This is a genomic window from Hahella sp. NBU794 (assembly GCF_050749805.1).
Lineage (GTDB): Bacteria > Pseudomonadota > Gammaproteobacteria > Pseudomonadales > Oleiphilaceae > Hahella.
In genome coordinates, this window is sequence record NZ_CP192738.1 from 6,042,844 (window position 1) to 6,271,130 (window position 228,287).

A 228,287-nucleotide genomic window follows, 5' to 3' on the forward strand; every position below is an offset into this window, starting at 1 on the left:
CCGGGCCTGAGCCGTCGCCGGTAGAGCTGACGCTCTATGTGCAATCCGCCTCAAAAGTATCGCTGAATGCAGTTCGCGCAGCCCGCCACCTTTGCGAGAATGTGCTGACGGGGCGCTGCACGCTGAACATCGTCGACCTCGATCAGAGCCCCCAAACCGCCGAGCGCGACGCCGTGCTGGCGACGCCGACCCTGGCCTGTGGGAGTCGACGCATTATCGGCGATCTATCCGACAGCGCCAGAGTGTTGGAACTGCTGGAGCTGACGGCGCTCTGATCGCCGCATCGGGAATTACTCATCCTCCAGCGCGTCCATCTGCTCCTGATAAGCTTTACGTTCTTTGATTTCCTCCAGCAGATAAGCGATGACGCAGTCGTGAGTGCCAGGAAACTCTTCCTTGATCGTCAGCAGGTAACCTTTGGCCAGATCCAGATTGCTCTCCCGGCGACGCATATAGGCCACGGAGACATGATATAAGGCGTGAGAGCGCACTTCCGCCGTCTGGGTCTTGTCGTTGTAGATATCCAACAGCAGTTCAATGGCCTGATCCAGGCCATGAGGCGGCCGGTTTTTCACAAACTCGATGATTTCCGGGCTGATACGGTACTGCTGGCGTGGACAGTCGATACCTTCGAAATCTTCCTGATATTTGGCGTATCCCTCTTTCACCGCATGAACAAAGTCATGTTTTTGCTCCGTACGTTTGACGATGGCCACATCTGTCGCCACCGCCGCAGCGCCGGCCCAACACCCCGCCAGTCCCAGACAGGTCAGCGCAAGCGCCAGTCCCGAAAGCAGTTGTCTCAGCATAATACCCCTCGCAGTCTTTGTAGGCAGTTCTTCTAGATAATTCTTATGCGCCGTTTTAAGGGCGGCTATTCCGCACGAACAGCCACCGGCAGGCGTTTTTCGCGATCATACTGAATTCCGCGACGATTTCAGTGACATTCCGCTACTTATCTGATTTCGGGCAATTTTCTCCAGCGTCGGCGCCGGAGTTTATCTGCTTTGCAAACGCACTGGAGCTATGGCCAAGCCGCCGACGCAACCGCTATGATAGTGAGCGTTTTTATTCAGGGAACGCACAACCATGTATGACAGCCTGCCTTTATTGAGCTCCGAGGAAGAAAAGTCCGCTCACTACCAACACACCCTGCGGGCGATCCGTCACGCTATCGAGGGAGAAACGGACTGGACGGCGATTCTCTCCACTGTCGTCTGCGAGCTTCATCATCGCTTCGAGTATTTTCACTGGACCGGTTTTTACCGCGTCGTGGCCCATGAGTTAATGAAAGTAGGCCCCTATCAGGGCGGCCATGGTTGTCTAACTATTCCGTTCAATCGCGGCGTTTGCGGCGCTGCGGCGCGCGAACAAAAAGTGCAGCTGGTGCCTGACGTTAACAAGTTTCCCGGCCATATCGCCTGCTCCGGCACAACGCAAAGCGAAATTGTTCTGCCGCTGTTCAACGCCAATGGCGACGTTGCCGCCGTGCTCGACATCGATTCCGATCACATTGACGCGTTCGATACCGTAGATGAACGTTTCCTAGCGGAACTGCTGACTGATCTGATCCCCCTGGCTCCCTCCCCCTTGTTCTGAGCCCGCGAATCACATGGCCTTCGGGGTTAAACCGAGGGCTGCTTAAGGCCTTATCTGTACTCCTCACCGCCGTCATAACAGACTCTGCGCCGTCAATCTGTATCCCTGTAAACGACGACAATCTGTGGCTTATCGTAGATTTAACGCTCCCCTTACAATAAAGATCCTCAATTCGATAAATTAATGCCGTTGCGGCAATAGAGACAGTATGCAGGCCACCTATATCCCTTATCTTTTTGTCTTGTTGTGGGCGACCGGGTTCGTCAGCGCCAAATGGGGCCTGCCTTACGCCGAGCCCTTCACCTTTCTTAGCCTGCGCATGTTGCTGGTCGTGCCTCTTTTCGCGCTCCTGGCGATCACTATGAAGCGCCCGCGGCTTAACGCCGAGCAGCGCCGCCAGCAAATGATTACCGGCATCGGCACTCATGGTCTCTACCTCGGCGGCGTGTTCTATGCCATTGCGGCGGGCATGCCGGCGGGCATCGTCGCTCTGATTGTCGGCGTGCAGCCTTTGCTGACCGCGCTAGTCAGTTGGCCTTTGGGAATTGGCTCGCCCTTACGTCCCTTGCAATGGATTGGCGTGATGCTGGGACTGGCGGGATTAGGCGTTGTGGTGCTGCAGGGCGGAAAACTATCTGGACATATTACCGGCGCAGGCCTGACCGCCAGCATTATCGCCTTGCTGGGCATATCCGGAGCAACGCTCTGGCAATCGGTTAAGGGGGGCAAGACGGACTTGATCTCTGGTGGCTTATGGCAATACATCGCTGCGCTGATCATGTTCCTGATCGCCGCTTTCACGCTGGAAACCCGTGAGGTGCAATGGAATCCCAACTTTATTGGCGCCTGGATGTGGTCCGTGTTCGTGCTTTCACTGGCGGCGGTGTTGTTGTGGCTGTATATGCTGAAGATCGGCGAAGCCACCAAAGTGACGCAGTATCTGTACTTAACGCCACCCACCACAGCAGTTATGGCTTATCTGTTGTTTGACGAGCCCTTAACCCTGCAAACCGGTTTGGGCGTCGCGCTGGTAGTGGCCGGGCTGTATCTGGCGCGACGCGGCGCCATTGCTCGCAAGCCGGCGCTGTCAAAGGCCTAAAACGCTCTAAGGGATTAAATATCCTCATCCGTTGTGAGGCGATTGCGTCCGTTGTCCTTGGACTCGTACAACAGGACGTCCGCCCGCCGGATCAGATTGTCCAGCGAATCCCCCAAAACATCCGTGGCGCCGATGCTGACCGTCAGGCGTAGATGATCGGAAAGAAATGGGATAGGGGTCTGCTCCACTTTGTGCCGGAACGACTCCAGCATTGGCGAGACCTTCTCAATGCTCATGCCGGGAAACAGCACACAGAATTCCTCGCCGCCAAAACGGGCCGCGAGATAATCCCCAAAAGCTTCCCCTATCATCTCGGCGAAAGCGCAGATAGCGCGATCTCCCGCCTCGTGTCCATAGGTGTCGTTGATGCGTTTGAAGTGGTCTACATCAATCATCGCCGCCGTCAACGGCTCGCCACTCTCCTCAGCAACCCGATACAGCTCCTTGGCCGCGCTGAACAAGTAACGCCGGTTATACATTCCGGTCAGATAATCCCGATTGGCCGCATCGTTCAACGCCTGAATATTCTCCATGGCTTCGATGTTGTGCATGATGCGGCAGTGAAATTCCTCGTGAAAAAACGGCTTCATCAGAAAGTCATTGGCGCCGTTCTTGATGAATTTGGCGGACAGCGTAGCGCTGCCATATCCAGACAGACCAATGATGACCAGGTCTTTCTTGTCATACTCCCTGCGCAACGCCCGAGTCAGTTCGAAGCCATCCATTTCCGGCATGTTGTAATCGGAAATCAGCATTTTGATATCCGGGTCCGCCTTGATCATTTCCAAGGCTTCACGCCCATGCTTCGCCAGTTGCACCTGATACAGATGCGTGCCCAGCAATTGCCGCACGTAGTGTCGTGAGGTGTCTGAGTCATCCGCCACCACCACTTTGATGCTGCGATTACGCAGCAGACGACGAATAAGGCGGGTGACGTACTCGTAGGAATAACGGCTTTCTTTGACGACGTAATCGACTATGGGTTTCTGCAGGATGGTCTCGCGCTTACCTTCATCATAGGTGGCGGTGAGAACAATGCAGGGCAGCTTTTTCGACAGCACGTAATCGAGCACTTCGCCATTGGGCGCGTCCGGCAGATGCAGATCCACCACCGTCACGAAATAAGCGCCGGGATCTTTTTCCAGAAACTCCTGCGTCTCCTGCAGCGTTCCTGCGCTATCGCAAGGCAGGCCAAGCTCGGTCTTGATCAGGTGACGCAACACTTTCGTGATCATCACACTGTCTTCAATCAGAAGAATTCGTTCATTCATGCCAGATTATATCTTTGCGGCAGTTCGCCAAGAGAGTCAGGTGAGTCTAGTCTACATCCTATCTTTTAAGATTAGTTGAAGCGCACCGCGCGGCAAGTAATTATGACATCCTGGCTCATTCCGCCTGCGAGGCATTGGCGCCTTCCCATCCGCGATGAGCCCGGGGCTCACCAGAATCTAATAGAACATCCGGCCAATTGGCGTTAAAAAATGCTTCTGCTAGCCTGCCCCGACTTACAATAATCCTATTGATCTGCTTGGCAAAAAATCAACAATCCGGCATAGGACGTCCATGCGAACCCATACTCAAATCATCTGTCTGGCTGCGGCCGTCATCGGTCTACAGGGATGCGCCGGTCTTTCCGGCCCTGCGACATCAAACACACCCTCGTTGGCCTTTTCCGCCCCCGCAGCAGGCGAGACCAAAGCCGCCGCCATCCCTGTCATCACCCTTTTCTTTAACGAAGCGCTGGACCCCGCCAGCGTCGACGCCAGCGCCATCGAGCTGAAACTCGATCCCACGCGAATTATCGATATCGCGGAGCGGGAGTACGACGCCCAGGCCAACGTATTGACGTTGCGCCTCGCCATGCCTCTACCGCTGTCCACAAATGTCGCGCTGAATGTGAGCGGCCTGAAAAGCGAAAAAGGACAATCCGTCAGCACTATCAACCTGAGCTTCACCACTGACGACACTTATCGCTATCGCGGCATCGAATTCCAGGATGGCCGTATCAGTGGGTATTTCGAGGAGTGGAGAGAGTCTCGCGAAGGCGAAGAGGTGAACTTTAACGTTAATTACATAAACTCAGGTTCGGATCAGGTTTGGTTCACCGGCGATGATGAGATCAGTCGCTATGTCCGCACCCGTTCGACTGCGGAAGAAACTCTGGAGGCGACCTTTGTCGCGCCGGGCGCCGACGGAGTCTGGCTCACCGACGATGACGTTCCGGAAAGCTACACCCGTCTTCGTTCTTCCGACACGCTATACCAGTCTGCGCAGTACCAGGGCCCTGGTCCTGACGGAGTCTGGTTCACTGACGACGACGCTTCCGATAATTGCGCGCTGCAAAGCTCCGAAGGCGACGAGGAACAATCCGTCACTGTTTACAAGCGCAGCCGCCAGGGCGCAGACAATCAATGCTTCACCGCCGACGACGTCATCCTTGAAGTCAATCGCGACGAGCAGAAGACCCAAGGCGACAAAATGCGCACCGCCAGCTGGGTATACAGCCATCCCGGCGCCGATGGCGTGTGGGAGACGGCGGACGACCAGGTCAGCGCTTTCAGCGTGTCCGACTATGATGACGAGACCAGCGCCGTCGCCAATTACGCTTCCCCTGGCAAGGACGGCGCCTGGCTCACCCAGGATGACCGCCTGAGCGACTACAGCATCACCACCACCAAAGAGGGACTTACCCGCACGGTGTTCTACCGCGACCCCGGTTATGACGGCCTGTGGCGCACCGCTGACGATATCCCCTTCGGCTACTCCGAGGAGCGCAGCGATGCGGACGGGCATAACATCTACAGCAAAGAAGTGAACAATCCCGGGCCTGACGGCGTCTGGTTCACTCAGGATGATTTACTGGCCAGTCACGCCAAGAGTGAAACGGATGAGAACGGCAATTTCAGCCGCTGGATCAACTACAGCTCCACAGGCCCTGATCGTGAGCCCTTCACCGATGACGACCTGATTAACGAGTACTACACTTCCACAACCAGCGCCGACCGGGAAAGCATCGAAGAAGCCGGTTTTCGCGCGCCGGGAGCGGATGGCGTGTGGTTTACTGCGGACGATACGCCAACGACATTGTCCAGACGCTGGGAGCGACAGGATGAGGAGACTCAGCGCAGCCTGAGCGCCACCTACAATACGCAAACCGCCGCCACCGTAGGACAAATCAGCGATGACGCCATTACCTACTACAGCGTCAGCGAATCGCAGGCGGGGTATTACATGGACGCCAGCTATCAGTCCCCTGGCCCGGATGGACAGTGGCTGACCGCCGACGATACGCCGGCCACCATGACGTTGAACTACTCCGATCCGCAAGAGTGACGATGCTCGCTCCGGCGGCCAACGCCGCCGGATAATTTCAGATTGATGTCGCCGCGCGACCGCATTAAAGTAGTCCGGTGTCAGATTTACTTAGCGTTTTATACTCGTGCCGAATTTTGCATTCCTGCTCAAACGAAAGACTGGGAAACCGGGGTTCCACCTTGCGGCCGGGATTTGCGCATGCAAATAAAATAATTCCTGGGGAATCCATGAAAAAAAACCGGTCGCGATTGCTTCGCCGCCGGTTTTTTTTTGCCCGTAACCCAGGTACGTCAATTCTATTGCCAAGGAGTTAATTTATGTTTCGTGGTTCCTTAATCGCCATGATAACGCCATTCATCAACGGCCAAGTGGATGAGAAAGCGCTTGCCGGTCTCGTCGACTGGCAAATCAAACATGGCGCTCACGGCCTGGTTCCGGTGGGCACGACAGGCGAGTCCCCCACGTTGACGGAAGAGGAACACAAACGGGTGGTGGCGCTGGTGGCGGAGCAGGCGCATGGCCGAGTTCCGGTAATCGCCGGGGCTGGCTCCAACAACCCGGTGGAGGCGGTGCGTTATGCGCAACACGCTCAGCAGGCGGGCGCGGATGCGGTGCTTTGCGTCGCCGGATATTACAACCGTCCGTCCCAGGAAGGTTTGTACCAGCATTTCAAAATGGTTCATGACGCAATAGATATTCCCATCATTGTCTACAACATCCCGCCTCGCGCGGTCGTGGACATTAAGCCGGAAACCATGGCGAGACTGGCGGAATTGCCGCGCATCGTCGGAGTGAAAGACGCCACCACCGATTTGGCCCGTATCAGTCGTGAGCGCATGCTGATCAACAAGCCTTTCAGCTTTCTTTCCGGCGACGATATGACTGCCATCGCGTATAACGCCAGTGGGGGGCAAGGCTGCATCTCGGTTTCCGCCAATATAGCGCCGGACCTGTACGGTCAAATGCAAACCGCCACTCTGCAAGGCGATTTCCGTGAAGCCCTACGTATTCACGACTTGCTGGCGCCTCTACACGAAGCGTTATTTCGCGAACCCAGCCCTGCGGGCGCCAAGTACGCCGCCTCGTTGTTAGGCCTTTGCAAGGAGGAATGCCGCTTACCCATCGTTCCGTTAAGCGAGCAAGCAAAATCGGATATCAAGAATATAATCAATGAGTTATACAAATAGCTCAATAATCGTACAATTAAGCGTCTAATACCAAATGGTAATATCGTCGAGGAAATATTCGCGATAAGAATATCCCTACTGATACGGATAAAAAATACAAGCAGTAAACTCCTACCGTCTCAATATCAGGGCTAACGCGCCGCGAGACGACAAAGTTTAAAATGAAATATTTATTTCAATGATTGTGTTTTGGAATGGCAGTGGTATTTTAAACTTCTCCTACCGCCTCTCCAGCAGGTCCCGGAAGTACTGACCTGCATGTATTAGTGGGTATTATCGAGAATAAGGACGCCCATCGTTACGGAGTCGTAACCTGGGCCCGCCGCTGCGGAGTGTTCCGTTGCGGCTTTCAGAGATCTATGGAAATCCTGAAAGAAGGACTTTGTAATGGACTTTCGACTCGATGATGAGCAGCTCGCTCGTGTCTCCCACGTGCGTGAATTCGCTCAACAAGTACTTTCGGAGTCGGCCCGGCGACGTATAGCAGAATCCGCGTTTGATCGCGAACTCTGGAACCGGGCTGCGGATTTGGGACTCTCTGGGCTCCCTATCCCCGAGCAATGGAGCGGCTCCGGTTTCGGCGCCCTGGACACCATGCTGACAGTGGAAGCGCTCGGTTTCGGCTGCACTGACATGGGACTTGTCTTCTCACTCTGCGCGCACATGTTCGCCTGCGCAGTTCCCATCTGGCGTTACGGTAACGACGCGCAACGCCAACACTACTTACATCGCATCTCCAAGGGCGAGCTTATCGCCGCCAACGCCATCACCGAACCGGAATCCGGCTCAGACGCTTTCGCCATGCGCGCCAGCGCTGTCCGGGACGGCGACACTTACATCCTGCGTGGTGAAAAATGCTTCGTCACCAATGCGCCAGTGGCCGATCTGTTCCTGATATACGCCAAGACGGACCCCAATCAGAGCTTTTTCGGGGTCAGCGGCTTCCTGGTTCCCCGGGACACGCCAGGGCTTTCAGTGACCGATGGCGGCTCCAAAACCGGCTTGTGCACCAGCCCATGGGGCTCACTGTATATGGACGACTGTCGCATCCCCGCTTCCGCTCTGTTGGGTGAAGAAGGCGGCGGCGCGCCGATGTTCCATGACTCCATGATCTGGGAGCGTGGCTGTCTGTTCGCCGCCTATGTCGGCGCTATGGAGCGCGCATTGCAGCAAAGTATCGACCACGCCCGCAACAGAAAGCAGTTCGGCCAGCCCATCGGCCGTAACCAGTCTGTCTCGGGTCGGCTGGTGGATATGAAGTTGCGCCTGGAAACCTCCCGACTCTTGCTGTATCGGGCTGGCTGGCTATACGACCAGGGCGAACCCTACGAGGAAGCTATCGCCCTCAGCAAACTCTGGATCTCTGAATGTTCCGTGCTAAGCGGACTGGACGCCATGCAGGTCTTCGGCGGAACCGGCGTTTCCAGCGCCGCCGGCGTCGACCGGCTGCTCCTGGATTCCCTGCCATCGAGGATATTCTCGGGCACTTCTGAGATTCAGAAAGAGCTGATAGCCAGGCATATGGGATTGCGCTGACGCGATATTTCATACGGTCTAAAAAAGGAAAATACGGGAAAGGAAGTCTGTAGCAGCCTGTTCGGCTGATTTGCCTGCATTACCCCGTCACCTGAGTTTTGAAAGCCTTCACCGGCTTTCAGGGGCTGCTTTTGCCTTGTGAAAAGTACAAGCGCTTCAACGCCCCTCGCGACACTAATAACCAAGAGCCCGCACTCATACGGGTCATACGACAGCGAGCAGAGCAGATCCAATGAAAATAGTTAAGATTCTCAGATATTTATTCGGCGCCCTCTATGTCATGGCGGGCATCGCCAAGGCGTTTCCCCAAATTGAAGATGTCGGCGTCACCCTGCAAAAAGCCGCCGCCGCCAACCAGGGAACCTGGCTGGCCGGTCTCAGCGAATGGCTGGCGGCTCATGCCCAGTTAATGGCCTGGGTCAGTGGCTTCGCGCTGCTCGCATCCGGTCTTTGCTATTTATTCAATCGCCTGCTGGTTCCCGCGGTTATCGGCCAGTGCGTCATGCTGGCGGGCTTTGTCGCCCTACTCCACCGGGCGTTTCCACAGATTGTGTTCGTGGATTTGATCTTTCTGATTGTCGCCCTGCTTGTCCTGTGGGAATCCGCCAATCAGAAGAAGTCTCTGTACGCCCTGTCCCACTCTTAATCCGACGGACAAATAGCATCCTCCTATTTGTCTTTCATCGACAGGATCTGCGCAGGTCAGGCCGTGATCGGACTCATTTCAACTAAAACAACGGAAAGGTAGGAACAGATGGAATCACAAGACAATTCACAATATGCAGGCGAAGCGCCTGTATTTCCCAGCAAAGACTTTGAATGCAATCAAGGTTCCTTTGACGAGACAGACGCGTCGCCCCCGCAACACGTCGGCGATTTTGACGTGATAATTGTTGGCGGCGGCGTATCTGGACTGTCTTCCGCCTGGAAGCTGCGCGAGCGCAAACTATTGGTGCTGGATCAACGGGACCGCTTCGGCGGCGCGGCGCGTCTGGAGCAACGGGATGGCCTGTTATACGCCAGCGGCGCTTCCTGCTTTCAATTGCCCACAGGCGACAACGAAGTCTCCCATCTGCTGCAGGACCTGGACTTGTGGAACCAGTGGCGCTCCACTGCGGAAGATACCCTGGTCATCTTTGACACCAAGCGCCTGATGAAGGGTCTGGGCGAAGTCACCGCCGCCTTGCTGAAACAGCCCAAAGAATTACTGAAGCCCGCCGTCTGGGGACTGACCGCCAACCTGCTGTACAGCGCCATGTCAGGCAAACCCTTCATTTCTGCAGAGAAGAAGTTAGGCGACCCCATGTTCGCCGACTTGTTTCAATATCTTAATCGTTTCACTCCTGATTCCGGCAAACACCCCGCCATGCCTTGGCGGGAAGGCTGCGACTGGACGCGTGAGGAAATGGAGCTGTTTGATTCCGTATCCCTGCATGACTTGCTGTTCGACCCCGCGACACGACGCTCCCTGCCGCAGTATCTGGTTCCCAGGCATCGTTTTGGCTCATTAGTGAAAGACGCGGTGGAGACCACACTACGCGTAGAGTGCCTTTCTATAAAGGACGTCTCCGCCTACGTCGGCCTGCATTTCCTGGTGGGATACCTCTATCGCCCACTGGTGACCTTTCCCGGCGGTAACGGCTACATCGCGGATCGCATACGCCAGCGCCTGATGAGCACGGGTTCCTGCAAATTCAAGGCGGGCTCCAAAGCCTATTCCATCACCCAGAATCAGGAAGGCGTAAAAGTCTGTTTCCAGCAGGAAGGCAAAAACTATTACGCGAACGCCAAAGCGCTGATCTGGGCCGGCGCCAAGCACGCCGCCGTACCAGTGGTGGACGGATTACCGCCACAGCAAAAAGCGGCCATCGCGGAAATTGAACACAGGGACTACGCCATCGCCGGGGTGTATCTGAAAAAAGCGGCGCTGACCAATTACTTCGGCGGCTACGTCATTGAAGGCGATATTGGCGGTCGTTACCCAAATAGCTGGTGCCGCAGCGGCGTCTGCCTGGCGGCGAACTGGAAAGACCCGTCCTACGCCGGCGACCTAGGCGTCCTGACGCTGCTTAAGCCCATTTCCGGCGCCGCCGATCAGGGCAAGCTGGACAAAGCGAGTTTCCGCAACCTGCAACAAACCGCCTATGGCGAAGTGCGCGACATGCTGATCGCCACCGGTCACTCCCCTGAGCTGATTGAAGACATCAAATTATGGCGCTGGCCCGGCGGCCTGGTGGTGTCCAAGGTAGGCCAAATGAAACATGACGTCTTCGCCAACGCCTCTCGGCCCGTCGGCGCAGTGTTCTTCGCCAATCAGGACAGCGTCGGCATGGGCAATATGGAAAGCGCTATCTGGGCCGGCTGCCACGCCGCGGATCAGGTGCGCCAACACCTCCGCTCTCACAGCAGCGTCGTTTCCCATATCGGCGACTATGCCGCGACCCAGAGCTAAGACGCCAATCAAGGAAAGGGAACTGACATGTCTTACGATTCGCACATTGTAGAAGTCTCCGGACAACAAAAGTCCAACACACAAAGCCTGGGCGGCAAGGCCAGCTCGCTCAATACGCTGGCGGCGGCGGGATTTCCCGTACCCAGAGCGTATTGCCTGACCGTGGACGCTTACGCCTCCTTCCTGCAGGAGTCAGGGCTGGATCAATGGATCAGCGGCCTGGAGCAATGGGACGCCAGCGCGTTTACGCAAATCCGCCAGCGTATTGAAGAAACGCAACTGTCCTCTCCGTTACGTCAGGCGATCGTCAGCGCATACAAGGACATCGGGGCAGAACGCGTAGCGGTGCGTTCTTCCGCCATCAGCGAAGACAGTGAAGAACACTCGTTTGCAGGCCAGTACGACACCTATCTGCATGTAGAAACCGAAGAAAACCTGGTGGACTGCGTAAAGCGTTGCTGGGGGTCTTTCTGGACAGAACGCGCCCACGCTTACGAAGGCCGTCAGGATCAACGCCGCAGCAACGACGCCGAGGCGCCCAAACAAGGCATCGCTGTAGTGATTCAAGCCATGATCGACGCAGACGTCGCGGGGGTTTTGTTCACCGCCGACCCACTGAACGGCGATCCGCAGCGTACGGTGATTGAGTCATGCTGGGGGCTGGGCGAAGGCGTGGTTTCGGGTCAAGTAACCACCGACACCTTCGTCGTCGACAATCAGAAAATGGAGCTGCTGGAGCAAACCCTGCGGGAAAAACCGGTGATGTCCACCCGCGCGGAGAACGGCGGCGTCTGCCTGCGCAAAACCGCGTCCGATAAAATCAACGCCCCCACCCTGAACGAAAATGAAGCCCTGGCCCTGGCGGGTTACGCCAACGCCATCCGCAGTCACTATGGGCGGGAGATGGACATTGAGTGGGCGCTGAAGGACGGCAAGATCTGGATTCTGCAGGCCCGCCCCATCACCGTAACACCGACCCGCGGCGATAATCGCCTGTTTGCGGACGCCGATGAAAGCAATGGCTATATACGCGATAACGCGCTGTTCTCACGCATGGATACCGGCGAAATCGTCACCGGACTGATGACGCCGCTGGGGCTGTCGTTCTGCCGTTTTTACCAGCACAACGTACATGGCCCTGCGGTCAAAACCATGGGGTTATTGGATATCGGCGATTCACAGCACTACATGGGGTATTTGCAGGGGCATGTGTATCTCAATATTTCCGCGTCGGCGATGTTGCTTACCCAGTGCCCTCCAACCCGGGACCCGTTGAAGTTCACCAAGCGTTACTCTACGGAGGAAGTGGACCTGAACTTCTACACCAACCCCTACGGCAAAGCGCCGCAAGGGCTGCAATATCTCAAGAGCGTGGGCTACTGGACGCTGTATCAAGTGCGCAACCTGGCGACTGCGGAGCGCACCGTGCGCGACATGATCACATTGCGCAAGCGGGAAACCGAGCGCTTTCTGAAGCTGGATCTCAGCACGATGTCGCTGAGCGAGCTGGATGCGGAACTGCAACGTATCGACCGTTACTTCCTGGAATCCTGCGCCGCCTATATGCCATTCTTTCTGCAGTCGTTCGCACTGTACGACGCCCTCGCCGAACTCTGTGAGAAGTGGCTGGGCGACAGCGGCAAAGGCTTGCAGAATCGCATCAAAGCGTCTCTCAGCAACCTGCGCACCATCGAAGTCACCCGCGGCGTGTGTGATCTGGCGGCCTCCGTCCAACGTTCCAGCCACCTGCGTCAACTGGTGCTGGAGACGCCGTTGGAACAATTGGCGCAGAAGCTACAAGACGACGACAAAGGCGCGCGCTTCTGGAACAATGATTTCATGGCGTTCCTGCGCGACTATGGCGCCCGCGGTCGTCAGGAGTTTGAACTCAGCATCCCCCGCTGGGCCGACGATCCCAGTTATCTGCTGCAGGTGATTCGTATGTACCTGACCAGCGACGTGCAGTTGGAGTCGCGGCTGGAGGAAATCGACCGCAAACGGGACGACGACACCCGCGCCCTGCTGTCCGGTCTGCCATTGCGCATTCGCCTGCTGTTCAAGTTCGTTATCTCCACCTACGCCAAAATGGCGGAGCGACGCGAAGCCACCCGGCCCACCTACATCGCGCAAACCTGGTTCTATCGCAAAATCATCGTCGAAGTGATGCGTCGCCTCAGCGCGGAGAAAGTACTGAAAATGGAGGACTTGCCTTACATCGACTTCAACGAGCTGCGCGATTACGTGGCGGGAAAAAAACCTGCTCAGCAGGCTTTCTCCGCAGAGCTGATTGAGCGCAATCGCCGCAGTCACTTGTTGAACCAGCGTCTGCAGGAGCCGCCCATGGCGATTGTCGGCGGACATACCCCCAGGCGCGAAACCGCAGAAACGGAGCCAACGGATGGCGTCCCCGTGTTCCAGGGCATCGGCGCCAGTCCCGGCGTCGCCATGGGGCGCGCCCGCGTCATCACGGATCTGCCCCGGCAGGCGGAAGAGTTTCAGCAAGGCGAAATACTGGTGGCCCGTTTCACCGACGCCTCCTGGACGCCGCTGTTCGTGCTCGCCGCCGGCGTCGTCGCCGACGTGGGGTCGATGTTATCGCACAGCTCAATCGTATCCCGGGAATTCGGCATCCCCGCCATCGTCAACACTAAAACCACCACTCGCCGCATCCGCACCGGAGATATGCTCTATCTCGACGGAGACGCAGGCATCGTGCGCATAGAAGAACGCAAGGAGGACGCCAGCCAGTAGATATCCGCCTGACAATAAAAAATGCAATGAGCGCAGCGGCCCGCCACAGACAGAAAAATAAGCCGCTCTAATTTTGCGTTAATTAAACATCGACCTCAGCCAAGTTGTAGTCCGGCTGCAGACAGATTCCAGCTAGCAGGGATCAGGGGTTTCTTTGCGCCTGAAAAAGTCCCTGGAACAGTGACGAGAATAGAGGGAGATTAGTTATGGAAATTACGATAGGGGTCATCGTCGTCACCCGCAGTCGCGGTTTTTTCGAAACCGGACTCAGCGTTTTGAGCGACATTCGCGGTGAAGTATTCCAGCAAGTATCTCTGGATGCGGATATCGAATTCGAAGAAAAGCTGCCCAGCACGCACCCCGTTTATGAAGAAGCCCGCGACAAAGCGGTGCGTTTCCTTGGCAAGCGCAAGGAACGAATCTCCATGCGGGTGATCCAGGCGGACAGCCTTGAGCGGGCGCAGGCGAAAATCCTGCAAACGCCCCTGCTCGGCGTCAACTTTCAAGTGGGCATGGTGTACGTCGACTACGCCGATCCCCAGTTTGAAGACCTGGCGCCACAGCAGATCGACAGGCAATTACAGGCTTTCTACGCAGCGCTGCGGCAGGCGGATATTCCCGTCTTCCAGTCCTCATTTTCGACCGTGGTGTACACCCTGCCGCAACGCCCGCGCATACGGCACCAGCCAATGGAATACATTGAGCGCCAGCTACCGGACGACCGCTCTCTGCTGCAGGCGGATCTGCTGTGTCTGTGGATGGATTTCTTTGAAATGAGTTACGCCAACCGCCGCGTCAAGCCCGCCGCCCGGGTCCTGCCGCACAACACTCTGGGAGAGCATCTGATCAACTTCCTCAGTGCGCGCGCGGGATCGGAATGGCTGGGCTTCTATTTCACCGGCTCGCTGGTCTCCAACATGATCAACCATCTGGAGCAGGAGGCAGAGCGCCGCAATGTGTTACTGCTGCGCGGTCCCAGCGAGCACAGTCTGGCCTGCGGCGCGATGGCCAACTGGCAGTTGTACCGCCGCCCCTTCCTGATCGTGGTCACCAGCGGCATGATCGACGAATTCAAGGGCACCATCGCCAACCTGCGGGAAGCGCGGGCGCAAGGTTTCATCGTCTGCGCGGAAAACCGTCATGATCAATGGTTCGCTTTTCAGGGCACGGTGTCTGCAGAAGAGGATTCACGGGAGGTGATTAAAGCCCGCGGGCTGCCCTGTCTGTACCTCAACGATGTCGATCGCCTGCAGGAAGACCTGCAGAAAGCGATGGAACTATACAACGCCAAGCGCGGTCCGGTGGTGCTGCTGGCCACCCAGGCGGTGTTGGAAGCCTGCAGTCGCTTCGACATTGCTTATCCGCCCGCCCCGCAAGCGCCGGCGGACGCCATACCGGAATCGGTCCAACCGGTGCTGGATCAAGTCATGTCGTTGCTGAATGAGGGCCCGGACAAGCTGGTCTGGCAGTGCGGCGCCATGGATGAAGAAGAACTGGAGCTGACCCTGTCCATCGCAGATCGCGCGGGGATTGCGTTGGTGGATTCGCTGACCTATCCCGGTTCCGTGCCCAAGTTCCGTCATTGCCAGCGCAATCGCAATTACCTTGGCACCCTGGCGGTCTATGGCTACAGCCCACGGGTGTACAACTTCCTGCACACCAACGACAAAATGAACCCACAGTCCGAGCAGTGCCTGTTTTTCATAAAGAGCAAGCTGCATCAAGTATGCACGCCTTTCTCCGATGGCCGTTTGCAGCGCAAGCTGCAGATTGTGCAGCTGACCGAAAATCCCGAGCATATTTCGCCTTACACCGACTTCCCGCTGATGTTGGAGCACAAACAGTTTCTCCGTTACGTGGATAAGCATCTAGCCCCGTCTCCAGAGCTGGTGGCGCGACGTTATCAAGCCATTGCGTCTGTGCCTGACACCCCCTCGGATATGGCGAGCCGCCTGCCGACTACCCCCATGACGCCGAACTATTTCTTCGCCCGCCTCAACAAGCTGATGGAGAAACTGATCGTCGAGCATGGTTACGACTACACCGGTCTCTATGACGTCGGGCGCTGCGGTATTTCAGCCGTGCGCAATCTGGCGCGCACGCGCCGCGGCTTTTCCGGCTGGTACGGACGCGCCCTGATGGGCGACGCCCTCATGGCCAGCATCAGCCTCGCGTTCACCAGCCCTTCCAACGTAGTGGCGTTCATCGGAGACGGCGCCAAAGGCCTCACTCCCGACGTGCTCCCCTCGCTGTTGGAGAACGCCCTGAGCTATCCCGGACGCATGAACCGCAACCTCACCATTTTCTATTTCTGCAATGGCGGACATTCGGTCATTAACACTTACCAGGAGCGCATTCTGTTCAATTACACCTCGCGACAAATGCGACTGGTCAATGTCACCGATCAGGATTGGGAGGACGAGCTGGGCGGTCTGCGTTTCACCTCGCGCACGTTAACCACATTCGATCCGGCGGCGCTCACGTCCGCGCTATTGCGCCCGGGTTGCGTCAATTTGTTCTCGGTGATGGTCTCCCACAACAACGAGGGCGACGGCATCAGTCTAGCCACCGCCACCGGCTGGCAGCGCGATCCAGCCGTTCAGACGCAAGCTGAAGCGAAAGCAGAAACAGCAACGGGGACGGATACAGAAACGGATAAAGAAAGCGCGCAGCCTGTCGTTTAGACGCTGGCGAATAGCAGTTCAGTAAAGGATATCACTGTTATGAAATTCGGATTTATCGGACACCCGACCTCCATCGGGCTGAAACGCTACGTAAAAATGCTCGACTTGCTCGACCGCAGTTCGCGGGACCTGCAAGTGGGCTATCAGCGGGACATTTGGAGCCATCGCAATCTGGTGCCCTTCGTCGATTTCTGCCGCATTCAGTCCCCCGCCGGAGTGAGTTGCGAAGGCATCGTGCATTACCTTCCGCTCACCGCGGAGGAAATGCTGTCCACGCCCCGGGCGGTGCAACAGCGTATTTTCGAAGGCATCGAATCGTTGCAGGCGCAGGGCGCTCAGCTTGTAGGTCTGGGCGGCTTTACCTCCATTATCGGCAAGCGCGGGCTGGTGACGGCGGAGCGCGCCGGCATCCCCGTGACCAGCGGCAATTCTCTCACCACTTACGCGGGCTACACCGTGCTACTGCAGACGCTGGAGCGTTTGCAGCTCGATCCGGCGGACGCGCAGGTGGCGATTGTCGGCTATCCCGGCTCCATCTGTCTGGCGCTGGCCAAACTGTTGCTGCAGCTGGGTTGTCGTCTGGATTTAGTTCACCGGGGTACAGCGGATGATGCGCAACTGCTGGAGCATCTGCCCGAGCATTGGCGCGGCCGGGTCACCTTGTTGAACTCCATGGATGCGGCGTATGAGCGCAATCGTCTGTTCGCCGCCGCCACTTCGTCCGGCGGCGTGATCGATGTATCCCGCCTGTCGCCCGGCTCCATTGTCGTAGACATCGCCCTACCCCGTGACGCGGAACGTCCACCTACGCCCCGCACCGACGTACTGGTGCTGGACGGCGGTTGCGTCACGGCTTCGCCGGATACCAAGCTGGGCGGCGAATCCATGAATATGTCGATCAAGCAGCAGATCAACGGTTGTCTGGCGGAAACCATGGTGCTGGCTCTGGAAGGCCGTGCGGAATGCTTCTCCATCGGACGCGACCTGCCCCCGGAAAAAGTGCTGGAGATTGGTGCGATGGCGGAACGTCATGGCTTCCGCGCCTTCCCTCTGGCGTCCTTTGGCGAGCGCATCAACATCGAACTGATCAACGGCCTGCGTCGTTTTCACCATAGCGGTAAAGCTCAGGCGCCAGGGTATACCCCTTCGGATCTGGCGGCGACAGAGCAGGATTCAGGCGAAGCGCGCCGCTCGCAAACAGTGCAGCGTTTCCGCAGTTACATCAATCCGATGCTGGCGGACTTCCTGCAGATGCAGCGTTGCGACAAAGTCTTCGAACGTGCGGAAGGATGCACCCTGACCGATACGGACGGCGAGCGTTTTCTGGATATGGTGTCTGGATACGGCTGCCTCAATCTGGGCCATAACCCGCAAGTGGTGACGGAGGCGATACAGAAGTACGTCGCCAATATGGGGCCCAACTTCGTGCAGTACGTCTCCCTGCCGGAAGAAACCTCCAAGCTGGCGGAGCGGCTTTGCGCCGTGGCGCCGGGACGCTTCGAACGGGTCTTCTTCAGCAACTCCGGCACGGAAGCGGTGGAGGCCGCGCTGAAACTGGCGAAAGCGGCCAGCCGCCGCTCCCGTTTTGTCTTCGCCAACAACAGTTACCACGGCAAGACACTGGGCGCGCTTTCCGTCACCGGTCGCGAAAAGCATCAGAAGCACTTCCGCCCTCTGCTGCCCGGTTGCACAGGCGTGCCATTCGGCGATCTGGATGCGCTGCGCGTTGAACTGGAGCAAGGCGACGTGTGCGCGTTCATCATAGAGCCGATCCAGGGAGAAGGCGGCGTCTATCTGCCGCCGGACGGCTATCTGAAGGCCACCCAGGAACTGTGTCGGCGCACAGGAACCCTGCTGATCGTGGATGAAATCCAGACCGGCCTGGGACGCACAGGACGCCTGTTCGCCTGTGAATGGGAAGGCGTGGAGCCTGACATCATGGTGCTGTCGAAGTCCCTCTCCGGCGGGCTGATTCCCATTGGAGCCACGCTCAGCTCCGCGCGGATCTGGGACGCCGCCTACGCCTCCACCGGCCGCTTCCTGTTGCATACCTCCACCTTCGGCGGCTGCAACCTGGCTGGCGTCGCCGGACTCGCCGCGCTGGAAGGCGTGATAGAGCAGGATCTGCCCCGCCGCTCGCAAGAGATGGGCGACTACTTCAAAGCCGAGCTGCAGCAAGCCGTGCAAGCCTATCCCTTTATCAAGGAGGTGCGCGGCCGCGGCCTGATGTTGGGCATCCAGTTCAACAATGACTTCAGCGGCGCCGTGGAAGCCTGCGCCCGGGAATTCGGCACGCGTCTGCCGGGAGACTGGCATCTGGCGTATCGCTTTTTCCCTGACGAAGTTCGCGAGCACCTGGCGGCGGCGGTGGACAAGATGGAGGAATCGTTAGCGGAAATGTTCTGCATGCGCTTCGTCACCAAGCTCAGTAACGATCACCGCATTCTGACGTTCGTCACCGCCAACAGCTCCACCGTGATCCGTATCCAGCCCCCGCTGATCATCAGCAAAGAGGAGGTCGATCACTTCGTGAAATCCTTCGCCACCGTATGCGAAGAAATGTCCACTTTTATGAACTAAACAACGCCTTTTTTGAACGCATGGAGAGATAGCGATGGAAATTAGCAAAGATCAAATTGTTGACCTGATGATGGGCTTCTTCAAAACCAAAACCCTGACCGCCGCCTTCGACCTGGGGCTGTTCGACGCCATGGCGGAGGGCCCCGCCTCTCTGGAGGACATTTGCGCACGGGCCAATGCGCCAGTCGCTTCAGGCAAGCGCATGCTGATCGCGCTGCAGGCCATGGGATTGCTGCAACGCGAGGGGGACGCCTATTCCCTGGCTCCGGGCGCCGCGCCCTATCTGGTCAGCCAGTCGCCGCAGTGGCTGGGCTGGCTGGGTCGCCATATCGATGCATTCCTGTATCCGCTGTGGTCCAACACCGCCCAGGCGGTGCGTGACGACAAAGATCAACGGGAGGCGGTATTCGGCGACAAACGCAGCTGGTTCGACATTCTGTATCAGAACCCGTCCGACGTGACGGACTTCCAGGAATTCCTGGGCATCTTCGCCAAGCCCTTTATTGACGGCATGGTGGAAGGCGTGGACTTTTCCGCTTACAGCCGCTTCATGGACATCGGCAGCGGCGTCGGCAGCTTGCCCGTCGCTGTGGCGGAAGCCTGCCCGCATCTGGAGATCGCCATTTGTGAATTGCCCAAGGCGGCCTGCTACGTGCGCGACAAAATCATGTCTGGCGATTTCGCTGACCGCATCAACGTAGTTGAAGGCGACGTCATCACCGGAACCATTCCGCAACAGGAGTACGACCTGATTCATCTGGGTTGGATGTTGCACGACTACGCCCCTGACACGCAGTTGCAGATCCTGCGCAACATCTACGACGCCCTGCCGACCGGCGGCGTCTTCATGGCCAGCGAAACGCCCCTGGACGAGGACGAAAGCGGCCCGCTGTTCACCTCCCTGCTCTCCATCAACATGCTGGTGTCCACGGATGGCGGCGTGGAGTCCACGGCGAAGCAGTACATGCAGCGCTTTGAAGAGGCCGGGTTCAGCAACGTGAGAGTGCTGCGCATCAACGGACCGCGCACGTTATTCGTCGGAGAAAAGGCCTGACCAACGGGCTTCGGCCCGTCTTCCAGTCCCCCCTCAAAAAGGAAGATGCACAATGCTAGAGAACACATTATTAACCTACATTTCCGAGAATTATCTGGGCTCGGACGATCAGGGGTTCAACGCGGACACCCCGATTCTGGAACTCAACATTATTGACTCCGGCTCCCTATTCGATCTGGTGGATTTACTGCGGCGGGAAACTGGCGCATCAATCCCCCTTAATCAGGTTACCCCCGGCAACTTCGCCTCCGTGCGCAAGATGGTGGATCTGGTCACGCGCCTGCAACAACACTAGCCCCGAATATTCAAGGAATGAGGTAACACCATGACAGAACAAGTATTTGCCGATACGCAACAGGCGGAAGAGTCTCTGCGGGAACTGGTGCTGAGCGCCTTGCAACGCCACACGGAGTACGCGCAGGAAGACTTTGACGACGACGCGGACTTCGAGGGCGACCTGGGCGTCGATTCCATCACCCTGGCTTCCGTGCAGGCGGAAATTTATCAAACCCTGGGGCTGCAGAATAAATCAGTTCAGGCGGGCCTGGACAACGTTGGACAACTGCTGCGCCATATCGGTCAACGCCTGCTGAAAGAAGGCCTCAGCGCCGCCACGGTTGCGCAGCAAACGGCGCCTGCCCGCCTCGCTGACGCACAGGACGACGCACTGAGCGCAAACGTGCTCGACGTGTATCAGGCGCACACTGGCTACCGTCGTAGCGAGCTGGATCTGCAAGCGGATCTGGAAGGCGATCTGGGCGTCGACTCGGTGACTCAGGCCGCCGTGCTGGCGGAGATCGCCAAGCTCATGCACATGGAGAAAGCCGGTTTTCCCGCCGGACTGAGCACCATCGCGCAAGTCATCGCCTACCTGCGCGAGATCGGCGCTGACGCCGCTCTGGCTCGTCCCGCTAAAGAAATTGGCGCCGCCCCGGCGTCACAACCGGCTTCCAAGCTATCTGTTTCCAAACTACCTGCTTCCGAACCATCTGCTTCCAAACAACCAGCGGAAGGCCGCGCCAGTGGTGATGGCATGTGGACGGATTTTATCGATCGTCTTAATCAGGACAACGTGAAGGAACCCAGCGACGCGGCGACAGAACTGGCGGACCAGTTCAAGCTGAGCTTCCTCGCCAGCGGTTTTGGACAGAAGGACATATCCGCCCTGCATGACCGTCTGCGCAGTGAGCACGGCATGCCCGCTCACCTGAGCCTGGCGGACTGCGATACCCCCGAGAAGCTGCTGCAATACATCCGCGCCAGCCGTCCGCATCAGGTTGAAGCTCTGGGAACGGAGCATCTGGACCCAACCTACGACGCCAACGCAGCGGCGGAAAACGACCCCCGCACCATGAAAGATTTCGTGAATCTGCCGGACCGGGATCTGTTTCATAAGACCCGGGAGTTCCGCAAATTTTATGTGGCGAAGCAACAGGCGCAGCTGTACTGGTACGGCATGCCTCTGGAGTCCCAATGCCGTAACCGCGCGGTGATCTACGACGAAGTCACCGGACGCCGCCGTGAGTTTCTGATGTTCGCCTCCAACAACTATCTTGGACTGGCCAATCATCCCGAAGTCATTGAAGCCATCGCCGAAGGCGCTCGTCGCTACGGCGCCACCAACACCGGCTGTCGTCTGATCGGCGGCAGCAATGTCTTGCACAAGGAACTGGAGCGTCGCCTGGCCAAACTGAAGGGACGTGAGGCCTGCATCGTGTATCCGTCCGGCTATTCCGCCAACCTGGGCTGTATTTCGGCGCTGGCCGGACGCAACGATCTGGTGTTCACCGACTCCATCAACCACATGAGCATTCAGGACGGCTGCAAACTCTCCGGGGCTTCCCGCAAGATCTATCAGCACAGCATGGAAAGCCTGGAAACCACGCTGAAAAAATACGCCGACCACGACGGCGGCAAGCTGATCGTCACGGACGGCGTGTTCTCCATGCATGGCGATATCGTCGATCTGCCGCGTCTGGTGGAGTTGGCGCAGCAATACGGCGCCCGCGTACTGGTGGATGACGCCCACTCCACCGGCGTTCTCGGCAAAACCGGCTCCGGCACCACCGAGCACTTCAACATGAAGGGCATGGCTGATCTGGAGCTGGGCACCATGAGCAAGGCGCTGGCAGGCGTCGGCGGTTTCGTGTGCGCGGATGAAGACGTGGTGGAATACCTGCGCTTCTATTCCAACTCTTACGTGTTCGCAGCCACGATTCCCGCCGCCGTGGCGGCAGGCGTGATCGCCTCTATCGACGTGATGGAGCGTGAGCCGCAGCGCTTGAGCAAACTCTGGAGCAACATCCATCGTCTGCGCGGTCATTTGCTGGGCGCCGGATTCGATCTGGAGCATTCCAACAGCGCCATTATTCCGGTGGTGGTCGGTGACGACCGCAAAACCCTGGAGCTGGGCCGCGCCGTCCGCGCCCGCGGCATGTACTGCCAGACCGTAGTGTTTCCTGGCGTGGCGGTGGGGGACGCGCGCCTGCGCATCAGCGTCACCAGCGAACACACCGAAGAAGACCTGGATCTGGCGGCGCAGATCATCATCGACGCAGCGAAAGAAGTGAATATTCCCGTCACGCTGTGATCCGATCAACCCGGATGGCGCACCGCCAGCCATCCGGGTTGATGACGTCACTGCGCCAGCTTAATGCAGGATTGGAGGAGAGCAGGCATGAAAGTACAAGAAACGGAAAACGGATTTGTCCCTGTCATCGACTATTTACGACGCTCCGCCGTCAACTTTCCCCAGCGTCCGGCGTTTGTCGGCCCGGAGGAAGTGAGCTACGAGCAGTTCTACGCCAGAGTGCGTCGCTGGTCCGGCTATTTCCGCTATGCCGGTCTGCAGCCAGGGGATCGCGTAGCCATCTGGCTGCCCAAGCAGATCGACTATGTAGTCGCCCTCTACGCCGCCATGGAATGCGGCGGCGTGTATGTTCCCATGGATGGCATGCAGCCGGTGGACCGTGCGCAAAAAATTCTCGCCGGCGCGGAGCCCGCCATTCTGGTCACGGACAGCCCCCGTTTTGAACAACTGGGCGATATGACTTACACGTCATTACGGCTGGCGCTGGTCACCGACTTCCACAAAGTTCCCGATGCGGCGGCGCCCGGCCGTTTCGCGGTCGCGTCACGGGCGTCGGCGGACGCCTTCGAACCTCAGCCGGAGCAAACGCCGCATCATCCCGGCCCACAGGATCTGGCGGCGATTCTATTCACCTCCGGCTCCACCGGCATGCCCAAGGGCGTACAGATCAGTTATGGCAATCTGCACGCTTTTATTGGCTGGGCGCTGCAAGAACTGTCTCTAAGCGAGCGGGACGTCTTTTCCAACCACGCCGGCTTCCATTTCGATCTCAGCACCTTCGATCTGTTCGCCGCAGCAGCGGCGGGCGCGGCGGTCTGGGTTATCGGCGAAGAACAACAACGGGATGTCGCCGCGCTGGCGGAAGGCGTTCGGCGCTATGGGATCAGCGTGTGGTACAGCGTTCCCTCCATCCTGTCACTAATGGTGAACGCAGGCGCTTTGGATACTGACGTCACCGCCTCGCTACGCTATCTGATTTTCGCCGGCGAAGTATTTCCGATTCGCCCTTTACGGGAGCTAAGCCAGCGTCTGCCCGATGACTGCGCGCTCTATAACTTCTATGGCCCAACCGAAACCAATGTCTGCCTTTACTATCGGGTGACGGCGGAAGACCTGCAACGGGATAAGCCGGTGTATATCGGCGTTCCGCTGCCCGGACAAACCGCCCTTGTACTGGACGATCTGGGCCAGCCTGTCAGCGCTCCCGGCGCAATCGGCGAACTGATCATTGAAGGCTCCTGCGTCACACCGGGGTACCGCAATCGCATCGATCCCGCCAACTCCGACAACCATCTACAGGGACGCCATGCGACCGGCGATCTGGTGGGTTACGAAAATGGTTACCTGTACTACCACGGACGTAAAGACCGCATGCTGAAAATCAATGGCTATAGAGTGGAATTGGGAGAGATCGAAGCGGCATTGTCGACCATGCCGGGCATCCGGGAAATCGCCGTGGTGGCGGAAATCACCGAGCAGGCGCAAAACCTCATCGCTTATTTCAGTGCGGTTGATCCGGCCTCTGCGCCCAGTGTGCTCGCCATCAAGCAATACTGTCAGACGCGGTTGCCCCGTTACATGATACCCAAGCTGGTGCGCAAGCTGGACGAACTGCCGAAAAGCCGCAACGGCAAAATTGATTATCTGGCGTTAAAAGCGTTGGCGCTCAAGCCGACCGTTGCGTCAAAGACTCACACAGACCCGGTTGCCTGATATGACTGACGCCAGCTTATTTTCCACCGCCTCACCCGGCTCTCATGACCAGACGTTGCGCGAGCCTGTGGCTATCGTCGGCATCGCCTGCATTACCCCCTCCGCCCAGGATACGGAATCGTTCTGGCGACTGCTTGAGCAGGGCGAACACGCGCCCCTGCGAGCCATGCCTGCGCACCGGATACCGCAAACCAGCGCAGCGGCCAGGGCGCATCTGGACGCTTGGCGCGGTTCATTCTTTACAGAGGCGGAGAGCGACTTCAAACGCTTCCGCATCCCTCCCGCCTACCGCAAATCCGTTTCCCAGATGATGCTGTTACAGCTGCGCGCGGCGGAGCAATGTCTGCGTGACGCAGGCTATCCCGACAAGCTGCCGTCACTGGACGACACGGATGTGTACAGCGGCGCCTGCTTTTGCTTCGACAGCGCGCTTAATAACGCCTTGAAAGTGGAAGGCGTGCGGCTCGCTTATGAGGCCGCAGAGCAACGCTCAGGAGATTGCGAAGCGGACCTGGACGCTATCCGCGAACGTCTGCGTGATCACTTCGGCTTGTCCTCTCATGATCGCGTCGGCGAAATGGCGAGCAGCATCCCCGCCCGCATCGCCTCGCATTTCGGTTTTCGCGGCCGCGCCCAGGCGCTGGAGTCCGCCGACGCCACCAGTTATGTGGTGTTGGAGGCCGCCCTGCTGGCGCTGTCAGGAGGCCAGACCAAAGCGGCGCTGGTCATCGCCGGACAGCGCTATGACAGTCTGCTGCCCGCCCTCGCTCTGGAGAAAAAAGGCTTCGCGTCCGGCGCGCCTTTCACCGCCAATTCACCCGGAGCGCCGTTAGCGGAAGGCGCCACGGCGTTATTATTGAAGAAGCTCAGCGATGCGCGCCGGGATGGCGATCGTATCTACAGCGTCATTCGCGGCGCCGCCAGCGCTCGCCGCGATTCCCCCTCAGGCTACCGCTACGGCGGCGATGCCGCATTGAAGTATCAGGCTGCTGCGGAAGCCTGCCGTCAGGCCAATATCGATCCCGCCAGACAAGGCTACATTGAGTGCGCCTTGCCGGGTCATGTGGAGGAAAGCAAAGCCCTGTTGACCGCGCTGTCGGATTTGCGCCATGACGATAATGTCTCTCTGCGTCTGCGCTCCTGCGTCGCCAACCTGGGGTACGCTTTCGCCAGCGCCGGACTTAACGCCATCGCAGCCGCCAGTCTGGCTCTGCGCCACAGTCGCCTGCCCGGCATGCCGCAAGTGGACGGCCAGGAGTTATTGCTACGCCAGAACATCGACTACGGCGCCGGACGCAGCGAGCCCTGGCCTCAAACGGACGAGCGTATCGCCGGCGTGTGCGGCGGCGGACTGAGCGGCGTCAGCTGGCATTTGGTGCTGTCCAGTCCGGATGCAGTCTCAGCGGACGTAGAAACAATTCCGGCGTCCCAGGAACCCATCGCTATTGTAGGCGTCGGAGGTTCTTTCGGTCCCTGGCGAGACGTCGCAGCAATACGCGCCAGTCTGTGGGACAGCGCCGATGGCGTTCAGCTATTGCCGGAATCAGTACTGCCCCGTCGCGCCTTCTTCAGCGCGGACGCATCGCGACCGTTGAGTTGTTACGCGCAATATGGCGCGGCGCTGGAGCAAAGCGAATTCGACTTATCCCCCTACAAAATCTTCCCACGTCGGGCCGCCGGCATGGACAAAGCACAAAAGCTGGGACTGCAAAGCGCAGCAGAGGCATTGGCTGACTACGGCCTGTCACGCAAACGTCAGCGCCAGGAGGCAGCGGCGGTGTTTATCGCCAGCAACCTGAATCTGGGACGGGAACGCGCACTCTCAGCGGCGCTGCATTATGCCCAGTTGCAGACGCTGTTCGCCGGCTCGCCGCTGGCGGCGTACTTTCAGGACGCCTCAGAAAAACAGCAGCTCTCCCCTGAAGAGGTCGATCACTTCACGCTCGACAGCTTTTCCGCCAGCGGCATCGCAGCGCTGATCTCCAATTGCTTTCAGCTTAACGCCGCCCCCGCCGCCGTTGAAGCGGCCTGCGCCTCCTCCCTGGCGGCGCTGCATAACGCCGTGCTGGCGCTGCGCAGTCATCGCTACGACCTGGTGCTGGCGGGAGGCGTGGAGTTACCGGTGAACATTCGCGACTTAACGCTGTGTTCCGCGCAAATGATGCTGTCGCAACACAAAATTGCGCCTTTCGCCGTAGACGCCGACGGGTTTTCACCCGGAGACGGCGCCGGCATGTTCGTCCTCAAGCGTCTGAGTGACGCATTGCGGGATGGCGATAGTATTTACGCGGCCATCACCGGCGTCGGCGCCTCCTGCGACGCCCGCTCCATGACGGCGCCGGACCCGCAGGGACAGGCCCTGGCCATGCGTAAAGCCTTCGTTCAGGCCGGTTATTCTCCCGCTCGCGTGGAATATGTGGAAACCCATGGCACAGGCACGCGGCTGGGAGATATTGCGGAGCTGACCGCACTGAACGAGGTGTACCAGACACAAGAACGAAGCGGTTCGCTTAAGGTCGGTTCGATCAAATCCAATATCGGACATACCTTCGCTGCAGCTGGGTCAGCCGGCCTATTGAAAACCCTGCTGGCGATCCGTTACGGTGATATCCCCGCCACGCTGTTAAGACGGGAGATGAATCCGGATCTGCCCCTGGCGGAGATTCCCACGGAGCCTGTCACCGCCCTGCAACCCTGGCCATTGGGCGAAGACGCCCGTTACGCCGCCGTCAGTTCATTCGGCACCGGCGGCGTTAACTATCATCTGCTCTTAAAGTCCGTAACCGATACCCATGCGGCGCCGGACGACTCTCAATACACTGCAAATTAAGGAAAGGGAACGAAATGGAAACCATCATTCACAAAATCCGCCTGTTCGATATTGCACAAGCCGACGCCTTTGAGTCCTGGGTGCAAAACGTCGATTACGCCACCTGCCCCGACCTGCCTAGCGTCGTGCGCTTTGACGTGCATCGCGCCTCTCAGGACCCCGCCGCGCCTTATCACTATCTGGAGGTGATAAAGATAACCGATCGCGCCGCCTTTGACGCCGATATGGAAACATCAACGTTCGCCGGATTGGTGCAGGCCTTTTCCCGTATGGCGGAAGTCGTTGAAGAGTTGGCCGGCGAGCAATTGGGCTCGGGCTATGCCGCAGGCTGAGCCTGCCGCGTCCCACCCCCGGCTGCATTCAGGGAAATTACCGACCTCAGACTGGAATCGTTCGCTGATGGTCGGCCCCTGGCGTTTGCACGCAGTGTCGGTGAAGAACTGGCGCAGCCACTTTGAGACCGAAGCGGATCTGCGGCGGGTATTCGACCTGCGCGAACGACGCCATCTGCGCCAGATTCATTTCGCCAAACGTAAGCTGGAATGGGGTGCGGGAAGACTGGCCGGGAAACAGGCGCTCCAGCGTTTGCAGGCGGAGTTGGCGCAGCCGCAGCGCGCCTTACGGGACATCATTATCAGCAATTGCAAAACTGATCCCTATCAAGGCCGCCCGGAAGCCAACATGGAAGGCTACGTCAGCATCAGTCACGCTGGCGACTGGGCGGTGGCGACAGCGGGGCGATGCCCGGTCGGCGTCGATATCGAACCCGTTCGCGCCTTCTGCGGCTCAGTCTGGGAAATGGCGTTCACCCCGGAGGAGCAGCGCTGGTTGTTACGCCGAGGGCGCAACGAACGCGACGCTTCCGCCACCATGACGTGGGCGTTCAAAGAGGCGCTGCTGAAATGCTACGGACGCAGTATTTTTGGCTGGTTCGCTGATGTAGAACTGCATTCGCCGGGAGACACAGGCGCATTGTCCTGGACGCTATCACGACGGCTCAGCCGGGAACTCGGCGCTGTCGCCAATACGCCTCTGGTGGCGATAGCGGACCGATTTCAGGGATGCGCCCTGGTGGTTGTCGGCAGTCCGCCGGAAATCTGCGACCTGCTTAGGGGTTCTTAGTTCGCAAGGAATTTATTAAAAGATTGGAGCTTTATTTATGCCGTCGGATTTCACCCATGAACTTCAGGAAACCGTGGATTTGGCGCGCTGGGCGCCCTCATCCCACAACTCGCAACCCTGGACGTTGATCCATATTCAGGAGTGCGAGCGGGCTAACGCACTCCTCGGGGACCCCCTTCAGGAAGGAGAACAATGCGTCGTCCTGGCGTTGAACAGCGCTCGTAAACTCAAAGCCCTGGAAAGTCTGGAAATCGAAATGCTGATGAGCTGCGGATTATTTCTGGGCTTGTTTTGCATGACGCTGGGCGCCAAAGGCCATGACTGGCGTCTGCGCTGGCTCTGCGAGGACGAAAAAGGCGCCGCCCTCACAGCACTGGAGCAGGAACACGGCTGCCTTGCGCTGACGGCGGTGCGTATAACGCCCGACTGCATTAAGCCCGTCATTGATGCTGAAGCGTGGCGACGACTGGTTCTGCAGCGACGCACCCACCGCGGACCTTTTAAACCATTGCGCATTAGCGACGACGGGTTGCAGAAACTGCTGGCGCGGCGCTGGCCGTTGTCCTTGACTGGCGAGCATTTGCTGATGCGGGTTGAACGCGATCCCGCTACGATCCGTCGCGCGGCGCAACTGGTGAAACAATACGCGGTGCTGGACTTCGCCAACTATAAAGCCTGGCGCGAGACTTATCGCTACATCCATTTTTCTCTGGAAGAAGATGCGGAAGACGGATTCTATCTGCAAAGCCTGCTCGGCCCGCAAAGCAAATGGAGCAGTCTTTTCTACCGCTGCCTCTTGGCGCCGCCGGTCATGCAGGCGCTAAGGCCTTTCGGCGCGCCGCAACGTATGGCCGATCAGCTTGGCGCGCTGGTGGAGGACTCATCGCAATTGCTGTTCTGTCACCTTGGAAACGAGCATATGACGCCCAAAGCACTGACTCAGGCTGGCGCGCGTTTGATGGAGGTCTGGCTTAACGCTCAGGAACAGAAGCTGGCGATACACCCGGCCAGCGTCATGCTGCAGCATGATCAGGCGCGCATTGAGATCGAGCGTCTGCGGGACGAAAACGGGCGCATGATTTTCTTCGCCAGGCTGGGCGCCATCAAAGAAGTTTTCGATAAAAGCCCCAGAAGAAAAACCAACGGCATCATCGCCGCCGGATGACGCACGGAGCCGAAAAGAACAACTCACTCAACGGCCCCGTCAATACCACTTAACCCCGTCGCCAGACGGCCTACTCAAGTTCGATAGAAAAAGGAAAAGGAAATATGGAGCAACAATGGATAATCATGATCATTGTGATCGAGGCCATGGCCGTCGCCGGCGTCATCGCCGCCTTAATCACCAAGGATACCAAAGCGCCGTTTATCTTTGGGTTTAACACCCTGCTGCCGGTCACGCTGGTGTATTGCTGGTACGGGGACGCAGATCTGGTGCGCAAAGCCCTGCTGCTCGGCATGGTGATTATTTACCAATTGCGTATGAACGTCGTGCTCACGCTCTGGTACAACAACACCGCCGCCGCCAAGCTCAAGGAAGTCATGCCGCTGTCGGCCATCTACTTTTTACCCATCATTCTCGCCAACGTTTTTGGCTGGCTCTACTGCCTGCCGTTCCAATGGGCGGCGGACCGTGTCGGCCCACTGAACTGGATCGATTACAGCGCCGTCGCCGTCTACCTGATCGGCACCATTTTCCATTTCGGCAGCGATTATCAGAAGCACTTATTCAAGCAGCAACCCAATTCACGCGGCCAGATCCTGGACACAGGCTTCTGGCGCTATTCCCGCCACCCCAACTACTTCGGCGACTTCCTGATTTACGTCGCCTTCGGCCTCACCGCCGGCAATCCCTGGGGCGTCATTGCGCCATTGGCCAATATCGCGCAGTACATGACGGACGCTATTCCCAAAAGCGAAAAAATGGCGGAAGAGCGCTACGGCGAAGCCTGGCGGAACTACAAGAAAAAGGCCAAGTGCCTGATTCCGTTTGTGATCTAAACCAAGACTGACTTCCCAGAAGCTAAATCCTGGGAACGACCATGGCGGCTATCCGCCACGAAAGACAGGGCCAGGCACACCGCAGGCCCTGTCACTTTCAGTCATCTAATCCCTCGTATTGCTAATACGCGCTTTAATCCATTGATATGCCTTTGGTATTCCAACCCAAAGGAAAGCCGAGACAAAGATGACGAACGTAAGAATAATCGCCATCACATTCATCGCCGTGTAACGATCGCCGTATACGCGCAACGTGTATTCATAAAGCGACCACATCAAAAAACCCAATACACACAGGCCTAAAATCAGCCAAAATCTCATAAGCTCAATCTAAATTAGTCAATAAACTGCAAATACATGGATGGATAGATGGGCGCTTACACGCAAGCCGCGCCCAAGCTGTGGAGATAAGAGCGAAGCAGGCTCTTCCCTTCCTCAACGTTCTTGAATCTAGAGCGGCTGTATTCACAACAAACAACTGTGTTTGTCGGCGCATGGGTTAAACAAACGTTACTGCTGGTTTGACGAACCAGCGGAGAATCGGGAGTATCTTTGGCGTAAAACTGTATGGATAGATCCTGTTCCGCCATTGCTGGTTTGGCTTGCTCATCCCATTGTGGATAGAGCCTCGCCAAGCGACCTCCCTGCGTAAGTATCGTCGAGGCCTCTTGCATCACTTTGTATGCGTGTGGCCCATGGAACTTTACGATGAAGAAATCCGGTCCGCCACAACGCTTGGCGGAAGCACTCGGCTCATAGAGAAGTTCAGGCGCAAGCGCGTTTTGTTCCCCAAACAACAAACAGGCCCTCAGCAGGTCGGGGAACGTATCTGTATCGGATTGAGGGGAGATATTGAGATATGCGTTCATCGGCGCCGGCCTTAACTCGATAAAGCCGGTCAGTGTAGCTTACTGGCCGCCGTTTAGAAAAAGACCCCAAATCCCTTTGGGTCAAGCGCTATTCCGTGCGCGCAAGGACATCAACTCAGTGGGGTGAGAAATCCCTATCTCTTACGCCTTCCATTACCACATAGACAGCACAGCGGCAGTGGCTTCCCTGCGGTGAAACGATCACACCTTCGACCAGCGCCGCTTTACAAGAGACATATTACGTAGCGGAGCGACAGAGGCTGTCGTCGTATGCATTTAATTGAAAAATTTTGCGTAATCCGACCACCTGGTTTGACCGCCATTGATAACTGGCGTTACCATGCCGCCTCTCTTCATGGAGCCGGACGGGACTCGAAATCCGTTTAACCTTCATAGGAGAAAAAACATGAAAAAGATCAAGACGTTATTCGTCATCGATCGCCGTAGTCATCTGGCGACGGAGCAAGTGGCTCCTGAATCTGCCTGGGTGTTGCAAGGCATAGGGTTCGCCACCGAGAAATTCGACGGCAGCGCCTGTCTGTTCAGAGAAGGCCGTTTGTGGAAACGCTACGATCGCAAACTGCGTAAGCCGTTCGCCGCCAAACTCCGCGCCGGACGTCTCGATATTCTGGACCACGCCATGTTCAAATCGGCGCCGGACGGATTTGCGCCTTGCGAGGCGGAGCCTGACGCCATCACCGGACATTGGCCCGGCTGGCTGCCGGTTTCCGAGGCCAGCCCGGAAGATCGCTGGCATTGCGAAGCCCTTGCACAGACCGCCGGTAAACTGGTCGAAGGCCAGACCTACGAACTGGTCGGCCCTAAAGTTCAGGGTAACCGCTACCAGCTGCAGCGCCACGCGTTGTGGGCGCATGGCGGCAAGATCCTGACGCCGCCGGAGCGCTTGGACTTCCACTCTCTACGAGACTGGATGGCGGCGCAAAACATGGAAGGCGTTGTTTGGCATGCGCCGGATGGACGCATGGCCAAACTGAGACGAAAAGACTTCGGTTTTTCATGGTGAATACAGGCCTGGGATTTTCCCCAGGCTTTTATTTTCTCCCTCCCCTCTCTCCCTTTCTTCACTCTAACCGCTAGCCTACGACTACTAACTCGCGGTTTTAGAAACGCTTTTTTACCAACGCAAAAGCAATATTTTTTACCGGGTAATATTGACTTCATTTTTTACCCGGGTATTATTGGCGACATATTTCCCAGGGTAGTCGTGGTTACCGGCTATCCGAGCGAGCACAGGAGTGAAACAGATGAGCGCAAAAGAAACTCAGAGTTATACCGGCTTTCACGGCCACCAGCTTTTCGCCGCCGGCGACTTACCGGAAGTGGCGTTGAAGGCCAAATCCTTACTGGAGCAGGACGCCAATGCCCCCGTCGCCATTTACGACAACGCCACCGGACGGATTGTAGAGGTCGATTATCGCGGCGCGGCTGAAGACGTCCTCGCCAGGATCGCAGCAAGCAGCGAAGACGGCGCCCCCAAACCTAAAGCAGGACCTGGACGTCCCAAACTGGGAGTGGTGTCGCGAGAAGTCACGCTGCTGCCCCGTCACTGGGACTGGTTAAGAGCGCAACCCGGCGGCGCTTCTGTGGCGCTGCGCAAGCTGGTCGAAGCGGCCAGACGCGACAATGTGGACAAAGACCGGTCACGTCTGGCGCTGGAAGCCGTGTATCGCTTCATGTCCACCGTCGCCGGCGACTTCCCCGGCTTTGAAGAGGCCTGTCGCGCCTTCTTCGCCAAAGACTATGAAACCTTTGATGACATGATTTCGCTATGGCCTGACGACATTCAGGACTATATCCGGCATCAGACTGAGAAGGCGTTGGAGATGGAAAAGCTGGCGGAGGCCCAGGACTGAGCCCCGCTATTCAGCTCAGCGACACGCGCCATTTTATAGCGCGTGTCGCCGTTTTCGCGCGGCAAGACTAGAACTGATAGGTCACCGCCACAGACAGAAATCCCTGCGCGCCACCCAGATCATCTTCTATATCGCGACGCTCGCGCTCCAGATTATCCGCAGACAAAACGCCTCCAGGATCTCTAGCGCTCAGCCTCACATCAGGATCGCTTAACGGCGTCATCACCCCAAACTCGGCCTGGAAAGAGAAGCCGGATTCGCTGCGAATGCGATTCCCCCACCCCAGACTCAGATAAGGCGCCCAGGAAGACTGATCGATTTCCGCATCCAAACGTACATTATCGCTGCTGCTGACATGCGCGCCGCCGACGTCGAAAGATTGATCCGCCTTGGTGCTCCCTTTGATGTCGTGATCAAAATAAACCAGACCGCCGGAGAAAAAGATGTTATCCACATACTTACCGGAGAATGGATACCAGTCCACGCCGCCGGTCAGCGTCCCTGTGCGGAGATCCGCTTTGTATTTGGTTCCGCTCAGCTCAAGATCATCGACGTCGTCCACATCCAGCCCGCCGAAGGTAAAACGCAGCTGCAGTTGATCTTCATCCACCAGACTCCAGTCCGTCCGTTTGGCGGCGGTGACGCCAACGCCCTGCGTCCCCAGCATGCCGCCTACAGAGTAATCCGCCGCCTGCGCCGAAGTCGTGTAAGCTGCAGCCAAAATAAGTGTCGCCCCCAGGCGAACGATAGAATTGCCAGCCATTGCCCGGCCTCCCTCTTTTATCAATATTCAAAAATATTCAAATCTAACTACACAAAAGGAGATGTGATCTTAAGAGGCCAAACGAAAAAGGTATGTGGCTGATTTGGGACAGAATGTGACGCCAAATCCGCGCACGTGACCAGAGTGCTTCATCAAGGACGAGAGACGGATTTGGATAACAGGACAAGCGAGAGGCGCGGAGCAAAAGCGGCCAGTTTAACCGGCGGAGGGCGCGCGAGCCGGCCAGGAAACCTCAATCGCGGCGCCGCCCAGCGGGGAGTCGCCGACGGTGACGTCGCCCTGGTGCCATTGCGCGATCTGACTGACGATAGCCAGTCCGAGGCCGTGTCCGCCGGATGACGCGCGCTCGGCGTTGCCCAATTGCGCGAAGGGCTGCAGGATGGTCTCCCGTTCAGCCAGGGGAATGCCTGGACCGTCATCCTCCACCTTTAAACGACAAAGTGCGCCGTCGCATCGCAGGCTGACCCGCACGCGGGACTGTGCATAGCGGGAGGCGTTATCCAGCAGGTTATGCAACACCCGACCGATGGCGCGTGAGTCCGCCCATATGCGGGCGCCGCGCAGGGTCTCGTCACAGACAAACTCACAGGCCAGGTCACTGCGTTCAGGCTGATGCAAATCCACTTCTTCCTCCACCAGGGCCGCCAGGTCAATCTCGCTGAAGTGATTGATGTCGATGGCGCGACTGTAGCGTGAGTGGGTGAGCAATTGATTGATCAGGTAATCCAGTGAGTCGATGCTGGCGTGGATGCTTTTGCGATATCGCTCCTGCTCTTCCGCCGTGCAATCCTCCGACTCCAGAATTTCCACCGCGAAGCGCAGCCGCGCCAACGGGGTGCGAAGATCATGAGCGACGGCATTGGTCAGCTGTTGATGCGAGCGCACCAGCTTCTGAATGCTGTCCGCCATAGCGTTGAATGATCGGCCCAGACGTGCGGCGACGGAGCCTTTACGCAACGTCACGCGATGCTCCAGCCGGCCCTGCCCAAACTCCGACGCCGTGCGGTCGAGCCGTTTGAGATCACGCCACAAGGGCGTCAGCCAGGATAATAAGCCCAAAGCAGTAGCTAACAGTATCGCGGCGAATACCGTCACCAAATAAGAGAGAACCACCCCACCCGGCGAAGGCGTTGGCCCCGCCGACAGGACTTTGTCGCTATCGCCAATACGGTAGTAAAACAGGGTTTCATCGTCGTCGGTGGTGATCCAGGCGTAGCCTTTTTGCATCAGCGCCTCTTGTTTCTCCGCCGATATGTCCAGCTCAGCCAGCGCCAGCATCTCCAGCGGAAAACGAAACTCCGCCTGCAACTGCGTCAGTAATTGCGGCCACTGCGCTTCCGGCGCTTTCGCAAACATGTCGCCCAACAAAAACAGAGTACCTTTAGCGCTGCGCAGCGTCTCTTCGTCATCCGTCTCATCCAGCACCATTTCAACCACCCAGTCGCTGTCGCCGACCCTGCGCCAGAGCACGTCGGTATCCGCCTCTGCATAGACATAACCGCCTTCTCGCAAGGTATCGCCGTACTGCGTTTGCGTGAGTAGTTCCGCCAAGGGCGTCAACCGCAATCGATAGCCGAAATGGTTATCCAGCGACGCCACTCTGTCCCGCCAGGCGCTCTGCGGCCGCTCCGCCAAATCACGGTCAATCAGGAAAAATGTGCCGTTATAGGTGTTAACGAAGTAATTAAGGAGAATGCGGTTTTTGATGTAATGAACAGGATTGTAGGATTCCACCGTCAGCAGCAGCCCGACCGGCAAGACAATGACGATCACCAGTCGCAACAGGGTTCTTAGCATCATCCTCAACGGCCTCCAGCCAGGTCTGGATCAGTGCATAGCTGATAGCCTTTGCCCCTAATCGTCTTGATGATGTCCTGCCCTGCTCCGCCGTCCTGCAGCTTCTTCCGTAAACGGGAGATGCGTCGGTCTATGGAGCGGTCCAAACCGTCGTAATCGAAGCCGCGTAATTCCTGAATGATAAAGTCGCGGTCCACCACTTCGCCCAGCGACCTCGCCAGCAACAATAACAGTTCGAATTCCGCCGTGGTGAGCTCCACCGAACGATCGCCCAGCCTGACAACGCGGTTGCGCAGATCAATGGTCAACGCGCCAGCGATGATCACGCTTTTATCCTGGGTCGCCGTTGCAACGCCCTCGTTGCTTCCGGTGTGCTCCAGCCGTCGCAACAGCGCGCGAATGCGGCTAAGCAGTAACCGCGGCTGCACCGGCTTGACGATATAGTCGTCCGCGCCAAGCTCCAATCCCAGCATTTGGTCCATATCCTCATCCAGCGCCGTCAGCATGAGAATAAAGCCGTTATAGTCCAGCCGCGCCTGCCGACACACATCCATGCCCGACAGCCCCGGCAGCATCACGTCCAGAATCACCAGCGCCGGACGCTGCGTCTGAATTTCCCGCACCGCATCCAGCCCATTGGCGACAATCGCCACCTGGAAACCATTTTTAGTCAGGTAGTCCTGAATCAAGGAAGCCAGCTCCTGGTCATCCTCCACCAGCAGCAAGCGATGATTGTGAGCGCAGTTCGAAAATACGGGTGTCATGATGGGAGAGCGTCGCCTTAACCAACAGGATCAGGGGAAATTCGCTCAGTGTAGGAAAAAATACGACGGGAGAATACCTGCCTGTGTAGCAGGTTTGTGACAGTTTGGGACAGTCCGACTGTTAAAGATGGGCCCGCCTTGCTGTACAAAAAAAGGTCTACTAGGCTTCTGTATACGGCCCGCCTCCACAAGCGGACCTGTTTTGCTGTTGAGTATTCAAGCTGCATACCTTCCTAACCGGCGCTCCCAGGCTTCAGGTATGCGCGTACAAGGATCAAACAAGGAGCCGCTTATGGAACCCTATCTCGGTCAGATCAGCATGATGGCTTTTAACTTCCCTCCTAAAGACTGGGCTTTTTGCAATGGAGCCTTACAAACCATTTCGCAAAACCCAGCTTTATACTCTCTATTTGGAACAGCTTTCGGCGGTAACGGAAACACCACATTCGCTTTACCTGATTTGCGTGGTCGAGCTCCCATACAAATAGACCCACAAAATGGAATTAATATGGGCGCTCAAGGAGGGTTTGAAACAGTCACCCTGATTCAAGATCAAATGCCGATTCACAGCCATCAGGTTTACGCCTCCAGCTTGGATGCCGATAAAGGAAGTCCCAGAGATAACAGAATTCTGGCGGCGACTCCAGATATCTATCGCCCCCTCACCTTACCGGTATCAATGTCGCCAAACGCAATCTCCGCTACAGGCGGCGGCCAAGCCCATCAGAATATGCAACCCTCACTGACGATCAATTTTTGTGTCGCTCTCAAGGGAGAATATCCCCAAAGAAACTAAGCGCTCCAACCACATTAAATTGAGTAATCTAATAACCAGGAGGGTTCACTATGTCGTATCCTTTTTTCGGTGAAATCAGAATGTTTGGGTATTCTTTCACCCCCGCTGGATGGGCGTTCTGTCAAGGGCAACTCACCAGCATTGCACAAAACCAAGCTCTTTACGCAGTGATCACGACAGCTTTCGGCGGCGACGGGAGGACTACGATGGGCCTGCCTGATCTGCGCAGCAGGGCTCCACTGCATGCGGGACAAGTTTCAGGACAGTACTACCCGTTTTCGCATCCTGGTGGCCAAGAGTACGTATCTCTGAGCACAACCCAAATGCCGTCACACAATCATCAACTAGTAGCCGCAGGCGCCGCCGGGACAAGTCCCGAACCCGCCAACCTGCTTTTCGCCTATCAAGCAGGAGACTTTCAACCAGATTACAAGCAAGACCCCTACCTCCCCCTCACCGCTATGGCGCCTTCCATGCTGACTGGCGCAGGGAAAGGGCTTCCCCATGAAAACAGACAGCCTTTTTTAGCCCTGAGATTTTGCATAGCTTTGGATGGCGTCTTCCCAACACGTAATTAGAGTGGAAATACATAGAGATACATCAACATATATTGGAGACAACCTCCGAGTTAGAGCATAAAGGAGAGCAGCCATGTCTGAATCATTTATTGGAGAAATCAGGATATTCGCGGGAAACTACGCTCCGTTCAATTGGACATTTTGTAACGGCCAGCTATTAACGATTGCACAAAATGAAGCGTTGTTCAGCGTAATTGGAGTAACTTTTGGGGGCGACGCTCGCACCAGCTTCGGACTACCCGATATGCGCGGCCGCATTCCTTTGAACTTTGGACAAGGTCCCGGGCTCACAGACAGAGCTTTCGGCAGTTCATTTGGAAGTTCAGAGGTCGTGTTAACCGAAGCGAATCTGCCGCCACATACCCATCTTCTACAAGCCTCAAATGAGGCCGTCACCGCCAATGTCAATCCGACAGGTCAGGCTACCGGCGTCACAGCAGTCCCATTCTACGCAGGGGTCAGCAACATGACCAACCTGGCGCCGGACGCTATCGGAAATACCGGTGGCCTTGGCAACGGCCAAACAGCGGCTCACTACAACATGATGCCCTATTTAGCTTTGAACTTTATTCTTTCATTGAAAGGCTATTACCCATCCCGTAACTGATCAAAGGGAGAGCGGCTATGTCGGAACCATTTATTGCTGAAATTCGCTTACTTCCCTATACCTATGCCCCAAGGAACTGGGCCTACTGTGCAGGCCAGATCCTTCCTATTTCTCAAAATTCTGCGTTATTTGCTGTAACAGGAACCCTCTATGGCGGCGATGGCCGTGTAACCGTCGGCATTCCCGGCATGCTTGGAAGAACGCCGCTGCATAGCGGAGCAAGCGCCGGTCCCGGACAGCGGTTCTACCCTTTGGCCGAAAGGTATGGCGCGCCTGAAGTGGAGCTTGAGATAAGCCAAATCCCTTCTCACACTCATTCCCTCTTTGCCGCAACATCGCCCGGAGACAATACTGAACCACAAGATAGATTCTTCGCCTACCAACAGGGCGACTTCCAACCTGACTACAAGCAGGAGCCATTCGGCAGCCTGGCGGAGATGTCCGATCAAATGCTTGATAATTCAGGAGACAACCAACCCCACCCTAACATGCAGCCCTTTCTGGCGCTCCCCTTTTGTATTGCTTTAGATGGTGTGTTCCCAACTAGAAACTAGCTGTTCTAATCTGAGAAGGGCGCTCAACGCGCCCTATTGTTAAGACAAAGTATGCTCAACCACCTACTTTGTAACTAAACACTGACTCATACAGATAGCAGTCGTCTTTTTCCGCGACGGGTACAATAAAGATATCGTGCGCACCGCAGTTATCATTCTTAACTGCGCAGGTTTGTTGCTGCATCAAGCCTTTATCTTTTCCCGCTTTAAAAATCACCGAGAAGCTTTCAAAGCCGCCTCCCAGTTCTTTTTTATCCGACACTTCCACCAGCGTTAACTCCAAAGGCGGTTGGCTGGAATCATAAGTCGCGTAGAAAGTTTTATCTTGATTGGACTGAAACTGGTCATGGGTAAACATCGGCATCTCCCTGCTGAGTTCATAAGCTTTTTACACCAAACACACGCATCTAACCCTGCATGCTCCTATAGAGTATAGACAACAGCCGAGCGACTGATAGAGGCGGGTATGAATATCCACGTTAGGGACAACATCTCCACCACTAATACATCGCCGCGAGCCTTCCTTGCTTGCTAACCTGTTAACTTGATAAATCAAAAGGTTCAGGTCTATGCTGAAGAAGCTGCTGTACCTTCTCCGAGCGGCCCACATGCTGTAAGTGGACCTCCTGCTAACCCAATATGGAGGAAACACATGGAAGCCATCACAAGGGACGATGTGGTCATGCAAAGCGACAAACAGGTTTCCTGCTCTGTCGATCAAGGCATTGTCGTTATGAACGTCAATGCTGGCGAGTTCTACGATTTGAACCATTCCGCGTCCGATGTCTGGAGGCTACTGGACTCCCCTACAAAAGTGTCGACATTGTGTGATCGCCTTTGCGAAAGATATAACGTCGACTCCGAGCGCTGTGAAAAGGATGTGCTAAACCTGCTCAATCGTCTGCGGGAAAAAGGCGTCGTCAAAGCGCAAAAATGAAACTCTAAAAGAACAACCTTCACGTCTCGCCTGCGGTATGGCCAGATTCAATTTTTATAAAGGGTATTTACACTATGGATCAGGAAAACGAAGAAACTAAAGCTACTGAAGAATGGGAAACACCTGACTTCACTGTCATGGACGCCAATCAGGCCGAGAACCTACCTGGTGACGGACTTGATGGAGGGTTTGGCGGAGACTCACGCTCCTAACCCCGGCCAGGCGTCACTCAAGCTGTAGACGCCTCTAGTTCCTGCGCTGCAAGCATGTCCACAATATTTATAGCTTCCGACATCAATTTGGGGCGCTGCAAAGAATAAACAGACGTGACGCCAGCAAGAGCCGCGCATGCATTCAATATTGTTCGCCGCTGCTCAAGCGAGACCAGAAACACCTTTCTGAAGCAATGTTCAAATAATCCGGCTATCGCCTCTTGTGGCGTGAGCCGTTGCAGTGATAGCTCCTTCCCTTCCGTCAAGATGTAGACACTTTGCACGAACGCTTTTTTTAAAGAGAAGTTGCAACGCGCCGGGTAGCAATGTTTGATTCTGGTTTTAAAGGGTAAACGGGGATGATTCTCAGGCGTTTCCCCCATTGCCAGCAATATTTCGGGCGACAGTTTAAGTCTCGGAAAGCCAGGACATAAGCTAACGTTATACCCCTCTAACGTTAATGGACATATATCATCACTCAAGAGCTCGTGGCCCCGATGATAGAAAAGCCCCGCCATGCTGGATTTTCCGGCGGTCTTGTTACCGCAAAACACCAAGGCGCGCCCACTTGGCAAGCGTACAGCGGAAGCATGCAACACCAAACACTTACGCCATTGCAATATCGCTCCTAAGCACGACCCAAGCACATGAGCATAAATACTCCAGGATTGAGAAGACTCCCCAGGTGTAATGACTATGCGCCAGGGGCGCACCCAGAAACGCCCACCGTCTTCATCGTCAAAGATAAGTACTTCGCTTTCATTAGCCTGATAGCGTTTTCCTTGCTTCGCCACCTTATCCAGTCGCGTTGGGGCCTCTCCAAAAACGACCGTTAAATCAGATCCATCTCCACCTTGTACAAGCCATGGAAACTCAAACTCCGTCTGCATTTGCAACCCATATACCTGGTAGTAGTACATGCAGTTTATTCCCTTGATTCTCACTTTATTAAGGTGAGGTTTAGACTACGCTTATAATTTAAAACAATGGCTACTACAGGTAGTTGAGCCATCAATAATAAAAATGTATAGCCGCAGATACGCCAGACCACAAGCTGGCTTCGGTCGCCGGTTGGTTCAGCGGATAAATAATCAAACAGGGAGTGAGTCCTATGGAAATGCTGGATCTGATTCAACTCGCCAGAACCTATATTTCATATGACGAATTGGAAAAAGCTAAATCCACGCTCACTCAGCATCTCCGCACCACCCCCAACTGCCAACACGCACATGATCTACTATTATCTATTTCCAGGGGTAGAGAGCAGGACATCGGCGTCATTTCTTGTCCTCATGTAATCATTCCTGACTTCTTACCTGCAGATCTTATTAATGAGTTTTTGGGCGCTGCACATATACACCTCTGTAAATTCGAAAAAGGTAGAGTTTCCGGCTACTCAGAGATAGCGCCAGAGGTAAGAAACAGCTTACGGCTGAAGGACCTTGAACTAGATAAAAAAATGGAGGCCTATTTTTCTCCACGCCTTCACAGAGAGCTATCCAGGTATTGTTCGCAGCTGGCCGTCGCCTTGTTCGAGATCAGTGAAATAGAGCTTAAGTTTTGCTGTTATCCCAATGGCGCTTACTTTCACACTCACCGCGACGATCAGGCCGCTTATAGTGATGATCCTGACAAACGCATTCCCTGCGGACGCAGAATCAGTTTCGCCTACTATTTTCATCGCCATCCACAAAGCTTTACGGGAGGAGAGTTACGACTTTACGCCACAGATAGACGGCACAATATCTTCTCACGCAACCGTATGGACGACATCTCCCCCCGGTTCAATACCCTGGTGCTTTTTCCAAGCGGTTTTTTTCACGAAGTCCTTAAAGTCTCTGAACCATCCGGAGACATTATGAATGGCAGATTCGCCATCAATGGCCATATTTGCGAAGCGCTCAGTCCCCAGGAGATTACCACAGGGGCAACGCAAGGAGTCGCTTCGTGAGTGGTATCGCGGGCTTATATCATGACAAAAGAATGGTTACTGACGCCGACATACAAGCCATGTCAGAAGCGATGTCCCACAGGGGACCCGACGGGAAAAATATTTGGCGACAGGCGCACATTGGCTTCTGCCACAATATGTTGCACACGACGCCAGAGTCATTGTTTGAAGCCTTACCAGCGGAGTCAAGCGACCGGCAGATTGTGATTACCGCAGACGCTCGCCTGGACAACCGGGAGGAGCTCGCCGCCGCATTGGGAATAAGTCGAAATGAGCTGCCACTGCTGTGTGATAGCCAACTGATTCTAGTAGCCTACCGTCATTGGGACTTAGCCTGTTTGGAGCATTTGCTGGGCGACTTCTGCTTCGCTATTTGGGATAAAGGCAGACGTCGTCTGTTTATCGCGATGGACCCGATGGGAACCCGGTCACTGCTCTATTTTCATTCCTCCGCCCTTTTTGCTTTCGCAACAGAAGCTAAAGCGTTGTTATCTGTGTCGGGAGTAGACAAAAAACTGGATGAGTTCGGATTCACCCTGCTTGCATCAGGTCGTAAACGGGAGGCGCCGGAGCGTACCTGTTTTAAAGGCCTAACCCGGCTTACCGGCGGCGAGTACCTATCTGTTTATCCTCCATCTCCTGCACAGGTAAATTGGAAGGTTGAGAAGCGCAGTTACTACAACCTTGAGCCAGAAATATTGAAGTTCAGGAGTCCAGAGGAGACGTTTGAGGCGTTTAGAGAGAAATTCAAACTGGCGCTAACCTGCCGAATGCGCAGCGCCTTTCCAGTAGCAACTCTACTAAGCGGCGGCCTGGATTCTTCCGCTATCAGTTGCATGGCCGCTGACCTGCGAGATAACTTATCCCATCCCCTTTTTGCGCTGTCGTCCTGTCTGACCGATCAAGATCCTGAGCAGGATGAAAGAAAATTTATTAATATCGTTGCGCAGCAAAAGCAGTTGCCAGTTTACTACGTATCGCCCACGTCCGGTCCCGCCGCGTTACTGCATCAGGTGCACGACATGACTGGCCTTCCCGTTAACCTCAATCCACATGTCTATACAACGCTCTACGCCAAAGCGCAGAGTGAAGGCGCGCGCATTGTGATGGATGGCGTTGGCGGCGAGTGGGGGCCCAGCTGGACAGGGGAAGGTTATTTGCCGTATTTGCTTCAACAACTGCATTGGGAAAAACTGAAAGAAGCTGTCTTCAGTTTGTCTCAAAACTATTCCCAACCTCCTCACAGGGTATTCCGGAACGAAGTTCTAGCTCCATTAGAGCCCAGACTCCTCCGCCATATACGACATCAAATGAGAGGGTGCTCAGTAGAGGAAAACAGGCTTCCCCTGACTAACCGACTCCATGAACAGCATTCGGCTCCACCACCCGGGGCACGCCCATTCAGCAAATCGTCTCTGGGCAAACGGCTAAATATCATACTTGGAGGGCGCACGCCTAAAGAATGGTATTCGCCACACTTTCATGTTCGCAACACCTTCCCTTATTTGGATGAACGGGTATTAAAGTTTTGCCTGGGACTGTCGGACGAATGGTTCATACAGAAAGGCTGGCGCCGTTATTTTATTCGCGCCGCGATGGAAAAAACGCTTCCTTCAGAAATTCAATGGCGTAGAGATAAAAGACCTTTCTCCCCAAATTATCACAGGCTGATGCAGACTGACGCCCTTGTCTACGAGAGCATTGTTCAGGACGTCTCTCCATCAGATCCGGTGAGAGACTATATTGATGTTGAAAGAATCAAGCGCACGATAAAAGAGCTCAATCAACGCCCATCATGGGCCCCCTACAACGGCGTCGACTTGGCGCGAAAAGTGGTGGATTTCGGGGTGCAGTGCCTGGTGTTCCTACGCTGGTTTCAACGACTGTAGTGTACGAAGCGTTCTCTTATTGGATGCTTTGCAGCTCATGAGATGAAACTCTGCGACTCTGAACTTCGCCGCTTTCCATATGTACGACAAAATCCGCACAGGACAGCAACGCTTTTCGATGGGTGATGATGAGCACTGTAGTCATTTTTTTCAGTTCGCAAATAGCCTCAATAATTACAGTTTCATTCTCCTCATCCAAAGCGCTGCTAACTTCATCCAGAATAAGTAAAGATGGTTTCCTCAATAGTGCTCTGGCCATTGCAAGACGCTGCTTTTCACCTCCAGATAACAAGTCGCCACGTTCACCAATAAGAGTATCTATGCCTTGAGGCAACGCTCTGACAAACTGCTCCGCCGACACACTTCGCAATGCCGCCCAAAGTTCATCTTCCTCAGTTTCGGGCGCAGCCCAAAGCAAATTCTCACGCACGCTCTTGTTAAACAAGAAACTCTCCTGCGTCACATAGCTAACCGAGTGGCTCCATTGCGCAATCTCTTGCTCGGTTAGTTCTTTCCCATCAATGAGCACCTGTCCATTGGACGGCGCAGCCAGTCCTGACAGAATATCCGCAGCAGTGGTTTTTCCAGAGCCGGAAGGCCCAAGCATGGCCGTAATGCTGTTAACAGGTAAAGTAATTGAAAAGTCACAGAACGCGTATTTCCCTGGCGTCGACGGGTAAGAAAAGCTCACACGTTCAAGACGAACGCTTCGCATCGCCACTATAGGTTCCACTGCTAAGTTCTTATCCGAAACGGACTCGTCTGCATCACTGTTTAATATACCCACCACTTCAATATACGAAGGCAAGATATTGAGAATCTGCTGATATCGATAAGAGATATCCTTCAAGATTGGCGCGAATCGGGAAAAAAGAAAAAGCAGCACGATAAATTCAGCCGCTGGAAGCTTCACCCACCTAATAAAAAAGTAACAGAGTCCAACCACACAAACGGCGATGAGTACTTCATAGTACAGGGCGACTAATGCGCTGATTTTCTTGAACCTCAATAATGTTTCGCCCAAGCGCCGGCTTTTCTCTTCCAGGTCGCCACCAGTGCGCCTTTCCTGCTTAAACGCCTTTACAACTTTCATTCCTTGCATATATTCGCTTACCGCAGAGAAATAAGCTTGACGCAGCGCCTTACCTTCCTCTCCATTGCGAAGACTCAAGTTATTCAAGTAGCGCGACCCCGCGTAGATCCCGCCGCCGCTCGCTAACGCCACCAGGGTGAGACTGGGAGACGTCATATACGACACCATGCTGTACACACCTAGCACACAGCTCAAAGACACAAGCTGAATGAACAACAGAGATATTTGCGAAGCTCTATCCACCTCATGATTTAAAACCTGAGCTAAATGAGAGGTTCGATACTGAGTGAAGCGCAACCATGAAAAAGCCAATATTTTCGCTGTCAGCCGCTCTCTGAGGCTGACAGCAAGCCTAATCTGCAGTCTTGCAGCAAGAGTCTGCTGGAAGTATTTAAGCGTGGAGTGAATAGCAATAATCACAATGAAGATAATCAATGCATCGTTCAGTTCCAGCTTAGAACCTAACCAACTCCATTGGGGCTCCAACTCATACCCGGCGTTTACTCCCGCCAGGGTCAATAACGGAATCAGCGCCAACAGGCCAATCCCCTTAACCAAAGCCAGAGCAAAAAGCAGCGTCGTGAGCAAAGCGATTCCGCGCTTGTCGTAACGCCACGACATCAAAACGTATGAGAAAAGACTTTCTTTAATGTCCCGTTTCAAACCTCTGCCCTTTGAATGCTAGTCCACCCAGACTCTTTTCCTGGAAAAAAAGTATCGCCAACTCCACAAAAATGGCCGTAGCAGGTAGTAGCAAGGAAACATCCATCTGGGAAGCTCAAGAAGCGCGATATCATTAGCCGAGATGCGGAAAAACTGAGTCAGATGGCGCATCAAATACTTTTGCCTGAATGAAAAGAAACATAGCAGCACATACTGCTCGACAGGGTTTAGATAAGCTTGACGCCGATTCGCGCGCTCCCACCTGGAGCACAGCAAGCGCACGAACGGACTATTCTTTGCGAGTGTTTCCTGCGCCGCAGGCAACGCAGAAAACAATAACTTTTGAGCCATTATCATTGCAGCAAGAACGGGTTGTTCAACTCCCCATCGACAAGCTTTATCCATGACTAAGTCGAGATCGACCTTGCCCCGGGATAAGTAGGCGTCGATATCAGACAGCCAGCTTAATCTGGCCCAACATGATCTGGCCCCATGCATCGCCAAATAAATAAACTCATCTTCAGCGTCCAGGCAAACATGTCCGGGATCGTTTTTTTGACAAGGATAATCTCGCTCAAATAATCTCTCCCCCAGTTCAGGAAGCACGTATTCGTTGTCGTCCAAACGCATATGCAGCTCAAGGAAAATACCTTTTGAGTCATTGTGAAAAATGAAATCTTTATTGCTCTTCAGGTAAGCTTCCACCACAAGGGGTGAAGCAGTCTCTGCTGGAGTGACCCGGCGATACCCCCCCTCCGTCAATAAACGCCCTATCAACGCAACATGCTCGCGCGGCGCCAATATATCCAGATCACGGCATTCTCTAAGCGAAGCGTCCTGATAAAGCCTCTCTGACAAAGCCGGTCCTTTTAAGCAAATAAAAGGCAATCCGCTGGTTTGCAAGAGCCCGCCAATTCTTTCAAGTTCAGCGTAATGCTTGAGGTTACGCAGCCTCGCTTCCCGCACCATCTGGCGGATTTTTTTACGGACTCCATCTGGAACCGACTCGCCAGCCGCGTTTAACTTTCGCCACACTAATGGCGTTACCCGATGCCACCTTAACTGTTGTAAAAAATACTCCCAATCCCAGTGTTTAAGTTGTGAACAGGCCTCTTTAAGGGTCGACAACGGAACTTCGTCGTGAGCCAGACACATACGCAATAAATGATAAGACGCATTAATATTTACCTGCTCTAACGCAGCTGTGGTCATACCATCACACGTTGCGCGATCTCGGGACGCCACATCATGCGTTCATAAGGCGGAGAGATGGATTCGGTGACAAATCCCAGCTTCAAGTAGAGTTTTTTCGCTTGGACGTTCTGCATCAGCACGCTGAGCGTCAGCGGCGCGCACACCTGGGCGGCGGCGGCTTGCAGGCTGCGAATGACTTCCTCTCCGAAGCCTTTGCCGCGCGCTTGCGGAATAAAGGCGATATCGATGACATGCACTTCGTTATGGCCGAAATCGATAGTGACTTTACCAATGCGCTCGTGCTGCTTTTCAATAATGAAGTACATGGCGTTGGGAAACTGTGCGCCGTATCCCTGCTGCTGCGCCCTGAATTGCATATCGATGATGGACTCGACAAAATCGCGCTCGCCGTCGATCAGGCGCAAATCTTCTCGTGTACTGTTATGAAGCTGCTCCAGAAACGCCTTATCGGAAGCGGTAGAGGGGCGGACAACCAGGCCCTGCCCTAATTTCACATCCTTCACTTTCATAATTCCTTTACCCCTTTTTTATTAGGCCCGGCCCACGAAATGAACCGGGATGCGCTCTCATCCATGCAACAAGTATAGCTCGGGCCTGAGTGATGCAAGGCTCGCTGCGTCATTGGATTCCACGACAAAGCGTCCTATGCTAGAAAACAGTCTTCCTGGACGATAATTTCCAGCTGTCGAGCCAGCAGAGGCGCCCGGATTAACAGGAAGCGGAAACGGCATAACGGAGCAACATGCAACAACTGGAACTCGCCTATTGGGTCGCAGAAGAACACTTAACGGCTTCCCGTGTTAATGAATACGCTGAGCGCTTCGCCGAGGATGGTCTGGTTTATCTGGATGGCTTCCTGCGGCGGGAAATCGCTGACAAGCTGGCGCACTTTGTCGCCCATGAAGCCTCATATTCGCCAGTGTACGGCGCGTATCAAAATGATATAAAAGTGTCCGCGCAAGAATGGGCGGAGCTCGACGATCAGCGACGTTTTTTTCACATGTCGCGCTATCAGGGCCCCAAACCGGAGTTCATGATGACGCCCGCCAGTTTGACGTATATGAGATTTCAACAGCGCCCGGTGCAATGCCTGTTCGCCCGCTACGCCGCCAGTCTGACGCCCAACCCGCCCAGGGAAATGCTGTGCCAGGATATGCTGTTGACCGCGCTGCGGGAGCAACAATACCTGCGCCCTCATACCGACAAGGGAACGGGCGTAACAAGGCATGTGTGCATCGTGTTTTACCTGTCGCCGGACTGGCTGGAGGAGGATGAAGGCGGACTCAATATTCAGACGCTACGAGGGGAAACGTTAACCCTGTCCGCCCTCTTTAACCGTTGCATTATCTTCAAGCCCAACCTGCTCCACAGTGTTGCGCCCTTCGCCAAATCCGCGAAGGGAAAGGTGCGTTACAGCCAGACTATCTGGTATGCCTAGCTTCAAGTAAGCGAGTGTAGAGGCCGTCCAGCTTTTGGGAAATCATGCTCGCGTCTTGTGCTGAGAATAGGCGGCGCTTGTCCTCGCTGTCCCCCTGAAAAGAGCGGCTTGGGTCTTTTGAGTATTGTCCCGCTCTGCTCTTCAGACGCTGCAGGTCATCCGCAGAGAAAGACACGCCAAAGTGATCTGCGATACGGTTCTCCGCTGCATCTGGAAGCTCCGTATAGTCCACAACCAGTACAGAGCTATCCAGCGACTGCGCCATGCTGTTCATAAGCGCGCCCAATACCTCCATCTGGTAGGACAGCAATACGTCCGAGGCGGCGTCATCCACTTTCGCCACAAGATGAGACAACACAGACAAGTCTGTTGCCGCCATATGCCTTCCGGCAAGCCTTTGATGAGACGCCAGTATTTCTTCTGGCCGACGGATTACGAACACGGATGGCGTGTCGGGATAGAGCTGGCGCAGAAGCGGCCAGAAGCCAATATCCCAGGCGTTCCACTTCACAATCAGATCCTGATCGCCGCCTCCCGCCAGCCCCTGGGCCGCCAGCAGAAAACGCAGGGCTTCCGCTTTTTGACTTTCCGTCAGCTCCTTATCCAGCAATAGTTCCGTCAATACGCTGGATTCTGAGATCACGCAGTGCGCGGGAGAGACGGCCAACAGGTTTGACGCCAGCGTCGAGCCGCAACGGGACAGATGAAAAATAAAGCCAGCGGGGCGTACTTCATTGAACAAATGGGAATGCCGGATCAGATACTCGATACCTGTAGCGGGTTTAATGATACTTCCAAAAATCGAACGCGCCCTTTGCGTGGCGATGCGCTCATCCCAAAAAGGCGCCCACTCTCGCGCAGTCGGCGCCACGCCCCATATCACCCGCTTGCGCGCCGCTACGTAGCGCACTGGCGTCCACTGACGCAACAGCAAAGGCAGGTCAGGCTCGACCTCCTCATTGTTACAGGCGATAAGCGCCGATAAAGGGTCGGATTCTCCTTGCTCTTCGGCGTCGGAATAACGTTGTAGTGTGGCAAGTAAATCATCAAAATGACGGCAAGCCACACACTGGGCTAACGCCTCTTCTGATTCCAGTAGTCGCGAGTAAACCTCGCGACTATCCACGCAAAGCCTCCAGCTCATCCACCACTCTAGCGTTGATGGCGGACACCCGGTGAGCGCTGATATCGTCCTCTGAAGCCTCTTTAAACCACTGCTCGACATCCTGAAAGCGTCGACTCTGATATATCGTCGCCAGAGCCTTTTCCATCGGCGCGCCCAGCAGTTCAAACACTAACTGATCCAACAGCCACTCTCGACTCCGAACCGCTTCATCCAGCTTACCTACCTTGGCGTGCGCGGCTTTCGACCATATCCGTTTGAGGTGATAAACGCCCAGCTCTCCCACTTCCAGACTGTCAGGCAATGGAAGGTCCGCTGTCGCAGGACGACTGCGATAGGAGAATTCAAAGTCCGGGTAATCATTCAAGTGGTAGTGAAAATTAAGCGTACTGCCAGGAACCGGTCGTATATTTTTCTTGTATCTGGGCAAAGTCAGCTGCGACTGATTCTCCTGCAGACAATGATCGCCATAAATTCGGATAAACGTCGTGACCTTGAGATCCGTCATATCCTCTTCGCACTCAGGGATTAACAGAGATCCCGAGAGACAGGAATCATCGCCGGCGTGAAGCGCCAACGCCATTGAGCGATCCAGCGTGAGCAGCTCTCCCAGGTGGATATTCTTGCCGCTTTCGGAAGAATGCAGCCAGGCATCCAGCTGCACAGAGGCCGGAATCAACATACCATCCGGATTTAGAAACTGCTGCAAGTGAGAAAAGATCTTCACTTGCGGCTCCTGTTGCAGCATATGCTTCATCGTTTCCGATAACAGAATGTCATAGGATTCGCTCGCAGGAGGCGTCCAGACAGTGGCGTCTGCGCAGACGATATGAGCGACCCGGTCCGAGACCTTCAGCAGAGAAATCACCTTCTGCAGCGCCTCCAGGGAAGCCTCATGGATATCCAGCAGCGTCACCCTAAGCCTGTCCGCGGGAAACAACGGAGCCAACGGCGCCAATAGAAGTCCGAATGGCCCGGTTCCCGCATACAGCAGCTCCACCCTTTCCTGCCGCTGCAACACATCCTGTATCGCCTGATAGACTCCGGCCATGAATATTCGCGTGCGCTCAATATCCCAGGCGCATCTGCCAGCCTCCAGAGGCGAAATCGCCTTGCCGAACCCGGTCTGGGTAGACAAGTCTTCGTTATAGCAGGAAGGATAGAGATCAATGCCCGTCACCGTCGCGAGGGCGCTGACTAAAGCATCCAAATGGGGTCTGGCGTCGCCGGCGGAGGTCGCTCCCAGCAACTTTTGCGTCGTATCAATAATGGTTTCAGCGCTTACGAGATTAGAGGTTCCAGCATCAGTCATCATCGCATTCCTTTTTATACGTTATTGGTGATGAGTTATTGGTGATGAACTATTTACGCAGTGTCGCCTCCGCACAGGGCAGCGGCGTCATGTTCAGATACTGCACGACACGCGGCGTCGCCGCCCTGTTAGGGCTCGCGCCGTGGGGAAGATAGTGGTGCCAGATGATCAGTGATCCAGCAGGCGCGGCGACATACTTGAGATTCAAGTGGGAGAGATCTTGTTGATTCGGGTCCGCCCCCGGAGGCAATTGCGCCATCCAGTCAATCATTTGACGATGAAAACCGGGCGCGCAATGAAAAGCGCCCTGGTTCTCGGCGACGTCAGTGAGGTAGATAAGGCCTTGTGTACGCAACTCCGGGGCGCGACTGAAGTCCACGTCCCAATGCAGCCGGGTTCCAAAAAACTGATAATGGGGCGTTTCCGGCGGATTAAACCCCGCCCGATCAATCGAACACTGTAAGCTTTCCGTTCCCCAAATATCTGCAAATGCCTGGCGCATTTTTTCGGAAGAACGATTGGCGTCCAGCACAGGATCACGAAACAATTGCACCATGATGTTCTGCTGCCCCTGATGCGCTTGGCACCACGTCTCCGGTCGATCCGGGCTTTTCTGCAAAAAGCGATAGATCACGTCCACTGAGGCCTGACATTGCGCCTTATCCAGCACGTCTTCCACCACCAGGTATCCGTTCTCACGCCAGAACGCAACCTGACTCTCACTCAGAAACTTAGGCGCATCGCCACACAGCGGTCCCTCCAGGATTTCCCTGGCAGACAGCGGTTGTGTGCACGTCTCCGCCTGATAGCCGCCCAGAACTCGATTGATATCACGGATACGCGCTTTGCTGAAACCACTGGGGTTCTGTCGCAAGACCCAGTGTTCAAACTCGCTGAAGCTCGGCTGGCCGCCGTAAAGAAACCCCAGACATTGATCAAGCCCCAGCCCCAACAGATTCATCAGCGCCACGTCCGTTCGCCACTCCTCCTGTCGAAGCCGTTCTTCCAGCTTGCCGCATTTGTTCAGACGCGTCTTATGCCAAAGCCGCTTGAGACGGTGCACGCCCAGTTCTCCCACTTCTTCCGCAGGAGGCAGCGATTCGTATGTTTGTGAATGAGAGGGCGAGTCAGATGGCGGCGTTCCAGAACCTGAACTATGGGCATAGCTCATTAAAATACCTTCCTTGACAGGTTAACTGACTGGTCTCAATTTTCTCCCGCAACCACTCGTCCGCCACGCAGTCGATGACCAGATTGATGCGGTCACAGTCCCCCTGGTTGATGACGGTATGCGTTTGATCCACATTCAAATACCACAACTCTCCTTCCTGCATGGGAACGAGATGATCATTCACCCAGAATTCCAGCAGCTCATGACTTTCAATGGGAACATGCAGCCGGACTTCGCCGTGCTCAAGGGAAACCCCATGATCACGATGAGGCTTAATTTCCGCGCCGGGGCGCAAACGCATCAAGCGCACGGATTTAAGTGGACAAGGAAGTGACGCCAGCAGCCGTTGCAGACCTGGACTCTGCTCCAGAACCGGCAGGTCCACCCAGTCGTCGCAGCATTCTATGGCGAAGCCTTGCAGAATCGGATGGGCTTCGCGGTAGTGAGCGGGACAACGCAGCGGCATGACATCCCATTCACCGCTGTAGTCGCGTTGATTGACGTGGTTCAACCAGGGTAATTCGCGAATGCGTTGCAGATCGGCCTTCAAGGCGGGAAGGTCAACGCTGATATCAAGCCTGGCGAATGAAAGCGGATCAGTCATTCCCTGAGGTCCTTTATGTTTTGATTATTCGCGCCAATATCCTTTGCCCTGGCGCAAACAATGCCATGTACTCACTTAACCGCGCCTCAGTGAAAACGCAGTTAACTGTCGCCTTGCAGAGACTGTTTAGCCGCCGGCGTCAAATTACGCCGGATAGCCGTAGTAAGCCCCCATGTCCGCGTCCACCTGCTCCAGTTTGGGCATGCGAGCGCGATTAATTTCCGTATACAGCCAGTCGTTGAGAACACAGTCTATTTCCAAATAAACCGAGGCCTCGCCCCCTTCATTTTCCACCCATTGCGACAGGCCCGGATTGAAATACCAGACTTCGCCCTCCGCCATTTGCGCCGGCGTTTCGTTTACACGGAAGGTCAGTCCATCGCTTAAGGAGATAGGAACCTGTAAACGCACCAGATCTTCCCTTCCCAGCGGGTTCAGGGACAGGTAATTGGCGATGGTGACGCCGGGATTCAGGCGCATGATTCTGGCGGACACCAGCGGGCATTGCAGGTACTCAAATACGTCCCGCATCTCGCCTTTACGCAGTGAGGCGACCACATCAGAGCCTGGCCATGAAGAGGCTATGCCGCTCCCGGACATTAATCCGTCTACAGGCAGCGCATCCCACCCGTCGTTGAAGTTACAGGCGCTGAAATTGCCTTCCCATAAAGCGAACAACAGCATTTCAAGATCGCGCAGTAAACCTCGCACATCAAAGCTCGCGGGAAGACGCGCACAATAAGCATCAGGGACAATTTGACGACCGACTTCACTCATAATCCAACACCCTTAACTACCAGCCTGAAACAGAAAGTAGCCGCAGCCTGAACGCAAAGCGCCCTCCCGAAGCTTCTCCCAGAACTTCACAAGCCGAAAAAGCATCCTGTCCTTTCCTACTTCCTCCAGAAGCATTCAACTTGCTTAAAATATAGTCACATCTTTTCCAAAGTGGGAAGTGGGTCATGGAAACTTTTTGTTAAAAGCGCAAACCACAGGCCAGCGCGTTTCAATAGCTTCGCAGGAAAGAAAAAAGCATTTTTAATACATGGCGTTACAACCTGACGCATATTGGCGCTTATCGCCACGAATCCTTACAGTGCAACGCCAATACGCCCAGACCTGGGCGTCAGCCGAAAAAGGAAGAAAAGTCAGAATATTTCGAAATAAGCGGTTCGCGTATCAAAGATGATCGCCAAAGCCGCCCCCATGGGCCTCTTACGCCACTCGCTTTGCTAAACCAACGCACATTTACGATTTATCGCCATCAAATACCGGCCATATGGCCTACCAGGATCTTACTATTTCGTAATATTTCTTATTTTTCGCGTAAGCGGCGGGAAATTTCTCGTTTTAGGATGAGGCTACCTTAAGTTTTTCGGCCGCAATGCCGGTTAGATTTACCGATAGAGCGAATTAATCCGGAAAGCCGCGCCGCAGGCGCTTATCTCAAAAGAGAAAACAACAACAGGAAATTGGCATTTATGAATAATAAGTATTTCATGAAGACTTTGCCTCTGGCAGTCTCCCTTGCGCTGGGTATCTCACAAGCACACGCGGAATTTGGCATCGGCGCCAATATCGAGCTCGATACAGACATCATTGACGCTAAAGACAGCGACACCAAGTTCGAGCAAGGCGGCCGTATCGAAGTGAATGTGACCGGCAAAACCGAACTCAATGGTTATTTTGTGGAAGGCAAGGGATCAGGCCTGTTGAAGAAAAATGGCGATACCGCCACCGACGATATGTGGGTGAAATTCGGTAACGAAACCTGGGACGTGCAGGCGGGCCGCTTCGAAGCCGTCAACCTGTTCCCTCTGGGTAAAGATACGGTTGTCGCGCATGCTGGCGACGGCAAAGGCGCAAGAGTGTATGAGGCCAATCTAGTGCGCGGCCGCGCAGGTGATAACGGCGGTCAGTTTGCGCTGCATGTCCGTCCCAGCTCTGCTCTGAGCTTCGAGTTAGCTTCAATCTGGGGCGACTCCGATGAAAACGGCAATAACGAAGAAGTCTTTTCCGGTCTGCGTCCCAGCGTGACGTTCACCGGAGAAATGTTCAGTCTGACTGCTGGATATGAAGTACTGAAATACGATCAGGAGACGACTTCTGGCGGAGTCACTACCAAAACTGAAATCGATAAGAGCGGCTTTGGTCTGACCGGAAACATCAGATTCAGCGGGGCAAGCATCAACTTGAACGCCGCTCGTGAAGATATCGAGGACGCAGGATCAGACATCACCGTCACCTCCTTCGGCGCCAACGTTACTTACGGCGCATTTGGTTTGGGCGCGGTGCACTCAATCAGCGACACTGGCGCAAAAGACGACCCAACCGTATCGACGCTGTATGTCGCGTACACGCTGCCTTTATTCAACATTGACAACGCCTCCATCACCTTCGCCGGCTCTACTTCCAGCGCAGACCATCTGGCGGGCGACACCGACGACGACCTCCACAAAATAAGGACTCGTATTAACTACACTTTCTAAGAAGAAAGGCCACTCTCGTTCCTTCCTTTCTGTGTTGATTGCGCCGCTTCCACGTGCGGCGCTTTTTTGCGTTTACGCATCTTTAGCGTGAAGTTGGAGGCGGCTCCGCTTCACGCTTTTTTGCGCCAGCGTTTAAGCCCTTCAAATCCACCGCCTTTACTGCGCCCATCATCGTCGTCTACGTAGTAGTACGGAGACTCATGGTTTTATTTCAGTAGCCCTACGCATCCCGTCAAACCCAACGTGAAAGATATACTTTCCTCCATACAGCGTTTTAGGGTCGCGCCATGGTCTTCTCAAAAGTGGTCAAACTCAACGATACCATTTACGACAAGTACAAGATTAACGAGCTGGAGAACTCCTTAAGCAGTCTCCATCATATGGGTATGTTCCTGCTGCGCTCCAACAGCCAGTTGGGCCGCATCATCGACTTGCTGGAAGACTACCAGGACACCCAAGATCCGTTACAGATAGCCGCTTCGGTGCAACGCGCTCTGGCCCACAGTAACATTTCCTATGTCTTTAAAATCGCGCTACCTCAGCACAGCTATGTTTTCAGCAGCGACTCTTTCGTCTCGTTCGCTCAGGAAAAAATTATTTCCCATTTATCGCAGCAAACCATTCGCATGATCCATCACGAGCACTACTGGGCCGTGATCTATCCGCACTTCACGCTGTGCGTCACGCTGACGGAAGAACAGCGGGACCAGTACATCGATAATCTATCGAGACTAGCCAGCGTGGTCAGCATGTTGATGGAGAAGCTCAGCACAGAAACACTGGCCAACCTGCAAGAAGAAAACCGAAGCCAGCAGAATGTCGAGCGCACGCTCGATCTGCTGGACGACATCATGGCCATTGAAAACACGCGCAGTGATTACACCATCCAGATCGTCGCCGACCTGAAGTGGACGATCCAGAACGCCATTCTCAGTATGGGATTAAATGGAGATAAAGAACGACAGATCATGGGCGTTATCGGCCGCCTGCTCAATGAGTTTGAAGAGCAACAGGCGTCCTATCGATTGATAGAGAGCTATGTGCGCACCGCCAAGAAAAGCCTGACCGAACTGACGCATCGTGAAGAAACAACGTTTTCCGACCAACCAACCCCGCTAACCAGCGCGAACTGAGGCTCCCTCAGCAGGAATCTGCCTCACCGCCTCGGAGTGATCTCCAGGCGGTTTTTTTATCCATCGCCTCGATAAAAATCTAACGATCGCAAGCCCATAACGCCGCAAACTTTTTCATTGCGAAAAGAGGGTGCGGCTTTTTATTTTGCAAATACAAATACTGCTGCTGATTATTCAGCTTGCTTAACTGCTTATCTTCATAAGTCTCGATAATTTTTTCAGGTGGCAAGTCACAGTAGACATCTCGACGTTTATTACACTCAGCGACAATTTTCTTTTCTTCCTCAAGCATTTTCTCTTTGAGGTTATCGCATTTCTTTTGCATCTCCGCTTTGTATTCTTGCACCGCCTGTTCTTCCATAGGTGAAGACTGCTCAGGGTTAACATACTCAACGTCGGGCTCCATGCGACGATTGATCTGGCGCGCCTCCTCCACTGCCGCCGGCGTCGGCGCGGCTCTGATTTCCACCTCTGTCTGCGCGGAAGCGCCAGGACAAGGCGTTTCCTGAAAAGCGACTTTCCCTTTGGCGTTCACACATTTGTATATCTGCCCGTATCCCAGGCCTGAATACAAAACTGCAAAACATAGCGCCCCCATCCGCGCTGTTCGTTTCCAGCGCAGACCAGATTCTTTGTCAGCCATTACCCTACGCGCCATAAAACTCAATACCTTATTACCGACGACAAATGCGCCATGTTAAAGGGAGAGGTAAAAGCATAACCAGCGACCGGCGACAGGTTTCACAATCCTTGACGCTTCCCGCCAGGAGAGGTCTCTTAGAAAGCACCCAGGCTCAGATATTTGATAATGATATTGTCGATGACGTCATGGGATTTCAGATCATCGATCGCTAGATTGATGCGTTCATCCAGCCCTTTGTTGTCTTCGATAACTTTTCTGGACAGAGCGATCACCACGGGGCGATTGACGACTTCATCGACAATCTCAACATCGTTGAAGTAGCCCAGTCTACGCGCCTGATACATAAAGGTTATGTCTTCCGTTATCGCGCAATCTACGCGGCCGTACAGGGTCAGTTTGACCAACTGCTCGGCGCTGTTCACCTCCACCACGCTCTTGAAACGGGTCATATCCAGATTGGGAAAGCGATAGTTGAAGCCTCGCAATACGCCCGCCTGATGACAGTTTTTCAAGGCCCCGCTATGATCAGCGCCTTCCTCCTCCGCTTTCTTTTTGAGCACAAATGCGGATACCGTTGACGTATATAACGGAGCGGAAAGCCACATGGCGTTGAGGGCGTCTTTGTCGTTATAACCGGTGGTGGTAAGCAGACCATCCAAGTGCCCCTGCCCCAGCATCAGCGTTATGCGAGGTCGAGGATAGCTTTTCAGCTCGAAATCCACCCCCGCCCGAGTTAACGCCTCATCGACAATCTCATAATCGATCCCTGTCGCTTTGCCGTCCTCCAAGTGATAGACATAGGGCTCAACTTCCTCGGCGACGGCTAAGGCCAGACGTAGATTTTCGGCGCGACTGTCCTGCAGAGACACCCCCGCCAGGATCAGCAGCGCCAAGCTCGCCAGCTTCATCAAGGACATGTGTATACCGCGTTGCAATGACATGACGCCGGACTCGTCCCTGCCAGCCCGCATTAGAATGACCGTGTTTATAAAGAAGATTAGTAAGCCGCCTCGGGCTTGTCCAACGGCGAGTCGGCTCTCCAGACTAATTTGCCCCTTGCTGCACGCTGGATATTTTTTACGCCGCAACTACCCTTAGGAAAAGGCGGTCAAGGCCGCCAGAAGCCGGTCCGCGCGCAACCGAGAGCGCTTCGCTATCAACGATAACATTGCGAGCGCCCATGCAAACAACCAGGCGGAAGTGGTGATAGTAATAACTGGGGTCACGGCTGGACTCCGGACTGTCTTTATACGGCAAAGTTCATAAGAAAAACTGACGCCTCAAGGAAAGCAGGGTTCGAACAATGAGAATAAAAGAGTCTTGTATCAGTCTTGGCCTCTCAACGCTGTGTGTCCTGAGCCCGGCCCACGCCGACAACGACAGAATTCACTTCAACGGATTCGGCACTATCGTCGCCGCCACTACCTTTGACGATGAAAAACCTTATTTTTCCTACGACGACGACTTTAACTTCAAGAACGAGTCCCTGTTCGGCCTGCAGGTGCGTGGCGACATGGGAGAAAACCTCTCCGCCACCGCGCAGATCATTGCTCGCGGCTCGGAAGATCATGACGCCGAGTTCGAGTGGGCCTATGTCACCTACGCCATCGACAATAACTGGACCATTAAGGCGGGTCGTTTCCGAACGCCTTTTTTCGAATACAGCGACACCATTGATGTCGGCTACGCCTACCACTGGGTCAGGCCACCCAAATTCGTTTACGTGCCCCTGTTTAAAAACCTGGACGGTTTGAACATTACCTACGCCTCGCAAATTCGTCAGTTCGACTCTACCCTGAACTTCTTCTATGGCTCGGTGCAAGAGGACATCCCTATCGGTCAGGTGGACCTGAAGTTCGTCTATGGCGGCTCCTGGCGCATCGGTGTTGACTGGATCAGTATGCGCTTCTCCTACTTTCGCTCGAAACTTTCCATTCCCGCCATCGCGCCTGGCCTGGACAGTATACTGCCTCCGGAAGACCCAGGCGCTCCAGCGCCTTCCGGCCCGACAGTGTCAGAGGAAGTCGCCGACGCCATTCGCGCCAATGACGATCGCGGCGCCTTCGGCAGCATCTCTTTGAAAGTGGAATACGATAACTTTTTCGCCGTGGCGGAAGTCACCAGATCGGAAATTGAAGACAGTATTTTCCCTGATCCGCTGGGGTATTACGTCTCCGTCGGCTACACCATGGGCAAGTTCACTCCCCACCTCACTTATGAGGTTTTCGACACCAGCCCGAGAAGAAGTATTCTCGACGGGGTGTCTGAATCCGATCCTGTTTACTCGACATTGGAAACCATTATTGAAGGCACGGATCAGGACAACAAAGTCATCACAATCGGCGTACGTTATGACTTCCATCACAGCGCTTCACTAAAGTTCGACTTCAGCAAAATAAACTACGACAAGGACGGAGCTAACCGCATCGACACCCAGTTATTCAGCACTGCGATTAGTTTCGTTTTTTAAGGAGCGCCGACATGTTAAGACTCATTACTATCGTGTTTGCTCTCATCTACCCGCTGTTGCAGGCGCAAGCCGTGGAAGCCGAGGTCGCTATCATCGTCAATCCGAAAGCGAATCTTGATCTGAGCAACGAAGATATCCAGAAGCTGTTCATGGCGAAGCAGGCTTTCTTGCCCAACGGAGAAAAAGCCACCATCGTCTCCATCGACAGCTCCTCTGCATTGTTCGAAGAGTTTTGCGCCAAAGTCGTCAACAAAGGCTCGCGCCAGTTCCTCTCCTACTGGTCCCGGCTGATCTTCACCGGTAAAGCCGCTCCCATGATCACCGCCGCCAGCAATCAGGACATCAAAGAGCTGGTGGCGAAGAATCTCAACTACATCGGTTTTATATCCGCCGCGGACTTGGACGAAACGGTGAAGGCGGTAAAAACATACTAAGACTTATTAAAATGGTCGCCCCACACAACGGCGTAAATCCTCTTCCATACCTTGTGGTGGCGCATTATCCATTCTTGGTTTGAGGCGTCCCAATTAATTAATCAGTATGCCGTTCCTTTTAATTTCTTCTTTGACTCGACAGTCTTTCAGCTCAGGAAGGTATGCCGCCAATGGACGGTCAAAATCTCTATCCCCCCCGACTTCAATAACGTCTTCGTCTGGACCAAGATAAGAAGCCGTGTCGAACAGCTCAGACCCAGCCACCTCACAAACGGTCCCTGCGGGAGAGGAGCCTCTAAAACGCTCGACAAGTAAGTGCATGTACTTCATTGGCAAGTAGTACCTGCTATCACCAATAAAGCAGACAGGGCCGGTATACTCGGAGCCATCGTCGCCAGTTTTCTTCCCAAGACAAACACACTCTTTCGTTATTTTGTTAAACAAGTAATACACTTCACTCATATCAACTACCTTTTCCCATCCGGATTGAATATTGGCTGTCGAGGCAATAGTTCCCTTCCTTTGTCGTCATAGATAACAATATCGGTATTCTTATATACCTCCAGTTTTTGAACATTTTCTGGCGTAGGGTTATTTAGAATAGTCTGCCGATTCCCCCAAAATTTTCCCATCCATCGCGCAGCATCTGTGCCTTCAGGAACCTGAACAAATACCAGGCATCCCTCGGCTTGATTCTGTGCGGCATGAGAAATTTCCTTGTCAAAACCACGTGCGGAGGCGGTGCATTTATTCTCGATTTTGAAAACCTCTCCATCCGGTCCTTTCGTAACCAAATCAGCTCCTTTGCCTCCAGGTCCTGCGACAGCTTCCGGAACAAAGCCTTCTGGCACAAACTTATCCAGTATTATCCTTGCGTTTATTTCAGTTAACGGAAACTTTTTATTACTGTCCTCAATTAAACCGCTAATGACCTGACTATAATCGCTTTCATTCGAAACACTTCCAAAGCCAGCGTTATGAGCTTCAACACTTCTTGTTTCACTGGGCTGGCTCGTCCTCAGCGCTTCTCCAGAAGCGCCAGCTGCTTGGGAATTAACGACAGGCGCTTCAGGTGCGACGGGTTTTGGGCTTGATCCAGCCAGGGGAGAAGTACTTCCAGAGAAAGATTTATCAACATCCTGGCGCTCATAGGCTGAGACCTGATGTCCTCGATTAGCATTGATTGCATCCATGACCCGGCAAACCTATACATTCATATATATTTGCATAGGCGGGGCCTCACGCGACCGGCTCAGACCACTTTCTCCGGCGCCGGTTTGGCCGCGCTTAACGGTTTGTATACGCTCTCTCGCCAACGCTGCATCCGCCAAAAACTGATTGAGTAGTTCCTCCAGCTTGTTCGCATGCAGGTTCTCAATTTCATGCCGGTAATGAAGGTAAAAAAATCGACCGCCGGGTTTTATCGAAACGCTGCCCAAAAGACACTCAGGTCCAGGAAAGTTCAGCGTCTGACAAAGTTCGTATAAAGAAAGTAAATCGTCGTTCCGTTCCGGCGCTTCATCCAACTCCGCCAGGAACAGCAGCCAGGGGCTGGCCTGTGGCCACTCTATCTGCCATTTGATTCCAGTCTGAGTCTGCGCTCCGCATACACCCTGAGCGTCCAGTTGCAGCCAACTAAGGCTATTGCGCTCCCCTACATAGCGAAGCTTTTCATTGATATCTTCAAGCATGCACGCCCTCCCGCACAGTATTCTCATGAGGAGCGCGAGATGGCTGACGCGAGCCATCCCTGCGCCCAATATCATGAGTAACCCATGTCAGACGATAGTTTCAGCCTGGGTCTGCGTGTTGCTTGCGATACTTGAGCGGCGATTCGTTAAAGTATTTGGCGAAGACCTCATAAAACCGAGTGACGGAGGAAAATCCGCTGGCGAAAGCGATCTCAATCACCTGGTCCTGAGAGTACAGCAACAATCGGCGGGCATGATTCACTCGTAAGTCAGTCAGATACTCCAGTACGGACATTCCCACCGCTTTCTTGAACACGCTCATGGCGAAATTCTTGTGCAGTCCGACTCCGTCCGCCACATCAGCAATCGTGATGGGCGTTCGATAGTTGCCATTAATAAACTCCACCATGCAATGCGCATGGTGCAAGTGCCGGCTGCGATATTCACCACAGCCGCCTTGCCCGGATTTACATGGATTACGCATGATCATGCGGCGTAGAAACAGGGTGATCTCGTCCAGCACCAAATCCTGCAGCGGTCCATCCAGACACCGCAGCTCCTGCACCCAACGCTCTACCGCATCAAGGGATAGCAAGCCCGTTGCATTAGCGCGATAAGGCGTCCCGCGAATCAGCAAATGTTTGAACATTTCATTCGCGCACATATCCGTGAGTAGAAACAAAGGCAGGCGTAGCTGCAGCAGCAAGGCGTTCTTGTCCGCCGAAACCAGCTGATGCCGGTGTAATGCGGAAAAACAGATGACGTCGCCGCTTTCCAGCTCATACAACTGATCGAGGTAACTCAGCCTCATAGAGCCGGATAGAAGGATATTGATTTCAAGGTGGCAGTGTTGATGTGAGCCTCCCATGATCTCGGGCTCACCAAAGTGAAAACTGACCAGTCCAGAGGCGTCAGTATGCGTATTGGCGTCATGCCTATCGTGAATAGAAGGACTTTTCATTGCTTTCCCCGTGTTATTTTTATTCAGGAATAAGCGAGACTACTCAGCAGTGTCAGACGAACAGCAAATATATTCCATAAAACCAATAATTGGAATAAATTTTCCACACAAGAAAATCTGACTCGAATATTCTATCTGCCTGAATATCTCTTGCTTACTGCGTTCCGGCTGGGGGCATTTTTGCTTTTGTTGTTTTTTTACTTCATTTTTACAGCGCTCCATTCTAACGCCAGCTTGGACAAAAAAACAACAAAGCATCCTGTATTTAGCTAACAACTGGTTTGATACTTTATGAAAAGCATAAAAAAGCCGCTTTTCCCTTTCTCAGGTAAAGCGGCCTTTTTGACATTCACATTTCAAAAAAAGAAATAAATATTACCTATATTTCTGACTATTCCGTCAGATGGACGAAGCGCGCAGCACACGCAATGTCTCCAGACAGGCATTCAAGGAGTGATAGTCACACTTCGCGCCAGCCTCACTCTTCTTATCTGTAACTTTGGAGTTATCCGCATTAAGAATTCGATACCAGGCGCCATGATCATGGTCGACAAAATGCGTCCAGGAATATTCCCAAAGACGCTCATACCACCGCCAATAGCCTTCGTCTCCTGTCGCCTCGCCCAGCAACGCCGCCGCTGCGAAGCTTTCCGCTTGCACCCAGAAATATTTATCGTCATCGCAAATACTCTGGTCTGGGGCAAAGCCGTAAAACAGTCCGCCGTGACGATCATCCCAAGCGGCTTCCATAGCACGATCAAACAGCTCACGCGCTTTAGCGGTCAACCAGGGTAAATCGCTGTGACGGGCGAGCATCAATAGCAGTTTGGTCCATTCAGTCTGATGGCCCGGCTGAAATCCCCAAGGCTTATAAAGATTCTTGGGGTCGTCTTTGTTGTAATCCCAATCGATATCCAGTTCCTGGGTAAAGTGCTCCCACACCAGCCCGTCAGACTTTCCTCCTAGCGCCAACACCACCTTCTCCGCCAGCTCAATGGCGCGGGCCAGAAAACGCGAGTCAGAGGTGGCTTCATAGGCGGCGATCATCGCTTCACAGGCGTGCATATTGGCGTTCTGACCGCGATAGTCCGACACCTGACTCCAATCAGCGCTGATTTCATCCGCATAGAGCCCTTGTTGCGGCTGCCAGAAGTGTTTTTCCATCAGCTCCCAGGCTGCATATAAATCCTCGCGCGCCGACTCTTCTCCAGCGCTGACCGCCGAGGCGAACGCCAGAATCAGAAAGGCGTAGCCATAGCAGTACTGCCGCTGGTCTGCGGGTTGGTAGTCCTTGAAGGTCCACACATAACCGGGCGCATCCGCACGCTTGTGCGCCTCACGCAGATAAGCCAGTCCGTGTTCGGCCCAGGCCAGCCATTGCGCCCGCTCTTCCTCGTTGCGCGCGTCCAAAAACTGGTGCGCCTGATAAAAGTTGAACGTCATCCGACAACTGCTGACCAGATGCTTGTCGCCATGCGCAAACACGCGGCCATCGTCATAATAGTTTTGAAAATAGCCGCCCCGCTCGTCACGGCCCGCGCGTAGATAAAAATCCAATATCTCGCGGCTGTGCGCAGTTAAAAAATCCCTGCTTCTGAAATTCATTCACTCAGCTCCCAAAAACGACTGACTTCAGACCAGTCAGGCAACGCAGGAAAAGCCCCTTGCCGACTTACCGTTAATGCGCCGCACTGGGAAGCAAAACGCACCAGCGCGGCGACCTGTGATTGTGAATTGAGCAGCGCCGCCTGGTCGCCGCATTTCGACAACCCAAACAATATAGCGCCCATGAACGAATCCCCCGCCGCCGTGGTGTCCACCGCCTTCACTGGCGGTGTCGCCTCCTCTCCGGAAAACGCGGGGGAGACATAACGAATAGGCTTGCCGCCGTCCGTCACCAGGATCAACTTCACTCCCTGTTGCAGCCAGCTCTGGCAAAGCGCCTCGGAATCAGCGCCTGCAGCGAGATACTCCAGCTCATCCAGAGACAGCTTTAATAAGTGGGAAGAGGCCGCCAAACGAATGATCACTTCTTTATCCGCATGTCCCGACGCCCACAGATTATGGCGCAGATTCACGTCAAAGCTGATGACGCAGCCGGCGTCTTTGGCTCTTTGCAGCGCGCTCTCAGTGACGGCGGCGATCGAGGGCGTCGTGAGGGTGTTAGAGCAATAATGAAAGACGGAAGCGCCCGCAAACCAAGCCGGAGCGACCTGCTCCGCCTGCAAAACCATATCCGCGGAGCCATCTCGATAAAAAGAAAACGTACGCTCGCCCGAGTCGTCCAGCATCACGAACGCCAGGGCGGTTTTCGCCGTCGGATGAAACAGCAGCTGGCTGGTGTCCACGCCATAGGCTTGCAGCGCATGAGCCAGAAAACGGCCAAACTCATCTTCTCCCACTTGTCCCGCAAACCTGGCGTCGCCTCCCAGCTTGGCGATGGCTACCGCCACATTGGCCGGTGCGCCGCCAGGAAACTGTTTAAATTTGCGCAGGCGTAGAGGGGCTTCCTCATCCTGTCCGATATTCAGAAAATCAATGAGGGCTTCACCAAAACAAACGACAGTGCTCATAGTTACCAATCCGCTAACTCATTCCGGGGCTAAACATTATAAGTCGAAGTCGGCGACAGATTTATCGCCGAAAATGCCCTGGTTATACACGTCTTCCTCTCAGTCGTCTCCTACCAAAGCGCAACTTTTCCGATACTTTTGCGGCGACTCGCTAAAGTATTTCGCAAACACTTCGTAAAACCGCGTCACGGAGGAAAAACCACTGGCGTATGCGATCTGAGTCACCTGCTCCCCAGTGTATTGCAACATACGTCGGGCGTGATGCACCCGCAGCGCGGTCAGATACTCTAGAATCGACATTCCCAGGGTCTTCTTGAACAGCGTCATGGCGAAGTTCTTGTGCAGCCCCACATGGTCCGCTACATCGCAAACGCTAATAGACGCATGATAATTGTCATTGATGAACTGCAGCATCACAGGAATATGCTGGCTGACTTTGAGCCCCGAAACGCCTGGAATCTGTTGGTCAGGCGGGGTGTAACAGGCGTCCTTGAACAGTCGCCGCAACAACAGCGTTATTTCATCCAGAATGAGGTCATCCAGGGCGGGGTCACGTAACCGCAGTTCCGCCACCCATCGCGCCAACATAGTATCGTCCACCAATCCAGCGCACCGCGCGCGACAGGGAACGCCATGAAACAGTTGCTGTTTCACGCCACAGGAAAGTTGCAGATTGAACAAGGCGAATAGTGGGAGCCTAAAGCTGTACGCCACGGCGTCATCGCTCACAGCGCCAAACTGATGAAAGTGCAACGCGGAATAACATAAAAGGTCTCCGGCGAACAGTTTCATCGTCTGTTGACCATACAGCATCTCAACACTGCCGCGGGTCAGAATAAGAATCTCCAGATGGCAGTGCTGATGCGCAGCCGCCATAGCTTCCGGCTGGTGGCGTTCGCCTTCCAGCTCAAACCCGTAGGGATGGCTTTCTCGGCCATAGGATTGACCAATCATCGCTTCACCTCCTAATTATTTTTATTCAGGTAAAGGCATGCCCGGGGCGCAGTCGCCGAGGCAAAGCCTCAGCGCGCGCCATGAGCTTGATATTTTTTAGTGAACGCAAAAACGCCCGGGTCTGATTCGCAGCAGAGGCTCCGGGCTAAAAGCTCTAGCCGATACGGGCCTGGCTCTCGATATCGAAGAAAACGGCTTTGGACAGGTCGAGCATCAGGTTCATCTTTTCACCCAGCTTGCCCGCGCTGTCAGGCGCTACACGACAGCTCACTTCCGTGCCGTTCAGATGAATGTGCATAACGGTGTCCGGTCCGGTAGGCTCAACCATATCGATCTCAGCCTCCAGCACCATAACATCGGCTCTCTCCACTTCATGCGGATTCACCTGAGTCACCCTTTCAGGACGCAGACCCAGAGTCACCTGCTTGCCGACGTAGTTAGTCAGGCAGGCTCCGCGCTCGCCCAGAGGCAGACTGTAAGTGCGACCGTCACGGGTAGTGACTTTCGCCACCAGGCCGCCGCCTTCGTTTTGGATCTGCACCGGAATGAAGTTCATCGCGGGAGAGCCCATGAAACCGGCAACGAAAATGTTGGCGGGCTCGTCATAGATCTCTTGCGGGGTGCCGAATTGCTGCACGATGCCGTCTTTCATGACCGCGATGCGGTCCGCCAGGGTCATCGCCTCGATTTGGTCGTGCGTCACGTAAACGATGGTGGTGCCCAGATTCTGGTGCAGCTTTTTGATTTCCGTCCGCATTTCCACCCGCAACTTGGCGTCCAGGTTACTCAGCGGTTCGTCGAACAGATAAATCTTGGGTTTACGCGCCAACGCCCGCCCCATGGCCACACGCTGACGCTGACCGCCGGAAAGCTGGGAAGGCTTGCGGTCCAGCAAATGCTCAATTTGCAGCATTTTCGCCACACGCTCTACTTCAGCCGTGCGCTCGTCTTTTGGCACCTTGCGCATTTCCAAACCGAACGAGATGTTGTCGCGTACGTTCATGCTTGGATACAGCGCATAGCTTTGGAACACCATGGCGATGTCGCGATCTTTCGGGCTACGACCGGACACGTCTTCGCCACCGATCAAAATAGCGCCGTCGGTGATCTCCTCCAGTCCTGCGATGCTGTTCATCAGCGTGGACTTGCCACAGCCGGACGGACCGACAAGGATCAAAAACTCGCCCTTCTCGATGCTGATGTTAATGCCTTTGAGGACTTCCGTTTTACCGCCGTAGGTCTTACGAACGTTTTGAATTTCTAATGCAGCCATTTAAATTAACCTCGAAACTGTCTTTGTTCTTGTGTGAAAGGCGGCGGCGCGCCTAGCCTTTCACAGACCCGGCGGTCAGTCCTCTGACGAAGTATTTGCCGGCCAGTACGTAAACCAATAGTGTGGGCAGACCCGCGATAATCGCCGCCGCCATGTGCACGTTATATTCCTTCACGCCAGTGGAGGTGTTCACCAGGTTGTTCAGTGCAACGGTAATCGGCTGAGTATCGCCGCTGCCGTAGACCACGCCGAACAAGAAGTCGTTCCAGATCTGCGTGGTCTGCCAGATAATGGTCACCACAATGATCGGGCCGGAAATCGGCAGCAGGATACGCCAGAAAATAGTGAAGAAACCTGCCCCGTCCAGCTGCGCCGCTTTAACCAGCTCACCCGGAATATTGATGTAGAAGTTACGGAAAAACAGGGTCGTAAACGCCATACCGTAGACAATGTGCACAAACACCAAACCAGCAGTGGAGTTAGCCAGGCCCAACAACCCCAAGGTCTGCGCCATAGGCAGCAACACTACCTGGAACGGAATAAAGCATCCGAACAACAGTAGGCCGAACAACAGCTCGCTTCCGCGGAATTTCCACTTAGTGAACACATAACCGTTCAGAGCGCCCAGGAATGTGGAGATCAGAACCGCCGGCACAACGATTTGCACGGAGTTCCAGAAGTATCCTTCCACCCCTTCACAGCGAACGCCTGTACAGGCGGTGCTCCAGGCTTTGGACCAAGCGTCAAAGACAAACTCGGTCGGCCAGGAAATCAGGTTGCCGCTACGGATGTCGTCCATTGTTTTGAACGAGGTCAACACCATAACGACCAGGGGCAGCAGGTAAAACAGCGCTGCGGTCAGCAACACGGCGTAGATAAGCCCGCGATTAATACGACTCCAGTTCATGGATGATTGCGCAGTCTGATTAACCATTACGCGACCCTCTCAATTCTGAGTACAGATAGGGAATTAGGATGGCCAACACGCCGCCCAACATCAGCATTGCGCTCGCCGCGCCCAAGCCAATCTGGCTGCGGGTGAATGAGTGCGCGTACATAAAGGTCGCCGGCAAGTCAGTAGAATAGCCAGGGCCGCCGCCTGTCATCGCCGCCACCAAGTCGAAACTCTTGATAGCAATGTGAGACAGAATGATAAAGGCGCTGAAAAACACCGGACGCAGACTCGGCAGAATAATGCGACGATAGATTTTCGGCAGCGTGGCGCCGTCGATTTGAGCCGCTTGAATAATGGAATTATCGATACCGCGCAGCCCCGCCAGGAACATCGCCATCACAAATCCAGATGACTGCCATACGGCGGCGATCACCAGCGTATAAATGGCCATATTCGGGTCGACAATCCAGTCGAAGCTAAAGCTTTCAAACCCTAGATCCCGCACCACTTTTTCCAGACCCAGTCCAGGATTCAGCATCCACTTCCAGGCCGTACCAGTAACGATGAAGGACAACGCCATAGGATACAGATAGACCGTACGGATCGCGCCTTCCTGACGAATCTTCTGGTCCAGCAGTATCGCCAGGGTCACCCCCAGAACCAGGCAGACCAGAATGAACAGTCCACCAAAAATACCCAGGTTGGTGCAAGCCACCAGCCAACGGTCGTTTTCAAACAGCTTTTCGAATTGAAGCAGGCCGACAAAGTCATATGACGGCAGAAAACGCGAATTGGTCATCGACAGGACCGCCGTCCAGATGATGTAGCCATAGATAAAGACCAGCATCATGACGAACGTCGGAGCCAGCACCATTTTTGGCAGCCAGCGCTCCAACCAGGCCAGACCGCCTTTCGCTTTTGCAGTTGCTTCGGGACGATCGTGTGCGCCCATGGATATCGCCCTCATGGTTCCCCTCGTTAAAGGCAAGTTTAGGATAGAGATGGGGGTTGCGCGCGCGAACTGATCTGTTCGCGCGCGCTAAGCCGATTACATTGCTGCTTTTACAGCCTGCGCCAGCTTGTTGACCGCTTCTTTAGCGGACTGACTGTCGTCATTGAAGAAGTTGGTGACGACGTCATAGATAGCGCCCTGGATATAGGACGTGGTGGACATGCCATGCGCCATACTGGGCACCAGATCGCCAGTAGAAGCGGCGGCGTTGAAAGCGTCCATAGATGCTTCCGCGCAGCTGTCGAACTTGTCGCGAGCCATGCCGCTACGTACTGGGATAGAGCCTTTGTTCAGGTTAAAGGTTTCCTGGAAAGTCGGCTCCATGATCAGACGCGCCATAGCGTTCTGTGCTTTCACGTTGTCGTCATTGTTCAGTTTGAACATGGCGAAGCTGTCGATGTTAAACGTGAACTGACCGGAAGTGCCGGGAGCAGGCAGACACATGTAGTCAACGCCTGGCTTTTTACCCGCTGCGGTGAATTCGCCTTTGGCCCAGTCGCCCATTACCTGCATCGCGGCTTTACCGTTGATGACCATGGAAGTGGCGATGTTCCAGTCACGACCGGCTGCATCTTTGTCGATGTATTTACGCATGCTCTTGAAGGTTTCGAAGATCTTAACCATCTTCTCGCTCTTCAGCGTATCAGCGTCGTGCTTAACAAAGGCTTTGTTGTAGAACTCGCTGCCGCCCATGCCCAAAGCGATGGCTTCGAACAGAGTAGCGTCCTGCCATGCCTGACCACCGTGCGCCAGCGGAATGAAGCCAGCTTTCTGAATGGCGTCAGCCGCTGCAGGGAATTCTTCCCAAGTGGTTGGGATGCCTACGCCCGCTTTACGGAACACGTCTGGGTTGGCCCACAGCCAGTTCACCCGGTGCACGTTTACCGGAACAGCAACGTAGTGGTTTTCGTATTTCATGACGTTGGAAACGACGTCTGGGAGCAGTTTGTCCCAGTTCCCGGCTTTGGCGACGGAGTCCAGGTTCGCCAACAGACCGAGGTTCGCCCACTCTTGGATATCCAGCCCTTTGATCTGGGCTGCTGCAGGTGGGTTTCCTGATACGGCTCGTGATTTCAGAACGGTCATGGCGCTTTCCCCGCCACCCCCGGCAACCGCAAAGTCTTTCCAGGTGTGCCCTTCTTTCTCCAACAAGCCTTTCAATACGGCGACAGACGCCGCTTCACCGCCGGAGGTCCACCAGTGGAGAACCTCAACTTCGCCCGCCTGTGCTGAAGTTGCTGCTGCGATGCCAGAAAGAACGATAGGAGCAAGAGCTTTTTTAATTCGTTTCATGACCAAACCTACTGTTTATTGTTGTTTAAATAAAAGGTTCGCCATTCCCGATTGAACAATCCCTGATGGGATATTTTAGGAAGGCTGAAATCCTCTGATTACGCTCAAAGGTTCACTCAGTATAGGGGGGGAAATACGGGGGCGGGGTAAGATAGAGCAACCTAATGTAACAAAACCTTAAAAACCTTGCAGGTTCCCAACGACCACAATTAAGCGGCCATTGGCGGGCACCGGGCCAGACTCAGACTTCCTGATACTGCCTGGGCAGCCAGACTTCCACGACAAAGCCGCCCTGCTCATGGTTTCTGACCTTCAGCCTGCCGCCGTGAGCATGGATAATATTGCGGGCGATGCTCAGTCCCAGGCCAGATCCGCCCGTGTTACGATTGCGGGACTTTTCTAACCTTACGTAAGGTTCGAAAATGCGATCCTGCTCCATTTCCGGAACCCCCGGACCAAAATCCCGCACTGCTACGTGCACGCCTTCATTCACATCTTCCAGAAATACTTCCGCCTGATGCCCGTAGAACAGCGCATTATCAATGATGTTGCTGAATGCTCGCTTGAGCGCCAGCGGCTTGCCCCAGAACGGCTGCTCCAGCACACCGGTCAGCACTACTTTCTTGCGCTGCAGATCCGCGCCTTCGCAAATTTGCTGCAATAAATAGTGTAGATCGATATTCACCGGATTTTCATGGACAGTGGTGTCTTTGACGCACTGCAAGGCGCCATGCACCATGTGATCCAGGTCTTCCAGATCCTGTATGAACTTGCCGCGCAGCTGATCGTCGTCGAGCATTTCCGCCCGTAGTCGCAGACGGGTAATCGGCGTTTTAAGGTCATGGGAGATGGCTGAGAACAGCGTTTCCCGATCCTGAATATAACGCTGAATGCGTTCTTGCATGGCGTTAAAGGTGCGCGCCGCCGCCACAACTTCCGTGCTGCCCTCCTCCGGCAACGGAGGCCGCTCAATGTCCTTGCCTAATTCGTCCGCCGCCCGCGATAGCAACTTCAATGGTCGCGTCAGCCAGCGCACTACGACAAACAGCGACAGCACCACCAGTATCACCGTGATCCCCATGAACCAGAGGCGCTCAGCGGGCAGATAATCGCCTTCAATTAGGCCGTCTGGCGTGGGCAACAGCGTAGCCAGATACAGCCACTCGTCTTTCTCCAATCCTATCTGCACCACCAGAATCGGGGTCTTTTGCGGATGCAACAACAGGCTGTGATGCCCCCATCCCGGCGGCAGATCCAGCAAACGAATATCATTGTTAAAAACATGCAGGGACTCGGCGAAAGAGAACTCGGATATAATCTCTACCTGACGGCCCAGCTCTCGTTGCAGGACAGAGTCCACTTCCTCTAACACCCAGCGCTTCAGGTCCGTGTCCTGCGTCGGGCTGATATTGATCAACTCACTGTTGAAGGTGACGAAAAAGCGCGAACCGCCCATGCGCCGCAACTGATCGAGGACGATATGGCGGTATTCCACTGGTAGGGATTTGAAGAAGCGCACAGTGGAAGCGATGCTGAACGCCAAGTGATTGGACATACTCAGCACATTTTCCTGATTACGGGTCTTAATCTGCGCCACCCAAATCAAGCTGGACAGCGCCTGCGCAGCCAATACGGCGATGACCAGAACAATCACCATTCGCGACAATAAAGAACGCGGAGCCAAGCCCGCCAATCCTCGGCGAGCGCCTCTTTTAATCCCCATATTCGCGCTCAACCGGAACCGCTAAAACATAACCGGAGCCGCGCACGGTCTTGATAAGAGTGGGGTTTTTGGCGTCATCGCCCAGTCGCTGCCGTAACCGGCTCATATGCACGTCGATGCTACGATCCAATGGCGAGCACTCGCGCCCGTGCAGCACGTCGGAAATTTCGTCCCGGCTTAACACTTCATTGCCCTTTTCCAGAAACAGACACAATAAAGTGTAGTCGGCGCCGCTGATGGCGCTCTTGTCGCCGTTAGGTTGCACCAGCATGCGGGATGTAGTGTCCAGCACCAGATTGCCGAAACGATAGATTTTGGGTTGCCCGGAAGGCGCGCTCTGCTTGGGCTGCACCCGACGCAGGATCGCTTTCATCCGCGCCAGCAACTCTCGAGGATTGAAAGGTTTGGCAATATAGTCGTCTGCCCCCATTTCGAGACCGACGATACGATCCGTGTCATCCGCATTAGCGGTCAACATGATGATGGGAACCGTGGACGACTTACGCAGACGCTGGCAGATAATAAAGCCATCATCGCCAGGCAGCATGATGTCCAGAATAATCAGATCCGGCGTCTCACCCTCCAGCAGCCTGAATAGCGTCTCGCCATCCTCAGCCGGAGATACGTCAAAACCGTTTTTGGAAAGATACTGGCTCAGCAATTGCCGAATTTCCAAATCGTCGTCCACAACGACTATATGCTTGTTTTTGTGGGTCATCGCTGCTTAAAACTTAACCTCGTAAACTGAGCGCGATCATAACACAAAATTATCGCCGGCCCAGTTGTGATTGTACTTGTGTCGCATGCTTCAGTTGCGGACAGTCATTACTCACTTTTTGGCCATAATCTGTATAATTCGCGCTCTTTTCGTCAAACCAGCCCTTTGCGGAGCTTCCATGTACGTGTTTCTGGATTTCTTTGGTATCGCTGTATTCGCCATTTCCGGCGCGCTTGTCGCCGGACACAAGAAACTGGACGTTTTCGGCGTGCTTGTAGTGGCCCTGGTAACCTGTCTCGGCGGCGGCACCCTGCGCGATCTCGTGCTGAACGCTCACCCTGTCGTCTGGATCGCCAACACAACCTATCTTGGCGTGGGCATTATTTCCGCCCTCGCCACGTTCGTACTGGTCAGGCTCAAACGCATCCCTCTTCATATGCTGGAAGTCTGCGACGCCATTGGACTGGCTTTTTTCACGATCGCCGGCACGCAAAAAGCGCAGGCGCTGGGCCACAGCTTCGAAATTTGCCTGTTGATGGGCATCATGACTGGCGTTGCAGGCGGTGTTTTACGCGATATTATCTGTAACGAAATCCCGCTGATTTTCCATCGCGAAATCTACGCTACGCCAGCCATCGCCGGCTCATTTCTATACCTGACTTTGAGCTACTTCAGCATAGACTCGGATGTCGCCGCGTTGTCAGGAATGGCGGTCACACTGGCGTCACGGCTTGCCGGCGTGTACTTCAATATCAGCTTGCCCGCGTTTCTTTTTTCTGAAGACGAACAGGAAACGCCCAAACCGGAGTAGGCTCAATATGCTCAGGCTTCAGAAAGGCTTGAATCCGCCGCTCCGGCGTATGATTATGCTTTTCTGATCGCCAGCGCATTCAATATCCAAGGAGTATGCCCATGCATGAGTACTGGACTGAGTTTCTTACCGTCGCCCTCGCCCACCTATTGGCTGTCGCCAGCCCCGGACCGGACTTCGCCGTGGTGATGCGCCAAAGCCTGTGTCGAGGACTGAAACCCGCATTATGGACCAGTACGGGGATTGGCTCAGGCATACTTCTACACATCACTTATTCATTATTGGGTATTGGCCTGCTGATTTCTCAGTCCGTGGTCGCCTTCAACGTATTGAAGTGGATTGGCGCCGCTTATTTAATCTGGGTGGGCTTCCAGTGTTTGCGCGCCAAACCTCAAGCGCCATCTGACGAACCGCTGCAACAAACACTGCCTAGTGAGTCCGCATGGCAGGCGTTTCGTCTGGGCTTTTTAACCAACGTGCTTAACCCTAAAGCCACTTTGTTCTTTGTCGCCTTGTTTTCCGTCGTGATCAGCCCGGATACGCCCAAGTGGATTCAGGGTATTTATGGCGGCTGGATGTTCGTGGCCACTACGCTGTGGTTCTGCGGTTTCAGTTTCTTCCTTTCTGGAGAGCGCGTACGCAGAGTATTCCAGCGCTGTTCACACTGGATTGAGCGAGTGATGGGAGTCGTGTTATTTGGTCTCGCGGCCAGACTGTTCGCCGCGACCCGGGACTAAGGCGCATTAATACTGCCTAAAGTCCGCTAGAAGAAGCACAGAAAGGCGAGCGGGAAATCTCGCCTCTCTGGCCTCGACGCTACTATTAAGCGCCAAGGCGTACACAGAGTTTTTAATTCCCGATTCTTACTTGGCTGGCAACTGTCCATACAGATCAGTCAGCAAACGCTCCGTTTCATCCCAACCAATGCAACCATCCGTGATTGAGACGCCATACTGCAGCGGTCTGTCAGGATGTACTTTCTGAGTTCCTTCTTGCAGATAACTTTCCAGCATGACGCCCATGACCGTGGAGCTACCTGTTTTCAACTGACGCACGACTTCATTCAGCACTTTGGACTGGTTACGGAAATCTTTCCGGCTGTTGTCGTGGCTGCAGTCCACCATCAAACGCACGGGAAGGCCGTGTTTTTCCAGCGCTTCACTGTACTCTCTTACGCTATCTTCATCATAGTTAGGTTTTCCTCTGCCGCCGCGCAACACTAAGTGAACGTGGGGGTTGCCGAGGGTTTTGCGCATTTGGGGGCGTCCGCAGGTGGACAAGGTGGGGTAACAGTGGGGAGAGCGGCTGGATTGCATGGCTTGTATCGCCACTTCCACTCCGCCGTCCGTTCCGTTCTTGAATCCGACTGCGGAGGTCAGGCCGCTGGCCATCTCTCTGTGCAATTGACTCTCTGTGGTGCGAGCGCCAATTGCTGTCCAGGACACCAAATCCTGCAAGTAGTCCGACACAATCGGACTCAACGCCTCAGTCGCCAAAGGCAGACCGAGATGCGCCAGTTCAACCATCAGCCTTCTGGCTTTGTCCAAGCCGTAAGCCATATGGTGAGAACCGTCCAGCAGAGGGTCATACACCAGACCTTTCCAGCCGACGGTAGTGCGAGGCTTTTCTACGTAGGCGCGCATAACGATTTGCATGCGGTCGTCCAATTGCGGCTTCAGTTCAGCCAAGCGGCGACCGTACTCCAGCACGCCATCGGTGTCGTGTACGGAGCAAGGTCCGACAACGACCAACAGACGCGGGTCATCGCCGTGCACAATATTATTGATGGCTGTCCGCGCATTCTCCAGCTGTGTGGCCAGGTACGCGTTAACGGGATAGCGGTGCCGAAGTTGATTGGCGGAGGGCAGGATATCGCCCATCGGCTGTATTGGTGGCTCCATATGTTTCAATGTCTCGTCGATAACTGCTCTTGCCTTGATTCCCATCGACTTTACGCCGGATTCTTTGACTGTCGCTGCCTGGTTCATTGGTTCTCTCCCGATATTACTCTGTGTCTGCGTTCGATTCGTAAGTTAAAGATTCAGTTTTAAAATCAATAACTAAATCGAGACTGACACCACCATCTAGGCAGAAAGCGACCGCACACATCACTATGTTGAAGCGCCGGCGCCGGTTCCCTGTCCTCTTTAGTATACGACTGATTACCCGTCATGACCTTACCCTGTTGATTACCTGTTTGCTTCAATCCAACTGCCAACGACACCTTGTTGATTCGCAGCTTCCAGTCTCGCGAGGGTATAAAAAAAGCCCCGGAGACGTTTGCCTTCGGAGCTTCTTTGAGAGTTCTTCCGGAAGGCAGCTTCGTTAAACGCGCCTTCCTGTAACCTAAGTATGCGGGGGCTCGTTAACGATGGTTATAAAAATAAAACCAAAAATGCCAACCGCTAAAATACGCACGAACGCCAGCAACCGCTGCGTTGCCGGAGAAAGATTTGAAAATGTTGAGAGTGTTGTGCGTATTCATGGACTAAATACTAACCTGCGGTTTTAACAAAAAGCAACTGCAAACGGGAAAAAAGTTCGAAGGCGCCAATAACGCCTCCCTTTCGACGCCTTACACCACCTGCCCCAACTGCCTTAACTTCTTCTTCAGTGCCTCGTTTTCCTCCTGCAGCGCCTCCAGACGCGCCTCCAAATCCGTAATCCTCGCCTTGTAGGCGGAGATGTTGCCAGAGTCAGAAGGAGTCGCCGCTTCTACCGGCTCTATGTCGCTGCTGAACATGTGCATGTAACGCGACTCTCTCTTGCCCGGCTCACGGGGCAACATCGCGACCAGTGGTCCCTGCTTGTGTTCCAGTAGCCGTTTCAGCGTCGCCTCTACAGCCAGGACATCGGTGAACTCCGCCATTCTGCTGGCGCGCGAACGCAGCTCTCCCGGCGTTTGCGCGCCCCGGAGCAGGAGTTCACATACCACCGCGACTTGCTGCGCATCCAGCTTAAGTTCGCCAAACTCTGTGTTACAGAAACGATGATGGTACTTCTCCACCCGACTTCCATAACCGCTGCCTTTCACCAGGTCCTTACGCTGCAACGCTTCCAGAGTCTGGCGGACAGTCGCTTCGTCCAGTTCCAGCACCGGATGGCGGTTGCTTTTCTGATTACAGGCGTTCACCAGCGCATTCAACGACAACGGATATTGGTCCGGCGTAGTGATTTCTTTTTCCAGCAACACCCCGACCACACGGGTTTCATACAATGTCAGATCTTTTTTCATTTCCCCTCTCCTTACCCGTTATCGACCACTGATTTCAAATTATTGGTATCCCTGGCTGCGTAGATGGGCCAGTAGTATGCGTTTGGCTTCATTGATTTTCGCCGCCAGATAATTACTGCCGCCGCGATCAGGGTGAAACTTCTGCATCAATCGGCGATGCGCCTCCACGACCTCATCTTCACTCAAATCATGATCCGTCAGGCCAAGCACGTCTTTGGCGTCAGCCAGCGTCATGGCCTCATCATGGGTTGGTACGTTATCCACATCGTCCACGGAGAACTGGGTCCGCCAATGCACGCCATAGACTCGTTCAAAATAGGTCTCCAGAATCTCAATGGAGTCTTGATAATCTCTCACTGCTGAGCGGTAGAGAGTCGCCAAGCTGCTTACGTCCATCGCTTGCAGGTTCCGCCCGGAGTAACGGCCCGCCAGGACGTCTCCATCCATCTTGCCGCTGCGGTGATCCAGCGTCATGCGCAGCAGGCTGGTTTCGATGCTGGATTGCCCATCGCCTCCCGCCACAGAGTCACGTCCGGCGTTGAAAAGTTTGCGCAGCAGGGGCAACCACTGCAAGACGGATGGAAGACGTTTGAACAGCAACAGGAGCGCCGCAAACAAAGCCGCGATAAAATTCAACCGGCCAGTCACCACCAGCAATAGAATAACGACTCCGCCAATACCCAGTGCGAGATAGGTCAGATTTTTCTTTCTTTTTTCCGGCGGAGCCTGAAATACATGCTGCAGCAGCCAGAAAAAAATTAAAGCCAGCAAGAACCCCAATATCAGTTGCACTTCTCTTTCCTTATTATCGCCGCCATGTCAGGGCGTTTTGGTATCTATTTTCGGCCCGGGGAGTTGTCACCTCAATTCCAGCAAACGAGGGCCGCCTCGACGACTGTAGGCCTCCAATGCAGGCAGGCCGCCACGCACATACTCGGCAACAGCGCCGAGCAGCTCCTTTAGCTGTTCTGCGCTACCTTCGTCAAATCGACACCAAGCGCCGCCGGAGAGTCTGGCGATATCTTTGTACACTGCTTCCACGCCCGCATCACAGCCTTCCTGAAACATAAAGATCGGCGCGCCGATAATGCCAAGCTCCCCCGCTTGTCTCAATAATCCGGAAGCATCTTCTTCTAACGCATCGCCGACAAACACCAATGCCTGAACTTTGCGTTTTAAAGACTCGGACTTTCCGTGCGCCAGCACTCGGCCAATCTGTGTTTGGCCCGCCATACAATATACGGAGGTCATCGCCCGCACCAAGGCATTTGCGTCTGTCACCCAATCAGAACAATTAAACTCTTTGAGTCCTCGATAATAGACAAACTGTACCTGCAGCCCCGTCGCGTTTCCGACGCTAAGAAACATTTCCGCCTGCAGATGACTCGCCTGATCCCAGAGCCGCTGACGGCTCATCGTGGCGTCGACTGCGAATATAAGACGGCCGCTCCCATGAGCGTGCGCCAAGGGCGTCGTTTTGACCTTTTGCAGAAAGTGCTGGGTCGCCTGTTTGCTTGCTGGCGGCGCATTCGGTCTCGCTGGCGTTTTATTCATCTCATTGCCTCCGCAAACCGATTCTCTGTTAAATATACTAAAAAGTATTGCAGGTTAAGCGCTTAAGCGGCGACGCCAACGGCAAAATTAATGTTATCCTGGACGCTTCACCCACAAACTATTAGAAAACTGGACGGGAAGTCCTTAGAGTACATGCTTTTCTATTTCCAAGCGCCAACGCACCCGGCGACGCCCCAGGCCTGCGCAGTCAGAGTCAGTCTGAGCACGCAGCGTCGCGCTTTTCGTCCGGCACATAGTTACGAGGTTCAAGGTGATTGTCTATCAAGGTCATGAGGGCGCTTACTCCCATCTGGCGTGTAAGCAAGTATTTCCCGATCGCGAAGCGCGGGCTTGCGGCTCATTTCGCGCAGCCATGGAAGAAGTGGAGCAAGGCAAAGCGGAACTGGCGATGATCCCTCTGGAAAACTCCACCGCAGGACGCGTGGAGGAGATTTACCGCTTGATTCCACAAATGAGCCTGCATATTCAGGAAGAGCACTTCGAAGCCGTAAACCACTGCCTCATGGCGCTTCCTGGGGCGCGCCTGCAAGATCTGTGCGTTGTCGGCTCACATCCCCAGGCGCTGGCGCAATGCGCCGATCACGTTCGCGAGCTGGGACTGAACCCAGTCGCCACGCTGGATACCGCCGGCGCAGCCCTGGAAGTCAGCCAGAGCGGCGATAAAACTAAAGCCGCCATCGCGTCCAGCCTGGCGGCTGAGCTGTACGGGCTGGAGATTCTGAAAGAGAATTTTCAGGATAAAACCGGCAATACCACTCGCTTTATTATCCTGTCCCACGAAAACAGACTCCCTCCCCTTGAGCCAGGAGTGAAGTACATCACCTCCCTGCTCTTCCGGGTGCGCAATATTCCCGCCGCGTTGTACAAGGCCCTGGGCGGGTTCGCCACCAACGGCGTCAATCTGGTGAAACTGGAGAGCTACATGCCGGGCGGCACTTTGAACGCCAGTCAGTTCCATGTGGACATTGAGGGACACATCGACTCGCCGAACATGAAGCTGGCCTTGGAAGAGCTGACTTTCTTCGCCGAGGATATTCGCATGCTGGGCACATATCGGGCTCACTCCATGCGCGCCAGCCGCAGCTTTCACGACTAACGCTCCCGGCCCGGCGCTCGCCTGCGCGACGGGCCATCCATTACTCTTATCAAGGTGATTGAACACATGACACATTCCCTACACGACATTTCAACGTTCGCGGTGGATCTGGCGTTGCAGGCCGGCGAGTTAATGGAAAAAGAGCAGCGCAACGCAGAATATGAAACCAGCTTCAAAAATCACCAGGAGCTGGTGACTTCCGTTGACCTGAAAGTCGATGAGCTGATACACAAACGCATCCGCGCCAACTATCCGGATCACGCCATTTTGTCGGAAGAGAATATGTCCGACATAAGCAAAGTCGGCGACCTCAACGGCCCATTGTGGGTCATCGACCCCATCGACGGCACCGTCAATTTCGCCCACGGCCATTATCAGGTGGCGGTATCCATCGCCTATTTTGAAAGAGGCGAAGCGCAAATCGGCGTGGTGCACTGTCCGTTTCAGAAAGAAGCCTTTCACGCCATGCGCGGCCAGTATTCGCTGCGCAATCACAAGCCGATCCAGGTCAGCGGCGCCACCAATTTGCGACAAGCGCTGGTGGCAACCGGCTTTCCTTACGATAAAAGTCGATTGCCGGAGCTGATTCAACGATTGCAGGCGGTGATGATGGAGTGCCAGGATATTCGCCGTATCGGCTCGGCGGCGCTGGATATCTGTTGGGTGGCCATGGGACGTCTGGACGCTTACTACGAAACCGTCAGCCCTTGGGACTGCGCAGCAGCGCGCCTGATCGCCCAGGAAGCGGGCGCAAGTTGCGGCAATTTGACAGTGGCGCCGGAAGGCATGCCAGAAGAATTAAACAGCAAGGATTTGCTCATCGCCAGCCCTGCGTTGTATCAGCCTTTAGCGGACATTCTGCTAAAAACCCTGTAAACCGTCTGCTTTAATGTTCTTTGCCCGCTGGCGGCTCAGCCCCACCAGCGGGTTTCTCGTAATCCCCGTCACGCATGGCGCGCATGTACTGATCCCAAATACCCTCTCGCTTTAACTCGCCCAACTGTTTGTTGAAGACTTTCAATAGCTCAGGACTGGCGGGGTTATCTCGCGGAAAAATAAGGTGCAGGGTTTTAGTGTGAATTGGTCTGGGGTGGTGGGTCAGTAACTCTTTCTGATGCGGGTACATGTGACGAACCGTGCTGTAACCGACTTCTTTATCTTGAGGAAACAGCTTAATGCGCCCCATCAGCAGCAATTGCATGTTTTTTTCATCACTGGCGATACGTTTCACCATCAGTTCGCCGCTACTCTCCGACTTTTCAAAAGCCTCTCCATAGTAATAGCCTAGTGTAGCGCCGATTGAATATCCTTTCAGATCAGAGAGCTTCTCCCACTGAACAGGCACCTCTTTCAGGTGAAAGAACACCTGCTCGCCACTAACCAAAGGATTGCTGCAATAGAATTCCTGCTCGCGATCCGGTGAGCAATAGTAAGGCATGGTCGCATCCCAAACGCCATCCTTGACCAGCTGGTACCCCCTCGCCCAGGGAAAATTCTGAAACTTCACCTGATAACCCGCGCGGTTAAAAGCGGTCGTGATGATGTGACCCAAAGCGCCCCAGTATGGCTGAGTCTCACTGACGTAAGGCAGCCATTCACCGGTGGCGATGCGGACCATTTTATCCTTTTCAGCAGGCGCTTCCGCACCCATCGCCGGTCCGGCGAATCCCAACCACAAAGCAAACACGCTGCATAATGCAGCGTGCAATCGATAAAAACCCGTCACTGGCGATTTCCAAAAACCTGTATTTGGTTGTACTTATGGCGGGAGAGTGTACCACGCAGCCCATTACATTCTTGTACAATAGTCTCAGTCCAGCCCAAAGTAATCCATAACCCGTTTGTACTACAAACGAACAATAGGAGCGCTTCGGGCTCACTTTAACATAGTTAAAAGAATAGCTGCTTTCAAACGAACAGGTGTTGGGAGATAAAACCCCAGTGCTCATCCCAGCCTTGCAGTGGATCGATGCGGAAGCCGGAACGGATAAAGCGATGCATGTTCCCTTCGATCAGACTCAGAAAGAGTTGTGCGCTGTCTAGTTGAGTCAACTGGGTGCGTTGACCATGCAGCACGTCCCCATCCCGCAGCATACTGCGAAACTCGGTTTCCAAACGTTCGAAGAAAGAGGCTGCGCGAGCGCGCAATTTATCTTTTTCTCCTTGCAGCGCATCGCCGAGCAACAGGCGGCACATGCCGGGATTGCGTTGTGCGAAGGTCAGGCACAACAAGACAGATTTATTGATTTTCTGGGCGGTGCTGATTTCCTCAGAACGGATCAGCTTGATGCGGGAAAAAATGCTCTCTTCAATAAACTCAAACAATCCCTCGAACATCCTCCCTTTACTGGGGAAGTGCCGATACAAAGCGGCTTCCGAAACGCCGACTGTCTTCGCCAGCTTGGCCGTGGTAATGCGCTCCCCCGGCTCGTCCTGCAGCATTTGCGCGAGGCATTGCAGAATTTGTTCTTTACGATTGTTCCGATCTTTACTCATTTTTCCCAGGTTCTCCTTGGTCAAATACAACACAACCAAACTACGGATCTAGATAGCGCGGTGCGTTGGTTCCCTTATAACGCCCGCTCACGCCTGCCCCATTTCAGGCGTATCGCTTCAGCTCCCCAAATCAGCCATCCCAGAATAAAGGCCATGCCTCCGGTGGGTATGAATCCATTGGGGAAACTGAACTGCAATAAAGTCTTGGCGTACAGTCCGCCACAGAACAAAACAAGCCCTGCGACGAAAAAGGCCGCCACAATACCATAAGCCTTACGCGACCAAAATCCCCGTGACAGCGCCAGAATGATCAGTCCCATCGCATGGAGCGAGTGGTAGCGCACAGCTGTTTCAAAACTGCCTGTCGCCTCTGGATGAAAATGCGCGACCAAATGCGCGCCGACTGCGCCCATGGCCACTGACAGCCCCATCAGAATCAGGCCGGCCGCCAGAATACCCGAGCCGCCATGTTTATCTTCCTCACGCATGCGCCACCTCGATCATTTCCATTGTATCCAGATTGACGGCGCGCAAGGTTCCTCCCCATACGCACCCCGTGTCCAACGCCACAAACCGGGCCCGTCCGGTATGTCCTTGCAACGCCGCCCAATGACCAAACAGAATCGTCGTGTCGTCTTGTCTTGGATAGCTGAACCAGGGCGCATACCCCGGCGGGGCGGTTTCAATCTTTTCTTTGTGCTTGAACTCAAGACCGCCGTCTGCATCCAGAAAGCGCATGCGCGTGAAATAGTTGGTAATACAACGCAAGCGCTCCAGCCCAGTCAGGTCATCCCGCCAGCAGGCCGGTTCATTGCCGTACATATTTTGAAAGTAGGATTTAGCGTCAGGGCCGCGTAACGCCTGCTGCAATTCCTCCGCCAAGGTTAACGCCTGGGAGACGTCCCATTGCGGCGGCAAGCCAGCATGGCTCATGAAGATATTACGGTCGGAGTCATAGTAGGCGAGCGGATGACGTAACAACCATTGCATCAGCTCTTCACAGTCCGGCGCTTGCAGAATACTTTGAAAGGTATCTTTGCGTTTTACCTTTTCACCGCCGTAATACACCGCCAGAGCATGCAGGTCGTGATTGCCAAGCACGCTAAGCGCGCTGTCGCCCAGGCTTTTAATGTAACGCAGACATTCCAGAGACTGCGGCCCCCGGTTGATCAGATCCCCGGCAAACCAGAGCGAATCCACTGCAGGATCAAAGCTCAATTTATCCAGTAAGCGTTGTAAGGGCTCAAAACAGCCCTGTATGTCTCCGATTGCATAAGTCGCCATAACCAGGAGTCACATCTGTGCCGTTGTTTAAGGAAGCCCGTTGATCGGCGCAAGAGCGCCTAATGCAGAACGCGGGGCGCGGCGAGTATAAAGCGGGGAATCTCCGCGTTGAACAGATGACCATCGTCAGCCAGCATCTCGTAATGCCCTTCCATCGCGCCAACTTCCGTATCCAGTACACAGCCGCTGGAATATTCATAGCTCGCGCCCGGTTGAATCACCGGCTGCTGTCCCACCACGCCGTCACCGGTGACTTCCTGCTCCTTGTTGTCGCCATCAATGATCAGCCAACGCCGCCGCAACAGCTGCGCCGCACTCGCGCCTTCATTAAGGATAGTGATGTGGTAGGCGAACACAAAGCGGTTATTGTCCGGGTCGGATTGTGACGCGATAAACTGCGTGCGCACAGTTACCCGAATATCGTACAAAGACGTCTCACTCATCTGCCTGGTCCCTTATGCTCAGCGGATTACACGCTGGCGCTGATATTCTTATGATTCGTTTTCCAGCGGGTGATCATATACATAGTCCGCGATTCTCACAAACTCAGGCAAACCCAGTCGTTCCGGCCGGAGTTGTGGGTCAATGTCCAGCGATTGCAGCGCGTCTACGGTAATCAACTGCTTGAGCGTATTGCGCAGGGTCTTACGGCGCATCGCGAACGCCTGACGCACCACCGAGGTCAGCGTCGCGACATCCTTGCAGACCAAGGGCGGCTCCGTGTAAGGCGTCAATCTGACGATAGCCGACCAGACTTTGGGCGCAGGCTGAAAGGCGCCTGGACCAACGTTAAACAAAGACTCCACTTTGCAGTAATACTGCGCCATGACGCCCAGACGTCCGTATGCGTCCTCGCCAGGCTTCGCAGCCAGACGATCCACCACTTCCTTCTGCAGCATGAAGTACATATCCTGCACTAACCCACGAAAAGTCAGCAGATGGAAAATCAGCGGCGTGGAAATGTTGTACGGCAGATTGCCGACCAGGCGCATTGGCCGTTTCGGCGTGGCCAGTTGCGTGAAGTCGAATTTCAGCGCATCGGCCTCAATAACATTGAACTGCGGATAATTAAAAAACTTTGTACGCAGAATGGGCGTCAGGTCCCGGTCCAGCTCCACCGCCGTCACGGAACCGCCGCTCTTCAGCAGCTCTTCCGTCAAGGCGCCCAGCCCCGGCCCGATTTCCACCAGATTCTGATCCGGCTTGGGATTGATGGACCGCACGATGCGATCAATGACCCCCCGATCATGCAGGAAGTTCTGCCCAAAACGCTTACGCGCCTGATGCCCGATGTTCTCGTTATGCCTTCCCATGAATGTTTCCCCGACTGCGCTCAACCATATTAATTGCGTATTCCAAAGCGGTTTCCAGACTGCCGCCGTCCGCCTTACCCGTCCCGGCGAGATCCAGCGCAGTGCCGTGATCAACGGAGGTACGGATAAAGGGCAGGCCCAGTGTAATGTTCGCGGCGCGCCCGAAGCCCTGGTACTTCAACACCGGTAAACCCTGATCGTGATACATGGCCAGCACGGCGTCACCCGTCTCCAGGACTTTCGGCGTAAACAGGGTGTCCGCCGGCAACGGGCCAATGAGGTTCATCCCCTGGCTGCGTAACCGCTCCAGCGCTGGCTGGATAATGTCAATTTCCTCTCGCCCCATATGGCCGCCCTCGCCCGCATGGGGATTAAGGCCCGCCACGATGATGCGCGGATCAGCAATGCCGAACTTGTATCGCAGATCTTTGTGCAGGACAGTGATCACCCGCTCCAGGCGTTCGTCCGTAATGCTGCGGGCGACCTGCGACAATGGCAGATGGGTTGTGACCAGCGCCACTTTCATCGCATCCGAGGCCAGCATCATCACTACTTGCGACACATTGCTGAGCTGCTGCAAGTACTCGGTGTGTCCAGAAAAGGCGACGCCCGCGTCATTGATTACACCCTTGTGCACCGGCGCAGTGACCATGGCGTCGAATTCCCGCTGCAGACAGCCAGTAATGGCCCGACGCAAGGTATTCAATACATATTGGGAGTTGGCGGGATTCAGTTCGCCTTGAGTCACTGGCGCGCCGCAAGAGACGGGCGCCACCAGCGCAGATCCCGGCTGACGAGCATGAGGCGGACTATCATCCCCCGGCGAATAGATGGCCACTTGCAGCGGCAGCCCCAGGCTTTCAGCCCGCTTGAGCAGCACTTCCGGGTCGCACACAAACACCAAATCGGCCGGCCAGCTCTTTTGCGCCAGGGCGACGCAGATATCCGGTCCGATGCCCGCCGGTTCTCCCGGGGTGATCGCTATTTTCAACGTCTGGCTCCTGTCCGTCGCCGTCAGTAGCGCCTCCCTGGGAGAGGAAGCGCAGGGTCAATGTGTTAAAGCTTGAGCTGAACGAATGCTTCGTCGCGAATTTCGTTCAACCAGTTCTGCAACTCTTCTTCATACTTACGACGATGCAGGACCTGTCTGGCCTGGCTGGCCATCAGCCGGTCGCCGATATCCGCCTCGCGGCGATCCTGCACCTGCAGGATGTGCCAACCAAAAGTGCTCTGGAACGGTTTACTGACAGCGCCGACTGGGGTCTCACGCATCATCTGATCAAACTCAGGCACCATATCGCCCGGGCTCACCCAGTCCAGGCTGCCGCCGGCGGCTGCGCTGACAGCGTCATCGGAATAGGCCTTGGCCAGTTCTTCGAAATCTTCGCCTGCCTGCACTTTGTCATAGATTTCTTCAATCAGTTTTTTCGCAGCGATTTCGTCGCGCAACTCATTTTGCTGCACCAGGATATGCCTGACCTTGGACTGCTCAACCACTTTGCTGACGCCGCCGCGCTTTTCCAGCATGGCGACGAAGTGCACGCCGCTGCTGTTGCGAATGGGTTCAGAAGTCTGGCCTGGAGCCAGTTTGGGGGCGACGTCGGCAAACAGGGACGGCACCTGATCCGGCTTGCGCCATCCCAGGTCTCCCCCTTCTGTGGCGGTCGACGCGTCGGAATAAGTGACCGCCAGTTGTTTAAAATCCACGCCTTGGTCAAGCTGGCTGCGGATCTTCTCGACCTTGCTCTCCGCCTCTTTACGCTGAGCTTCAGACGCGTTTTCCGACAAGGCGATCAGGATATGGGCCAGGTGATATTCTTCCGCGCGCTGCTGTTTGGCGGAAGCGGACTTAAGAAAATCGTTCACCTCTTTCTCTGTCACCCTTACACGGCTGTCCACACTGCGTTGTTGAACGCGGGAGATGATCATTTCGCGGCGGATCTGCTCACGGGCGTTTTGATAGGTCACGCCTTCTTCACTTAACGCCTGCTGGAACTGATCCAGGGTCATGCCGTTCTGCTTGGCGATATTCTGCATGGTCTGGTTCAGTTGCGAGTCGCTGACCCGGATGCCTCCGCGGTCCGCCATCTGCATCTGGATGCTTTCCAGCACCAGCTGATCCAGCACTTTCTCCTGCAATACCGACTCCGGCGGTAAGGAGGTCTTTTGTTGACGCAATTTGTCTTTGATACGACTGGCGCGGTCTTGCAACTCGGAGTACAGCACGATGTCGTCATTAACCACCGCCACGACGCGATCAAGCTCCTGCACCTGAGCGTGGACCAAACATCCCTGAAGCAGTAACAGCGCACCCAGCGCGTTGAGTACGGCGGATCTGAAATTAAGTCTTAGCGTTTTCATGAAACCCTGTATATCTGAATAAAACTGTACTTTGATCAACTTTGTTCATCGCCGTCCGTCACTACGGCGGGAGATGGGACCGCAATGCGGCCCTACCATTGATAACGCTCCGTGCGGTAAGTTTCGCGCTCGTTGAAATTGCGCATTTCCTTAGCCATCACATCTTCGAAGCGGCTGCCTATGTTGCCCAGGCCGCGCAATTGGAAGCGCAGAAAGACGCCATGATCCATCTCACTGTTTTCGGTATCGTCCGCATCTTTCAGGAAGCTTCTGGCGATAACCTGAAAGCGCCAGCAGCAATCGTTGTATTCTACACCGGCCATAGTACCGATGGTACGGTGGTTGACCAGATCAAAAAACCAGCGACCCAGCACGCTGACGGAATCCGTCACAGGGAAAAGCACGGACACGTCCGACTGTTCCAGATCGTTATGAGTATATCTATGACTCAGGTTGAGCAGCTTACGATACTCCGGATCGTGGAACGCCAACGTGGTGGCGCCTTTCTCAGTCTGACGCTCCTGCCAGTCCCACAGCCCTTCTACTTTGAAATCAAATCTGTCGTTCGGACGCCAGACCAGTTCTCCCGCCCAGGGCGACTCGCTTTCATCACTGAGACCTTCCGTCCCCAGCCCTACCTGTTGATCCTCGTAGTAGAAGATCTGACCAACGCTGGCGCGCAGACGCTCGGCGCCAGTGGCGCGATCATTGAAACGGGAGGTGACGCCCAGGGTTAGACGATTGTTATCGCCAACACGGTCGCCGCCCACGAAGCGGTCTTCTTTGTAAAGCTGTGAATAACTGAATGTCGCCACAGAGGTGTCGAAGTCAGGAATATCGTCTTGGTCCTGCTCCGGGGAGTAGACATAAAACAAACGCGGTTCAAGGCTCTGATTGTACTCGTCGCCGAACAGCGTCAGCGTGCGATCGAAATACATGCCCGCATCCAGGCTGTAGAAAGGCACGGTGCGGCTGATGGACTCATCCAGCCCGGTAGCGCGCTGCTCCAGCTGATAGTCAGTGTGATCAAGACGCAGTTTTGGCGTCAGGTAGCCCCAGGTTGTAGACAGAGGCAGTTTGAGACTGGGTTGCGTACGCCAGCGGGCGCCCACCACTTGCTGATCCTTAGCCGGGTCGAGGTTTTCGTCGTCACGCCAAAAATAGGTGAACTCTGACTCCAGACCAAACGCCACCGGATCAAAGTCGCGCCCCCAGCCAAAAGACAGCTGCGGCAGCAGCATATAAGGGCGGTCGTTATCCACGATATCATCGTCGACCGTCTGATAACCCTGCACGTGGCTCTTGAAACTGTATCCGCCGCCTAAATAAGTGACATCCCAGGAACGCTTGATGTGGGTTTCCTGCTGAATCTCCAAGGTGCGGTTCAAGTCGTTGAGATAGTCTTTGTCACTCACCACATTGTAATCGATCGTGGAACGCCAGTTCTCGCTCACGTCATAACGGTTAGTGAAGTCCAGCGCCCAACGACGGCCGCTTTCATCCGGGTTCTCTTTGCTGAACTCGCTATCATGGGCGATATAGCCAAGACGCAGTTCACTGTACGTGTCTTCTGTCAGCCAACGCCCTTCCAACTCAGACAGCAAGCCGCGACCATGCATATATAAAGGCGAATAGGTCGCGTCATAGTCAGGCGCCAAGTTGAAATAGTAAGGAATGCCGAAAGACATGCCTCGCCCGGTGTTCGACGTACCGATGGTGGGATACAGGAAGCCACTCTTGCGGCGGTCATCGATAGGAAAGCGCAGATAAGGGAAATACATCACCGGGACATCTTTGACCCGCAATGTCATATGCTTGGCGGTCCCTTCGCCTTGCTCACGATCCAGAATGATCTCGCTGGCGGCGATAGACCAGTCGTTATGCATTGGATCACAGGTGGTATAGCTGCCGTCTTCGATACGCACCAGTTGTGCGTCGGCGCTGCTTATCCGCTCTGCGTCGCCGCGGGCGTGGCGCTGGTGTATCAGGTAACTGGCGTCGGACAGGGTAAAATCTTTGCTGTCCAGGTTGTAGCGGGCCGTATCTCCGTGCAGCAGCAGCCCGGGAGCCCGGGCGGCCTTCAGGCCCTGTAAATCCACCACATTGGTCTGGCGATCCAGCTCGACCTGATCCGCTTCAAGCCACCAGGCGCCTTGCTGCGCTTTGACATTGCCTTGCAGACGCATGGCGGATTCGCTGGGCGAGACTAGAGAGTCAGAGTGAGCCCTGAGCGCCTCGTTATCAGAAGTAGAGGCAGTAGAAGGAGCATTGACGAAGCCGTATTCCGGCTCAACATAGGTTCCCCTGCATTGAGGCTCCAATGTCGTCATTTGCTGTGGGGTCAAGAACTCACGCATTCGCCAGTCCAACGTGGCCGCGGACTGTGGTGCGGAATCCGCACGCGAGGACCCTGTCGAAGCCACACCGACCACTCCGGCGAGCATGTAACAATAGCCGGCGCGCAGACGCTTCCGCCCTTCCTTCATAAAACCCCTTGATTCATTTTTGGAAATGCCCGCCGTCCAACGATATCTCCCGATGACGGCAGCTGTAATTTGGAACCGGACATGATAGCGGCGCAGGCAACGTCAGTACAGCCGCAATATTCGGTAAGCCGGCGAGTGTCGCGGCGTCCAACAAAACCTTAAAGATAGCATCCAGATGCATTGTGTTATGCTAATTTCTAAGCAACGGACAAAAACAAACAACCATACGTTTAGGGGGCGCTGTGTCTCAAACCTCACAAACCGCAGGCTTGGTGTTAACCGGCGGTGGAGCGCGAGCAGCTTATCAGGTAGGGGTATTGAAAGCCATTTCCGATCAGTTACCGGATCTTCATTATCCGTTTCCGGTCATTTGCGGCACCTCCGCCGGCGGCATCAACGCAGTAGGCCTCGCCAGCAGCGGCGATATTTTTCGGCACAGCGTCGAACGCCTGGAGAATTTATGGAGCGAGTTACGCACGGAACAGGTGTATCGCTCCGACTTCTGGGGCATGGCCAAACGCATGGGGCACTTTGTAAAGTCGTTTCTAAGCGGCGATGACAAAGAGATTCCCGCCTCCATGCTGGATAACGCTCCTCTCCGCGACTTCCTCACCACACACACGGACTTCAACCGTCTACGGGAAGCCCTCTCCAGTCCAGAAGGTATTCGCGCCGTCTGTCTCACCGCCTGCGGCTATCGCAGCGGCCAAAGCGTCAGTTTTTTTGAGGCGCCGCCAGATGTCGAGGGCTGGCACTTGGGGCAGCGGGTTGGCGTGCGCTGTGAGCTGGGAGTCGACCATCTGCTGGCGTCTGCGGCGATCCCGACTATTTTTCCTCCAGTGAAAATCAACCGGGAGTACTTCGGCGACGGGGTGGTCCGCAATATGGCGCCGCTTAGCCCGGCAGTGCATCTGGGGTGTGACCGCATACTGGTCATCGGCGTCAGCGCCAACCGGGTCTGCGCGCCCGTGCGCCGCACAAGCGGCAAATATCCGTCCTTGGCGCAAATCATGGAGCACATGCTGAACGGCGCGTTCATCGACACCATGGAAAATGACATCGACCGCGCCCTCATTATTAATCAGCTGTTGAAACTGGCTCCGGAGGAAAGCTTACGCGAGGCCGGCATCAGCATGCGTCCTCTGGAGATGCTGGTGATTTCCCCCAGCCAGCCTATTGATGAAATCGCCGCCCGACATGCGGGAGAGTTGCCCAAAGCAGTGCGTCAGTTTCTGGGTCAGGGCAAACCTAATCAGGAGGGCGGCGCCAGCCTCGCCAGCTACCTACTGTTTGAAGGCCCGTTTATGCGGGACCTGATTAAACTCGGCTATCAGGACGCCCAGGCCCATGCCCGGCAGATTGAAAATTTTTTCAGTCAGTAAGCGCCGCCAGTTGCAGCCGCTCGGAAAAGCGGCATAATCTGGGGCCTTTGGCCTGCATGCCCGGTAGCAGTTGTACACCTTTAGAACTTCAAGAGATTCCATGACCCAGCGTCCTGACCTAATCCGCCACTGGCTCGCCACCTACTTCGGCGACGACCAGTTCGACGTCAGCTTTTTATCCGGCGACGCCAGTTTCAGACGTTACTTTCGCGTTACCCGCGAACAACGCGTGTTTGTATTGATGGACGCCCCCCCTGCGCAGGAAGACTGCCGTCCATTCATCGCCATCGCCCGCAGCTGGCGCGCCAAAGGCATTCGGGTTCCTGAGATTTATGCGGAAAACCTCAAAGACGGCTTTTTATTGTTGGAGGATTTTGGCGACCACCTGTTCGGAAACGCCATCGCAGACGCGCCGGCGTTGCAGGTAGACCAATTGTATCGACAGGCGATTGACGCCCTGCTTCCTATACAGAAAGCCGCAGACATAGAAGGTTACGCGCTCCCCTCTTATGACGAAGCCATGCTGCGCTTTGAAATGAGCATATTCCGCGAGTGGCTGCTGGAGAAAAAACTGGGCTTCAACCTCGACCCCACCGAAACGGAATACCTCGACCACTGCATGAACCGTCTGGTGGAAAGCGCCCTGGAGCAGCCAGTGGTAGTCACTCACCGCGATTATCATTCCCGCAACCTGCTTGTTTCCAAAGAGGGAGATCTGGGGATCATCGATTTTCAGGGCGCGGTCAAAGGCCCCCTGGCTTATGACCTGGCCTCACTGCTGAGAGACTGCTACGTCAAATGGCCCCGTGAAAAAGTGGAGGCTTGGAGCCGCTATTATTACGATCAAGTCGATCCCGCTTTATTAAATGGCGCGGATTTCGCCACCTTCACCCGCTGGTTTGACTGGATTGGCGTGCAACGTCACCTGAAGGCCGCCGGTCTTTTCGCCCGCCTCTCACTTCGAGACGGCAAGCATGGCTATCTGGCCGATATCCCGCGCACGCTCAACTATATAATTGAGGTGGCGAGCAAATACGACGAGTTCACCGAAATCAACGAATGGATCCAGGAGCGTCTGGTTCCCGCTGTCAGACTACTGGAAAGCAACCCGGAGGTTGTTCTATGCGCGCAATGATTCTAGCCGCAGGTCTCGGAACGCGCATGCGGCCATTGACCGAAAATCTACCCAAACCGCTGTTACAGGCGGGAGATAAGACTCTGATCGAGCACATTATCGATGCGTTGAAGCGCGCCGGCGTCACCGAGCTGGTTATCAATCACGCTTGGCACGGAGATAAACTGGAGCAGTTTCTGGGAGACGGAGCCGGCTTTGGTGTAAGCATTCACTACTCCCCAGAAGGTTCGCCTTTGGAGACCGCCGGAGGCATCAAGAAAGCCTTACCGCTATTGGATGACGGCGCGGACAGTCCATTCGTGGTGGTGAACGGCGACATTTGGAGCAACTACAATTTTTCCGGTTTGGTTAACCGCCCGTTTTCAAGCGAAGACCTTGCCCATCTGGTGCTGGTGGAGAACCCTCCCCACAACCAAACCGGCGATTTCCAACTGGGCGACGACGAGCGAGTTCTTACCCGCGGGCCAAGCAAACTGACCTTCTCAGGCATAGGCGTATACCGCCCCAGCCTGTTCGCCAGCGTACCCAATGGCGTTTATCCATTGGCTCCCGTTCTGCGCGCGGCGATCGCCAAAGGCAAAGTCAGTGGCGAGCGTTTCAATGGATTATGGTTTGATATCGGCACGCCAGACCGTCTGCAATGGCTGGATGAACAGTTGACGAAAGCCGCCTTTTGATCGCATTCTGCACAAACACTTTTAAGGGATTCATTCAGGCGCAGCTGTAACCGCAATCACGCACAGGAGCGGACGATGTGGTGGGGTAAGTTTTTCGGCAGTGTAATGGGATTTATGTCTGGCGGCCCGTTCGGCGCCGCCTTCGGTATCTGGCTGGGCGATAAGCTCGACCAGACCCTGCAACCTTTCGCCCCCGGGTGGCGGCTCAACTTTAATGACAACGACAGCGCCAGAGTGCTGAACGGTCTGTTTCGCATATTGGGAAACATCAGCGCGTCGACGGAAGCGCATAAAGACGATCTGCCGCCCTTACTGGAAGCCCGCGTTGTGAGTCTCGCCCATTTTCTCGATCTGGATGAAGTTCGCCAGAAACGCTGCCGCGAGGCCTTTTTCAAAGGCGCCTCTCAAGACTTCAACTTAATGGGGGAAGTGCGCGAGTTTCGTCAGGCGAACCGTTTCAGACCGTACAACATCGCTCTATTACTGAATCTGGCCATCCAGATATCGATTGCAGAGGGCGAACCGGGGCCCGCCACGCGCAACGCCCTGGAAATACTTCGCCAGGGCCTGGGAGTCAGTCGCAGCGAGTTTGAGTATATCTTTCAGGAAATTCTCAAGGCGCGCCGCCAACAAGGCTATTCACATAGAGCCCCTCTAAGCGATGCGTATCGCACCCTTGGCGTCAGTGAAAACGCAGACGCGCAACAGATCAAGCAAGCCTACCGCCGCCTGATGAACCAGTTTCATCCCGATAAATTAATGGCGCGCGGAGCATCGAAGAAGGAAGTAGAGCGCGCCAAAGAGGTCGCACAACAAATACAGCAGGCCTACGCGCAAATAAAAAGTACGCTCAAAGCCGTTTAGCCTGCTTCTTCATCCCCGGCGCATGGAAGGTCAGCCAACTCTCTACTTTACGGGTGACCTGACCGTCCTCCGACGATGGAATCAGGCTCAAGCCGCTCATCCCCTCCACGCGATAGCCTTGCATGCTGTTGCGACGCGCGAAGTCCCGCCGCTGCATAGCGTTTCGGCTTTGCAGGTCCAAAGTGGAGTCATACAGATCAAGCACTTGCAGTGAGAAAAAGTCCGGCGCCTTTTCTTTAATTTCGTCCAACAGCCCCTCACTGACCTCAGCATTGATCCATACCATGGATAATCCTGACGCCATACTTTGCGGATTCGCCAATACATAACGCAGCATAGCGTCAACGCCGCTGCCGACACCCAACAGCACCTTGTTCTCCTGCCCGAACGCGCTGAGCTGCTGCATGCCCAGCTCGATCCTTTCGGTATTTCCAACCGTCGCTTCTGCAGGTTTTTCGGCGGCTTCAGCAGTCGTGTTCCCCTCCCCGCTGACATCAATATCCACGCCTTCAGACGCCTGCTGCTGTTCCAGCTGTTCAGTGGCTTCATTGGTCTCCGCCAGCTGCTCTGGCGTTAACGTTTCCAACTGGCTTGAACCAGTTTTCGCTGGAGCGTCTCCGGCCGCCGGCTTCTTCGGCGTATAAGGAAACTCTTTATCACTCGCGGATAACAAAACACGCTTGGGCGTTTTAGCTTCAGCCGGGGGAGTCAGTGCAATAGACAGCGTGTGCCAGCCTTCATCCGGCAACTCATTTCGCAAGGAATGGATAAACTGCGGCCAGTCTGGATGCTGTCCGCGATCATGCAGCAACATGACCGCGCCTTGCTGCTCCGCCACATTTGCTGGCTTATATAAAGCCAGCATAGCGCTGGCGTCGCCCTGTTTGCCGTTGAGCCATAACACCTGACTGCCAGGAAGGTCTTTCGCCAGAGAAAGCAGCATACTGACCTGCGGGTTTAACGCTGGTTTCCTCTGTGGCGCAGGTTCAGACGCAGTCTGCCCGCCGCTCTCAGCGGCGGCTTTTTCCTCCGCCTGCGCGGGAACTGCGCCCAAAAGCAGCCCGCCCACAATAATTCCAGTAATGATTCTCGCCATAAAACAGCGCTCATACGCCTATTAGCACATTTCAGTCGGAACTCCGCGCCGACCTGGGTTTTAAAAGCATAGCACGATACAATACCCCGCATTTCAAGCGACCGCGACCGGACGCCAATGCGGCGACGGCGCCTCAATCATACCGGAGACTTTCCCCATGGCTGATCCATTGATCGCTCCTTCGATTCTGTCCGCAGACTTCGCCAGATTGGGCGAAGAAGTTGTCAACGTGCTGGAGGCGGGAGCAGACATCGTGCACTTCGATGTCATGGACAATCACTACGTTCCGAATCTCACTATCGGCCCGATGGTGTGTTCAGCCCTAAGGAAACACGGCGTGACGGCCCCCATCGACGTGCACTTGATGGTCAAGCCGGTTGACGCCATGATCGCGTCATTCATTGAAGCCGGCGCCACTTATATCACCTTCCACCCGGAAGCTTCCGAGCACATTGATCGCTCCCTGCAATTGATTCGTGACGGCGGCTGCAAAGCCGGACTGGTGTTCAACCCCGCCACTCCTTTGCACTATCTGGATTACGTGATGGATAAGGTGGACATGGTGCTGTTAATGTCCGTCAACCCAGGCTTCGGCGGACAGGCTTTCATCCCCGCCACCCTGGATAAATTGCGTGAAGCCCGCGCCAAGATCGACGCCAGTGGATTACCGATTCGCCTGGAAATCGACGGCGGCGTAAAAGTGGACAACATTCGCGAGATCGCAGCAGCAGGAGCTGACACCTTCGTCGCCGGCTCCGCCATCTTCAATACCGACGACTACGCAGCGACTATCGCCAAAATGCGCGACCAGATCGCCTTGGCGCGGTCCGTTTAACCCTAAAACAGCAAGGACATTACCGAACATGCCAGACCTTTTGATCCCCAGCTACGAGAACGGTCTGCCGCAACTGGCGTTGTTCGACCTGGACGGCACGTTGATCGATTCCGCGCCTGATTTGGCGGATGCGGTGGATTACATGCTGGAGCAATCCGGTTTCAGGGCGGCGGGAGAAGCGTTAGTACGGGAATGGGTCGGAAATGGCGCGCCGATGCTGATCAAACGCGCACTGGCATACGCAATGGAGCTGGAAAACCCGCAAAATGTCGCGGATTCACAGTTCCAGGCAGCGGCGACGATCTTCTATGATCGCTATGACGAATACTGCTGCGTGCGCACTCGCATTTATGCCGGCGCGGAAGAGTTGTTGCAGCATTGGCGCGATCAGGAGGTAACGATGGGGGTGGTCACCAATAAGCCCGCCCGCTTCACCCAGCCGATATTGCAGGCCCTCAACCTGGAGCAGTACTTCGCTATCAGTTTGTCCGGCGACTCCCTGCCCGTCAAAAAGCCAGACCCAACGCCACTCTTGCATGCATGCGAAGCCCTACAGGCTCAACCGCAGACCACGCTGATGATCGGTGACTCCATCAATGACGTCCAGGCCGCCCGCCGAGCGGGAATGAAAATCGCCTGCGTCACCTATGGCTACAACCATGGCGAAGACATCCGCGACGCCAATCCAGACTGGGTCATGGATTCACTCATTGAGTTGAAGTAACTCAGGCTAAGATTCACGATCAGAAAAGCAAAAGGCCGTCCCTGCCGCATTAGAGAGGACGGCCTTTTTTATTTGCAGTTTGCCGAGAGAAACAGGCGCTAAAGCGCCTGTTTCAAACGAGACGGATCAGGAAGACTGCCCTTCCCCCCTAACAGCATGTCTGTGCTTTTCAGGCCTTTCGTCTATATAGCAGTTAGAAATATTTCATCCATTTACCGCTAAAAAACCAATTAAGAAGATGAATAAATGATTCAGTACACAGACCAAGTCAACATAACTTCATCTTCTCCCCTAGGCGCTTCCACATAAGTCGCCAATGTACTTTTTAGCGTTTTCCATACCCCTAACTCTTGACCGACTTTCTCTTTGGATCCCGGTGAAATCCCGACATAACGAAAGTTATCATCCAAATAAGACTTAAGGTCTCTGTGCTTTTCCACATCGAACGTTACTCTAAGGAAGCGATACCTGTCATCTCGAAAGAAAAAAGCAATGTCCTTGGCAGGAACGCCATTGAGAGAAGATATGCGCGTCCAGCATACCCGATCTCCCAAGTCTGAAGATTCCTTCTGACAAACAAGATAAAGGTGGTCAAATTGCTGAACCAATTGGTTCTCCGTCCACCCTGGATCCGCACTAAGATTTATATTAACGGTTGAATCAAATAGTATTGAGTCAGCGACAAAATCCAGAAACCAATCTGGTTTTTCCTCAGTTACTTTATTCCAAGCGAAATGCGCAACACCCGTCAAGATAAGGATTAATACCAAGTTTCTCATACCATCTCTCTTCTAAACCATTTAAATCACATCGCAGCAATGGCGATGGGAAGCTCTCATTCAATCGTCATCAGCTAAGTTTATTTTCACTAGTCACGGACACTTTAGAGTCTATCAAGAATCAATAATCCTCCCTAAAAAAACAATCACCCCTTTCTTAAAACTGCATATATCAGCACAATAAAAAAACTTAAAAACAATGTTAGAGTCACCCACAATCCGCCTAGAATCGCCAAAAATCCAAAAACGGATGCATTTGCACAGTATTTTCTACAACTACCTGGATCAACACCTGAAAATTGGGTTGCCAGCATAAGTAAAATAGTCATGATAAGGGTTAGAAAAATAAGTTTTCGCCCCTCTCTAGAACCAGCCAAGTTTATAATCTTTTCTTTTCGCGACAGGTTTCCCATAAAAATAAATAGCATCGTCATTGGCATCCATACATATAAAAACGAGAAAAATCCACTTACTGAACCATCAAAAATCTTATTAGATTCGAATGACTCAAGTATTGGCATCAGGCCATAAAAAAAAGAATTAATAATTTTAAAAGCAGAATAGCTAGAAACGTCAATCCCACATTTCAACAGAAAGTAGCCAAAAACAAAGGGGGATAAAAACAGCCAACCAAACATCCTTGAATAGAAGCTCCCTTCCCAATTATCACCATTCATATACACATTCCAAATTAAATATATATTCTACAAACTCAATAAATATGCCCCTCAAAACAACCCCCTCCGTTTTGTTTCCTTCATACACATATAACTATTGGGAGCTTTGGACAATCATCTTCATCGATATTTTCGAGACGATCTAAACTTAGGCTCAATTCTCTAATAGCAATAGGCTCATACAAAGTTTATGAGAGCTCACCTCTCCCCCAAACTCTCCTGCTTATACCGCAACAACGGAGACAGGAAGTATTCAATTAAACGTCTTTGACCGGTTTTAATTTCGCTGGTGACGGACATGCCGGGGCTTAGGCGGACGTATTTGTTTTCCACCGTCAGACCATCTTGTTTGAGTTTGAGTCTGGCTTTGTAAACCAAGCCGAGGTTTTCGTCCTGAATGGCGTCGTCGGACAGGTCGACGAGTTCCGCGTCGATAATTCCATACTTGGTGAAGTTGAAGGTATCTACTTTTACTTCGGCGGATTGCCCTTCCTGAACGAAGCCGATGTCTTTGTTAAGCACTAACGCCTCAACCTCCATTTCGCTGTGTTCTGGTACGATTAGCATTAGTTCCTGAGCTGGAGTCACAACGCCGCCAACTGTATGCACCGCTAATTGCTGGACGGTTCCATCAATGGGTGCGGTCAGGCGGGTTTGACGACTACGCTGTTCCGCCTTGATGCGTTCTTCCTGCAGCAAGGCGGCGCGGGTATCCGCTTCCCGGCTTTGCTTGGTGATCTCGGCCACGGTCATGTCATGCTCCGCATTCAGCCGGACCGCCTCGCGCGCCAGGGCGTTCAAACGGGCAATAAACTCGGCCGCTTCCTGTTGCAGCAAGTTGCAATGTTGCTGCTGCAGAATGGCTGGCAGCGTTTCATCTTCAGGCATGACAGGCACGTCTTTCCGCTCCTGCTGCAGCCATGGCTTTATAGCGTTGCGCCTGTTCAGTAAAGGCGTTTTCGTGAGTACCGAAGTGGTGTTGAATCTGGGCGGGATCGGCGGCGACCTGGTGAAACCGGGCCAACATCACCAACGCAGCGAGGCCGGTATCCAACCTCCCTGTGGAATTTGTTTCAGACATCCTGACTACCATGACAACTAACGATGGGTGAGCGGGGGCGGATTATATTTTGATCACCCGCCTCTATCAACCATAAAAATGACAAACTGCAACGGCGTTCCCGCCGTCAATTTCATTGCTATGAAGAGACGAAATTATGCCAGAGTAAAACGACAGGAGTTGACGACTGTGTGATAAGAATAAAGCAATGAAGCCTGCAGGAAACAGGCGCGGCTAGTGCACCGCGCCATGGTTTTCCTCTTCTTCTCCGCCTAGGTCAAGGTCCCAGGGCAGCTTCACCCAATAGCTGTCAGGATTGACCGTCTGACGTCGCAGCAGATTGAAAAACTTTGTCATATGCTCATCACTGGCGTCGGATTGCCAGTACATTCGCCCGACGACGTATCCCAGGCCCATTTGCCGCCAGCTATGATACATGCTCTGCACGGCGCGCGAGGCGTGAAGGATGCGCTCCCAGGCCTCCTCTTCGGACATAATGCCTACCAAATACCCCCAGCGGCACAGGGATATGTAGCGCGCGATATCCCAGGAGGCGATGCCAGCTTCGCCCAATGCGTTTGAAAAACGGCGGATAATTTTCATATTAGCGCGAAGCGCTTCATCTTCATTCGCTTCCCAAGCGGCTTTGTATTGCTCCGCCGTCAGCGGCATAACCTGCTCGCGCAGCTTATCGAAGCCCGCCCGATGGCCGCCTTCCAGTAAAAAGTCCAGTGTTTCCAACAGGCTGTCTCTGTCCGTCACCGACCACCATTCCTGCAGCCCCTCCTTCCAGGCCTGCACGCTTTCCGGCGTCGCTACTTCGCTGCCAAGCAAGTCATGCCTGGCCCGGTTGAACTCCGTCAGAATGGCGGAAACCGCCAATCCCCAGAGTTGAACGTCAGACAAGGGATTTTCAGAGGGTGTTCTGCGCGGGGACTCATTGCCGCCATCCGGGGCTGCATTGGTGAAAACGCGCCAGTCTCCATCAGGGTGATGCGACCAAAGCGCCTCTATCGGCCCGAGAAATCGACCGAGGCCTTGTGGCGTGAGGCCGTCCATCGTCCAGGCCCAATGCCGCATATCCGTCGCCAGCCATTCTTCTTCACCTGCGTCGCGACGAAAGCGAAGATGCTCCGCCACGGTTTCCAGATCGCAATGCGTCCATAAAATGCAGCCCATGGTCGCGTCACTGCTCAAGCATTCCTGAAATAAAGCGCCATCCACCCGTAAAGGCAGCAGATAGTACTGCCCTTTTTCCAGGTTGTATTGCCAGCGGATTGTATGCAGACCTAGCGACATCTGCGCCACTCGCTGATAGGGAATATTTTCGGCCGGACATACCAGCCAATAGGCCTGCAGTAGCGGATCATCCACAACTCGCTCAATAACCGTTTCGCTGATTTGGTTGTGGTTTATCATTGCAGCGTTCCCTTGTACTGTTGCGACATCGCCCGCCAAGTATCGTCGGACAGGGCCTCAAACATCTGGTTCAGGTTAAACTCATACACTTGCCCACGCTCTCGGGCCTGATGGAACTCCGCCAATTGCAACATGTAGGGATAGCGAAAAGGACTGCCCTCCGCCAATTGCTGAAACAAGGTTAACGCCTGATAAAAAATCGTCATGCCCTCGTCTTCCGGCAAATCACCGGCATGGGCCACCAACCGAGTTAATTGAGCGAACAGCGTATTCGCTACGCCAGGAGAATGGGTTACCGTCTGCTTCAATTCGTCAACCTGTCCATGCATACTGCCGAGCAACACAGGCAAGGCTTCATCCTCCGGCGCGAACAAGCGTTCTACGACTTCCGTCAGCCAGGTTTCAGACGCATCGCAACAAGCGGCGAGCTCAATTAATGAAGCAGGAGCGTCTTCCTGCGTTTCTTCCTCGCAGGCCGTCTCTTCATTCGAATCTTCAACGGGCTCTTCAACCGGCGTTGCTTCCACCGCCTGCGGCTGAGACGCCATCCATGCCTCTCCCCACTCCGCCCAAAAGTCTTTGAGTACATACAACAGACTTGAGTTAACCGCTGGATGCTCCATTAAGGCCTGAGTCATGTTGCCGCAAGTCTGCGGATCTTGCTCCGCAAGCTTGCGCAGCGAGCGGGCCAGCATATTTTCCATGTAGTAATGCATGTCTGAAGTGATATCCGGCAACGTCGACAACCGCCAGATGAGTTCTTCCGAGACATAACTTTCATCAAAGGCTTTTTGCGTGGCGCGACTGAGGTAATTACGCCAGTGTGAGTTGTCTTCATCCAGATCTTTGAAACGCAGCAGATTCAGCGCGGCGCACATAAAGTAGATAGCGGCGTTGGGACGCTCCGCCAGCAATGTCGCCAGATAGTTGTCCTCGTCTTCTCGCACTACTTTCTCCACAAACCAGGCGGCGGAGATAGACGGTTGCGGCGCATAAAACAGATTGATCAGGCTTTGCAGAAAGTGGCCTTCATCATGAAACATATCCGCGATCCACTGCGCGCTGAGCCTGCAAGGGCGTTCTTCGCCATCAGGGGAAATTCGGTAGCGGTGCAAGGACAACGAAAGGTTACGCGCCCACCTCGCTGCGCGACGGGTCAAGGTTGAGGACTCATAGGTCAGCGCCATCGTCAGCAACGTGCGCAGGACATGATAAGACCCCACTCCGCGCCGATAGGCCTGATATTCAGCAAACTTGGCTAACGCGCGATCCGTCTCTTCATTTTCCTGGGTTAAGGCGAATTCAAAGATTTTTTCCACCATTCTGGCGGAATACTCCCCACAATCTTCGCCGTCCATAATTGCTTCCAGATTGTTGGCGTCGACGCTCAATTTCTCCAATGCTGTGACCAGTGGCGAAATAACGCCGTTTGGCGCCTGAAACATAAATCTGGCGATCTTTCTGCGATCATAATCTCCATGACCAGCTCGGCCCACCAGTTGCCTGGCGAGTTGCTCAAGCAGCATATGTTTGGAGGGCGTAATGTGCATCCAGATACTATCCTGGACGCCATCGAATTTAGAACGATCCAACTGTTCCAGCGCCCAATTCCACACAAGCATATCTCCAGCCCTAGCGATGAGCTCGCAGAACATAGTGGCGAACAGGTCCGCAGAACCAAAGAAGTGACGCGCAAACTCAGGCCCCATCTCCAACTCCGTCATAGAGCCGTCTTCGGGCGAACGATAGGTCATGCGCGTTCCCGCCGAATCGCGCAACAACTGGAAACAGGCGTTTGCATACAGAGGGGCTTTGGCGTTAAAGCTCTGCTGTAATATAAAGCGCAAACACAGAAAGCCTTCATGACCGTCCAGATTAATCTGACCACACAGAATCTGTCCCAGGGCTTTGCTGTATTGGTCCAACGTTCCGGCGCCAATCGCTTCCAGTGTAAATTTCCGCCAGGCTTCAATCATATTCAGCGGCATAGGCGTGCGGGATGCGGCGTAAGCGATGGCCTCCAGGTACTGCGGCTGTATCGGATACTCTCCCATCGCCTCCAAGGCGCAGCGCTGAGCGCCTGCATCGCCAATAGCCAGCATCGTGTACAACCCATCCAATAGCTGGCTGCGCTGACAAATCGCAGCTATACGCGAGTCATCCCGCTTTTCCTGTGGTAGCGCCATGAGTATCTGAATGGCGTATCGACGCGAGTGTTCCCCTACGGTGTCGTCTTCCAGCAGACCCCAAAGGGACAGTGTTAGCGCCGCCGGCAAAGCCGGAAGTCTTTCCTCAATCAAACGCCACAACAGAAACTCACAGTGAGCGCCGCGACGGGAAACATAAGAAGCCAGCGAGGCTGAGCCTTGGCGCGCCAATACGACAATTGCTTTGCAAACAAGGGAGGACAGCGGCGAATTGAGGCATTCGGCAAGCACTGCTGCATCCTCCAGCAACAAAGCGGCCGAGCAACGAAGATCCGCCTCCGCAGACGTCAAGGCCTCGTTAACCTGGGAAATAACCTCTTCCTGCTCAGTTTGCGGCAGATTCAACTCGCAGAGTCTGGAAAAGTGCAAAAGTGCGCAGGCCAGCCAGGGGTTTCCAGTGCCTGACTGCGTCTTCCATAATCTGAACATAGCCTGCAGACATTCCTGGGCGCGCTCAGGCTGCTTTAGCGGCCCAGACTCGGCCAGATGTCCCTGCGCCCGCCAGTGACCGAGGACACTAAACGCCTCCGCGGCAATGACGCCGCCGACCTGCATAGCCGCTAATACTGCGTCAAACCAATGGCTTTCCAACTCTTCATTGATTTCAATTGTCGGGCAGCGCACCCACGCGATGAAAGCGAGGATTCGGGTAGAGGACAAGGGACTTGCAGCCGCGATCTCGGAAAGTCGTTCAATCTGATTTTCGAATGGACCTTGCGGCCCCGATTTCATCAGGGAGGTCTGTTGGTCATTCCATGGCAAATGGCCGATCAGCTCATTTTCCAGATTAAAAACATGCTCTTTGAACGTCAGATAACGCTGACATAGACGCAGCTCATCGATGCGATTCAGAGCCAGGGTGAGATGCTGATTGTACAGGCTGTTGTAATGGTCGATACGATCCTGCGGCAGGCTCAGCAAACGCTCCCTTAACTGCAGTTGATCCACCCCGGCCTGCTTCAGCATACGAGCGACGCCGTAATGCTCCGCGTTGGTCATTTCAAAGCCGCATTGCCGACAGAACTTGCCCGGCGCGGTCAGTTTCGCGCACCAGCCACAGCGCACATCGGAGCGCACAATGCCGCCGCATTCCACGCAACTGTCGCCGGCGCGCCAGTCATTGGGTTGCTTCGCATGACATTGCTCGCAATACATTACATCCATTGGAAACACCTGTACTGAATCATGACGCGGCCCGCTTCACGTCAATCGAAGATGCAAATAAACACGCAGCGCGCATTGACGCTGCGTAGCAAGCGGGATGACTAGCGTTTAAGAGTGACCGCGCAGACTGCGAATCCGTCCCCACAGGGTGTCTTTTTCATCTGCGGACATGTCTCGGACTCGCTGTGCAATCTGGTCTTTGGCGACGCCTTCTCGCTTGAGCAATACCGCGATTTCAAAATCAGCCACCGGCACGAACTCTGCGCCGCAGGAACGACAGAAATTGCCGGGACCAGACGCCGCGCACCAGTGGCAGGTGGCGAAGCGCTCAACCTGACGTCCGCAGGACACGCAAAGATCGCCGCTTTTGTAGTCTTTAGGCTGGCGATGCTGGCAATGAGCGCACTTCACGATGTCCGCGCTTTCAACAACAACGGAAGGGTTTAATACAGATGCGGAAGAAGTTGAGGAAGAGGAGGACGTAGAGGCCGCTTGAGGGCCAACCGCCCAGGCCATGACTTCGGCGGCGACACTTTGCTCGAGGCCGGACAGTGCGGCCAGCGTGCCGGCATCGCCAACGGTTTGGAAGTCCTGTTTGCTTTCTATCCCTGCGTCCACTAACGCCTGAATGTTGTCTTCGCTGAGGCCTTTCGCTTTCAATATGTTCTGTTCAAGTTTGGAAAACGCCATAACTTCTCATCCGTTGGTCAAGGTAAAGGAGGGAATGTTTAGAAAGAGCATGTCTAAACTTAGCAGAGCCCTATCGTCAAACATAGGCTCTGTTTTGCATGTCGATACGCCCTACGCATTTTTAGGCGATAGCACAGCCAAACCAAGCGGCGTTTTTACTCATAACCCGTCATCCGCCAGCGCGTTCCGGGGTCCCCGCCTCTTCCCAGCGCCTTAGACACAATCCTTGCAGACAAGCCAAAGGCCCTTCCATGGCGCGCTTTTTCGGGTACGCCAGACCAATTTCCAGCTCTAACTTAACATCGACCAGAGGGCGCAATACGATGTCCTTGCGCTCGCGGGTTTCCGGCCAGTCCGGCGCCAGCGCAGCGCCTACGCCAGCGCTGACCAGGCCCAAGGCATACTCAATCGTGCGAATATTCGCCCGTGTCAGGAAGCTGATTTTGCGATGTCGCAGCTCCTGCTGCAGGCTTTCCAGGGCGTCACATGGGCTGCGATGAATAAAGGGCAGATTATCCAGCTCCTCCAAAGTCACTTGCTCCTGCAAACTGAGTGAATGCCCCGCTGGCAGCGCCAACAGATAGCGGTCGAGCCAGATAGGTTGAAAGCGTTCGTCTTCACGCAAGTAGGCCGGCGTGATAATGCGGGCGTCGCAGGGCTCCTCGGGGTTCACCAGACTCAGCTCTAGCGACTCCACCGATTGAATCAGCTCTTTCAGCAAAAAACTCATGCGCTCCGCCCCCAAAGACCGCATCAGGCCAAGGGAAAAAGGCATGGGTTGAGGCTTGTTGCGAAAGAGTTGGGATATCGCCTGCGCCTCGCCAGTGAGCTTTTTCGCCAGGGGATACAGACGCTGCGCCGAGTCACTGGGATAAACGCCTTTGCTGTGACGGGAAAACAGCAGCGTATCCAGATGCGCCTCCAAATGCTGAATAGCGGCGGAGATAGAAGGTTGCGCCACATAACAACGCCTTGCAGCGGCAGAGATGGAGCCCAGCTCATACACCGCAATGAAGTACCGCAGTTCTCGTAAATCCATAGTGGGCGCCCCGGCTTTTGATATAGGAATTAACTATATCACATGCATATAAATAATATTTCTACTTTACCAACAGCGCTCGTATGCTAGACCTAAAATGGCGCGCGTATGGCGCGAACCCAATTCAGGAAAAGGTGATCCAATGAGCGCAAGCAAACCCCAATTCGACTGGAGCGATCCGTTTCTGCTGGAGACCCAGCTGACCGACGACGAGCGCATGATTCGGGACACGGCGCGCAACTATGCGCAGGAAAAACTGATGTCTCGCATCCTCGAAGCCAACCGTAAGGAGATCTTCCATCGGGAGATCATGAGCGAGCTGGGTGAATTGGGTCTGTTGGGCTGCACTTTGCCCGAAGAGTACGGCTGCGCCGGCGCCAACTATGTCAGCTACGGACTGGTGGCGCGCGAAGTAGAGCGGGTGGATAGCGGCTATCGCTCCGCCATGAGCGTGCAATCTTCACTGGTGATGCATCCTATTTACGCCTACGGCAGCGAAGATCAACGTAAGAAATACCTGCCCAAGCTGGCTTCCGGCGAGTGGGTGGGCTGCTTCGGCCTCACTGAGCCTGACTCCGGCTCCGACCCCGCCAGCATGCGCACTCGCGCTGAACGCGTCGCCGACGGTTACCTGCTGAAAGGAACCAAAATGTGGATCACCAACTCCCCTATCGCCGATGTGATGGTGGTATGGGCGAAGCTGGATGGGGAAATACGCGGCTTCATTTTGGAAAAAGGCATGAAAGGCCTGACCGCGCCGAAAATCGAAGGCAAGTTCTCTCTGCGCGCGTCGATTACCGGCGAAATCGTGATGGACGACGTCTTCGTTCCTGAAGCCAACATGCTGCCCAACGCTTCCGGTCTGAAAGGCCCCTTCGGCTGTCTTAACAAAGCTCGCTATGGCATTGCCTGGGGCGCTTTGGGCGCTGCGGAATTTTGCTGGACCCAGGCGCGCCAGTATTGCCTGGACCGCAAACAGTTTGGCCGTCCGTTGGCGGCGAATCAGATCATTCAGCTGAAACTGGCCAACATGCAGACGGAAATCAGTATTAGCCTGCAAGGCTGTTTACAGGCCGGCCGCCTGATGGACGAAGGCCGCTGTGCGCCGGAACTGATTTCTCTGATCAAACGTAACTCTTGCGGCAAAGCCCTGGATATCGCCCGCGTCGCCCGCGATATGCACGGGGGCAACGGCATCGCCGACGAATTTCACGTCATACGCCATGTGTGCAACCTTGAAGCAGTGAACACTTACGAGGGCACGCATGATATCCACGCCCTGATTTTGGGACGTGCGCAAACCGGCATCCAGGCATTCACCGGCGCGTAAGCGCCGGCTCCCCGCCATCAGGATATAAACAGCTTTTCCAAGAACTGAATCAGGCTGAGGTAGCTCTTCATGCAAAACCGGGCTGAAGTGGTGGAACAAAACTTTCTTCGTCGCGTCAGCGCAGGGGATCTACCCGCTCCGCTGTCCGACACCTCGCCGCAACAGGCTGGCTTAAGTCCGGCGCAGGCGGCGGCGATATTCGAATCCCAGGCGCTCTCGCGCATTCTGGATCTGCACTCGCGCAAGTTGCAGGCGCGGGGAGAAAGTTTCTACACCATTGGCAGCTCCGGCCATGAGGGCAATGCCGCCATTGCTGCGGCGTTCCGGCACAACGACATGGCCTTTCTGCATTACCGGGACGCCGCCTTTATGATTCAGCGCAGCAAACAGGTTCCAGGGCAGACTATCGCCTGGGACTTCCTGCTCAGTTTCGCCGCGTCAGCGGAAGATCCTATCGCCGGCGGACGACATAAAGTGCTGGGCTCGAAATCGCTGTTTATTCCGCCGCAAACCAGCACCATCGCCTCACACCTGCCGAAAGCGGTGGGCGCGGCATACAGCATCGGCCTCAACCGCCGCCTCAAGCTCAATGGCGAAATGCCTGACGACGCGGTGGTTCTGTGCAGTTTTGGCGACGCGTCGCTGAACCACTCAACCGCGCAGGGAGCCATTAACACCTCATGCTGGACTGCTTACCAGCGCGTACCGCTGCCCTTGTTGTGGGTCTGCGAAGATAACGGCATCGGCATTTCCGTACGCACTCCCCAGGGCTGGGTGGAAGCGAATATGAGCCGCCGCCCCGGTTTGCACTATCTGCGTTGCGACGGACTGAATTTTGCAGATGTCTACGCCACGGCCCACCGCGCTGAGAGCATTGTCAGAAAACGCCGCGAACCTGCATTTCTGCATATGTCCTGCGTACGCCTGATGGGACATGCAGGCTCCGACGCCCAGCAAGCTTATCTGAGCATGAAAGAAATCGAAGCTCATGAAGCGCAAGACCCCTTACTGCACTCAGCGCGCATTCTCATTGAGCATGGGATATTGAGCGCCCACGACATGATCGAGATGTATCAGAGCACAACGGAGCGCGTGGTGAAGGTGGCGGAGGAAGCCATCAAGCGCCCCAAATTGCTGACCAGCAAATCCGTGATGGCCAGTCTGACGCCGCCACGCCGCGTCGCAGCGCCGCAAACGGAATACGACGACGCTTACCAGGAAGCGCGCGAGCGCATATTCACCCGCGAGCGTGTGCAGATGGAGTCGCCGCAACATACCGCCCGCCTCATTAACTGGGCGCTCAGCGACTTGATGCTAAGCCACACCGACATCATCCTCGCTGGTGAAGATGTCGGCCGCAAAGGCGGCGTATACGGCGTCACCCAAAAGCTGCAGGAGAAGTTCGGCTCCCACCGCGTCATCGATACGCTGTTGGACGAGCAAAGCATTCTCGGCCTGGGCATTGGCGTCGCCCACAACCGTTTGCTGCCTATCGTGGAAATCCAGTTTCTCGCATACGTGCACAACGCCGAAGATCAACTGCGCGGTGAAGCCGCCACCCTGAGCTTTTTCTCACAAGGACAGTTCACCAACCCCATGGTGGTGCGCATTGCCGGTCTGGCCTATCAGAAAGGATTTGGCGGTCACTTTCATAACGACAACTCCTTTAACGTGTTTCGCGATATCCCCGGCCTGATTGTAGCCTGTCCGTCCAACGGCTGGGACGCGGTATCCATGCTGCGCGAATCCGTCCGTCTGGCCCGCGAAGAACAACGCGTGGTCATATTCCTCGAACCCATCGCCCTGTACATGACCCGCGATTTACATGAAGAAGGCGATGGTCAGTGGACTTACCCCTACTTACCGCCACAGGAAAACCAGCACATTAGCTTCGGGCAAGTTGGTCAATGGGGCAAAGGTAAAGATCTGGCGATCATCACCTACGGCAATGGGTACTACCTGAGCCGTCAGGCGGCGAAAGCGCTGGAGCAGGATGGCGTTCGCCTGCGCATCATCGACCTGCGCTGGCTGCTGCCACTGCCGGAAGAGGCGTTATTAGAAGCCATTGCAGGCTGTGAGCGGATTTTGGTGGTGGATGAGTGCCGGCGCACCGGATCTGTCAGCGAGGAAATCATGACCCTTCTCATGGAATCCGGCTGGGATCGTACGCAAGTCAGCCGCCTATGCGCGGAAGACTCCTTCATTCCCCTGGGTCGCGCCGCCACCTGTACATTGCCCGACAGAGACGGCATCGTCGAGGCGGCCAGGGCCCTGCTCGGCCATATCCTGTTAGCCAAAGCGGAATAACCGGACGAAAGCGGAATAACTCGCAGAGACGATTAACATCGTGCGGAGCATAAGATGAAAGAAAGAATCGCCATAGTCTGCCCGGGTCGCGGCACCTACAACCAAAATGAACTGGGTTACCTGAAACGCAATCATGGCGACCGATTCGCCCTGCTAAGCGAATTCGACGCCTACCGCGCGCAGCAGGGGCAGCCGACGCTTAGTGACCTGGATGGTCGCGACAAATACTCCCTGAAAGAACACTCGTCCGGAGACAACGCGTCCGCGCTAATCTACGCCTGCGCCTATGCAGACTTTCTCAGTATTGATCGCGACCGCTATGACATTGTCGCCGTCACCGGCAACAGTATGGGCTGGTACATCGCCCTGGCCTGCGCCAGCGCGCTGGCGCCCATGGATGCGCTGCATCTGATCAATCATATGGGCGTGGCGATGCACAACGCGCTTATCGGCAGCCAGTTGGTTTACACCCTGCTCGACCCGCAATGGAATCCGCTACCCGGTCGGCGCGAACAGGTTCTGGCGCTGCTTAATGACATCAATGACGAGCTGGGCGCAGAAGAAGCCTTTGTCTCCATTGAGTTGGGCGGCATGCTGGTGCTGGCCGGCAGCGATCGCGCCTGCAAAATGATGATGGCGCAACTGCCCCCGGAGCAGGAGCGCTTCCCGCTGAAACTGCACAACCACGCTGCGTTCCATACGCCTTTGCAAAACCCCGTTATGCAGCAGGCTCGCCGGGACCTCGCCTCCGCGCCATTTCGCGCGCCCCAGACGCCGTTAGTAGACGGACGCGGCGTCATCTGGACGCCCTGGAGTACAGACACACAGGCATTGTGGGATTACACGCTGGGCCATCAGGTCGTTGAAACCTATGATTTCACCAAAGCCGTGGAAGTCACGCTGAAAGAGTTCTCCCCGGATCGCGTTGTCGTACTCGGTCCCGGCGACACCCTGGGCGGCTCAGTGGCGCAAACCATTGCGCGCATTCACTGGCGCGGCGTCGAGGATAAACACGGCTTCTCCGCGAGACAAAGCGCCGATCCGGTTCTGCTGGCCATGGGACGTGACGAACAAGCGGCTCCCCTGCGTAAAAAATAACGCCGGGGATTTTGCCTGTTGATTCACCGCCAGAGCTTTTGTAAGCTACTGGGCGGTTACGATACTGTTCATGCACCAGAGACCCAGGTTTCAGTGAATATAAAAAACGTCCTGAACATCTTTCTTCCCTCCTCCGTCTGGACTCGATGGCGCTAGGCGCCGCACATCTTTTTTTGCCGTTTCATCGGCATGCCTATATTTCAAATCTTTGTATTTTAGTGCTTAGCTTATTCGAGCTCGGAGGCGAGATTCATCATGACACCCGAACAATTGGCCGCCTATCATCAGGCGGGATATAACCGCGTACCGGTCGTCCGCGAAGTAATGGCGGACCTGGACACCCCGTTGTCCACCTATCTGAAACTGGCCAACGCGCCCTACACCTACTTACTGGAATCCGTTCAGGGCGGCGATAAATGGGGGCGCTACTCCATCATTGGCCTGCCCTGTCGCAGCGTGCTGAAAGTTCACGGCCATCAGATCAATTTCTATGAAGACAATGCGCTCGTCGAGTCCACTGAATGCGCAGACCCGCTGGCTTATATCGAAACCTTCCAGCAGCGTTTCAAAGTGCCGGACGTAGACGGCCTGCCCCGTTTCAACGGCGGACTGGTGGGCTACTTCGGCTACGACACCATTCGCTACATTGAACCGAAGCTGGCTAAAAGCACGCCGCCGGACCCGCTGGGCACGCCGGATATTCTGTTGATGGTGTCGGATGAGCTGGTGGTGTTCGATAACCTGAGCGGCCGCCTGATGTTGATTCATCATGTCGATCCCGGCGCAACGGAAGCCAGCGAACACGCCCAGGCCCGTCTGGATGAACTGGAAACGCTATTGCGACGCCCCATTCCCGAGCACAACCTGCATGTCCAGCAAGACCTGCAGATTGCCGAGGAGGATTTCGCTTCCGGTTTCACGCAGCCGAACTTCGAAGCCGCCGTGGAGAAGATAAAAGAATACGTACTGGCGGGAGACGTCATGCAAACGGTGATCTCCCAACGCATGTCCGTCCCCTTCACCGCCGAGCCCATCAACCTGTATCGTTCTCTCCGCTGCCTCAACCCCTCTCCTTATATGTACCACCTGGATCTTGGGGATTTTCATGTAGTCGGCTCCTCCCCGGAAATTCTCGCCCACCTGGAAGACGGCGTCGCCACCGTGCGGCCTATCGCAGGCACTCGTAAGCGGGGCGCCACCGAGGCGGAAGACAAGGCGTTGGAAGAAGAGCTGCTGGCTGACCCCAAAGAACTCGCCGAGCATTTGATGCTAATCGATCTGGGCCGCAACGATGTCGGCCGCGTCAGCGATATCGGCAGCGTCGAACTGACCGACAAGATGGTGATCGAACGTTACTCTCACGTGATGCATATCGTCTCCAATGTCACCGGGAAACTGCGTCAGGGCTTGAGCGCCATTGACGTACTGCGCGCCACCCTGCCCGCAGGCACGCTGAGCGGAGCCCCAAAAATCCGCGCGATGGAGATCATCGACGAATTGGAGCCGGTTAAGCGCGGCGTCTACGGCGGCGCCATCGGATATCTGTCCTGGAACGGCAACATGGATACCGCCATCGCCATTCGCACAGCGGTTATCAAAGACAAGACGCTTTATATTCAGGCCGGGGCCGGCGTTGTCGCCGATTCCGTGCCGCGCCTGGAATGGAAGGAAACCCTCAACAAAGGCCGCGCCGTGTTCCGCGCCGTGGCTATGGCGCAAAAAGGGCTATGAGCCTGCGATCACATGACGGCGAATACACAGACAGAATTTTGAGGGTTTGAACATGTTGGTGATGATTGATAATTACGACTCTTTTACCTACAACGTCGTGCAGTATCTGGGCGAGCTGGGCGCCGACGTGCGCGTCTATCGCAACGATGAAATCACGATAGAAGAAATTGAGGCGCTGCAACCGCAGCACCTGGTGATCTCCCCCGGGCCCTGCACGCCCAATGAAGCGGGGATATCCGTCGCGGCGATCAAACATTTCGCCGGTAAACTTCCTATCCTGGGCGTATGCCTGGGCCATCAAAGCATCGGTCAGGCGTTCGGCGGCGAAGTGATTCGTGCCGGCAAAGTCATGCATGGCAAGACCTCCAAGGTGTATCACAACGACATCGGCGTATTCAAATGTCTCAACAATCCTTTTGAAGCGACCCGCTACCACTCACTGGTCATCCGCGCGGACAGTCTCCCGGATTGCCTGGAAGTCACCGCCTGGACCCAGAATGAAGACGGCGGTCTGGAAGAAATCATGGGCGTGCGTCACAAGGAACTGGCGATAGAAGGCGTGCAATTCCACCCGGAGTCCATTCTCACGGAACAAGGCCACGACTTACTGCGTAACTTCCTGCAGCAATCGGTCAGCCGCTAAGTCGGATATCAGCCAACGGCGTAAGCTTAGGTTTAATTGCGCGCCGGATAAGAAAACAACATAGTCTAAAAACTACGAGGAATTGCGCCATGGATATCAAAGCCGCTATCGCCAAAGTTGTCGATAGAAAAGACCTCACCACCGAAGAAATGATTGAGGTCATGCAGCAGATCATGACCGGACAGGCCACTCCCGCACAGATTGGCGGGTTCTTGGTGGCGCTGAGATTCAAAAGCGAAAGCGTCGGTGAAATCACCGGCGCAGCCCAGGTCATGCGCCAGCTGGCCAGCAAAGTCGATATCGACGATCCGCATCTGGTGGACACCTGCGGCACCGGGGGCGATGGCTCCAATCTGTTTAACGTCAGCACCGCCGCCGCCTTTGTCGTGGCCGCCGCGGGCGGTAAAGTCGCCAAACACGGCAATCGCAGCGTCAGCAGCCGCTCCGGCAGCGCCGATGTGCTGGAAGCCGCCGGCATCAACCTGGACATGAGCTCCGAGCAGGTCGCCCGCGCAGTCAAAGAAATCGGCGTCGGCTTTCTGTTCGCGCCCGCCCATCACAGCGCCATGAAGCACGCAATCGGGCCGCGCCGGGAAATGGGCATCCGCACCATTTTCAACATGCTGGGGCCTCTGACCAATCCCGCTGGCGTGACCAAGCAGGTCATCGGCGTGTTCAATCCATTGCTGTGCCTGCCGCTGGCGGAAGTACTGCAACGACTGGGCAGCACTCATGTCCTGGTCGTCTCCGCTGCGGATGGCCTGGACGAAATCAGCCTCGCCTGTGAAACCCACGTGGCGGAGCTGAAAGACGGTAAAATCTCCGAATACACGCTTACTCCAGAAGACGCAGGAATCATGCGCCGTTCTCTGGACGGCCTGACCGTGACCAGCGCAGAGGAAAGCCTGAAACTGATTGAAGCAGCGCTGACCAAAGCGACGGACCAAACGTCACAAAAAGCTCGGGACATTGTCGCCCTGAACGCTGGGGCGGCGATTTACGCCGCAGACCTGGCCCGCTCCTTCCAAGAAGGCGTGGAAATGGCCCAGGATGCGATTGGTTCCGGGCTGGCCTTTGCTAAACTAAAAGAGCTGGCCAGTTTTTCGGCCTGCTTTAAGGAAGAGGAATAAAGGTCAACCTATGAACGACACGCCTACGATTCTGAGAAAGATCATTGACCGTAAAAAACAGGAAGTGGAAGCGCGCAAGATGCGCCAGCCTTTGTCCGTTCTGAAAGACAGCCTGCACCGGGCCGGCCCCGTGCGCGGTTTCGCCCGCGCCATTGAAAAGCGGTTTCAGCACAATGCCCCGGCGGTGATCGCGGAGATCAAGAAGGCCTCTCCCAGCAAAGGAGTAATTCGGGAAAACTTCGATCCCGAAGCCATCGCCAAGAGCTATGAACAAGGCGGCGCAGCCTGTCTTTCCGTCCTCACCGATATTGATTTCTTTCAGGGCGCCGATCAGTACCTGATTCAGGCTCGCAACGCCACGTCTCTGCCGGTGCTGCGCAAAGATTTCATCGTGGATGAGTATCAGGTGTATGAAAGTCGCCTGCTCAATGCGGACTGTATTCTGTTAATCGCGGCGGCGTTAACGCCCCAACAGATGAAGAGCTACTGCGCCAAAGCCAGAGAAATCGACCTGGACGTGCTGGTGGAAGTGCATAACGCTCAGGAGCTGGAATACGCCCTGGAGTTGAATACGCCGTTAGTAGGCATCAACAATCGCGACCTGCACACCTTTGACGTTTCCCTTGATACAACGATCAATCTGCTGGATCGCATCCCGGAAGATCGTATCGTCGTGACGGAGAGCGGCATCCATACGCCAGAAGATGTGGCCTTGATGCAGCACCACCGGGTCAATACCTTCCTGGTGGGCGAGTCCTTCATGCGGGCGGAAGACCCCGGGGCGAAATTGCGCGAGCTGTTTCTCTAAGCCCAGCCACGCTCGTTTCTTATCTGTTACGCGCCGCCTTACTGCGGCGCTGACGCTGCGTCAATCTCCTGTTGCAACCATTGCGTGAAATGCCTTAACGCCGCATTACCCCGCGAACGTGTAGGCATGACCAGTAAATAGCGCTGATCTATCTGCAAACTAAAATCGAACAGCTTTACCAGGCGTCCCGCGCTCAGCTCTTCCTGCACCAGTATCCTACGCACCAAAGCGACCGCCTGTCCCGCCAAGGCAAGACGAATCACCTGACTGGAGTCAGAGATGATGATACGGCGGCGCGGCTCCAGATCAGAATGTCCCGCGGCTTTCTTCCAGGCGCTCCAGTTGAAGCTGTCCGGCGCATCTGAATCCACCAGCACATGATCTTTCAACACGCGAAGGTCGTTGCCAATACCTTTGGCCAATTCCGGGCTCGCGGCGAGAAAGATTTCCTCTCCCGCCAGGTCTTTTACGATCAGTTCGGGAAAGGTGCGGGAGCTGAAACGTATGCCTGCGTCCACATCGGCGTCACGAAAGTCCACCACGTCGTTGGACATGGTGATGCGGATGTCAATGTCGGGAAACTCTGCGTTGAACTTATGCAATCGGGGAATCAGCCAGGCGCTGGCGAAAGACGGCAATACGCTGACGGTAATCTGGTTGCAGCAGCGGCGAATCGCCTCTACGCCCTCCTCCAGGTGATCGAATCCCTTGCGCAGGTGCGGGCCCAAACGTAGCGCTGTTTGCGTTGGCGTCAGACTCCTCGCGCCGCGCTCAAACAAAGGACCGAACTCCGCCTCCAACGCTTTAACATGCTGACTGACCGCCGACTGAGTCACATTCAGCCTTTCCGCCGCCGCGGTGAATGAGCCTGTGCGCAACACCACATCCAACACCCACAGGGACTTCAACTGATGAACCAATCTACTCATAAGTTTTACTAATCCATGAATTAGGACATATCGTTTTAACGCCAAGTCTAGCCGCCGTACTATTTCTACAACACAGGAGGCCATATATGAAAACCGCAATCAGATTAGCACAGAACGCACAGCAAGCAGAGTCATTAGATTTCCTAACCAGACTGAAAAATTTAACACAGCGATGGATAAAGCAGGCGCGAACCCGGCGCGAGCTGGCCAATTTGAATGACCACCTGCTCAGGGATCTGGGAATTACCGAAGAGGATCGCCGTCAGGAAACCAGCAAGCCCTTCTGGAGAAATTGAGCCTTGTCGATTTCCCACTCACCGGCGAGGGAACGCCGGACTCATTGACGCTGCGTCAATGGAAGCCGCCTGTCACTGACAGGCTCAAAAATAACTCTATTGCAGACAGGCGACTACCGTCTCCCCAGCAAAATTTAGCGCATTTTTTAACCGATTCACTGCAGAGCGCCTATACTTACTATTTGTCAGGCAAGCGCGCCGTGCTTGTTTGCATCAATAACTATAACGACTCTTGTTGGCCCTTCCGCGTCAACGCTTTACACCGCGCTATTAATAAATGCCTTTGAAGGCGTCTGTTTTATTAGGGAGTGCAGTGACAATGAAAACCAACCTCAAAGCCTATGTGGCGACCTCCGCGCTGTTCCTGTCGGCGACCGTGACGCACGCGGCGATGATCAATCAGGTGGATTATTTCAGCCTTTCCGGCAATGTCCTCATTGATTTTGAATCCGTCGCTGGCGGCGGCGCGCCAGGAACGAACTACGACGGCGTAATTGACTTGGTAGGCGCCTCGTTCGCCGAAAAGTTTGACGGCCAAATACTTTCCACCAGCGGCAATTCGGATATTCTCAGCGGCACGCCGACCGGCGGGGCGTTGACCTTATCGGTCGGAGCCGCCGGCCGTAATCTCAACGTGTTTACTTACGGCGCCGATGGCAATGTTCTCACCGGTCTCGGACGTCTGGGATGGCCCAACTTTGACGCCATCGGCGAAGGCGCCGTCGCCATCCTGTTCGACAACGATCAGTCCGAATTCGGATTCCAGTCGGTGGGCGGCAACCTCGGATCAGCCGTGTTTGAATTCTGGGCTCGCGATGGTTCGCTCCTGGACACCATCATGCCCACCAGTCTCGGCACGGACTATTTTGGCTTCGCCCGTGAAGGCGGGCTTCAGGATATCGCCGGGATTTCTATCTATAACACTGATCCGGCGGGCATTGGCTTCGACGACATTATCTTTGACGTCCCCGGCCCGGACGATCCTCGCAACGTTCCCGAGCCCCCCGCACTGGTTCTTCTATTGCTGGGACTCCTGGGTTTACGCTTCTCCGCCCGTCGCACAAAGACGTGACAGAGGAAAGGCTAAGCGAAAAAAAACGGCGCATTGCGCCGTTTTTTGTAGTTCCAATTGTCTGAAGAGAATTACCGGGTGCCGTACACCACCATGGTTTTCCCTTTGACCTGCACCAGCCCCTGGTCCTCCAGCGCCTTCAGCACGCGACCGACCATTTCCCGGGAACAACCCACGATGCGCCCAATTTCCTGGCGGGTGATTTTGATCTGCATCCCGTCCGGGTGCGTCATCGCGTCCGGCTCCTTACACAGATCAAGCAGGGTGCGCGCGACCCGGCCCGTCACGTCGAGAAACGCGAGGTCTCCCACTTTCCGGGTGGTCTGACGTAAACGCGAGGCCATTTGCTCGCCGATGAAATACAGTACGCGGGGGTCTTCCTGAGCGATTTCACGAAATTTCGTGTAGCTGATCTCCGCCACTTCGCACTCGGTCTTGGCTTTGACCCATGCGCTGCGAGAGCCCATTTGATCCTGATCGAACAATCCCATCTCGCCAAAAAAGTCTCCGGCGTTCAGATACGCCATGATCATTTCACGACCGTCGTCGTCTTCGATGATGACCGTCACGGACCCTTTGACGATGTAAAACAGTGAATCGCTCTTATCGCCAGCATAAATAATGGTGCTTTTGCTGGGATAGCGGCGACGATGGCACTGCGACAGGAAGTAATCCAGATGTTTGGTTTTATGCTCGACCGGTTTAGCAATCGTGACCATGTTAATGTCCCATTCATTACCTTTGGCGCAGAAACTTATCCGCCTTGGATGTTTCGCTGAGTTCGGTATAACGTTTTTCTAATTGTTTAATAACCATCACAGGCGTTTCGACTCGGGTATCCGGCGCTTTGGAGTCGCTCCGAAGCCGATCGGCGCTTGGCCGCAACCGCTTAATTATCAAGATGTTCCTTAAATTAAGCACGAATAATCACTTTAGGCAAGAGACGCCCCGCCCTTCCCCCTGCGCCTGATGGAGGTCATGGGGCGTCAATGCGGCCTGCATCACATAAGTGTGACTATCTCGCCGGCCAGTCTTCTTTCTTTCAATGTTTCAGTTATCCAGACGCCAGCTGTTTCGTTTCACCGTGATGCGGCGATCAGACGTAAATATCCGCCTGCAGGCGTTTTACTGCGGGTTACTACCCACAGTATAGACCATCTTTTGTGAAATATTTTCCACGACAAGGAGTTATGCTACTCTGACCGCCCCGCGCAGTTGCGGCTATAGCGAGTCTGAAAATCCAGTGGGAGTATGAGATGAAAGCGACCATTACCTGGGGCGGCGACGCCAAGTTCATCGGAAAGACCGGCTCCGGCCATGACGTGGTGATGGACGGCCCTCCCGATCACGGCGGTCAGAATCAAGGCCCGCGCCCGATGGAAATGCTGTTGCTGGGACTTGGCGGCTGCACCTCTTTTGACGTCATGAGCATCCTGACGAAAGCCCGCGCCGACGTCACCGACTGTGTGGCGGAAATCACCGCGGAGCGCGCCGACGCGGTTCCCGCCGTATTCACCAAGATTCATATCCACTTCGTCGTCACCGGCAGAGATTTGCGCGACCCCGTGGTGAAACGCGCCGTGGACCTGTCCGCAGAGAAATACTGCTCCGCCTCCATCATGCTGGAAAAAGGCGGTGTGGAAATCACCCACGACTTTGAAATTCGCGCCCCTGAGGACGCCCAGTAAGCGGCTTTCAAAAAACTCCACCGCCCTCAAATATTTACACTGTCAGCATCGATTACTCTTTAAACGGGCGCAATAAGCCGCCCGTTTAATGAAGTTGATAATCGCTCGCCCGGTTTTAATAAGAAAAACTCATAAACGCGACATTAAATTGCACTATCCAACGGCTATCTTAGCCTGCATAATATGCGGCTTTTCCGCAGCCGGGACATATGCCGTCCGGGACCTCTTTTCCGGGCAGTCGTCCGGCGCATTCTCCGGTTTCGCCGGATTGTCTGAAGAGCAGGTCTGAACACTGTGTGAATGTAGGCGCCGGATCTTCCGGCGATGTGTTGAACAGCAAATCTACTGAGGGTCTGAGATGTCTGAAAAGCTCAAACTCCACGGTTTCAACAATCTGACGAAATCGCTAAGTTTCAATATTTACGACATTTGCTACGCGCAATCGGAGAAACACCGACAGGAATATATTGCTTATATCGATGAGCAATATAACGCCGAGCGCCTCACACAAATTCTGACCGACGTTGTGGAAATTATCGGAGCCCACATTCTTAACGTATCCAGGCAGGATTATGATCCACACGGCGCCAGCGTCACCATGCTGATCGCCGAACACGAAGTGCCCCCGCCGGCCGACTCCAGCGAAGAGTCGCCCGGACCGCTGCCCGATGCAGTGGTTGCTCACCTGGATAAAAGCCATGTGACCGTGCACACCTATCCGGAAAGTCATCCCGACAACGGTATCAGCACATTCCGCGCGGACATCGATGTGTCCACCTGCGGTCTGATCTCTCCGTTGAAGGCGTTGAACTACCTGATTCACAGCTTCGATTCCGACATTGTCACCGTCGACTACCGCGTACGCGGTTTCACCCGTGACATCGACGGCGCCAAGCTGTACATCGATCACGACATCAACTCGATTCAGAACTTCCTCAGTGAAGACACTCAGGAAGCCTATCAGATGATCGACGTGAACGTGTATCAGGAGAACCTGTTCCACACCAAGATGATTCTGAAGGAATTCAACCTGGATAATTATCTGTTTGGAACCGGTATCAGCGAGCTGACCGCCAACGAAGCCTCCAATATCAGGGAACGTCTGCAAAAGGAAATGCTGGAGATCTTCTATTCTCGCAATATGCCTTATTGATCAAGTCTTCAAGACAGGCGTATACATTCGACGGAACAGGCATAAATGACTAATCGCGTTTCTTTATCCCTGACGTTGAACAAGATTGGGCTGCTTTTCGCAGCCCTTCTTGTTTTAATGCAAGTCATCTCTCACTGGTACGGCTATCTGCTCAATTTCAATCGCCCGGAAATCATGAGCGGCGATTATTGGCGTTTGATCAGCGGCCATTTCGTGCACCTGAGTTGGGTTCATCTGGCCCTGAACGCTGTTGCGGCCTACCTGATTTACGACTCTTTCGACCACAATTTAAAAAACTGGCGTTTTCCTCTCTATCTGGGGCTCCTGAGTCTTTTGATATCCATCGGATTATTGCTGTTTTACAAGACCACCCGCACCTATGTCGGCCTATCCGGCGTATTACACGGACTGCTTGTGCTTGGCGTGCTGGGGGGCGGACGCTTTCCACGCTGGGTGTTGATCGTGCTGTTCGTCGGCGTCACCGGCAAGATTATCTGGGAGCAGACGCCTTATTATGATGAAGGCCAGATTGCGCATCTGATTGGCGGTCCTGTCGCGGAGCAGGCCCACCTGCTCGGTTATTTCAGCGGTGTGATCATCGCCGTGGTCGTACGCTTTCTCGGAAAGTTTCGCTGAGAGGCAGTCACCTCTGGAGCGCTTTCAGGGCTAGGTCCGACTGCGCTCGATCATCTCCAGCACCATGGGCCGGATAATCAGGTCGATGGCCAGCGCCAGCTTGTTGCCGGGCACCACCAGGGTATCGTGACGGGACGCGAAGGCGTTGGCGATCATGTTGATCAGATAAGGAAAGTCCACTTCCCGGGGGTTGCGGAAACGGATCACCACAAAACTTTCATCATGACTGGGAATCTCCCGCATGATGAAGGGGTTGGATGTATCCACCGTCGGCACCCGCTGGAAGTTGATATGGGTCTGGGAGAACTGCGGCACGATGCAACGCACATAGTCCTCCATCCGATTGAGAATCGTCGCCACCACCGCTTCCTGGCTATAACCGCGGTCATGGGTGTCACGGTGAATCTTCTGAATCCACTCCAGATTAACAATCGGCGTCACGCCGATCAGCAAGTCCACATGGCTGGCGATATCGTAATCGTCAGTGCTGACGCCCCCATGCAGTCCTTCATAAAACAGACAGTCCGTCTGCTTGGGCAGCGATTGCCAGGGCGTAAACGTGCCCGGCGCGCCGCCGCCCCGGATCAGGTCCATATCGTCGTCATGAATATAATGGCGAAAGCGCCCCTGACCGTTTTGACCGTAATCGCAGAACAGCTCTTCCAGTTTATCGATATGGTTGGCGGCCAGAGAAAAGTGATTCCACTGACCATAGCGCCCCTGCTGGGCCAGCTCCGCCATCTGCTCGCGGGTATAGCGATGAAAGCTGTCGCCTTCCACAATCGCGACGTTCACGCCCTCTTCCACGAAGATCTTTTGCATAGTGCGGCTGGCGGTAGTAGTGCCGGCGCCGGAAGATCCGGTCAGAGCGATAATGGGGTGGCGGGCGGACATGAATGCGTATCCTTCTACGGCTTCCAATCGGAGAGCCTTATACGTGACTGTTTCCGTGCGTTTACTGAACTGGCTGCGCGCGGCGGTTCATGCCGGGGCTGGGGCTATGGTAATCTTGCTTTCAGGACAAACACAACCTTGACGACACCGCAGAGAGCAGAGGCGCCTATGCCCGAAGTACATGACCTGGGACTGATGATTGATTCCCGAATCCCCCTGATAGTGATTCAAAGCCATGAAGAAACCCGGGTGCTGGACACCGTCACCCGTCTGGCGATCAAGAAAAGCCTGCCGCTGTTCGCCTGGACCGTCACGGACGGTCTGAAGCGGATGGGTTTCGGTTTTGATCTGGAGCAGGAGGATAAGCTGAAAGATCCGGAAAAGATTCTGGAGCACATCAAACGCAGCCATACCGCCAGTATCTTTGTTCTCTGCGATTACCACCCCTTTCTGGACGATGAGCCCAAACATATCCGTTTGCTCAAGGACATCGCCCTCACCCATCGCAACAACGGACACACGGTGATCCTGCTGAGTCACTCTCTGGAGATTCCGGGTGAACTCAAACATCTGAGCGCCAACTTCAAAATGCGCCTGCCCAACGCGGATCAGTTGATCAATATCGTGCGCGAAGAGGCCGCCCGCTGGTCGCAACAGCATTATGGCGAGAAGGTGAAAACCGACAATAAAACCCTGCAGCAGCTGGTGCGCAACATGTCCGGCGTCACCTTCGAAGAAGCCCGTCGGCTGGCTCGCGGCGCGATCTTCGATGACGGCGCCATCACGCAATCGGACATTCCTGAAGTCAATCGCGCCAAATTCGAGCTGATGGAAATGGAAGGCGTGTTGAGCTTTGAATACGACACCGCCAAATTCACCGATGTGGGAGGGCTTGAGTCGCTGAAGAAATGGTTGCAGCAACGCCGGGTCGCTTTCGTCGAAGGCAAATCGGAAGCGCAACTGGACCCGCCCAAGGGCATTATGCTGCTGGGCGTACAAGGCGGCGGCAAGAGCCTCGCCGCCAAAGCCGTCGCAGGAATGTGGGGCCTGCCGCTGCTGCGCATGGACATGGGCGCGCTGTACAACAAGTTCTTCGGTGAGACCGAGAGAAACATGCGCGAAGCGCTGCAACTGGCGGAGTTGATGTCTCCCTGCGTACTGTGGATTGATGAGATCGAAAAAGGCCTGGGACAGGACGGCAATGACCAGGGCGTATCCAAGCGGGTGCTGGGCACGCTGCTTACCTGGATGTCGGAGAACAAACACCCGGTCTTCCTGGTCGCCACCGCCAACAATATCAAATCGCTGCCGCCAGAGCTGATGCGCAAGGGCCGTATCGACGAAATTTTCTTCGTGGATCTGCCTACTCTGGACGTGCGCCAGATTATTTTCGACATCCATTTACAAAAACGCGGCCTCTCCCCCGCCAACTTCGACGCCAAGTTACTGGCGGAGTCCACCGACGGCTTTACCGGCGCCGAAATCGAGCAAGCGGTTGTCTCCGCCCTCTACTCCGCCGCCGCCCTGGGACAGCCGTTGACAACAGAGTTGGTGCTGGAAGAAATCAGCAACACCCAACCTCTCTCCGTCGTAATGGCGGAAGACATGCTGGCCCTACGCGCCTGGGCCGCCGCCCGTTGCGTCCCAGCAGACTAAACCCTCTCTCGATCCAGACATGCGGCGGCCAACCAAGGCCCGCCGCCTTTTCTTCGAATCCCCCTACACCTCAACCTGCTCGCTTAAAACCAACCAAAAACGCCAGAGAGCAACGCCACCCACTCCGTTCGCCCTGAGCCTGTCGAAGGGCTTTATGCAATACAGACGTATCAATGGTTAACCCGCTGAAGTAGGTCTGGCGCTCTGGGAAGTCCTTCGACAGGCTCAGGACGAACGGGGGAAGTTTAGGGGCGGTGGTCTGTTATTGTTCGAACACGCATTAATGGTGAGTTAACCGTAGCACGCGAACCTCCTCCGAACCCCTCTCGTCAAATACACACTTCCATCCCAACCAAGAAACACCAGCGAATCGGGCACTGATAACATGCACCCCGTTCGCCCTGAGCTTGTCGAAGGGCGTTATGCACTACAGACGTATCAATGGTTAACCCACTGAAGTAGGTCTGGCGCTCTGGGAAGTCCTTCGACAAGCTCAGGACGAACGGTGGTAGATTGAAGGAGTGTTGTGTGCGCCGATTTTGCCTTTACTGAGTCATTTTCCGCCAGCTCTTCAGCGCTCATATTCACAAAAGCCTCCCGACTAAAACCAATCAAAATGCCGACAGATAGCGCTAACCCACTGATATCAAAAAAAGAGCCGCCAGTGAGTTTTGCAAACACCCACTCCGTTCGCCCTGAGCCTGTCGAAGGGCGCTAGGCAATGCAGACGTATCAATAGTTAACCCACTGAAGTAAAGCAGGGGCAGGATCTAGCGCTCTGGAAAGTCCTTCGACAGGCTCAGAACGAACGGGGGAAATTAAGGGGCGGTGGTCTGTTATTGTTCGAACACGCATCGATGGTGAGTTAACCGTAGCACGCGAACCTCCTCCGAATCCCCCTCGTCAAATACACACATCCATACCAACCAAGAAACACCAGCGAATCGGGCACTGATAACATGCACCCCGTTCGCCCTGAGCTTGTCGAAGGGCGTTATGCACTACAGACGTATCAATGGTTAACCCAGTCTAAAATTTACTTAAAAAAACCAGCGACAGGGCCTGACGCTCTGGGAGGTCCTTCGACGGGCTCAGGACGAACGGTGGAGAATAAGAACGGGTTGGGACGTTTTTTTCTTTACTGGGTTACTTCACGCCAGTAAATGATACGGTCATGGCCCCGGTATTGTCCGAAGGTGGCGGTGGCGGAGGGGTTGTCGAGGGCGTTGTCGCCGTCCCAGTCGAAGCGTAGCCATAGATCGGTGTTGTAACGCAGCCCCACCGTCCCTTCGTTGCCGATGCCGGGACTGGTCAGGTAGACCTCCTGTCCGTCCGGGTATACCGCTGAAGCGAAGGCGCCGCCGGCGCCGGGGTTGCCGGCGACTTCCGCCCGGGTTTCGCCGGAGTTGAGATTGCCGCTGTAACTGCTCATCGCCAGGGTTGCGGGGCTGCTGCTGTAGCTGGTGCAGCTGTCTGAGGCGTTCTCGATGAAGCGGGCGCCATTCCAGTGTTCAATGTACATGGGCAGTTCCAGGCTGGACGTTTCCGGCCCATAAGCGTTTTCCATGCGCAGACGACCATAACGGATTTCCGTTCCAGCGATACCCGTGATGGAGAAATCCAGACAGGCGTCCACATCGCTGGTTTTGTAACAGGCGCCATCGCTGTCCTGCAGATCCGCTGCAGCGAAAGTCAGATTCACATTGGCGGCGAAGGGATCGTCGTCCGCCAGGGGCGGTGAGTTGGTTTTCTGGTAGGTAAACACGTCGCCGGACAGGGACAAAGTACCAGAGCCGTCATAGGCCGCGCCGGTGCTTAATGACAATGAGGCGCCGCTGCTATCAAAGCTGAGTGTTGAGCTGCGCCCGCTGGCGTCGCTGTAGCTTCGGTTGCTTTGCAACGTGTTGCTGAATTTAAAATAGGCCGCGTCATAGTTCAGTGTCGTGGCCCCCGCAACGTTTTTGCCAACCAGGGTCAACACTGGACTCACGTCATAAGGGAAACTCTGATCCTGATAGGTGAACGCGCAGGCCCAAGGCGGCGTGAATGTCGGCGTGTTAGCGGACACCGCCAGATAGGCGGGGTAAAAACGTCCGATATCGCCGCTGGCGCCGCTGATTTTCGCGGTTCTGGCGGAACCGGCGCCCAGGTAGTTACTGTCGTCGATGACGGCGCTCAGATTAATAACGCCCACCTCACTGAACTGGTAAGCGCCGCTGGCCTGGCCGCCGCTGAATAAGGTTGAGCCTCCCGGCAGACTCAAATCTCCAGACAATGCGCCATTGGTCGCCGGCGCAATGCTCGATACGGACAGCTGCACCGTTTCCCCTTCATTGCCAAACGCAGGAGCCAGCCCATTGCCGGACAGATCCGCGCCAGCATCGGCCTGTCCATCGCCATCCAGGTCATCCGCCGCCTGATACAAGACGCCGCCCACATTCAGCGTAAAATCCGCCCCGGCTTTGCGATAAGCCCCGCCGCTTGGTCCAGCCGCAGCGGGATTGCCCACCGCGTCGACACGAATGACGAACGGTCTGACAATCCAGGGCGCAGAGGCATTGTCGCTGGCGATAGTCAGAGGATTATCCGACTCGTCCAGAATCAGCCCGCTGCTGTCATCTCGCAGATTCAACACATAGGCGCCCACATCGGACGTATCCCATGCAAAGGTCGCTTCGCCGTTAGTGAAGCTGAGGTTGAGATTGGCGCTGGCAGGCTGACTGTCAGGAAGCATCGCGGTGGTATTGCCCACAATCTGCGGCGCTACGCCCGCCGGGTCAGCGCTACTGCGCGTCAGCCAGGCCTTCAGGTTGACGCCGCCATCGTATTCCTCCACCGGTCCACAACTCCCTGCTCCATCGGGGTCCTTGGCGATCAGGGAGACTTTGAAATTATGGCGACGTCCCGCAATCAGGTCGTAATCGAGACTGTCGTTCTCCTCGATATACAGAATATTGTCGAGGAACTGAATCGGGCCGCCTGCGCCGCTGATGGAGGCGTCCGCATCCGTCGCCGTCAGGGTCAACGACTCCGCCAGATTGTTGCTCAGCGTCAATTGCGCCACACCGGCGTCCGCCACGGAGAATGTGTAGGCGGCGGAGCCATCGTCGCTGCTGTCGGGGTCCGGCGATAAGGTTCCTGCGCCGGTCTGCACCGCCCATACCCCACGAGAACGAGAGGTGCTCAGCGCCACCGTGCCAGCGTAGGTCGATAAGGTGGCTCCGCTGGAATCCTGGGCTTCGATGCGCACCGTATGCGGCAGGCAGGTGCTGGCGGTGGAGCCGGTGGTGATGATAAAGCGGTTCAAGGCGCCAACGCTGCACAGCGCGCCATAATCCAACGCGGAGACACTGCCGGAATTGTAGGTCACATCGACATCACTGGCGCTGCTCACATCGTCCGCCGTGATCGCGCCGTAGATCTTGTTCTGATAACCCAGACTCACATCGCCAGCGCTATAGAGCACGCCGGAAAATGTCACTGCGGAGCTGAATGTCACATTGCCGTAGGCGTACAGCAACAATCGGCTGACATTGGAAGAAGAGCCGCCGGGGGCGTTCAGATAGTCCTGGTAACCAATCGATAAGGGCTGATTAACGAAAAGACGCGCCGTACCCGATCCCGTCACATTGATTTCCACTTCACTGCCTAACGTAAGCTGGTTAATCCAGTAGTCGCCCGGCTGCAGATTAACCTTGCCCTGATAGCCAATGCTCAATTGATTGATAAAGTACTCGGAATAGGCGCTCGACACATTCATGACCGAAGCGTCGCTGACGGAGACCGTGCGATATTGATTGGTTGAGCCGCCCAGCGTGCCTGCCCCGCTCACACTCAAATCCGTCACATAGACGCTGGTGTCGGGAAAGGTTCCCGGATTCAGCGTATCCACGGCGCCGCCGGAAGCCACGCAGGTAGTGGAGGTGCAACTCAACACCGAGGAGCTGCCGGTCACCGTCACGGTTCCTGCTTCCAGGATATTATCGGGACTATCGATAACCTGGGAGTTATAGCCAAAATTGATGGTCCCACTGGAATGACTGGAGATGGCGTCAGGGAATGTTCCAAGACAGGCGCCGCTGCCCTCACAGGGGTGTGTTTCGACATAAAGATCACCAACGTCTGTTGCGGACAACGTCTTGTTGTATATCTGCACTTCGTCGATACGCCCGCTGAAGTAGCGCACGGAGTAGCCCTGGTCCTGTCCGATTTGCAGCGGGTCGGAGTTGGTCAACAACGTCCCGGTATAGGAAGAGGAGCCGCGCACCACGCCATCCACATAGACTCTTTGCGCCCCGCTTTCATAAGTGATGACCACATGACGCCAGGCGTTGGCGACCATATTGGCCCCGCTGGTGGTGATCGAACGCGACGTTCCGCTGCTGTCGTTCCACCACCAATAGATCTCCCCGGAACTATCGATATGGAACTCGTAGTTTTCATCTTTGGAAAGAATGGTTTTCAGTTCCGAAGTGGGGATCTGCGTGGGGTATACCCAGGCGCTAACAGTCAGGTTATTGGTAATGTCCAGCAGGTTGTTATCAGCGATCTCGATATACTGCGAGCTGCCGTCAAATTCAGCGTAGGCGCAGGTGCCGGGATCGCCGGCGATCGCCGGGGCCGTATCCAGTGTCTGCGCGCCGTTATAGGCGCGGCCGCTCAGGTTGTTGCCGCTGGCGTCACTGACTTCGCCGGCGGAGCCGTTCCAGACCTCATCCTCCATGCGCCAGATGGCGATGGCGGAAAACCCGCACGCGCTGGGCGCCCCACGGGCGGCGATGGTCACATTATCGATGTACATGAACTCATCGTAGTTGTTGTAATTACTGCTGATGCGGAAGCGAATGCGGGTATTGGCGGAAAGATAAGGCGTCAGATCAATCGTCGCGGTTCCGCTCGCCTCATTGGAATAAGACGCCACCACCGTATAACTGGAGCCGCCGTTGGCGGAAACCTCCACGCCGAAGCTGTCCGAACCTTCCAGATTGTTGGTGGTGCTGTAACTGTAGGTCAGCGTCGCTGACGAATAGGACGAAAGATCCACTTCCCGGTATAACCCGGGATAGCCAAAGCTGAAGTAACCATTAAAGCGGGCTGCGCCTCCGCTAACCCGAACAAAGCCAGAACTCGCGCTGCTGTTGTCATCCACTTCCTGCCAGCTGCCGCTCCAGGCTCCAGAGCCGCCGCTGTAGCCGCCGGAGCTAAAATCGTCGCTAAAATCTGCGCTGGTGGGATCGTCCAGACTAAAGGACAGGCTCTGAGTGGGATAGGTGGTTTGCAGCGTATAGGTAACGCCCAGGCTCAACGAACTGGTGGTGAGCAGCACCGTATCTGAGTCCACCAGAGACGCGCTCAATACCGACGCGCCGTTGTCCAGGCTGTAATTGGATACGTCGACCGCCCGCGCCGGCGACACCGGAGCGGCGAAATCCACCGTGACCTGGTTGGGCGTCGTACAGCTGGCCGCCGCGGCGGACAAGGCGGGAAACTCCCGCCGCCATAGCAAATCTGTGGCGTCGTTGATGGAAACTGTGTCAAAGGAGTATTGGGTGTAATCGGAGTTATCCACCTCGATGCCGATAGTGGCGCTAGCGCCATTAGTGTTGCCGGCGCCATAGCGAAACAACACATTGCCGTTCTCATAGAGCACAATCTGGAGGGAGTAGCTGGTGCCGGAGCCGTTATAGCGGGGAACGCCATTCCAAGACGCTACGAAACGCCGGTTGGGCGCAGTACCGGATGTTCCGTAGGTAACGCTGCCTCCCAGAGAGGGCTCCAGATCGTCCCAGTATCCCAGGATGGCCCTGTCGGCGGGTTCTTCATAACCCGGACAGGTGCCGGTGCAAGCGCCTTCGATCGGCAGCGCTTCATTGGTGTAATCTTTGTAAAACCCCTGATCGGCGCCGAAGTGCAGTGCGCCGTTGGAGAGAATACGCACCTGGGTGTAGCCGGTCTGTCCCAGGTAAAACGTGAAGCCGATATTGACCAGTTGGAAGTCGTCATCACGGGGATAACCAGTCAATGAGCTGTCCCGATTCCAGGTGACGGTCGACGAGGTGGAATCAAAGGCCGTGCCGGATACGGTTTCCACGACATAGGCGGCAAACGTATTCGCGCTGGCGACGCTTAAACAGTACAACGCCGTGAGCGTTAGCAGCATCCGACGTAGCCGGAACATCAGTGCGCCCTCACTTCGATGGTGCGCGAGGCGGTTTCATCCCCGCCGCCGCAGCTTCCCGTGCTACGCAGGGTGAAGTAGTCATCACCGCCAGCTGAGTCCGTCAGGCACACCACCGACGCGGAACATCCCGTCAGGCCGTCTGCGGTGAAATTTAAATCTGGAAATCCCACGGAACAATTGTTATCTGCGCCGCCAGCGGGAAACAATCGCCCCAACGCCGCCTGCGCCCCGGTTTCCGCCGCATAGAAAGCGCGCGTGGAGAGAATGTCCATCGAAACGCCTTCCGCCGTGGAACGCTCCAACTCAGTGATCGCCACCACCAATAACCCCAGAATCACGATGACGAACAACGCCGCAGGCAAACCCAGGCCCGCCTGTCGCTGGCGACGTATCGGATGCATGAGGCGACGATCAGGGCACATTGCGGATGTTGACCTCCTGCTGGATGTCGAAACTTTCCCCGCCATCGGATACCCGAAAGCTCATTTGCACCACGGCATTACGCACCAGCGACGCTGGCGTGTAATTGAAGTCCGTCGTGCCCGCAGCCACCAGATTGATCAGCATTTCCTGCACCGCGCCGCTCGAAGGCGGCAGGTCTGGTGTGGCGTTGAAACCGTAATTCACATAGCGATAGATCGCCGTACCGGACTGGCAGAACGCCATCGGCGTCCCCACCACATATAATCTGCGCGCGGGAGAATCCGTGGGAAACTGGTGATTCGCCGATAAAGTGACGGTGACGTCATCGGAGCCCGTGGGGAGCTGCGCCAGCGCCTCGGACAAAGAATTCGGACCTGGGCTCTGCGGATCGTAAAGCTCAGCTTGATCAATGGGATAAATAGCCGCCCGCCCAATGACTGCATTGTCCAGACGAGCGCCCACCGCATCGATACTGGCGGCGGGACTGGAGATGGGAGCGCTGACGTAGTCCGTGCCGGCGAGCACGGGAATAAACTCAATACAACCACTGGCGACCCGCACCGAATTGGGCAGCGCAGAACGGATCGCGCGCGACATTTTTTCCGCTGCGATCAACCCCGCCGTCGCCATTTGCTGACGTTCCGCCGTGTCCACATAACCTCCCACGGTCGCGGTGATAAAACGGGTCACGCCCACCGCCAGCACGCTGACGATGACGATGACCATCACCAATTCAATCAATGTAAACCCGTGAGAGCGTCCTGTCTTCATACTACGCCTCAAAAATTGGCCCGATAGGCGGAAAAGGTCATCGCCGGACCAGAAGGCGGCGTTATCGTCACCCTCACCAGCTTGGCGTTCGACGCCGACAAGCCAATATCTCCGCCCGCGCAGGTCACCGACACGCTCACCAGATAGCCGGGATAGTTATTAAAATCCGCATCGGTCTGCGAGCGCGGCGCTTCATTGACGATGCCATCGTAGTCGTCCACATCATCGTACTCGTCGCGACTGCCCTCCTCGGTGACGATATTGCAACTGGTCACTGGCGGAACACCGCCGGAGGGAGTCGCCTCGTCATAACGTTTACCCAGAATTTCATCCAAATAGGCCTGCGCCAACTGAATGGTGCGATTGCGCAACAGTACATCGCTGCTGCGGCCGATACTGCCGCTCATGGCGGTGACGATCGCCACCAGAGCGATGCCGATCACGATAATGGTGATCACCAGCTCCACCAATGTGACGCCATGCTGCCGGTCAGGATTCGCAAAAGCCTTCATAGGCGTATCCCAAAGTGGTGACGCAAATCGGGTAAACCGTATCGCCGCTGACGCAGATAAGCGTGTTGGTGGTTCCGCTGGTGGCTGGATTGATCACGTCGCCATCCTGATTAAAAGTGATGGTCGCCGGCAAAGCGCTTCCTGCACAGGAGGTAGTCGCACTCTGGCTCCAGTTGATGCTGACGCCGGAAGCATCGACATTGCGTTGTGAAACATAGCCGCCCTGGGCCACCACGCCGGCAAAGTCGGAGCCGGACAGTGAAAGAGTCAGAGTGGTAGTAGTGGCGGCGCGGCGTCCAAGGGCGATTTGCTCCGCCAGACGCGCCTGAGAGAGAATTTGGTCAGCGACCACACGGGCCGAATAAGCGTCCCGTGTGGCGAAAAGACTGATGGCCGTAACCGAAAGGATTCCGAGCAGAATCATCACCATGATCATTTCGATCATGGTGAAACCGCTATTGAGAGTTTTGCCTCCCCATCGCTGTCGGAATACCTTCACACACGGACCTGACTCAGCTTAAGGTAACGATCAAGGGCAAGTGGTTGTGCCGCCAATAACAGGAGCGGTATTTGCCGCCGCGGATTGCGCGTAAGTGACAGTACAGTTGGTCGCGACAGTCACGGTAGTGGTTCCGCCCGAGTGGGCGACAGAGACATTTCCGCCATCAACCTGCGATGCGGCTTCTATTCCCGTCGCGGTGCCAGCCGGATATCCAAACACGACATCAATCGCGGTTCCGTCTACAGTCACCGTGCTGGTTGCAGCCTGGTCGTCGCAAGTCGTGGTAGCCAGACAGGCGGCATGAATAATCGCCGATGCCGACCTCACTGAGCCCTCTATGCCGGAACGGGTCGCCGCCTCGGCCTGTGAAGATAAATTCGCAAATTTCGGCAACGCAAACGCCGCCAATATTCCCAGAATAACGATAACCATGACCAGCTCTATCAGCGTAAAGCCCGACTGCTGTGTCTTTATCCGCTTTTGCATAGTTGTCCCTCCACGAGAACATATAAGCTTTTAATCAAGTATAGACGCCAAGTTATTCTTCTGTTTGTAAAATAGTTAAATATTTCAATCGTTATCAGCGCTTTTACGTTGTATAGACAGCCTCACTTCGCCGCTTTCGGCGTTATACAGCAATGAAAAAAAATCCTTCCCCTGTACGCCGACCTGATAGGCGCAAACCGTTCCTACCGCCAATGCCTCCACCTTCTCCCGCAACGCCGCCTCTGTAGCGCCGCTGCGGCGCAACAGCAGTGTGGAATACAAACGCCGACAGCTTTCGTCCGTCATCGCCGCCGCTATGGGATAGCTATCGCCAACGTCTACCGGCCACCCTTGCGCGTTCATTCTCAATACGCCGCCGCCCTGCTCCTGAAAATCTTCGGGACTGAAGTCAGATCCCGCCGCCAACGTCCCTAATTCAACTGAATCTGAGCGCCCTCCATTCGCCAGCCAGGCGGTATGAGCCAGCCGCAGGCTGGTGAGAAACGCGGTCTTCAATTGTTGCGCGCGCACCTCGCCGGCGTTATCCACCAGGTTGTCCATGGAGCGCAGAAAAACCGCTATCAGCACTGCGATCAGCGCCCCAATCAACCATATCTCCACTCGCAGAAACTGGCTCAGCCAACGTCCCGCCATGTTTATTTACCCAGCGCCGCCTGACCCAGACTCCACATGGGCAGGAACACGCCCAGCGCCAGAATCAGCACCATCACGCCCATCACCACTAACAGAATGGGCTCAATGGATTCCGCAAGTCGTTTAAGGGAGTATTCGATTTCCTCGTCATAGAAATTCGCCACTTCCACGAGCAGACTGTCTACTGAGCCGGTTTCTTCTCCCACCGCCAGCATCTGCATGACCAATGGCGAGAACATGTTGGTGGCCCGCGCCGTACGCACCAGTGTGTCGCCGCGCTCAATACCATTGCGCATGTCGGCAATAGCGGAGCCCACATATTTGTTGTCCACCGCTTCCGCCACCAGCGTCAGCGCGGAAGTCACCGGCAGCCCCGCCGCCAGCATCATGGAGAAATTGCGGGAGAACCGGGATAACGCCACCAATTCAAACAAAGGACCGACGATAGGAATGCGCAGCTTGAAGCGGTCCCAGCGATAGGCGCCCTGAGGCGTTTTTTTCCAACGGATGAATCCGTAAATCGTCGCCGCCAACCCCGCCGCCACAAACCAGCCGTAATTGATCAGAAAGTTGGACGTCGCCACCAAAATCTTGGTGGGTAGCGGCAGGTCGGCGCCGAACTTGGCGAATACGCCCGCGAAGGCGGGAATCACGAAAAAGTTAACCACCAGCAGCGCGATGGTGATCGCCACCACCACCATGATGGGATATCGCACCGCCTGCGCGACCCGCTTACGGGTATCCCGCTCCAGCTCGATATTTTCCCCCAGCTGACGAAATGACTCTTCCAGTTGCCCGGTGTTTTCTCCCACCAGAATCATGGAAACGAACAACTCGTTGAAGGTGCGGGGATGAGCGCGCATAGCGGTGGCCAGATTCACCCCGCCCTCCAGACGCCGCGCCACATCGTCCAGCACTTCCGCCAAGGTCTCAGAGCGCGTGGACTCCGCCAACCCGCGTATAGCGCGAATAATAGGAATACCGGCGCGACTGAGCGCATGCATCTGACGACAGAGAATCACCAGCTCATCCAGCGTCACTTTTTTACGGAAGATGGGCAGTTTTTTCAGCCATAGCAGCACATCGGTTTGCGCTTCCTGCTCCTGAATGCTGGTGGGCGTCACGCCTTTGCGCAGCAATTCATTGGCCAGCGCTTCCCGGTTGACGGCCTCCTGCACGCCTTCGATCAGCGCGCCCTTGCTGTCCCGCCCTTTGAATGCAAAATTCGCCACGTCAGCTGAACTCCAGATGGCTCGGTGAGTGCGGCAGATCGCCCAGCGACGCCGAAATGCGGAACACTTCATCCAATGTGGTGACGCCTTCCCGCGCATAGTCCAACGCACTCAGCGCCAATGGGCGATAATGCAGCGAGCGTCTGGCGGCATGAGTAAAAGCGCTTTGGTCATTCTTACGCAGCGCGTCCAATAACGCGTCGCTCATTTCCAGTAATTCGTAGACCCCGATACGACCGCGGTAACCGGAGTTGCCGCATTGATAACAGCCTGCGCCTTTGAAGAAATGCGCGGGCAAGGATTCCTGCGTCATGGCGTGCAGCCAGATTTTCTCCTGTTCACTGGCCTGATAAGGCTGCTTGCAGTTATCGCAAATGCGTTTCACCAGACGCTGCGCCACCACCGCCGTCAACGCGCTCGCCACCAGATAGGGTTCAGCACCCATATCGATGAGGCGCATGGCGCTGGAGATGGAGTCGTTAGTGTGCAATGTGGAAAGCACGAAGTGGCCGGTCATGGCGGCGCGTAATCCGATTTCAGCGGTTTCCTGATCCCGCATTTCCCCCACCAGCACCACATCCGGATCTTGCCGCAACGCCGCGCGCAGCACTGACGCGAAGTCGAGTCCGATTTTAGGATTCACCTGCACCTGGGTCACCCGGGGCAGGCGGTATTCCACCGGATCTTCCGCGGTGATGACCTTCACTTCCGGTCGATTCAGTTCCGTCAAAGCGCCATACAGCGTGGTGGTTTTACCGCTACCGGTAGGCCCAGTCACCAGCAGAATGCCATGGGGCCGTTTGATCAGAATGCGCAGTCTGTCCAGCAGCTTTTTCGGCATCCCGGTGGCTTCCAGGTTCAACATGCCTTCGGTCTGATCCAGCAAACGCATTACCACGGACTCGCCATACTGCACCGGCATGGTGGACAGACGCACGTCAATGGAGCGGCCTTTCACCCGCACGTTAAAACGGCCGTCCTGGGGCAGACGTTTTTCGGAAATATTGAGGCCGGACATCAGTTTCAATCGCAACACCAACGCGGCGTTGACGCGCCTTTCCTTCATCACCTGTTCGTGCAGTACGCCGTCGATACGCTGGCGTAAACGCACCACATTTTCGTCCGGCTCGATGTGAATATCCGAAGCGCGCGCCACCACAGCGTCTTCAAATATGGATTGCAGCAGGCGCACCACCGGCGCCTCGGTGTCATCGCCTCCCGCCGCCAGTTCCGCCAGGTCAAAGGCGTCTTCGCCCAGCTCGTCTTCCAGTTCGCCAGCGATACTGGCGATTTCCTCCGTGCGCCGATACACTAGATCCAGCGTGTCCAGCAGCTCGCTTTCGCGTACAACCGCCTGGCGCATGGGTTGTTTCAGCACGCGCACCAGTTCGTCGTAGCCGAAGATATCCATAGGATCGGACATGCCTACCAATAACTCGCCTTTTTCTTCCGACAGCACGATGGCGCGGAAACGGCGCGCCGCGGTTTCCGGCAAGCGTTTGATCAGTTCCTGATTGAACTGATAATGGCGCAGTTGCACGAAAGGAATACCCATTTGCTGCGACAGGAAACGCAGCAGGCTATCCTCGTCCATATATCCCAGGTCAATCAGGGTGCGGCCGAGCTTGCGGCCAGCCTTTTTCTGCTCGCTCAGCGCCGTCATCAATTGCTCTTCCGTGATGACGCCGTTTTGCACCAGCAAATCGCCCAAACGTATTTTCTTTTTCGGTTCGACCATAATTACTCTCTATCTCTCCGCTGCGCTTGCGGTGTCAGCCGCCTCCGCCGCCCGGCTCCAACTGCTGGATGCGGCGGCTGGCGTACTGCGCCAGAGTCGTCTGTAATTCCGGATCGCCCACCGCCTGACGGTAGGCTTGCAATGCGGATTGGCTGCGCCCGGTCTGATCCAGAGCGATGCCCAGGCCCGCCCACCAGTCGCCTTTGTGGGGGTGAGCTTCGATCAGAGCGGCGTAAGAAGCGATGGCGTCTTCATAACGACGCGCCTGTTGGTAAAGGCCGGCTAACAGGCTGTGGTAATCCGGCGCCGCCTCCACTTTTGGGGCCTCGCTTTCCAGCAGCGCGATGGCCTGCGCCGCCATCCCCGTCGCCGCCAGAGTGCGCGCTTTCATCAACTTAAAGTCCACGCTGCTGTAGCCGTCAACGCTCTGCATTACTTGCAGCGCCTGAGCGTAATCGCCGGCGCCGATCAACCAGGTCGCCAGCTGAAAACGGCTGGCTTCATGTTCAGGCATCGACGTCAGCAACTCCCGCAAACGTTGTTCAGCCGCCTCAACCTCTCCCTGGCGATAAGACTCCCGCGCCTGCTGCAGAGCGCGGGCGGCGATTGCTTCCGGGGTTTGCGAGGGCGCGATATTCATGGCGGCGGCAGAAGGTGCGACCTCTTCAGCCGAGGCAGCAACAATATCTATATGGCGTGTCGGCGTAGCCGGCTTTTCCGGCGCCAGTTCCGGTCCCACCGCCAGCGGCGCAGGCGTATCCAGTGTATTGCGAGAAGTCGTCACCGTGCTGGCTTGCTCCTTGGGTTCAGTATCAGCCATGGCGTTATTCGCCGTCGCTTCACCGACGACCGGGCTTTCCTGCTTGGGGTTGGGGGACGTTTTCGGCTTCACCATGGGCAGTAGCGGATCGTCTTCGACGATCACGACTGGCTCTTGTATGGGTTGCGTTTGTCGCGCCGGTTCCTGAGCGTATTGCGGCGTCGCAACGACAGGCTGGGAAGCAGGTTCCGGCAGCGTTTCTCTGATCGGCGGCGCAACCTCCGCAACGACAGGCGTATCCAATTCCGTCACTTCTGGTGGAGCTGGAGTCTCTGTCCTGTGATCGGGCGGACTTGGCTTCTCGTCCTGCGCCGACAACGTATTCACCATCGCCACCTGAGACACCACTGGCGTCGGCGGTTCCGACGGGTCTTTCATCCACCAGTAACCGCCGGCCAGTCCCGCCATCACCAGGACAAGCGCAAGCACGCCAGGCCAATGCCGGGTCGCGCTGGGGGGCGTCTTCTGTAGGCTGTGAGGCACTGACGTCCGCGGCGCCGACTCCCGTTTATCCAGATCTCTGAGCACATCGTTGAGTAAGCTCACGCCCAACCTCCCAGCCAGGCGAACCGGAGCGGACGGGCGCTTTCCGTATCTTTCACCGCGCGCCGCACATGGCCGGGCGCTACAGTTTTATCGCCATCGCCATAAGCGGCGAGCATGGCCTTATGCGCCAATACGTTCACCAACCTGGGGACGCCTCCGCTGCCGCGAAATATGAGCTTGGCGGCGTCGGCGCGAAACAGGCTGTCGCCGTTGTAACCGGCGGCCATCAGGCGGTGCCGTAGATATTGCTCCACCGAATATTTATCCAGCGGACGGATATACTCCTGAAACGTGATGCGTTGCTTCAGCTGCCGCAGTTGCGGCTGCGACAACATGACGTCCAGTTCCGGCTGACCGAACAGCACGACTTGCAGCAACTTTCGCGATTCGGTTTCCAGATTGGTCAGTAAACGCAATGCCTCGATTGTCTGCTCGGGCATCGCCTGCGCTTCGTCGATCACCAGCACAACGCGCCGACCTTCCCCGCAATGGGCGATCAGCTGTTCGTTGATGAGCTTCAGCAATTGATGGCGACCGCCATTCAGTTCGCCCAGATCCACCTGCAGTTCGTCCGCCAGGGCCAGATACAGGTCCTGTGGCGACAGGCGCGGATTGGGGATGTAGGCGGACACATAATCGCCATCGAGAAAATTCAGCAAGCGGCGGCACAGCAGAGTTTTCCCCGTGCCCACCTCGCCGACCACTTTGATAAAGCCTTCCATGCTCTCCAGCGCGGCGCGCACCGTTTCAAAGGCGTTACGGTGAGTGGACGCGTCCAGATAAAAATGCGTATTGGGCGTGAGGGAAAACGGCGCCTCGCGCAATCCGAAATGTGTTTCGTACATACGCCCTCCTTTCGCCGGTCAGAATTGCTCGCTCGCCCGGTGTTGCAGTTTTTCCATGCGCTGGCGACTGCCGCGCAGATCCTGACGGTAGCTTTCGCTGTCGGCGATAATCGGCCGGATCAGAATCACCAGTTCGCTCTTGAGTTCGGTATCGCGTTTCTGTCTGAACGCCTGCCCCAGCAGCGGGATATCCCCCAACAGCGGCACTTTCGCCTGCGTTTTTTCCGTCATGTTGCGAATCAGGCCGCCAATCACCACCACTTGCCCATTACGGGCCTTGATCACACTGTCGGTCTCCCGCACGGAACTGAACGCCAGCGGCAGCACCAGATCATTGGAGCCTAGAGAGATGGTCTTGGTCTGATCCTCTACGTCGCTCACCGTCGGATGCACATGCAGCGTTACGTCGCCGTTCTCGCCAATCTGTGGCGTAACGTCCAGGGCGATGCCGGAGAAAAACGGCGTGATCTCCACTTCCGAAATAAGGTTGCTGGTCCCACTGGTGGTGGTGGCGTCGTTAGTCTCGATACCCGTGACGAAGAACTCGTCATCCCCTACCTTGATTACGGCTTTCTGGTTGTTGATAGTGGAAATGCGCGGGCTGGACAGCACCTGCACTGTGCCCTGCTCGCCCAGCAACTGCAGCAGCGTCGTGAAGTCGTTAATGCGCAGCGCTGCGCTGAAGACGCCCTCAAATCCCGGGTTAGTGACGCTTCGGGAAGTCTGCCCCAAAGTCAGGCTTTTGGTGGGATCGCCGGAAGCGTCCACTTTGGAAGTGAATTCATCGAAATAGGACCAGTTCACGCCTTGCTCAAAGCCTTTGTTCAGCACCACTTCCAGAATTTTTACTTCCAGAACCACCTGCCGCTGCATAATCAGCTGAGCTTTATCTAGATACTCCTCCACCGCCGTCAGTTCACTCGGCGTCGCCCGCACCACCACAATGCCTGCGCCGCCGTTCGTCACGACTTTGCGGCCCTCTTCATTACCGACGATCGTAATCAAAGTCTCCTGCAAGGCGGTCCAGAAATCCGAATCCGTTTGAGTAGTAATGCGCGACAATACGGCGTTGGCGGAGCCGCCGGAATTATTGCTGTTGTTATTACTACTACTGTTGCTGGAGCTGCTGGAAGAAGAGCCCGAAGAGTTGGACAGCTGCCCGGAGCTGACCATGATGTCCGACGCGCCCTTGCGTTTGACGTTCAGGTAATTGATCTGAAAAATGCGGGTTTGCACGCCGCCAGGCAGGACTTTGAACAGATTGCCCTTGCGCTGGTATTCAAAGCCATAGAGCTGCTGGACGATTTCCATCACTTCATCCAGGGTGACGTTTTTCAGGTCCAGGGAAATCGACCCTTCCACTGCGGGATGCACCACCATGTTGTAGCCGGTGCCTTTCACCAGTCCCATGAAGAAATCTCTGGCCGGTGCGTTATTGACGGTGATGTCAAAGCGCTCCGCCGCCTGCATCGTCTCAGCCGCCGGCATGGTCGGCAGCAGCGCCTGCATGACGTCCGGCGGAGGCGCGGGCTGCTGCGCCTGCGCCATGGTCTCTTCGGCCTCCTGCATCGCCTGCCCGATCGCCTGCGCGCTGGTCGGCGGCGGCTCGGGCTCATCCTTCTTGGGCGTAGCAGGCTGACTGGCGCACGCCGCCAGGCCGAAGCCGACCCAAACTGACAACAAGGTCCGCCAAAGACTTCTCATTCTTATCTCCGAATAGTCAGCGCATCCTGGGACGCGCCTTGCACACTTTCGTACCAGCGCTGACCGCGCCAGTCCAATAACACCCTGCGCGCATCGATTTTCACCACGCGCACTGAGCCGGTTTGTTGTCCTTCCGCCAGGGCCACGCCGTTAATCGTCGCCACCTTGCGGGAGGAGGAATACAGGATCGAATCCACACTGATCGCCGGACGACTGGGCGCCCCGCTGACCACCAGGCCATCCGCGCGCCATCCCATGGGCCGGGTGGGGTCCGCCAGCACTTCGCCATCCGGCAGCCGGAAGCTCTCTGTGCGGCCAAACATCGCAACGCTCAACAGCAATAGACCCAGCGACCATTTCTTTACGTCAAACACCCAGCCACCTCTCATCCAGCCCCAGAGTCTCGAATTCCAGCGTCACTTCCGCCCTGGGATAGGCGTCCACCTTGTAATCCATGTCCACAATGCGCAGACGGGATTCATTGCGCTCAATCTTTTGAATGTATTGCAGGGTGTCGAAGTAGCCGCCGGTGAGCACTACTTTTACCCGGTGACTGAACAACACTGCGGCGGCCTCGCCTTCGCCATGCTGAATTTTCCGCGGCGGCAGCTTGGCGACGGCGACCACTTGCAAACCGGGATGCTTGCGCAATAGCTCCATCAGTAATTCAGGCATTTCTTCCGGGGCCACCAGCCGGGAAAGACTTTGTTTTAATCGTTCCTGGCGGGCGTTGAGCTGGTTGCGCAAACGCTCGTTCTCTTTACGCAGCGCGGCGTCTGGATCTTGCGCCAATTGCTTGCGCAGCACGTCCGCCTGAGCGCTAAGGTCCAGCAGCTCCAGATTGGCGGCGGCGATCGCCTGCTCCGCCGAGCGATTGCTGCGCCACAGCGGGTCCCAGGCGAACTGGGCGTACAGCAATATCAGCGCGACAATGACTGTCGCCAGCAGGATGGCTCTTTCCCGCAAGCTGAAGCGGTTCACCTGGGAGATCCATTTCTTCATCATGGCTGTTTGCCTCCCGCGCTGACCACGGGTTGATTCAGCTTACGGCCGCCCGCCGCAGGACGGGACGCCTGCGCTTCCGCCCCAGGCGTCTCCACATAGGTGTCCACTTCGAATAACCGGGCGCTGGCGCTTTCCTGTTCCGGCTTCAAGGTCAGCATATTGAAGGCGCGACCGCGTAACGCCGGCTCATCGCCCAGCGCCTGCAGATAAGCGGGAAGTAAGTCCGGTTGCACAGTGGTCCCGCTGAAAATCAGACGTTCGCCTCCTTGTTGAATCCGAATGCGCTGCAACCACAAAGGTTCCTGGCGATGCCGCGCCAAAGCGATCATCAGTTCACTGTAGGACATGGCGCCGCCGTCCGCTTTCAGGCCGGATTCCAGCGCCGCCAGCAGCGCCTCGGTGTTCTGCATTTGCAGGCGCAGGCGGTCATTGTCCGACTGCAGACGGGTATCTCTGGCGCGAGCCTCAAGTTGCTTGCGCATGCTGTCTATTTCCACCCCCAACGCCTGCTTGCGGGATTCGGCGGTTAACTGGCTCATGGTCACGTCGGCGCTGCGCCATACCAGATAGCCGGTGTAACAGCCGCATAACACCATCACCGCCACTACAGCGGCGATCATCACAGGGATGGAGAGCGGATCTCGCCGCGGGCGAAACTCTTCTACGTATAAGTTGACCTGCTGCATCAGACGCTTTTCCTTCCCCCGCCGGCTTTGCGCATGGCGCCGCCGCAGGCCACCCAGTGAATGGCCGACGCGAGTTGATCGTCCGGCAGTCCGACTTTGTCCTCCTGCAAGGTCTGCACGGTCAGTCCGAGCGCTTCATCCAACTGCGACAAAAGCTCCGCCTCATTCACCACGGAGCCCGCCATCAGTCGGCGGGGGGGCGCCTGGCCCATCTGGCTTTCGAAATAGTCAAAGGAGCGCTGCACTTCCAACGCCAGTTGCTGCCCCACCCAGGATTTACGCTCAGGGTCGGCCAGCGCTTCCATGTCCGCATCGAGACGACGGGACAGGTAGACAGAGCCGTTTTTGATTAACAGCATAAGGCCGGTGTTTTCCCGCATCATCATCAGACCGAGAGACTTGCCGTCTTCTTCGAAAGGCTGCGCCAGATTGCGCAGCGCCAGTTCCGTGATATCGATGGAGGACAACACCAGACCGCTGTCGTTGATGACGCGGATAAGTTCTTTCAGCAGGGATTTACGGGCGGTCACCACGTTGATTTGGGCGGGTCTGCCGCGCAGGGCGTCGCTGGGATATTCGAAAACATCGATAATGGCGTCGTCGATGGCGTAATCCAGCAGGTCTTTCACCTTCCAGCGCACCGCTTCCCGCAGTTCGCTTTCCTCAACGCTGGGACGTTCGATTTGATGCAGGGCGTACATTTCCGGCGGCAACACCAGATTGCAGGCCATTTTTTCCAGTTTGCGCTCGCTCACGAAAGCCTTGAGCGCGGCCGCCCGCTGCGCTGCGCGGGCGTCCAGATAGTCGATGACGCGGATTTGTGATTGCCCGCCGGCCGGCTCCGAGACAGCGATAGCCATTCCGTCCGGCCTTACTTCAATGCCGACCAGCCCTTTTTTGCCTTTGGAAAAGGAAAGCCATGAAAGCAATCTAATACCTCGTTTTAAGCGCCGACAGCCGCATCACAGAGTGATATTTAACGGCCGGTATCCTTACAACGGGCACACTGATCCTAGTTTTTACATAACTTCAGCTTAGACCACTAACTTATTGTTGCAAATGTAAAAGTGTAAAAAAGGATTTGACAAAAACGGCGCTTTCCGGGCGCCACGAACCGTGAAATGCGACGTCATTTAAGGGCTTTCAGGCAGGTGAAGAATACACGTTGTGAACCCACCTTGCGATGGCCGTTTCACCGCGCGCTATCCACAGAACGTTAGGCTTCGCCGGCGGCCTGCAGACGGCCACGAAGGCCTGCGCACCGGCGGCGCAACAAAAAAGGGGCGCCGCCGCGCCCCTTGAAAGCCCTTACGGGCGAAGATGCAAACAAGAGTTCTTACTGCCAGGCCGACAGATTACTGCCGGTCAATTCGGCGACGAATTTCTTCTCGCCGGAGTAGTAGCTGCTGAGCACTTCCCGGCTGTCCGGGTCGATTTTCGGCAGCGGTTTGGAACTCACATTCAAACGCCTCAGCAGCTCAGGCACGCCGGTGCGCTTGATAACTTCCGTCAGACGGGTGTAGCCGGATTTGGCCAGCATTCGATAGGTGCGCACCATAATGTTTTCCAGAAACAGAAAACGGTAGGAACGCGCCTGATTTCTGCGCTGCTCCACGCCTTCGGGCAGGAAGTTCACGTCCTGGCAGCCGAGGAATTCGTAGACTTCGCGAAAGCCTCTGGCGTAATCCTTGTTGAAATCCTCCAGCACGATGATTTTGATCTGCTCCTTGGGGAAGCTCGCAAAAAAAGGCTCCAGGTACTGGGTGTAGCAGCCGAACTTCAGGTGCTCTTCATTGCGGATAAACTCCGCGAAAGAGGTGCTGCCGGCGATATCGCCTTTGCGGATAGCATGTAGGTAGTCGGAAAACGTGCGCTGCACCGGATCACGCACAATCGCAATGATCTTGGCCTCCGGAAAATGGCGGCGTATGCGCTCCGCCGTTCCCGGCCGATACATGTACGTCACTGAGAATTCGCCCTTCAACAGGTGGTCATCGCTGCCTTTGAACTGCGACTCATACCAGGCGAATTCATGCTGATCGTACAGGTCACTGAAATAGTTAATTTCTTTCGGGTTGCCGTCGAATATTTCCGGGTGTTGCACCAGATTTTCGAAAAACCAGGTGGACCCGCATTTTCCTGAACCGATGCCGATAAAGTCGACGTTGAATGGTTTAGCCATGTTGCGCCATCCTCTCCTTGGGCTCTTCCACTTTTTCCTCAGTCTTCATGGGAACGATACGCGCAGGATTGCCAATGGCGATCGAGTTGGCGGGCACGTCCGTGATCACCAGACTGTTCGCGCGCACCACTACGTTATCGCCGATAGTGACGTCGCCCAGCACCTTGCATCCGGGCTCCAGAGTGACGTTGTCGCCAATGATCGCCAGACGCGGTTTGCCGCGAATATTGCCGACGGTCACGCCCTCATACACGGTGAAGTTCTCGCCGATCTCCTCCGCCAGTACAAATATGCCGGAAAAATTGCACACCACCATGCCCTTACCGATCCTCGCGTAGCTCTGGATGCTGATGCCGGTGAACATTTGCACCAGATAAAACAAAACGAAGTACGCTACTTTCAGCAGCAACGACAAGGGTTTGAATTTAACGGCGCCCGCCTGTCTCCCGAAGCGATACACCATCCCCGCGAGCGTCCCTCTGTGCGGCAATGCGCGCAGACAATTGGCGATGGAGGCGTCGCCGTATAGCAGCTCCGCCTTGCGCCTCACATCCTGTTTAATGTTCGTTATCATGTTCCGTCTTCAGTAATTAACCACCTTCTTGCCTTCCCGCTTCTCCGCCATCCAGTTGGTTTCCCGGGAGATAATGCGGGCGGGGTTTCCCATCACCGTACAGTTGTCCGGCACGTCGGAGATCACCACCGAGTTGGCGCCGACCACCACGTTATCGCCGATCTTCACACTGCCCAACACTTTGGCGCCGGCGCCGAGAAACACATTGTTCCCCAGCTTCGGCGGCTCCGGCTGTTCACGCAGGTGCCCCGTGGTCACACCCTGGAACACGATGCAGTTGCTGCCTATTTCGCCTTCGCTGATGAAGATGTTGGAAAAGTTGTGAATGACGAAGCCCGGGCCGATTTTAGCCTTGGAGGGAACGTAGATGCCGAACCCCAGCACCACCAGAACCTTGCCGAGGGCGTAGGGAATATACAGAGGAATGCGCAACAGAGCGGGCTTGATGGTGCGCGCCCAGCTCCCGTAACGATAGACGATGACGGCAATGGTGCCCGGCTCCAGAAAGACCCGCACGTTACGGGTAAACCAGCTTTTCTGGCTGAGAAACCATTGCTGCTTGAATTTGACGTCCGCCTTGATCAGGCTGAAAAGTCCCATCTTTTGCATAAGTCCTTTTGCTGTCCGTTGCTCAGACGCTGGCGGATTCCGCTACGCATCCCGCCACATAGGTCGCCATGGCGCCGAAGGTGTCAAACGTTTCCGGCTCCAGACTTTCGCTGTCGATCTCGATATCGAACTCTCCCTCCAACGCCACAATCAGTGAAATGCGCTGAATGGAATCCAGATTCAGGGGTTCGTCGAGACCCACTCCTTCATAATCGACGCGGGTGACGCCGCCTACGACTGACTTCAAGCGTTCTAGCGTATCCGATTGGCTCATATTATTTTCTCCATGTTCACTTCCGTTTAAGCCTTTGTTTCCGTAACCCTTTCTGCGGACTGCGCGGCGAAGCGTCAGCCCTTTTTGATATACAGGCGGTAGGGGAATTTCTCCGTCACCTGGATCACCGGGTTGTGTCCTACGTAGATATAGTAGGTGCGGCAGATCAGTTCTCCGCAGTAATAGCTGGAGCTGCCCGGGACCACTTCCTGTTTGATTTCACGGTAGATGTCCGCGACCTGACGATAGGTTTCCAGACCCATTTCCCGCAGCAGCTCGCCAATACCGATTTTACCCTGCAGTAATTGATCGCTGATTTGCTCGGGAAGGTCTTGGGTTTTGATGATTGAGGTGGCGTAGGCGTATATGTCGCCGCTGTCCACGCCGCGAATGCAGACGTTGCGTCGCAATACGGTGTCGCCCTTGTAGCAGGACATTTCCTCCAGATCGTCTTCCAACGCCTGTTCGCTCTGGCCGAGTTGCTCGACCATCAACGGCTCCCAATAATAGGCTTCCAGTGTTTTGGTCACAGTGCCGTCGGTGACCAGAAGCGTCCGCAAAATCGGCGGCATCGCAGCGATGTCGAGACTCTCATCGCGCTTGTTGGTAATGATGCCGCCAGCAATATATCCCTTTGCTTTAAAACAATCTAACATGCTCTCCACCTTGTACTTAACTTTGCGGATTAAAGATACTTCCTGAGCACTTTGCCCAGAGGACTCTTTGGAATTTCGTCTACGAATTCGATAATTTTCGGCGTTTTGTAGGCCGCCAGACGCTCCGCGCAGCAGGCCGCCACCATCTCCCTGGTGACGCCGACGCCGGCCTTCACCGCCACCTTGACCATCTCGCCGTACATCCCGTCGGGTTTGCCCAAAGCCACCACTTCCAACACGCCGGGAATACGCCGGATCACTTCCTCGACATCCGCGGGATCGACTTTGTGACCGGCCACATTGATCATCAGTTTTTTGCGTCCAACGATGACCAGATTGCCTTCCTCATCCAGCCGCCCCAGGTCTCCCGTATGGTAACCGTCTTTGCGGAAGGTTTCCGCACTTAATTCCGGCAGCCCCCGGTACTCATGGGTCATGGCTGGGGAGTCGATCACCACTTCGCCTTCCTGTCCGGCGGCCACAGGCTCTCCCTCATCGTCAATCAAACGGATAACGGAGCCAGACACCGGCTTGCCGACGGAGCGAAAGTTAGCGGCCGAAACATGCGCATTCACCGCCGCGGCGCCAGTTTCCGTAGAGCCATATAACTGCCCCAGAGGGATACCGAAGGCCTCGCGGAAGCCGGTGAATATGTCTTCCTCCAGCGGCGCTCCAGCCGTATACGCCAAACGCAATCGGCTCAAATCCGGCGCCTGCCTGAATGGCGTCATCGCCATCATTTTGCACATAAACGGCACGGAAGGCAGCAAGGTCGCCTGATGTTCCGACACCAGCCGCATCATTTTTCGCGCATTGAACTCGCCGTGATGAATCAACAAGGTTCCGCCATTCATCAACGCCGCCAGGAAACAGTTGCCAAAGCCATGAGCGTGAAACAGCGGCACGCTGCAGGCGATAACATCTTCATGGGTGATGCTCAGCGTCACGGCGGAGCCCTCCACTTCCGCCAACACCTGCGCCTGCGTGCGCACTACCTGCTTGGGCGCGCCGGTGGAGCCTGACGAGAACATAATGACGGCGTCCGCCGCTCCTGGATAACGGACTTCCGGGGCGGCCTCATCCGTCACTGGCAACCCGTCATCCAAGCCAATCACGCAACGGGCCATCTCAGCGGGCAGCTTCGCTTCCGCGTCAGGAACGACAAAGGCGAAGCGCACTCGGGCGTTGTCGAGGTACAACGCAGTTTCCTCCTGCGTGTAAGCCACGTTTAACGGTAACAGTACGCAGCCGTTGGCCCAGACCGCCAGCGAGGTCGCCACAAAGTAAATGGAGTTGGGAACCAGCGCCGCCACCGCCTCGCCGGGACCGACGCCGGCCGCCCGCAGTTCGCGGGCGTATCCAACGGCGGCGCTGATCATTTCGCGATAACTGTAGGAAGTCTCGCGCCAGACAACGGCTTCCTTTTCGGGAAACCGTTGCGCCTGCTCAACAAAACGTGCAAATAACATATGCTTACGACTTCACTCTATGCTTTGGTTTGCAGCTCTTTATAGCCGGTGGCCTTCAATTTGCCGTAGAGATTGAACAGCTCCACAAACGCCTTGAAGATGACTAACGGATTGGCGCCGGTGGCGGAGCCTGACAACCTGGGATAGTGACTCACGGGCACTTGCTTGATCGTACAGTGCATCATGCCCGCCTGAGCCAGAATCTCCGTGTTGATCATGGCGCCTTCCGCCTCAATCCGAATGCTCTGGATAAAATCGCGCCGGAAAATCTTGAAGGCGCAATCAATATCCCGCACCCGAATACCGAACAGGTAGCGCACCAGGGTTCCCCAACAGTATGCATTCAGCTTGCGATGCCAGGGATCGGCGCGCTGCGCCCGGTAACCCACCACGATGTCGTATTCGTTGATGTGCCGCAGCAGCAGGTCGACTTCCTCCAGGTCGAACTGGCCATCGGAATCCGAGAAGAAGATAAAATCCCCTCGCCCGGACTTCAGACCAGTCCTGACCGCGCCGCCATATCCCTTGTTCTGCACATGGTGAATGGGGCGCACTTCCTCATGCTCCTGGCGCAGGCGTTCGAGGATATCCCGCGTGCCATCGGAGCTGCCGTCGTTGACGACAATGATCTCTACGGTTTCAAAATGCCTTTTAAACGCTCCTATCGCCTTCAGGACCGTCATTTCTATATTCGTTTCTTCGTTATAGGCGGGGAATACGACAGATACGCTAGATAATTTTTTATTTTGCGCGGAAACCGAAGCTTCCGTCTGGGCATCCTCTGTGGGCGCCTTATCCACCTTACGTAATATGATGTCCGCTTCCATTGAACTGTCCTTTGTTTCGCTGGGTTATTCCATTCCGGCGTTTACTTAACCACCCGTAAATCACGCAGCCAGAAATTTGTCCTTGGTGAACACCGTTTGCGGCGTTCGCAGCTCACGGGAACTACGCCAGGACTGCACGCCAGATAGTTCAAAGTTGAAAGACATCACTTCCACGCCGGCTTTCACCAGCGCTTCCATCACCCGACGTTTACGGGTGGACTCACAATAGAACATCATGAAGCCGCCGCCGCCCGCGCCGCTGACTTTACCGCCCAGGGCGCCGGCTTTAATCGCGTCTTCATAAATCTGGTCGAGTTGACCGTTGGAAATGGTCGCCGCCATTTTCTTCTTCTCTTGCCATGCGTAATCCAGCAGCTTGCCGAACTCATCCGGGCGACCGGTTAGCAGCGCTTTTTTCATTTCCACTGCATGCGCCTTGAGGTTGTGCATGGCGTTCAGGCTCGCCTGGTCGTTGCGCTCTACGTTCTTGACCTGAGACTCGATGATGCGCGAAGACAACCGGTTCTTTCTGGTGTACGCCAGAATCAGGTTGTATTCGAGTTCATGAATAACCCAGGGGTCGATGCGCAACGAGTTGACGATGACGTGGTCTTTCTGGAACTCCATGAAGTTGAAGCCGCCGAAAGCGCTCGCGTACTGATCCTGCATGCCTCCCAGAATCCCCAGATCGCCGCGCTCGATTTCGCAGGCGCGACGGGCGATGTCGTAAGGGCTTAACGCCAGGTTTTTGAGTTCCCGGAAAGCGCCGATCAACGACACCACCATGGCTGACGAAGAGCCCAGACCGGACCCTGGCGGGGCGTCATTGTGGGTGACGATGCGTAAACCGGCGGAACCTTCGTAAAAGCGCTTGATCACGCCTTTGGCCAGATCGCTCTCGCCATTGAATTGAAGGTCCTTGTTGGCTTTGATGCGAGTGATGCTTTCGAAATCCTGCGAGTAGATTTCTATTTGCGGAACTTCCCGCAACTCCAGATGGGTATATGCGTATTTGTTTATGGTGACATTCAGAACATTGCCGCCATATATGTCGGAGTAGCTGGCGATATCGGTGCCGCCTCCGGCGAAGCTGATCCTTAGCGGAGCTTTTGATCGGTAAAACATAAAGTAGTCCTTTCCCTAGTTTTGTAACCTAATCATCTTGAATACGTCCAGTTACAACAAACTGCAGTCCTTGCGCTCAAGAAGCGCGATACAGTGTTGCGTCCCTTTCAACAATAAATTGCTGTGCAATGAGATAACCGATAACCCTCTCCACGCATTCGGACAGGGATACTGCATCAGTATTCAGAGTCAATTCCGGATTGACTGGCGGTTCATAAGGAGAATCAACGCCGGTGAACTTTTCGAGACGACCCGCGCGGGCTTTCTTGTACAAGCCTTTGGGGTCGCGCTGTTCACAAACGTTGAGAGGCGTCGAAACATGGACCTCGACAAATTCGCCGGGCTCCAGCATTTGACGCACCATTTTTCTATCTTCGCGGAAGGGGGAGATGAAAGCGCTCAGAACGATCATGCCGCTGTCGACAAACAGCTTGGCGACTTCGCCTATTCGGCGGATGTTCTCGACCCGGGATTCGTCGGAGAAACCCAGGTCTTTGTTCAGCCCATAACGGACGTTGTCACCGTCCAACAGATAGGTGTGGCGCTGCAAGTCAAACAACTGCGCCTCCACTGCATTGGCGATCGTGGATTTGCCTGCTCCGCTAAGGCCGGTGAACCACAGTAGACAAGGCTTTTGCGTCTTGATGGACGCACGCTGGGATTTACTGATTTTATGCTGATGCCAGACAATGTCGGCGCAGACGTCATTCCCAGACTTTATTGTATATTCCTTAGCCACCGTCGTACTCCTGAAGCCATGTGCGAAACGCAAATCCGCGTTCATTTCCTTATCCGTGGGAGCAATCTCAGCAGAGTAAAGCAGCAGCCCAATGTCCTCAGCGAGGCAAAAAGCATGCCCGAGCAAGGCGCAAAACAGGGAAAAAACGCAGATGACGCTTATATGACAGTCAGAGGAAATCGCGAAGCCGACGGGCGCCGGTTACGACCTGAGCAAATAAAGAGCTGTTTTATCTTCCACTTAAGACCGGTTTAACGATGGCCTACGCGGGAAGAAGTCGAGATAGGAGATCACGACTTTGAGGCTTCGCCTCCGTATAAAACACCGAAAAAAAATGAATTTTTTCTCACGTACCGGAATGAAAACAGCCCGATTTTTACCTCAATTTTTGATTCATTTGAGGGCGCCGATAGAGAAAAAAGGGCAGCCGCTTATGCGCTAGGTGTAAAGAAAATAATAAGATGAATGTCGATTCAGTTTACGCTTTGGCCACTTTCTCTGTTCACTTATTAATCTCTGTAAACATTCCCGATACTTTTAACGACAAACGAAACCGGGAACGTCAATATATTTTACACATTGTTTTTGCACCACTTTTGACCACCCGGTCAGCTTATTCGCGATATCCCGCGCCACTAAAGGGTTTCCGGGCCATAGCCTCTATACATCGGGTATTTCGGCGAGAAAAAGCCGGCGTCAAAAAGGAGAATTTGCGCTCATTTATCGTCATCACCACGGGTTTTCATTTTACAAACCTGTCATCCTGCCCCTCCTCCTTTGGCTCGAATATTGCCTTTTTCGGAGTTAATAGCAGGTTAAACCTGTTTGCTTTTCAGCCAGGATCTACGTCACTTTTAGAAGGAATGCATACAAAGTGAAGCCAGAAAAAAGGAAATTTAAAATCGCCATGGTGGCGGCCTGCCCTTTCCCCGCCAATCATGGATCGCCAGCCTCCATCAGGGAAATGTCGGAAGCGCTGGTGAACCTGGGCAATGAAGTCCATATCGTCACCTACCCTATTAAAGAGGACATTCCCGTTGTCGGGCCGCACATACATCGGGTGCGGGTTCCGGGTTTCAAGAAAAACGCCATACGGGTCGGCCCTTCCCCGGAGAAGTTTCTGTTCAACCCGCTGATGGTGTTCAAGCTCATACGCGTCATCCTCAAATACGATATCGACATTATTCACGCTCACAATTATGAAGGCGTGCTGATAGGCTGGCTGGCCAAACTGATCACGCGCCGGCCGTTGCTGTATAACGCGGTCAACAGCATGACCGACGAGTTGCCTACCTACGACTTCTTCAAAAACAAAGATTTCGCCCGCAAGCTGGCGACTTTTCTGGACAAAACCCTGCCCTTCAAAGGCGACCATGTCACTGCAGTGTCTGATGATCTCAAACACTTTCTGGTGGAGCTGGGCGTGGACGCGGACAAAATCACCGTACTGCCCGCCGGGGTCGTACCGGAGATGTTTGATAACCCCAATCCGGAGCGCATTTACGCCCGCCACCAGTTAAGCAAAGACGACCACTATCTGATTTACACAGGCAGTCTAGACGCCTTTCAGCGAATCGACTACCTGCTGGAGACAATGGCGCGAGTAGCCGCCCGCCGTAATGACGTGAAGCTGTTATTGGTCGGCAATATCTCCAACCCGGAAGCCCACCGCAAATACCAGCGCATGGCGGAGGAACTCGGCATCGCCCATCAGGTGTTGTTCTGTGATCAGGTGCCCCTGGATGAATTACCGGACTATCTGGCAGTCGCCGATGTGGCGGTGATTCCTCGTCCGGAGTGCCCGGGACATCCGGTGAAGGTCTTGAACTACATGTCCGCCGGCGTCGCCATCGCCGGCTTTCGCGGCGGCGCGAAAGGACTGACTCATGAGAGCAATGCGCTGATCGTGGACAACCATGACTGCGACGCGCTCGCCGACGCGGCGATTCATTTATTGGACGACGACGCCAAACGCCAGCGTCTGGGACAAGCCGCCCGTCAGGTCGTAGACAAGTTCTACACCTGGCGGCAATTGGCGCAAGGCATTGAGGTGCTGTACGAACATTTGTATACGGGAGGAGAACGCGCGCCCAAGGAAAAGCTGCGTGAGTTCATTCTGGAGACCTACTCTCCAAACGACGTAAGATCTTGAAGTGTATAAAAGGAATGTAGTGCGGCAAGGGAGCGAACCGTCCTTTTCCAACGTCATTGAAACGCTGGCGCGAATGCGCGGATTCTGGCAATCTGCGCATTCGCCCACATGCAACGGCGAAGCCGGCGTCCGCGTCACGCCGGTGGGGCCTGGCGTCAGCGCCAGCCCAGGGAACAGGCTCTTGCAGCCGATTTATATGGAGGTTAGGTAACCATGGCCGGTTTACTGGCGGCGGATATCCGCAGGAAGCGTTCACACTATGTGCGCATCGACAATTTCGTCAACAAGTACCTGAAAATCACGTTCCAGCTGGGCACGCTCTATCTGTGCTCGTACCGTCTGGGACACTACGCCGCGCGCACGCGCAATCCCTTGTTGAAGCTGGCGGCATGGCTTTTATATTTCCCGACCGAGTTTCTGCTGGGCTCCATTACCGGCATTCGCATTCCTCCCCGGGTCGCTATCGGCCCCGGTCTGGTCATCCATAATTTCTCCGGCGTTTTTATAGACGCAGAAATTGTAGGCGAAGACTGCACCGTCAACCAATGCGTCACCGTCGGCCCGGACTATCAACGCAAAGGCCGTCCCCGACTGGGCGACAATGTCTTTATCGGCTCTGGCGCCAAGATTCTGGGAGACATCACCATCGGCGACAATGTGGTAGTCGCCTCCAACGCGCTGGTGATCGACTCAGTTCCGGATAACTGTACTGTCGTCGGCGCGCCAGCCCGGATCGTTTCGCGCAACAACACCAGCAGTTATCTGAAGTTCAAGCAGCCCAAGAGTTGACGGCGTACTTATGGCGACCACTGTGGCCCACGCACTTTGCGGTATCGACTGTCTCCTGGCGGCCCATGCGCTGCGCGGCGGCGCGCCTATGCCCGGAGCCGCCGCGCTGGCGTTTTTCGCTCTGCTCGGCAATGCGCCGGATCTGGATATGCTCTTCGGATATGTCGTCAGCGGCGACCATCTTGCTTATCACAGTCGCGCATCTCACGCGCCCGCGACGTTACTGGCTGTAGCCGCCTTATTGGCGTGGCCGCGCTGGAGACTGCTGGCGCTCTGGCCTGGCTACACGCAACGCTTCGCAGTGATCGCCTGCGCCCTGCTCAGCCACACCTTGCTGGACTTTTTCACCGGCCCGCAACGGGGGCTGCACAGCAGCTTTGGCGCCCCCCTGCTTTGGCCGTTAAGCGATGCGCGGATCTCCGCGCCGTTCACTTTATTGATTGGACCTCACCACGACACCCTGGCCCGCTTTATCGGCTGGCGCAATGTGTGGGCGGTGGCGTCCGAGTTATTGCTGTTCGCGCCGCTCACCTGGTTGCTTTGGCGCCAGGCGCGCGGGGCCCGCAACACCATAGAAGGATTCAAATGACTGGACGCATGCTGAACATCATGAAGCGCAATTTCGTATTTTCCATCTTCATCGTGGCGATCGTCGGATTGATCGGCTTCCTGCTGCTGTCCGCCAAAAAGCATATGGAAATCACCAACACGGAAATCGCCCGCAATGTGGGGAACGCCGCGCCAGTGGAGCTGCATAAGGTCGGCGCAGGCGACGTCACCTCCCGCTTCGCCGCCACCGCCGTCGCCACGGAAGGGGTTTCCGTCGCGATACGTCCGCAAATCGAAGGCGCTATCAGGGCGCAGCCGGTCAAACTGGGCGATCTGGTAGTCGAGGGCCAGGAGCTGTTCCGGCTGGACGACACGCTCTATAAATCCAATTACACCCTGGCGAAATCCCTGGTGGAAAACCGCAAAACCTTGCTGGACTACTACAGCGCCAACCTCAGTGAAATGAAGAGTCTGCTGGAAGGCGAATATGTTTCTCAGGAGCAGTATAAAACCGCGTTTCTCAACTTCACCCAGTCGCAAAGCAGCCTCGCCGAAGCCACTCACCAGTTGAACAACGCCAGCCAGGAGCTTAAGCAAACGCAAGTGGCCTCGCCGATCTCCGGCGTCGTCAGCGAAGTGAAGAGTTTTCCCGGCGTCTATATCAAGAAAGGCGAGGAAGCGCTGGTCATCAATTCCATCGACCCGATTCTGTTCAAGATTCTGCTGCCGGAAAAAGAACTGGGCAATTTCTCACTGGGCAAAGCCGTGGATATCCGTCTGTCGGCATTCACCAGCACCACCCTGCACGGAACAATCTATCGGGTGGACCCCGAATTGGATGAAAGCCAGGGCGCCGCCCGGGTCTATGTGCAGGCGCCCAATCCCGAGCTGATCGTGAAGCCCGGCATGACTGGCACGGTGTATCTGGAGCAGAACAAAAACACCGTGCGCATTCCTTCCATCGCCCTGATCAATCGCTTTGACGACGACGCGGTGGTGTTTCGGGTCAGCGAGTCCGGAGCCGCGGAATTGACCCCGGTGAAAGTAGGCATCTCCGGCGACGGCTATGTGGAAATCATTGAAGGTCTGCATGTGGGAGATGAAATCGTGGTGGCGGGACAGCAGAGTCTTAAAGCCGGAGATAAGGTAAAAGGATAAGGAATTCATGATGTCAGCCAGGTTGTCGCTATCACTCGCCGCAGGCGTCTGCATGACGTTGAGTGCGGGAGTTTGTCATGGCTTTGAAGACCGCCCCGAGTTTAAGGCCCTGTTGAGTAAAATGTGCCGCACCAGCCCGCAATTGCAGGTGCAACGTCTGGAAATCGCCTCTTTGCGCAAAGAGTTTGAATACACATCCGGACAGGCATGGTATCCAGAAGTGACTCTAAGCGCAGGGCCGCAGTACTACGAAGGCGAATCCGTGGGGAACTTCGCCTTCGAGCAGAATCAGAGCGCCTTCATCGACTCAGACAATGAAACCTCCGTCAGCGGACGCCGCACCGGGTTTGTGAATCAGGCCAAGGTGGCGCTGGACGCGCCAATCTATCGCAATAGCCGCTGGGTGGGACAGGAAACCGACGACGCCGCGATTCTGCGGCAGCGCATCGAGTATGAAACCGCCAAGCATCAGAAGCTATTTCAGGAAAGCCTGCTGGAACTGGTGGAAGTGCTGGTCTCACTGCAACAGGCGCAACAACAGGAAATTCTGCTACGGGAACTGCTGACGGACGCCCAGTCGCAACTGGACATCGCGCGCAATGCCGCCCGGGCCCGCCTGATTGAACGCTCAGATCTGCTGGAAGCGGAAGGCGCCGTCGCTGAACTGGAAGGCGAGCTGCAACAAACCGCGAATAACCGTGACTATCTGAGCCAGAAGTTCGCATTCCTGGCGCAAACCGCCGACGCCATGCCGACGCCGGACTTCAAACTGGAATCCCTGCCCCCCGCCGGGGACCTGGAGCCCCTCGTCAATGCGGCGGAGAACAGCAGCATCGACGTCATCCTGCAGCAAACCCAACTCGCCATCGCCCGTCGCCAGTACGATCAGGCGCGCCATGATAACGGCGTGGCGTTCGGCTTGAGCGGTTCCGTCCGCGGGGTGGCGGACGAGGACTTTAGCGAGAGCAAGCATCTCACCACAGTGGGAGTCAGTCTTGAGGTGAAGCTGCAAGACACCCTGCGCGCCAGCGGCAAATCCCGCTATTGGGCGCTGCAGGTGGAAAAAGAACAGAGGCAGTTGGATCTGATCAGGGCGAATCAACGCATCGTCACCCTGCAAAATTATCGGGACTATCAACAGCAGTTACTGACCCTGAAAAACTCGCTCAGCGCCCTGGATCGCGCCAGATCCGAACTGGAAAAGAACCAAGAGCTGTTTCGACTGGGCAAGGTGGGCGTCAGTGAGGTAATCGAATCCCGTTCCGATATCCGACAAATTGAGCTGGGCAAATTGGACGCCTACGCCAAGCTGTGGCTGCTGCAATTCCGGCTGACGCCGGGCGCGCGATGGTCCTGCTCCGTAGAGGGAGATTAATCAATGTCTTCGAATAAGAAGATTTTCCGCAATATCATCGCCACCCTGCTCGGCGAGGGCGTGGGCGCGCTGCTCAACATCTACGTCATCGTCTTGATCGCCCGCACTCTGGGTCCGGAATCCTTCGGCGACTTCGCCTTCATTCTGGCGTTTGTCGGCCTGTTGCAGCTGGTCACCGACATGGGCGTCACCAATCTGTTGGTGCGGGAAATCGCGCAGAAGGCGGAGCAATACAAGCATTTCTTCGGCAACGTGCGCCTGCTGGCCTGGGCGGTCACCCTGGTGGCCACCGCGCCTACCGCCGTTGTCTGTCTATTGATTCTGGAGGACCGCGACTTCGGAATGAGTCTGTTCATTATGACGGTCGCCGCGTTGATCGTGTTTCACAGCGTGATCTATGGCGCGCTGTTTCGCGCCTTCGAGCGCATGGAATTCAACGCCGCCATTTTCGTCATCCACAAAGTGATTCTGTTGGCGCTCACCCTGTATTGGCGCGACCACGATCCCAGCATTCTGGCGCTGTGCGGTTACTATTTGCTGGCGAATGTCTGTCAGTTCCTGCTGTTTTACGCTTGCAGCCTGGCGGTTTTCAAACGCATTCCCTGGCGCTTTGATCCCGGTCTGTGGAAATACGTGCTGTTCGAGTCCGTTCCCATCGGTTTATCCATGATGTGTCGTCGCGCCACCCTGCATGTGGACACGCTTATCCTGAAAGCCATGGCGGCGCCACTCGCCCTGGGGTTGTTCAACGCCGCCTATCGGGTGATACAGATCATCGAAATGCTGCCGTTCACGTTGTCTATTCCGATCTATCCCAAACTGGCCCGCCTGGCGCTTGGCGATAAAGCGGAATTCAGTCGTTTTCTCAATCAGGTGTTGAAGTTTTACGCCATTCTGTCGCTGCCCATCGTGGCGTATGTGTTCGTCTTCGCCGAGGACATTATTGGGTTGATGTATACGCCGGAATTCGCCTCCTCCGCCAATATTCTGCAAGCGCTGGCGGTGGCGATCTTCTTTATCTTCCCCTCCTCCATCATGATTTACGTATATTCAGCCATGGGACGGCAGCGCCTGTTCACGCTGATCTCCCTCGCCACCCTGGCCACCAACGCTATCCTGGATATTTTGCTGATTCCACATCTGCACGCTTTTGGCGCCGCAGTGGGTACAGTGACAGCGGAAGCTTTATTTATCGCCGGATCGCTCTGGTTCCTGTATCGCCAGTCTGTGCCCGTGCAATGGGTGCGCATGTCTTACAAGCCGTTGCTGGCGGCGCTGCTGGCGGGCTACGCGGTGAACGCGGCTTTTGCGTCCCCGGGTCTGCTGCAGTTTATCCTGGCGTCCTTGCTGTTCGCTGTCGCCTATCTGATTCTGATTCTGGTCAGCAAAACGCTGGATCAGCGCGAGCTGGCTTTCCTGGCGGCGCTGATCAAGCGTCGTCCCGTCGGCAAAGGGGTGCAATAAGTCCATGAAGATGCTGGCGGGGATACAGGCAAGTCTGATTCTGGCGATGCTGGGCGCGTTCCTTGCTCCCTGGATCAACCTGCCCTTCGCCGGCGGCGAGTCTGGCGTCCAGTACGCCGCGTCGATGGCGCTGTCTCATCCTGACATGCTGGGCCCCGCCTTATTGCTTTTGATCGCCGCACCATTGCTGGCGATCAGCGTCCATTTCAACAAGCCGAATCTTGCTTTGGTGAGCGCCGCCTTCGCCCTCGCGTTCCTGGCGTGCGTTCCCGGATATCTCGTCGCCCTCGACCCCCATACATTGCCGACCTACGCCGACAATATTGAGGATTACCGCACGTTGAAGCGGTTCTTCAATTCCTTCTTCACGCCCAATAAAGGCCAGGCCATCGCACTCCCCGACACCGCCAACTTTGATTCATTGGGCGGTCGTCTGGAGCTGGCGTTTCTGTGTCTGGAATGGGGTTGGTATATCGCCACGGGCGCCGCCGCCATTCTTTTCATGATGACGTTGTCCAAAGCGCGCCTGCGCTTTTATCCCATTGCGCTACTCATTCTGATCACCCCGCTGGCGCTGACGCTCTACCCGACCCTGCAAGCGGCCAAATACAAACAGGATGCACAATGGCGGTTGACTGAGGGGGCGCCGGCGTCCGCTTTTGGCTCCATGGTCATCGCCTTCAAGCTCGACCCACTGCTGACTTACTCCGAGCAGGCCAGCCGGCTTTTCTCACAATTGAACGCGATGGTGTTCAAACCGGAAAACCCCGCCGCCGCGCTCTATCAGTCGGCGCAGTTGGAGACCGCAGGCAAGCGCCAAGAGGCGCTGGACACACTGCATGCCGCTCTGCAACACCGGCGCGAAGACGAGTTTTTTCCTTATGTGGCGCACCACACCAAGCGCCGGCTCGCCATCCTGACTGACCGGGTCATCAGCCGCAATTACCGTCACGAGCAATGGGATGAGGCCTTGCTGGCGTTGCAGGAAATGCTGCGGGTCTATCCAGAAAGCGACACTCTGCGGGCGATGGCCAGTCTCGCCTATATCCGCCAGGGCGTGCCGGAAAGCTGTCTGTCCAGCGTTTCCGCCTCGCTCGAGCGAATTCAAGGCTCCAGCCTGCGCGCCGACTTGCTGGCGACTCAGGGAGAATGCCTGATGATGATGGGGAAAGTGGATCAGGCGCGGGAGTCATTCCAGCTTTCCATTGATGCGGACAGCGTGCGCAATCTGCGCGCCGTGCGCGGACTTAGCGGGTCATGACTATGCTGTGGCGAAGCGCGCGACATGGACTGCAGGCGAGCCGCAAAATCTTTCCGGCGTTGCTGGCTTTCTCTCTGTTGCTGGGACTGATGACCACCTACGCACTGGAGTTGAAGAATCAGCAAGGCGTGCGCTTGAACTGGGACGGAGCCCAGTGGATCACTGCGCCAGACGCCCGCGCCGTCAGCTATTTCCGCAAAATATTCATCGTGCGCGCAGCGCCCTATAAAGCCTTCTTGAAGCTCACAGGCACAGAGAATTACAAGCTCTATATCAACGGCGTGGAAGTTGCCGTGAAATCCGCCGCCACCTCTGAGCCCATCTGGCTCGGCGCAGTGGAGTCGTACTTACGCCCCGGTAAAAACGTCATCGCCGTTCGGGTGGAAAAATCCACCCTCGGCGGCGCGCCAGCGATGATTCTTTCCCTTCGGGTCCAGGACAGCCTGGGACAGGAACAGCGCCTTGTCAGCGATAACGCCTGGAAGGCGTCCTTCACCCCCGCCAATGGCGGCGCCGACGCCCGGATTTGGTATCAATACGGGTTTTATGACGAGGACTGGCTGGCGCCGCAGTTAGCCAATGGGTTAAAGCCGCCTGCGATTAGCGGCAATGTGGATTACGGCTATTTTCTGTGGAGCCGCACCAGCGCGCTGCAGCCAGTCTGGCGCAGCGGCGCTGGCGACAAAGCGTCGGAAGCTCGTTTTGTGCTGACCTTGCCCTTCTCCCGCACCGCGCTGCAAAACGCCTGGTTGATGGCGCAATGCAACGGCTCCTTCAAGGTTAACGTCAATCAACGCCGCCTGGGCGACTACGCCAGCGATTATCCGCAAATCAAAGTCATTAACTTGTTTCAACCACTGGGCGCTGAGCCCGCCAACCAGATTGAAGTGTTCGCGGATTGCGACCCGGCCCTGGGTATGGGCTTGCAGGCTGTCGTACAGACCGGGGAAGATCGCTTCATCAGTTTTCCCGGCATAGATTGGCGCGTCAGTCCGGTCAGCGCCACGGATGTGCCGGCGCAGTACGAGCGCCCCGCTTATACGCCACATATCCGTCAGGTAGCGACGGAATCAGTGGAAAGCGCGCCAATTCGTTTCGAAGACCCCAGCCTGGAGGTCATGCGGCAAGTCAGTTACCCCGAATTGATTTTGCGCGCGTTGAAATGGTGTGCAATCTGGTTGCTGCTCAACGTTCTTACCAGCGCAGGACTGTTGTTGGCGCTGGCAGGTCTGCCCCGTCTTGTCGCGGCGATCAATCTGCTGCTGACTTCTCTTACCTGCTTCGGCGCTTTGCTGTGCGCCCTCGCCCTGGATGCGCGCCTGCTTACTACCAGCCTGTTTAATCTGGGTGTCGTCACCGCCTTGTTCGGCGCTGCGCTCCTGGCCCAAGCCCTGTCCGCGCTGCAGTTGCGCTCGTCACGCTTTGCAATCGGACGCGAGAGTTGCGCAACCGCCTATGTCGGCGGAGCCACCAAAGTTTTGGAGGAAAGCTTATGAACAGCCGCGCCGAGTCGCCATGGGTGAAATGGCCGCTGATGCGCGCCAAGGCTAATTCCTTTCCAGTGATCATGCTGATCGCCACCGCGCTGATTGCTCTCTCTTTCAGTCTGCGCGTCGGCGGCCTGGAGGCGCGCGCGCTCACTATCGACGAAGCCACTATCGCCAGTTTTGTAGAGGGCGTGTTGGATAAGGGCTATCCCTATATCTACGTCAGCACCATGGAAGTGCCCTTGGCCACCTACGAACTGGTGCCTTACTTTTTGGCGCTATCGGTCAAGTTGGGCGGCTTTTCCGAATTCACTTTACGCCTGCCGGCGCTGCTATTCTCCACTGGCGTATTGAGCCTGATTTTCTGGATCAGCCTGCGCCGCTTTGGCTTGGCGGCGGCGATGATCGCCGGGCTCTTATATAGCCTTTCAACCTGGTCTATCTACTGGTCGCAGAACGCATTTCACCCGGCGCAGACGCAGTTCTTCACTCTGCTCACCGCCACGGCGGTCTACCATCTGTTGCAGCAGGAAAAGGTTCGACTGCGATTCGCGTTGCTGGTCTGGGCGCTATTCACAGTGACTTATTTGAGCTGGGAAGGCTCCGGGTTTCTGCTTCCGGTGATGGGCGTCATCGTGCTTATCTTTAAACGGGATAATCTGGCCTGGATCTTCCAGCGCAATCTCTGGGTGATGTATCTACTGGTGATATTAACGCTGGTCGCCCAAGGCGTGCGCCGGGTAGTGCTTCAACAGCCGCACCTCATGCTGGGCTCCGGCAAAGGCGATGTCAGCCTGCCGCAGCTGGGCTTCCTGAAAGACAGTTGGGAGCCAGGGTTTTACTTCATCAACTTCTTTGGCATGGAAACCCATCTCATCACCGGCGCTGTTTTCCTGCTCGGCGCCTATTACGCCTGGAAGCGTCCGACACTGCGCTTTTATTATCTGGTGTTCCTCATCACGCTGCTGTGCCTCAGCAACTTTTTGCTATTCTACAACGCCCACTATGTGTTTTTTATCTACCCGTTTTTCATCATCAGCGTCGGCGCCATCCTGACATTTCTGATTGAGGACGTAACACGTCTTACCGCCAGGGTTAGAGCCCCAGCGGCGACAGTGGTCGCCAGCTTCAATCTGGCGGCGCTCTTATTGATGGCGGTGATGTCGATGAACTCCAACCTGATCCATTTTTATAGCATCGGCAACCTGGGACACCTGGGTTTTCGCTCGGATTACCGGGACGGCTTCGCCGGCGTGGACTACCGCAAGGTGTCCGCCACGTTGAAACAGGGCTATCGGGAAGGCGATAAAGTCATCAGCATGGCGCCGATGCCAACCAAGCTGTATTCCGGCATTACGCCGGATTATTTCCTGCAGACCATTACCGATCGCAAGATCGTCTACGACCGTAACCTGGACTCGCCTTTCTATCGGGACAAATTCCTGGGCACGGTGGTGCTTCGCAGCGACAGGGAGCTACAGGACGTACTGAACCAGAATAATCGTGTCTGGTTGGTGGCCTCCCCCTGGAATGCGATGACGCTGGTCATCGACGCGGACACCTTGCAATTCGTCCAACGCAGCATGCGCGTGGTGGATGAGAGTTACGACGCCAGACTCTTTTTATGGCAGAAATAAACAAGGGGAATGAAATGAACATGGAAGCCAGAGCAACGCATGTACGTTGCATCATTCTTGCCGGCGGTAAAGGCGCCCGGCTGCGCTCGCGGGTTGCGGATCTGCCCAAACCCATGGCGCCGGTGGCTGATCGCCCGTTTCTGGAGCTGCTGCTGGAGCAGCTGGAGTGTCAGAATATCCACGATATCGTGCTGTCTCTCGGCTATAAAAGTGAGCACATCGTCCGCTATTTTGAGGAGCGTCCCCGCGCCACCCAGCGCCTGAATTTCGTAATTGAAGACGCGCCCATGGGCACAGGCGGCGCTATTCGCATGGCGGCGGAGCAACATCCCGCACCCTATTATCTGGTGCTCAATGGCGACAGTTTCTGCGACACCGATTTGCAGGACTTTATTTCCTCCGTCTATCGCAGCGAGTTCACCAACGGCATGCTCGCCGCGCTGCAACCCGACTGCTCTCGCTATGGCAAGCTCACCGTGCACAAACACAGCGGCAAAGTGATCATGATTGAGGAGAAAAAGCCGAACGCCGGCCCTGGCCTGATCAATGCCGGCGTCTATTTCCTCAGCGCTGAGTTCCTGCATAAACACTGTCCGCAACAAGGCGCGTTTTCCTTCGAACAAACCGCCTTTCCGGCGCTGGTGGGCGGAGGGTTATACGCCTACACCAAAGCTGGCCCCTTTATCGATATCGGTATACCCGAAGACTACGACTTCTTATGCGCCCACACAGAGCAGTTCTTTCCCCAGCGGGAAGCAACCCTTTCGGCGCTCAGTGACTGAGCCCGGACAACCAGGAGGATGACCAATGAACATTGACATGGACTATGTAAAAGAACGCATCAGAGATTCGATTGCAGTCAAACAACGCCTGCTCGCGGACGAGCCATTGATGGAGAAAGTGCTCCGTCTGGGTCAAGTCTGCGTGGAGGTTTATAAAAGGGGCAACAAGGTTATCCTGGCGGGAAATGGCGGCAGCGCGGCGGACGCGCAGCATATCGCGGCGGAGTTCGTCAGCCGCTTTGAATTCGATCGCCCTGGACTTCCCGCACTCGCCGTGACGACGGATACGTCCATGCTCACGGCCATCGGCAATGATTACGGCTACGAGCGGGTTTTCGCACGCCAGGTGGAGGCCAACGCCAAACCCGGCGACCTGTTCATCGGCATCACTACATCCGGTAATTCCAAGAACATATTGGTCGCTCTGGAAAGCGCCAAAGAAATGGACCTGATCACCGCCGCCTTCGCCGGCTCCGGCGGCAAAGTGCAGGAGCTGGCGGAGCACGTCATCAACGTCCCCTCCACGCATACGCCAAGAATTCAGGAATGCCACATCATGATCGGACACATTATCTGCGGTATCGTGGAAGACGCGATTTTTGGCGAAGCCGCCGCCTGAACTGGAACTCACCACCACTGACAAGGACACGATTATGTTGGACATACCGCAACTCCTCTCCCGAGTGAAGCTGTTCCGAAAAAAGGCCGCAGTGCGCTGCGCCATGTGCTCAATGGGCGGTGTGGGCTCCACCGCCCTGGCGCGCCATATCGGCTCCATCTCCGATAAAACCATCCGCGAACACGCCTATACGCCCGCCGTGTATGACGATGAGGTCGATATCCGACTCGGTTACATGTTCGGCAATCCTTACGATGCGGTGCTCTCACTGTTTCGTCGCAATTATCAGGACATGCACGCAAAAGCCATGAACGTGAACAGCCCCACTCCGGCGCGTTCGCTACGCGGCATGACGCTGGAGGAGTATTTGGAGAGAGGCGTGGATGAGTTCAATATCGAGCGCCAGTTTGATAACTGGGTCAGTAATCTTTCTCCCAAACACCCGACCATCCTGATCAAGTACGAGAGCCTGGGATCGACCATCGATAAGGTGCTGGAGTTTTTCCAGTGTGAAGAGCCGTTCGAATTGAAACGTCGCAACTCTTCCTGGGTGGATCAGCCTTCACGCATCATTGAAGGACTGCAGCTGATTTACGGCGATGTGGCCGCCAAGATAGACGCCATGCCGCCACTGAAAATACTGCTGCCGGAAAGCGTTCACACCCATACTCTGAACGCCGTCACCAGCTAATTCCATTGCAGCTCCCGGAGGCTCAGCCTCCGGGTTGGCCGCTTACTTGATCGCATTGTTGACACTGGTGTGAAAACCGCCCATTTGAGGCGATATATCCGTATTCAATAAGTCCTGATTCCAGACTTCGATATAGTAAATGCCCGATTGCAGCGCTAACTGGATGGCGTCGAGCAAATCTTCCCGGGTAATTTCGTTATAAGCCCGGGTGGAAGCCGTGCCGACCAGTTGCACGCCAGCAAAGCTGGACGCTGCGCCGGACAACAGCAGGCTATACATTTCCGGGTACGCCACCTCCGCATTGCGACGACTCCACCAAGCTCCGAATACGCCAAAGCGCGCCCCAATAGAAGCTTGCCCATAGGCGACAACCTGCTCCGCCACCGTCGGCGAACCCAGTACCGGATGCACGTCCAGATCCATGCGGGTGTCGTCAAAGGCCTGGTTGTATGCATCCAGAATTCGCTTCCATGAATTCACTAACGCAGACTCGCTGTATCCTTTTGCGTAGAAGTCCGCCTCCGCCTGAGCGTCAAAAAAGTACTGCATTTCAAAGCCATTGGTGGTGGAGTTGGTCATATGCACCAACTGCAATGCCTGCTCGCCGCTATAGCGAGCGCCCAAGGCCGCAATAAAGTTTGTCAGGTAACGCAGATAGGTTTCATCCCAGGGAATCGGCAGACGCCGGGGAATGTCTCCGCGAAAGATGTAATCCAGCATGTCCGCGCCTTCGGATTCCAACCAGGCCGGCGCGGCATATCCATTCAGCAGCGCGAAGGTGACATGCAGCCCCTGCGCCTTGGCTTTAACCAACTGCTGATCCAGCAATGACCAGTCATAGACGCCGGGAGACGGCTCCATTTCCGCCCAGGGAATACGCACCAATACACCATCCAGATAAGCCGCTTCTTCGATATTGTTAAACACTGAAGAGGAGGTGCTGGTAGTGGGCCCGCAACTGCAATAGATACCGGCAAGTTCGTAGGTTTTAGGTGACTCAGGCTCATCAGGATCGTCGACGATGTCGTCCTGACCGGCATCGCTATCTCCATTGCCTGTGGGCTCCAGATCATCTGGATCAATGCTGGTCGAAGGATCGCTTTGGGTATCTACAATCTCTCGATTTGAGTCGGAGCCGTTATCTGTACTTCCGCCACCGCCGCCACAGGCATATAGAGTCAAAAATAGAGTCGCTAATAATAATCTAGCCGCCATGAGGCCTGTTCGCATCAGAACAACAGACCACGGATAAGTTCGCAACAACATAGTTCATCCCATCACTTCAGCGCCGGATCTACCGGCAAACATGCAATCCATCGCCCGCAACTGCCTGAACACGGACATTTGGCGAGGGCATCATATAAGGATGAAACTGATCAAAAAAGAAACGGTTTGTAAAAACGAGGGGTATAGCGGCGGCTGTAACCATATTCCAACAAACCGCAATAAATTCATCAGGATATGTTGCAACGAGTGAGTCACAGTCTTCTTTTATAAAGATATGCAACGCTAAAATAGCCAATTGAAAGTATGCCTGTCGTCCAGCAACAACGATGCGCAGGAAGCCTCAAACCACACCAAGGGAAGACAATATGAAAAGCATAGTAAAGCTGGCGCTGGCCATCGCCTTGAACGCCAGCATTCTGGGTTGCGCCACATACTCTCAACCTGTTCGCTTCTATGACGCATCCTCTTGTGAGTATCGAATCACCAGTCTGCGGCAAGACATCCATACCTGTTACGGGGAAGCATTTCCGATTGAGTATGCGGTATTGGTCGCAGCGCAAAGCGACAGTCAGATTTTTCGTGAGCAGTTGAAAACGTTGGCGGGCTTTGACTGGGAAAATGAGCGCGCCATCCTCATTACCGCGCTAGCCGATAAAGCCAATAACGATGGCTATCACACTGATGTGAAAACGGCTCAGGATGTATTGGCGGGTCGCCCTTTCATGATTCAACTGTATTCTCATGAGGGAGACTTATTGGCGGAGTCCAATGAGCCAGTGAATTTACGTTGGATTCAGGCACATTAGAGGTAGGGGAGCTTTACAGGGGTCAGCGAAGCGCCAGACTGCACCGCTTCGCCTTGGGGTCTCGAATCGACTTACCAGGGATAAGCCGCTTCTTTCACTTCCGGGGTGGGTGAAGAAGTGACTTTCAGCGCCAGCGTCAATTTCGCCGGGGCGCCGCCTTCAAGCACAATCTTACCTTCTGAGAAAGCCTCGTCATCTTTACCCCGTTTGCCGATGAGGACTTCTTCAGCGCCATTTTTGGAGGCATGATAAAGCGCTTCTTCCATATCGATCTGAAAGACTCTACCCAGAATCGTACGCGTCCCTCTCGCTCTTTCCCAGACTTCCAGACACGGCGAAGGCTTACCATTTTTAGAGCCTTCCTTAGTGATCAATTCAACTTGATATTCCGTGCCGGTCTCAAAGTCCTTTTTTGCGATATCCAAAATTGTAGTCATATCCTACTCCCTTGTTTCTGCCGTTAATTTTTCTAATCAGACCGTCGTACCTTGACGGCCTGTCTTCAGCATTATGACACACTATAACGATAGATTTGGCCGCATGCTCCCCACCTGGATTCGCCACAGTTTCGCTAAGTGCTCAACGCACGGCGCCGCGGCAGATTCGCTCCAGTAGCTCGGGAAACTCAATACCGGCGGCCTTCGCCGCTTGCGGCAATAGACTATTCGCCGTCATCCCTGGCAAGGAGTTCCCTTCCAGGCACCACACTGCGCCGTTATCTTCGACACGAAAGTCGATCCGGCTGTACACGCCCAGCTTCAGCGCCGCATGAGCACGTAATGCAATTTCCTGCATGACGACGGCGTCAGCCTCGGCAATATCCGCAGGGAATATTTCACGGGCGCCGCCCGCCTGATATTTTGCCTGGTAATCGAAAATCTCTTTAGGAGCGATAATCTCGCCAACTGGCAACGCCTGTCCTTCCAATATTCCGACCGTAAATTCTCGTCCAGGGACAAACTTCTCGATCATCACTTCATCGTCGTATTCACTTGCAAGCGCTATCGCCCGCGCCAGTTCAGACGCTTCGCGCACCACACTTAAGCCAACGGTGGAACCTTGTTTGCTGGGCTTGACCACCACTGGCCAGCCTAACTTTTCTGCAACCTCATCACTGCTTGCCGGCGCCATCAGCCAATCCGGCGTGGGTACGCCCGCGGCCCGAAATAGACGCTTACTCAGGTCCTTGTCCATGGCCACCGCGCTCGCAATATGATTGCTGCCGGTATAGGCAAGTCCCGCCAGGTTCAGCATCGCCTGAATCCGACCGTCTTCTCCGGGGCCGCCATGCAACGCAAGAAAAACGACATCAACGTCACGGATATTGAAAGCCTCCGCCGACAAGGCAATGGCTCGCCCCCTCACATCGGCAATTACAGAAGTCGACGGCGGCTCTGGCCCCACACCAGCTTGCAAAAGACGCGCTTCGTCTGCTGCAGACAGCTGCCCAGTAGCCGTATCCACAGAAAACACTTCATGCCCCAGACTACGCAGCGCCGGAATAATTTGCGCGGCGCTGGCGATTGAGACATCCCGTTCCTCACTCGTGCCGCCGAATAATACTGCGATTTTCATGGCCCAAATTCTCCTCACCCCAAACGTAAAAACAAAAAAGCCCCAAAATAATGGGGCTTTCAAGTCAGGCTGTCACAGCTCTATGTCTTAAATATTCTTTAGCTTCCGGGTCAGAAAGGAATATCGTCGTCAAAGTCGTCCATAGGCTCTGGCATGGGCGGCTTTGGTTGCTGAGGCTGTTGCGGGCGTTGTTGCCCCTGGTTAGGAGCGGAATAGCCGCCACTTGAGGCGCCATAGTTGTTATTGGAAGCGCCACCATAGTTGTTGTTGGAAGGAGCGCCGCCATAGTTACCGGCAGGCGCAGCTGCTGGAGCACCACCGTAGTTATCGCCGGAAGGAGCGGATTGCTGCCAACCATCGTTGTAACCTTGCGAGTTATCCATACCACCACCGCCACTGCGGCTGTCGAGCATCTGCATCTGACCTTGCATGTCGACAACAATCTCAGTGCTGTAGCGATCCTGTCCAGACTGGTCCTGCCATTTGCGCGTTTGCAGACGACCTTCAATATATACTTTGGAGCCTTTTCTCAGGTACTGAGCAGCAATCTCCGCCAGCTTGCCGAACAGCACAACCCGGTGCCATTCCGTGCGGGGCACCAGTTGCCCCGTCTGCTTGTCTTTATAGCTCTCGTCAGTCGCCAACCTCAGGTTGGAAATCGCGCTGCCGGAGGGGGTATAACGTGTTTCCGGATCGCTACCCAAATTACCAATTAGAATTACTTTATTTACACCACGCGCCATATCGCTCTCCAAACGTTATCCCTCAACCTGGGCGGTGAGAGGGTAATTTACCAGCGCTTTCTCATCAAAGCGCTGTCTATCAATCTTTAAATACGCCAAGTGTTCTTCAATCACCAGAGTGACGTCTTCAACACCATGAATTTGCGTCAGTTCCTGCGCTATCTTGTCCGCCGCGTCCACATTAAACGGCTGCAGCGACAGCACATAACTCGCTGTGTAGGGAGGATCAGGCATGAACAGGGACACTCCGCCCCATACTACCGCCATCACTGTACAAAGACCATACACTCCCATCAAACCAAACTTCTGGTAAGCCAGTCCACCTAGGACGCCCCCTAGAAAGGCCCCAAAGAACTGCGAGCTGGAGTACACTCCCATCGCTGTTCCCCGCATTCCCGCGGGCGCCACCTTGCTGACCAAAGAAGGCAAAGTCGCTTCCAAGAAGTTGAAAGCCAAGAAAAAGCCGAATACAGCCAGGGTAAACCCGATAAAGTCGTTCACCCCTTTCATTACAATCATGAGAGCCGCCGCCATTAACCAGACAGCTCCAGTGAAAACCTGTCGCAAAAGGCGCTTTTTCTCGCCAATGATGATCAGCGGAATCATGAATATGAAGGCTCCGCCCATCACCGTCAGATAAAACCAGCCATGTCGATCCGCGGCCATATTAAATTTATCCGCCAATGTAACCGGCATTGCGACGAACATCGCCGTCAATATCATATGCAGCGAGAATATTCCCCAGTTCAGACGCATCAGCTCTTTATGCTGAAAGACATCCCGCAGGGCGGAACGAAGCACTATCGTTTCCAAGTTGCGCCGCTGCTGCAACGGGGTCGGCACTTTATACAACAAAACCATTCCTGACAACGCCATGCACGCCGTCGCCCAAAACAGTCCAGACAATCCTGCCAAGCCTGAAATCAATGGCCCCAGCACCAGCGCCAACGCAAATGACAGCCCAATCGTCATTCCTACAGTCGCCATGGCCTTGGTGCGATTCTCTTCCTGCGTCAAATCACTGAGCAACGCCATTAATACGCTGGCGATGGCCCCCGCTCCTTGCAATAGACGACCAAAGATAACCCCATAAATATGATCACTTAATGCAGCGACAACACTGCCAAGGCAGAATAATCCCAAACCGATCAAGATCAGCTTCTTCCGGCCAAAACGGTCAGACAGCGCCCCAAAAGGCACCTGCATGACAGCCTGACTCAAGCCGTAAACGCCTATGGCGAGGCCCAGCAGCGCTGGCGTTGCTCCTTCAAGCTCTCTGCCCAGCACCATGAAAACCGGCAGCACCATAAACAGCCCAAGCATTCGCATGGCGTACAACGAAGCCAGCGCGGAGACAGCGCGGCGCTCCTGGGGCATAAACCTCTGCGTCTTTTGCATTTAACTACCGTACCAGTCCATCAAAAAGCGCATATTGTAGCATTTGACCAGCCACTTATTAATCGATTCGCTGTCGCTTTGCTCATCCTGTTTCCGTACTTATATAATGACCGGCTGTAAATTCCGGAGGTGAAAAAGAATTTTATGGACACGATCCAAGTCCGCGGAGCCCGAACTCACAATCTTAAGAATGTCGACCTGGACTTGCCGAGAGACAAGCTCATCGTCATTACCGGGCTATCAGGCTCAGGCAAGTCATCCCTGGCTTTTGATACGCTGTACGCGGAGGGACAGCGGCGCTATGTGGAGTCGCTGTCTACTTACGCCAGGCAGTTCCTGTCCATGATGGAGAAGCCAGACGTTGACCATATAGAAGGTCTTTCACCCGCTATTTCCATCGAGCAGAAGTCCACCTCCCATAACCCTCGCTCCACTGTCGGCACCATTACAGAAATCTATGACTACCTGCGTCTGCTGTTCGCACGCGCTGGAGAGCCTCGCTGCCCGGACCACGACATCGTTCTCGAAGCTCAGACGGTCAGTCAGATGGTTGACCGAATCCTTGAGTTGCCTCAGGAAAGCAAGTGGATGTTGCTGGCTCCTGTCATACGTAATCGCAAAGGCGAACACCTGCATGTGATCGAAGGATTACGCGCGCAAGGCTTCATTCGTGCGCGCATCGACGGCATCGTGACTGACCTCGACGACGTACCCCAGTTAGATAAAAAGCGTAAACACACCATTGAGGTTGTGGTAGATCGGCTCAAGATTCGCGCAGATATTCAGACCCGATTAGCCGAGTCTATCGAAACCTGTATTGAGTTAGCCGAAGGCGTCGTTATCGCCGCGCCAATGGACGGAGACGGCGAAGAGCTCATCTTTTCAGCACTATTCGCCTGTCCTGAGTGTGGGTACAGCGTCAGCGAACTCGAACCAAGAGTCTTCTCTTTTAACAATCCAGCTGGCGCCTGCCCAAGTTGTGATGGACTTGGCGTAAAGCAGTATTTTGACCCCGATAAACTCGTAGAACGTCCAGAGCTGACATTGGCTGAAGGCGCTATCAAAGGATGGGATAGGCGCAGCGTATTCTACTTTCAAATGCTGACCAGCCTTGCGGATCATTATGAAGTCGACATTGAAACGCCTTTTGAATCACTTCCAGAATCGTTCCAAAATGCGCTGCTAAAAGGCAGCGGACGCACTGATATTAAGTTCAAATATGTGAATAGCCGCGGAGACATAGTCTTCAGGGAGCACCCATTCGAAGGCATATTGCCCAATATTGAACGTCGCTACCGGGAAACGGACTCGCAAATGGTGCGAGACGAGCTGTCCAAATTCCTCACCCAGAAGTCCTGTCCAGACTGCCACGGCAGCCGACTAAAACGCTCCTCTCGTCATGTGTTTATTGATAATAAGAGCCTGCCGGATACATCTCGCATGGCCATCGGCGATGCTTCCAACTTCTTTCAGCATTTATCGCTACCTGGCCGTAAAGGAGAGATCGCGTCGAAGATCGTTAAAGAAATCCAGCTACGCCTGCAATTTCTTGTTAACGTGGGACTGGATTATCTGACTCTGGATCGCAGCGCAGAAACTCTTTCTGGAGGAGAAGCCCAGCGTATCAGATTAGCCAGTCAGATAGGCGCTGGACTGGTTGGCGTCATGTACGTGCTCGACGAGCCTTCTATTGGCCTGCACCAGAGAGACAATGATCGTCTGTTGGCCACGCTGACCCACCTGCGAGATCTCGGCAATACAGTAATCGTGGTTGAGCACGACGAAGACGCCATTCGTATGGCGGACTATGTCGTAGACATCGGGCCTGGAGCGGGAGTCCATGGCGGAGAAATCGTCGCTCAGGGCTCTCCTGAACAGGTCATGGAAAGTGATAAGTCCATCACCGGCCAATATCTGAAGGGAACGCGCTGCATTGCTGTTCCAGAACAAAGAGTGCAGCCAGATCCAGACAAACAGCTCATTATTACCGGAGCTACCGGGAATAACCTGCAGTCCGTCACGCTTAAAGTCCCAGTGGGACTGTTTACCTGCATCACAGGGGTGTCAGGATCCGGTAAATCCACGCTGATCAATAGTACGCTCTATCCAATTGCCGCCACCAAGCTCAACATGGCGACAACTCTGACTCCTGAGCCCTATGTGTCTATTGAAGGACTCGATCATTTCGATAAAGTCATTGATATCGACCAAAGCCCGATCGGACGCACGCCAAGATCCAACCCCGCGACCTACACAGGTATATTCACCCCCATAAGAGAACTTTTCGCTGCGACTCAAGAGGCTAGGTCTCGCGGCTACAAACCTGGAAGATTCAGCTTTAACGTACGTGGAGGACGCTGTGAGGCCTGCCAGGGTGACGGAGTTATCAAAGTAGAAATGCACTTCTTGCCCGACCTCTATGTCCCCTGCGATGTATGCAAAGGTAAACGCTATAACCGCGAAACTCTTGAAGTTACCTATAAAGGCAAGTCAATTCATGACGTTCTGGAGATGACGGTTGAGGACGCCCGAGAGTTTTTCGACGCAATTCCAGCCATCGCCAAAAAGCTTCAGACGTTGATTGATGTCGGTCTTTCTTACATCCGCCTCGGCCAAAGCGCAGTCACCTTATCGGGAGGCGAAGCTCAACGCGTTAAGCTTTCACGAGAACTGTCTAAGCGAGATACAGGTAAAACCCTGTACATCCTCGACGAACCCACGACTGGCCTGCATTTCTTTGATATTGATCAGTTACTTAAGGTACTGCATCGACTGCGTGATCACGGAAATACCATTGTAGTTATCGAGCATAACCTTGATGTGATTAAAACAGCGGATTGGATAATCGATCTTGGACCAGAGGGAGGAAGCCGGGGCGGATTGATTATCGCCGAAGGCGCTCCAGAAACAGTTAAAGACAATGACAAGTCTCATACCGCACATTTCTTGAAACGCATTCTGGAAAGCTAGCTGGCAGAAAATGATCAGGAAGCCGCGAGAAATCAACGCTTCCTTATCTCGAAAAAGACCAGTGTATGGCGCAGGCACAAAAAAAGCCGCTAAAAGCGGCTTTTTAATATCCGAGAAGATCTTACTCTTCGTTGTCGCCTTCGGCTTCAACTACCGGACGGTCCACTAGCTCAACAAAAGCCATTGGAGCACTGTCGCCCGGTCTCAGACCGCACTTGAGAATACGCAGATAACCACCAGGGCGATCTTTGTAACGAGGACCAATCTCTTCGAACAGCTTGGTCACTGCATCTCTGCTTCTCAGACGAGAGAAAGCAAGACGGCGGTTAGCTACAGAATCACTTTTAGCCAAAGTGATTAGCGGCTCAGCCACTCTTCTCAGTTCTTTCGCTTTGGGCACCGTGGTTTTGATCAGCTCATGCTCTACCAACGATGCCGCCATATTCCGGAACATCGACTTGCGATGCGCGCTAGTCCGGTTAAATTTACGACCACTTTTACGATGACGCATCTTCTTTATCCTTCAACTACACTGTTGGCGCGCATTAGCCGCCTAATACCCGATCATCGCCCCGAATGCTGGCGGGAGGCCAGTTTTCAAGACGCATACCTAAAGACAAGCCGCGTGAAGCAAGCACGTCTTTAATTTCGGTTAATGATTTCTTGCCTAGGTTAGGAGTCTTCAAAAGCTCCACCTCAGTGCGTTGAATGAGATCACCGATATAGTAGATGTTCTCAGCTTTTAAGCAGTTCGCTGAACGCACAGTCAGTTCTAAATCATCAACCGGCCGCAGAAGAATCGGATCGATTTCTTCTTGCTCTTCAACTTTTTCTGGCTCATTTTGCTGATCAAAATCTACAAAGACAGCAAGCTGCTGTTGCAGAATTGTCGCTGCCCTACGGATTGCTTCCTCAGGATCAATCGTTCCGTTTGTTTCCAAGTCGATAACCAACTTGTCCAAATCGGTACGCTGCTCAACCCGAGCGCTTTCAACGTTATAAGCAACACGGAGCACTGGGCTGAAAGAAGAATCAAGCTGCAATCTTCCAATTGCTCTTGTTTCGTCATCAGCTGAGTTCCGCTGATCCGCAGGCTCATAACCACGCCCACGAGCCACTTTCAGTTTCATCTTAACGTCGCCATTCGAGTTAAGATTGCAAATAATCATATCTGGGTTCGCAATCTCAACATCATGATCAAGTTGGATATCACTAGCCAATACTGGACCAGCGCCCTTCTTGTTCAGGGACAACGTTGCTTCATCGCGGTTGTGCATTTTGATGGCGAGATTCTTCAAGTTCAGAAGAATCTCAATCACATCTTCCTGCACACCTTCAACGGTGCTGTACTCGTGAAGAACGCCGTCGATCTCAACTTCGACGACAGCGCAACCCGGCATTGAAGACAGCAAAATGCGGCGTAATGCACTTCCTAAAGTATGCCCGAAACCGCGTTCGAGCGGTTCCAGGGTCACCTTTGCGTGAGTCGCATTGATTTGATTCACCTCGATAGTACGAGGTGTAAGAAATTCGTTTAATGAACGCTGCATAGACGCCCCTACTGGCTGAATTAGTTGCTGGCCTTACTTAGAGTAGAGCTCCACAATCAGGTTTTCGTTAATATCTGGAGACAGATCAGTACGCTCAGGAACTGATTTGAAGGTTCCAGACATCTTCGCAGCATCAACTTCAATCCACTCCAGAGTTGCACGCTGTGCGGCCAACTCAAGAGAGCCTTTAATGCGAAGCTGATTCTTTGATTTCTCGCGAATGCTTACTACATCGCCAGGCTTGACCTGATAGGACGGAATATTTACAGCCTTACCATTCACCAGAATCGCCTTGTGTGACACCAACTGACGGGCTTCGGAGCGGGTGGAGCCGAATCCCATACGGTATACAACATTATCCAGACGACGCTCTAACAACTGGAGCAGGTTCTCGCCTGTAGCGCCTTTAATGCGGGCTGCTTCTTTGTAGTAGTTACGGAATTGCTTTTCCAGAACTCCGTACATACGACGTACTTTTTGCTTTTCACGCAACTGTAGACCATAGTCGGAAAGACGACCACGACGTTGGCCATGTTGCCCAGGAGCGGTCTCCATGTTGCACTTGCTATCAAGCGCGCGAGCTCCACTCTTCAAAAACAGGTCTGTGCCTTCACGGCGAGACAATTTACATTTCGGTCCAATATAACGAGCCATTAGACTTCTTCCTCTTTAAACTCGACGCTTTTTGGGAGGACGGCATCCGTTATGTGGGATCGGAGTAACATCAGTGATGTTAGTGATCTTATACCCACATGCGTTCAATGCACGAATTGCGGACTCGCGACCGGGTCCAGGTCCTTTAACCAAAACATCTAGGTTTTTTAGGCCGTATTCAGCAGCCGCATTACCGGCTCTTTCAGCTGCTACCTGCGCAGCAAAAGGTGTGCTCTTTCTGGAACCACGGAATCCTGAACCACCAGAAGTCGCCCAGCTTAGAGCGTTACCCTGACGGTCGGTAATGGTTACGATAGTGTTGTTGAATGAAGCGTGGATATGCGCTACGCCGTCAACAACGGTCTTTTTCACCTTTTTACGGGTACGTGTACCTGGTTTTGCCATGCTCTATTCCTGATACTTATTTACGAATAGGCTTACGAGGACCTTTGCGGGTGCGCGCATTTGTCTTAGTGCGCTGCCCTCGTACCGGCAAGCTATGACGGTGACGTAAACCGCGATAGCAGCCGAGATCCTTCAGCCGTTTAATGTTCATTTGCACTTCACGACGCAAATCGCCTTCAACAACCATTTTGGCGATTTCGTTCCTCAGTACGTCCAGCTGCTCCTCAGACAGGTCTTTAACCTTAGATTGAGGGCTGATGCCGGTTCTCTCACAAAGGCCACGTGAAGTGGTGCGCCCGATCCCATAAATATAGGTCAGGGACACTTCTGTGTGCTTGTTATCGGGGATATTGACACCCGCTATACGTGCCATCCATCTTACTCCGCATAAATGTTATTGGTAATAATTACCAACAAATTAAAAGGCGCAGAATGATAGCGCCTTCGTGTATACAAATCAAGCAACAGAGCTAAATATTAGCCTTGTTTCTGCTTGTGTCTTGGTTCTGTGCTGCAGATTACCATTACCGCGCCATTACGACGGATAATTTTGCACCCACGACACATTTTCTTTACTGATGCTCTAACTTTCATTGCTATTCTCCAGTCTCACGCCGATTACTTTAAAACTTGCTCGACTATCGGACCAAACCGCTCTTGCCGTAATTCTTCAGGTTCGACTTCTTCATGAGCGAATCATATTGATGCGACATGAGGTGCGACTGAACCTGGGCCATGAAATCCATAACCACAACTACAACAATTAACAAGGAAGTTCCGCCAAAATAGAAAGGAACATTCCAAGACACCACTAAAAACTGTGGCAGTAACGCCACAGCTGCAATATACAAAGCGCCGAACACCGTTAAGCGGGTAAGAACGCCATCAATATATTTAGCAGTGTTTTCCCCAGGACGAATACCAGGAACAAATGCGCCAGAACGCTTCAAATTGTCGGCGACTTCCTTGGGGTTATACATTAATGCTGTGTAGAAGAAGCAGAAGAATACAACTGCTATCGCAAACAGAATAATGTATAGCGGTTGGCTTGGACCAAGCGCCTGCGAAACAACCTGCAACCACTCCATACCTTCGCCCTTGCCAAACCATTGCCCCAACGATGCTGGAAACAAAAGAATGCTAGAGGCGAATATAGGAGGAATTACACCAGCCATATTCACTTTCAAGGGAAGATGGCTGCTTTGCTGAGCATATACCTTGCGCCCTTGCTGACGACGCGCATAGTTGATGGTGATGCGGCGTTGCCCGCGCTCCATGAAAACCACGAACGCGATAATTGCTACTGCGAATACTGCAACAGCAATTAATGTCAGAACACTCAACTCGCCGAGACGCGCCTGCTCGAATGTCTGACCAACCGCACCAGGCAAACCTGCAACAATACCAGAGAAGATCAGCAATGAAATCCCGTTACCGATACCTCTCTCAGTAATTTGCTCGCCTACCCACATCAAAAATACCGCGCCACAGACGAAGGTAACGACAGCGACAAAGAAGAAGCTCGGTCCGGTTGTAAAGGTGACACCTTGATTCGCCAGACCGACGGAAATACCAAACGCCTGAACGGTCGCAAGCAGCACTGTACCATATCTAGTGTACTGACTGATCTTGCGCCTACCCGCTTCCCCCTCTTTCTTCAGTTGCTCCAGTTGCGGACTAACGACAGTCAACAACTGCATAATGATCGATGCAGAAATATAAGGCATGATACCCAGAGCAAAGATACTCATACGTTCCAGGGCTCCCCCTGAAAACATATTAAACAAGCTCAAGATAGTGCCCTGATTCTGATCAAAGAGCGCCGCGAGTCTATCGGGATTAATTCCTGGTACAGGTATGTGGGCACCAACTCGATATACAAGTATCGCCAACAGTACAAACCAAAGCCGAGCACGAAGCTCGGCAAGGCCTTTACCTGCACCTGCGGGTAATGCGTTTAGTTTGGCCATTTATTCCTCGACTTTGCCACCTGCGGCTTGGATTGCTTCTTGCGCGCCTTTGGTCACTTTCAGTCCTTTAACAGTCACCGCACGGGTAATCTCTCCGGACAGAATAACCTTGACCTGCTTAGCCTGTTGAGCAACGATGCTAGCCGCTTTCAAAGCCGCCAAATCGATAACATCAGTACCAAGGCTGTCGATTTCACTCAGTCTAACTTCTTCGGAGTAACGGCCAACCCTTGAGGTGAAGCCGAACTTGGGCAGACGACGCTGCAAAGGCTGTTGACCGCCTTCAAAGCCAGGTCTGATAGTTCCGCCAGAGCGGGAAGTTTGACCTTTGTGACCACGGCCACCGGTTTTACCCAGCCCGCTACCGATTCCACGGCCCAACCTTTTAGGGGACTGTTTGGAACCTTCGGCCGGCTTGAGAGTATTCATTTTCATATTACTCTCCTTCCACCTTCACCAGATAGTTAACCTTGTTAATCATACCTCTTACAGCAGCAGTATCTTCTACTTCCACGGTATGATTAATTTTTCTCAAACCCAAGCCGCGAACGCAGTCCTTGTGCTTAGGCAGGATTCCGATAGTACTCTTTACCAGAGTTACCTTAATAGTCTTTGCTGCATTGGCCATGACTTACCCCAGAATCTCTTCCACAGTCTTACCACGCTTAGCTGCAATCTCCTCAGGAGCTTGCATGGCTTTTAAGCCTTCGAACGTGGCGCGAACAACGTTAACAGGGTTGGTTGAGCCGTAACACTTAGCCAATACGTTTTGTACGCCAGCGACTTCCAATACAGCGCGCATTGCGCCGCCTGCGATAATACCTGTACCTTCAGAAGCAGGCTGCATAAACACCTTAGCGGAGCCATGACGCGCCTTGACTGGATACTGTAAGGTATTGCCGTTCAAAGTTACGGTAATCATGTTCTTGCGGGCGGCGTCCATAGCTTTCTGAATCGCTACAGGCACTTCACGCGCTTTACCACGACCAAAGCCTACTTTACCGTTCCCATCGCCAACTACGGTCAAAGCTGTGAAGCCGAAAATACGACCACCTTTAACAACCTTAGCCACGCGGTTGACCTGAACAAGCTTCTCCTGGAGCTCTGCTCCTTTTTGCTGCTCGTTATTTGTCATATATTCAACCTCTTAAAACTCGAGTCCGTTTTCCCGCGCAGCATCAGCTAACGCTTTTACACGACCATGGTACTTGAAGCCGGAACGGTCAAAAGCCACTTTGGTAATGCCTGCAGCCTTAGCTCTTTCCGCGATCATTGCGCCAACTTTACCTGCAGCTTCTACGTTGCCGGTAGTGCCTGCACGCAAATCTTTATCCAAAGTGGAAGCAGTAGCCAAAACCTTGCTTCCATCCGCGCTGATAATTTGCGCGTAGATATGACGCGGCGTCCGATTGATGCTCAATCTGTCGACACCGAGTTCACGAATTTTATAACGGGTTTTCTTAGCCCGACGTAACCGAGAAATCTTTTTGTCACTCATAGCCGCGCCCTACTTCTTCTTAGCTTCTTTAACTCGAACTTGCTCGCCGGAGTAGCGAACACCCTTTCCTTTATATGGTTCAGGCGGTCTGATACTACGGATTTCAGCAGCAACCTGCCCAACCTTTTGCTTATCGATACCACGAATCACAATTTCAGTTTGGGTGGGAGTCTCAGCTGTAATTCCCTCAGGAATTTCGAATACTACAGGGTGAGAAAAGCCAAGAGTCAGGTTGATCGCCTTGCCTTGAGCCTGCGCTCTGTAACCTACGCCAATCAGTTCCAACTTGCGCTCAAAACCTTGAGTAACGCCGAGAACCATGTTGTTGATCAACGCACGCGTGGTTCCAGCCAATGCACGTGCCTGGTTGGAGCCTTCTTTTGGACCAAACGTCAATGCGCCATCTTCCTGTTTCACTTCAACAGAAGGATGAACAGACAAAGAAAGAGCGCCTTTGCCGCCCTTGATATTAACCAGCCGACCGTCGAACTTAACCTCTACGCCAGCGGGAATCTGTACTGGATTTTTTGCTACCCTAGACATGATTCACTCCTAGAAGACGGTACAAATAACTTCACCACCAACGCCGGCTTTACGAGCTGCTCTATCAGTCATAACGCCTTTGGAAGTGGATACGATCGCAATACCCAAACCACCATTTACGGTAGGCAGGTCATTAGCGGCTTTGTACTGGCGCAGACCTGGACGGCTCACTCGGCTAATATTCTCAATAACCGGAGTGCCTTGGTAATACTTCAGTGTGATCTCAAGAACAGGCTTCGCTTCTTCACTAGCTTGAAAGTCAGTGATAAAACCTTCTTCTTTCAAGACGTTGGCCACAGCGACCTTCATCTTTGAGGAGGGCATACGCACAGTTTCTTTTTCCGCCATCTGTGCGTTACGGATACGGGTAAACATATCCGCTAAGGTATCTTGCATACTCATTTAATAGCTCCAAACATTTTAGTTGTGCAGCGCTTTCGGCCTAACGGCCGAAAGACGCTTACCAACGGTCGAGCGTTACCAGCTTGCCTTTTTCAAACCTGGCACATCACCGCGCATTGCGGCTTCGCGAAGTTTAATTCGGGACAGACGGAACTTTCTCAATACCGCATGCGGACGGCCAGTTACTTGGCAGCGATTGCGCAGTCTTGAGGGACTAGCGTCTCTCGGCAGCTGCTGCAATTTCATCTGCGCTTCCCAACGCTCTTCATCAGAGACGTTCGGATTTGCAATAATGGCCTTCAGCGCAGCGCGCTTCTCAGCGTATTTCGCTACGGTTTTTTCACGCTTGAGCTCACGCTCGCGCATTCCAACTTTTGCCATATCAGTTCACCTTATTTTCTGAACGGGAAGCTGAACGCGCTAAGCAGCGCTCTGCCTTCGTCGTCAGTGTTTGCGGAGGTCGTGATGGTGATATCCATTCCGCGGACTTTATCGATTTTATCGTAATCGATCTCCGGGAAGATAATCTGCTCTTTCACGCCCATAGAGTAGTTTCCACGCCCATCGAATGACTTCTGGTTCAAACCACGGAAGTCACGTACACGAGGAATAGCTACATCAACCAGACGCTCAAAGAATTCCCACATACGATCGCCACGCAAAGTAACTTTGCAACCGATAGGAAAACCTTGACGAATTTTAAAGCCAGCTACGGATTTGCGAGCTTTAGTTACTACAACCTTTTGACCGGTAATAGCTTCCAAGTCAGCTGCCGCCGCTTCGATCTGCTTTTTATCGCCAAGAGCTTCGCCGACACCCATGTTAAGGGTAATCTTCTCAATACGAGGCACCTGCATAACGCTGCTGTAGGACATTTCCTTCATCAGCGCAGGAATAACCTCTTTCTGATATACCTCTTTATACTTTGGCATAATCAACCACCTAACCTTTAGTTATCGACAAGTTCGTTTGTCGACTTGAAGATGCGCACTTTCTTACCGTCTTCAAGAATCTTAAAGCCAATACGATCAGGCTTATCGGTGGCTGAATTAAAGATCGCCACGTTTGAAGCTTGAATGGGCGCCTCTTTCTCGACGATGCCGCCAGCAGTACCCAGCATAGGGTTTGGCTTGGTATGACGCTTAACCATATTGACGCCGCTGACAACCAGCTTACCGTCTTTCTGGACGCGATTTACTTTACCGCGCTTCCCTTTATCTCTACCTGCTATGACGACAACTTCGTCGCCTTTTCTGATCTTGTTCATATCTGGTCTGACTCCTATAGCACTTCCGGGGCCAGCGAGATAATTTTCATAAATTTCTCGCCACGCAGTTCCCGTGTCACCGGCCCGAAGATACGAGTACCGATGGGCTGTTCCTGGTTATTCAAAAGAACAGCGGCATTGCCATCAAAACGAATCAAGGAACCATCCTGTCTACGTACGCCCTTACGGGTACGTACTACGACAGCTTTAAGAACCTGACCTTTCTTTACTTTCCCGCGGGGAATAGCTTCTTTAACAGAAACTTTAATCACGTCGCCGATACTTGCGTAACGACGGTGTGAACCACCCAGCACTTTAATACACATTACTCGACGGGCTCCGCTGTTGTCGGCCACGTCAAGCACGGTTTGCGTCTGAATCATCGGTTATCTCCACCTAACAGCTTTGCTTGACTAGACTTTTTCGGCCCGCTCAACAATGTTCACAAGCTTCCACGACTTAGTCTTGGAAAGAGGACGAGACTCTTGAACTTGAACGGTATCGCCAATGCGACATTCGTTATTCTCGTCATGAGCATGAAGCTTGCTTGAGCGCTTAACATACTTGCCGTACAGGGGATGCTTCACGCGACGCTCAACCAAGACCACAATGGACTTATCCATCTTGTCACTAACGACCTTACCGGTCTCAGTGCGCACGCTTTTCTCGTTCGCGGTCATATCACTCACCTGCCTTCTGATTTAAGACTGTCTTGACACGAGCAATGTCGCGACGCACTTTACGCAGAAGATGGACTTGATTTAATTGGCCCGTCGCCTTGCGCATCCGCAAGTTGAATTGCTCTTTCAACAAAGAGATCAGTTCATTACTGAGCTCTTCCTGAGTTTTGTTTCTCAATTCTGCAGCTTTCATTTACATCACCGTTCTTGTCACAAAAGTAGTTGCGACAGGAAGTTTAGCCGCTGCAAGCGCAAACGCCTCGCGGGCCAATTCCTCACTTACCCCTTCCATCTCGTAAAGCATACGGCCTGGCTCAATCTCCGCCACCCAGTACTCAACTGGACCTTTACCTTTACCCATACGGACTTCTAGAGGTTTCTTGGTAATCGGCTTATCCGGGAATATACGGATCCAGATCTTACCGCCACGCTTAATACGACGAGTCATAGTACGACGCGCTGCTTCGATTTGTCGGGCAGTTATGCGTCCACGTCCAGTCGCTTTTAAACCAAATTCACCAAAACTTACTTTGTTTCCGCGTTGCGCCAAGCCAGTGTTGCGGCCTTTGTGGACTTTGCGGAATTTCGTACGCTTAGGTTGCAACATTTCACTGCCCCCTACTTAGAACTTTTCTTTTTAGCTGCTTTCTTTTCAGCGCGAACCTGTTCAATACCACCCAGGATTTCGCCCTTAAAGATCCAAACCTTCACACCAATCACACCATAAGTGGTATGCGCTTCGTGCGTAGCGTAGTCAATATCAGCACGAAGAGTGTGCAAAGGCACGCGACCTTCACGGTACCATTCAGTACGGGCAATTTCTGCACCGCCTAAACGGCCGCCAACTTGAATTTTGATACCTTTGGCGCCTTGACGCATCGCATTCTGAACCGCGCGCTTCATTGCACGACGAAACATAACGCGACGCTCCAATTGGCCGGCAACGCCAGCAGCAACCAGTTTAGCGTCCAAATCAGGCTTACGAATCTCTTCTATGTTGATGTGCACAGGCACTTTCATCAACTCGCCGACTTCCTGACGCAGTCTATCTACGTCTTCACCTTTTTTACCGATTACAATACCCGGACGGGCTGTATGAATAGTAATCTTGGCGTTTTGAGGTGGACGCTCGATGATGACCTTGCTCACGGAAGCTTTTTCAAGCTTCTTCATCAGAAACTCGCGAACCTTGATATCAGTCAGCAAATGATCTGAATAGTTCTTTTTGTCTGCGTACCAGACTGAATTGTGATCTTTAACGATCCCCAGTCGAATACCGACTGGATTAACCTTTTGACCCATCTGCTATCTCCTACTCTTCGGCTACCTTGACGGTGATATGGCAAGTCCGCTTGAAAATGCGATCCGCCCGACCTTTCGCTCTAGGCTTAATCCGCTTCATTGTAGGACCTTCGTCTACGCAGATAGTGGCCACCTTCAGCTCATCAACATCCAGCCCTTCGTTATGCTCAGCATTGGCGATAGCTGACTCCAGCACTTTCTTGATAATGCTAGAAGCCTTTTTGGGACTAAAGGTCAATATGTCCAACGCTTCTTCAACCCGCTTACCGCGCACCTGATCTGCAACTAAACGAGCTTTCTGAGCAGATAAGCGAGCACCAAATAATTTTGCCGCTACTTCCATCTCTATACCCTCTTACCGTTTAGCTTTCTTGTCTGCAGCGTGTCCGCGATAAGTACGTGTGGCTGCAAATTCACCCAGTTTATGGCCGACCATGTCTTCAGTCACATAGACAGGAACATGTTGACGACCGTTATGAACTGCGATAGTTAAACCAACCATTTCCGGAAAAATGGTGGAGCGACGTGACCAAGTTTTAATTGGCTTCTTGTCTTTGACTTCTACCGCTGTCTCCACTTTCTTGAGAAGGTGAAGATCAATAAATGGACCTTTCTTTAAGGAACGTGGCACGAGAGACCCCCTTACTTAGCTTTGCGACGACGCACAATCATTTTGTCTGTACGCTTGTTCTTACGAGTTTTGTAACCCTTCGTAGGAACACCCCAAGGAGTAACCGGGTGCTTACCGAAGTTACGCCCTTCACCACCACCATGCGGGTGGTCAACTGGGTTCATCGCAGTACCACGAACGGTAGGTCTTACCCCACGCCAGCGTTTAGCACCAGCTTTTCCGTATACACGCAGGTTGTTCTCGCTATTGGATACTTCGCCCAATGTAGCGCGACACTCTACAAGCACCTTACGCATCTCGCCGGAGCGCAAACGGATTGTTGCATATGCCCCTTCGCGAGCAACGACCTGGGCCGAAGCGCCAGCGCTTCTAGCAATCTGGGCACCCTTGCCTGGCTTCATTTCGATACAATGAACGACAGAACCTACGGGAATGTTTCTCAGAGGCAGGCAGCTTCCCACGCGAATCGGAGCTTCTTGTCCGGAAGCGATTGCGTCACCTACAGATACGCCCTTAGGAGCAATAATGTAACGACGCTCTCCGTCGGCATATTTCAACAATGCAATATGCGCGGTACGGTTAGGGTCATATTCCAAGCGCTCAACAACAGCAGGAATGCCATCCTTGGTGCGCTTAAAGTCGACAACACGATACAACTGCTTATGGCCGCCGCCCTGATGGCGCACAGTAATTCGACCTGCGTTGTTGCGTCCGCCGTTCTTACGTTTTTTCTCAGTCAACGACGCCAAAGGAGCGCCTTTATGCAGTGACGGATTTGTAACAGCCACTACATGTCTACGACCGGGAGATGTTGGTTTAGTTTTAACAACTGGCATTATTCGCTCCCCCCTTACTCGACATCTACAAAATCGATAGATTGACCGGAGGCAAGACGAACATATGCCTTACGAATATCATTGCGCTTACCCATACCACGTGCGGTACGCTTGGTTTTACCCTTGATATTCACAACCTGCACCGACTCAACCTTAACATCAAACAAAGCTTCAACCGCTTTTTTAATCTCGGGCTTTTTGGCATCGGCCGCCACACGGAAGACCACTTGATTGTTGATTTCCGCTAACAATGTGGCCTTTTCCGAAATATGGGGCCCAAGCAAAACCTTATAGAGCCTTTCTTGGTTCATCCCAACATCTCCTCAATTTTCTTAAGCGCAGAGACAGTAACTAGCACCTTGTCATGCGCGATAAGGCTGACAGGGTTAATAGCAACAGCGTCACACACATCGACATGCGGAATGTTACGGGAAGCCAAATACAGGTTTTGATCAACCGCATCCGCTACTATTAATACATTCTCCAGCCCAAGGTCCTTCAGCTTCGCATTGAACTGCTTGGTCTTTGGAGCTTCTACAGCCATTTCCTCAACAACAACCAGGCGCTCCTGTCTAACAAGTTCAGACAGAATTGACTGCATTGCTGCGCGGTACATCTTTTTGTTCACTTTCTGAGAGTGATCCAACGGCGTAGCAGCGAATGTTTTACCGCCGCCTCTCCAGATAGGGCTGCGAATAGTACCCGCACGAGCACGGCCACTACCCTTTTGACGCCATGGTTTCTTTCCACCGCCGCTCACTTGGGAGCGTGTCTTCTGGGCTTTTGAACCCTGACGACCACCAGCCAAATAAGCAGTAACTACTTGGTGAACCAGAGCTTCGTTAAAATCTCTTGCAAAGGCCACGTCAGATACTGAAACAGTACCCTTACCCGCACCATTAATCGTTAACTCCATCTCTCACCCCTCTTATGCTTTAACCGCGGGCTTGATAACCACGTCTGCGCCGGTCGCTCCAGGAACTGCGCCCTTAATCAGAAGCAAACCTTTCTCTTCGTCGACTCTTACAATTTTAAGAGTCTGCACAGTGACGTTTTTATTGCCCATCTGGCCAGCCATTTTTTTGCCTTTGAACACTCGTCCAGGAGACTGGTTCTGACCAATAGAGCCAGGAGCGCGATGAGAAAGAGAGTTACCGTGAGTGGCATCTTGAGTAGAGAAGTTCCAGCGCTTGATAACGCCAGCAAAACCTTTACCCTTTGAACGCCCAGACACATCAACTTTTTGTCCGGCTTCAAAGATAGTGACGGGAACTTCGTCGCCAACCTTGTACTCGGCAGAGTCAGTGGCGTCCAAAGTAAATTCACAAACGACACGTCCAGCTTCAACGCCAGCTTTAGCAAAATGGCCCGCCATGGGCTTATTTACGCGCGACGCCTTCACTGAACCAGAAGCCACCTGAATTGCCCGATAACCGTCAACCTCAAGACTTTTAACCTGAGCAATGACGTTTTTCTCGACCTGAATCACAGTGACCGGGACGGCTGCGCCGTCATCTTCAAACAAACGAGTCATGCCAGCCTTACGGCCGACCAAACCAATCGCCATTTTTCACCTCTTAGTGCACGGGGCTTTCACCCTCTATGGCCACATACAAAAGTGTTACACCAATGAAGCGACGCTATATGCGTCAACCTTGCTTAGCCTAGGCTAATTTGGACATCAACGCCCGCTGCAAGATCCAGCTTCATCAGTGCGTCTACAGTTTTCTCTGTAGGCTCAACAATATCCAACAAGCGCTTATGAGTGCGAATCTCGTACTGATCGCGCGCATCTTTGTTTACGTGCGGAGATATCAGCACCGTAAAGCGCTCTTTTTTGGTTGGCAAAGGGATTGGCCCGCGAACTTGCGCACCAGTACGTTTTGCCGTATCAACGATCTCTTGCGTAGACTGATCGATCAAACGATAGTCGAACGCTTTTAGCCTGATTCTAATTTTCTGGCCTTGCATTTATTTACTCCGAATCCAACGACGGAAGACAGCCATACCCTACAAAAAGGAGCCGCATTTTAAGCAGCTGGCCATTTCCTGTCAAGAGCACTTTTTAAACAGCTCAATAAAAAAGGGGGAGCGAGCTCCCCCTTTACCTTATGACTGGCTAGTCTTACTCGAAAATTTTAGCAACAACGCCAGCGCCAACTGTACGGCCGCCTTCACGAATCGCGAAGCGCAAACCTTCTTCCATCGCGATTGGAGCGATCAGGCTGACTTTCATTTTTACGTTATCGCCAGGCATAACCATCTCTACGCCTTCCGGCAATTCACACGCACCAGTCACATCCGTTGTACGGAAGTAGAACTGAGGACGGTATCCTTTGAAGAAAGGAGTATGACGTCCACCCTCGTCTTTGCTCAGCACGTATACTTCTGACTCAAATACGGTGTGCGGAGTAATAGTTCCTGGCTTGGCCAATACTTGACCGCGCTCTACGTCATCACGCTTAGTACCACGCAACAACACACCAACGTTCTCACCTGCGCGACCTTCGTCCAGCAGCTTACGGAACATCTCAACGCCAGTACAGGTAGTCTTGGTAGTATCTTTGATACCAACAATCTCGACTTCCTCACCGACTCTGACAATGCCGCGCTCTACACGACCAGTCACAACTGTGCCGCGACCAGAGATAGAGAACACGTCTTCAATAGGCATCAGGAACGGCTTGTCAATTGCACGCTCAGGCTCTGGGATGTACGCATCCAGAGTTTCAACCAGCTTCTTAACAGCGCTGGTGCCCATACCGTTATCGTCTTTACCTTCCAGCGCCAACAGCGCAGAACCAACGATAATTGGAGTGTCGTCACCTGGGAATTCATACTGACTCAACAGGTCACGAACTTCCATCTCAACCAGTTCCAACAACTCTTCGTCGTCAACCATGTCCGCTTTGTTCAGGAACACAACGATGTATGGAACGCCAACCTGACGCGCCAGCAGGATGTGCTCACGAGTCTGAGGCATAGGGCCGTCAGCTGCAGAACATACCAGAATAGCGCCATCCATCTGAGCCGCACCAGTGATCATGTTTTTTACATAGTCAGCGTGCCCAGGGCAGTCAACGTGCGCATAGTGACGAATGGGGGATTCGTACTCAACGTGAGAAGTCGCGATTGTGATACCACGCGCCTTTTCTTCTGGAGCATTATCGATACCGTCAAACGCTACCGCCTGACCACCCCAAACTTCAGAACACACGCGGGTCAAGGCCGCTGTCAAAGTAGTCTTACCGTGGTCAACGTGACCAATGGTGCCTACGTTTACGTGCGGCTTGCTGCGTTCAAACTTTTCTTTTGCCACAGTCAGTTCCTCTCTAAATCACTATTCTAAAAAGTTTCAACTACGAATGATTAAACTATTTGCTACGTGCACTAATAATAGCTTCAGCAACATTGTTTGGAGCCTCTGCATACTGAGCAAACTCCATAGTATATGTCGCACGACCCTGAGTCGCTGAGCGCAGATCAGTGGCGTAGCCAAACATTTCAGCCAAAGGCACCTCTGCATTCACAACCTTACCAGACACGCTTTCATCCATACCCTGAATCAAGCCGCGACGCCGGTTCAAATCACCTACTACGTCACCCATATTTTCTTCAGGAGTGACCACCTCAACCTTCATAATAGGCTCAAGCAGTACGGCACCACCCTTGCCCGCAAGCTGCTTGGTAGCCATGCTGGCGGCAATTTTAAACGCCATCTCGTTAGAGTCAACGTCGTGGTAGGATCCATCAAAAACAGTCGCCTTCAAAGCCAACAAAGGATAGCCAGCCAGAATACCGTTTTGCATCTGCTCTTCGATACCCTTTTGAATTGCAGGAATATATTCCTTCGGAACCACACCACCCACAATCTCATTCACAAATTCCAGCCCCTCGCCTTCTGCGCGCGGCTCAAACTTAATCCAGACGTGACCATACTGACCACGACCACCTGACTGACGAACAAATTTACCTTCGATTTCGCAGGTATTGCGAATAGCCTCACGGTACGCGACTTGAGGCTTACCAATATTCGCCTCAACCTTGAACTCGCGACGCATACGGTCAACGATAATATCAAGGTGCAACTCGCCCATTCCCGAGATAATAGTTTGACCAGTCTCTTCGTCAGTCTTAACACGGAAAGATGGATCCTCCTGAGCCAACTTGCCCAGAGCAATACCCATTTTCTCTTGATCCGCCTTAGACTTGGGCTCTACTGCAACAGAGATAACCGGATCCGGGAATTCCATGCGCTCCAGAGTAATGATGTTATCTGGATCACATAAAGTATCACCAGTTGTAACATCTTTAAGACCAATCATCGCTGCAATGTCACCAGCGCGAACCTCTTTGATCTCTTCACGGTTGTTCGAGTGCATTTGCACCATTCGACCAATCCGCTCTTTCTTGCTCTTAACAGGGTTATAGACACCCGTACCCGATTCCAGAACACCTGAGTAAACGCGAATAAAAGTCAACGTTCCAACAAATGGGTCCGTTGCAATCTTAAACGCCAGCGCTGAAAACGGCTCATTATCGTCAGACTTGCGAACTGCGACAGTCTCTCCGTCATCAAGAATACCCTCAATCGCCTTAACTTCCGTTGGCGAAGGCAGATATTCAATAACAGCATCAAGCACCGCCTGAACGCCTTTATTCTTAAATGCAGAACCACCCAATACAGGAACAATCTCGTTAGCCAAGGTGCGAGCACGAATGCCAGCCTTGATTTCTTCCTCAGTTAACTCGCCTTCTTCCAGGTACTTATTCATGTAGTCGTCATTAGCTTCAGCAGCAGCTTCAACTAATTGCTCACGAAGCTTGTCGCACGTCTCTTGAAGATCAGCCGGAATGTCCTGATACTCAAAAGTCATACCTTGATCAGCTTCGTTCCAGATGATCGACTTCATCTTAACCAGGTCAACCACCCCCTTAAACTCATCTTCAGCGCCAATGGTCATCTGAAGGGGAACCGGAGTGGCGCCCAAGCGATCTTTCAGCTGCTTAACAACACGCAAAAAGTTAGCGCCCGCACGGTCCATTTTATTCACGAACACCATGCGTGGAACTTCGTACTTGTTAGCCTGACGCCATACAGTTTCTGTCTGAGGCTGTACACCAGAAGAGCCACACAGCACAACTACTGCGCCATCCAGAACTCGCAGCGAGCGCTCGACTTCAATTGTAAAGTCAACGTGCCCTGGCGTATCGATAATATTGACGCGATGCTGATCAAACTGCTGTTGCATACCAGCCCAGAAACAAGTCGTCGCCGCGGAAGTAATAGTAATACCGCGCTCTTGCTCCTGCTCCATCCAGTCCATTGTTGCCGCGCCGTCGTGCACCTCACCAATCTTATGAGAAAGACCGGTATAAAACAGAACACGCTCCGTTGTCGTAGTTTTACCTGCGTCAACGTGAGCACAAATACCGATATTACGGTAGCGCTCTATGGGAGTTTTACGTGCCACGATTAATTACTCCAAATATTAAAAACGGTAATGGGAGAAAGCCTTGTTAGCTTCCGCCATACGATGGACGTCTTCACGCTTCTTGACAGCAGCTCCACGACCTTCAGCAGCCTCCAGCATCTCAGCCGCCAGACGTGCAGCCATGGACTTCTCACCACGCTTACGGGAGTACTCAACCAACCAACGCATGGATAGCGCCATTTGACGAGATGGACGAACTTCTACTGGCACCTGATAGGTGGCGCCACCTACACGACGGGACTTAACTTCAACCAGAGGCTGAATGTTTTCCAGAGCAAGCTCAAATGTTTCAATTGGCTCTTTTTTGGCTTTGTTGGACACAATATCCAGAGCACCATAAACAATACGCTCCGCCACCGACTTCTTACCACTTTCCATTACGTGGTTGATAAACTTAGCCAGTTTCTTACTTCCGAACTTAGGATCCGGCAGGATTTCACGCTTCGCAGCGACTCTTCTTCTTGGCATGATAAGCCCTCAAAAATAAAAAAGGTCTTCAGGTAAATCTGACATGACTTTAAGCCAGTCAGCCTTACTCTTATCCAACAACTATGATCAAGACTTCGGACGCTTGGCGCCGTATTTAGAACGACCTTGTCTACGATCGTTTACGCCAGCAGTATCCAAAGTTCCACGTACAGTGTGATAACGTACGCCTGGCAAGTCTTTTACCCGGCCGCCACGAATCAGCACTACGCTGTGTTCTTGTAGGTTATGACCTTCACCACCAATGTAGGAAGTTACTTCATAGCCATTTGTTAAACGAACACGACAAACTTTCCGCAAAGCTGAGTTCGGCTTTTTCGGGGTAGTCGTATACACACGGGTACATACTCCGCGACGCTGCGGACAACCTTGAAGCGCAGGAACATCGCTTTTCGCGACTTTGCGGCTTCTAGGCTTGCGTACCAATTGGTTAATGGTTGCCATTCAAGCTTACTCCGTTAACAACAGATAGATATTTAGTGCCCAACTATAATAAGGGCGCCAAGTGTACTGACGCCCATTCAACGAGTCAAGGCGACTGAGGCTAAAAAACCACCAGCCGCCTTCGACATTGCAGATTATTTATTCAGTTCTGCGCTCAACGCCTGAACAACATCCGCCGCGCTAACGCCGCCTTCCTTCTGCATACGCTTGCGTCTTCTTTCTTGATGGTAAGCAGACCCAGTTCCAGCAGGAATAAGTCGACCTACAACCACGTTCTCTTTCAAACCACGCAGGTGATCCTGCTTACCAGTTACAGCCGCCTCAGTAAGAACTCGGGTAGTCTCCTGGAACGATGCAGCAGAAATGAAGCTTTCTGTCGCCAAAGATGCTTTAGTTATACCCAGCAATACTCGCTCGTAGCGCGCTGGCATCTTCGTTTCTTCTTCTGCTTTCTCGTTTTCTTCCAGAAGTTTTACCAGTTCAACCTGATCGCCTTTAATGAGAGTGGTATCTCCAGAGCTCAATACATCAACCTTACGAATCATTTGGCGCACGATAACTTCAATATGCTTATCGTTTATAACAACGCCCTGGAGACGGTATACGTCTTGAATTTCGTTAATGATGTACTTGGCCAGCTCACCTACGCCCAACAGTCTTAAGATGTCGTGCGGATTAGATGGGCCATCAGAGATAACTTCCCCTCTCTCTACGCTCTCACCTTCAAATACGTTCAGCTGACGCCATTTAGGAATCAAAATCTCAAACGGATCAGTATTATCGGTTGGCGTAATAACAAGACGCTTCTTGCCTTTGGTTTCTTTACCAAATGAAACGATCCCTGAAATTTCAGCGAGAATTGACGGTTCTTTAGGCTTACGGGCCTCGAACAAGTCAGCAACTCGTGGCAGACCACCTGTAATATCGCGTGTCTTAGATGACTCTTGCGGAATCCGCGCAATTACATCACCAACTTCAATAACATCCCCATTCTTCAAGCTGAAAAGTGAGTTTGGAGGCAGGAAGTACTGTACCGGTGTATCGGTGCCTGGGAATTTCATCTCCTTGCCATTAGCATCCAGCAATTGCAGCATCGGACGAATATCTTTTCCAGAAGCAGGGCGATCTTTCGGATCCATTACCTCAATGTTAGACAGACCTGTAATTTCATCTGTCTGGGTCTTAACAGTAATACCCTCTTCAACGCCAACAAAGATCGCTTTACCGCCAACCTCTGTGATAATCGGGTGCGTATGCGGGTCCCATTTAGCGACGATTTCGCCTGCCGCAACCTGCTGACCTTGCTTCACGCTCAGCTCAACGCCGTATGGAAGCTTATACCACTCTCTTTCACGGCCAGCTTCGTCCGCAATCGCCAAAGCGGATGATCGAGAGACAACAACCAGATTGCCATTCTTTCTCTCGATGTGCTTAAGGTTATGCAAGCGGACGGTTCCGCCATGCTTAACTTGAATGTTATCGACTGCAGAAGCTCTCGATGCCGCACCACCAATGTGGAAGGTACGCATCGTCAGCTGGGTTCCAGGCTCACCGATAGACTGAGCAGCGATTACCCCAATAGCTTCACCGACGTTAACCAAGTGACCACGCGCCAGATCACGACCATAACAGCTTGCACAAACGCCATATTTGGTTTCGCAAGTAATAGGAGAGCGAACCAGAATCTCGTCAACACCAGCCTTTTCAAGCGTTTCTACAGTAGTCTCATCAAGCAATGTTCCCGCAGGCACAACAACATTTTGGTTGTCGGATGCAGAGTAAACATCACTTGCCGTGACACGCCCCAGCACTCGATCACCCAAAGGAACAACAACGTCGCCCCCCTCAATATGAGGAGTAACCAGCAGGCCTTCGGAAGTACCGCAATCCAAATCAGTTACAACCAAGTCTTGGGCGACGTCAACCAAACGACGAGTCAAGTATCCAGAGTTAGCAGTTTTCAATGCCGTATCCGCCAGACCCTTCCGCGCACCGTGCGTAGAAATAAAGTACTGGAGAACGTTCAGACCTTCCCGGAAGTTAGCCGTAATTGGCGTCTCGATGATGGATCCATCGGGCTTCGCCATCAGACCACGCATACCAGCCAACTGACGAATCTGAGCCGCAGAACCCCGCGCACCAGAGTCAGCCATGATATAAACAGAGTTAAAGGAGTCCTGATCGACTTCTTTACCGTCTTTATTAATGACCTTTTCTTTTCCAAGACGATCCATCATCGCTTTGGAAACTTTATCGTTAGCCCGCGACCAAATATCGATAACCTTGTTGTATTTCTCACCCTGAGTTAGCAGACCGGAAGCGAACTGCGATTCGATCTCTTTAACTTCATTTTCCGCAGCGTCAATAATCTTCGCCTTTTCATCAGGAATAACGAAGTCGTTCACACCAATCGATGCACCGGAGAGAGTCGCGTAATAAAAGCCGGTATACATGATCTGGTCAGCAAAAATGACCGTTTCCTTTAGACCAACTCGACGGTAGCAAGCGTTAATAAGACGTGAAATCGCCTTTTTGGTCATGTTCTGGTTAACCAACGAGAACGCGAGGCCTTCAGGGAAAATATCAAACAGTATCGCTCGACCAACAGTCGTATCCAGCACAGACACAGTGACTGTCTTATTGCGATCTTCGTCAATTACGACGTCGCGAATCCGCACCTTGACCTTCGCCTGAAGATCAACTTTCTTAGCTCCGTAGGCGCGCTGAACTTCCTTGATATCGGAGAAAACCATTCCCTCGCCTTTCGCATTAACTCGCTCCCTGGTCATAAAGTAGAGACCAAGAACAACGTCCTGCGAAGGAACAATAATCGGATCCCCGTTAGCTGGCGAAAGGATGTTGTTTGTAGACATCATCAACGCTCGCGCTTCCAACTGAGCTTCCAGCGTCAGAGGCACGTGAACAGCCATCTGGTCGCCGTCAAAGTCAGCGTTATATGCTGTACACACTAACGGATGCAGCTGTATCGCCTTACCTTCGATCAGAACAGGTTCGAAAGCTTGAATACCCAACCGGTGAAGAGTTGGCGCGCGGTTCAACATAACAGGGTGTTCCCGGATAACTTCGTCCAGAATATCCCAAACCACAGCCTCTTCGCGCTCAACCATCTTCTTGGCTGCTTTAATCGTTGTAGCCAGACCACGATGCTCAAGCTTGGAGAAGATAAATGGCTTAAATAGCTCAAGCGCCATTTTCTTCGGCAAACCGCACTGATGCAGACGCAACGTCGGCCCCACAACGATTACGGAACGACCAGAGTAGTCAACCCGCTTACCAAGAAGGTTCTGACGGAAACGACCCTGCTTACCTTTGATCATGTCAGCCAAAGACTTCAACGGGCGCTTATTAGAACCAGTTATCGCACGACCACGACGACCGTTATCCAATAGCGCGTCCACAGACTCCTGCAACATCCGCTTCTCGTTACGCACTATGATGTCGGGAGCATTCAGCTCCAATAGGCGCTTCAGACGATTATTTCGGTTGATGACGCGACGATAGAGGTCATTCAGATCGCTTGTAGCGAATCGACCGCCGTCAAGAGGCACTAACGGACGCAAATCCGGTGGCAAAACCGGCAACACAGTAAGGATCATCCATTCCGGATGGTTTCCAGACTCTGCAAAAGCCTCCATAAGCTTCAAACGCTTGGACAGCTTTTTGATCTTAGTCTCGGAGTTAGTATTAGGAATTTCTTCACGAAGACGTTCAATTTCGTCCTCTAACTCCAAATCAGCCAGCAGCCCTTGGATTGCTTCGGCCCCCATACGTGCGTCAAATTCATCTCCGAACTCTTCCAACGCTTCGTAATATTGCTCATCCGAAAGCAGCTGCCCTTTCTCAAGGGTAGTCATGCCTGGATCAATGACGATAAATGATTCGAAATACAAAACGCGCTCAATATCCCGCAGGGTCATATCCAGCAGCAAACCGATACGCGAAGGCAAAGATTTCAAAAACCAGATATGCGCAACTGGCGAGGCCAATTCAATATGCCCCATGCGCTCACGACGAACATTGGCTGGAGCAACTTCTACGCCGCACTTCTCACAAATAACGCCTCTATGCTTAAGACGCTTATACTTCCCGCAAAGACATTCATAATCTTTGATTGGGCCGAAAATTTTGGCGCAAAAAAGACCATCCCTTTCTGGCTTGAAAGTTCGATAATTAATAGTTTCGGGCTTTTTGACTTCACCAAATGACCATGAACGGATCATATCAGGCGACGCCAAGGAGATACGAATCGAGTCAAATTCGTGAGCGTAGTTCTGATTTTTAAGTAAGTTCAGCAAATCTTTCATTGGCTAAGGCCTCTGACTGATCAATAGAAGCGATCTTCTCGCCCCTTAGTTAATTCGGTTCGCAGCAAACACCCGCCCCCCCTCTCCGGTTGCGGGTGTTTGTGAAGGTTCATGCCGCGTCTTAGTTGGCCTCGAGCTCGATATCGATACCCAAAGAGCGGATCTCTTTAACCAATACGTTAAAGGACTCGGGCATACCAGGCTCCATGCGGTGATCGCCGTCTACGATGTTTTTGTACATCTTCGTACGGCCATTAACGTCATCGGATTTAACCGTAAGCATTTCCTGCAACGTATACGCTGCGCCATATGCTTCCAGCGCCCAGACCTCCATTTCCCCGAACCTTTGTCCACCGAATTGAGCTTTACCGCCCAACGGCTGCTGCGTAACCAAACTGTAAGAGCCAGTAGAACGAGCATGCATTTTGTCGTCGACCAAGTGGTTCAACTTCAGCATGTACATGTAGCCCACAGTGACTTGACGTTCGAAGCGCTCGCCGGTACGGCCGTCATACAGCCAGACCTGCCCGCTATCATCCATGTCCGCAAGACGCAGCATCTCTTTAATTTCTTTCTCTTTGGCGCCATCGAAAACAGGTGTAGCCATAGGCACGCCCTTCTTCAGGTTGGCCGCCAATACCAGAACTTCAGAGTCGGACAATGAGTCCAAATCTTCGTTGCGTCCGCCGATCCCGTTATAAATCTCGTGCAGGAACTTGCGAATTTCTGCAGCTTGCTTCTGCTCCGCCAACATCCTGTTGATCTTATCTCCAAGTCCTTTCGCCGCAGCGCCCAAGTGAGTTTCAAGAACCTGTCCCACGTTCATACGGGACGGTACGCCCAACGGGTTCAATACGATATCGACCGGGTTGCCCTGCTCATCGTAAGGCATATCTTCAACTGGCTTGATCGCAGAGATAACACCTTTGTTCCCGTGTCTTCCCGCCATTTTGTCACCAGGCTGAATACGACGCTTCACAGCAACATAGACCTTAACAATTTTCAAAACGCCTGGCGCCAAGTCATCGCCGGACTGCAGCTTGCGCTTCTTATCTTCGTAACGGTCTTCGATACTCTTGCGACGTTCTTGCAACTGACCTTCAGCCTTCTCGAGCAGTTCATTTAGCTGCTCGTCCGCCATGTTCAGCTTGAACCATTCCTCTTTCTCGAATGCGTTGAAGTGAACTTCTGTCAACGCGTCCCCTTTCTTCAGGCCAGGACCACCAATTACAGACTGCCCCAGCAGCGCGGACCGCAAGCGTTCGAATGTCGCGCCCTCAACAATTTTATATTCATCGTTAAGGTCTTTACGGAATTTATTCAGTTCAGTTTGTTCGATTTCCTTCGCACGCTGATCTTTCTCAACGCCATCACGAGTAAAGACTTGCACATCGATAACGGTTCCACGCATACCCGTCGATACGCGCAGGGAAGTATCCTTCACATCAGACGCTTTCTCACCAAAGATAGCGCGCAACAGCTTCTCTTCTGGAGTTAACTGCGTCTCGCCTTTTGGCGTTACCTTACCAACCAGGATATCGCCAGGTTCAACCTCAGCACCGATGTAGATAATTCCGGAGTCGTCCAACTTCGCCAATGCACTTTCACCTACATTGGGAATATCAGCAGTGACCTCTTCTGGCCCCAGCTTGGTATCCCTTGCAACGCAGGTTAATTCCTGAATGTGGATCGTGGTGAACCGGTCTTCCTGTACAACTCGCTCAGAAACAAGGATGGAGTCCTCGAAGTTGTAACCATTCCACGGCATAAATGCGATACGCATGTTTTGACCCAGAGCCAGCTCACCCAAATCAACAGAGGGGCCATCGGCAAGTACGTCGCCACGCGCAACTTCATCACCTTCCATCACCAGGGAACGCTGATTGATGCAGGTATTCTGGTTGGAACGCTGGTATTTGGTAAGGTTGTAGATATCAACCCCAGCATCTCCAGCCTCAGTTTCATCATCACTCACGCGAACTACGATACGAGCAGCATCAACGCTAACAACAACCCCACCGCGCCGTGCAACCACGCACACGCCAGAGTCCTGAGCCACGTAACGCTCCATACCTGTACCAACCAAAGGCTTTTCCGCCTTCAGTGTAGGCACTGCCTGCCGTTGCATGTTCGATCCCATCAAAGCTCGGTTAGCATCATCGTGCTCCAAGAACGGGATCAAAGACGCCGCTACAGATACAACCTGACGAGGAGATACATCCATCAGAGTCACTTTTTCCGGCGGCATTACGGTAAATTCATTCTTATGACGAACGGTTACCAACTCATCAATTAAACGACCATTTTCATCAACTGCAGCGCTTGCCTGAGCAATGACATAGTCGCTTTCTTCAATAGCCGACAGGTACTCAATGTCGTCAGTTACCAAGCCATCAACAACTTTACGATACGGGCTTTCCAAGAAACCGTAAGTGTTTGTGCGGGCATAGGTCGCCAAAGAGTTGATCAAACCGATGTTTGGACCTTCAGGCGTCTCGATAGGACAAACACGCCCGTAGTGAGTCGGATGTACGTCGCGCACTTCAAAACCTGCGCGCTCACGAGTCAAACCGCCCGGCCCTAAAGCAGAAACCCGACGCTTATGCGTCACTTCAGACAGAGGGTTATTCTGATCCATAAACTGGGACAGCTGGCTGGATCCAAAGAACTCTTTTACAGCTGCAGCAACCGGTTTGGCGTTGATCAAGTCTTGAGGCATAAGTCCTTCAGACTCAGCCATGCTCAGACGCTCTTTCACAGCACGTTCAACGCGAACCAATCCTACACGGAACTGATTCTCAGCCATCTCGCCGACGGAACGAACACGACGGTTACCAAGGTGGTCAATATCATCCACCACTCCCCTACCATTACGGATATCTATCAACGTTCTCAAAACATCAATGATATCTGAATGACTCAGTACGCCCAGCCCCTCTGTTTCCTCGCGCCCCAGTCGGCGATTGAACTTCATGCGTCCAACAGCGGAGAGGTCATAGCGCTCTTCGGAAAAGAACAGGTTGTTGAATAGATTTTCCGCCGACTCTTTCGTCGGTGGCTCACCCGGACGCATCATGCGATAAATTTCGACCAAAGCCTCCAACTGAGAACGCGTCGCATCGATTCTCAAAGTATCAGAAACGAAGGGTCCGCAATCCAGGTCGTTGGTATAAAGCGTCTCAATTCTCTTAATGCCCGCTTTTTCGAACTTCTCGATAACGTCGTCAGTAATTTCAGTATTACACTCAACAATAACTTCCCCAGTTGAAGGGTCAGCAATATTAGTTGCGGTAACTTTGCCTAATAAATAGGAGCTTGGAACGCGCAGACGCTTCAGGCCCGCCTTTTCCATTTGTCGAATATGTCTGGCCGTAACCCGACGCCCTTCTTCTACAATGAGGTTGCCTTCGTCATCTTTTATTTCAAAGATAGCGATATCGCCGCGCAAACGGCTAGGAACCAAATCCAAAAAGTATTCGCCGCCTTCTACTTCAAACAGGCTGTTCTCGAAGAACATTTCGAGCATTTCGTCAGCAGCATATCCCAGAGCGCGCAAAAGTATTGTCGCTGGCAACTTTCTACGACGATCAATACGAACGAACACGCAGTCCTTAGGATCGAACTCAAAGTCAAGCCAAGAGCCGCGATAAGGAATGATGCGCGCGGAGTATAGCAACTTGCCTGAAGAGTGGGTCTTACCTTTATCGTGGTCGAAAAATACGCCTGGAGATCTATGAAGCTGAGATACGATGACACGCTCAGTTCCATTGATAACAAAAGTCCCGTTTTCAGTCATTAACGGAACTTCTCCCATATACACTTCTTGTTCCTTGATATCCTTAATCGCCTTGGTGGACGACTCTTTATCATAGATAATCAAGCGAACTTTAACTCTTAATGGGGCCGCATAGGTTACGCCTCGCAGCTGACATTCAGCTACATCAAATACGGGCTGGCCCAGCCGGTAACTTACATATTCTAGGGCCGCATTTCCCGAAAAGCTGACAATTGGAAATACCGACTTGAACGCAGCATGTAAGCCGACTTCCTGCCGGTCTTCTATTGCTACGCTTTGCTGTAAAAAATCATGATAGGAGTCTAGCTGTATGGACAGGAGGTACGGAACGTCCATTACTGCTGGAAGCTTTCCGAAGTCTTTACGAATTCGTTTTTTCTCGGTATAGGAGTATGTCATCGATATTCCCCAGCTTTCTTCAAACTGACTCTGGTGTGCTCGAAGGAGTTCGACAACCGCAAATGCTTATTACGGTTCGTGCGAAATTTAGGTCGCAAAGTTATAGCTTGCACAACGGAAAACGGCTGACGTTGAATAAACGCCAGCCGAATTCTTCTTTAATAGCCTAAAGCTAGCAAAGTTTTACTTGAGTTCAACCGTAGCGCCGGCTTCTTCAAGTTCTTTCTTAGCTTTTTCTGCGTCGTCTTTGGAAAGAGCTTCTTTAACAGTTGAAGGCGCGCCGTCAACCAGATCTTTAGCTTCTTTCAGGCCCAGACCAGTGATACCGCGAACTACTTTGATCACGTTCACTTTCTTCTCGCCTGCAGACTGCAGAATTACGTCAAATTCGGTTTTTTCTTCAACCGCTGCTGCTTCGCCAGTAGCAACAGGAGCTACTGCAACTGCAGCCGCAGCGGAAACGCCGAATTTTTCTTCCATTGCTTCAACAAGCGCAACTACGTCCATTACGCTCATTTCTGCGATTGCATTAAGGATATCGTCTTTTGACAGAGCCATTTCTAAAATCTCCTAAAAGCCAAAAATAAAAAACCGTTATGCCGCTTCTTGCTTCTTGTCGCGAACTGCCGCAACTGCACGAGTCACTTTCGAAGGAATTTCGTTTAGTGTACGTGCAAGCTTGGTGACAGGAGCCTGCATTACGCTCATCAACATCGCCAGAGCCTGATCCCTTGTCGGGAGTTTAGCCAGACGATCGACTTGATCAGCGGCAAGCATCTCACCACCAACAGCAAGAGCCTTGATTTCAAACTTGTCGTTTTCTTTTGCATAATCCTTAAGCAAGCGAGCTGCTGCTCCTGGATCTTCCATTGAAAACGCCAAGATTGTGGGGCCAACAAAAGCTTCACGCGCGCACTCATACTCAGTGCCTTCAACAGCACGGCGAGCCAGAGTGTTACGCACAACCCTCAAAGAAACGCTTTCTGCACGAGCTTTAGCGCGCAGTTCAGACATTTTATTTGAGGTTACGCCTCTATAGTCGGCAATCACCAATGACAAGGCCTTACTGGCAGTCTCATTGACTTCAGCGACAATCGCTTTCTTGTCTTCGAGTCTAATTGCCACCGGATTTCTCCTATGTGTACCGGCCAAGCCGGTTAGTCGTACTATGTCTCACTGAGACGTTTACGGCTTTTAAGCAGGGGAACTACTATCAGCCGTCTGCGCAGGAACTTTTAATCTTCCCGGCTGACGCCGGGAAAAGCCTGCGGTCTTGGACAGCCTACGGCTTATGCCGAAAGACTACCAAAATCTTCATATTTATACTGCCAAGCTGTTTTGATCAATCAACAGGCCTGGGCCCATTGTTGACGAAATAGTGACCTTCTTGAGGTAAACACCTTTCGCTGAAGAAGGCTTAATCTTCTTCAGATCAGCAATCAAAGCTTCCAAGTTCTGTTTAATGTGCTCTGCAGAGAACTCAACATTACCCAGAGGAGCGTGAATGATGCCATTTTTGTCAGTTCTGTAACGAATCTGGCCTGCTTTAGCATTCTTAACCGCAGACTCAACATCAGCGGTTACGGTGCCCACTTTAGGGTTAGGCATAAGACCGCGAGGGCCCAAAATCTGACCCAGCTGACCAACAACACGCATAGCGTCTGGAGTTGCGATAACAACGTCGAAATCCAGGTTGCCTTTCTTAACTTCTTCAGCCAAGTCGTCCATACCTACGATGTCAGCGCCGGCCGCCTTTGCTTTATCGGCGTTTGCGCCTTGAGTGAACACCGCAACGCGAACAGTTTTCCCTGTCCCGTTTGGCAATACAGTAGAGCTACGGACCACTTGGTCTGATTTGCGAGCATCTACGCCAAGGTTCACAGAAACATCAATAGATTCTTTAAATTTCACAGAACCAGACAGCTCAGCTAAAAGAGTTACGGCCTCTTCTACACTGTATGCCTTGCCAACCTGTACTTTTTCACGAATCGCCTTTTGGCGCTTAGTTAACTTAGCCACGTCTTACTCCTCTACGTTCAGACCCATGCTTCTAGCTGTGCCAGCGATAGTTCGAACAGCAGCGTCGAGGCTACCCGCAGACAAGTCAGGCATTTTAACATTCGCAATTTCTTCTAATTGCGCACGATTCACTGTACCGACCTTTTCAGTATTCGGACGGCCAGAGCCGCTCTTAATACCAGCAGCTTTCTTAAGCAGCACTGAAGCAGGTGGAGTTTTTGTAATAAACGTGAAGCTACGGTCACTGTATACAGTAATTACAACCGGAGTCGGCAAGCCAGGCTCAAGATTTTGCGTCTTGGCGTTGAATGCTTTACAGAACTCCATGATGTTTACACCGTGCTGACCCAATGCAGGACCAACAGGCGGGCTTGGATTAGCCTGACCGGCTTTTACTTGTAACTTTATATAGGCATTAACTTTCTTAGCCATTTTTCCTCCTAATGGGTTTAGCGCACTTAGTGCTCCCCGAACAGACACAAAAAGCTCGCCCCACCTAAGGCGAAGCGAGCAGTCGTCATACAGACATTAATCTTTCTCGACCTGACTAAACTCCAAGTCGACTGGCGTTGAGCGCCCAAAAATAAGAACCGCCACTTTCACCCGACTCTTCTCGTAGTCGACTTCTTCAACTACACCATTAAAGTCTGCAAAAGGACCATCGATAACACGAACAACTTCACCGGCTTCAAACAAAGTCTTCGGCTTAGGCTTATCTGCGCCACTTTCAACTCGACGAAGAATTGCCTCAGCCTCCTTATCACTTATTGGAGCAGGCTTATCGGGAGTACCACCTATAAAGCCCAACACACGAGACGTAGACTTAACCAAATGCCAAGTGTCGTCATTCATTTCCATTTGGACAAGCACATAGCCGGGATAGAATTTGCGCTCACTTTTACGCTTCTTCCCTTCTCTCATTTCCACAACTTCTTCTGTAGGAACCAAGATCTCACCAAACTGATCTTCCATCCCTTTAAGCACTATGCGCTCCTTAAGGGAGCGCATGACATGCTTCTCGAAGCCGGAATAGGCTTGAACAACAAACCATCGCTTAGACAAAGGCCTTCTCCTACCCTATTAAGCCTGACACGAGCCAGCTGATCAGGGAATCAATGACCCATAGCAACAATGCCACCACAAGGACAAAAACAACTACTATCAGGGTTGTCTGAGTCAACTCGGGCCGGGTTGGCCAAACCACCTTTCTTATCTCCATCCGAGCTTCTTTGAGCAGAACCAAAAAAGATTTACCTTTCTCGGTCTGTACAGCTATAAAACCCGCCACCAGAGCCAAAGCAACCAGAGCAAGCACACGATAAAGAAGCGACTGATCAGCGTAAAAGGAGTTACCAACAACCCCCACGGCAACCAAAGCAACAACAAGCAGCCACTTCAGCTTATCGAAAGCCCCAGAACTTTTCTCTACGTTTGAAGACATAACCACCCAAACCCAAAATTTAAGGTGGCAGGCCAGGAGGGAATCGAACCCCCAACCTGCGGTTTTGGAGACCGCCGCTCTGCCAATTGAGCTACTGGCCTACCTTAAAAAAGGTTACTCGAAAATTTTAGCAACAACGCCAGCGCCAACTGTACGGCCGCCTTCACGAATCGCGAAGCGCAAACCTTCTTCCATCGCGATTGGAGCGATCAGGCTGACTTTCATTTTTACGTTATCGCCAGGCATAACCATCTCTACGCCTTCCGGCAATTCACACGCACCAGTCACATCCGTTGTACGGAAGTAGAACTGAGGACGGTATCCTTTGAAGAAAGGAGTATGACGTCCACCCTCGTCTTTGCTCAGCACGTATACTTCTGACTCAAATACGGTGTGCGGAGTAATAGTTCCTGGCTTGGCCAATACTTGACCGCGCTCTACGTCATCACGCTTAGTACCACGCAACAACACACCAACGTTCTCACCTGCGCGACCTTCGTCCAGCAGCTTACGGAACATCTCAACGCCAGTACAGGTAGTCTTGGTAGTATCTTTGATACCAACAATCTCGACTTCCTCACCGACTCTGACAATGCCGCGCTCTACACGACCAGTCACAACTGTGCCGCGACCAGAGATAGAGAACACGTCTTCAATAGGCATCAGGAACGGCTTGTCAATTGCACGCTCAGGCTCTGGGATGTACGCATCCAGAGTTTCAACCAGCTTCTTAACAGCGCTGGTGCCCATACCGTTATCGTCTTTACCTTCCAGCGCCAACAGCGCAGAACCAACGATAATTGGAGTGTCGTCACCTGGGAATTCATACTGACTCAACAGGTCACGAACTTCCATCTCAACCAGTTCCAACAACTCTTCGTCGTCAACCATGTCCGCTTTGTTCAGGAACACAACGATGTATGGAACGCCAACCTGACGCGCCAGCAGGATGTGCTCACGAGTCTGAGGCATAGGGCCGTCAGCTGCAGAACATACCAGAATAGCGCCATCCATCTGAGCCGCACCAGTGATCATGTTTTTTACATAGTCAGCGTGCCCAGGGCAGTCAACGTGCGCATAGTGACGAATGGGGGATTCGTACTCAACGTGAGAAGTCGCGATTGTGATACCACGCGCCTTTTCTTCTGGAGCATTATCGATACCGTCAAACGCTACCGCCTGACCACCCCAAACTTCAGAACACACGCGGGTCAAGGCCGCTGTCAAAGTAGTCTTACCGTGGTCAACGTGACCAATGGTGCCCACGTTTACGTGAGGCTTACTACGCTCAAACTTTTCTTTTGCCATTTGACCATCCCCTAAAGAAATGCAGCAGCCGAGACTTCAGTGAATTAATTAGTGGAGCTCATGACCGGAATTGAACCGGTGACCTCATCCTTACCAAGGATGTGCTCTACCGACTGAGCTACATGAGCAAAACCAATACCACAAAGCGTGGAGCGGGCAGCGGGAATCGAACCCGCGTCATCAGCTTGGAAGGCTGAGGTAATAGCCACTATACGATGCCCGCACTTGAATAAGTGGTGGAGGGGGCTGGATTCGAACCAGCGAAGCTTGCGCGTCAGATTTACAGTCTGATCCCTTTGGCCACTCGGGAACCCCTCCCAGAACAGGCTCACCCACCACAAGGCGAAACCCTAAAAAAATGGAGCTGGTGGACGGAATCGAACCCCCGACCTGCTGATTACAAGTCAGCTGCTCTACCAACTGAGCTACACCAGCTCTACATCTCGCCTGTTTCGCGAGGCCGCTATATTAGGGAAGTTCCACACCCGATGCAACACTTTTACAAAAAATTTGTCTTTTATTTGTCTTTACGTTTTTTTCATCTAAAACGTTATCTACTCTCGCCATAGTTTGAAGGTTAACCTCATCCTTTGTGGCCACCCAATACTCGAGCCTCCCCTTTGGAACTTCTTTAATCTTAGCGTCATAACCTTCGCTAATTCTTTGCTTAAGTAAGCGATTCGCCGAGTCTACATTTTTGAATAAGCCCAAAGAAATACCATTTCGCAACTCCCCCTGACTAATCAGGTAGCTATCAATCTTCCTCACCTGAAGTTCCCGCAGCTTTATTATCGCCGTCTTACGACTTTCCATTGGCTCCAAATAGACCCAATACTCAGGCGCAAGACTGATGTCCTTTGGAAATGCAACCGACTCCACACTCCTTTTTGCCAAAGCCATTCTCAAGCCCTGAGCAAGAGCATCCTCCTCAAAAGGCCCCATCAAAAGGCAAAGCTTCTCGCCTTTCGAGACAGGAGTTTCGGGCGCCTTTTCCGCGCCAAGCTCAACAACTACCTTTTCTTCCCTCACATCCACTTCACTAAGTAAAGTTAAGCGGTTAGCGCCTGTTTCAGATAAAGCCGCCCTATTACGAACTTCTTCCAATCCTTCTCGTTTTTGCAGTTCGAGCCATTGAACAGCGAAAACAAGCCCATTCAACATAAGCAGAGAAATAAAGATCCAGCGCACAGGTTCAACCCCAATCAGTTTACAGGAACGCCATTACCGACAATTCGCAATCCATCCAAAACCAGCTCTTCTATGTAGACATAAGCCCGGTCATCCCCTAATAAAGCACTAACACCTCCGCCAGTGCAGACAACCCGGCTTTCGGCAAACTTGCGGGTCACACTTAGAACAAAAGCTTTTTGCATTGAAAACACCCCCCTCTCAATACATTCCCTGGTGGAACCGCCCGGAGCAATCTCAGAGTCAACTCCATAACTCCCTTTAAGCGCTGCAGTACTCACATTCAAAGCATTCAACATTAGCGCAGCCCCAGGAGCAATATATCCCCCTTTATGCACCCCAAATCTATCGACATAGTCCACCGTAACCGCGGTGCCACAATCAACAACACACAAATCCTCGGGGTACTTATTGTAGGCTGCAACCAAAGCCAACCATCGATCAACTCCTAAGGTCGCATAATCCGTATAAGCATTAACTAATCGGCCATATGACGGAGCCGTTTTCGCCCAGAATACATTTGCAATATTTTTGAGAACCTCTCGCAGAGAGTCATTAACCTCTTTCGAGGCAACACTACTAACCAGAGCCCTATCAACCCCCTCAGTAGGAATACTCCATTTGCCCGCGATCGATCCGTAGTCGACATTCCCGCGAACCAACACTCGGCCGGACTCAACCAAACGCCATTTTAACCCTGAGTTTCCCGCATCAAAATCGAGCTCTCTCATGAAACAGGCCTAACTGTAATCTCTCCTCCAGCAAGGGATCTGAGCCCCCCATCCTCACCTCGAACAAGCGCATACCCCTCATCGGAAACACCCAAATATTCTCCACTCCAACACTCATTTCCGCTCGAAACCATTACCTGCCGCCCTTTGAGCAAATCATACTTATCCCATAATCCTTTCAAGCCAAGAAAGCCCTTAGATTTATATGATTCAAGACAAAGCAAGACAGAATCAATCAGAGCTACACATAGCTGATTCCGGTCCACTCCCGCCTCACACACATCATTCAATGCCGTCCAAGACTGATCGATACCCCTACCCGCCTCAGGTTGCATAAGTACATTAACCCCCAAGCCAACGACCACATGCACAGGTCCTTCCTGCTCACCCTGCACTTCCAACAACAGTCCCGCCAGCTTTCTCTCTGAATACCAAACATCATTCGGCCACTTAAGAGAAACTTCTATGTCGCATACAGTATTTATAGCGTCAGCAACAGCAGCCCCAATCGCAAGGCTCAAACCATTTAGAACCGAAAATCCGCCAGGCAATCTGACAGCTACACTCATATATATATTTTGAGCAAATGGGCTAACCCAAACCCTACCCCGTCTTCCCCTCCCTGCTGTTTGCCTCTCAGCAAGGAGAATGTCATATAAACCTACGGGCAAATCCCGACTACTTTCAAGAAGCTCTACGTTAGTGGACCCCACAGAATGCGCCACGTTAAACTCACGCAGCTTATCTTTCCAACGCCCCTCTAAAGCATCTCGCAGTCGCGACTCATCAAGCAGATGTAAAGGATGCTCAAGCCGATACCCCTTACCTTTAACCGTCTCGACTTTTAACCCATAAGTCGCCAACTGCGAAACATGCTTCCACACCGCAGTTCGAGTAACACCTAGAAGTTCACCTAGCTCAACACCAGAATGAAACTCTCCGTCAGAAAGAATTCCGACCAATCTATCATTCATATACAAAGCCCTTGCCCACTTCCTTTAAAAGGGAAGCTTTCGATTATGACAAAGTTCCTACCAGCCCAAAACCACTAAATCATGAAGACACCACGCTCACAGAGTAGACGTATAATTTCGCCCTCACAGCTTACCGGCGGTTGACCTGCTAAACCAAAAATCCGGCCTCAAGACTTATGTTGCAGGCGTCGTCATCAACAGACAACGCCCAAAAACCTCGACCGGGGTCACCTTTCTCACGCTGGAAGACGAAACAGGCTCAATCAATATCATTGTCTGGAAAAAAACCGCGATGGCGCAGATGGACGCTCTCGTCAAGTCGCGACTGCTAATGGTATACGGGGAGATCGATAAGGACGACGAAGGGAGGACTGCGCACGTCATCGCCCACCGGTTGATAGACCTGACGTCACATCTGGAAGGCCTGGAGCCGCCCTCGCGGGACTTTCACTGAGTGTTTGCAGAAGGGATAGCTGTGGCGCAGGGCCTGGCTCTAAATTTCAGGCATAAAAAAACCCGTCACGAGGACGGGTTCTTCGTATTAAGAGCCTGACGACGACCTACTCTTGCATGGGTAATCCACACTACCATCGGCGCTGGACTGTTTCACTTCTGAGTTCGGAATGGGATCAGGTGGTTCCAGTCCGCTATGATCATCAGGCAAAACCGTTAAGCTTTGTCTTAGTCTAGCTTGTCTAGTTGGCGCTTGGTCAGAAGACCTTTAACTTGGATAAGCAGTTATACTCAATCAATACCGGTAAATTACTTCGGTGTTATATGGTCAAGCCTCTCGGGCAATTAGTACTGGTTAGCTCAACGCCTCGCAGCGCTTACACACCCAGCCTATCAACCTCGTGGTCTACAAGGGCCCTTTAGGAGGATCAAGTCCTCAGGGAGATCTTATCTTGAAGGGGGCTTCCCGCTTAGATGCTTTCAGCGGTTATCCCGTCCGAACGTAGCTACCGGGCAATGCGATTGGCATCACAACCCGAACACCAGCGGTTCGTTCACTCCGGTCCTCTCGTACTAGGAGCAACTCTCCTCAAATCTCCAACGTCCACGGCAGATAGGGACCGAACTGTCTCACGACGTTCTAAACCCAGCTCGCGTACCACTTTAAATGGCGAACAGCCATACCCTTGGGACCGGCTTCAGCCCCAGGATGTGATGAGCCGACATCGAGGTGCCAAACACCGCCGTCGATGTGAACTCTTGGGCGGTATCAGCCTGTTATCCCCGGAGTACCTTTTATCCGTTGAGCGATGGCCCTTCCATACAGAACCACCGGATCACTAAGACCTACTTTCGTACCTGCTCGACGTGTTTGTCTCGCAGTTAAGCGCGCTTTTGCCTTTACACTAACCGTACGATGTCCGACCGTACTTAGCGCACCTTCGTGCTCCTCCGTTACTCTTTTGGAGGAGACCGCCCCAGTCAAACTACCCACCACACAGTGTCCTCGACCGGGATTACCAGTCAGAGTTAGAACCTCAAACATGCCAGGGTGGTATTTCAAGGATGGCTCCACGAGAACTGGCGTCCTCGCTTCAAAGCCTCCCACCTATCCTACACAAGCAGGTTCAAAGTCCACTGTGAAGCTATAGTAAAGGTTCACGGGGTCTTTCCGTCTAGCCGCGGATACACTGCATCTTCACAGCGATTTCAATTTCACTGAGTCTCGGGTGGAGACAGCGCCCCCATCGTTACGCCATTCGTGCAGGTCGGAACTTACCCGACAAGGAATTTCGCTACCTTAGGACCGTTATAGTTACGGCCGCCGTTTACCGGGGCTTCGATCAAGAGCTTCGCTTACGCTAACCCCATCAATTAACCTTCCGGCACCGGGCAGGCGTCACACCCTATACGTCCACTTTCGTGTTTGCAGAGTGCTGTGTTTTTAATAAACAGTCGCAGGGGCCTGGTATCTTCGACCGCCTTCCGCTCCAGCCGCAGGGCTTTCACGTACATGACGGCGTGCCTTCTCCCGAAGTTACGGCACCATTTTGCCTAGTTCCTTCACCCGAGTTCTCTCAAGCGCCTTGGTATTCTCTACCTGACCACCTGTGTCGGTTTGGGGTACGGTTTTGTATTGCCTGAAGCTTAGAGGCTTTTCCTGGAAGCTGGGCATCAATCACTTCACTCTCTTAAAGAGAGCTCGTCATCACCCCTCAGCATTGTGTGTCCGGATTTGCCTAAACACACTGCCTACAGGCTTAAACCTGGACTACCAATCCCAGGCTGACCTAGCCTTCTCCGTCCCCCCATCGCAGCAATACAAAGTATCGGAATTTTAACCGATTTCCCATCGACTACACCTTTCGGTCTCGCCTTAGGGGCCGACTCACCCTGCGCCGATTAGCGTTGCGCAGGAACCCTTGGTCTTCCGGCGTGCGGGTTTTTCACCCGCATTATCGTTACTCATGTCAGCATTCGCACTTCTGATACCTCCAGCATGCCTCTCGACACACCTTCATCAGCTTACAGAACGCTCCCCTACCACTCATCCATTGGATGAATCCGCAGCTTCGGCGCCATGTTTGAGCCCCGTTACATCTTCCGCGCAGGCCGACTCGACTAGTGAGCTATTACGCTTTCTTTAAAGGGTGGCTGCTTCTAAGCCAACCTCCTAGCTGTCTCTGCCTTCCCACATCGTTTCCCACTTAACATGGACTTGGGGGCCTTAGCTGGCGGTCTGGGTTGTTTCCCTCTTCACGACGGACGTTAGCACCCGCCGTGTGTCTCCCGGATATCACTCTACGGTATTCGGAGTTTGCATGGGGTTGGTAAGTCGAGATGACCCCCTAGCCCAAACAGTGCTCTACCCCCGTAGGTGTTCGTCCGAGGCGCTACCTAAATAGCTTTCGGGGAGAACCAGCTATCTCCGAGTTTGATTGGCCTTTCACCCCCAGCCACAAGTCATCCGAATCTTTTTCAACAGATTTCGGTTCGGTCCTCCAGTTGATGTTACTCAACCTTCAACCTGCCCATGGCTAGATCACTCGGTTTCGGGTCTACGCCTAGCGACTAATTCGCCCTATTCAGACTCGGTTTCCCTACGCCTCCCCTATTCGGTTAAGCTCGCCACTAAACGTAAGTCGCTGACCCATTATACAAAAGGTACGCAGTCACAGAATAAATCTGCTCCCACTGCTTGTACGCATACGGTTTCAGGTTCTATTTCACTCCCCTCACAGGGGTTCTTTTCGCCTTTCCCTCACGGTACTGGTTCACTATCGGTCAACTGGGAGTATTTAGCCTTGGAGGATGGTCCCCCCATATTCAGTCAAGATAACACGTGTCCCGACCTACTCGATTTCACTTTGATAAGATTTCAGATACGGGGCTGTCACCCACTATGGCCGCACTTTCCAGAGCGTTCTCCTATCTGTCACAAAGCTTAAGGGCTGTTCCCCGTTCGCTCGCCGCTACTGAGGGAATCTCGGTTGATTTCTTTTCCTCGGGGTACTTAGATGTTTCAGTTCCCCCGGTTCGCCTCCTACACCTATGAATTCAGTGCAGGATACCTGATAAATCAGGTGGGTTTCCCCATTCAGAGATCGCCGGGTCAAAGGTTATTTGCCACCTCGCCGACGCTTATCGCAGGCTTTCACGTCTTTCATCGCCTCCAGTTGCCAAGGCATCCACCGTATGCGCTTATTCACTTGACCATATAACCCGAAGTAATTTCATTACTGCCATCACTTCAAGCTATACAGCGCTGGTTTCACCGTAACAATAATTTGCCGATATTGCGCTTGAGTATAACTACTCAGTAAAACCTATCCGTTGAGTGACAAATAAACTTCATCTGTCACCACGTTGGTTTTTACTTTGCTTATCCAAATTGTTAAAGAGCTTCTCTGACCAAATGCCAGAAACCAATACAGTCATCTTTTTGAAACTTTCATGCTGTATTCGTTTCTATCATCTGAAACCGTCAGATTTCACTTACCTAATTGTCAACCGTACTACTACCATTCTATGAATGGTGGAGCTGAGCGGGATCGAACCGCTGACCTCCTGCGTGCAAGGCAGGCGCTCTCCCAGCTGAGCTACAGCCCCATAATTTTCCTAATCAAACCTAGTTATTCACCAAGAACAAGGAAATTCTGGTGGGTCTGGGTGGACTTGAACCACCGACCTCACCCTTATCAGGGGTGCGCTCTAACCACCTGAGCTACAGACCCAGAACTTGCAATCTCTCGATTGCGTCACGGGTCTGATGACCCTTAAGTAAGCTCTCTACTCGCCAATCAAGCAATTTGTTGTGGACGCCAAACTGAGACAGTTGGATATCGTTTAAGGAGGTGATCCAGCCGCAGGTTCCCCTACGGCTACCTTGTTACGACTTCACCCCAGTCATGAATCACACCGTGGTAACCGTCCCCCCGAAGGTTAGACTAGCTACTTCTGGTGCAACCCACTCCCATGGTGTGACGGGCGGTGTGTACAAGGCCCGGGAACGTATTCACCGCGACATTCTGATTCGCGATTACTAGCGATTCCGACTTCATGGAGTCGAGTTGCAGACTCCAATCCGGACTACGAGACGCTTTAAGAGATTAGCTCCACCTCGCGGCTTCGCAACCCTCTGTACGCCCCATTGTAGCACGTGTGTAGCCCTGGCCGTAAGGGCCATGATGACTTGACGTCGTCCCCACCTTCCTCCGGTTTGTCACCGGCAGTCTCCCTAAAGTTCCCACCCGAAGTGCTGGCAAATAGGGACAAGGGTTGCGCTCGTTACGGGACTTAACCCAACATTTCACAACACGAGCTGACGACAGCCATGCAGCACCTGTCTCAGAGTTCCCGAAGGCACCAATCCATCTCTGGAAAGTTCTCTGGATGTCAAGGCCAGGTAAGGTTCTTCGCGTTGCTTCGAATTAAACCACATGCTCCACCGCTTGTGCGGGCCCCCGTCAATTCATTTGAGTTTTAACCTTGCGGCCGTACTCCCCAGGCGGAGAACTTATCGCGTTAGCTGCGCCACTAAAGTCTCTAAGGACCCCAACGGCTAGTTCTCATCGTTTACGGCGTGGACTACCAGGGTATCTAATCCTGTTTGCTCCCCACGCTTTCGCACCTCAGCGTCAGTTTTTGGCCAGAGGGCCGCCTTCGCCACTGGTATTCCTCCAGATCTCTACGCATTTCACCGCTACACCTGGAATTCTACCCTCCTCTCCAAAACTCTAGTCGCCCAGTTCTAAATGCAGTTCCCAGGTTGAGCCCGGGGATTTCACATCTAGCTTAAGCAACCGCCTACGCGCGCTTTACGCCCAGTAATTCCGATTAACGCTCGCACCCTCCGTATTACCGCGGCTGCTGGCACGGAGTTTGCCGGTGCTTCTTCTGTGGGTAACGTCAACTGCAGCTGATATTAGCAACTGCCCTTTCCTCCCCACTGAAAGTGCTTTACAACCCGAAGGCCTTCTTCACACACGCGGCATGGCTGGATCAGGGTTGCCCCCATTGTCCAATATTCCCCACTGCTGCCTCCCGTAGGAGTCTGGACCGTGTCTCAGTTCCAGTGTGACTGATCATCCTCTCAGACCAGTTACGGATCGTCGCCTTGGTAGGCTCTTACCCTACCAACTAGCTAATCCGACATAGGCTCATCTGTTAGCGCAAGGTCCGAAGATCCCCTGCTTTCCCCCGTAGGGCGTATGCGGTATTAATCCGAGTTTCCCCGGGCTATCCCCCTCTAACAGGCAGATTCCTATGCATTACTCACCCGTCCGCCGCTCGTCAGCTCCCGAAGGACTGTTACCGCTCGACTTGCATGTGTTAAGCCTGCCGCCAGCGTTCAATCTGAGCCATGATCAAACTCTTCAGTTTAAAGAGTGTGAATCATTAAGATTCTTAATCTTGCTCAAGTTAAAACTACTGTACTCTTGAGTGATTGCTCACTCATGAATTGTACGAGTCACTAACTTAAGACTTAATCTTTTCCAGATCCGCCTCAGTTAGCGCCCACAACAAATTGCTTGATTAACTTTTTAAAGAACTTTCTCTTCCGAAGACTCTCTCCGACCGAGGCGCGCATTCTACACTTTCGTTTCTCAGTGTCAACTCCTTTTTAGCGCCGCCGACTCTCTCGAACCAGCTCTCTCCCTCCCCTCCGACCGGCTTCCCCGTCGAAGTGGGGCGCATTATACGCACCCCTTAATTTCGCGCAAGCACTATTTTCGTTATTTCACAAAAACCTGCGCTATCTTCTTCTTGCCCGCCTGAATCACGTGCTCGCTCCCTCTTTGCACCATAAAGCTCGCGTCAACCTGCGCGCCATCCACGAACACTGCACCTCGACCCAGAACGTCTTTCGCCGCCGCGCCATTCTTCACCAAGTCGGCTCTACGAAGAATATAGGATATGGAAAACTCCACCTGGTCATCGCTTTCTTCTAGATGAACAGCTGGAACGTTTTCTGGGATCTCTCCCAATTTAACTTGGTTGCCCGCTGATTTATGCGCATTCTGCGCCGCCTCTCCACCGTGAAAACGAGCGACAATCTCTTCAGCAAGCAGTCGCTTAATATTTTGAGGATTTTCTCCGGCGTTGACCTGTCCTTTAAAATCTTCAATTTCCGCCATATCCCGAAAACTTAAGAGTTCGAAGTAGCGCCACATTAATTCGTCAGGGATAGACAGCAACTTACCAAACATCTCCCCAGGCAAATCATTAACGCCGATATAGTTGCCCAGAGACTTCGACATTTTTTGCACGCCGTCCAGACCTTCCAGGATCGGCATTGTCATAATTACCTGAGGCTCCTGGTCGTAATGCTTCTGCAGCATACGCCCCATCAAAAGATTAAACTTCTGGTCAGTTCCACCCAATTCAACGTCGGCGCGCAAAGCAACAGAGTCATACCCCTGCACTAAAGGATAGAGAAACTCATGGATCGAAATCGACTGCTCATTATGATAGCGCTTGTGAAAATCGTCGCGCTCAAGCATACGCGCAACGGTATATTGACCAGCCAAACGAATCATATCCGCCGCAGAGAGCTTATCCATCCATTCGCTATTGAAGCGAACTTCCGTTTTTTGTGGGTCCAAAATTTTGAACACCTGCTCTTTATATGTCTGCGCGTTTCGAGCCACATCTTCCTTCGTTAATGGAGGACGGGTTGCGCTCTTGCCGGTAGGATCTCCGATCATTCCCGTAAAATCGCCAATCAGGAAAATGACCTGATGCCCCAGATCCTGAAACTGACGTAGCTTATTAATAAGAACCGTATGCCCTAAATGCAAATCAGGCGCAGTCGGATCGAAGCCCGCTTTAATCCTGAGCGGCTCACCCCTTTTTAACTTCTCAACCAATCCTTCTTCTTGAATAATTTCTTCCGCACCGCGCTTTATCAGCGCTAAAGACTCTTCTACAGATGGCATTACAGACGCCCTATTTGCAACTTGTTACGCTATTAACACTTAGTAATCGATATTCATGACCCTTGTCACGAACGCAGCACCAGGCAACGGCTTTAATATGACCCGGGGGCGCGATAGTATAGCAGCATTTTTCGCCAGCCAAACTGTTTGATATATGCACAGTTTCCAAAAACGCTTATACTCTATAGTTAAAGTTTTTTACAAACATCTGGACTTAACCTTCGATGTTAATTAAGAAAATATTACCCAAGTTTTCACGGATACATTTCCTGGCGGTTGCGGCCGCAGGATCTATGCTCGGATCAGCGCTCATTCTCAGCCCATCCGAGCAAGCGGCGGCAGGCCGCATTACCCTAAACATTCCTTTAGACGGTCAGCCCACCAGCCAAGCTGATTCCAGCAGCCCTCTCAAGGACTTACCCGAAGATAGCGCATCAGCAAAGATCAAACCGCTGATCCCCTCAACAGCAGAGCCAGCCACAGAGACGCCCGCTCCGGCTACAGTTGAACCCGAAATAGCCTGGAACGAATTTGAGGTTAGAAACGGAGACAGCCTGTCCTCCCTGTTTAAAAGAGCCGGGGCTTCAAGCGCCGAGCTGGCGCAGATGGTGGACGATATTCCCGGCAAAGAGTGGACTCAGATTTTTCCTGGAGAAAAGCTGGACTTTGCATTCGACTCGGAAAACAAACTTAGCGCGTTGCGTATTCATCGTAGCCAGTTAGAAAACTGGCTGATCAACGCCAATGCCGAGAGTAAATTCGAGCTTGAGAAAGTCGTACTCAAACCTGATGTGCAGACCGCTTACGCTGAAGGCGTGATTAAATCGGCGCTGTTCATTGACGCGAAAAACGCCGGCCTGCCGGATAGCCTAATCATGGATTTGGCGAACATTTTCGGCTGGGATGTGGACTTCGTGCTGGATATTCGCAGTGGAGACTCGTTCAAGCTGGTTTATGAAGAGCTTTTCCTTGATGGCAAAAAAATCTCCAACGGCAACATCCTTGCCGCTGAGTTCACAAATCAAGGCGAGACATATACTGCCGTGCGCTATGAAGACCAGGAAGGCAAAACGGGCTACTTTACCCCAGATGGAAAGAGCCTGAAAAAAGCATTTTTACGCACACCAATAGATTTCGCTCGTATATCCTCCCATTTCAATTTACAACGTAAGCATCCTGTTCTTCATAAGTTCCGCGCACATAAAGGAACTGATTACGCTGCGGGGCGCGGCACGCCAATCAAGGCGAGTGGAGACGGCAAAGTGATTTTTGCGGGCCGCAAAGGAGGTTACGGCAACGTAGTGATTCTGCAGCATGGCCAATCCATTACTACGCTCTACGCTCACATGAAAGGATTTGCTCGCGGCATCAAAAACGGCAAGCGCATTAACCAAGGTCAAGTTATTGGTTACGTAGGCAGCTCAGGTTTGGCGACAGGACCTCACCTGCACTATGAGTTCCGCGTCAACGGAGTACACAAAAACCCGGTAACAGTGAAGTTCCCTCATGCGCAACCTGTCGCCAGCAATGAAATGTCTCGCTTTAAAGAGCAGGCCCAAACGGCGCTAGCCCAAATGCAGGCCTACTCTGACAGTTATCAGGTCGCAAAACGAGATAGCCTAAGCTCCGACAACGCGGACTTATGAACGATCAGGAAATATTCGCCGGACTCATGTCCGGCACCAGCCTGGATGGTGTGGATGCAGCCCTGGCGAAGTTCCAGGGCGAACTTCCTGAAACTATCGCAACGTCCTTTACGCCATTTCCTTCTGATCTGAAATCCAAACTTCATAACCTTGCCGTCGCAGACAGCTGGCGTCCAGACGAATTGTTCGCAGCCGAAAGCCAGCTAACCCTGTTATATGCCGAAGCAATAAAAGACCTCCTGAACAACTCCGATATCGATAAAAGCCGAATTCGCGCAATCGGCTGCCACGGCCAGACTATCCGACATCGACCAGCGACAAGCTGGCCATACACCTGTCAACTCACCAACCCCAGCCTACTGGCGGAGAAAACGGGAATCACCGTTGTTGCGGACTTTCGGCGCAGAGATATCGCAGCGGGCGGCGAAGGCGCGCCTCTGGCGCCAGCATTCCATACGCATGCCTTGCAAAATCGTTTTCCCAATTGCGCCGTCGTTAATATTGGCGGGATCGCCAACATCACTCAATGGTCGGAAACAGCCAACTCCGTTGTTGGTTTCGATTGTGGGCCAGGCAACATGCTCATGGATGCCTGGTGTTCGCATGCATTCCAACAGAGTTGGGACCAAGGCGGACAAATAGCCAGGACGGGATCGATTAATCACGCATTATTGCAAGAAATGAAAAGGGAGCCCTTCTTCTCCCTCCCTGCTCCCAAAAGCACAGGTCGAGAGCTGTTTAACCATGATTGGCTACAGGCCAACCTGCAAAAAGCGGCATCCGTTAGCGATAAAGATATTCTGGCGACGCTCACTGAACTGACGGCTCAAACAATCTGCGAAGCTCTAAACGCCAACACTCTCACCAATCTCTTTGTCTGCGGCGGCGGCGTGCATAACCTCTTTTTGATGGAAAGACTTCGCCATCATCTGCCTCACGTTTTGGTGCAAGGAACAGACAGCGCGGGCATTGATCCGGATTTCATGGAGGCAATGGCTTTCGCCTGGCTGGCTATGCGAACATTAGATGGATTGCCGGGCAATATCCCAGCGGTAACTCGCGCTCAAGGAGAGAGAATATTAGGGGCGATTTACCCCGCCTGATACCTTGTCGTAATTAGCCCAGACTAAAAGTCCACGTAGCCTTTCTCTTTCAGCTTTTTTTCTTCCGCGGGACCATAAGGCACTATTTCGACAAAGGGCGGCAATGAACTGCGATCGATATTGTGTATGCGCAAATAGGTGTTGCACACTCTCACGTCAATCACGCGAAAAGCATCTAATTGCGCAGCTTTGTCTACGATAGATTTGAACTCTGGGTAATTCATTTTGGCGAAATACTCGACTTCAGGTCCATGCAGGACAAAGGCGATGGGACTGCCAAGAGAGTAACCATTCTCTCCCTCCAGCAGTTTGGAAGCCCGTTCAAACAACTCAGCAATTTCCTCTGGCGTATGAAGTTCGATCTTCGCCAGATAATTCAGAGAGTCGGTTGCGATGGCGGGACTGGTTTCCGGCCTGTCCGCTGCGTGAAGTGAGAAAGAGAAAACAGTCAGCCACAGTAATGTTAAGTAGCGGCTGAACTGCATATATCTGACCCTTTATATAGAGAAGGAGCTACCGCAACCACAAGTGGTCGCAGCATTCGGATTCTTAATAACGAACTGCGCGCCTTCCAAACCTTCACGAAAATCAACTTCCGCACCGACAAGATATTGGTAGCTAAGCGAGTCCACAACCAGACGCACACCGTCTTTTTCGACAATCGTGTCGTCTTCGTTTACAGCTTCATCAAAAGAGAAACCATACTGAAACCCTGAACAGCCGCCTCCAGTAACAAATACACGCAGGCTCAGCTCATCATTCCCCTCATCCTCAATCAGAGACTTCACCTTCGCCGCAGCGTTATCAGTGAAGATTATAGGGGTTGGTTCATATGTCTCAGCGACGCTCATAGTTCCTCCCGCCGCAACTTTTGTTGCTAGCGCTCTATACTCGGCAATTAAAAAAGTAGGATGCACGTGAATTATCTATTTATCCTACTTAATCGGTCAACTATATCAGTGACTCGCCAAGTTGATCAGCTCAGGTTGATCGCCAGCGTCATCCTGAGTCTTACCTGCTTTTTTATCTTCTTTTGTCGCTTTCTTCTGTTCGGATTTATCCGTAGCCGTCACCGTGGCGGTTGAAACGCTTTCTTTGCTATGCACTAGGTTACCGTTTACTTCCGCGCCCATCGCCATTTCGATCAGGTTGTAATAAACGTTGCCAGTGATAGAGGCTTTCGGCGCCAGCTCGATATGCTCCGAGGAGTAGACGTCACCGTTCACTTTACCATTGATGATAATGTGCGGCGCAATGACGTCTCCATTCACTTCGCCGACATCACTGACTCGCACTATAGCGTCTTCATCAGTTGTATCAGCCTTAATCTTGCCCAGTATCTTGCCGTCAATGTGCAGACCGCCAGTAAACTGCAGGTCGCCTTTGATTTCCGTGCTGCGTGAAATCAGCGTATCGAAGTGCCCGCCATTGACATTTTTTGATTTGGTTTTCTTTTTCCCGAACATTCTTACTCCCCGACCTTCCAATCGAAGGTTCTTTCTATTTTCGTTGCTTTTTTCCCGGTTGATTGCGCCACTACCTGAATCTGCTCAGGAACGAAGCCTTCCGGCAACTCCATTTCTCCAGTAAGATCCTGGAAATAACGAAATCTGAACTTAACCCCCAACTCCTCGGCTCCATCGACATCCCGCAACGGCAATATCTCTTTTTCGCCACCTTTTACTCCGATCAGGTTCACCGCCACAACGCCTTGGATGTAGGTTTTGTTGTCAGCCACTTGCGTTAATACCAGTTTATACTGAAACCTTCGATTTTCCCGCGTAGGACGAATTTCCATACGCTGAACCTGCAGGCCGGTATCCTCATCGGAGGGAGCCATGATGTTCTTGTAAAAAGCGATATCCTCACGTAACTGTAAGTTTGCGCTTTCCAAATCGCGAATAGTCTTCAGCACGTCCGTGCTGGCGGCCTGATCAATCGCTTTCCCTCGCTCCAGGTTAGCCACCTGTTGCGCCAGCTCAGTGGCGCGCCTTTCCGCTATGACCAGCATCCGGTTGAGTTCTTGATTTTTAGAGCCCAGCTTTTCCTTTCTCAGGTCAGAGAAATACCATCCCATGGCGATGCCGCCAGTAATGCTGATAATTATGGCCAGCCATGCCAGAGCCCGTTTTTTAAGCGTTTCTCCCGGGCGGTAAGGTACGACGACCAGTTTTTCGTTTGCATTGGTAGACATTGACGATTGATACCGATTCTGAAGTGTCCATAACCTTACGCGCTATTTTAGTATTCTCTACTAACTCATTGTCGGCAAAGTTATTTTTTGTGAATTTAGGTAGCAAGCCAAACACCGTCACGCATTTGGCTTGAAATACGCCTTTTCAGTAGGGCGCTCTGGACAAAATTAAGGCAGCGCAGCGATGAGATTCAATCCCGCCGTCTCTGGCAACCCCAACATAATATTCATATTTTGTACGGCCTGACCTGCTGCGCCCTTCACTAGATTATCGATCACTGAGAGCACAATCACCACGTTAGATTCAGGTTGCCGGTGCAATGAGATGCGACACAGGTTAGAGCCTCTTACCGAACGCGTCTCCGGCAGGCTGCCAAAAGGCATTACATCGACAAAAGGTTCATCTGCATAGAACGACTCAAATAACGCCTGCAGATCGTCGTTATCCTGTTTCAGTTCCGCATACAAAGTGGCTTCTATGCCTCTGATCATTGGCACGAGATGAGGCACAAACGTCAAACCAACCGGCTCACCAGCCGCCAAACTGAGCCCCTGTTTAATTTCTGGCAGATGGCGATGTCCTGATGCGCCATAGGCTTTGAAGCTCTCGCTGACTTCACATAGCAGATTAGCGATTTTGCCTTGCCTTCCGGCGCCGCTCACACCGGACTTGGCGTCTGCGATCAGACGCTGTGTATCCACCAGCCCTTTGCTTAACAGAGGCAAGAAACCTAACTGGACGGCTGTGGGATAACATCCTGGGTTAGCGACGAGTCGAGCGGATTTAATCGCCGCCCGGTTCACCTCCGGCAAGCCGTAAACAGCTTCAGCCAGCGCTTCGGGGGCAGTATGAGGCAGACCATACCAACGACTCCACAGTTCCGCATCTCGGATACGGAAGTCCGCTCCCAAGTCCACCACCCGCGTCCCTTTGGCCAGCAATTGCGGAACCATTTCCAGAGCGACGCCATGAGGGGTGGCGAAAAACACCAAATCGCACTTTGATAGCTCTTCGACATCTGGGGCGCTAAAGCGTAAGTCTGTAAAACCGCGTAAATTGGGGAACATTTCCGCAACAGGAACGCCAGCGTCTCCTCGCGACGTTACTACCGCCACTTCCGCCTCTGGATGAGCCGACAGCAACCTGATCAACTCAACGCCGGTATATCCAGTGCCGCCGACAATGCCAATTTTAACCACGAGCTTACTGACCTCCGCTAAATGCCGAACCAATTTCCCCGCACAGCCGTGGCCGCGCCGGACAATACTCTAATAAATTCGCTATACTAGCAGCTTTCCGACACCCGCGCAGAGTCAGCTTTCCTGAATTGCGGGCGGCGCTATTACATTCCACCCTCTGGCTATAAGCCATGGCTGCATCACCTGTCGAGCAAACTCAGCAACAAGTTTGAATGGGAGAGGTTTGTGCTCAAACCAAACGGGAAGAAAACGCAAAAACAACAGGTTTCCGCGCTGGCTCTCAAACTGGATTTGCTATTCCAGTCTTTTCGTCGCCGCGTCGCCAGCTATGAGGCGCTGCCGCAACTCGCGCTGTTGGGTTTTCTATCCGGCTTGGCCACTGGCTTGGTCATTCTCTTGTTTCGAGCGGCAATTGAACTTCCTCTCGGTTACCTCCTGCCAGGCGACAGCGCGGAGAACTTTGAGCAATTAACGCCGCTGATGCAGTTCTGCCTGCCGATTGTCGGTGCGCTTATTCTTGCCCTATGGCTGATGCGACTGGGTGTGCAACAGCGCAAAGTCGGCGTCACTCATGTCATGGAGCGACTGGGCTACCACCAGGGTTATATTTCCCTGCGTAGCGGACTACTGCAGTTTTTCTGTGGCGTCGCCACCTTGGCCACGGGCCAAAGCGCGGGACGAGAAGGCCCCGCCGTGCATCTTGGCGCCACCAGTTCCAGCTTATTGGGTCAGTGGATGGGGCTCCCTAACAACAGTATCCGCATGCTGGTGGGTTGCGGCACCGCTGCGGCGGTGTCCGCATCCTTTAATACTCCCATCGCCGGCGTCATCTTCGCGATGGAAGTCGTCATGCTGGAATACACGATCAATGGCTTTACGCCGATTATCCTGGCGGCAGTAACCGCCGCCATCGTATCTCAGCCTATCTATGGCGATGACCCGGCTTTCGTTGTTCCAAATTTCAGCCTGAACTCTCTGGTGGAACTGCCTTACATTGTGGCTGTCGCCATATTGATCGGCATGTGCTCAGCTCTGTTCGTCAAAATCATCAGCCAGACCACGGAAAAGGTGAAAACGCCTATTCTTTGGCGTTTATTGGCGGCGGGGCTCATGACTGGCTTGGTCGCGTTGGCGCTACCTCAAATCATGGGCATTGGTTACGACACGGTTAATGACGCCATCGCCGGCAACATTGGTTTCCTGCTGCTTCTGACCATCGCACTGGCGAAGCTGCTTGTTACTGCGACGACCATCGGACTGGGCATGCCAAGCGGGATTATCGGCCCCACCCTCTTCATCGGGGCGACTCTCGGGGGGGCGCTCGGCGTTCTGGCGAACATACTGATGCCAACCCTGGCCTCAGAGCCTGGGTTTTACGCCGTGCTAGGCATGGGCGCGATGATGGGCTCCGTTCTACAAGCGCCGTTGGCCGCAATCATGGCGGTGATCGAGTTGACCCGAAACCCCAACGTCATTCTCCCGGCGATGCTAATCATAATCGTGTCCAGCTTGATCGCTTCCCACTACTTTCGACAGCGCTCGGTGTTCCTGACCATTCTGCAATTACAGGGGTTGGATTACCGCGCGGAGCCGCTAACTCTGGCTCTGCGCCGCGTAGCGGTGGGCGCCATCATGGAAAGAAGCATCAAACGCTCACAACAGAAATTAGTATGGGGTGAAGCAAAAGAACTGCTGCGCACAGAGCCGCGCTGGATCATCATTGAAAGCGACGGAGGCCCCCGCGCCATCCTGCCTGCTGCGGATTTGGCCCGCTATCTGACGGAGGAAGAAGGCAAACCAGATTTTAACGCCGAAGAGGCGTCACTGGACTTGCTCAGCATCCCTGCACAGCGGCGAGACGTGGCGTCCTTACACGTCCAGGCCACCCTGGAAGAAGCGCTGGACCGACTAAACGCCACAGGTGTAGAAGCCCTCTATGTCGAGCGAACGACCGCCCCATTGATCAAACCCATTATTGGCGTGATCACCCGGGCGGACCTGGAATCTTACTATCAGTACAAAAGCAAATAAGCATTCACTAATGCGATCAAGCAGAACAAGGAGCGCAGCATGCTTTGGATAAAAGCCTTTCATATTATCGCCATGGTGTGCTGGTTCGCTGGCATTTTTTACCTGCCGCGCTTATTCGTCTATCACGCCATGAGCGAGGATGAAATCAGCAAGGAGCGTTTCAAAATTATGGAGCGCAAGCTGTATCGCGGCATCGCCACCCCGTCGATGATCATTACTGTGGCCTTGGGCCTGTGGCTGCTGTCATACAATTTTTCGGGCTATCTCGCGCAGGGATGGATGCATGCCAAACTGACAATGGTCGTGGCCTTAATCGGCTATCACTTTTACTGCGGGCATATCTTAAAAGTATTCAAAGAAGACCGTAACCAACGCAGCCATGTCTTTTACCGCTGGCTCAACGAAGCCCCTGTGCTGGTGTTGGTCGGCGTAGTCATTATGGTGGTGGTGCGTCCTTTTTAAGCGCAGTTTTTCCGGCATTTGCATTCCCCATCCGGAGTTCCGACAATGCGCAACATAATTTGTCCTTTTTAAGCCATAGATACAGGAACAGGCATGACTATCTCAGAAGAACTTTTCAGCCGAGCCCAGCAACATATCCCCGGCGGCGTCAATTCGCCGGTGCGCGCGTTTCGCGGTGTCGGCGGAGCCCCGGTATTCTTCAGCAAAGGCGAAGGGGCGTATCTATTCGATGAGGACGATAAGCGCTATATCGATTATGTCGGCTCCTGGGGTCCAATGATTCTGGGTCACGCCCATCCTGACGTACGTCAGGCTTTAGAGCGCCAACTCGTCAACGGCCTGGGTTTCGGCGCGCCTACTCGCATCGAAATCGACATGGCGGAAAAAGTCTGCGAGCTGGTTCCCTCCATTGAAATGGTGCGGATGGTGAACTCCGGCACCGAGGCAACCATGAGCGCCATCCGTCTGGCTCGCGGGTTCACTGGAAGAGACAAGATCGTTAAATTCGAAGGCTGCTATCACGGCCATGCTGACTCACTGTTGGTGAAAGCAGGCTCCGGCGCACTGACCCTGGGTATTCCCGACTCCCCTGGCGTTCCCGCCAGCGTGGCGGAACACACGCTTACTTTGACCTACAACGATGCGGTCATGGTCAGGGAAGTTTTCGCCCGCCACGGGGATGAAATCGCCGCGATTATTGTTGAGCCTGTCGCCGGCAATATGAATTGCATCCCACCCGAGCCCGGCTTTCTGGAAACACTGCGCACTGTCTGTGACGAGCATGGGTCTATCTTGATATTCGATGAAGTCATGACCGGTTTCCGCGTCGCTCTGGGCGGAGCTCAGCAGGTTTATGGCGTCAAACCCGACCTGACCACCCTTGGCAAAGTCATCGGCGCGGGTCTGCCGGTCGGCGCATTTGGCGGTCGCCGTGACGTCATGTCGCATATCGCCCCACTGGGTCCGGTTTATCAGGCAGGAACGTTGTCCGGCAATCCTCTGGCCATGGCTTGTGGCTTGACCATGCTGAACAAGATCAGCGAGCCGGGCTTTTACGACGCACTGAACGCTAAAACTGAAGCACTGGCGAAAGGTTTACAAGAGCGCGCGCAAGCAGCGGGCGTTCCCCTGACCATTAATCAGGTTGGCGGCATGTTCGGCTTCTTTTTCAGTGAAGAGAAGAAAGTTTCCCGCTTTGAGCAAGTCACCCGATGCGACCTGGAGCGTTTCCGCAAGTTCTACCACGGCATGCTGGATAAAGGCGTGTACTTGGCGCCATCCGCCTATGAGGCGGGATTTGTCAGCGCAGCGCACTCCGACGAGGACATCCAAGCGACGCTGGATGCAGCCTCCAGCCTGTTCGCCTCGATGTAATGCTGAGCGGCGGGAATGTCCCGCCGTTATCTTCAAAATCAGATTGGATCTACAGGGAAGCCTTAACAGCTTCCCTTTTTCAGGCCCAATAAACTCCCGCTTACTTACCCTGCGCCTGACGCGCTTTATCCAGGGAGTACATAGCAGATTCCTTGAAAGCTTTATCATCGCCCGCCAAAGACAACGCCTTCAGACACAGTTGCTCGGACTTGGCAAAGCGCTGTTGCTCATAGTGCAAGCGCGCCATCACCAGATAAACGTCGCCTGCTTTTGGCGACATACGCTGCGCCCTCTCTACCATCAACATCGCCTGATCATAGCGCCCTTCGCGAGCGGCGGCCTCAGCATTCGCCAGCATTTGACGAGCCGCCGGCGTGGGCTCTACCCGGGAAATACGCACCGGAGGTGAAACCGGTCGTCCCGTGCGATCCGGTTGCTGCGGCGCAGCAGTTTCTGTCGCCGGCGTCGAAGGTTGAGTCTCTGGACCCGCCTCTGTCGTAGCGCTGCGATAAGGGTTCACCCCGCAACCGGTCATCACCGCCAAGATTCCCACCACACAAACTCTATTCAGCAATCGCATCATTATTATTCCCCGGTATTAACCATCCCACCAGCTACGCAGCCAACGCTGCAGTGCATTATCGCGTCCGACGCAGGCAACCTCTTCGACAGGCGCGCTACCGCGCTGGAAAGGCATGGCGACAGAGCCGTCACACCCTTCGTCCGACTTTTTGCCCGTGGCGCTATCCACCCACACCCATTCCACCGTTTCCGGGGTTGTGGGCACGAAGGACACTTGAGGCAGACGCTGATACAGATTCATCCAGACCTCCAGGGCGCCGGACGCCCCTGTCAGGCGAGTCACGCTGTTATCGTCCTTACCCAGCCACACAGTCGTCTGGTATTGGCCATTAAAGCCAACGAACCAACTGTCGCGGTAATCATCCGTGGTGCCTGTTTTACCCGCCACGGAATAGTCTTCCGGAAAGCGCTGATAGACGCGTCGGCCTGTGCCTTCGCGCATCACGTCGAACATGGCGTATTGGAGCAAATAAGTCGCCGCGGGATCAACAACCTGATGAGTATCAAAAGGATATCTTGTCAGCAATTCGCCATCAGGCTTCGTCACTGCGCGGATTGCCCGTAAAGGCGTATCAAATCCAGTGGAAGCCAGATTTTGATATAAATGAGCAACCTGAAGCGGTGTCAAATTCAACGCTCCCAGCAACACTGACGGATAGGGAGCCGCATCCGTCTCCACGCCAAGTTTGCGTACTTGATCCAATACCGCCGGCACGCCCAGCTCCAGCCCCAGGCGAACATTCGCCAGGTTCAGTGAGTGCGCCAGCGCATGCTGCAAGGTCACCTCGCCATGGGTTTGTTTGTCATAGTTCTGCGGAGCCCACACATCGCCATTCTCAAACTTGATCGAGAACGCTTCATCTTTGATCGGCGTCGCCAAGGTGTACTTATCCTTCTCCTGCAAAGCCGTCAGCGCGATGACAGGTTTGATCAAAGAGCCGATCTGCCGCTTCGCTTCAAGCGCCCGATTAAAGCCGGCGAATTGCGCGTCTTTGCCGCCGACCAAGGCGACGACCTCACCGCTGTCCAGTGCAGTGGTCACCAAAGCGCCTTGCAAGCCTTGATTGGCCTTATTACGCTCCAGCCCCTTCACGGTTTTACTCAGCGCCGATTCAGCCTGAGATTGGATCAACGGATCAAGGGTAGTGAAGATCCTCAGTCCTTCTGACTGCAAGTCCTCTTCACGATAGTCTTTATCCAACTGTTGACGGACCAAATCCATGAAAGCCGGGTACAGACTGTCGGAATACCGCGGCTGCGTCACCACACCCAGCGGGCGATTTTTAAAGCCAATGCTTTGCTCATTGGAGATCACCCCGCCGTCAGCCATCATCTGCAGCACCAGGTCGCGGCGCTTCTGCGCACGCTCGGGATGTTTGCGCGGGTTGTAATAAGAAGCGCCTTTGACGATCGCCACCAGCAGCGCGGATTTTTCCGGCGTCAAATCCTGCACCGGCACGCCAAAGTAGAACTGGCTGGCCATACCAAAGCCGTGAATAGCGCGAGCGCCGGCCTGGCCCAGGAAGATCTCGTTACAGTAGGCTTCCAGAATCTCGTCTTTCTCGTAGTGCCATTCCAGCAACACAGCCATAATGGCCTCATTGAACTTGCGCCAAATGGTCTGATCGCTGGACAAGTAAAAGTTCTTCACCAACTGCTGCGTCAAAGTACTGCCGCCCTGTACGACGCGTCCAGCGCGAATATTCACCCAGGTTGCACGCATTATAGATAGAGGCGATACGCCGTAGTGGGAGTAGAAATTCTTATCCTCAACCGCCACCAGCGCCTTCTTTAAACTATCCGGAACCTCTTTAAGGCTCACCAGTAAGCGGTCTTCATGCTGGGCGGGATAAATGCCGCCAATAACCACCGGCTCAAGTCTGGACCAATTCGTATCCGTCCCACTGGCGCTTACTCGGCTAACGCCCTGGCCATCAAAATCCAGACGAAACTTCTGAGCTTTCTGATCACCATCGGGAAACTTAAACGAACGGCTATACACTTCCAGCGCGCTGGAAGACATGGAATAGGTTCCCGGTTGCCCCGGACGATCCGTGCGCCGGTATCCCAGGCTCTTCAGCTCTTCCTCAACCTGTCCTCGGGTGTAGTTCTGGCCAGGAAAGAACTCCATGGGGCGGGCGAACACCTGGGCAGGTAGCTGCCAGCGTTTACCTTCGAACTTTTCTCTGACGGTCGCATCCAGATAAATGGTCCAGATCACCAGTAATACGGAGAGGACCAAAGTCACTTTAAAAAGGATAGAAAGAATGCGTCTTTTTGGTGCTGTCTTTTTCTTGCCGGGCCGCTTATTTGCAGGCTTGCGGGCTGTTTTAGGTTTCGACATGGGAATGTAGATGGTTTAAGCTCTAGTCTGCTGGCGCGGCTGCCTTTTATTCTCGTTGAAACGCGTTGTTTCAGGACGTTAGATGTGCGCCAGATGATTGTTTTTCGGGCGGTCGCGGCGGTTATCATAACCAATTTCAGCAATCAGTGGCATGAAACCCTCGCAATATTAAATAAGAAGGAGCGACGCGTGAGCGAGAGCTTAATTAAAGCGCTGCAGGATCCGGCAGTCTATGGACATCCCGTCACACAGTTTCAACTCGTCGAAACTCATATCTCCTGGGTCATCCTGACCGGGCCATACGCCTACAAAATCAAGAAACCCATGGATTTCGGCTTCCTTAACTTTACCGACCTGGAGCGCCGTCGCTTCTATTGCGAGGAAGAACTGCGGCTTAATCGTCGCCTTGCCCCAGAGATTTACCAAGGACTGGTCAGAATTACCGGCTCGGAAGCGGAGCCTTCCATTGATGGCGATGGCGACGTAATTGAATACGCAGTCAAAATGAAGCAGTTCAACCCTGAAGACCTGCTCAGCAAGCTACCTAGTGACTCTGATAAGTTGCCCCGTTACCTGGACGCCCTCAGCCAGCAACTGGCGGACTTCCACATGCAAGAGTCCGCTGTCGCCGACAGCAGCTGTGAATTCGGCGACCCTGAGCAAGTATTCGCGCCAGTGCAACAAAACTTCGATCAAGTCCGTCCCATGTTGTCGGACCCTGCGGAGTTACGGCAGCTGGAGTACATCGAAGGCTGGGCGCAAAGCACCTACGAGCGCCTGCGTCCGTTTCTGCAGTCGCGTAAAGACAAAGGCTTCGTTCGCGAATGTCATGGCGATGTGCATCTTGGCAACGTGACCCTGTTTGAAAACAAAGTCACCCTGTTTGACTGCATCGAGTTTAACGAGGACTTTCGCTGGACGGACGTCTACAACGATCTCGCCTTCCTGATGATGGATCTGGAAGATCGGGGCATGAAACATCTGTCCTACCGGTTTTTGAATAAATACCTGGAAATTACCGGCGATTACGTCGGCGCTGAGTTGCTGCCTTTCTATAAGTCATACCGCGCCATGGTGCGATGTAAAGTGGCGCTGTTTACTCTCGGCGCGCCAGGGTTGAGCGATGAAGCCAAGGCGGAACAGGTGCGCAAGTATCGCAAGTACCTTGAGTTGGCGGAAAGCTATATGGATGTGCCGACACGCTTTTTGCTCATTACCCACGGCGTCTCAGGCACAGGCAAATCCACCATCACCTCTCGTTTGCTGGAACGCTTAAGCGCCATTCGCTTGCGTTCGGACGTAGAGCGTAAGCGCCTGTTCGGTTTTGCTCATCTGGATAACACTGGCGCTTCCGGCAGCGATCAGGGCATCTATAACAAAGACGCCTCTATTAAGACCTACACCCATCTCGCCGACACCGCTCGCGCCCTGCTGCACTGTGGAGCGGCGGTTATCATCGACGCCACCTTCCTTCGCTACGATCAACGCCAGCAGATGGAAAAAGTGGCGGAAGAAGAAGGTGTCCCGTTCGCGGTGGTGGACTGCCGCGTGCCATTAGATGAAATTGAACGTCGTCTAAACCGCCGCAAGG

General features: G+C 54.0%; 221 protein-coding genes, 7 tRNA genes, 3 rRNA genes and 1 pseudogene (3 of these 232 cut by a window edge). 81 read left to right on the top strand and 151 right to left on the bottom strand.

Annotation, left to right across the window (positions count from 1 at the left end):
• Positions 1-10, top strand: the 3' portion of a protein-coding gene (locus tag ACQYWX_RS26350) for an EAL domain-containing protein (RefSeq protein ID WP_431686911.1). 3,782 nt of this gene lie to the left of the window's left edge; 10 of the gene's 3,792 nt are visible here — the last part of the coding sequence; its start codon lies beyond the left edge, outside the window; the stop codon is at positions 8-10.
• Positions 1-275, top strand: partial view of a circadian clock KaiB family protein gene (locus ACQYWX_RS26355; RefSeq protein ID WP_431686912.1) — the 3' portion only. The gene continues 7 nt to the left of window position 1, outside the view; 275 of the gene's 282 nt are visible here — the last part of the coding sequence; its start codon lies beyond the left edge, outside the window; the stop codon is at positions 273-275. The genes ACQYWX_RS26350 and ACQYWX_RS26355 overlap by 17 nt, the downstream gene beginning before the upstream one ends.
• 15 nt (positions 276-290) lie before the next feature.
• On the opposite strand, the gene ACQYWX_RS26360 is transcribed toward ACQYWX_RS26355, so the two are convergent.
• Positions 291-809: a hypothetical protein gene (locus tag ACQYWX_RS26360; RefSeq protein ID WP_216738645.1), complete on the bottom strand. Its 519-nt coding sequence runs from the start codon at positions 807-809 to the stop codon at positions 291-293.
• 280 nt (positions 810-1,089) lie between these two features.
• Between ACQYWX_RS26360 and ACQYWX_RS26365 the strand changes: the two genes are divergently transcribed.
• Together ACQYWX_RS26365 and ACQYWX_RS26370 are read left to right on the top strand one after the other, a co-directional pair.
• Positions 1,090-1,599 carry a GAF domain-containing protein gene (locus ACQYWX_RS26365; RefSeq protein ID WP_216738644.1) on the top strand — a complete coding sequence of 170 codons (510 nt, stop codon included), beginning with the start codon at positions 1,090-1,092 and terminating at the stop codon, positions 1,597-1,599.
• A 208-nt stretch (positions 1,600-1,807) separates the two neighbouring features.
• Complete coding sequence (locus ACQYWX_RS26370) at positions 1,808-2,698, top strand: DMT family transporter (protein WP_216738643.1); 891 nt, start codon at positions 1,808-1,810, stop codon at positions 2,696-2,698.
• A 14-nt stretch (positions 2,699-2,712) separates the two neighbouring features.
• Here ACQYWX_RS26370 and ACQYWX_RS26375 read toward each other — a convergent pair whose 3' ends face one another.
• Positions 2,713-3,969, bottom strand: coding sequence for a diguanylate cyclase (locus tag ACQYWX_RS26375; RefSeq protein ID WP_431686913.1), 1,257 nt, complete (start codon positions 3,967-3,969; stop codon positions 2,713-2,715).
• Between the two features lie 292 nt (positions 3,970-4,261).
• Here ACQYWX_RS26375 and ACQYWX_RS26380 point away from each other — a divergent pair, with 292 nt between their 5' ends.
• The 17 genes from ACQYWX_RS26380 to ACQYWX_RS26460 all read left to right on the top strand — a co-directional run bounded on the left by ACQYWX_RS26380 (position 4,262) and on the right by ACQYWX_RS26460 (position 30,513).
• Entirely contained in the window at positions 4,262-6,031 is a 1,770-nt protein-coding gene (locus tag ACQYWX_RS26380; RefSeq protein ID WP_431686914.1) for an Ig-like domain-containing protein, read from the top strand.
• 299 nt (positions 6,032-6,330) lie between these two features.
• Complete coding sequence (gene dapA, locus ACQYWX_RS26385) at positions 6,331-7,200, top strand: 4-hydroxy-tetrahydrodipicolinate synthase (RefSeq protein WP_279506230.1); 870 nt, start codon at positions 6,331-6,333, stop codon at positions 7,198-7,200.
• A 387-nt stretch (positions 7,201-7,587) separates the two neighbouring features.
• Entirely contained in the window at positions 7,588-8,736 is a 1,149-nt protein-coding gene (locus tag ACQYWX_RS26390; protein ID WP_431686915.1) for an acyl-CoA dehydrogenase family protein, read from the top strand.
• A gap of 232 nt (positions 8,737-8,968) precedes the next feature.
• Positions 8,969-9,382, top strand: coding sequence for a DUF6041 domain-containing protein (locus ACQYWX_RS26395; protein WP_279506228.1), 414 nt, complete (start codon positions 8,969-8,971; stop codon positions 9,380-9,382).
• 108 nt (positions 9,383-9,490) lie between these two features.
• Positions 9,491-11,188, top strand: a complete 1,698-nt coding sequence (locus ACQYWX_RS26400; RefSeq protein WP_431686916.1) for an FAD-dependent oxidoreductase — start codon at positions 9,491-9,493, stop codon at positions 11,186-11,188.
• Positions 11,189-11,215: 27 nt separating this feature from the next.
• Positions 11,216-13,939, top strand: coding sequence for a PEP/pyruvate-binding domain-containing protein (locus ACQYWX_RS26405; protein ID WP_431686917.1), 2,724 nt, complete (start codon positions 11,216-11,218; stop codon positions 13,937-13,939).
• Positions 13,940-14,145: 206 nt separating this feature from the next.
• The gene (locus ACQYWX_RS26410) at positions 14,146-16,623 is read left to right on the top strand and encodes a biosynthesis protein PigD (RefSeq protein ID WP_431686918.1); all 2,478 of its coding nucleotides are present in this window, start codon (positions 14,146-14,148) and stop codon (positions 16,621-16,623) included.
• A gap of 39 nt (positions 16,624-16,662) precedes the next feature.
• Positions 16,663-19,203 (top strand): aminotransferase class III-fold pyridoxal phosphate-dependent enzyme, encoded by a 2,541-nt coding sequence (locus ACQYWX_RS26415; RefSeq protein WP_431686919.1) that lies wholly within the window; start codon positions 16,663-16,665, stop codon positions 19,201-19,203.
• Positions 19,204-19,237: 34 nt separating this feature from the next.
• Complete coding sequence (locus tag ACQYWX_RS26420) at positions 19,238-20,257, top strand: methyltransferase (RefSeq protein ID WP_431686920.1); 1,020 nt, start codon at positions 19,238-19,240, stop codon at positions 20,255-20,257.
• 52 nt (positions 20,258-20,309) lie between these two features.
• Positions 20,310-20,552 carry an acyl carrier protein gene (locus ACQYWX_RS26425; RefSeq protein ID WP_216738632.1) on the top strand — a complete coding sequence of 81 codons (243 nt, stop codon included), beginning with the start codon at positions 20,310-20,312 and terminating at the stop codon, positions 20,550-20,552.
• Positions 20,553-20,582: 30 nt separating this feature from the next.
• A complete protein-coding gene (locus ACQYWX_RS26430) occupies positions 20,583-22,847 on the top strand; it encodes an aminotransferase class I/II-fold pyridoxal phosphate-dependent enzyme (RefSeq protein ID WP_431686921.1) in 2,265 nt (754 codons plus the stop codon).
• 87 nt (positions 22,848-22,934) lie between these two features.
• Positions 22,935-24,560, top strand: a complete 1,626-nt coding sequence (locus tag ACQYWX_RS26435) for an amino acid adenylation domain-containing protein (RefSeq protein WP_431686922.1) — start codon at positions 22,935-22,937, stop codon at positions 24,558-24,560.
• A 1-nt stretch (position 24,561) separates the two neighbouring features.
• On the top strand, positions 24,562-27,390 hold the full coding sequence (locus ACQYWX_RS26440; RefSeq protein WP_431686923.1) for a polyketide synthase: 2,829 nt from the start codon (positions 24,562-24,564) through the stop codon (positions 27,388-27,390).
• Positions 27,391-27,404: 14 nt separating this feature from the next.
• Positions 27,405-27,722, top strand: coding sequence for a RedY protein (locus tag ACQYWX_RS26445; RefSeq protein WP_216738628.1), 318 nt, complete (start codon positions 27,405-27,407; stop codon positions 27,720-27,722).
• The gene (locus tag ACQYWX_RS26450) at positions 27,709-28,512 is read left to right on the top strand and encodes a 4'-phosphopantetheinyl transferase family protein (RefSeq protein ID WP_431686924.1); all 804 of its coding nucleotides are present in this window, start codon (positions 27,709-27,711) and stop codon (positions 28,510-28,512) included. The genes ACQYWX_RS26445 and ACQYWX_RS26450 overlap by 14 nt, the downstream gene beginning before the upstream one ends.
• A 37-nt stretch (positions 28,513-28,549) precedes the next feature.
• A complete protein-coding gene (locus tag ACQYWX_RS26455; RefSeq protein ID WP_431686925.1) occupies positions 28,550-29,677 on the top strand; it encodes a nitroreductase family protein in 1,128 nt (375 codons plus the stop codon).
• Positions 29,678-29,781: 104 nt separating this feature from the next.
• Positions 29,782-30,513 carry a DUF1295 domain-containing protein gene (locus ACQYWX_RS26460; protein ID WP_431686926.1) on the top strand — a complete coding sequence of 244 codons (732 nt, stop codon included), beginning with the start codon at positions 29,782-29,784 and terminating at the stop codon, positions 30,511-30,513.
• A gap of 377 nt (positions 30,514-30,890) precedes the next feature.
• Here ACQYWX_RS26460 and ACQYWX_RS26465 read toward each other — a convergent pair whose 3' ends face one another.
• The gene (locus ACQYWX_RS26465; protein ID WP_431686927.1) at positions 30,891-31,382 is read right to left on the bottom strand and encodes a hypothetical protein; all 492 of its coding nucleotides are present in this window, start codon (positions 31,380-31,382) and stop codon (positions 30,891-30,893) included.
• 406 nt (positions 31,383-31,788) lie between these two features.
• Here ACQYWX_RS26465 and ACQYWX_RS26470 point away from each other — a divergent pair, with 406 nt between their 5' ends.
• Both ACQYWX_RS26470 and ACQYWX_RS26475 read left to right on the top strand, forming a co-directional pair.
• Entirely contained in the window at positions 31,789-32,406 is a 618-nt protein-coding gene (locus ACQYWX_RS26470) for a DUF5565 family protein (protein ID WP_431686928.1), read from the top strand.
• Positions 32,407-32,647: 241 nt separating this feature from the next.
• A complete protein-coding gene (locus ACQYWX_RS26475; protein WP_216738622.1) occupies positions 32,648-33,256 on the top strand; it encodes a DUF2239 family protein in 609 nt (202 codons plus the stop codon).
• 67 nt (positions 33,257-33,323) lie between these two features.
• Here the strand turns inward: ACQYWX_RS26475 and ACQYWX_RS26480 are convergent, their stop codons facing one another.
• The 3 genes from ACQYWX_RS26480 to ACQYWX_RS26490 form a co-directional block, all read right to left on the bottom strand.
• A complete protein-coding gene (locus tag ACQYWX_RS26480; RefSeq protein ID WP_431686929.1) occupies positions 33,324-34,019 on the bottom strand; it encodes a hypothetical protein in 696 nt (231 codons plus the stop codon).
• Between the two features lie 216 nt (positions 34,020-34,235).
• Positions 34,236-35,840, bottom strand: coding sequence for an ATP-binding protein (locus tag ACQYWX_RS26485; protein ID WP_431686930.1), 1,605 nt, complete (start codon positions 35,838-35,840; stop codon positions 34,236-34,238).
• Positions 35,841-35,842: 2 nt separating this feature from the next.
• A complete protein-coding gene (locus ACQYWX_RS26490) occupies positions 35,843-36,601 on the bottom strand; it encodes a response regulator (RefSeq protein ID WP_431686931.1) in 759 nt (252 codons plus the stop codon).
• Between the two features lie 292 nt (positions 36,602-36,893).
• Here ACQYWX_RS26490 and ACQYWX_RS26495 point away from each other — a divergent pair, with 292 nt between their 5' ends.
• The 4 genes from ACQYWX_RS26495 (at position 36,894) to ACQYWX_RS26510 (ending at position 39,136) form a co-directional block, all read left to right on the top strand.
• Complete coding sequence (locus ACQYWX_RS26495) at positions 36,894-37,397, top strand: phage tail protein (protein ID WP_216737606.1); 504 nt, start codon at positions 36,894-36,896, stop codon at positions 37,395-37,397.
• 50 nt (positions 37,398-37,447) lie between these two features.
• The gene (locus tag ACQYWX_RS26500) at positions 37,448-37,975 is read left to right on the top strand and encodes a phage tail protein (protein WP_431686932.1); all 528 of its coding nucleotides are present in this window, start codon (positions 37,448-37,450) and stop codon (positions 37,973-37,975) included.
• Positions 37,976-38,048: 73 nt separating this feature from the next.
• A complete protein-coding gene (locus tag ACQYWX_RS26505) occupies positions 38,049-38,582 on the top strand; it encodes a phage tail protein (RefSeq protein ID WP_431686933.1) in 534 nt (177 codons plus the stop codon).
• Between the two features lie 17 nt (positions 38,583-38,599).
• Complete coding sequence (locus ACQYWX_RS26510) at positions 38,600-39,136, top strand: phage tail protein (RefSeq protein WP_431686934.1); 537 nt, start codon at positions 38,600-38,602, stop codon at positions 39,134-39,136.
• A gap of 55 nt (positions 39,137-39,191) precedes the next feature.
• On the opposite strand, the gene ACQYWX_RS26515 is transcribed toward ACQYWX_RS26510, so the two are convergent.
• A complete protein-coding gene (locus ACQYWX_RS26515; protein WP_216737610.1) occupies positions 39,192-39,494 on the bottom strand; it encodes a DUF6916 family protein in 303 nt (100 codons plus the stop codon).
• Between the two features lie 294 nt (positions 39,495-39,788).
• Between ACQYWX_RS26515 and ACQYWX_RS26520 the strand changes: the two genes are divergently transcribed.
• Together ACQYWX_RS26520 and ACQYWX_RS26525 are read left to right on the top strand one after the other, a co-directional pair.
• Positions 39,789-40,073, top strand: a complete 285-nt coding sequence (locus ACQYWX_RS26520) for a PqqD family protein (RefSeq protein WP_431686935.1) — start codon at positions 39,789-39,791, stop codon at positions 40,071-40,073.
• 74 nt (positions 40,074-40,147) lie between these two features.
• Positions 40,148-40,285, top strand: coding sequence for a hypothetical protein (locus tag ACQYWX_RS26525; RefSeq protein ID WP_216737612.1), 138 nt, complete (start codon positions 40,148-40,150; stop codon positions 40,283-40,285).
• A 17-nt stretch (positions 40,286-40,302) separates the two neighbouring features.
• Here ACQYWX_RS26525 and ACQYWX_RS26530 read toward each other — a convergent pair whose 3' ends face one another.
• Positions 40,303-41,205, bottom strand: coding sequence for a hypothetical protein (locus ACQYWX_RS26530; RefSeq protein WP_431686936.1), 903 nt, complete (start codon positions 41,203-41,205; stop codon positions 40,303-40,305).
• Positions 41,206-41,396: 191 nt separating this feature from the next.
• On the opposite strand from ACQYWX_RS26530, the gene ACQYWX_RS26535 reads away from it, so the two are divergent.
• Both ACQYWX_RS26535 and ACQYWX_RS26540 read left to right on the top strand, forming a co-directional pair.
• A complete protein-coding gene (locus ACQYWX_RS26535) occupies positions 41,397-42,236 on the top strand; it encodes a 2OG-Fe(II) oxygenase (RefSeq protein WP_216737614.1) in 840 nt (279 codons plus the stop codon).
• Complete coding sequence (locus ACQYWX_RS26540) at positions 42,233-44,125, top strand: asparagine synthase-related protein (RefSeq protein WP_431686937.1); 1,893 nt, start codon at positions 42,233-42,235, stop codon at positions 44,123-44,125. Before ACQYWX_RS26535 ends, ACQYWX_RS26540 begins: the two co-directional genes overlap by 4 nt.
• 16 nt (positions 44,126-44,141) lie before the next feature.
• Here ACQYWX_RS26540 and ACQYWX_RS26545 read toward each other — a convergent pair whose 3' ends face one another.
• The 3 genes from ACQYWX_RS26545 to ACQYWX_RS26555 are packed head-to-tail and all read right to left on the bottom strand — an operon-like array spanning position 44,142 to position 47,605.
• Entirely contained in the window at positions 44,142-45,881 is a 1,740-nt protein-coding gene (locus ACQYWX_RS26545; RefSeq protein WP_431686938.1) for an ABC transporter ATP-binding protein, read from the bottom strand.
• Between the two features lie 18 nt (positions 45,882-45,899).
• Positions 45,900-47,093, bottom strand: a complete 1,194-nt coding sequence (locus tag ACQYWX_RS26550) for a nucleotidyltransferase domain-containing protein (RefSeq protein ID WP_431686939.1) — start codon at positions 47,091-47,093, stop codon at positions 45,900-45,902.
• Entirely contained in the window at positions 47,090-47,605 is a 516-nt protein-coding gene (locus ACQYWX_RS26555) for a GNAT family N-acetyltransferase (RefSeq protein WP_279506177.1), read from the bottom strand. Before ACQYWX_RS26555 ends, ACQYWX_RS26550 begins: the two co-directional genes overlap by 4 nt.
• Positions 47,606-47,838: 233 nt before the next feature.
• Between ACQYWX_RS26555 and ACQYWX_RS26560 the strand changes: the two genes are divergently transcribed.
• Positions 47,839-48,534 (top strand): 2OG-Fe(II) oxygenase, encoded by a 696-nt coding sequence (locus tag ACQYWX_RS26560; protein WP_216737619.1) that lies wholly within the window; start codon positions 47,839-47,841, stop codon positions 48,532-48,534.
• On the opposite strand, the gene ACQYWX_RS26565 is transcribed toward ACQYWX_RS26560, so the two are convergent.
• The 5 genes from ACQYWX_RS26565 to ACQYWX_RS26585 all read right to left on the bottom strand — a co-directional run bounded on the left by ACQYWX_RS26565 (position 48,518) and on the right by ACQYWX_RS26585 (position 53,521).
• Positions 48,518-49,660 (bottom strand): hypothetical protein, encoded by a 1,143-nt coding sequence (locus ACQYWX_RS26565; protein WP_431686940.1) that lies wholly within the window; start codon positions 49,658-49,660, stop codon positions 48,518-48,520. The genes ACQYWX_RS26560 and ACQYWX_RS26565 overlap by 17 nt on opposite strands.
• Complete coding sequence (locus tag ACQYWX_RS26570) at positions 49,653-50,972, bottom strand: methyltransferase domain-containing protein (protein ID WP_431686941.1); 1,320 nt, start codon at positions 50,970-50,972, stop codon at positions 49,653-49,655. Before ACQYWX_RS26570 ends, ACQYWX_RS26565 begins: the two co-directional genes overlap by 8 nt.
• A 46-nt stretch (positions 50,973-51,018) precedes the next feature.
• Positions 51,019-52,140 carry a phytanoyl-CoA dioxygenase family protein gene (locus ACQYWX_RS26575; protein ID WP_431686942.1) on the bottom strand — a complete coding sequence of 374 codons (1,122 nt, stop codon included), beginning with the start codon at positions 52,138-52,140 and terminating at the stop codon, positions 51,019-51,021.
• Entirely contained in the window at positions 52,124-52,744 is a 621-nt protein-coding gene (locus tag ACQYWX_RS26580) for an aspartyl/asparaginyl beta-hydroxylase domain-containing protein (protein WP_431686943.1), read from the bottom strand. Before ACQYWX_RS26580 ends, ACQYWX_RS26575 begins: the two co-directional genes overlap by 17 nt.
• A gap of 144 nt (positions 52,745-52,888) precedes the next feature.
• Positions 52,889-53,521, bottom strand: a complete 633-nt coding sequence (locus ACQYWX_RS26585) for an aspartyl/asparaginyl beta-hydroxylase domain-containing protein (protein ID WP_279506162.1) — start codon at positions 53,519-53,521, stop codon at positions 52,889-52,891.
• 704 nt (positions 53,522-54,225) lie between these two features.
• On the opposite strand from ACQYWX_RS26585, the gene ACQYWX_RS26590 reads away from it, so the two are divergent.
• Together ACQYWX_RS26590 and ACQYWX_RS26595 are read left to right on the top strand one after the other, a co-directional pair.
• A complete protein-coding gene (locus ACQYWX_RS26590) occupies positions 54,226-55,233 on the top strand; it encodes a carbohydrate porin (protein WP_216737625.1) in 1,008 nt (335 codons plus the stop codon).
• A gap of 287 nt (positions 55,234-55,520) precedes the next feature.
• Positions 55,521-56,366 carry a hypothetical protein gene (locus ACQYWX_RS26595; protein ID WP_431686944.1) on the top strand — a complete coding sequence of 282 codons (846 nt, stop codon included), beginning with the start codon at positions 55,521-55,523 and terminating at the stop codon, positions 56,364-56,366.
• Positions 56,367-56,445: 79 nt separating this feature from the next.
• Here ACQYWX_RS26595 and ACQYWX_RS26600 read toward each other — a convergent pair whose 3' ends face one another.
• The 3 genes and pseudogenes from ACQYWX_RS26600 to ACQYWX_RS26610 all read right to left on the bottom strand — a co-directional run bounded on the left by ACQYWX_RS26600 (position 56,446) and on the right by ACQYWX_RS26610 (position 57,926).
• On the bottom strand, positions 56,446-56,835 hold the full coding sequence (locus tag ACQYWX_RS26600) for a hypothetical protein (protein WP_431689542.1): 390 nt from the start codon (positions 56,833-56,835) through the stop codon (positions 56,446-56,448).
• 15 nt (positions 56,836-56,850) lie between these two features.
• Positions 56,851-57,024 (bottom strand): annotated as a pseudogene (locus ACQYWX_RS26605) (DUF4124 domain-containing protein); the annotation flags it as partial.
• Positions 57,025-57,143: 119 nt separating this feature from the next.
• Positions 57,144-57,926: a substrate-binding periplasmic protein gene (locus ACQYWX_RS26610; RefSeq protein ID WP_431686945.1), complete on the bottom strand. Its 783-nt coding sequence runs from the start codon at positions 57,924-57,926 to the stop codon at positions 57,144-57,146.
• 386 nt (positions 57,927-58,312) lie between these two features.
• On the opposite strand from ACQYWX_RS26610, the gene ACQYWX_RS26615 reads away from it, so the two are divergent.
• Together ACQYWX_RS26615 and ACQYWX_RS26620 are read left to right on the top strand one after the other, a co-directional pair.
• Positions 58,313-59,479 carry a hypothetical protein gene (locus ACQYWX_RS26615; RefSeq protein ID WP_431686946.1) on the top strand — a complete coding sequence of 389 codons (1,167 nt, stop codon included), beginning with the start codon at positions 58,313-58,315 and terminating at the stop codon, positions 59,477-59,479.
• Positions 59,480-59,490: 11 nt separating this feature from the next.
• The gene (locus ACQYWX_RS26620) at positions 59,491-59,913 is read left to right on the top strand and encodes a hypothetical protein (RefSeq protein ID WP_216737630.1); all 423 of its coding nucleotides are present in this window, start codon (positions 59,491-59,493) and stop codon (positions 59,911-59,913) included.
• Positions 59,914-60,006: 93 nt separating this feature from the next.
• Here the strand turns inward: ACQYWX_RS26620 and ACQYWX_RS26625 are convergent, their stop codons facing one another.
• The 13 genes from ACQYWX_RS26625 to ACQYWX_RS26685 form a co-directional block, all read right to left on the bottom strand.
• Positions 60,007-60,375 (bottom strand): hypothetical protein, encoded by a 369-nt coding sequence (locus ACQYWX_RS26625; protein ID WP_431686947.1) that lies wholly within the window; start codon positions 60,373-60,375, stop codon positions 60,007-60,009.
• 5 nt (positions 60,376-60,380) lie between these two features.
• A complete protein-coding gene (locus tag ACQYWX_RS26630) occupies positions 60,381-61,106 on the bottom strand; it encodes a hypothetical protein (RefSeq protein ID WP_431686948.1) in 726 nt (241 codons plus the stop codon).
• A gap of 12 nt (positions 61,107-61,118) precedes the next feature.
• A complete protein-coding gene (locus ACQYWX_RS26635; RefSeq protein WP_431686949.1) occupies positions 61,119-61,604 on the bottom strand; it encodes a CesT family type III secretion system chaperone in 486 nt (161 codons plus the stop codon).
• Between the two features lie 100 nt (positions 61,605-61,704).
• Positions 61,705-62,565 carry a helix-turn-helix domain-containing protein gene (locus ACQYWX_RS26640; protein WP_431686950.1) on the bottom strand — a complete coding sequence of 287 codons (861 nt, stop codon included), beginning with the start codon at positions 62,563-62,565 and terminating at the stop codon, positions 61,705-61,707.
• 399 nt (positions 62,566-62,964) lie between these two features.
• Positions 62,965-64,170, bottom strand: coding sequence for an AGE family epimerase/isomerase (locus ACQYWX_RS26645; RefSeq protein ID WP_431686951.1), 1,206 nt, complete (start codon positions 64,168-64,170; stop codon positions 62,965-62,967).
• Positions 64,167-65,138, bottom strand: a complete 972-nt coding sequence (locus ACQYWX_RS26650) for a carbohydrate kinase family protein (protein WP_431686952.1) — start codon at positions 65,136-65,138, stop codon at positions 64,167-64,169. The genes ACQYWX_RS26645 and ACQYWX_RS26650 overlap by 4 nt, the downstream gene beginning before the upstream one ends.
• 99 nt (positions 65,139-65,237) lie before the next feature.
• Positions 65,238-66,092: a helix-turn-helix domain-containing protein gene (locus tag ACQYWX_RS26655; RefSeq protein WP_431686953.1), complete on the bottom strand. Its 855-nt coding sequence runs from the start codon at positions 66,090-66,092 to the stop codon at positions 65,238-65,240.
• A 154-nt stretch (positions 66,093-66,246) separates the two neighbouring features.
• Positions 66,247-67,365 carry an ABC transporter ATP-binding protein gene (locus tag ACQYWX_RS26660; protein ID WP_216737635.1) on the bottom strand — a complete coding sequence of 373 codons (1,119 nt, stop codon included), beginning with the start codon at positions 67,363-67,365 and terminating at the stop codon, positions 66,247-66,249.
• A gap of 52 nt (positions 67,366-67,417) precedes the next feature.
• Complete coding sequence (locus ACQYWX_RS26665; RefSeq protein ID WP_431686954.1) at positions 67,418-68,299, bottom strand: carbohydrate ABC transporter permease; 882 nt, start codon at positions 68,297-68,299, stop codon at positions 67,418-67,420.
• Positions 68,292-69,212 (bottom strand): carbohydrate ABC transporter permease, encoded by a 921-nt coding sequence (locus ACQYWX_RS26670; RefSeq protein ID WP_253938412.1) that lies wholly within the window; start codon positions 69,210-69,212, stop codon positions 68,292-68,294. Before ACQYWX_RS26670 ends, ACQYWX_RS26665 begins: the two co-directional genes overlap by 8 nt.
• Before the next feature lie 96 nt (positions 69,213-69,308).
• Positions 69,309-70,565, bottom strand: a complete 1,257-nt coding sequence (locus ACQYWX_RS26675) for an ABC transporter substrate-binding protein (RefSeq protein ID WP_216737638.1) — start codon at positions 70,563-70,565, stop codon at positions 69,309-69,311.
• Between the two features lie 241 nt (positions 70,566-70,806).
• Complete coding sequence (locus tag ACQYWX_RS26680; RefSeq protein ID WP_216737639.1) at positions 70,807-72,288, bottom strand: ATP-binding protein; 1,482 nt, start codon at positions 72,286-72,288, stop codon at positions 70,807-70,809.
• Positions 72,278-73,006 (bottom strand): response regulator, encoded by a 729-nt coding sequence (locus ACQYWX_RS26685; protein ID WP_431686955.1) that lies wholly within the window; start codon positions 73,004-73,006, stop codon positions 72,278-72,280. Before ACQYWX_RS26685 ends, ACQYWX_RS26680 begins: the two co-directional genes overlap by 11 nt.
• A gap of 178 nt (positions 73,007-73,184) precedes the next feature.
• Here ACQYWX_RS26685 and ACQYWX_RS26690 point away from each other — a divergent pair, with 178 nt between their 5' ends.
• Together ACQYWX_RS26690 and ACQYWX_RS26695 are read left to right on the top strand one after the other, a co-directional pair.
• Complete coding sequence (locus ACQYWX_RS26690) at positions 73,185-73,817, top strand: trimeric intracellular cation channel family protein (protein ID WP_216737641.1); 633 nt, start codon at positions 73,185-73,187, stop codon at positions 73,815-73,817.
• Between the two features lie 101 nt (positions 73,818-73,918).
• Entirely contained in the window at positions 73,919-74,554 is a 636-nt protein-coding gene (locus ACQYWX_RS26695; RefSeq protein ID WP_279506137.1) for a LysE family translocator, read from the top strand.
• A gap of 126 nt (positions 74,555-74,680) precedes the next feature.
• Here the strand turns inward: ACQYWX_RS26695 and ACQYWX_RS26700 are convergent, their stop codons facing one another.
• From ACQYWX_RS26700 to ACQYWX_RS26715, 4 genes are all read right to left on the bottom strand, one after another.
• Positions 74,681-75,805 (bottom strand): 3-deoxy-7-phosphoheptulonate synthase, encoded by a 1,125-nt coding sequence (locus ACQYWX_RS26700; protein ID WP_253938413.1) that lies wholly within the window; start codon positions 75,803-75,805, stop codon positions 74,681-74,683.
• Between the two features lie 587 nt (positions 75,806-76,392).
• Complete coding sequence (locus tag ACQYWX_RS26705) at positions 76,393-77,052, bottom strand: YceH family protein (protein WP_431686956.1); 660 nt, start codon at positions 77,050-77,052, stop codon at positions 76,393-76,395.
• Positions 77,053-77,091: 39 nt separating this feature from the next.
• Positions 77,092-77,844: a molecular chaperone DnaJ gene (locus ACQYWX_RS26710; RefSeq protein ID WP_431686957.1), complete on the bottom strand. Its 753-nt coding sequence runs from the start codon at positions 77,842-77,844 to the stop codon at positions 77,092-77,094.
• Between the two features lie 66 nt (positions 77,845-77,910).
• Positions 77,911-78,606: a VWA domain-containing protein gene (locus ACQYWX_RS26715; RefSeq protein ID WP_431686958.1), complete on the bottom strand. Its 696-nt coding sequence runs from the start codon at positions 78,604-78,606 to the stop codon at positions 77,911-77,913.
• 271 nt (positions 78,607-78,877) lie between these two features.
• On the opposite strand from ACQYWX_RS26715, the gene ACQYWX_RS26720 reads away from it, so the two are divergent.
• Together ACQYWX_RS26720 and ACQYWX_RS26725 are read left to right on the top strand one after the other, a co-directional pair.
• Positions 78,878-79,723 (top strand): prephenate dehydratase, encoded by an 846-nt coding sequence (locus tag ACQYWX_RS26720; protein WP_431686959.1) that lies wholly within the window; start codon positions 78,878-78,880, stop codon positions 79,721-79,723.
• 66 nt (positions 79,724-79,789) lie between these two features.
• Entirely contained in the window at positions 79,790-80,599 is an 810-nt protein-coding gene (locus ACQYWX_RS26725) for an inositol monophosphatase family protein (protein ID WP_431686960.1), read from the top strand.
• Between the two features lie 10 nt (positions 80,600-80,609).
• Here the strand turns inward: ACQYWX_RS26725 and ACQYWX_RS26730 are convergent, their stop codons facing one another.
• The 9 genes from ACQYWX_RS26730 to ACQYWX_RS26770 form a co-directional block, all read right to left on the bottom strand.
• The gene (locus ACQYWX_RS26730) at positions 80,610-81,449 is read right to left on the bottom strand and encodes a substrate-binding periplasmic protein (RefSeq protein ID WP_431686961.1); all 840 of its coding nucleotides are present in this window, start codon (positions 81,447-81,449) and stop codon (positions 80,610-80,612) included.
• A gap of 182 nt (positions 81,450-81,631) precedes the next feature.
• Complete coding sequence (gene slmA, locus ACQYWX_RS26735) at positions 81,632-82,219, bottom strand: nucleoid occlusion factor SlmA (RefSeq protein ID WP_011399804.1); 588 nt, start codon at positions 82,217-82,219, stop codon at positions 81,632-81,634.
• 74 nt (positions 82,220-82,293) lie between these two features.
• Positions 82,294-82,707 (bottom strand): DUF423 domain-containing protein, encoded by a 414-nt coding sequence (locus ACQYWX_RS26740; protein WP_431686962.1) that lies wholly within the window; start codon positions 82,705-82,707, stop codon positions 82,294-82,296.
• Complete coding sequence (locus tag ACQYWX_RS26745) at positions 82,700-83,503, bottom strand: symmetrical bis(5'-nucleosyl)-tetraphosphatase (protein ID WP_431686963.1); 804 nt, start codon at positions 83,501-83,503, stop codon at positions 82,700-82,702. Before ACQYWX_RS26745 ends, ACQYWX_RS26740 begins: the two co-directional genes overlap by 8 nt.
• 59 nt (positions 83,504-83,562) lie before the next feature.
• A complete protein-coding gene (gene apaG / locus ACQYWX_RS26750) occupies positions 83,563-83,946 on the bottom strand; it encodes a Co2+/Mg2+ efflux protein ApaG (protein ID WP_431686964.1) in 384 nt (127 codons plus the stop codon).
• A gap of 48 nt (positions 83,947-83,994) precedes the next feature.
• Positions 83,995-84,816 (bottom strand): 16S rRNA (adenine(1518)-N(6)/adenine(1519)-N(6))-dimethyltransferase RsmA, encoded by an 822-nt coding sequence (gene rsmA, locus ACQYWX_RS26755; RefSeq protein WP_431686965.1) that lies wholly within the window; start codon positions 84,814-84,816, stop codon positions 83,995-83,997.
• Positions 84,803-85,807, bottom strand: coding sequence for a 4-hydroxythreonine-4-phosphate dehydrogenase PdxA (gene pdxA / locus ACQYWX_RS26760; protein ID WP_431686966.1), 1,005 nt, complete (start codon positions 85,805-85,807; stop codon positions 84,803-84,805). Before pdxA ends, rsmA begins: the two co-directional genes overlap by 14 nt.
• Before the next feature lie 65 nt (positions 85,808-85,872).
• Complete coding sequence (locus ACQYWX_RS26765) at positions 85,873-87,177, bottom strand: peptidylprolyl isomerase (RefSeq protein ID WP_431686967.1); 1,305 nt, start codon at positions 87,175-87,177, stop codon at positions 85,873-85,875.
• A gap of 92 nt (positions 87,178-87,269) precedes the next feature.
• Positions 87,270-89,663, bottom strand: coding sequence for an LPS-assembly protein LptD (locus tag ACQYWX_RS26770; protein ID WP_431686968.1), 2,394 nt, complete (start codon positions 89,661-89,663; stop codon positions 87,270-87,272).
• Positions 89,664-89,905: 242 nt separating this feature from the next.
• On the opposite strand from ACQYWX_RS26770, the gene ACQYWX_RS26775 reads away from it, so the two are divergent.
• The 4 genes from ACQYWX_RS26775 (at position 89,906) to djlA (ending at position 93,721) form a co-directional block, all read left to right on the top strand.
• A complete protein-coding gene (locus tag ACQYWX_RS26775) occupies positions 89,906-91,045 on the top strand; it encodes a patatin-like phospholipase family protein (protein ID WP_431686969.1) in 1,140 nt (379 codons plus the stop codon).
• A 100-nt stretch (positions 91,046-91,145) separates the two neighbouring features.
• On the top strand, positions 91,146-92,180 hold the full coding sequence (locus ACQYWX_RS26780; protein ID WP_431686970.1) for an aminoglycoside phosphotransferase family protein: 1,035 nt from the start codon (positions 91,146-91,148) through the stop codon (positions 92,178-92,180).
• Positions 92,168-92,857 (top strand): N-acetylmuramate alpha-1-phosphate uridylyltransferase MurU, encoded by a 690-nt coding sequence (gene murU / locus ACQYWX_RS26785; RefSeq protein ID WP_431686971.1) that lies wholly within the window; start codon positions 92,168-92,170, stop codon positions 92,855-92,857. Before ACQYWX_RS26780 ends, murU begins: the two co-directional genes overlap by 13 nt.
• Positions 92,858-92,932: 75 nt before the next feature.
• On the top strand, positions 92,933-93,721 hold the full coding sequence (gene djlA, locus ACQYWX_RS26790) for a co-chaperone DjlA (protein WP_431686972.1): 789 nt from the start codon (positions 92,933-92,935) through the stop codon (positions 93,719-93,721).
• Here the strand turns inward: djlA and ACQYWX_RS26795 are convergent.
• Complete coding sequence (locus ACQYWX_RS26795) at positions 93,708-94,817, bottom strand: DUF3530 family protein (protein WP_431686973.1); 1,110 nt, start codon at positions 94,815-94,817, stop codon at positions 93,708-93,710. The two genes, djlA and ACQYWX_RS26795, sit on opposite strands and share 14 nt — an antisense overlap.
• 157 nt (positions 94,818-94,974) lie before the next feature.
• On the opposite strand from ACQYWX_RS26795, the gene rpe reads away from it, so the two are divergent.
• Together rpe and ACQYWX_RS26805 are read left to right on the top strand one after the other, a co-directional pair.
• Positions 94,975-95,652 (top strand): ribulose-phosphate 3-epimerase, encoded by a 678-nt coding sequence (gene rpe, locus ACQYWX_RS26800; RefSeq protein ID WP_279506104.1) that lies wholly within the window; start codon positions 94,975-94,977, stop codon positions 95,650-95,652.
• Positions 95,653-95,680: 28 nt separating this feature from the next.
• Complete coding sequence (locus ACQYWX_RS26805; RefSeq protein ID WP_431686974.1) at positions 95,681-96,376, top strand: phosphoglycolate phosphatase; 696 nt, start codon at positions 95,681-95,683, stop codon at positions 96,374-96,376.
• 251 nt (positions 96,377-96,627) lie between these two features.
• On the opposite strand, the gene ACQYWX_RS26810 is transcribed toward ACQYWX_RS26805, so the two are convergent.
• The 8 genes from ACQYWX_RS26810 to ACQYWX_RS26845 form a co-directional block, all read right to left on the bottom strand.
• The gene (locus ACQYWX_RS26810) at positions 96,628-97,155 is read right to left on the bottom strand and encodes a hypothetical protein (protein ID WP_431686975.1); all 528 of its coding nucleotides are present in this window, start codon (positions 97,153-97,155) and stop codon (positions 96,628-96,630) included.
• Between the two features lie 146 nt (positions 97,156-97,301).
• A complete protein-coding gene (locus tag ACQYWX_RS26815; RefSeq protein WP_431686976.1) occupies positions 97,302-97,832 on the bottom strand; it encodes a hypothetical protein in 531 nt (176 codons plus the stop codon).
• A gap of 198 nt (positions 97,833-98,030) precedes the next feature.
• Complete coding sequence (locus ACQYWX_RS26820; RefSeq protein WP_431686977.1) at positions 98,031-98,720, bottom strand: HlyD family type I secretion periplasmic adaptor subunit; 690 nt, start codon at positions 98,718-98,720, stop codon at positions 98,031-98,033.
• Positions 98,713-98,913 carry a cysteine peptidase family C39 domain-containing protein gene (locus ACQYWX_RS26825; protein WP_253938414.1) on the bottom strand — a complete coding sequence of 67 codons (201 nt, stop codon included), beginning with the start codon at positions 98,911-98,913 and terminating at the stop codon, positions 98,713-98,715. Before ACQYWX_RS26825 ends, ACQYWX_RS26820 begins: the two co-directional genes overlap by 8 nt.
• A 213-nt stretch (positions 98,914-99,126) precedes the next feature.
• Positions 99,127-100,311, bottom strand: a complete 1,185-nt coding sequence (locus tag ACQYWX_RS26830) for a DUF1266 domain-containing protein (protein WP_431686978.1) — start codon at positions 100,309-100,311, stop codon at positions 99,127-99,129.
• Positions 100,308-103,682 (bottom strand): hypothetical protein, encoded by a 3,375-nt coding sequence (locus ACQYWX_RS26835; protein ID WP_431686979.1) that lies wholly within the window; start codon positions 103,680-103,682, stop codon positions 100,308-100,310. The genes ACQYWX_RS26830 and ACQYWX_RS26835 overlap by 4 nt, the downstream gene beginning before the upstream one ends.
• Positions 103,683-103,790: 108 nt before the next feature.
• Positions 103,791-104,372 (bottom strand): hypothetical protein, encoded by a 582-nt coding sequence (locus tag ACQYWX_RS26840; RefSeq protein ID WP_431686980.1) that lies wholly within the window; start codon positions 104,370-104,372, stop codon positions 103,791-103,793.
• 169 nt (positions 104,373-104,541) lie between these two features.
• On the bottom strand, positions 104,542-105,411 hold the full coding sequence (locus tag ACQYWX_RS26845) for a LysR family transcriptional regulator (protein ID WP_431686981.1): 870 nt from the start codon (positions 105,409-105,411) through the stop codon (positions 104,542-104,544).
• Between the two features lie 142 nt (positions 105,412-105,553).
• Here ACQYWX_RS26845 and ACQYWX_RS26850 point away from each other — a divergent pair, with 142 nt between their 5' ends.
• The 7 genes from ACQYWX_RS26850 (at position 105,554) to trpC (ending at position 114,458) form a co-directional block, all read left to right on the top strand.
• Complete coding sequence (locus ACQYWX_RS26850) at positions 105,554-106,741, top strand: acyl-CoA dehydrogenase (protein ID WP_216737669.1); 1,188 nt, start codon at positions 105,554-105,556, stop codon at positions 106,739-106,741.
• Positions 106,742-106,810: 69 nt separating this feature from the next.
• On the top strand, positions 106,811-109,048 hold the full coding sequence (locus tag ACQYWX_RS26855) for a thiamine pyrophosphate-dependent enzyme (RefSeq protein WP_431686982.1): 2,238 nt from the start codon (positions 106,811-106,813) through the stop codon (positions 109,046-109,048).
• 54 nt (positions 109,049-109,102) lie between these two features.
• On the top strand, positions 109,103-110,146 hold the full coding sequence (locus tag ACQYWX_RS26860) for an ACP S-malonyltransferase (protein WP_431686983.1): 1,044 nt from the start codon (positions 109,103-109,105) through the stop codon (positions 110,144-110,146).
• A 255-nt stretch (positions 110,147-110,401) separates the two neighbouring features.
• Positions 110,402-111,877: an anthranilate synthase component I gene (gene trpE, locus ACQYWX_RS26865; protein WP_431686984.1), complete on the top strand. Its 1,476-nt coding sequence runs from the start codon at positions 110,402-110,404 to the stop codon at positions 111,875-111,877.
• A gap of 52 nt (positions 111,878-111,929) precedes the next feature.
• Positions 111,930-112,520 (top strand): anthranilate synthase component II, encoded by a 591-nt coding sequence (locus ACQYWX_RS26870; RefSeq protein ID WP_431686985.1) that lies wholly within the window; start codon positions 111,930-111,932, stop codon positions 112,518-112,520.
• A gap of 89 nt (positions 112,521-112,609) precedes the next feature.
• Entirely contained in the window at positions 112,610-113,650 is a 1,041-nt protein-coding gene (gene trpD / locus ACQYWX_RS26875) for an anthranilate phosphoribosyltransferase (RefSeq protein WP_216737674.1), read from the top strand.
• Positions 113,651-113,660: 10 nt separating this feature from the next.
• A complete protein-coding gene (gene trpC, locus ACQYWX_RS26880; RefSeq protein WP_431686986.1) occupies positions 113,661-114,458 on the top strand; it encodes an indole-3-glycerol phosphate synthase TrpC in 798 nt (265 codons plus the stop codon).
• A 38-nt stretch (positions 114,459-114,496) separates the two neighbouring features.
• Here trpC and ACQYWX_RS26885 read toward each other — a convergent pair whose 3' ends face one another.
• Entirely contained in the window at positions 114,497-115,387 is an 891-nt protein-coding gene (locus ACQYWX_RS26885) for a LysR substrate-binding domain-containing protein (protein WP_431686987.1), read from the bottom strand.
• An 86-nt stretch (positions 115,388-115,473) separates the two neighbouring features.
• On the opposite strand from ACQYWX_RS26885, the gene ACQYWX_RS26890 reads away from it, so the two are divergent.
• Together ACQYWX_RS26890 and ACQYWX_RS26895 are read left to right on the top strand one after the other, a co-directional pair.
• A complete protein-coding gene (locus tag ACQYWX_RS26890; protein WP_216737676.1) occupies positions 115,474-115,683 on the top strand; it encodes a DUF1127 domain-containing protein in 210 nt (69 codons plus the stop codon).
• A gap of 319 nt (positions 115,684-116,002) precedes the next feature.
• A complete protein-coding gene (locus tag ACQYWX_RS26895; RefSeq protein WP_216737677.1) occupies positions 116,003-116,755 on the top strand; it encodes a hypothetical protein in 753 nt (250 codons plus the stop codon).
• A gap of 71 nt (positions 116,756-116,826) precedes the next feature.
• On the opposite strand, the gene crp is transcribed toward ACQYWX_RS26895, so the two are convergent.
• Complete coding sequence (gene crp, locus ACQYWX_RS26900; protein WP_011399839.1) at positions 116,827-117,474, bottom strand: cAMP-activated global transcriptional regulator CRP; 648 nt, start codon at positions 117,472-117,474, stop codon at positions 116,827-116,829.
• A 537-nt stretch (positions 117,475-118,011) separates the two neighbouring features.
• Between crp and ACQYWX_RS26905 the strand changes: the two genes are divergently transcribed.
• The 3 genes from ACQYWX_RS26905 (at position 118,012) to rrtA (ending at position 120,232) form a co-directional block, all read left to right on the top strand.
• The gene (locus ACQYWX_RS26905; RefSeq protein ID WP_216737678.1) at positions 118,012-118,443 is read left to right on the top strand and encodes an OsmC family protein; all 432 of its coding nucleotides are present in this window, start codon (positions 118,012-118,014) and stop codon (positions 118,441-118,443) included.
• A gap of 358 nt (positions 118,444-118,801) precedes the next feature.
• Positions 118,802-119,596, top strand: coding sequence for an adenosylmethionine decarboxylase (gene speD / locus ACQYWX_RS26910; RefSeq protein WP_279506073.1), 795 nt, complete (start codon positions 118,802-118,804; stop codon positions 119,594-119,596).
• Positions 119,597-119,641: 45 nt separating this feature from the next.
• A complete protein-coding gene (gene rrtA / locus ACQYWX_RS26915; RefSeq protein WP_431686988.1) occupies positions 119,642-120,232 on the top strand; it encodes a rhombosortase in 591 nt (196 codons plus the stop codon).
• Between the two features lie 30 nt (positions 120,233-120,262).
• Here the strand turns inward: rrtA and ACQYWX_RS26920 are convergent, their stop codons facing one another.
• Entirely contained in the window at positions 120,263-121,126 is an 864-nt protein-coding gene (locus tag ACQYWX_RS26920) for a phosphoribulokinase (RefSeq protein WP_127973603.1), read from the bottom strand.
• Positions 121,127-121,294: 168 nt separating this feature from the next.
• On the opposite strand from ACQYWX_RS26920, the gene ACQYWX_RS26925 reads away from it, so the two are divergent.
• Positions 121,295-122,782: an AAA family ATPase gene (locus tag ACQYWX_RS26925; protein ID WP_127973604.1), complete on the top strand. Its 1,488-nt coding sequence runs from the start codon at positions 121,295-121,297 to the stop codon at positions 122,780-122,782.
• A 438-nt stretch (positions 122,783-123,220) separates the two neighbouring features.
• Here ACQYWX_RS26925 and ACQYWX_RS26930 read toward each other — a convergent pair whose 3' ends face one another.
• From ACQYWX_RS26930 to cysC, 26 genes are all read right to left on the bottom strand, one after another.
• The gene (locus ACQYWX_RS26930) at positions 123,221-123,463 is read right to left on the bottom strand and encodes a hypothetical protein (protein WP_431686989.1); all 243 of its coding nucleotides are present in this window, start codon (positions 123,461-123,463) and stop codon (positions 123,221-123,223) included.
• Between the two features lie 457 nt (positions 123,464-123,920).
• Positions 123,921-128,942, bottom strand: coding sequence for a DUF6701 domain-containing protein (locus ACQYWX_RS26935; RefSeq protein ID WP_431686990.1), 5,022 nt, complete (start codon positions 128,940-128,942; stop codon positions 123,921-123,923).
• A 17-nt stretch (positions 128,943-128,959) separates the two neighbouring features.
• On the bottom strand, positions 128,960-129,385 hold the full coding sequence (locus ACQYWX_RS26940) for a hypothetical protein (protein ID WP_216737684.1): 426 nt from the start codon (positions 129,383-129,385) through the stop codon (positions 128,960-128,962).
• Positions 129,375-130,157, bottom strand: a complete 783-nt coding sequence (locus ACQYWX_RS26945) for a PulJ/GspJ family protein (RefSeq protein WP_431686991.1) — start codon at positions 130,155-130,157, stop codon at positions 129,375-129,377. The genes ACQYWX_RS26940 and ACQYWX_RS26945 overlap by 11 nt, the downstream gene beginning before the upstream one ends.
• Positions 130,158-130,165: 8 nt before the next feature.
• Positions 130,166-130,669, bottom strand: coding sequence for a type IV pilus modification PilV family protein (locus tag ACQYWX_RS26950; protein ID WP_431686992.1), 504 nt, complete (start codon positions 130,667-130,669; stop codon positions 130,166-130,168).
• Positions 130,647-131,168, bottom strand: a complete 522-nt coding sequence (locus tag ACQYWX_RS26955) for a pilus assembly FimT family protein (protein ID WP_279506063.1) — start codon at positions 131,166-131,168, stop codon at positions 130,647-130,649. Before ACQYWX_RS26955 ends, ACQYWX_RS26950 begins: the two co-directional genes overlap by 23 nt.
• 30 nt (positions 131,169-131,198) lie before the next feature.
• Positions 131,199-131,657, bottom strand: coding sequence for a type II secretion system protein (locus tag ACQYWX_RS26960; protein ID WP_216737688.1), 459 nt, complete (start codon positions 131,655-131,657; stop codon positions 131,199-131,201).
• Positions 131,658-131,741: 84 nt separating this feature from the next.
• On the bottom strand, positions 131,742-132,311 hold the full coding sequence (locus ACQYWX_RS26965; RefSeq protein ID WP_431686993.1) for a hypothetical protein: 570 nt from the start codon (positions 132,309-132,311) through the stop codon (positions 131,742-131,744).
• 2 nt (positions 132,312-132,313) lie between these two features.
• Positions 132,314-133,543 (bottom strand): type II secretion system F family protein, encoded by a 1,230-nt coding sequence (locus ACQYWX_RS26970; protein ID WP_279506058.1) that lies wholly within the window; start codon positions 133,541-133,543, stop codon positions 132,314-132,316.
• 1 nt (position 133,544) lies between these two features.
• Complete coding sequence (locus tag ACQYWX_RS26975; RefSeq protein WP_216737691.1) at positions 133,545-135,281, bottom strand: GspE/PulE family protein; 1,737 nt, start codon at positions 135,279-135,281, stop codon at positions 133,545-133,547.
• A 34-nt stretch (positions 135,282-135,315) separates the two neighbouring features.
• A complete protein-coding gene (locus ACQYWX_RS26980) occupies positions 135,316-136,647 on the bottom strand; it encodes a tetratricopeptide repeat protein (protein WP_431686994.1) in 1,332 nt (443 codons plus the stop codon).
• Complete coding sequence (locus ACQYWX_RS26985; protein WP_431686995.1) at positions 136,644-137,492, bottom strand: ExeA family protein; 849 nt, start codon at positions 137,490-137,492, stop codon at positions 136,644-136,646. The genes ACQYWX_RS26980 and ACQYWX_RS26985 overlap by 4 nt, the downstream gene beginning before the upstream one ends.
• A gap of 18 nt (positions 137,493-137,510) precedes the next feature.
• Entirely contained in the window at positions 137,511-139,196 is a 1,686-nt protein-coding gene (gene mshL / locus ACQYWX_RS26990) for a pilus (MSHA type) biogenesis protein MshL (RefSeq protein ID WP_431686996.1), read from the bottom strand.
• Positions 139,197-139,198: 2 nt separating this feature from the next.
• Positions 139,199-139,570: a general secretion pathway protein GspB gene (locus ACQYWX_RS26995; RefSeq protein ID WP_431686997.1), complete on the bottom strand. Its 372-nt coding sequence runs from the start codon at positions 139,568-139,570 to the stop codon at positions 139,199-139,201.
• Positions 139,563-140,201 carry a hypothetical protein gene (locus ACQYWX_RS27000; RefSeq protein ID WP_431686998.1) on the bottom strand — a complete coding sequence of 213 codons (639 nt, stop codon included), beginning with the start codon at positions 140,199-140,201 and terminating at the stop codon, positions 139,563-139,565. The genes ACQYWX_RS26995 and ACQYWX_RS27000 overlap by 8 nt, the downstream gene beginning before the upstream one ends.
• Positions 140,198-140,887: a hypothetical protein gene (locus tag ACQYWX_RS27005; protein WP_431686999.1), complete on the bottom strand. Its 690-nt coding sequence runs from the start codon at positions 140,885-140,887 to the stop codon at positions 140,198-140,200. The genes ACQYWX_RS27000 and ACQYWX_RS27005 overlap by 4 nt, the downstream gene beginning before the upstream one ends.
• Positions 140,887-141,816: a hypothetical protein gene (locus tag ACQYWX_RS27010; protein WP_216737698.1), complete on the bottom strand. Its 930-nt coding sequence runs from the start codon at positions 141,814-141,816 to the stop codon at positions 140,887-140,889. Before ACQYWX_RS27010 ends, ACQYWX_RS27005 begins: the two co-directional genes overlap by 1 nt.
• 407 nt (positions 141,817-142,223) lie before the next feature.
• Positions 142,224-143,069, bottom strand: coding sequence for a sulfotransferase family protein (locus ACQYWX_RS27015; RefSeq protein ID WP_216737699.1), 846 nt, complete (start codon positions 143,067-143,069; stop codon positions 142,224-142,226).
• Complete coding sequence (locus tag ACQYWX_RS27020; RefSeq protein ID WP_431687000.1) at positions 143,062-143,643, bottom strand: serine acetyltransferase; 582 nt, start codon at positions 143,641-143,643, stop codon at positions 143,062-143,064. Before ACQYWX_RS27020 ends, ACQYWX_RS27015 begins: the two co-directional genes overlap by 8 nt.
• Before the next feature lie 9 nt (positions 143,644-143,652).
• Positions 143,653-144,252, bottom strand: a complete 600-nt coding sequence (locus ACQYWX_RS27025; protein ID WP_279506043.1) for a serine O-acetyltransferase — start codon at positions 144,250-144,252, stop codon at positions 143,653-143,655.
• A 22-nt stretch (positions 144,253-144,274) separates the two neighbouring features.
• Positions 144,275-144,526, bottom strand: a complete 252-nt coding sequence (locus ACQYWX_RS27030) for an acyl carrier protein (protein WP_431687001.1) — start codon at positions 144,524-144,526, stop codon at positions 144,275-144,277.
• 74 nt (positions 144,527-144,600) lie between these two features.
• Positions 144,601-145,182, bottom strand: a complete 582-nt coding sequence (locus ACQYWX_RS27035; RefSeq protein ID WP_216737701.1) for a chorismate--pyruvate lyase family protein — start codon at positions 145,180-145,182, stop codon at positions 144,601-144,603.
• Positions 145,183-145,211: 29 nt separating this feature from the next.
• A complete protein-coding gene (locus tag ACQYWX_RS27040) occupies positions 145,212-146,651 on the bottom strand; it encodes a class I adenylate-forming enzyme family protein (protein WP_431687002.1) in 1,440 nt (479 codons plus the stop codon).
• A gap of 17 nt (positions 146,652-146,668) precedes the next feature.
• Positions 146,669-147,478, bottom strand: coding sequence for a glycosyltransferase family 2 protein (locus tag ACQYWX_RS27045; RefSeq protein WP_431687003.1), 810 nt, complete (start codon positions 147,476-147,478; stop codon positions 146,669-146,671).
• Between the two features lie 60 nt (positions 147,479-147,538).
• Positions 147,539-148,603, bottom strand: coding sequence for a GHMP kinase (locus ACQYWX_RS27050; RefSeq protein ID WP_216737704.1), 1,065 nt, complete (start codon positions 148,601-148,603; stop codon positions 147,539-147,541).
• A gap of 76 nt (positions 148,604-148,679) precedes the next feature.
• Positions 148,680-149,342 (bottom strand): adenylyl-sulfate kinase, encoded by a 663-nt coding sequence (gene cysC / locus ACQYWX_RS27055; protein ID WP_279506036.1) that lies wholly within the window; start codon positions 149,340-149,342, stop codon positions 148,680-148,682.
• Between the two features lie 461 nt (positions 149,343-149,803).
• Between cysC and ACQYWX_RS27060 the strand changes: the two genes are divergently transcribed.
• From ACQYWX_RS27060 to ACQYWX_RS27120, 13 genes are all read left to right on the top strand, one after another.
• Positions 149,804-150,220, top strand: a complete 417-nt coding sequence (locus tag ACQYWX_RS27060) for a hypothetical protein (RefSeq protein WP_431687004.1) — start codon at positions 149,804-149,806, stop codon at positions 150,218-150,220.
• On the top strand, positions 150,217-151,494 hold the full coding sequence (locus ACQYWX_RS27065; RefSeq protein ID WP_431687005.1) for a glycosyltransferase family 4 protein: 1,278 nt from the start codon (positions 150,217-150,219) through the stop codon (positions 151,492-151,494). The genes ACQYWX_RS27060 and ACQYWX_RS27065 overlap by 4 nt, the downstream gene beginning before the upstream one ends.
• 213 nt (positions 151,495-151,707) lie before the next feature.
• The gene (locus tag ACQYWX_RS27070) at positions 151,708-152,283 is read left to right on the top strand and encodes a serine O-acetyltransferase (RefSeq protein WP_216737708.1); all 576 of its coding nucleotides are present in this window, start codon (positions 151,708-151,710) and stop codon (positions 152,281-152,283) included.
• A gap of 10 nt (positions 152,284-152,293) precedes the next feature.
• Positions 152,294-152,872: a metal-dependent hydrolase gene (locus ACQYWX_RS27075; protein ID WP_431687006.1), complete on the top strand. Its 579-nt coding sequence runs from the start codon at positions 152,294-152,296 to the stop codon at positions 152,870-152,872.
• On the top strand, positions 152,869-153,990 hold the full coding sequence (locus ACQYWX_RS27080; RefSeq protein WP_431687007.1) for an efflux RND transporter periplasmic adaptor subunit: 1,122 nt from the start codon (positions 152,869-152,871) through the stop codon (positions 153,988-153,990). The genes ACQYWX_RS27075 and ACQYWX_RS27080 overlap by 4 nt, the downstream gene beginning before the upstream one ends.
• Before the next feature lie 7 nt (positions 153,991-153,997).
• Positions 153,998-155,365: a TolC family protein gene (locus ACQYWX_RS27085; protein WP_431687008.1), complete on the top strand. Its 1,368-nt coding sequence runs from the start codon at positions 153,998-154,000 to the stop codon at positions 155,363-155,365.
• A 3-nt stretch (positions 155,366-155,368) separates the two neighbouring features.
• On the top strand, positions 155,369-156,829 hold the full coding sequence (locus ACQYWX_RS27090; protein WP_216737712.1) for a flippase: 1,461 nt from the start codon (positions 155,369-155,371) through the stop codon (positions 156,827-156,829).
• Between the two features lie 4 nt (positions 156,830-156,833).
• On the top strand, positions 156,834-158,090 hold the full coding sequence (locus tag ACQYWX_RS27095; protein WP_431687009.1) for a tetratricopeptide repeat protein: 1,257 nt from the start codon (positions 156,834-156,836) through the stop codon (positions 158,088-158,090).
• Positions 158,091-158,092: 2 nt separating this feature from the next.
• On the top strand, positions 158,093-159,586 hold the full coding sequence (locus ACQYWX_RS27100; protein WP_431687010.1) for a hypothetical protein: 1,494 nt from the start codon (positions 158,093-158,095) through the stop codon (positions 159,584-159,586).
• Entirely contained in the window at positions 159,583-161,214 is a 1,632-nt protein-coding gene (locus ACQYWX_RS27105; protein ID WP_431687011.1) for a glycosyltransferase family 39 protein, read from the top strand. Before ACQYWX_RS27100 ends, ACQYWX_RS27105 begins: the two co-directional genes overlap by 4 nt.
• 20 nt (positions 161,215-161,234) lie before the next feature.
• Positions 161,235-161,996, top strand: coding sequence for a nucleotidyltransferase family protein (locus ACQYWX_RS27110; protein WP_431687012.1), 762 nt, complete (start codon positions 161,235-161,237; stop codon positions 161,994-161,996).
• Positions 161,997-162,021: 25 nt separating this feature from the next.
• Positions 162,022-162,615, top strand: coding sequence for a D-sedoheptulose-7-phosphate isomerase (locus tag ACQYWX_RS27115; protein ID WP_216737716.1), 594 nt, complete (start codon positions 162,022-162,024; stop codon positions 162,613-162,615).
• Entirely contained in the window at positions 162,596-163,306 is a 711-nt protein-coding gene (locus tag ACQYWX_RS27120; RefSeq protein ID WP_431687013.1) for a hypothetical protein, read from the top strand. The genes ACQYWX_RS27115 and ACQYWX_RS27120 overlap by 20 nt, the downstream gene beginning before the upstream one ends.
• A 42-nt stretch (positions 163,307-163,348) precedes the next feature.
• On the opposite strand, the gene ACQYWX_RS27125 is transcribed toward ACQYWX_RS27120, so the two are convergent.
• Together ACQYWX_RS27125 and ACQYWX_RS27130 are read right to left on the bottom strand one after the other, a co-directional pair.
• Complete coding sequence (locus ACQYWX_RS27125) at positions 163,349-164,521, bottom strand: beta-galactosidase (RefSeq protein WP_431687014.1); 1,173 nt, start codon at positions 164,519-164,521, stop codon at positions 163,349-163,351.
• A gap of 79 nt (positions 164,522-164,600) precedes the next feature.
• Positions 164,601-164,828, bottom strand: a complete 228-nt coding sequence (locus tag ACQYWX_RS27130) for a hypothetical protein (RefSeq protein ID WP_431687015.1) — start codon at positions 164,826-164,828, stop codon at positions 164,601-164,603.
• Positions 164,829-164,898: 70 nt separating this feature from the next.
• On the opposite strand from ACQYWX_RS27130, the gene ACQYWX_RS27135 reads away from it, so the two are divergent.
• Complete coding sequence (locus ACQYWX_RS27135; protein ID WP_431687016.1) at positions 164,899-165,339, top strand: hypothetical protein; 441 nt, start codon at positions 164,899-164,901, stop codon at positions 165,337-165,339.
• Positions 165,340-165,410: 71 nt separating this feature from the next.
• Here the strand turns inward: ACQYWX_RS27135 and ACQYWX_RS27140 are convergent, their stop codons facing one another.
• The 4 genes from ACQYWX_RS27140 to ACQYWX_RS27155 all read right to left on the bottom strand — a co-directional run bounded on the left by ACQYWX_RS27140 (position 165,411) and on the right by ACQYWX_RS27155 (position 169,055).
• Entirely contained in the window at positions 165,411-165,776 is a 366-nt protein-coding gene (locus ACQYWX_RS27140) for a hypothetical protein (RefSeq protein ID WP_431687017.1), read from the bottom strand.
• 142 nt (positions 165,777-165,918) lie between these two features.
• The gene (locus ACQYWX_RS27145) at positions 165,919-166,914 is read right to left on the bottom strand and encodes a D-alanine--D-alanine ligase family protein (RefSeq protein ID WP_431687018.1); all 996 of its coding nucleotides are present in this window, start codon (positions 166,912-166,914) and stop codon (positions 165,919-165,921) included.
• Between the two features lie 110 nt (positions 166,915-167,024).
• Complete coding sequence (gene ssb, locus ACQYWX_RS27150) at positions 167,025-167,657, bottom strand: single-stranded DNA-binding protein (protein ID WP_279508560.1); 633 nt, start codon at positions 167,655-167,657, stop codon at positions 167,025-167,027.
• Between the two features lie 15 nt (positions 167,658-167,672).
• A complete protein-coding gene (locus ACQYWX_RS27155; protein WP_431687019.1) occupies positions 167,673-169,055 on the bottom strand; it encodes an MFS transporter in 1,383 nt (460 codons plus the stop codon).
• A 144-nt stretch (positions 169,056-169,199) separates the two neighbouring features.
• Between ACQYWX_RS27155 and uvrA the strand changes: the two genes are divergently transcribed.
• Positions 169,200-172,025: an excinuclease ABC subunit UvrA gene (gene uvrA, locus ACQYWX_RS27160; RefSeq protein ID WP_431687020.1), complete on the top strand. Its 2,826-nt coding sequence runs from the start codon at positions 169,200-169,202 to the stop codon at positions 172,023-172,025.
• A gap of 121 nt (positions 172,026-172,146) precedes the next feature.
• Here uvrA and rplQ read toward each other — a convergent pair whose 3' ends face one another.
• From rplQ to ACQYWX_RS27405, 49 genes are all read right to left on the bottom strand, one after another.
• Entirely contained in the window at positions 172,147-172,536 is a 390-nt protein-coding gene (gene rplQ, locus ACQYWX_RS27165; RefSeq protein WP_011399894.1) for a 50S ribosomal protein L17, read from the bottom strand.
• Positions 172,537-172,570: 34 nt separating this feature from the next.
• Positions 172,571-173,575: a DNA-directed RNA polymerase subunit alpha gene (locus tag ACQYWX_RS27170; RefSeq protein ID WP_431687021.1), complete on the bottom strand. Its 1,005-nt coding sequence runs from the start codon at positions 173,573-173,575 to the stop codon at positions 172,571-172,573.
• 33 nt (positions 173,576-173,608) lie between these two features.
• Positions 173,609-174,229: a 30S ribosomal protein S4 gene (rpsD, locus tag ACQYWX_RS27175; RefSeq protein WP_011399896.1), complete on the bottom strand. Its 621-nt coding sequence runs from the start codon at positions 174,227-174,229 to the stop codon at positions 173,609-173,611.
• A 15-nt stretch (positions 174,230-174,244) separates the two neighbouring features.
• Positions 174,245-174,634, bottom strand: a complete 390-nt coding sequence (rpsK, locus tag ACQYWX_RS27180; RefSeq protein ID WP_011399897.1) for a 30S ribosomal protein S11 — start codon at positions 174,632-174,634, stop codon at positions 174,245-174,247.
• A gap of 16 nt (positions 174,635-174,650) precedes the next feature.
• On the bottom strand, positions 174,651-175,007 hold the full coding sequence (rpsM, locus tag ACQYWX_RS27185) for a 30S ribosomal protein S13 (RefSeq protein WP_127973648.1): 357 nt from the start codon (positions 175,005-175,007) through the stop codon (positions 174,651-174,653).
• Between the two features lie 104 nt (positions 175,008-175,111).
• Entirely contained in the window at positions 175,112-175,228 is a 117-nt protein-coding gene (gene rpmJ, locus ACQYWX_RS27190) for a 50S ribosomal protein L36 (protein WP_011399899.1), read from the bottom strand.
• A gap of 44 nt (positions 175,229-175,272) precedes the next feature.
• On the bottom strand, positions 175,273-176,604 hold the full coding sequence (gene secY / locus ACQYWX_RS27195; RefSeq protein WP_127973649.1) for a preprotein translocase subunit SecY: 1,332 nt from the start codon (positions 176,602-176,604) through the stop codon (positions 175,273-175,275).
• Complete coding sequence (gene rplO / locus ACQYWX_RS27200; RefSeq protein ID WP_127973650.1) at positions 176,605-177,039, bottom strand: 50S ribosomal protein L15; 435 nt, start codon at positions 177,037-177,039, stop codon at positions 176,605-176,607. It lies immediately after the preceding gene.
• Between the two features lies 1 nt (position 177,040).
• Positions 177,041-177,232: a 50S ribosomal protein L30 gene (rpmD, locus tag ACQYWX_RS27205; protein WP_011399902.1), complete on the bottom strand. Its 192-nt coding sequence runs from the start codon at positions 177,230-177,232 to the stop codon at positions 177,041-177,043.
• Between the two features lie 3 nt (positions 177,233-177,235).
• The gene (gene rpsE / locus ACQYWX_RS27210) at positions 177,236-177,739 is read right to left on the bottom strand and encodes a 30S ribosomal protein S5 (protein WP_011399903.1); all 504 of its coding nucleotides are present in this window, start codon (positions 177,737-177,739) and stop codon (positions 177,236-177,238) included.
• Positions 177,740-177,751: 12 nt separating this feature from the next.
• Positions 177,752-178,102, bottom strand: coding sequence for a 50S ribosomal protein L18 (gene rplR, locus ACQYWX_RS27215; RefSeq protein WP_216737725.1), 351 nt, complete (start codon positions 178,100-178,102; stop codon positions 177,752-177,754).
• Between the two features lie 9 nt (positions 178,103-178,111).
• Positions 178,112-178,645 (bottom strand): 50S ribosomal protein L6, encoded by a 534-nt coding sequence (gene rplF / locus ACQYWX_RS27220; RefSeq protein ID WP_011399905.1) that lies wholly within the window; start codon positions 178,643-178,645, stop codon positions 178,112-178,114.
• Between the two features lie 9 nt (positions 178,646-178,654).
• The gene (gene rpsH / locus ACQYWX_RS27225) at positions 178,655-179,047 is read right to left on the bottom strand and encodes a 30S ribosomal protein S8 (RefSeq protein ID WP_216737726.1); all 393 of its coding nucleotides are present in this window, start codon (positions 179,045-179,047) and stop codon (positions 178,655-178,657) included.
• 75 nt (positions 179,048-179,122) lie between these two features.
• Positions 179,123-179,428: a 30S ribosomal protein S14 gene (gene rpsN, locus ACQYWX_RS27230; RefSeq protein ID WP_216737727.1), complete on the bottom strand. Its 306-nt coding sequence runs from the start codon at positions 179,426-179,428 to the stop codon at positions 179,123-179,125.
• A gap of 11 nt (positions 179,429-179,439) precedes the next feature.
• Positions 179,440-179,979: a 50S ribosomal protein L5 gene (gene rplE, locus ACQYWX_RS27235; protein ID WP_127973654.1), complete on the bottom strand. Its 540-nt coding sequence runs from the start codon at positions 179,977-179,979 to the stop codon at positions 179,440-179,442.
• Between the two features lie 17 nt (positions 179,980-179,996).
• A complete protein-coding gene (rplX, locus tag ACQYWX_RS27240; protein WP_011399909.1) occupies positions 179,997-180,314 on the bottom strand; it encodes a 50S ribosomal protein L24 in 318 nt (105 codons plus the stop codon).
• Positions 180,315-180,328: 14 nt separating this feature from the next.
• A complete protein-coding gene (gene rplN, locus ACQYWX_RS27245; protein ID WP_011399910.1) occupies positions 180,329-180,697 on the bottom strand; it encodes a 50S ribosomal protein L14 in 369 nt (122 codons plus the stop codon).
• 30 nt (positions 180,698-180,727) lie between these two features.
• Complete coding sequence (gene rpsQ, locus ACQYWX_RS27250; RefSeq protein WP_011399911.1) at positions 180,728-180,994, bottom strand: 30S ribosomal protein S17; 267 nt, start codon at positions 180,992-180,994, stop codon at positions 180,728-180,730.
• A 1-nt stretch (position 180,995) separates the two neighbouring features.
• Complete coding sequence (gene rpmC / locus ACQYWX_RS27255) at positions 180,996-181,187, bottom strand: 50S ribosomal protein L29 (protein WP_127973655.1); 192 nt, start codon at positions 181,185-181,187, stop codon at positions 180,996-180,998.
• On the bottom strand, positions 181,188-181,601 hold the full coding sequence (gene rplP / locus ACQYWX_RS27260; protein WP_127973656.1) for a 50S ribosomal protein L16: 414 nt from the start codon (positions 181,599-181,601) through the stop codon (positions 181,188-181,190).
• An 11-nt stretch (positions 181,602-181,612) separates the two neighbouring features.
• Positions 181,613-182,296, bottom strand: a complete 684-nt coding sequence (gene rpsC, locus ACQYWX_RS27265) for a 30S ribosomal protein S3 (RefSeq protein ID WP_127973657.1) — start codon at positions 182,294-182,296, stop codon at positions 181,613-181,615.
• Positions 182,297-182,306: 10 nt separating this feature from the next.
• Complete coding sequence (gene rplV, locus ACQYWX_RS27270; protein ID WP_011399915.1) at positions 182,307-182,639, bottom strand: 50S ribosomal protein L22; 333 nt, start codon at positions 182,637-182,639, stop codon at positions 182,307-182,309.
• Positions 182,640-182,651: 12 nt separating this feature from the next.
• A complete protein-coding gene (rpsS, locus tag ACQYWX_RS27275) occupies positions 182,652-182,927 on the bottom strand; it encodes a 30S ribosomal protein S19 (protein ID WP_011399916.1) in 276 nt (91 codons plus the stop codon).
• An 11-nt stretch (positions 182,928-182,938) separates the two neighbouring features.
• Positions 182,939-183,763 (bottom strand): 50S ribosomal protein L2, encoded by an 825-nt coding sequence (rplB, locus tag ACQYWX_RS27280; RefSeq protein ID WP_127973658.1) that lies wholly within the window; start codon positions 183,761-183,763, stop codon positions 182,939-182,941.
• A 14-nt stretch (positions 183,764-183,777) separates the two neighbouring features.
• A complete protein-coding gene (rplW, locus tag ACQYWX_RS27285) occupies positions 183,778-184,074 on the bottom strand; it encodes a 50S ribosomal protein L23 (RefSeq protein ID WP_127973659.1) in 297 nt (98 codons plus the stop codon).
• A complete protein-coding gene (rplD, locus tag ACQYWX_RS27290) occupies positions 184,071-184,679 on the bottom strand; it encodes a 50S ribosomal protein L4 (protein WP_011399919.1) in 609 nt (202 codons plus the stop codon). The genes rplW and rplD overlap by 4 nt, the downstream gene beginning before the upstream one ends.
• Positions 184,680-184,691: 12 nt before the next feature.
• Positions 184,692-185,330, bottom strand: a complete 639-nt coding sequence (gene rplC / locus ACQYWX_RS27295; RefSeq protein ID WP_127973661.1) for a 50S ribosomal protein L3 — start codon at positions 185,328-185,330, stop codon at positions 184,692-184,694.
• 92 nt (positions 185,331-185,422) lie between these two features.
• Positions 185,423-185,734, bottom strand: a complete 312-nt coding sequence (rpsJ, locus tag ACQYWX_RS27300) for a 30S ribosomal protein S10 (RefSeq protein WP_011399921.1) — start codon at positions 185,732-185,734, stop codon at positions 185,423-185,425.
• A 154-nt stretch (positions 185,735-185,888) separates the two neighbouring features.
• Positions 185,889-187,082 carry an elongation factor Tu gene (gene tuf, locus ACQYWX_RS27305; protein ID WP_011399922.1) on the bottom strand — a complete coding sequence of 398 codons (1,194 nt, stop codon included), beginning with the start codon at positions 187,080-187,082 and terminating at the stop codon, positions 185,889-185,891.
• 55 nt (positions 187,083-187,137) lie between these two features.
• Positions 187,138-189,237, bottom strand: coding sequence for an elongation factor G (fusA, locus tag ACQYWX_RS27310; protein WP_216740408.1), 2,100 nt, complete (start codon positions 189,235-189,237; stop codon positions 187,138-187,140).
• Positions 189,238-189,255: 18 nt separating this feature from the next.
• On the bottom strand, positions 189,256-189,726 hold the full coding sequence (gene rpsG, locus ACQYWX_RS27315; RefSeq protein WP_011399924.1) for a 30S ribosomal protein S7: 471 nt from the start codon (positions 189,724-189,726) through the stop codon (positions 189,256-189,258).
• 87 nt (positions 189,727-189,813) lie between these two features.
• Entirely contained in the window at positions 189,814-190,188 is a 375-nt protein-coding gene (rpsL, locus tag ACQYWX_RS27320; protein WP_127973663.1) for a 30S ribosomal protein S12, read from the bottom strand.
• A 134-nt stretch (positions 190,189-190,322) separates the two neighbouring features.
• Positions 190,323-194,513 carry a DNA-directed RNA polymerase subunit beta' gene (gene rpoC, locus ACQYWX_RS27325; protein ID WP_216740409.1) on the bottom strand — a complete coding sequence of 1,397 codons (4,191 nt, stop codon included), beginning with the start codon at positions 194,511-194,513 and terminating at the stop codon, positions 190,323-190,325.
• A gap of 121 nt (positions 194,514-194,634) precedes the next feature.
• A complete protein-coding gene (gene rpoB / locus ACQYWX_RS27330) occupies positions 194,635-198,708 on the bottom strand; it encodes a DNA-directed RNA polymerase subunit beta (protein ID WP_216740410.1) in 4,074 nt (1,357 codons plus the stop codon).
• 183 nt (positions 198,709-198,891) lie between these two features.
• Positions 198,892-199,266: a 50S ribosomal protein L7/L12 gene (gene rplL, locus ACQYWX_RS27335; RefSeq protein WP_431687022.1), complete on the bottom strand. Its 375-nt coding sequence runs from the start codon at positions 199,264-199,266 to the stop codon at positions 198,892-198,894.
• A gap of 36 nt (positions 199,267-199,302) precedes the next feature.
• On the bottom strand, positions 199,303-199,833 hold the full coding sequence (gene rplJ, locus ACQYWX_RS27340) for a 50S ribosomal protein L10 (protein ID WP_431687023.1): 531 nt from the start codon (positions 199,831-199,833) through the stop codon (positions 199,303-199,305).
• A gap of 195 nt (positions 199,834-200,028) precedes the next feature.
• Complete coding sequence (rplA, locus tag ACQYWX_RS27345) at positions 200,029-200,727, bottom strand: 50S ribosomal protein L1 (RefSeq protein WP_431687024.1); 699 nt, start codon at positions 200,725-200,727, stop codon at positions 200,029-200,031.
• Positions 200,728-200,730: 3 nt separating this feature from the next.
• Positions 200,731-201,159 (bottom strand): 50S ribosomal protein L11, encoded by a 429-nt coding sequence (gene rplK, locus ACQYWX_RS27350; RefSeq protein WP_127973669.1) that lies wholly within the window; start codon positions 201,157-201,159, stop codon positions 200,731-200,733.
• Positions 201,160-201,255: 96 nt separating this feature from the next.
• Complete coding sequence (nusG, locus tag ACQYWX_RS27355) at positions 201,256-201,789, bottom strand: transcription termination/antitermination protein NusG (RefSeq protein ID WP_127973670.1); 534 nt, start codon at positions 201,787-201,789, stop codon at positions 201,256-201,258.
• A 10-nt stretch (positions 201,790-201,799) separates the two neighbouring features.
• Positions 201,800-202,168: a preprotein translocase subunit SecE gene (gene secE / locus ACQYWX_RS27360; protein WP_431687025.1), complete on the bottom strand. Its 369-nt coding sequence runs from the start codon at positions 202,166-202,168 to the stop codon at positions 201,800-201,802.
• 25 nt (positions 202,169-202,193) lie between these two features.
• A tRNA-Trp gene (locus ACQYWX_RS27365) sits at positions 202,194-202,269 on the bottom strand.
• Between the two features lie 13 nt (positions 202,270-202,282).
• On the bottom strand, positions 202,283-203,476 hold the full coding sequence (gene tuf, locus ACQYWX_RS27370) for an elongation factor Tu (protein WP_011399922.1): 1,194 nt from the start codon (positions 203,474-203,476) through the stop codon (positions 202,283-202,285).
• A gap of 52 nt (positions 203,477-203,528) precedes the next feature.
• Positions 203,529-203,604: transfer RNA gene (locus tag ACQYWX_RS27375), tRNA-Thr, on the bottom strand.
• A 20-nt stretch (positions 203,605-203,624) separates the two neighbouring features.
• A tRNA-Gly gene (locus tag ACQYWX_RS27380) sits at positions 203,625-203,699 on the bottom strand.
• Between the two features lie 11 nt (positions 203,700-203,710).
• Positions 203,711-203,794 (bottom strand) — tRNA-Tyr (locus tag ACQYWX_RS27385).
• A 41-nt stretch (positions 203,795-203,835) separates the two neighbouring features.
• A tRNA-Thr gene (locus tag ACQYWX_RS27390) sits at positions 203,836-203,911 on the bottom strand.
• Positions 203,912-203,944: 33 nt separating this feature from the next.
• Positions 203,945-204,664: a hypothetical protein gene (locus tag ACQYWX_RS27395; RefSeq protein WP_431687026.1), complete on the bottom strand. Its 720-nt coding sequence runs from the start codon at positions 204,662-204,664 to the stop codon at positions 203,945-203,947.
• Between the two features lie 14 nt (positions 204,665-204,678).
• Positions 204,679-205,395 carry a type III pantothenate kinase gene (locus ACQYWX_RS27400; protein ID WP_431687027.1) on the bottom strand — a complete coding sequence of 239 codons (717 nt, stop codon included), beginning with the start codon at positions 205,393-205,395 and terminating at the stop codon, positions 204,679-204,681.
• Positions 205,392-206,369 (bottom strand): biotin--[acetyl-CoA-carboxylase] ligase, encoded by a 978-nt coding sequence (locus tag ACQYWX_RS27405; protein WP_431687028.1) that lies wholly within the window; start codon positions 206,367-206,369, stop codon positions 205,392-205,394. The genes ACQYWX_RS27400 and ACQYWX_RS27405 overlap by 4 nt, the downstream gene beginning before the upstream one ends.
• A gap of 193 nt (positions 206,370-206,562) precedes the next feature.
• Here ACQYWX_RS27405 and ACQYWX_RS27410 point away from each other — a divergent pair, with 193 nt between their 5' ends.
• Positions 206,563-206,823: an OB-fold nucleic acid binding domain-containing protein gene (locus ACQYWX_RS27410; protein ID WP_431689538.1), complete on the top strand. Its 261-nt coding sequence runs from the start codon at positions 206,563-206,565 to the stop codon at positions 206,821-206,823.
• Positions 206,824-206,916: 93 nt separating this feature from the next.
• Here the strand turns inward: ACQYWX_RS27410 and rrf are convergent.
• From rrf to tyrS, 6 genes are all read right to left on the bottom strand, one after another.
• Positions 206,917-207,030: ribosomal RNA gene (gene rrf, locus ACQYWX_RS27415) — 5S ribosomal RNA — on the bottom strand.
• Positions 207,031-207,146: 116 nt separating this feature from the next.
• Positions 207,147-210,037: ribosomal RNA gene (locus ACQYWX_RS27420) — 23S ribosomal RNA — on the bottom strand.
• A 318-nt stretch (positions 210,038-210,355) separates the two neighbouring features.
• Positions 210,356-210,431, bottom strand: a tRNA-Ala gene (locus tag ACQYWX_RS27425).
• A gap of 48 nt (positions 210,432-210,479) precedes the next feature.
• Positions 210,480-210,556 (bottom strand) — tRNA-Ile (locus tag ACQYWX_RS27430).
• A gap of 113 nt (positions 210,557-210,669) precedes the next feature.
• A 16S ribosomal RNA gene (locus ACQYWX_RS27435) occupies positions 210,670-212,204 on the bottom strand.
• The 16S, 23S and 5S rRNA genes sit together here with 2 tRNA genes alongside, the layout of an rRNA operon.
• A 353-nt stretch (positions 212,205-212,557) precedes the next feature.
• The gene (tyrS, locus tag ACQYWX_RS27440; protein ID WP_216740054.1) at positions 212,558-213,760 is read right to left on the bottom strand and encodes a tyrosine--tRNA ligase; all 1,203 of its coding nucleotides are present in this window, start codon (positions 213,758-213,760) and stop codon (positions 212,558-212,560) included.
• Between the two features lie 224 nt (positions 213,761-213,984).
• Between tyrS and ACQYWX_RS27445 the strand changes: the two genes are divergently transcribed.
• Positions 213,985-215,406, top strand: coding sequence for an OapA family protein (locus ACQYWX_RS27445; protein ID WP_216740053.1), 1,422 nt, complete (start codon positions 213,985-213,987; stop codon positions 215,404-215,406).
• Positions 215,403-216,509 (top strand): anhydro-N-acetylmuramic acid kinase, encoded by a 1,107-nt coding sequence (locus ACQYWX_RS27450; protein WP_431687029.1) that lies wholly within the window; start codon positions 215,403-215,405, stop codon positions 216,507-216,509. The genes ACQYWX_RS27445 and ACQYWX_RS27450 overlap by 4 nt, the downstream gene beginning before the upstream one ends.
• A 23-nt stretch (positions 216,510-216,532) precedes the next feature.
• On the opposite strand, the gene ACQYWX_RS27455 is transcribed toward ACQYWX_RS27450, so the two are convergent.
• From ACQYWX_RS27455 to argC, 5 genes are all read right to left on the bottom strand, one after another.
• Entirely contained in the window at positions 216,533-216,994 is a 462-nt protein-coding gene (locus ACQYWX_RS27455) for a hypothetical protein (RefSeq protein WP_431687030.1), read from the bottom strand.
• A gap of 12 nt (positions 216,995-217,006) precedes the next feature.
• A complete protein-coding gene (gene erpA, locus ACQYWX_RS27460; RefSeq protein ID WP_127973679.1) occupies positions 217,007-217,360 on the bottom strand; it encodes an iron-sulfur cluster insertion protein ErpA in 354 nt (117 codons plus the stop codon).
• 105 nt (positions 217,361-217,465) lie between these two features.
• Entirely contained in the window at positions 217,466-217,975 is a 510-nt protein-coding gene (locus ACQYWX_RS27465; protein ID WP_279501744.1) for a bactofilin family protein, read from the bottom strand.
• 2 nt (positions 217,976-217,977) lie between these two features.
• Positions 217,978-218,703, bottom strand: a complete 726-nt coding sequence (locus tag ACQYWX_RS27470; protein WP_216740049.1) for a DUF6776 family protein — start codon at positions 218,701-218,703, stop codon at positions 217,978-217,980.
• A gap of 168 nt (positions 218,704-218,871) precedes the next feature.
• The gene (gene argC / locus ACQYWX_RS27475; protein WP_431687031.1) at positions 218,872-219,903 is read right to left on the bottom strand and encodes an N-acetyl-gamma-glutamyl-phosphate reductase; all 1,032 of its coding nucleotides are present in this window, start codon (positions 219,901-219,903) and stop codon (positions 218,872-218,874) included.
• A gap of 225 nt (positions 219,904-220,128) precedes the next feature.
• On the opposite strand from argC, the gene ACQYWX_RS27480 reads away from it, so the two are divergent.
• The 3 genes from ACQYWX_RS27480 to hemL all read left to right on the top strand — a co-directional run bounded on the left by ACQYWX_RS27480 (position 220,129) and on the right by hemL (position 223,770).
• Positions 220,129-221,934 (top strand): chloride channel protein, encoded by a 1,806-nt coding sequence (locus ACQYWX_RS27480; RefSeq protein ID WP_431687032.1) that lies wholly within the window; start codon positions 220,129-220,131, stop codon positions 221,932-221,934.
• A gap of 39 nt (positions 221,935-221,973) precedes the next feature.
• Positions 221,974-222,396, top strand: a complete 423-nt coding sequence (gene hemJ / locus ACQYWX_RS27485) for a protoporphyrinogen oxidase HemJ (RefSeq protein ID WP_216740046.1) — start codon at positions 221,974-221,976, stop codon at positions 222,394-222,396.
• A gap of 93 nt (positions 222,397-222,489) precedes the next feature.
• Complete coding sequence (gene hemL, locus ACQYWX_RS27490; protein WP_279501739.1) at positions 222,490-223,770, top strand: glutamate-1-semialdehyde 2,1-aminomutase; 1,281 nt, start codon at positions 222,490-222,492, stop codon at positions 223,768-223,770.
• A 100-nt stretch (positions 223,771-223,870) separates the two neighbouring features.
• Here the strand turns inward: hemL and ACQYWX_RS27495 are convergent, their stop codons facing one another.
• Positions 223,871-224,353: a tetratricopeptide repeat protein gene (locus ACQYWX_RS27495; RefSeq protein ID WP_431687033.1), complete on the bottom strand. Its 483-nt coding sequence runs from the start codon at positions 224,351-224,353 to the stop codon at positions 223,871-223,873.
• A gap of 15 nt (positions 224,354-224,368) precedes the next feature.
• Positions 224,369-226,573: a penicillin-binding protein 1B gene (mrcB, locus tag ACQYWX_RS27500; protein WP_431687034.1), complete on the bottom strand. Its 2,205-nt coding sequence runs from the start codon at positions 226,571-226,573 to the stop codon at positions 224,369-224,371.
• Positions 226,574-226,885: 312 nt separating this feature from the next.
• On the opposite strand from mrcB, the gene ACQYWX_RS27505 reads away from it, so the two are divergent.
• Positions 226,886-228,287, top strand: the 5' portion of a protein-coding gene (locus ACQYWX_RS27505) for an AAA family ATPase (protein WP_431687035.1). It continues 173 nt past the right edge of the window; the window shows 1,402 of its 1,575 coding nt (coding positions 1-1,402); the start codon lies at positions 226,886-226,888; the stop codon falls past the right edge of the window.

What these genes read in the sequence shown, in the direction of transcription:
- ACQYWX_RS26360 (WP_216738645.1), bottom strand. Translation starts at nt 809, where the DNA reads ATGCTGAGACAACTGCTTTCGGGACTGGCGCTTGCGCTGACCTGTCTG.
- ACQYWX_RS26365 (WP_216738644.1), top strand. Translation starts at nt 1,090, where the DNA reads ATGTATGACAGCCTGCCTTTATTGAGCTCCGAGGAAGAAAAGTCCGCT.
- ACQYWX_RS26370 (WP_216738643.1), top strand. Translation starts at nt 1,808, where the DNA reads ATGCAGGCCACCTATATCCCTTATCTTTTTGTCTTGTTGTGGGCGACC.
- ACQYWX_RS26375 (WP_431686913.1), bottom strand. Translation starts at nt 3,969, where the DNA reads ATGAATGAACGAATTCTTCTGATTGAAGACAGTGTGATGATCACGAAA.
- ACQYWX_RS26380 (WP_431686914.1), top strand. Translation starts at nt 4,262, where the DNA reads ATGCGAACCCATACTCAAATCATCTGTCTGGCTGCGGCCGTCATCGGT.
- dapA (WP_279506230.1), top strand. Translation starts at nt 6,331, where the DNA reads ATGTTTCGTGGTTCCTTAATCGCCATGATAACGCCATTCATCAACGGC.
- ACQYWX_RS26390 (WP_431686915.1), top strand. Translation starts at nt 7,588, where the DNA reads ATGGACTTTCGACTCGATGATGAGCAGCTCGCTCGTGTCTCCCACGTG.
- ACQYWX_RS26395 (WP_279506228.1), top strand. Translation starts at nt 8,969, where the DNA reads ATGAAAATAGTTAAGATTCTCAGATATTTATTCGGCGCCCTCTATGTC.
- ACQYWX_RS26400 (WP_431686916.1), top strand. Translation starts at nt 9,491, where the DNA reads ATGGAATCACAAGACAATTCACAATATGCAGGCGAAGCGCCTGTATTT.
- ACQYWX_RS26405 (WP_431686917.1), top strand. Translation starts at nt 11,216, where the DNA reads ATGTCTTACGATTCGCACATTGTAGAAGTCTCCGGACAACAAAAGTCC.
- ACQYWX_RS26410 (WP_431686918.1), top strand. Translation starts at nt 14,146, where the DNA reads ATGGAAATTACGATAGGGGTCATCGTCGTCACCCGCAGTCGCGGTTTT.
- ACQYWX_RS26415 (WP_431686919.1), top strand. Translation starts at nt 16,663, where the DNA reads ATGAAATTCGGATTTATCGGACACCCGACCTCCATCGGGCTGAAACGC.
- ACQYWX_RS26420 (WP_431686920.1), top strand. Translation starts at nt 19,238, where the DNA reads ATGGAAATTAGCAAAGATCAAATTGTTGACCTGATGATGGGCTTCTTC.
- ACQYWX_RS26425 (WP_216738632.1), top strand. Translation starts at nt 20,310, where the DNA reads ATGCTAGAGAACACATTATTAACCTACATTTCCGAGAATTATCTGGGC.
- ACQYWX_RS26430 (WP_431686921.1), top strand. Translation starts at nt 20,583, where the DNA reads ATGACAGAACAAGTATTTGCCGATACGCAACAGGCGGAAGAGTCTCTG.
- ACQYWX_RS26435 (WP_431686922.1), top strand. Translation starts at nt 22,935, where the DNA reads ATGAAAGTACAAGAAACGGAAAACGGATTTGTCCCTGTCATCGACTAT.
- ACQYWX_RS26440 (WP_431686923.1), top strand. Translation starts at nt 24,562, where the DNA reads ATGACTGACGCCAGCTTATTTTCCACCGCCTCACCCGGCTCTCATGAC.
- ACQYWX_RS26445 (WP_216738628.1), top strand. Translation starts at nt 27,405, where the DNA reads ATGGAAACCATCATTCACAAAATCCGCCTGTTCGATATTGCACAAGCC.
- ACQYWX_RS26450 (WP_431686924.1), top strand. Translation starts at nt 27,709, where the DNA reads ATGCCGCAGGCTGAGCCTGCCGCGTCCCACCCCCGGCTGCATTCAGGG.
- ACQYWX_RS26455 (WP_431686925.1), top strand. Translation starts at nt 28,550, where the DNA reads ATGCCGTCGGATTTCACCCATGAACTTCAGGAAACCGTGGATTTGGCG.
- ACQYWX_RS26460 (WP_431686926.1), top strand. Translation starts at nt 29,782, where the DNA reads ATGGAGCAACAATGGATAATCATGATCATTGTGATCGAGGCCATGGCC.
- ACQYWX_RS26465 (WP_431686927.1), bottom strand. Translation starts at nt 31,382, where the DNA reads ATGAACGCATATCTCAATATCTCCCCTCAATCCGATACAGATACGTTC.
- ACQYWX_RS26470 (WP_431686928.1), top strand. Translation starts at nt 31,789, where the DNA reads ATGAAAAAGATCAAGACGTTATTCGTCATCGATCGCCGTAGTCATCTG.
- ACQYWX_RS26475 (WP_216738622.1), top strand. Translation starts at nt 32,648, where the DNA reads ATGAGCGCAAAAGAAACTCAGAGTTATACCGGCTTTCACGGCCACCAG.
- ACQYWX_RS26480 (WP_431686929.1), bottom strand. Translation starts at nt 34,019, where the DNA reads ATGGCTGGCAATTCTATCGTTCGCCTGGGGGCGACACTTATTTTGGCT.
- ACQYWX_RS26485 (WP_431686930.1), bottom strand. Translation starts at nt 35,840, where the DNA reads ATGATGCTAAGAACCCTGTTGCGACTGGTGATCGTCATTGTCTTGCCG.
- ACQYWX_RS26490 (WP_431686931.1), bottom strand. Translation starts at nt 36,601, where the DNA reads ATGACACCCGTATTTTCGAACTGCGCTCACAATCATCGCTTGCTGCTG.
- ACQYWX_RS26495 (WP_216737606.1), top strand. Translation starts at nt 36,894, where the DNA reads ATGGAACCCTATCTCGGTCAGATCAGCATGATGGCTTTTAACTTCCCT.
- ACQYWX_RS26500 (WP_431686932.1), top strand. Translation starts at nt 37,448, where the DNA reads ATGTCGTATCCTTTTTTCGGTGAAATCAGAATGTTTGGGTATTCTTTC.
- ACQYWX_RS26505 (WP_431686933.1), top strand. Translation starts at nt 38,049, where the DNA reads ATGTCTGAATCATTTATTGGAGAAATCAGGATATTCGCGGGAAACTAC.
- ACQYWX_RS26510 (WP_431686934.1), top strand. Translation starts at nt 38,600, where the DNA reads ATGTCGGAACCATTTATTGCTGAAATTCGCTTACTTCCCTATACCTAT.
- ACQYWX_RS26515 (WP_216737610.1), bottom strand. Translation starts at nt 39,494, where the DNA reads ATGTTTACCCATGACCAGTTTCAGTCCAATCAAGATAAAACTTTCTAC.
- ACQYWX_RS26520 (WP_431686935.1), top strand. Translation starts at nt 39,789, where the DNA reads ATGGAAGCCATCACAAGGGACGATGTGGTCATGCAAAGCGACAAACAG.
- ACQYWX_RS26525 (WP_216737612.1), top strand. Translation starts at nt 40,148, where the DNA reads ATGGATCAGGAAAACGAAGAAACTAAAGCTACTGAAGAATGGGAAACA.
- ACQYWX_RS26530 (WP_431686936.1), bottom strand. Translation starts at nt 41,205, where the DNA reads ATGTACTACTACCAGGTATATGGGTTGCAAATGCAGACGGAGTTTGAG.
- ACQYWX_RS26535 (WP_216737614.1), top strand. Translation starts at nt 41,397, where the DNA reads ATGGAAATGCTGGATCTGATTCAACTCGCCAGAACCTATATTTCATAT.
- ACQYWX_RS26550 (WP_431686939.1), bottom strand. Translation starts at nt 47,093, where the DNA reads ATGACCACAGCTGCGTTAGAGCAGGTAAATATTAATGCGTCTTATCAT.
- ACQYWX_RS26555 (WP_279506177.1), bottom strand. Translation starts at nt 47,605, where the DNA reads ATGAAAGTGAAGGATGTGAAATTAGGGCAGGGCCTGGTTGTCCGCCCC.
- ACQYWX_RS26560 (WP_216737619.1), top strand. Translation starts at nt 47,839, where the DNA reads ATGCAACAACTGGAACTCGCCTATTGGGTCGCAGAAGAACACTTAACG.
- ACQYWX_RS26570 (WP_431686941.1), bottom strand. Translation starts at nt 50,972, where the DNA reads ATGATGACTGATGCTGGAACCTCTAATCTCGTAAGCGCTGAAACCATT.
- ACQYWX_RS26575 (WP_431686942.1), bottom strand. Translation starts at nt 52,140, where the DNA reads ATGAGCTATGCCCATAGTTCAGGTTCTGGAACGCCGCCATCTGACTCG.
- ACQYWX_RS26580 (WP_431686943.1), bottom strand. Translation starts at nt 52,744, where the DNA reads ATGACTGATCCGCTTTCATTCGCCAGGCTTGATATCAGCGTTGACCTT.
- ACQYWX_RS26585 (WP_279506162.1), bottom strand. Translation starts at nt 53,521, where the DNA reads ATGAGTGAAGTCGGTCGTCAAATTGTCCCTGATGCTTATTGTGCGCGT.
- ACQYWX_RS26590 (WP_216737625.1), top strand. Translation starts at nt 54,226, where the DNA reads ATGAATAATAAGTATTTCATGAAGACTTTGCCTCTGGCAGTCTCCCTT.
- ACQYWX_RS26595 (WP_431686944.1), top strand. Translation starts at nt 55,521, where the DNA reads ATGGTCTTCTCAAAAGTGGTCAAACTCAACGATACCATTTACGACAAG.
- ACQYWX_RS26610 (WP_431686945.1), bottom strand. Translation starts at nt 57,926, where the DNA reads ATGTCCTTGATGAAGCTGGCGAGCTTGGCGCTGCTGATCCTGGCGGGG.
- ACQYWX_RS26615 (WP_431686946.1), top strand. Translation starts at nt 58,313, where the DNA reads ATGAGAATAAAAGAGTCTTGTATCAGTCTTGGCCTCTCAACGCTGTGT.
- ACQYWX_RS26620 (WP_216737630.1), top strand. Translation starts at nt 59,491, where the DNA reads ATGTTAAGACTCATTACTATCGTGTTTGCTCTCATCTACCCGCTGTTG.
- ACQYWX_RS26625 (WP_431686947.1), bottom strand. Translation starts at nt 60,375, where the DNA reads ATGAGTGAAGTGTATTACTTGTTTAACAAAATAACGAAAGAGTGTGTT.
- ACQYWX_RS26630 (WP_431686948.1), bottom strand. Translation starts at nt 61,106, where the DNA reads ATGGATGCAATCAATGCTAATCGAGGACATCAGGTCTCAGCCTATGAG.
- ACQYWX_RS26635 (WP_431686949.1), bottom strand. Translation starts at nt 61,604, where the DNA reads ATGCTTGAAGATATCAATGAAAAGCTTCGCTATGTAGGGGAGCGCAAT.
- ACQYWX_RS26640 (WP_431686950.1), bottom strand. Translation starts at nt 62,565, where the DNA reads ATGAAAAGTCCTTCTATTCACGATAGGCATGACGCCAATACGCATACT.
- ACQYWX_RS26645 (WP_431686951.1), bottom strand. Translation starts at nt 64,170, where the DNA reads ATGAATTTCAGAAGCAGGGATTTTTTAACTGCGCACAGCCGCGAGATA.
- ACQYWX_RS26650 (WP_431686952.1), bottom strand. Translation starts at nt 65,138, where the DNA reads ATGAGCACTGTCGTTTGTTTTGGTGAAGCCCTCATTGATTTTCTGAAT.
- ACQYWX_RS26655 (WP_431686953.1), bottom strand. Translation starts at nt 66,092, where the DNA reads ATGATTGGTCAATCCTATGGCCGAGAAAGCCATCCCTACGGGTTTGAG.
- ACQYWX_RS26660 (WP_216737635.1), bottom strand. Translation starts at nt 67,365, where the DNA reads ATGGCTGCATTAGAAATTCAAAACGTTCGTAAGACCTACGGCGGTAAA.
- ACQYWX_RS26665 (WP_431686954.1), bottom strand. Translation starts at nt 68,299, where the DNA reads ATGGTTAATCAGACTGCGCAATCATCCATGAACTGGAGTCGTATTAAT.
- ACQYWX_RS26670 (WP_253938412.1), bottom strand. Translation starts at nt 69,212, where the DNA reads ATGGGCGCACACGATCGTCCCGAAGCAACTGCAAAAGCGAAAGGCGGT.
- ACQYWX_RS26675 (WP_216737638.1), bottom strand. Translation starts at nt 70,565, where the DNA reads ATGAAACGAATTAAAAAAGCTCTTGCTCCTATCGTTCTTTCTGGCATC.
- ACQYWX_RS26680 (WP_216737639.1), bottom strand. Translation starts at nt 72,288, where the DNA reads ATGGGGATTAAAAGAGGCGCTCGCCGAGGATTGGCGGGCTTGGCTCCG.
- ACQYWX_RS26685 (WP_431686955.1), bottom strand. Translation starts at nt 73,006, where the DNA reads ATGACCCACAAAAACAAGCATATAGTCGTTGTGGACGACGATTTGGAA.
- ACQYWX_RS26690 (WP_216737641.1), top strand. Translation starts at nt 73,185, where the DNA reads ATGTACGTGTTTCTGGATTTCTTTGGTATCGCTGTATTCGCCATTTCC.
- ACQYWX_RS26695 (WP_279506137.1), top strand. Translation starts at nt 73,919, where the DNA reads ATGCATGAGTACTGGACTGAGTTTCTTACCGTCGCCCTCGCCCACCTA.
- ACQYWX_RS26700 (WP_253938413.1), bottom strand. Translation starts at nt 75,805, where the DNA reads ATGAACCAGGCAGCGACAGTCAAAGAATCCGGCGTAAAGTCGATGGGA.
- ACQYWX_RS26705 (WP_431686956.1), bottom strand. Translation starts at nt 77,052, where the DNA reads ATGAAAAAAGATCTGACATTGTATGAAACCCGTGTGGTCGGGGTGTTG.
- ACQYWX_RS26715 (WP_431686958.1), bottom strand. Translation starts at nt 78,606, where the DNA reads ATGAATAAAACGCCAGCGAGACCGAATGCGCCGCCAGCAAGCAAACAG.
- ACQYWX_RS26725 (WP_431686960.1), top strand. Translation starts at nt 79,790, where the DNA reads ATGACACATTCCCTACACGACATTTCAACGTTCGCGGTGGATCTGGCG.
- slmA (WP_011399804.1), bottom strand. Translation starts at nt 82,219, where the DNA reads ATGAGTAAAGATCGGAACAATCGTAAAGAACAAATTCTGCAATGCCTC.
- ACQYWX_RS26740 (WP_431686962.1), bottom strand. Translation starts at nt 82,707, where the DNA reads ATGCGTGAGGAAGATAAACATGGCGGCTCGGGTATTCTGGCGGCCGGC.
- ACQYWX_RS26745 (WP_431686963.1), bottom strand. Translation starts at nt 83,503, where the DNA reads ATGGCGACTTATGCAATCGGAGACATACAGGGCTGTTTTGAGCCCTTA.
- apaG (WP_431686964.1), bottom strand. Translation starts at nt 83,946, where the DNA reads ATGAGTGAGACGTCTTTGTACGATATTCGGGTAACTGTGCGCACGCAG.
- rsmA (WP_431686965.1), bottom strand. Translation starts at nt 84,816, where the DNA reads ATGGGAAGGCATAACGAGAACATCGGGCATCAGGCGCGTAAGCGTTTT.
- ACQYWX_RS26765 (WP_431686967.1), bottom strand. Translation starts at nt 87,177, where the DNA reads ATGAAAACGCTAAGACTTAATTTCAGATCCGCCGTACTCAACGCGCTG.
- ACQYWX_RS26770 (WP_431686968.1), bottom strand. Translation starts at nt 89,663, where the DNA reads ATGAAGGAAGGGCGGAAGCGTCTGCGCGCCGGCTATTGTTACATGCTC.
- ACQYWX_RS26780 (WP_431686970.1), top strand. Translation starts at nt 91,146, where the DNA reads ATGACCCAGCGTCCTGACCTAATCCGCCACTGGCTCGCCACCTACTTC.
- murU (WP_431686971.1), top strand. Translation starts at nt 92,168, where the DNA reads ATGCGCGCAATGATTCTAGCCGCAGGTCTCGGAACGCGCATGCGGCCA.
- djlA (WP_431686972.1), top strand. Translation starts at nt 92,933, where the DNA reads ATGTGGTGGGGTAAGTTTTTCGGCAGTGTAATGGGATTTATGTCTGGC.
- ACQYWX_RS26795 (WP_431686973.1), bottom strand. Translation starts at nt 94,817, where the DNA reads ATGGCGAGAATCATTACTGGAATTATTGTGGGCGGGCTGCTTTTGGGC.
- rpe (WP_279506104.1), top strand. Translation starts at nt 94,975, where the DNA reads ATGGCTGATCCATTGATCGCTCCTTCGATTCTGTCCGCAGACTTCGCC.
- ACQYWX_RS26805 (WP_431686974.1), top strand. Translation starts at nt 95,681, where the DNA reads ATGCCAGACCTTTTGATCCCCAGCTACGAGAACGGTCTGCCGCAACTG.
- ACQYWX_RS26810 (WP_431686975.1), bottom strand. Translation starts at nt 97,155, where the DNA reads ATGAGAAACTTGGTATTAATCCTTATCTTGACGGGTGTTGCGCATTTC.
- ACQYWX_RS26815 (WP_431686976.1), bottom strand. Translation starts at nt 97,832, where the DNA reads ATGAATGGTGATAATTGGGAAGGGAGCTTCTATTCAAGGATGTTTGGT.
- ACQYWX_RS26820 (WP_431686977.1), bottom strand. Translation starts at nt 98,720, where the DNA reads ATGCCTGAAGATGAAACGCTGCCAGCCATTCTGCAGCAGCAACATTGC.
- ACQYWX_RS26825 (WP_253938414.1), bottom strand. Translation starts at nt 98,913, where the DNA reads ATGTCTGAAACAAATTCCACAGGGAGGTTGGATACCGGCCTCGCTGCG.
- ACQYWX_RS26830 (WP_431686978.1), bottom strand. Translation starts at nt 100,311, where the DNA reads ATGATAAACCACAACCAAATCAGCGAAACGGTTATTGAGCGAGTTGTG.
- ACQYWX_RS26835 (WP_431686979.1), bottom strand. Translation starts at nt 103,682, where the DNA reads ATGGATGTAATGTATTGCGAGCAATGTCATGCGAAGCAACCCAATGAC.
- ACQYWX_RS26840 (WP_431686980.1), bottom strand. Translation starts at nt 104,372, where the DNA reads ATGGCGTTTTCCAAACTTGAACAGAACATATTGAAAGCGAAAGGCCTC.
- ACQYWX_RS26845 (WP_431686981.1), bottom strand. Translation starts at nt 105,411, where the DNA reads ATGGATTTACGAGAACTGCGGTACTTCATTGCGGTGTATGAGCTGGGC.
- ACQYWX_RS26850 (WP_216737669.1), top strand. Translation starts at nt 105,554, where the DNA reads ATGAGCGCAAGCAAACCCCAATTCGACTGGAGCGATCCGTTTCTGCTG.
- ACQYWX_RS26855 (WP_431686982.1), top strand. Translation starts at nt 106,811, where the DNA reads ATGCAAAACCGGGCTGAAGTGGTGGAACAAAACTTTCTTCGTCGCGTC.
- ACQYWX_RS26860 (WP_431686983.1), top strand. Translation starts at nt 109,103, where the DNA reads ATGAAAGAAAGAATCGCCATAGTCTGCCCGGGTCGCGGCACCTACAAC.
- trpE (WP_431686984.1), top strand. Translation starts at nt 110,402, where the DNA reads ATGACACCCGAACAATTGGCCGCCTATCATCAGGCGGGATATAACCGC.
- ACQYWX_RS26870 (WP_431686985.1), top strand. Translation starts at nt 111,930, where the DNA reads ATGTTGGTGATGATTGATAATTACGACTCTTTTACCTACAACGTCGTG.
- trpD (WP_216737674.1), top strand. Translation starts at nt 112,610, where the DNA reads ATGGATATCAAAGCCGCTATCGCCAAAGTTGTCGATAGAAAAGACCTC.
- trpC (WP_431686986.1), top strand. Translation starts at nt 113,661, where the DNA reads ATGAACGACACGCCTACGATTCTGAGAAAGATCATTGACCGTAAAAAA.
- ACQYWX_RS26885 (WP_431686987.1), bottom strand. Translation starts at nt 115,387, where the DNA reads ATGAGTAGATTGGTTCATCAGTTGAAGTCCCTGTGGGTGTTGGATGTG.
- ACQYWX_RS26890 (WP_216737676.1), top strand. Translation starts at nt 115,474, where the DNA reads ATGAAAACCGCAATCAGATTAGCACAGAACGCACAGCAAGCAGAGTCA.
- ACQYWX_RS26895 (WP_216737677.1), top strand. Translation starts at nt 116,003, where the DNA reads ATGAAAACCAACCTCAAAGCCTATGTGGCGACCTCCGCGCTGTTCCTG.
- crp (WP_011399839.1), bottom strand. Translation starts at nt 117,474, where the DNA reads ATGGTCACGATTGCTAAACCGGTCGAGCATAAAACCAAACATCTGGAT.
- ACQYWX_RS26905 (WP_216737678.1), top strand. Translation starts at nt 118,012, where the DNA reads ATGAAAGCGACCATTACCTGGGGCGGCGACGCCAAGTTCATCGGAAAG.
- speD (WP_279506073.1), top strand. Translation starts at nt 118,802, where the DNA reads ATGTCTGAAAAGCTCAAACTCCACGGTTTCAACAATCTGACGAAATCG.
- rrtA (WP_431686988.1), top strand. Translation starts at nt 119,642, where the DNA reads ATGACTAATCGCGTTTCTTTATCCCTGACGTTGAACAAGATTGGGCTG.
- ACQYWX_RS26920 (WP_127973603.1), bottom strand. Translation starts at nt 121,126, where the DNA reads ATGTCCGCCCGCCACCCCATTATCGCTCTGACCGGATCTTCCGGCGCC.
- ACQYWX_RS26925 (WP_127973604.1), top strand. Translation starts at nt 121,295, where the DNA reads ATGCCCGAAGTACATGACCTGGGACTGATGATTGATTCCCGAATCCCC.
- ACQYWX_RS26935 (WP_431686990.1), bottom strand. Translation starts at nt 128,942, where the DNA reads ATGCTGCTAACGCTCACGGCGTTGTACTGTTTAAGCGTCGCCAGCGCG.
- ACQYWX_RS26940 (WP_216737684.1), bottom strand. Translation starts at nt 129,385, where the DNA reads ATGTGCCCTGATCGTCGCCTCATGCATCCGATACGTCGCCAGCGACAG.
- ACQYWX_RS26945 (WP_431686991.1), bottom strand. Translation starts at nt 130,157, where the DNA reads ATGAAGACAGGACGCTCTCACGGGTTTACATTGATTGAATTGGTGATG.
- ACQYWX_RS26950 (WP_431686992.1), bottom strand. Translation starts at nt 130,669, where the DNA reads ATGAAGGCTTTTGCGAATCCTGACCGGCAGCATGGCGTCACATTGGTG.
- ACQYWX_RS26960 (WP_216737688.1), bottom strand. Translation starts at nt 131,657, where the DNA reads ATGCAAAAGCGGATAAAGACACAGCAGTCGGGCTTTACGCTGATAGAG.
- ACQYWX_RS26965 (WP_431686993.1), bottom strand. Translation starts at nt 132,311, where the DNA reads ATGGCGGGACGTTGGCTGAGCCAGTTTCTGCGAGTGGAGATATGGTTG.
- ACQYWX_RS26975 (WP_216737691.1), bottom strand. Translation starts at nt 135,281, where the DNA reads ATGGTCGAACCGAAAAAGAAAATACGTTTGGGCGATTTGCTGGTGCAA.
- ACQYWX_RS26985 (WP_431686995.1), bottom strand. Translation starts at nt 137,492, where the DNA reads ATGTACGAAACACATTTCGGATTGCGCGAGGCGCCGTTTTCCCTCACG.
- mshL (WP_431686996.1), bottom strand. Translation starts at nt 139,196, where the DNA reads ATGAGAAGTCTTTGGCGGACCTTGTTGTCAGTTTGGGTCGGCTTCGGC.
- ACQYWX_RS27000 (WP_431686998.1), bottom strand. Translation starts at nt 140,201, where the DNA reads ATGATGAAGAAATGGATCTCCCAGGTGAACCGCTTCAGCTTGCGGGAA.
- ACQYWX_RS27005 (WP_431686999.1), bottom strand. Translation starts at nt 140,887, where the DNA reads ATGCAGCAGGTCAACTTATACGTAGAAGAGTTTCGCCCGCGGCGAGAT.
- ACQYWX_RS27015 (WP_216737699.1), bottom strand. Translation starts at nt 143,069, where the DNA reads ATGGCTAAACCATTCAACGTCGACTTTATCGGCATCGGTTCAGGAAAA.
- ACQYWX_RS27020 (WP_431687000.1), bottom strand. Translation starts at nt 143,643, where the DNA reads ATGATAACGAACATTAAACAGGATGTGAGGCGCAAGGCGGAGCTGCTA.
- ACQYWX_RS27025 (WP_279506043.1), bottom strand. Translation starts at nt 144,252, where the DNA reads ATGCAAAAGATGGGACTTTTCAGCCTGATCAAGGCGGACGTCAAATTC.
- ACQYWX_RS27030 (WP_431687001.1), bottom strand. Translation starts at nt 144,526, where the DNA reads ATGAGCCAATCGGATACGCTAGAACGCTTGAAGTCAGTCGTAGGCGGC.
- ACQYWX_RS27035 (WP_216737701.1), bottom strand. Translation starts at nt 145,182, where the DNA reads ATGTTAGATTGTTTTAAAGCAAAGGGATATATTGCTGGCGGCATCATT.
- ACQYWX_RS27040 (WP_431687002.1), bottom strand. Translation starts at nt 146,651, where the DNA reads ATGTTATTTGCACGTTTTGTTGAGCAGGCGCAACGGTTTCCCGAAAAG.
- ACQYWX_RS27045 (WP_431687003.1), bottom strand. Translation starts at nt 147,478, where the DNA reads ATGGAAGCGGACATCATATTACGTAAGGTGGATAAGGCGCCCACAGAG.
- ACQYWX_RS27050 (WP_216737704.1), bottom strand. Translation starts at nt 148,603, where the DNA reads ATGTTTTACCGATCAAAAGCTCCGCTAAGGATCAGCTTCGCCGGAGGC.
- ACQYWX_RS27060 (WP_431687004.1), top strand. Translation starts at nt 149,804, where the DNA reads ATGAATGTCGATTCAGTTTACGCTTTGGCCACTTTCTCTGTTCACTTA.
- ACQYWX_RS27070 (WP_216737708.1), top strand. Translation starts at nt 151,708, where the DNA reads ATGGCCGGTTTACTGGCGGCGGATATCCGCAGGAAGCGTTCACACTAT.
- ACQYWX_RS27075 (WP_431687006.1), top strand. Translation starts at nt 152,294, where the DNA reads ATGGCGACCACTGTGGCCCACGCACTTTGCGGTATCGACTGTCTCCTG.
- ACQYWX_RS27080 (WP_431687007.1), top strand. Translation starts at nt 152,869, where the DNA reads ATGACTGGACGCATGCTGAACATCATGAAGCGCAATTTCGTATTTTCC.
- ACQYWX_RS27085 (WP_431687008.1), top strand. Translation starts at nt 153,998, where the DNA reads ATGATGTCAGCCAGGTTGTCGCTATCACTCGCCGCAGGCGTCTGCATG.
- ACQYWX_RS27090 (WP_216737712.1), top strand. Translation starts at nt 155,369, where the DNA reads ATGTCTTCGAATAAGAAGATTTTCCGCAATATCATCGCCACCCTGCTC.
- ACQYWX_RS27095 (WP_431687009.1), top strand. Translation starts at nt 156,834, where the DNA reads ATGAAGATGCTGGCGGGGATACAGGCAAGTCTGATTCTGGCGATGCTG.
- ACQYWX_RS27100 (WP_431687010.1), top strand. Translation starts at nt 158,093, where the DNA reads ATGCTGTGGCGAAGCGCGCGACATGGACTGCAGGCGAGCCGCAAAATC.
- ACQYWX_RS27105 (WP_431687011.1), top strand. Translation starts at nt 159,583, where the DNA reads ATGAACAGCCGCGCCGAGTCGCCATGGGTGAAATGGCCGCTGATGCGC.
- ACQYWX_RS27110 (WP_431687012.1), top strand. Translation starts at nt 161,235, where the DNA reads ATGGAAGCCAGAGCAACGCATGTACGTTGCATCATTCTTGCCGGCGGT.
- ACQYWX_RS27115 (WP_216737716.1), top strand. Translation starts at nt 162,022, where the DNA reads ATGAACATTGACATGGACTATGTAAAAGAACGCATCAGAGATTCGATT.
- ACQYWX_RS27125 (WP_431687014.1), bottom strand. Translation starts at nt 164,521, where the DNA reads ATGGCGGCTAGATTATTATTAGCGACTCTATTTTTGACTCTATATGCC.
- ACQYWX_RS27135 (WP_431687016.1), top strand. Translation starts at nt 164,899, where the DNA reads ATGAAAAGCATAGTAAAGCTGGCGCTGGCCATCGCCTTGAACGCCAGC.
- ACQYWX_RS27140 (WP_431687017.1), bottom strand. Translation starts at nt 165,776, where the DNA reads ATGACTACAATTTTGGATATCGCAAAAAAGGACTTTGAGACCGGCACG.
- ACQYWX_RS27145 (WP_431687018.1), bottom strand. Translation starts at nt 166,914, where the DNA reads ATGAAAATCGCAGTATTATTCGGCGGCACGAGTGAGGAACGGGATGTC.
- ssb (WP_279508560.1), bottom strand. Translation starts at nt 167,657, where the DNA reads ATGGCGCGTGGTGTAAATAAAGTAATTCTAATTGGTAATTTGGGTAGC.
- ACQYWX_RS27155 (WP_431687019.1), bottom strand. Translation starts at nt 169,055, where the DNA reads ATGCAAAAGACGCAGAGGTTTATGCCCCAGGAGCGCCGCGCTGTCTCC.
- uvrA (WP_431687020.1), top strand. Translation starts at nt 169,200, where the DNA reads ATGGACACGATCCAAGTCCGCGGAGCCCGAACTCACAATCTTAAGAAT.
- rplQ (WP_011399894.1), bottom strand. Translation starts at nt 172,536, where the DNA reads ATGCGTCATCGTAAAAGTGGTCGTAAATTTAACCGGACTAGCGCGCAT.
- ACQYWX_RS27170 (WP_431687021.1), bottom strand. Translation starts at nt 173,575, where the DNA reads ATGCAGCGTTCATTAAACGAATTTCTTACACCTCGTACTATCGAGGTG.
- rpsD (WP_011399896.1), bottom strand. Translation starts at nt 174,229, where the DNA reads ATGGCTCGTTATATTGGACCGAAATGTAAATTGTCTCGCCGTGAAGGC.
- rpsK (WP_011399897.1), bottom strand. Translation starts at nt 174,634, where the DNA reads ATGGCAAAACCAGGTACACGTACCCGTAAAAAGGTGAAAAAGACCGTT.
- rpsM (WP_127973648.1), bottom strand. Translation starts at nt 175,007, where the DNA reads ATGGCACGTATAGCGGGTGTCAATATCCCCGATAACAAGCACACAGAA.
- rpmJ (WP_011399899.1), bottom strand. Translation starts at nt 175,228, where the DNA reads ATGAAAGTTAGAGCATCAGTAAAGAAAATGTGTCGTGGGTGCAAAATT.
- secY (WP_127973649.1), bottom strand. Translation starts at nt 176,604, where the DNA reads ATGGCCAAACTAAACGCATTACCCGCAGGTGCAGGTAAAGGCCTTGCC.
- rplO (WP_127973650.1), bottom strand. Translation starts at nt 177,039, where the DNA reads ATGAAAATGAATACTCTCAAGCCGGCCGAAGGTTCCAAACAGTCCCCT.
- rpmD (WP_011399902.1), bottom strand. Translation starts at nt 177,232, where the DNA reads ATGGCCAATGCAGCAAAGACTATTAAGGTAACTCTGGTAAAGAGTACT.
- rpsE (WP_011399903.1), bottom strand. Translation starts at nt 177,739, where the DNA reads ATGACAAATAACGAGCAGCAAAAAGGAGCAGAGCTCCAGGAGAAGCTT.
- rplR (WP_216737725.1), bottom strand. Translation starts at nt 178,102, where the DNA reads ATGAGTGACAAAAAGATTTCTCGGTTACGTCGGGCTAAGAAAACCCGT.
- rplF (WP_011399905.1), bottom strand. Translation starts at nt 178,645, where the DNA reads ATGTCTAGGGTAGCAAAAAATCCAGTACAGATTCCCGCTGGCGTAGAG.
- rpsH (WP_216737726.1), bottom strand. Translation starts at nt 179,047, where the DNA reads ATGAGTATGCAAGATACCTTAGCGGATATGTTTACCCGTATCCGTAAC.
- rpsN (WP_216737727.1), bottom strand. Translation starts at nt 179,428, where the DNA reads ATGGCAAAAGTTGGAATGCGCGAGCGTGAGCTCAAGCGTGAAAAAACC.
- rplE (WP_127973654.1), bottom strand. Translation starts at nt 179,979, where the DNA reads ATGCCAAAGTATAAAGAGGTATATCAGAAAGAGGTTATTCCTGCGCTG.
- rplX (WP_011399909.1), bottom strand. Translation starts at nt 180,314, where the DNA reads ATGAACAAGATCAGAAAAGGCGACGAAGTTGTCGTCATAGCAGGTAGA.
- rplN (WP_011399910.1), bottom strand. Translation starts at nt 180,697, where the DNA reads ATGATTCAGACGCAAACCGTGCTTGACGTGGCCGACAACAGCGGAGCC.
- rpsQ (WP_011399911.1), bottom strand. Translation starts at nt 180,994, where the DNA reads ATGACCGCGAACGAGAAAAGCGTGCGCACTGAGACCGGTAAGGTCGTT.
- rpmC (WP_127973655.1), bottom strand. Translation starts at nt 181,187, where the DNA reads ATGAAAGCTGCAGAATTGAGAAACAAAACTCAGGAAGAGCTCAGTAAT.
- rplP (WP_127973656.1), bottom strand. Translation starts at nt 181,601, where the DNA reads ATGTTGCAACCTAAGCGTACGAAATTCCGCAAAGTCCACAAAGGCCGC.
- rpsC (WP_127973657.1), bottom strand. Translation starts at nt 182,296, where the DNA reads ATGGGTCAAAAGGTTAATCCAGTCGGTATTCGACTGGGGATCGTTAAA.
- rplV (WP_011399915.1), bottom strand. Translation starts at nt 182,639, where the DNA reads ATGGAAGTAGCGGCAAAATTATTTGGTGCTCGCTTATCTGCTCAGAAA.
- rplB (WP_127973658.1), bottom strand. Translation starts at nt 183,763, where the DNA reads ATGCCAGTTGTTAAAACTAAACCAACATCTCCCGGTCGTAGACATGTA.
- rplW (WP_127973659.1), bottom strand. Translation starts at nt 184,074, where the DNA reads ATGAACCAAGAAAGGCTCTATAAGGTTTTGCTTGGGCCCCATATTTCG.
- rplD (WP_011399919.1), bottom strand. Translation starts at nt 184,679, where the DNA reads ATGGAGTTAACGATTAATGGTGCGGGTAAGGGTACTGTTTCAGTATCT.
- rplC (WP_127973661.1), bottom strand. Translation starts at nt 185,330, where the DNA reads ATGGCGATTGGTTTGGTCGGCCGTAAGGCTGGCATGACTCGTTTGTTT.
- rpsJ (WP_011399921.1), bottom strand. Translation starts at nt 185,734, where the DNA reads ATGCAAGGCCAGAAAATTAGAATCAGGCTAAAAGCGTTCGACTATCGT.
- rpsG (WP_011399924.1), bottom strand. Translation starts at nt 189,726, where the DNA reads ATGCCAAGAAGAAGAGTCGCTGCGAAGCGTGAAATCCTGCCGGATCCT.
- rpsL (WP_127973663.1), bottom strand. Translation starts at nt 190,188, where the DNA reads ATGGCAACCATTAACCAATTGGTACGCAAGCCTAGAAGCCGCAAAGTC.
- rpoC (WP_216740409.1), bottom strand. Translation starts at nt 194,513, where the DNA reads ATGAAAGATTTGCTGAACTTACTTAAAAATCAGAACTACGCTCACGAA.
- rpoB (WP_216740410.1), bottom strand. Translation starts at nt 198,708, where the DNA reads ATGACATACTCCTATACCGAGAAAAAACGAATTCGTAAAGACTTCGGA.
- rplL (WP_431687022.1), bottom strand. Translation starts at nt 199,266, where the DNA reads ATGGCTCTGTCAAAAGACGATATCCTTAATGCAATCGCAGAAATGAGC.
- rplK (WP_127973669.1), bottom strand. Translation starts at nt 201,159, where the DNA reads ATGGCTAAGAAAGTTAATGCCTATATAAAGTTACAAGTAAAAGCCGGT.
- secE (WP_431687025.1), bottom strand. Translation starts at nt 202,168, where the DNA reads ATGTCTTCAAACGTAGAGAAAAGTTCTGGGGCTTTCGATAAGCTGAAG.
- tuf (WP_011399922.1), bottom strand. Translation starts at nt 203,476, where the DNA reads ATGGCAAAAGAAAAGTTTGAGCGTAGTAAGCCTCACGTAAACGTGGGC.
- ACQYWX_RS27400 (WP_431687027.1), bottom strand. Translation starts at nt 205,395, where the DNA reads ATGAGAGAGCTCGATTTTGATGCGGGAAACTCAGGGTTAAAATGGCGT.
- ACQYWX_RS27405 (WP_431687028.1), bottom strand. Translation starts at nt 206,369, where the DNA reads ATGAATGATAGATTGGTCGGAATTCTTTCTGACGGAGAGTTTCATTCT.
- tyrS (WP_216740054.1), bottom strand. Translation starts at nt 213,760, where the DNA reads ATGCCATCTGTAGAAGAGTCTTTAGCGCTGATAAAGCGCGGTGCGGAA.
- ACQYWX_RS27445 (WP_216740053.1), top strand. Translation starts at nt 213,985, where the DNA reads ATGTTAATTAAGAAAATATTACCCAAGTTTTCACGGATACATTTCCTG.
- ACQYWX_RS27450 (WP_431687029.1), top strand. Translation starts at nt 215,403, where the DNA reads ATGAACGATCAGGAAATATTCGCCGGACTCATGTCCGGCACCAGCCTG.
- ACQYWX_RS27455 (WP_431687030.1), bottom strand. Translation starts at nt 216,994, where the DNA reads ATGCAGTTCAGCCGCTACTTAACATTACTGTGGCTGACTGTTTTCTCT.
- erpA (WP_127973679.1), bottom strand. Translation starts at nt 217,360, where the DNA reads ATGAGCGTCGCTGAGACATATGAACCAACCCCTATAATCTTCACTGAT.
- ACQYWX_RS27465 (WP_279501744.1), bottom strand. Translation starts at nt 217,975, where the DNA reads ATGTTCGGGAAAAAGAAAACCAAATCAAAAAATGTCAATGGCGGGCAC.
- ACQYWX_RS27470 (WP_216740049.1), bottom strand. Translation starts at nt 218,703, where the DNA reads ATGTCTACCAATGCAAACGAAAAACTGGTCGTCGTACCTTACCGCCCG.
- hemJ (WP_216740046.1), top strand. Translation starts at nt 221,974, where the DNA reads ATGCTTTGGATAAAAGCCTTTCATATTATCGCCATGGTGTGCTGGTTC.
- hemL (WP_279501739.1), top strand. Translation starts at nt 222,490, where the DNA reads ATGACTATCTCAGAAGAACTTTTCAGCCGAGCCCAGCAACATATCCCC.
- ACQYWX_RS27495 (WP_431687033.1), bottom strand. Translation starts at nt 224,353, where the DNA reads ATGATGCGATTGCTGAATAGAGTTTGTGTGGTGGGAATCTTGGCGGTG.